The sequence below is a fragment of the Pantoea sp. SS70 genome (genome assembly GCF_029866845.1).
Taxonomy (GTDB): Bacteria; Pseudomonadota; Gammaproteobacteria; order Enterobacterales; family Enterobacteriaceae; genus Pantoea; species Pantoea leporis.
Genome location: NZ_CP117199.1, coordinates 2705199 through 2935884 on the forward strand (window position 1 = coordinate 2705199; position 230686 = coordinate 2935884).

General features: G+C 54.9%; 203 protein-coding genes, 3 tRNA genes, 2 pseudogenes and 1 riboswitch (1 of these 209 running past the window's edge). Of the genes and pseudogenes, 88 read left to right on the forward strand and 120 right to left on the reverse strand.

What is annotated here, in order from left to right; genetic code table 11:
- The 10 genes from PO881_RS12530 to yegS form a co-directional block, all read left to right on the forward strand.
- Positions 1-653, forward strand: the 3' portion of a protein-coding gene (locus tag PO881_RS12530) for an MdtA/MuxA family multidrug efflux RND transporter periplasmic adaptor subunit (protein ID WP_110866640.1). It extends 568 nt beyond the left edge of the window; 653 of the gene's 1221 nt are visible here — the last part of the coding sequence; its start codon lies off the left edge, out of view; it ends in the stop codon at positions 651-653.
- On the forward strand, positions 653-3775 hold the full coding sequence (locus PO881_RS12535) for an MdtB/MuxB family multidrug efflux RND transporter permease subunit (protein WP_280171869.1): 3123 nt from the start codon (positions 653-655) through the stop codon (positions 3773-3775). The genes PO881_RS12530 and PO881_RS12535 overlap by 1 nt, the downstream gene beginning before the upstream one ends.
- Positions 3772-6843, forward strand: coding sequence for a multidrug efflux RND transporter permease subunit MdtC (gene mdtC / locus PO881_RS12540; protein ID WP_280171870.1), 3072 nt, complete (start codon positions 3772-3774; stop codon positions 6841-6843). Before PO881_RS12535 ends, mdtC begins: the two co-directional genes overlap by 4 nt.
- A 71-nt stretch (positions 6844-6914) precedes the next feature.
- Entirely contained in the window at positions 6915-7148 is a 234-nt protein-coding gene (vapB, locus tag PO881_RS12545; RefSeq protein WP_101763423.1) for a type II toxin-antitoxin system VapB family antitoxin, read from the forward strand.
- Positions 7148-7546 carry a type II toxin-antitoxin system VapC family toxin gene (locus PO881_RS12550; RefSeq protein ID WP_061717750.1) on the forward strand — a complete coding sequence of 133 codons (399 nt, stop codon included), beginning with the start codon at positions 7148-7150 and terminating at the stop codon, positions 7544-7546. The genes vapB and PO881_RS12550 overlap by 1 nt, the downstream gene beginning before the upstream one ends.
- A gap of 16 nt (positions 7547-7562) precedes the next feature.
- Positions 7563-8969, forward strand: coding sequence for a multidrug transporter subunit MdtD (gene mdtD / locus PO881_RS12555; protein ID WP_280171871.1), 1407 nt, complete (start codon positions 7563-7565; stop codon positions 8967-8969).
- Positions 8966-10351 (forward strand): two-component system sensor histidine kinase BaeS, encoded by a 1386-nt coding sequence (gene baeS / locus PO881_RS12560; RefSeq protein WP_101763347.1) that lies wholly within the window; start codon positions 8966-8968, stop codon positions 10349-10351. The genes mdtD and baeS overlap by 4 nt, the downstream gene beginning before the upstream one ends.
- A 9-nt stretch (positions 10352-10360) precedes the next feature.
- Entirely contained in the window at positions 10361-11068 is a 708-nt protein-coding gene (gene baeR / locus PO881_RS12565) for a two-component system response regulator BaeR (RefSeq protein WP_101763346.1), read from the forward strand.
- A 145-nt stretch (positions 11069-11213) separates the two neighbouring features.
- A complete protein-coding gene (yegQ, locus tag PO881_RS12570; protein ID WP_280171872.1) occupies positions 11214-12581 on the forward strand; it encodes a tRNA 5-hydroxyuridine modification protein YegQ in 1368 nt (455 codons plus the stop codon).
- 249 nt (positions 12582-12830) lie between these two features.
- Positions 12831-13730, forward strand: a complete 900-nt coding sequence (gene yegS / locus PO881_RS12575) for a lipid kinase YegS (RefSeq protein WP_110866633.1) — start codon at positions 12831-12833, stop codon at positions 13728-13730.
- 77 nt (positions 13731-13807) lie between these two features.
- Here the strand turns inward: yegS and PO881_RS12580 are convergent, their stop codons facing one another.
- Complete coding sequence (locus tag PO881_RS12580) at positions 13808-14929, reverse strand: Gfo/Idh/MocA family oxidoreductase (RefSeq protein WP_192411521.1); 1122 nt, start codon at positions 14927-14929, stop codon at positions 13808-13810.
- A 306-nt stretch (positions 14930-15235) separates the two neighbouring features.
- On the opposite strand from PO881_RS12580, the gene PO881_RS12585 reads away from it, so the two are divergent.
- The 5 genes from PO881_RS12585 (at position 15236) to PO881_RS12605 (ending at position 20188) form a co-directional block, all read left to right on the forward strand.
- A tRNA-Asn gene (locus PO881_RS12585) sits at positions 15236-15311 on the forward strand.
- Positions 15312-15519: 208 nt separating this feature from the next.
- Positions 15520-16530 (forward strand): Zn-dependent oxidoreductase, encoded by a 1011-nt coding sequence (locus PO881_RS12590; RefSeq protein WP_280172899.1) that lies wholly within the window; start codon positions 15520-15522, stop codon positions 16528-16530.
- An 84-nt stretch (positions 16531-16614) separates the two neighbouring features.
- Positions 16615-17898: an MFS transporter gene (locus tag PO881_RS12595; protein ID WP_101763341.1), complete on the forward strand. Its 1284-nt coding sequence runs from the start codon at positions 16615-16617 to the stop codon at positions 17896-17898.
- Positions 17899-17942: 44 nt separating this feature from the next.
- On the forward strand, positions 17943-19403 hold the full coding sequence (locus PO881_RS12600) for a mannitol dehydrogenase family protein (RefSeq protein WP_280171873.1): 1461 nt from the start codon (positions 17943-17945) through the stop codon (positions 19401-19403).
- A gap of 98 nt (positions 19404-19501) precedes the next feature.
- Positions 19502-20188, forward strand: coding sequence for a GntR family transcriptional regulator (locus PO881_RS12605; protein ID WP_101763339.1), 687 nt, complete (start codon positions 19502-19504; stop codon positions 20186-20188).
- A gap of 156 nt (positions 20189-20344) precedes the next feature.
- On the opposite strand, the gene fbaB is transcribed toward PO881_RS12605, so the two are convergent.
- The 3 genes from fbaB to thiM form a co-directional block, all read right to left on the reverse strand.
- A complete protein-coding gene (gene fbaB / locus PO881_RS12610; RefSeq protein ID WP_192233358.1) occupies positions 20345-21397 on the reverse strand; it encodes a class I fructose-bisphosphate aldolase in 1053 nt (350 codons plus the stop codon).
- A gap of 147 nt (positions 21398-21544) precedes the next feature.
- A complete protein-coding gene (gene thiD, locus PO881_RS12615; RefSeq protein ID WP_280171874.1) occupies positions 21545-22345 on the reverse strand; it encodes a bifunctional hydroxymethylpyrimidine kinase/phosphomethylpyrimidine kinase in 801 nt (266 codons plus the stop codon).
- Positions 22342-23127: a hydroxyethylthiazole kinase gene (gene thiM, locus PO881_RS12620; RefSeq protein ID WP_280171875.1), complete on the reverse strand. Its 786-nt coding sequence runs from the start codon at positions 23125-23127 to the stop codon at positions 22342-22344. Before thiM ends, thiD begins: the two co-directional genes overlap by 4 nt.
- A gap of 33 nt (positions 23128-23160) precedes the next feature.
- A riboswitch (TPP riboswitch) is annotated at positions 23161-23256 on the reverse strand.
- 266 nt (positions 23257-23522) lie between these two features.
- On the opposite strand from thiM, the gene PO881_RS12625 reads away from it, so the two are divergent.
- The 6 genes from PO881_RS12625 to PO881_RS12650 all read left to right on the forward strand — a co-directional run bounded on the left by PO881_RS12625 (position 23523) and on the right by PO881_RS12650 (position 32155).
- Entirely contained in the window at positions 23523-24920 is a 1398-nt protein-coding gene (locus PO881_RS12625; protein WP_192233354.1) for an OprD family outer membrane porin, read from the forward strand.
- Between the two features lie 51 nt (positions 24921-24971).
- Positions 24972-27635 carry a beta-N-acetylhexosaminidase gene (locus PO881_RS12630; protein ID WP_280171876.1) on the forward strand — a complete coding sequence of 888 codons (2664 nt, stop codon included), beginning with the start codon at positions 24972-24974 and terminating at the stop codon, positions 27633-27635.
- Between the two features lie 53 nt (positions 27636-27688).
- The gene (locus tag PO881_RS12635; protein WP_280171877.1) at positions 27689-28813 is read left to right on the forward strand and encodes a sugar efflux transporter; all 1125 of its coding nucleotides are present in this window, start codon (positions 27689-27691) and stop codon (positions 28811-28813) included.
- Positions 28814-28869: 56 nt separating this feature from the next.
- A complete protein-coding gene (gene galE / locus PO881_RS12640; protein WP_280171878.1) occupies positions 28870-29901 on the forward strand; it encodes a UDP-glucose 4-epimerase GalE in 1032 nt (343 codons plus the stop codon).
- Entirely contained in the window at positions 29901-31766 is a 1866-nt protein-coding gene (locus PO881_RS12645) for a GNAT family N-acetyltransferase (protein WP_280171879.1), read from the forward strand. Before galE ends, PO881_RS12645 begins: the two co-directional genes overlap by 1 nt.
- A gap of 185 nt (positions 31767-31951) precedes the next feature.
- Positions 31952-32155, forward strand: coding sequence for a hypothetical protein (locus PO881_RS12650; protein WP_101763330.1), 204 nt, complete (start codon positions 31952-31954; stop codon positions 32153-32155).
- Positions 32156-32226: 71 nt separating this feature from the next.
- Here the strand turns inward: PO881_RS12650 and ahpF are convergent, their stop codons facing one another.
- Positions 32227-33795 (reverse strand): alkyl hydroperoxide reductase subunit F, encoded by a 1569-nt coding sequence (gene ahpF, locus PO881_RS12655; protein WP_192233344.1) that lies wholly within the window; start codon positions 33793-33795, stop codon positions 32227-32229.
- Between the two features lie 67 nt (positions 33796-33862).
- On the reverse strand, positions 33863-34426 hold the full coding sequence (ahpC, locus tag PO881_RS12660) for an alkyl hydroperoxide reductase subunit C (RefSeq protein WP_101763328.1): 564 nt from the start codon (positions 34424-34426) through the stop codon (positions 33863-33865).
- A 226-nt stretch (positions 34427-34652) separates the two neighbouring features.
- Between ahpC and PO881_RS12665 the strand changes: the two genes are divergently transcribed.
- Positions 34653-35105 carry a GNAT family N-acetyltransferase gene (locus PO881_RS12665; RefSeq protein WP_137386156.1) on the forward strand — a complete coding sequence of 151 codons (453 nt, stop codon included), beginning with the start codon at positions 34653-34655 and terminating at the stop codon, positions 35103-35105.
- Here the strand turns inward: PO881_RS12665 and apbC are convergent.
- On the reverse strand, positions 35102-36214 hold the full coding sequence (gene apbC / locus PO881_RS12670; protein ID WP_280171880.1) for an iron-sulfur cluster carrier protein ApbC: 1113 nt from the start codon (positions 36212-36214) through the stop codon (positions 35102-35104). The two genes, PO881_RS12665 and apbC, sit on opposite strands and share 4 nt — an antisense overlap.
- Positions 36215-36375: 161 nt before the next feature.
- On the opposite strand from apbC, the gene metG reads away from it, so the two are divergent.
- A complete protein-coding gene (metG, locus tag PO881_RS12675; RefSeq protein WP_210081971.1) occupies positions 36376-38409 on the forward strand; it encodes a methionine--tRNA ligase in 2034 nt (677 codons plus the stop codon).
- Positions 38410-38545: 136 nt separating this feature from the next.
- On the opposite strand, the gene PO881_RS12680 is transcribed toward metG, so the two are convergent.
- Positions 38546-38902 (reverse strand): DUF559 domain-containing protein, encoded by a 357-nt coding sequence (locus PO881_RS12680; protein WP_192411507.1) that lies wholly within the window; start codon positions 38900-38902, stop codon positions 38546-38548.
- Positions 38903-39053: 151 nt separating this feature from the next.
- On the opposite strand from PO881_RS12680, the gene PO881_RS12685 reads away from it, so the two are divergent.
- The 5 genes from PO881_RS12685 (at position 39054) to sanA (ending at position 43855) form a co-directional block, all read left to right on the forward strand.
- On the forward strand, positions 39054-39437 hold the full coding sequence (locus PO881_RS12685; RefSeq protein WP_192411506.1) for a CidA/LrgA family protein: 384 nt from the start codon (positions 39054-39056) through the stop codon (positions 39435-39437).
- The gene (locus tag PO881_RS12690; RefSeq protein WP_101763323.1) at positions 39430-40122 is read left to right on the forward strand and encodes a CidB/LrgB family autolysis modulator; all 693 of its coding nucleotides are present in this window, start codon (positions 39430-39432) and stop codon (positions 40120-40122) included. Before PO881_RS12685 ends, PO881_RS12690 begins: the two co-directional genes overlap by 8 nt.
- 124 nt (positions 40123-40246) lie before the next feature.
- The gene (cdd, locus tag PO881_RS12695) at positions 40247-41143 is read left to right on the forward strand and encodes a cytidine deaminase (RefSeq protein WP_222184719.1); all 897 of its coding nucleotides are present in this window, start codon (positions 40247-40249) and stop codon (positions 41141-41143) included.
- 160 nt (positions 41144-41303) lie between these two features.
- Positions 41304-43001: an NAD-dependent malic enzyme gene (locus tag PO881_RS12700; protein ID WP_101763321.1), complete on the forward strand. Its 1698-nt coding sequence runs from the start codon at positions 41304-41306 to the stop codon at positions 42999-43001.
- A gap of 134 nt (positions 43002-43135) precedes the next feature.
- On the forward strand, positions 43136-43855 hold the full coding sequence (sanA, locus tag PO881_RS12705) for an outer membrane permeability protein SanA (RefSeq protein ID WP_008104952.1): 720 nt from the start codon (positions 43136-43138) through the stop codon (positions 43853-43855).
- 127 nt (positions 43856-43982) lie between these two features.
- On the opposite strand, the gene mglC is transcribed toward sanA, so the two are convergent.
- The 7 genes from mglC to PO881_RS12740 all read right to left on the reverse strand — a co-directional run bounded on the left by mglC (position 43983) and on the right by PO881_RS12740 (position 52209).
- Positions 43983-44993, reverse strand: a complete 1011-nt coding sequence (mglC, locus tag PO881_RS12710) for a galactose/methyl galactoside ABC transporter permease MglC (protein WP_007889502.1) — start codon at positions 44991-44993, stop codon at positions 43983-43985.
- Positions 44994-45011: 18 nt separating this feature from the next.
- On the reverse strand, positions 45012-46532 hold the full coding sequence (mglA, locus tag PO881_RS12715) for a galactose/methyl galactoside ABC transporter ATP-binding protein MglA (protein WP_110866613.1): 1521 nt from the start codon (positions 46530-46532) through the stop codon (positions 45012-45014).
- A 70-nt stretch (positions 46533-46602) separates the two neighbouring features.
- Positions 46603-47598 (reverse strand): galactose/glucose ABC transporter substrate-binding protein MglB, encoded by a 996-nt coding sequence (gene mglB, locus PO881_RS12720; RefSeq protein WP_101763715.1) that lies wholly within the window; start codon positions 47596-47598, stop codon positions 46603-46605.
- Between the two features lie 303 nt (positions 47599-47901).
- Entirely contained in the window at positions 47902-48942 is a 1041-nt protein-coding gene (gene galS, locus PO881_RS12725; protein WP_280171881.1) for an HTH-type transcriptional regulator GalS, read from the reverse strand.
- Between the two features lie 142 nt (positions 48943-49084).
- Positions 49085-50245, reverse strand: coding sequence for a DUF418 domain-containing protein YeiB (gene yeiB, locus PO881_RS12730; protein WP_277973814.1), 1161 nt, complete (start codon positions 50243-50245; stop codon positions 49085-49087).
- A 53-nt stretch (positions 50246-50298) separates the two neighbouring features.
- The gene (gene folE / locus PO881_RS12735) at positions 50299-50964 is read right to left on the reverse strand and encodes a GTP cyclohydrolase I FolE (protein WP_049852430.1); all 666 of its coding nucleotides are present in this window, start codon (positions 50962-50964) and stop codon (positions 50299-50301) included.
- A gap of 117 nt (positions 50965-51081) precedes the next feature.
- Positions 51082-52209, reverse strand: a complete 1128-nt coding sequence (locus tag PO881_RS12740; protein WP_280171882.1) for a YbfB/YjiJ family MFS transporter — start codon at positions 52207-52209, stop codon at positions 51082-51084.
- Between the two features lie 99 nt (positions 52210-52308).
- On the opposite strand from PO881_RS12740, the gene PO881_RS12745 reads away from it, so the two are divergent.
- From PO881_RS12745 to fghA, 3 genes are all read left to right on the forward strand, one after another.
- Positions 52309-53220 (forward strand): LysR family transcriptional regulator, encoded by a 912-nt coding sequence (locus PO881_RS12745; protein WP_101763711.1) that lies wholly within the window; start codon positions 52309-52311, stop codon positions 53218-53220.
- A 67-nt stretch (positions 53221-53287) separates the two neighbouring features.
- Positions 53288-54412, forward strand: a complete 1125-nt coding sequence (locus tag PO881_RS12750) for an S-(hydroxymethyl)glutathione dehydrogenase/class III alcohol dehydrogenase (protein WP_064739274.1) — start codon at positions 53288-53290, stop codon at positions 54410-54412.
- 12 nt (positions 54413-54424) lie between these two features.
- The gene (gene fghA, locus PO881_RS12755; RefSeq protein WP_277977214.1) at positions 54425-55267 is read left to right on the forward strand and encodes an S-formylglutathione hydrolase; all 843 of its coding nucleotides are present in this window, start codon (positions 54425-54427) and stop codon (positions 55265-55267) included.
- A gap of 190 nt (positions 55268-55457) precedes the next feature.
- Here fghA and PO881_RS12760 read toward each other — a convergent pair whose 3' ends face one another.
- The 4 genes from PO881_RS12760 to yieE form a co-directional block, all read right to left on the reverse strand.
- Complete coding sequence (locus tag PO881_RS12760; RefSeq protein ID WP_110866609.1) at positions 55458-56243, reverse strand: ABC transporter ATP-binding protein; 786 nt, start codon at positions 56241-56243, stop codon at positions 55458-55460.
- Positions 56243-57322 carry an iron ABC transporter permease gene (locus PO881_RS12765; RefSeq protein WP_101763708.1) on the reverse strand — a complete coding sequence of 360 codons (1080 nt, stop codon included), beginning with the start codon at positions 57320-57322 and terminating at the stop codon, positions 56243-56245. Before PO881_RS12765 ends, PO881_RS12760 begins: the two co-directional genes overlap by 1 nt.
- A 169-nt stretch (positions 57323-57491) precedes the next feature.
- A complete protein-coding gene (locus PO881_RS12770) occupies positions 57492-58958 on the reverse strand; it encodes an amino acid permease (protein ID WP_101763707.1) in 1467 nt (488 codons plus the stop codon).
- A gap of 136 nt (positions 58959-59094) precedes the next feature.
- Positions 59095-59961, reverse strand: coding sequence for a DNA-binding transcriptional regulator YeiE (yieE, locus tag PO881_RS12775; RefSeq protein ID WP_101763706.1), 867 nt, complete (start codon positions 59959-59961; stop codon positions 59095-59097).
- A gap of 139 nt (positions 59962-60100) precedes the next feature.
- Here yieE and PO881_RS12780 point away from each other — a divergent pair, with 139 nt between their 5' ends.
- Positions 60101-61144, forward strand: coding sequence for a YeiH family putative sulfate export transporter (locus tag PO881_RS12780; RefSeq protein ID WP_280171883.1), 1044 nt, complete (start codon positions 60101-60103; stop codon positions 61142-61144).
- A 57-nt stretch (positions 61145-61201) separates the two neighbouring features.
- Complete coding sequence (gene nfo / locus PO881_RS12785; RefSeq protein ID WP_101763704.1) at positions 61202-62047, forward strand: deoxyribonuclease IV; 846 nt, start codon at positions 61202-61204, stop codon at positions 62045-62047.
- Between the two features lie 55 nt (positions 62048-62102).
- Here nfo and fruA read toward each other — a convergent pair whose 3' ends face one another.
- The 4 genes from fruA to PO881_RS12805 all read right to left on the reverse strand — a co-directional run bounded on the left by fruA (position 62103) and on the right by PO881_RS12805 (position 66415).
- Positions 62103-63800: a PTS fructose transporter subunit IIBC gene (gene fruA, locus PO881_RS12790; protein WP_277973817.1), complete on the reverse strand. Its 1698-nt coding sequence runs from the start codon at positions 63798-63800 to the stop codon at positions 62103-62105.
- A gap of 16 nt (positions 63801-63816) precedes the next feature.
- On the reverse strand, positions 63817-64755 hold the full coding sequence (gene fruK, locus PO881_RS12795) for a 1-phosphofructokinase (RefSeq protein WP_101763702.1): 939 nt from the start codon (positions 64753-64755) through the stop codon (positions 63817-63819).
- The gene (gene fruB / locus PO881_RS12800; protein WP_280171884.1) at positions 64752-65882 is read right to left on the reverse strand and encodes a fused PTS fructose transporter subunit IIA/HPr protein; all 1131 of its coding nucleotides are present in this window, start codon (positions 65880-65882) and stop codon (positions 64752-64754) included. The genes fruK and fruB overlap by 4 nt, the downstream gene beginning before the upstream one ends.
- Before the next feature lie 278 nt (positions 65883-66160).
- A complete protein-coding gene (locus PO881_RS12805; RefSeq protein WP_280172900.1) occupies positions 66161-66415 on the reverse strand; it encodes a YkgJ family cysteine cluster protein in 255 nt (84 codons plus the stop codon).
- A gap of 152 nt (positions 66416-66567) precedes the next feature.
- On the opposite strand from PO881_RS12805, the gene yeiP reads away from it, so the two are divergent.
- The 9 genes from yeiP to yejF all read left to right on the forward strand — a co-directional run bounded on the left by yeiP (position 66568) and on the right by yejF (position 77500).
- Entirely contained in the window at positions 66568-67143 is a 576-nt protein-coding gene (gene yeiP, locus PO881_RS12810; protein ID WP_008105009.1) for an elongation factor P-like protein YeiP, read from the forward strand.
- 106 nt (positions 67144-67249) lie between these two features.
- On the forward strand, positions 67250-68224 hold the full coding sequence (locus PO881_RS12815) for a GTP-binding protein (RefSeq protein WP_192411497.1): 975 nt from the start codon (positions 67250-67252) through the stop codon (positions 68222-68224).
- Between the two features lie 44 nt (positions 68225-68268).
- The gene (locus PO881_RS12820; RefSeq protein WP_176972348.1) at positions 68269-68976 is read left to right on the forward strand and encodes a phosphatase PAP2 family protein; all 708 of its coding nucleotides are present in this window, start codon (positions 68269-68271) and stop codon (positions 68974-68976) included.
- Between the two features lie 514 nt (positions 68977-69490).
- Complete coding sequence (gene mepS / locus PO881_RS12825) at positions 69491-70066, forward strand: bifunctional murein DD-endopeptidase/murein LD-carboxypeptidase (RefSeq protein WP_008105015.1); 576 nt, start codon at positions 69491-69493, stop codon at positions 70064-70066.
- Positions 70067-70346: 280 nt separating this feature from the next.
- Positions 70347-71912, forward strand: a complete 1566-nt coding sequence (locus tag PO881_RS12830; protein ID WP_277973819.1) for a cyclic di-GMP phosphodiesterase — start codon at positions 70347-70349, stop codon at positions 71910-71912.
- 65 nt (positions 71913-71977) lie between these two features.
- Positions 71978-73786, forward strand: a complete 1809-nt coding sequence (locus PO881_RS12835; RefSeq protein WP_280171885.1) for an extracellular solute-binding protein — start codon at positions 71978-71980, stop codon at positions 73784-73786.
- A gap of 10 nt (positions 73787-73796) precedes the next feature.
- The gene (locus PO881_RS12840; protein WP_137386169.1) at positions 73797-74888 is read left to right on the forward strand and encodes a microcin C ABC transporter permease YejB; all 1092 of its coding nucleotides are present in this window, start codon (positions 73797-73799) and stop codon (positions 74886-74888) included.
- On the forward strand, positions 74888-75910 hold the full coding sequence (locus tag PO881_RS12845) for a microcin C ABC transporter permease (protein WP_101763694.1): 1023 nt from the start codon (positions 74888-74890) through the stop codon (positions 75908-75910). Before PO881_RS12840 ends, PO881_RS12845 begins: the two co-directional genes overlap by 1 nt.
- Positions 75911-77500, forward strand: coding sequence for a microcin C ABC transporter ATP-binding protein YejF (gene yejF / locus PO881_RS12850; RefSeq protein ID WP_280171886.1), 1590 nt, complete (start codon positions 75911-75913; stop codon positions 77498-77500). It abuts the gene before it with no gap.
- Here the strand turns inward: yejF and PO881_RS12855 are convergent.
- The 3 genes from PO881_RS12855 to rsuA form a co-directional block, all read right to left on the reverse strand.
- Complete coding sequence (locus PO881_RS12855) at positions 77494-77820, reverse strand: hypothetical protein (RefSeq protein WP_101763692.1); 327 nt, start codon at positions 77818-77820, stop codon at positions 77494-77496. The genes yejF and PO881_RS12855 overlap by 7 nt on opposite strands.
- Before the next feature lie 337 nt (positions 77821-78157).
- Positions 78158-79351, reverse strand: coding sequence for a Bcr/CflA family multidrug efflux MFS transporter (locus PO881_RS12860; RefSeq protein ID WP_137386172.1), 1194 nt, complete (start codon positions 79349-79351; stop codon positions 78158-78160).
- 12 nt (positions 79352-79363) lie between these two features.
- Complete coding sequence (gene rsuA / locus PO881_RS12865; RefSeq protein ID WP_280171887.1) at positions 79364-80086, reverse strand: 16S rRNA pseudouridine(516) synthase RsuA; 723 nt, start codon at positions 80084-80086, stop codon at positions 79364-79366.
- Positions 80087-80252: 166 nt separating this feature from the next.
- Between rsuA and PO881_RS12870 the strand changes: the two genes are divergently transcribed.
- The 3 genes from PO881_RS12870 (at position 80253) to PO881_RS12880 (ending at position 86470) form a co-directional block, all read left to right on the forward strand.
- Positions 80253-82007, forward strand: coding sequence for a DEAD/DEAH box helicase family protein (locus tag PO881_RS12870; RefSeq protein ID WP_280171888.1), 1755 nt, complete (start codon positions 80253-80255; stop codon positions 82005-82007).
- A 131-nt stretch (positions 82008-82138) separates the two neighbouring features.
- A complete protein-coding gene (gene rplY, locus PO881_RS12875; RefSeq protein ID WP_101763688.1) occupies positions 82139-82423 on the forward strand; it encodes a 50S ribosomal protein L25 in 285 nt (94 codons plus the stop codon).
- Between the two features lie 216 nt (positions 82424-82639).
- Positions 82640-86470, forward strand: a complete 3831-nt coding sequence (locus PO881_RS12880; protein WP_280171889.1) for a S6 family peptidase — start codon at positions 82640-82642, stop codon at positions 86468-86470.
- Positions 86471-86505: 35 nt separating this feature from the next.
- Here PO881_RS12880 and yejK read toward each other — a convergent pair whose 3' ends face one another.
- Positions 86506-87510, reverse strand: a complete 1005-nt coding sequence (gene yejK, locus PO881_RS12885) for a nucleoid-associated protein YejK (protein ID WP_101763686.1) — start codon at positions 87508-87510, stop codon at positions 86506-86508.
- Between the two features lie 158 nt (positions 87511-87668).
- Here yejK and PO881_RS12890 point away from each other — a divergent pair, with 158 nt between their 5' ends.
- The 3 genes from PO881_RS12890 to PO881_RS12900 all read left to right on the forward strand — a co-directional run bounded on the left by PO881_RS12890 (position 87669) and on the right by PO881_RS12900 (position 89820).
- On the forward strand, positions 87669-87896 hold the full coding sequence (locus PO881_RS12890) for a YejL family protein (protein ID WP_036648480.1): 228 nt from the start codon (positions 87669-87671) through the stop codon (positions 87894-87896).
- A 22-nt stretch (positions 87897-87918) separates the two neighbouring features.
- Positions 87919-89673, forward strand: coding sequence for an LPS biosynthesis-modulating metalloenzyme YejM (yejM, locus tag PO881_RS12895; RefSeq protein WP_101763685.1), 1755 nt, complete (start codon positions 87919-87921; stop codon positions 89671-89673).
- Between the two features lie 70 nt (positions 89674-89743).
- Positions 89744-89820 (forward strand) — tRNA-Pro (locus PO881_RS12900).
- A 51-nt stretch (positions 89821-89871) separates the two neighbouring features.
- On the opposite strand, the gene arsC is transcribed toward PO881_RS12900, so the two are convergent.
- Genes arsC through PO881_RS12915 form a run of 3 tightly spaced genes read right to left on the reverse strand, consistent with a single transcriptional unit; the run spans position 89872 to position 91961 of the window.
- Positions 89872-90297 (reverse strand): glutaredoxin-dependent arsenate reductase, encoded by a 426-nt coding sequence (gene arsC / locus PO881_RS12905; RefSeq protein WP_280171890.1) that lies wholly within the window; start codon positions 90295-90297, stop codon positions 89872-89874.
- 12 nt (positions 90298-90309) lie between these two features.
- Complete coding sequence (locus PO881_RS12910) at positions 90310-91599, reverse strand: arsenic transporter (protein WP_192411489.1); 1290 nt, start codon at positions 91597-91599, stop codon at positions 90310-90312.
- Positions 91600-91640: 41 nt separating this feature from the next.
- Complete coding sequence (locus tag PO881_RS12915) at positions 91641-91961, reverse strand: metalloregulator ArsR/SmtB family transcription factor (protein ID WP_101763682.1); 321 nt, start codon at positions 91959-91961, stop codon at positions 91641-91643.
- A 291-nt stretch (positions 91962-92252) separates the two neighbouring features.
- Between PO881_RS12915 and PO881_RS12920 the strand changes: the two genes are divergently transcribed.
- Entirely contained in the window at positions 92253-92456 is a 204-nt protein-coding gene (locus PO881_RS12920) for a hypothetical protein (protein WP_008105079.1), read from the forward strand.
- 77 nt (positions 92457-92533) lie between these two features.
- Positions 92534-93259 carry a 4'-phosphopantetheinyl transferase superfamily protein gene (locus tag PO881_RS12925; protein WP_280171891.1) on the forward strand — a complete coding sequence of 242 codons (726 nt, stop codon included), beginning with the start codon at positions 92534-92536 and terminating at the stop codon, positions 93257-93259.
- 156 nt (positions 93260-93415) lie between these two features.
- Here PO881_RS12925 and PO881_RS12930 read toward each other — a convergent pair whose 3' ends face one another.
- The 3 genes from PO881_RS12930 to apbE all read right to left on the reverse strand — a co-directional run bounded on the left by PO881_RS12930 (position 93416) and on the right by apbE (position 97272).
- Positions 93416-95068 carry a multidrug ABC transporter permease/ATP-binding protein gene (locus PO881_RS12930; RefSeq protein WP_280171892.1) on the reverse strand — a complete coding sequence of 551 codons (1653 nt, stop codon included), beginning with the start codon at positions 95066-95068 and terminating at the stop codon, positions 93416-93418.
- A 514-nt stretch (positions 95069-95582) separates the two neighbouring features.
- Complete coding sequence (gene alkB / locus PO881_RS12935) at positions 95583-96224, reverse strand: DNA oxidative demethylase AlkB (protein ID WP_280171893.1); 642 nt, start codon at positions 96222-96224, stop codon at positions 95583-95585.
- A 10-nt stretch (positions 96225-96234) separates the two neighbouring features.
- Positions 96235-97272 (reverse strand): FAD:protein FMN transferase ApbE, encoded by a 1038-nt coding sequence (apbE, locus tag PO881_RS12940; protein WP_280171894.1) that lies wholly within the window; start codon positions 97270-97272, stop codon positions 96235-96237.
- A gap of 141 nt (positions 97273-97413) precedes the next feature.
- Here apbE and PO881_RS12945 point away from each other — a divergent pair, with 141 nt between their 5' ends.
- Entirely contained in the window at positions 97414-97527 is a 114-nt protein-coding gene (locus PO881_RS12945) for a response regulator (RefSeq protein WP_192233297.1), read from the forward strand.
- 147 nt (positions 97528-97674) lie between these two features.
- Positions 97675-97833 carry a hypothetical protein gene (locus PO881_RS12950; protein WP_280171895.1) on the forward strand — a complete coding sequence of 53 codons (159 nt, stop codon included), beginning with the start codon at positions 97675-97677 and terminating at the stop codon, positions 97831-97833.
- A 3-nt stretch (positions 97834-97836) separates the two neighbouring features.
- Here PO881_RS12950 and PO881_RS12955 read toward each other — a convergent pair whose 3' ends face one another.
- The gene (locus tag PO881_RS12955; protein ID WP_280171896.1) at positions 97837-98292 is read right to left on the reverse strand and encodes a nuclear transport factor 2 family protein; all 456 of its coding nucleotides are present in this window, start codon (positions 98290-98292) and stop codon (positions 97837-97839) included.
- A 93-nt stretch (positions 98293-98385) separates the two neighbouring features.
- On the opposite strand from PO881_RS12955, the gene PO881_RS12960 reads away from it, so the two are divergent.
- Complete coding sequence (locus PO881_RS12960; protein WP_192411481.1) at positions 98386-98949, forward strand: TetR/AcrR family transcriptional regulator; 564 nt, start codon at positions 98386-98388, stop codon at positions 98947-98949.
- A 24-nt stretch (positions 98950-98973) separates the two neighbouring features.
- Here PO881_RS12960 and ompC read toward each other — a convergent pair whose 3' ends face one another.
- The 4 genes from ompC to PO881_RS12980 all read right to left on the reverse strand — a co-directional run bounded on the left by ompC (position 98974) and on the right by PO881_RS12980 (position 105852).
- A complete protein-coding gene (gene ompC / locus PO881_RS12965; protein WP_101763675.1) occupies positions 98974-100098 on the reverse strand; it encodes a porin OmpC in 1125 nt (374 codons plus the stop codon).
- A gap of 598 nt (positions 100099-100696) precedes the next feature.
- The gene (locus tag PO881_RS12970) at positions 100697-101866 is read right to left on the reverse strand and encodes an HlyD family efflux transporter periplasmic adaptor subunit (RefSeq protein WP_192411480.1); all 1170 of its coding nucleotides are present in this window, start codon (positions 101864-101866) and stop codon (positions 100697-100699) included.
- Positions 101863-103995 (reverse strand): type I secretion system permease/ATPase, encoded by a 2133-nt coding sequence (locus PO881_RS12975; RefSeq protein WP_280171897.1) that lies wholly within the window; start codon positions 103993-103995, stop codon positions 101863-101865. The genes PO881_RS12970 and PO881_RS12975 overlap by 4 nt, the downstream gene beginning before the upstream one ends.
- Before the next feature lie 72 nt (positions 103996-104067).
- Positions 104068-105852: an Ig-like domain-containing protein gene (locus PO881_RS12980; protein WP_280171898.1), complete on the reverse strand. Its 1785-nt coding sequence runs from the start codon at positions 105850-105852 to the stop codon at positions 104068-104070.
- Positions 105853-106414: 562 nt separating this feature from the next.
- Between PO881_RS12980 and PO881_RS12985 the strand changes: the two genes are divergently transcribed.
- The 3 genes from PO881_RS12985 to rcsB are packed head-to-tail and all read left to right on the forward strand — an operon-like array spanning position 106415 to position 110917.
- Positions 106415-107569: an MFS transporter gene (locus PO881_RS12985; protein ID WP_280171899.1), complete on the forward strand. Its 1155-nt coding sequence runs from the start codon at positions 106415-106417 to the stop codon at positions 107567-107569.
- 23 nt (positions 107570-107592) lie between these two features.
- Positions 107593-110265 carry a phosphotransferase RcsD gene (gene rcsD / locus PO881_RS12990; RefSeq protein WP_280172901.1) on the forward strand — a complete coding sequence of 891 codons (2673 nt, stop codon included), beginning with the start codon at positions 107593-107595 and terminating at the stop codon, positions 110263-110265.
- A 1-nt stretch (position 110266) separates the two neighbouring features.
- Positions 110267-110917: a response regulator transcription factor RcsB gene (gene rcsB / locus PO881_RS12995; RefSeq protein WP_007889370.1), complete on the forward strand. Its 651-nt coding sequence runs from the start codon at positions 110267-110269 to the stop codon at positions 110915-110917.
- A 48-nt stretch (positions 110918-110965) separates the two neighbouring features.
- Here the strand turns inward: rcsB and rcsC are convergent, their stop codons facing one another.
- Positions 110966-113821, reverse strand: a complete 2856-nt coding sequence (rcsC, locus tag PO881_RS13000; protein WP_101763669.1) for a two-component system sensor histidine kinase RcsC — start codon at positions 113819-113821, stop codon at positions 110966-110968.
- A gap of 164 nt (positions 113822-113985) precedes the next feature.
- Entirely contained in the window at positions 113986-116625 is a 2640-nt protein-coding gene (gyrA, locus tag PO881_RS13005; RefSeq protein WP_280171900.1) for a DNA topoisomerase (ATP-hydrolyzing) subunit A, read from the reverse strand.
- Positions 116626-116801: 176 nt separating this feature from the next.
- Between gyrA and ubiG the strand changes: the two genes are divergently transcribed.
- The 4 genes from ubiG (at position 116802) to yfaE (ending at position 122031) form a co-directional block, all read left to right on the forward strand.
- Entirely contained in the window at positions 116802-117527 is a 726-nt protein-coding gene (gene ubiG / locus PO881_RS13010; protein ID WP_192411477.1) for a bifunctional 2-polyprenyl-6-hydroxyphenol methylase/3-demethylubiquinol 3-O-methyltransferase UbiG, read from the forward strand.
- A 771-nt stretch (positions 117528-118298) separates the two neighbouring features.
- On the forward strand, positions 118299-120584 hold the full coding sequence (gene nrdA / locus PO881_RS13015) for a class 1a ribonucleoside-diphosphate reductase subunit alpha (protein ID WP_280171901.1): 2286 nt from the start codon (positions 118299-118301) through the stop codon (positions 120582-120584).
- Positions 120585-120637: 53 nt separating this feature from the next.
- Positions 120638-121768, forward strand: a complete 1131-nt coding sequence (nrdB, locus tag PO881_RS13020; RefSeq protein ID WP_192411476.1) for a class Ia ribonucleoside-diphosphate reductase subunit beta — start codon at positions 120638-120640, stop codon at positions 121766-121768.
- A gap of 2 nt (positions 121769-121770) precedes the next feature.
- Positions 121771-122031, forward strand: a complete 261-nt coding sequence (gene yfaE, locus PO881_RS13025) for a class I ribonucleotide reductase maintenance protein YfaE (RefSeq protein WP_061717835.1) — start codon at positions 121771-121773, stop codon at positions 122029-122031.
- 37 nt (positions 122032-122068) lie between these two features.
- Here yfaE and PO881_RS13030 read toward each other — a convergent pair whose 3' ends face one another.
- Positions 122069-123265 (reverse strand): nicotinamide mononucleotide deamidase-related protein YfaY, encoded by a 1197-nt coding sequence (locus PO881_RS13030; RefSeq protein ID WP_280171902.1) that lies wholly within the window; start codon positions 123263-123265, stop codon positions 122069-122071.
- Between the two features lie 144 nt (positions 123266-123409).
- Complete coding sequence (gene elaB / locus PO881_RS13035) at positions 123410-123718, reverse strand: stress response protein ElaB (RefSeq protein WP_008105125.1); 309 nt, start codon at positions 123716-123718, stop codon at positions 123410-123412.
- Between the two features lie 291 nt (positions 123719-124009).
- On the opposite strand from elaB, the gene PO881_RS13040 reads away from it, so the two are divergent.
- Positions 124010-125668: a glucan biosynthesis protein gene (locus tag PO881_RS13040; protein WP_101763662.1), complete on the forward strand. Its 1659-nt coding sequence runs from the start codon at positions 124010-124012 to the stop codon at positions 125666-125668.
- 30 nt (positions 125669-125698) lie between these two features.
- Here the strand turns inward: PO881_RS13040 and PO881_RS13045 are convergent, their stop codons facing one another.
- From PO881_RS13045 to lrhA, 15 genes are all read right to left on the reverse strand, one after another.
- Complete coding sequence (locus PO881_RS13045) at positions 125699-126151, reverse strand: GNAT family N-acetyltransferase (RefSeq protein WP_137386192.1); 453 nt, start codon at positions 126149-126151, stop codon at positions 125699-125701.
- 189 nt (positions 126152-126340) lie between these two features.
- A complete protein-coding gene (gene nuoN, locus PO881_RS13050; protein ID WP_008105131.1) occupies positions 126341-127798 on the reverse strand; it encodes an NADH-quinone oxidoreductase subunit NuoN in 1458 nt (485 codons plus the stop codon).
- 6 nt (positions 127799-127804) lie between these two features.
- On the reverse strand, positions 127805-129325 hold the full coding sequence (gene nuoM / locus PO881_RS13055) for an NADH-quinone oxidoreductase subunit M (RefSeq protein WP_110866573.1): 1521 nt from the start codon (positions 129323-129325) through the stop codon (positions 127805-127807).
- 84 nt (positions 129326-129409) lie between these two features.
- Positions 129410-131245: an NADH-quinone oxidoreductase subunit L gene (gene nuoL, locus PO881_RS13060; RefSeq protein ID WP_137386193.1), complete on the reverse strand. Its 1836-nt coding sequence runs from the start codon at positions 131243-131245 to the stop codon at positions 129410-129412.
- Positions 131242-131544 carry an NADH-quinone oxidoreductase subunit NuoK gene (gene nuoK, locus PO881_RS13065; protein ID WP_007889334.1) on the reverse strand — a complete coding sequence of 101 codons (303 nt, stop codon included), beginning with the start codon at positions 131542-131544 and terminating at the stop codon, positions 131242-131244. Before nuoK ends, nuoL begins: the two co-directional genes overlap by 4 nt.
- The gene (gene nuoJ, locus PO881_RS13070) at positions 131541-132092 is read right to left on the reverse strand and encodes an NADH-quinone oxidoreductase subunit J (protein WP_008105138.1); all 552 of its coding nucleotides are present in this window, start codon (positions 132090-132092) and stop codon (positions 131541-131543) included. Before nuoJ ends, nuoK begins: the two co-directional genes overlap by 4 nt.
- A 10-nt stretch (positions 132093-132102) precedes the next feature.
- Positions 132103-132645 (reverse strand): NADH-quinone oxidoreductase subunit NuoI, encoded by a 543-nt coding sequence (gene nuoI / locus PO881_RS13075; RefSeq protein ID WP_007889332.1) that lies wholly within the window; start codon positions 132643-132645, stop codon positions 132103-132105.
- An 11-nt stretch (positions 132646-132656) separates the two neighbouring features.
- Positions 132657-133634: an NADH-quinone oxidoreductase subunit NuoH gene (gene nuoH, locus PO881_RS13080; protein ID WP_008105140.1), complete on the reverse strand. Its 978-nt coding sequence runs from the start codon at positions 133632-133634 to the stop codon at positions 132657-132659.
- Positions 133631-136354, reverse strand: a complete 2724-nt coding sequence (nuoG, locus tag PO881_RS13085) for an NADH-quinone oxidoreductase subunit NuoG (protein WP_280171903.1) — start codon at positions 136352-136354, stop codon at positions 133631-133633. Before nuoG ends, nuoH begins: the two co-directional genes overlap by 4 nt.
- A 103-nt stretch (positions 136355-136457) precedes the next feature.
- Positions 136458-137798, reverse strand: coding sequence for an NADH-quinone oxidoreductase subunit NuoF (nuoF, locus tag PO881_RS13090; protein WP_280172902.1), 1341 nt, complete (start codon positions 137796-137798; stop codon positions 136458-136460).
- A 2-nt stretch (positions 137799-137800) separates the two neighbouring features.
- Complete coding sequence (gene nuoE / locus PO881_RS13095; RefSeq protein ID WP_101763655.1) at positions 137801-138316, reverse strand: NADH-quinone oxidoreductase subunit NuoE; 516 nt, start codon at positions 138314-138316, stop codon at positions 137801-137803.
- Positions 138317-138318: 2 nt separating this feature from the next.
- A complete protein-coding gene (gene nuoC, locus PO881_RS13100) occupies positions 138319-140118 on the reverse strand; it encodes an NADH-quinone oxidoreductase subunit C/D (RefSeq protein WP_101763654.1) in 1800 nt (599 codons plus the stop codon).
- Positions 140119-140234: 116 nt separating this feature from the next.
- Positions 140235-140915, reverse strand: a complete 681-nt coding sequence (locus PO881_RS13105) for an NADH-quinone oxidoreductase subunit B (protein WP_008105151.1) — start codon at positions 140913-140915, stop codon at positions 140235-140237.
- Positions 140916-140930: 15 nt separating this feature from the next.
- Positions 140931-141374, reverse strand: a complete 444-nt coding sequence (locus tag PO881_RS13110) for an NADH-quinone oxidoreductase subunit A (RefSeq protein ID WP_007889316.1) — start codon at positions 141372-141374, stop codon at positions 140931-140933.
- Between the two features lie 660 nt (positions 141375-142034).
- The gene (gene lrhA, locus PO881_RS13115) at positions 142035-142958 is read right to left on the reverse strand and encodes a transcriptional regulator LrhA (RefSeq protein WP_021509211.1); all 924 of its coding nucleotides are present in this window, start codon (positions 142956-142958) and stop codon (positions 142035-142037) included.
- A 968-nt stretch (positions 142959-143926) separates the two neighbouring features.
- On the opposite strand from lrhA, the gene PO881_RS13120 reads away from it, so the two are divergent.
- Positions 143927-145144 (forward strand): pyridoxal phosphate-dependent aminotransferase, encoded by a 1218-nt coding sequence (locus PO881_RS13120; RefSeq protein WP_008105154.1) that lies wholly within the window; start codon positions 143927-143929, stop codon positions 145142-145144.
- A 70-nt stretch (positions 145145-145214) separates the two neighbouring features.
- A complete protein-coding gene (gene yfbR / locus PO881_RS13125) occupies positions 145215-145814 on the forward strand; it encodes a 5'-deoxynucleotidase (protein ID WP_110866568.1) in 600 nt (199 codons plus the stop codon).
- A gap of 27 nt (positions 145815-145841) precedes the next feature.
- On the opposite strand, the gene PO881_RS13130 is transcribed toward yfbR, so the two are convergent.
- From PO881_RS13130 to yfbV, 3 genes are all read right to left on the reverse strand, one after another.
- Complete coding sequence (locus PO881_RS13130; protein ID WP_192233271.1) at positions 145842-146501, reverse strand: sugar phosphatase; 660 nt, start codon at positions 146499-146501, stop codon at positions 145842-145844.
- 14 nt (positions 146502-146515) lie between these two features.
- Complete coding sequence (locus PO881_RS13135; RefSeq protein ID WP_101763651.1) at positions 146516-147010, reverse strand: YfbU family protein; 495 nt, start codon at positions 147008-147010, stop codon at positions 146516-146518.
- Between the two features lie 150 nt (positions 147011-147160).
- Positions 147161-147613, reverse strand: coding sequence for a terminus macrodomain insulation protein YfbV (gene yfbV / locus PO881_RS13140; protein ID WP_101763650.1), 453 nt, complete (start codon positions 147611-147613; stop codon positions 147161-147163).
- A gap of 339 nt (positions 147614-147952) precedes the next feature.
- Between yfbV and ackA the strand changes: the two genes are divergently transcribed.
- From ackA to PO881_RS13155, 3 genes are all read left to right on the forward strand, one after another.
- Positions 147953-149155, forward strand: coding sequence for an acetate kinase (ackA, locus tag PO881_RS13145; RefSeq protein WP_101763649.1), 1203 nt, complete (start codon positions 147953-147955; stop codon positions 149153-149155).
- Positions 149156-149228: 73 nt separating this feature from the next.
- Positions 149229-151373 (forward strand): phosphate acetyltransferase, encoded by a 2145-nt coding sequence (gene pta / locus PO881_RS13150; protein WP_176971183.1) that lies wholly within the window; start codon positions 149229-149231, stop codon positions 151371-151373.
- Positions 151374-151502: 129 nt separating this feature from the next.
- Positions 151503-152762 (forward strand): 4-aminobutyrate--2-oxoglutarate transaminase, encoded by a 1260-nt coding sequence (locus PO881_RS13155; protein WP_280171904.1) that lies wholly within the window; start codon positions 151503-151505, stop codon positions 152760-152762.
- Positions 152763-152808: 46 nt separating this feature from the next.
- Here the strand turns inward: PO881_RS13155 and yfcD are convergent, their stop codons facing one another.
- Both yfcD and yfcF read right to left on the reverse strand, forming a co-directional pair.
- Positions 152809-153354 carry an NUDIX hydrolase YfcD gene (gene yfcD / locus PO881_RS13160; RefSeq protein ID WP_007889295.1) on the reverse strand — a complete coding sequence of 182 codons (546 nt, stop codon included), beginning with the start codon at positions 153352-153354 and terminating at the stop codon, positions 152809-152811.
- Between the two features lie 111 nt (positions 153355-153465).
- Positions 153466-154107 (reverse strand): glutathione transferase, encoded by a 642-nt coding sequence (yfcF, locus tag PO881_RS13165; protein WP_008105173.1) that lies wholly within the window; start codon positions 154105-154107, stop codon positions 153466-153468.
- 204 nt (positions 154108-154311) lie between these two features.
- On the opposite strand from yfcF, the gene PO881_RS13170 reads away from it, so the two are divergent.
- Positions 154312-155205: a TIGR01777 family oxidoreductase gene (locus PO881_RS13170; RefSeq protein WP_101763646.1), complete on the forward strand. Its 894-nt coding sequence runs from the start codon at positions 154312-154314 to the stop codon at positions 155203-155205.
- A 32-nt stretch (positions 155206-155237) separates the two neighbouring features.
- Here the strand turns inward: PO881_RS13170 and PO881_RS13175 are convergent, their stop codons facing one another.
- The 3 genes from PO881_RS13175 to dalD are packed head-to-tail and all read right to left on the reverse strand — an operon-like array spanning position 155238 to position 159415.
- Positions 155238-156518 (reverse strand): MFS transporter, encoded by a 1281-nt coding sequence (locus tag PO881_RS13175; protein WP_192411468.1) that lies wholly within the window; start codon positions 156516-156518, stop codon positions 155238-155240.
- Between the two features lie 22 nt (positions 156519-156540).
- Positions 156541-158010, reverse strand: a complete 1470-nt coding sequence (xylB, locus tag PO881_RS13180) for a xylulokinase (protein ID WP_280171905.1) — start codon at positions 158008-158010, stop codon at positions 156541-156543.
- Positions 158011-158020: 10 nt separating this feature from the next.
- Positions 158021-159415: a D-arabinitol 4-dehydrogenase gene (dalD, locus tag PO881_RS13185; protein ID WP_217548736.1), complete on the reverse strand. Its 1395-nt coding sequence runs from the start codon at positions 159413-159415 to the stop codon at positions 158021-158023.
- Between the two features lie 195 nt (positions 159416-159610).
- Between dalD and PO881_RS13190 the strand changes: the two genes are divergently transcribed.
- Positions 159611-160558: a sugar-binding transcriptional regulator gene (locus PO881_RS13190; protein ID WP_192233261.1), complete on the forward strand. Its 948-nt coding sequence runs from the start codon at positions 159611-159613 to the stop codon at positions 160556-160558.
- Positions 160559-160704: 146 nt separating this feature from the next.
- Here PO881_RS13190 and hisP read toward each other — a convergent pair whose 3' ends face one another.
- The 15 genes from hisP to PO881_RS13265 form a co-directional block, all read right to left on the reverse strand.
- The gene (hisP, locus tag PO881_RS13195) at positions 160705-161478 is read right to left on the reverse strand and encodes a histidine ABC transporter ATP-binding protein HisP (protein WP_101763641.1); all 774 of its coding nucleotides are present in this window, start codon (positions 161476-161478) and stop codon (positions 160705-160707) included.
- Between the two features lie 8 nt (positions 161479-161486).
- A complete protein-coding gene (locus tag PO881_RS13200; RefSeq protein ID WP_008105190.1) occupies positions 161487-162203 on the reverse strand; it encodes an ABC transporter permease in 717 nt (238 codons plus the stop codon).
- Positions 162200-162886: a histidine ABC transporter permease HisQ gene (locus PO881_RS13205; RefSeq protein ID WP_008105192.1), complete on the reverse strand. Its 687-nt coding sequence runs from the start codon at positions 162884-162886 to the stop codon at positions 162200-162202. The genes PO881_RS13200 and PO881_RS13205 overlap by 4 nt, the downstream gene beginning before the upstream one ends.
- Before the next feature lie 194 nt (positions 162887-163080).
- Entirely contained in the window at positions 163081-163863 is a 783-nt protein-coding gene (argT, locus tag PO881_RS13210; RefSeq protein ID WP_101763640.1) for a lysine/arginine/ornithine ABC transporter substrate-binding protein ArgT, read from the reverse strand.
- 278 nt (positions 163864-164141) lie between these two features.
- On the reverse strand, positions 164142-164711 hold the full coding sequence (locus tag PO881_RS13215) for a UbiX family flavin prenyltransferase (RefSeq protein ID WP_277973845.1): 570 nt from the start codon (positions 164709-164711) through the stop codon (positions 164142-164144).
- 116 nt (positions 164712-164827) lie between these two features.
- Positions 164828-166345, reverse strand: a complete 1518-nt coding sequence (gene purF, locus PO881_RS13220; RefSeq protein WP_101763639.1) for an amidophosphoribosyltransferase — start codon at positions 166343-166345, stop codon at positions 164828-164830.
- A gap of 36 nt (positions 166346-166381) precedes the next feature.
- Positions 166382-166867 carry a colicin V production protein gene (cvpA, locus tag PO881_RS13225; RefSeq protein WP_064739347.1) on the reverse strand — a complete coding sequence of 162 codons (486 nt, stop codon included), beginning with the start codon at positions 166865-166867 and terminating at the stop codon, positions 166382-166384.
- A gap of 250 nt (positions 166868-167117) precedes the next feature.
- Positions 167118-167867: a cell division protein DedD gene (gene dedD, locus PO881_RS13230; protein ID WP_192411465.1), complete on the reverse strand. Its 750-nt coding sequence runs from the start codon at positions 167865-167867 to the stop codon at positions 167118-167120.
- On the reverse strand, positions 167857-169122 hold the full coding sequence (folC, locus tag PO881_RS13235; protein ID WP_192411464.1) for a bifunctional tetrahydrofolate synthase/dihydrofolate synthase: 1266 nt from the start codon (positions 169120-169122) through the stop codon (positions 167857-167859). Before folC ends, dedD begins: the two co-directional genes overlap by 11 nt.
- A gap of 126 nt (positions 169123-169248) precedes the next feature.
- A complete protein-coding gene (accD, locus tag PO881_RS13240) occupies positions 169249-170157 on the reverse strand; it encodes an acetyl-CoA carboxylase, carboxyltransferase subunit beta (RefSeq protein WP_008105205.1) in 909 nt (302 codons plus the stop codon).
- Between the two features lie 132 nt (positions 170158-170289).
- The gene (locus PO881_RS13245; RefSeq protein WP_061717855.1) at positions 170290-170943 is read right to left on the reverse strand and encodes a DedA family protein; all 654 of its coding nucleotides are present in this window, start codon (positions 170941-170943) and stop codon (positions 170290-170292) included.
- Positions 170944-170979: 36 nt separating this feature from the next.
- Positions 170980-171786, reverse strand: coding sequence for a tRNA pseudouridine(38-40) synthase TruA (truA, locus tag PO881_RS13250; protein WP_280171906.1), 807 nt, complete (start codon positions 171784-171786; stop codon positions 170980-170982).
- Positions 171786-172796 (reverse strand): aspartate-semialdehyde dehydrogenase, encoded by a 1011-nt coding sequence (locus tag PO881_RS13255; protein WP_277973847.1) that lies wholly within the window; start codon positions 172794-172796, stop codon positions 171786-171788. Before PO881_RS13255 ends, truA begins: the two co-directional genes overlap by 1 nt.
- 101 nt (positions 172797-172897) lie before the next feature.
- Positions 172898-174022 (reverse strand): 4-phosphoerythronate dehydrogenase PdxB, encoded by a 1125-nt coding sequence (pdxB, locus tag PO881_RS13260; protein ID WP_277973848.1) that lies wholly within the window; start codon positions 174020-174022, stop codon positions 172898-172900.
- 56 nt (positions 174023-174078) lie between these two features.
- On the reverse strand, positions 174079-174858 hold the full coding sequence (locus PO881_RS13265) for a helix-turn-helix transcriptional regulator (protein WP_192411461.1): 780 nt from the start codon (positions 174856-174858) through the stop codon (positions 174079-174081).
- 94 nt (positions 174859-174952) lie between these two features.
- Here PO881_RS13265 and PO881_RS13270 point away from each other — a divergent pair, with 94 nt between their 5' ends.
- Together PO881_RS13270 and flk are read left to right on the forward strand one after the other, a co-directional pair.
- The gene (locus PO881_RS13270; protein ID WP_137386208.1) at positions 174953-175858 is read left to right on the forward strand and encodes an EamA family transporter; all 906 of its coding nucleotides are present in this window, start codon (positions 174953-174955) and stop codon (positions 175856-175858) included.
- A gap of 112 nt (positions 175859-175970) precedes the next feature.
- Positions 175971-177002, forward strand: coding sequence for a flagella biosynthesis regulator Flk (gene flk / locus PO881_RS13275; RefSeq protein ID WP_280171907.1), 1032 nt, complete (start codon positions 175971-175973; stop codon positions 177000-177002).
- Here flk and PO881_RS13280 read toward each other — a convergent pair.
- Entirely contained in the window at positions 176999-177442 is a 444-nt protein-coding gene (locus PO881_RS13280; protein WP_210081323.1) for a rhodanese-like domain-containing protein, read from the reverse strand. The two genes, flk and PO881_RS13280, sit on opposite strands and share 4 nt — an antisense overlap.
- 86 nt (positions 177443-177528) lie before the next feature.
- Here PO881_RS13280 and PO881_RS13285 point away from each other — a divergent pair, with 86 nt between their 5' ends.
- The gene (locus PO881_RS13285) at positions 177529-178965 is read left to right on the forward strand and encodes a PLP-dependent aminotransferase family protein (RefSeq protein ID WP_280171908.1); all 1437 of its coding nucleotides are present in this window, start codon (positions 177529-177531) and stop codon (positions 178963-178965) included.
- Here the strand turns inward: PO881_RS13285 and PO881_RS13290 are convergent.
- Entirely contained in the window at positions 178928-180109 is a 1182-nt protein-coding gene (locus tag PO881_RS13290) for an MFS transporter (protein WP_110866553.1), read from the reverse strand. The genes PO881_RS13285 and PO881_RS13290 overlap by 38 nt on opposite strands.
- Positions 180110-180340: 231 nt before the next feature.
- Positions 180341-181561, reverse strand: a complete 1221-nt coding sequence (fabB, locus tag PO881_RS13295; protein ID WP_101763628.1) for a beta-ketoacyl-ACP synthase I — start codon at positions 181559-181561, stop codon at positions 180341-180343.
- 153 nt (positions 181562-181714) lie between these two features.
- On the opposite strand from fabB, the gene mnmC reads away from it, so the two are divergent.
- On the forward strand, positions 181715-183727 hold the full coding sequence (mnmC, locus tag PO881_RS13300; RefSeq protein WP_280171909.1) for a bifunctional tRNA (5-methylaminomethyl-2-thiouridine)(34)-methyltransferase MnmD/FAD-dependent 5-carboxymethylaminomethyl-2-thiouridine(34) oxidoreductase MnmC: 2013 nt from the start codon (positions 181715-181717) through the stop codon (positions 183725-183727).
- Between the two features lie 29 nt (positions 183728-183756).
- Here the strand turns inward: mnmC and PO881_RS13305 are convergent, their stop codons facing one another.
- The 6 genes from PO881_RS13305 to prmB all read right to left on the reverse strand — a co-directional run bounded on the left by PO881_RS13305 (position 183757) and on the right by prmB (position 188385).
- Complete coding sequence (locus tag PO881_RS13305; protein ID WP_008101252.1) at positions 183757-184038, reverse strand: YfcL family protein; 282 nt, start codon at positions 184036-184038, stop codon at positions 183757-183759.
- 30 nt (positions 184039-184068) lie between these two features.
- Positions 184069-184614: an elongation factor P hydroxylase gene (locus PO881_RS13310; protein WP_101763626.1), complete on the reverse strand. Its 546-nt coding sequence runs from the start codon at positions 184612-184614 to the stop codon at positions 184069-184071.
- A gap of 67 nt (positions 184615-184681) precedes the next feature.
- Positions 184682-185479 (reverse strand): sulfite exporter TauE/SafE family protein, encoded by a 798-nt coding sequence (locus PO881_RS13315; protein ID WP_192411455.1) that lies wholly within the window; start codon positions 185477-185479, stop codon positions 184682-184684.
- Between the two features lie 8 nt (positions 185480-185487).
- Positions 185488-186312 carry a penicillin-insensitive murein endopeptidase gene (mepA, locus tag PO881_RS13320; protein WP_137386899.1) on the reverse strand — a complete coding sequence of 275 codons (825 nt, stop codon included), beginning with the start codon at positions 186310-186312 and terminating at the stop codon, positions 185488-185490.
- A gap of 8 nt (positions 186313-186320) precedes the next feature.
- Positions 186321-187406, reverse strand: a complete 1086-nt coding sequence (gene aroC, locus PO881_RS13325) for a chorismate synthase (RefSeq protein ID WP_101763624.1) — start codon at positions 187404-187406, stop codon at positions 186321-186323.
- Between the two features lie 46 nt (positions 187407-187452).
- Positions 187453-188385, reverse strand: coding sequence for a 50S ribosomal protein L3 N(5)-glutamine methyltransferase (gene prmB, locus PO881_RS13330; RefSeq protein WP_110866547.1), 933 nt, complete (start codon positions 188383-188385; stop codon positions 187453-187455).
- A gap of 160 nt (positions 188386-188545) precedes the next feature.
- Here prmB and smrB point away from each other — a divergent pair, with 160 nt between their 5' ends.
- Positions 188546-189094 carry an endonuclease SmrB gene (gene smrB, locus PO881_RS13335; RefSeq protein ID WP_101763622.1) on the forward strand — a complete coding sequence of 183 codons (549 nt, stop codon included), beginning with the start codon at positions 188546-188548 and terminating at the stop codon, positions 189092-189094.
- A gap of 55 nt (positions 189095-189149) precedes the next feature.
- Here the strand turns inward: smrB and sixA are convergent, their stop codons facing one another.
- The 4 genes from sixA to PO881_RS13355 all read right to left on the reverse strand — a co-directional run bounded on the left by sixA (position 189150) and on the right by PO881_RS13355 (position 193730).
- Positions 189150-189632, reverse strand: coding sequence for a phosphohistidine phosphatase SixA (sixA, locus tag PO881_RS13340; protein ID WP_101763719.1), 483 nt, complete (start codon positions 189630-189632; stop codon positions 189150-189152).
- 195 nt (positions 189633-189827) lie between these two features.
- Positions 189828-191957 (reverse strand): fatty acid oxidation complex subunit alpha FadJ, encoded by a 2130-nt coding sequence (fadJ, locus tag PO881_RS13345; RefSeq protein WP_277973851.1) that lies wholly within the window; start codon positions 191955-191957, stop codon positions 189828-189830.
- Positions 191957-193267 carry an acetyl-CoA C-acyltransferase FadI gene (fadI, locus tag PO881_RS13350; RefSeq protein WP_137386218.1) on the reverse strand — a complete coding sequence of 437 codons (1311 nt, stop codon included), beginning with the start codon at positions 193265-193267 and terminating at the stop codon, positions 191957-191959. The genes fadJ and fadI overlap by 1 nt, the downstream gene beginning before the upstream one ends.
- 166 nt (positions 193268-193433) lie before the next feature.
- Positions 193434-193730: a YfcZ/YiiS family protein gene (locus PO881_RS13355; RefSeq protein WP_101763619.1), complete on the reverse strand. Its 297-nt coding sequence runs from the start codon at positions 193728-193730 to the stop codon at positions 193434-193436.
- Positions 193731-194089: 359 nt separating this feature from the next.
- On the opposite strand from PO881_RS13355, the gene fadL reads away from it, so the two are divergent.
- On the forward strand, positions 194090-195373 hold the full coding sequence (fadL, locus tag PO881_RS13360; protein WP_101763618.1) for a long-chain fatty acid transporter FadL: 1284 nt from the start codon (positions 194090-194092) through the stop codon (positions 195371-195373).
- Positions 195374-195420: 47 nt separating this feature from the next.
- On the opposite strand, the gene mlaA is transcribed toward fadL, so the two are convergent.
- From mlaA to ccmA, 10 genes are read right to left on the reverse strand one after another with little or no spacing between them, the layout of a single operon-like run.
- Entirely contained in the window at positions 195421-196188 is a 768-nt protein-coding gene (mlaA, locus tag PO881_RS13365) for a phospholipid-binding lipoprotein MlaA (RefSeq protein WP_280171910.1), read from the reverse strand.
- A gap of 35 nt (positions 196189-196223) precedes the next feature.
- Positions 196224-197435, reverse strand: coding sequence for a c-type cytochrome biogenesis protein CcmI (ccmI, locus tag PO881_RS13370; RefSeq protein WP_280171911.1), 1212 nt, complete (start codon positions 197433-197435; stop codon positions 196224-196226).
- Complete coding sequence (locus tag PO881_RS13375) at positions 197435-197890, reverse strand: cytochrome c-type biogenesis protein (RefSeq protein WP_101763615.1); 456 nt, start codon at positions 197888-197890, stop codon at positions 197435-197437. Before PO881_RS13375 ends, ccmI begins: the two co-directional genes overlap by 1 nt.
- Complete coding sequence (locus PO881_RS13380) at positions 197887-198444, reverse strand: DsbE family thiol:disulfide interchange protein (protein ID WP_101763614.1); 558 nt, start codon at positions 198442-198444, stop codon at positions 197887-197889. Before PO881_RS13380 ends, PO881_RS13375 begins: the two co-directional genes overlap by 4 nt.
- The gene (locus tag PO881_RS13385) at positions 198441-200399 is read right to left on the reverse strand and encodes a heme lyase CcmF/NrfE family subunit (RefSeq protein ID WP_101763613.1); all 1959 of its coding nucleotides are present in this window, start codon (positions 200397-200399) and stop codon (positions 198441-198443) included. Before PO881_RS13385 ends, PO881_RS13380 begins: the two co-directional genes overlap by 4 nt.
- On the reverse strand, positions 200396-200881 hold the full coding sequence (gene ccmE / locus PO881_RS13390; RefSeq protein ID WP_008101293.1) for a cytochrome c maturation protein CcmE: 486 nt from the start codon (positions 200879-200881) through the stop codon (positions 200396-200398). Before ccmE ends, PO881_RS13385 begins: the two co-directional genes overlap by 4 nt.
- Entirely contained in the window at positions 200878-201111 is a 234-nt protein-coding gene (gene ccmD / locus PO881_RS13395; protein WP_110866542.1) for a heme exporter protein CcmD, read from the reverse strand. The genes ccmE and ccmD overlap by 4 nt, the downstream gene beginning before the upstream one ends.
- Complete coding sequence (locus PO881_RS13400; RefSeq protein ID WP_277973854.1) at positions 201108-201848, reverse strand: heme ABC transporter permease; 741 nt, start codon at positions 201846-201848, stop codon at positions 201108-201110. The genes ccmD and PO881_RS13400 overlap by 4 nt, the downstream gene beginning before the upstream one ends.
- Before the next feature lie 57 nt (positions 201849-201905).
- The gene (gene ccmB, locus PO881_RS13405; protein ID WP_192411449.1) at positions 201906-202565 is read right to left on the reverse strand and encodes a heme exporter protein CcmB; all 660 of its coding nucleotides are present in this window, start codon (positions 202563-202565) and stop codon (positions 201906-201908) included.
- Positions 202565-203179, reverse strand: a complete 615-nt coding sequence (gene ccmA, locus PO881_RS13410; RefSeq protein WP_280171912.1) for a cytochrome c biogenesis heme-transporting ATPase CcmA — start codon at positions 203177-203179, stop codon at positions 202565-202567. Before ccmA ends, ccmB begins: the two co-directional genes overlap by 1 nt.
- Positions 203180-203422: 243 nt before the next feature.
- On the opposite strand from ccmA, the gene PO881_RS13415 reads away from it, so the two are divergent.
- The 3 genes from PO881_RS13415 (at position 203423) to PO881_RS13425 (ending at position 205819) form a co-directional block, all read left to right on the forward strand.
- Positions 203423-204337, forward strand: a complete 915-nt coding sequence (locus PO881_RS13415) for a formate/nitrite transporter family protein (RefSeq protein ID WP_280171913.1) — start codon at positions 203423-203425, stop codon at positions 204335-204337.
- Between the two features lie 87 nt (positions 204338-204424).
- Positions 204425-204499 (forward strand) — tRNA-Arg (locus PO881_RS13420).
- Between the two features lie 162 nt (positions 204500-204661).
- Positions 204662-205819 carry a tyrosine-type recombinase/integrase gene (locus PO881_RS13425; protein ID WP_280171914.1) on the forward strand — a complete coding sequence of 386 codons (1158 nt, stop codon included), beginning with the start codon at positions 204662-204664 and terminating at the stop codon, positions 205817-205819.
- 7 nt (positions 205820-205826) lie between these two features.
- Here PO881_RS13425 and PO881_RS13430 read toward each other — a convergent pair whose 3' ends face one another.
- The 3 genes and pseudogenes from PO881_RS13430 to PO881_RS13440 form a co-directional block, all read right to left on the reverse strand.
- Entirely contained in the window at positions 205827-206126 is a 300-nt protein-coding gene (locus tag PO881_RS13430; RefSeq protein ID WP_280171915.1) for a hypothetical protein, read from the reverse strand.
- A pseudogene (gene umuC / locus PO881_RS13435) lies at positions 206123-207377 on the reverse strand (translesion error-prone DNA polymerase V subunit UmuC). Before umuC ends, PO881_RS13430 begins: the two are co-directional and overlap by 4 nt.
- Positions 207377-207616 (reverse strand): DNA polymerase V, encoded by a 240-nt coding sequence (locus PO881_RS13440; protein ID WP_280171916.1) that lies wholly within the window; start codon positions 207614-207616, stop codon positions 207377-207379. The pseudogene umuC and the gene PO881_RS13440 overlap by 1 nt, the downstream one beginning before the upstream one ends.
- A 538-nt stretch (positions 207617-208154) precedes the next feature.
- On the opposite strand from PO881_RS13440, the gene pgsA reads away from it, so the two are divergent.
- On the forward strand, positions 208155-208706 hold the full coding sequence (gene pgsA, locus PO881_RS13445) for a CDP-diacylglycerol--glycerol-3-phosphate 3-phosphatidyltransferase (protein WP_280171918.1): 552 nt from the start codon (positions 208155-208157) through the stop codon (positions 208704-208706).
- A 65-nt stretch (positions 208707-208771) separates the two neighbouring features.
- Positions 208772-211060: a phosphatidylglycerol--membrane-oligosaccharide glycerophosphotransferase gene (opgB, locus tag PO881_RS13450; protein ID WP_280171919.1), complete on the forward strand. Its 2289-nt coding sequence runs from the start codon at positions 208772-208774 to the stop codon at positions 211058-211060.
- 126 nt (positions 211061-211186) lie between these two features.
- Here the strand turns inward: opgB and PO881_RS13455 are convergent, their stop codons facing one another.
- From PO881_RS13455 to PO881_RS13470, 4 genes are all read right to left on the reverse strand, one after another.
- On the reverse strand, positions 211187-211603 hold the full coding sequence (locus PO881_RS13455; protein WP_348273502.1) for a tail fiber assembly protein: 417 nt from the start codon (positions 211601-211603) through the stop codon (positions 211187-211189).
- A 367-nt stretch (positions 211604-211970) separates the two neighbouring features.
- Entirely contained in the window at positions 211971-212456 is a 486-nt protein-coding gene (locus PO881_RS13460; RefSeq protein WP_280171920.1) for a hypothetical protein, read from the reverse strand.
- Between the two features lie 169 nt (positions 212457-212625).
- Positions 212626-212793, reverse strand: a complete 168-nt coding sequence (locus PO881_RS13465; protein WP_280171921.1) for a hypothetical protein — start codon at positions 212791-212793, stop codon at positions 212626-212628.
- Between the two features lie 39 nt (positions 212794-212832).
- A complete protein-coding gene (locus PO881_RS13470; protein ID WP_280171922.1) occupies positions 212833-213222 on the reverse strand; it encodes a DUF2612 domain-containing protein in 390 nt (129 codons plus the stop codon).
- A 208-nt stretch (positions 213223-213430) separates the two neighbouring features.
- Between PO881_RS13470 and PO881_RS13475 the strand changes: the two are divergent.
- Together PO881_RS13475 and PO881_RS13480 are read left to right on the forward strand one after the other, a co-directional pair.
- Positions 213431-213829: pseudogene (locus tag PO881_RS13475) on the forward strand (ERF family protein); the annotation flags it as partial.
- The gene (locus tag PO881_RS13480) at positions 213829-214224 is read left to right on the forward strand and encodes a single-stranded DNA-binding protein (RefSeq protein ID WP_280171923.1); all 396 of its coding nucleotides are present in this window, start codon (positions 213829-213831) and stop codon (positions 214222-214224) included. The pseudogene PO881_RS13475 and the gene PO881_RS13480, both read left to right, overlap by 1 nt.
- 171 nt (positions 214225-214395) lie before the next feature.
- Here PO881_RS13480 and PO881_RS13485 read toward each other — a convergent pair whose 3' ends face one another.
- Positions 214396-215058, reverse strand: a complete 663-nt coding sequence (locus PO881_RS13485) for a hypothetical protein (RefSeq protein ID WP_280171924.1) — start codon at positions 215056-215058, stop codon at positions 214396-214398.
- Positions 215059-215164: 106 nt separating this feature from the next.
- Positions 215165-216034 carry an AraC family transcriptional regulator gene (locus PO881_RS13490; RefSeq protein WP_280171925.1) on the reverse strand — a complete coding sequence of 290 codons (870 nt, stop codon included), beginning with the start codon at positions 216032-216034 and terminating at the stop codon, positions 215165-215167.
- 180 nt (positions 216035-216214) lie between these two features.
- On the opposite strand from PO881_RS13490, the gene PO881_RS13495 reads away from it, so the two are divergent.
- Positions 216215-217114 (forward strand): EamA family transporter, encoded by a 900-nt coding sequence (locus tag PO881_RS13495; RefSeq protein WP_280171926.1) that lies wholly within the window; start codon positions 216215-216217, stop codon positions 217112-217114.
- Positions 217115-217152: 38 nt separating this feature from the next.
- On the opposite strand, the gene PO881_RS13500 is transcribed toward PO881_RS13495, so the two are convergent.
- Positions 217153-217392, reverse strand: coding sequence for a hypothetical protein (locus PO881_RS13500; protein WP_008101313.1), 240 nt, complete (start codon positions 217390-217392; stop codon positions 217153-217155).
- A 269-nt stretch (positions 217393-217661) separates the two neighbouring features.
- Between PO881_RS13500 and PO881_RS13505 the strand changes: the two genes are divergently transcribed.
- Complete coding sequence (locus PO881_RS13505) at positions 217662-218879, forward strand: MFS transporter (protein ID WP_280171927.1); 1218 nt, start codon at positions 217662-217664, stop codon at positions 218877-218879.
- Between the two features lie 515 nt (positions 218880-219394).
- Here the strand turns inward: PO881_RS13505 and PO881_RS13510 are convergent.
- The 4 genes from PO881_RS13510 to PO881_RS13525 all read right to left on the reverse strand — a co-directional run bounded on the left by PO881_RS13510 (position 219395) and on the right by PO881_RS13525 (position 221986).
- Complete coding sequence (locus PO881_RS13510) at positions 219395-219676, reverse strand: membrane lipoprotein lipid attachment site-containing protein (protein ID WP_008101319.1); 282 nt, start codon at positions 219674-219676, stop codon at positions 219395-219397.
- 251 nt (positions 219677-219927) lie between these two features.
- Entirely contained in the window at positions 219928-220731 is an 804-nt protein-coding gene (locus tag PO881_RS13515) for a hypothetical protein (RefSeq protein WP_280171928.1), read from the reverse strand.
- 9 nt (positions 220732-220740) lie between these two features.
- Positions 220741-221193, reverse strand: a complete 453-nt coding sequence (locus PO881_RS13520; protein WP_101763602.1) for a universal stress protein — start codon at positions 221191-221193, stop codon at positions 220741-220743.
- A 7-nt stretch (positions 221194-221200) separates the two neighbouring features.
- Positions 221201-221986: an IclR family transcriptional regulator gene (locus tag PO881_RS13525; protein ID WP_280171929.1), complete on the reverse strand. Its 786-nt coding sequence runs from the start codon at positions 221984-221986 to the stop codon at positions 221201-221203.
- A 150-nt stretch (positions 221987-222136) separates the two neighbouring features.
- On the opposite strand from PO881_RS13525, the gene PO881_RS13530 reads away from it, so the two are divergent.
- The 3 genes from PO881_RS13530 (at position 222137) to ypdK (ending at position 225046) form a co-directional block, all read left to right on the forward strand.
- Positions 222137-223738: an MFS transporter gene (locus PO881_RS13530; protein ID WP_280171930.1), complete on the forward strand. Its 1602-nt coding sequence runs from the start codon at positions 222137-222139 to the stop codon at positions 223736-223738.
- A 5-nt stretch (positions 223739-223743) separates the two neighbouring features.
- Entirely contained in the window at positions 223744-224772 is a 1029-nt protein-coding gene (locus PO881_RS13535; RefSeq protein WP_101763599.1) for an HlyD family secretion protein, read from the forward strand.
- Positions 224773-224974: 202 nt separating this feature from the next.
- Positions 224975-225046, forward strand: coding sequence for a membrane protein YpdK (gene ypdK / locus PO881_RS13540; protein WP_099686956.1), 72 nt, complete (start codon positions 224975-224977; stop codon positions 225044-225046).
- 41 nt (positions 225047-225087) lie between these two features.
- On the opposite strand, the gene alaC is transcribed toward ypdK, so the two are convergent.
- A complete protein-coding gene (alaC, locus tag PO881_RS13545; protein ID WP_008101332.1) occupies positions 225088-226326 on the reverse strand; it encodes an alanine transaminase in 1239 nt (412 codons plus the stop codon).
- A gap of 118 nt (positions 226327-226444) precedes the next feature.
- Positions 226445-226969, reverse strand: a complete 525-nt coding sequence (locus PO881_RS13550; protein WP_280171931.1) for a GNAT family N-acetyltransferase — start codon at positions 226967-226969, stop codon at positions 226445-226447.
- Positions 226970-227239: 270 nt separating this feature from the next.
- Here PO881_RS13550 and PO881_RS13555 point away from each other — a divergent pair, with 270 nt between their 5' ends.
- Together PO881_RS13555 and PO881_RS13560 are read left to right on the forward strand one after the other, a co-directional pair.
- Positions 227240-228931: a sensor histidine kinase gene (locus PO881_RS13555; RefSeq protein WP_110866529.1), complete on the forward strand. Its 1692-nt coding sequence runs from the start codon at positions 227240-227242 to the stop codon at positions 228929-228931.
- On the forward strand, positions 228928-229653 hold the full coding sequence (locus tag PO881_RS13560) for a LytTR family DNA-binding domain-containing protein (RefSeq protein ID WP_280171932.1): 726 nt from the start codon (positions 228928-228930) through the stop codon (positions 229651-229653). Before PO881_RS13555 ends, PO881_RS13560 begins: the two co-directional genes overlap by 4 nt.
- Positions 229654-229684: 31 nt before the next feature.
- Here PO881_RS13560 and glk read toward each other — a convergent pair whose 3' ends face one another.
- Positions 229685-230650, reverse strand: coding sequence for a glucokinase (gene glk, locus PO881_RS13565; protein ID WP_101763595.1), 966 nt, complete (start codon positions 230648-230650; stop codon positions 229685-229687).
- Positions 230651-230686: the final 36 nt, after the last annotated feature.

Sequence of the window (230686 nt, forward strand, 5' to 3'; positions counted from 1 at the left end):
GCCGCATCACTGCGCCGATTGGTGGACGCGTCGGCTTGAAGCAGGTGGATGTCGGCAACTACATCACCTCCGGCGATACCACCGGATTGGTGGTGATCACCGAAACGCACCCCATTGACGTGGTGTTCAGCGTCGCCGAGAACAACATCAGCCAAATCCTCAAAGCGCAGAAAAGCGGACAGCCGCTGATTGTCGAAGCCTGGGATCGCAGCAACAAAACGCTGCTGACCAGCGGCACGCTGTTGAGCCTCGATAACCAGATTGATGCCACCACCGGCACCATCAAACTCAAAGCACGCTTCAGCAACGAAGATGACACGCTGTTCCCGAATCAGTTTGTCAATGCGCGTCTGAAAGTGGACACCTTGCAGGATGCGGTGGTGATCCCCACCGCCGCGTTGCAGATGAGCAACGACGGTCACTTTGTCTGGGTGGTCAACAGCGACAACAAAGTGAGCAAAAAACGCGTCACCGCCGGTTTGCAGGATAGCCAGAAAGTGGTGATCAGTGCGGGCCTCGAAGCAGGCGAACGCGTGGTGACCGACGGGCTCGATCGCCTGACGGAAGGTGCCACCGTTGAAGTGGTGGCACCGCAAAGCGCCGCGACCCACAGCACGCGCGCTGCGCAGCCCGCACGCGGAGAGCGTCAATAATGCAGGTGATGCCTCCTGACAGCAGCGGTGGACCTTCGCGCCTGTTTATTCTGCGCCCGGTCGCCACCACGCTACTGATGATCGCCATTCTGTTAGCCGGCGTGCTCGGCTACCGTTTTCTGCCGGTCTCCGCGTTACCTGAAGTCGATTATCCGACCATTCAGGTGGTTACGCTCTATCCCGGCGCTTCTCCCGATGTGGTGACCTCTTCCATTACCGCGCCGCTGGAACGCCAGTTTGGCCAGATGTCTGGCCTGAAGCAGATGGCGTCGCAGAGTTCGGGCGGCGCGTCGGTAGTGACATTGCAGTTTCAGCTGACGCTGCCACTGGATGTTGCCGAGCAGGAAGTGCAGGCAGCGATCAACTCCGCCACCAATCTGCTGCCGAGCGATCTGCCAAATCCACCGGTCTACAGCAAAGTAAATCAGGCCGACCCGCCGATCATGACGCTCGCCGTCACCACCACCAGTATGCCGCTCACGCAGGTGCAGGATATGGTGGAAACGCGCGTGGCGCAGAAGATTTCTCAGGTTTCGGGCGTGGGTTTAGTCACGCTGTCGGGCGGGCAACGTCCTGCGGTGCGCGTGAAGATGAACACCCAGGCGCTGGCCGCGCTCGGCCTGACCAGCGAATCGGTGCGCACCGCCATTACTAACGCTAACGTCAATTCGGCGAAAGGCAGCCTCGACGGCCCAACGCGCTCAATTACGCTGTCCGCTAACGATCAGATGACCTCGGCGGAAGATTATCGCAAGCTGATCATCAGCTATAACAACGGCGCGCCGGTGCGACTGGGCGATGTGGCGACCATCGAACAAGGTGCCGAAAACAGCTGGCTGGGCGCCTGGGCGAACCGTCAGCAGGCGATTGTGCTGAACGTGCAGCGCCAGCCCGGCGCTAACATCATCGCCACCGCCGATAATATTCGCGCCATGCTGCCCGGATTAACCGCCACGCTGCCGAAATCGGTGGAGGTGAAACTGCTTACCGACCGCACCACCAACATCCGCGCTTCGGTCAGCGATACCCAGCACGAACTGATGCTGGCGATGGGTTTGGTGGTGATGATCATCTACCTGTTCCTGCGTAACGTTCCGGCGACCCTCATTCCCGCCGTCGCCGTGCCGCTGTCGCTGGTCGGCACCTTTGCCGCGATGTATTTCCTGGGCTTCTCGATCAACAACCTGACGCTGATGGCGCTGACCATTGCCACCGGTTTTGTGGTTGATGACGCCATCGTGGTGATCGAGAACATCTCGCGCTATATCGAAAAAGGCGAAAAGCCGCTGACGGCGGCGCTGAAAGGCGCGGGCGAGATTGGCTTCACCATTATCTCCCTCACCTTCTCACTGATTGCGGTGCTCATTCCGCTGCTGTTTATGGGCGATGTGATTGGCCGCCTGTTCCGCGAATTCGCCGTGACGCTGGCGGTGGCGATTTTGATCTCCGCCGTGGTGTCGCTGACGCTGACGCCGATGATGTGCGCCCGCATGTTAAGCGCTGAATCGCTGCGCAAGCAGAACCGCTTCTCGCGGGCCAGCGAAGCGATGTTTGACCGCATTATTGCCCGTTACGGACGCGGCTTAACGCGCGTGCTGCTGCATCCGTGGATCACCTTGTCGGTAGCGCTCGGCACCTTGCTGATCACCGTGTTGCTGTGGATCATGATCCCCAAAGGCTTCTTCCCGCAGCAGGATAACAGCATTATTCAGGGCACCTTGCAGGCGCCGCAGTCGGTCTCTTACGCCAACATGGCAGAGCGCACGCGCGATGTCGCCTCGATCATCATGAAAGATCCGGCGGTGCAGAGCATGACCTCGTTTGTCGGCGTCGATGGCACCAACGCCGCGCTCAACAGCGCGCGCCTGCAAATCAACCTGAAGCCGCTGGATGAGCGTGACGATCGCATTCCGGCCGTGCAGCAGCGTCTGCAACAGGCGTTAGCCAAAGTGCCCGGCATTTCCCTATGGCTGCAGCCGGTGCAGGATTTGACCATTGATACCCAGGCGAGTCGCACGCCGTACCAGTTCACGCTGCAATCGGGTTCGCTGGAGTCGCTGAGTTTGTGGGTGCCGAAACTGCTGGCGCAACTTAACACGCTGCCGCAACTGCGCGACGTCAGCAGCGACTGGCAGGATCAAGGTCTGGAAGCTTTTGTAAGAGTCGATCGTGACAGCGCCAGCCGCCTCGGCATCAGCATGGCCGACGTGGATAACGCGCTGTATAACGCCTTTGGCCAGCGCCTGATCTCCACCATTTACACCCAGGCTAATCAGTATCGCGTGGTGCTGGAGCAGAACAGCGACGCCACGCCAGGACTGGCGAGCCTCGACGGCATTCGCCTGACCAGCAGCGACGGCGGCAGCGTGCCGCTTAGCGCCATCGCGCAGATTGAGCAGCGCCACGCCGCGCTCAGCATCAACCATCTCGACCAGTTCCCGTCGGCGACCTTCTCGTTTGATGTCGCGGAAGGGTATTCGTTGGGCGATGCGGTGAAAGCGGTGAGCGCAGCGGAAGATCAGGTAGGCATGCCCGCCGAAATGATGACGCAGTTCCAGGGCAGCACGCTGGCCTTTGAAGCGGCGCTGTCCAGCACCGTGTGGCTGATCGTGGCGGCGGTGGTGGCGATGTATATCGTGCTCGGCGTGCTGTATGAGAGCTTTATCCATCCCATCACTATTCTCTCGACGCTGCCCACCGCCGGTGTCGGCGCGCTGCTGGCGCTGATGCTGAGCGGTAATGAGCTGGATATCATCGCCATTATCGGCATTATTTTGCTGATCGGTATCGTGAAGAAAAACGCCATCATGATGATCGACTTCGCGCTGGCAGCGGAACGTGAGCAAGGCATGCCGCCGCGCGAGGCGATTTATCAGGCGTGCTTGCTGCGTTTCCGCCCGATTCTGATGACCACATTGGCGGCGCTGCTCGGTGCACTGCCGCTGATGCTGAGCACCGGCGTTGGCGCGGAGTTGCGTCGTCCGCTGGGCATCGCCATGGTGGGCGGTTTGGTGGTGAGCCAGGTGCTGACGCTGTTCACCACGCCGGTGATCTATCTGCTGTTTGATCGCCTGTCGCACGCTACGCGCCGTCGCTTTAAGCGCCCGGAGGCGCAGTCGTGAAGTTTTTCGCGCTGTTTATCCATCGTCCGGTCGCCACCACCTTGCTGACGCTGGCGATTGCGCTGGCCGGTATTCTCGGCTTCCGTCTGCTGCCGGTGGCGCCGCTGCCACAGCTGGATTTCCCGGTGATTTTGATTTCGGCTTCGCTGCCCGGTGCGTCGCCGGAAACCATGGCGGCATCGGTGGCAACGCCGCTGGAGCGCTCGCTGGGGCGCATCGCGGGCGTCAGCGAAATGACCTCCACCAGCTCGCTAGGCAGCACGCGCATCATTCTGGTGTTCGATTTTGATCGCGACATCAACGGTGCGGCGCGCGATGTGCAGGCGGCGATCAACGCCGCGCAAAGCCTGCTGCCAACCGGCATGCCGAGCCGTCCCAGCTATCGCAAAGCCAACCCTTCCGATGCGCCGATCATGATCCTGACGCTGACCTCGGACATTTATAATCCCGGTCAGCTGTATGATTACGCCTCAACGCAACTGGCGCAGAAACTGTCGCAGATTGAGGGCGTGGGCGATGTGACGGTCGGCGGCAGTTCGCTGCCGGCGGTGCGCGTTGAACTCAATCCGCAGGCGCTGTTCAACCAGGGCGTATCACTGGATGCGGTGCGCACCGCCATCAGCAACGCCAACCAGCGCCGTCCGCAGGGCGCGATTGACGATGTGCAGCAGCGCTGGCAGTTACGTACCAACGGAGAATTGCAAACCGCCAGCGAATATCAGCCGCTGGTGGTGCATTACAACAACGGTGCGGCGGTGCGCCTCAGCGATGTCGCTAACGTGCAGGATTCGGTGCAGGATGTGCGCAACGCCGGGATGACCAACGGTAAAGCGGCGGTGCTGCTGGTGGTGCGTAAATCGCCGGAAGCCAACATCATCGATACCGTCGACCGCATTCGTGGCGAATTGCCGGAACTGCATGACGTGATCCCCGCCGCCATCGATCTGCAAATTGCGCAGGACCGTTCGCCAACGATTCGCGCCTCGCTGCATGAAGTGGAGCAGTCGCTGATCATCGCCGTCGCGCTGGTGATTCTGGTGGTGTTTGCCTTCCTGCGTGACTGGCGCGCCACGCTGATCCCCGCCGCTGCGGTGCCAGTTTCATTGATTGGCACCTTCGCCGCCATGTATCTGTGTGGCTTCAGCCTGAATAACCTGTCGCTGATGGCGTTGACCATCGCCACCGGTTTTGTTGTCGATGACGCCATTGTGGTGCTGGAGAACATTGCGCGCCACGTCGAAGCGGGCATGAAACCGCTGCAGGCGGCGCTGACCGGCGTGCGCGAGGTCGGTTTTACCGTGCTGTCGATGAGCCTGTCGCTGATTGCCGTGTTTCTGCCGCTGCTGATGATTGGCGGCATTATTGGTCGCTTCTTCTCGGAGTTCGCCATTACGCTGTCGGTGGCGATTCTGATCTCGCTGTTTATCTCGGTCACGCTGACGCCGATGATGTGCGCCTATCTGCTGAAGCCGCAGGTCAAGCGCAGCCAGCCGCGTCTCCGCGGTTTTGGCAAGCTGCTGATGAAGGTGCAAAACGGCTACGCGCGCTCATTGGGTTGGGTGCTGAATCACGCCATTTGGGTGCTGATGTTGCTGCTCGGCACCGTGGCGCTCACCGTTTGGCTGTTCATCTCGATCCCGAAAACCTTTATGCCGGAACAGGATACCGGCCGCTTACAAGGATTTATCTCGGCGGATCAGAGCATTTCGTTCCAGGCGATGCGCGGCAAGCTGCAGGATTTCATGAACATCATCAAAGCCGATCCGGCAGTGGATAACGTCACCGGCTTTACTGGCGGTTCACGTACCAACAGTGGCTCGATGTTCGTCTCGCTCAAGCCGCTCTCCGAGCGCAGCGAAAGCGCGCAGGAAGTGATTGCCCGGCTGCGTATCAAGCTGGCGAAAGAGCCCGGTGCCAATCTCTATCTCAACGCGGTGCAGGACATTCGCATTGGCGGACGTGAGTCCAACGCCAGCTATCAGTACAGTTTGCTGTCGGATAACCTGAATGATTTGCGCGAATGGGAGCCGAAAATCCGTCAGGCGTTCGCCGCCCTGCCCGAGCTGGCGGACGTCAACTCGGATCAGCAGGACAACGGCAGCGAAATGAATCTGACTTACAACCGTGAAAGCATGGCGCGGCTCGGCATTGATGTCTCTGCCGCTAATGCCCTGCTGAATAACGCCTTTGGTCAGCGCCAGATCTCCACCATTTATCAACCGCTCAACCAGTACAAAGTGGTGATGGAAGTTGATCCGCGCTACACCCAGGACATCAGTTCACTCGATCAGATGTTTGTGATTAACAGCGACGGCAAAGCGATTCCGCTGAGCTGGTTTGCCAAGTGGCAACCGGCCAACGCGCCGCTGTCGGTGAACCACGAAGGCTTGTCGGCGGCGTCCACCGTTTCCTTCAACCTGCCGGAAGGCGTATCGCTGTCGCAGGCGTCTGAAGCTATTGACCGCACCATCACCGCGCTTGGCGTGCCCTCCAGCGTGCGCGGCAGCTTTGCCGGCACCGCGCAGGTGTTCCAGCAGTCGCAATCCAATCAGCTCTACCTGATGCTGGCGGCGATTGCGGCGGTGTATATCGTGCTGGGCATTCTGTATGAGAGCTACGTGCATCCGCTGACCATTCTCTCCACGCTGCCGTCGGCGGGCGTCGGCGCGCTGCTGGCGCTGGAGCTGTTCAACACGCCGTTCAGCCTGATTGCGCTGATCGGCATTCTGCTGCTGATCGGTATCGTGAAGAAGAACGCCATCATGATGGTCGACTTTGCGCTGGATGCCGAGCGCAACGGCAATCTGTCGCCGCGCGACGCGATTTTCCAGGCGTGCCAGCTGCGTTTCCGCCCGATTCTGATGACCACGCTCGCCGCACTGTTTGGCGCACTGCCGCTGGTGCTGACCAGCGGTGACGGCGCGGAGCTGCGTCAGCCGCTCGGCATCACCATCGCCGGGGGTTTAGTGATGAGCCAGCTGCTGACGCTCTACACCACGCCGGTGGTCTATTTGATGATGGATAAGCTGCGGCGGCGTAAGAAAAAGGTTCAGTTAACCGCTGAATGACCTGCTACATACGCTTGCTATGTAGCATGAAGAGCGTAAACTTTAACCCGTTCATTACTGTGGAGGTTTATATGTCACAAGGTACCGTGTTCACCAGCAACAGGACACAAAACGTTCGCATTCCAGCAGACGTTCGTTTTCCTGATGATGTAAAAAACGTCACCGTCAGAGCGATTGGCAAGGAGCGCATCCTCACGCCCATAGAGAACGCCTGGGACAGTTTTTTCCTCGACGGTCCGACGGTGAGCGATGATTTTATGGATGAGCGTGCTTCGCAGGAACAATCTGAGCGGGAAGCGTTTTAATGCATCGCTACATGCTGGATACCAATATTGTTATCTACGTCATCAAGCGGCGGCCGATTGAAGTGCTCGAACGTTTCAACGCCAATGTCGGCCGGATGGTTATCTCGACGATCACCCTGGCGGAGCTGTTTCACGGCTCAGAAAAGAGCGCCTTTCCTGAGCGGAACCTACGTACCGTTGAAGATTTTGTCTCACGCCTTGATGTGCTGAATTACGATGCCAAAGCCGCTTTCCACTATGGCGCTATCCGCGCAGAGCTTGAGAAAAATGGCACGCCGATCGGCCTGAACGATCTTCACATCGCCGCTCATGCACGCAGTGCCGCCCTGACGTTGGTATCGAATAATTTGCGTGAATTTTCACGCGTGAATGGGCTGATCTGCGAAAACTGGATCTGACATAACGGGTACCTGCATGTCACCTCAAAACGCCACCGTGCGCTGGCAGCTGTGGATCGTCGCGTTTGGCTTCTTTATGCAGGCGCTGGATACCACCATCGTCAATACCGCGATCCCGTCGATGGCGCGCGATCTCAACGTCAGCCCGCTGAATATGCACTCGGTGATCGTCTCTTATGTGCTGACCGTGGCGATTACGTTGCCGATCAGCGGCTGGCTGGCGGACCGTTTTGGCGTGCGCAATATCTTCTTCTGCGCGATTGTGCTGTTCAGCATCGGCTCGCTGCTGTGCGCCTTCTCCGCCACGCTCGATGAGCTGATTATGGCGCGCGTGGTGCAAGGAATTGGTGGCGCGATGATGGTGCCGGTTGGCCGCTTAACGGTGATGAAAATTGTGCCGCGCGAGCAATATATGTCGGCGATGACCTTCGTCACCACGCCGGGACAAATTGGTCCGCTGCTTGGCCCGGCGCTGGGCGGGATTCTGGTGCAGTACGCCAGCTGGCACTGGATTTTCCTGATCAACATTCCGGTTGGCATCATTGGTGCGATTGCCACGCTGACGCTGATGCCGAATTACACCATGCAGACGCGGCGCTTCGATTTCCTCGGTTTTGTGCTGCTGGCCGTCGGCATGGCGACCTTAACGATGGCGCTGGATGGTCAGCGCAGCGCCGGCGGATCGCCGCTGTTGCTCGGCTTACTGATTCTGGTTGGGGTGTTTTCGCTGTTGTTCTACCTGATGCACGGCCGCAACAACGATAACGCACTGTTCAGCCTGAAACTGTTTGATAACCGCATCTATTCAATTGGCCTGATCGGCAGTTTTACCGGCCGCATCGGTAGCGGCATGCTGCCGTTTATGACGCCCATTTTCCTGCAGGTCGGCCTCGGCTACAGCCCATTCCACGCCGGATTGATGATGATTCCAATGGTGCTCGGCAATATGGGGACTAAGCGCGTGGTGGTGCGCATCGTCAACCTGTTCGGCTATCGCAATGCGCTGGTCGGCGCGACCCTGGCGCTGGCGCTGGTGGTGCTGCTGTTCCCGCTGGTGGCGCTGCTGGGATGGATTTGGCTGCTGCCGGTGGTGTTACTGCTGCAGGGCATGGTCAACGCCATCCGCTTCTCTTCGATGAATACCCTGACGCTAAAGGAACTGCCGGACGATCTGGCTTCCAGCGGCAACTCGTTGTTATCGATGATCATGCAGCTGTCGATGAGTATTGGCGTCACCGTGGCCGGTTTGCTGTTGGGCTCATTTGGCCACGGCGTGGTAGCCGACAGCGCGGCGGCGCATCAAACCTTCATTTACACCTATCTGTGCATGGCGCTGGTGATTGCGCTGCCGGCGCTGGTGTTCTGGCGCGTACCGAAGGATGTCAGTAAAAACGTTGACCTTAGAGGCAGGAGCAAAGGATGAAGCGGCCGGTAAAATGGGGCATTGGCGCCAAGCTGTTTGCGGCGATTTTTTCCACTTGCATGCTGGTGATCATCACCATGCATTGGGGCGTGCGGCTCAGCTTTGAGCACGGCTTTGTGGATTACATCAAAAAAGGCAACGAGCAGCGCTTAACCCTGCTGAGCGATGCGCTGGCCGATCAGTATGAACAGCACGGTAGCTGGGATTTTCTGCGCAGCAATGACAAGCTGATTTTTTCTATTTTGCGCTCGCTGGAGCAGAATCCGGGCAGCGTGAATCAGTTACCGCCGCACGGCTGGCGCACGCAGTTCTGGATTATCGATCAGCAATACAAAGTGCTGTCAGGGCCGCGCCAGCCGGTGCCGCCGGAAGGTACCCGGCGCAATATCACCACCAGCAACGGCAAAATTGTTGGCTGGGTGATTGCCTCACCGGCAGAACGTCTGACGCGCAGCACCGACATCAACTTTGATCAGCAGCAGCGACGCACCAGCTGGATGATTGTGGCGCTGACCGGGTTACTCGCCGCGCTGGTCACCTGGCTGCTGGCGCGCGGTTTACTGGCACCGGTAAAACGGCTGGTGGATGGCACGCACCATTTGGCGGCGGGCAATTTCGCTACCCGCGTGGAAGTCGGCAGCAGCGATGAACTCGGCCAACTGGGCCGCGACTTCAACCAGCTTGCCAGCTCGCTGGAAAAGAACGAAAGCAACCGCCGCGCCTTTATGGCCGACATCTCCCATGAACTGCGCACGCCGCTGGCGATTCTGCGCGGTGAGCTGGAAGCGATGCAGGATGGCGTGCGCAAGCTGACGCCGGAAGCCATCAGTTCATTGCAAAGTGAAGTGGTGGTGCTGACGAAACTGGTGGAGGATCTGCATCAGCTGTCATTATCTGACGCAGGCGCCCTCGCCTATCGCAAGCAGCCGGTTGATCTGGTCACTCTGCTGGAAGTGGTGGCCGGCAGCTTCGGCGAACGCTATCGCAGCCGCGGCTTAGCTCTTAATCTGGCGTTACCCGCGCAGGCGGAGAGCTTTGGCGATCCCGATCGCCTGATGCAGCTGTTCACCAATTTGCTGGAAAACAGCCTGCGTTACACCGACAGCGGTGGCGCGGTGCAGCTCTCGATGCAGCTGGCGGGCGAAAACTGGCAACTGCGGTTTGCGGATAGCGCGCCGGGCGTTGATCCGGCCCATCAGGCACAATTATTTGAACGATTTTTCCGCGCGGAAAGTTCACGCAATCGCGCCAGCGGCGGCTCTGGGCTTGGCCTGGCGATCTGTAAAAACATCGTGGAAGCGCATGACGGCAGCATCAGTGCGGATCACTCTGATTTAGGTGGACTGCAAATCACGCTAAACTTGCCGTATGTTCCTCACTAGACGCCACTTATGAGCCCGGAAAATAGCGATCCTCTGATCCTTGTTGTAGAAGATGAACCCAAACTGGCGCAGCTGATGATTGATTATCTGCAGGCGTCCAACTATCGCACGCACCACATTGCCGACGGTAACGCGGTGTTGAGCTATGTTCAGCACACGCCGCCGGACCTGATGCTGCTGGATTTGATGCTGCCCGGCCGCGACGGCTTAACGCTGTGCCGCGAAATTCGCCGTTTCTCGGAACTGCCGATCATCATGGTGACCGCGCGCACCGAGGAGATTGATCGCCTGCTGGGGCTGGAAATCGGCGCGGATGACTACATCTGCAAGCCGTTCAGCCCGCGTGAAGTGGTGGCGCGCGTCAAAACCATTTTGCGCCGCGTCAAACGTTCGCCGGAAGAGGCGCAGCAGGAATCGCCTTTGCATATTGATGAAAGCCGCTTTCAGGCCAGCTGGCGTGAACAACAGCTGGAGCTGACGCCCGCCGAATTTCGTCTGCTGAAAACGCTGGCGCTGGAGCCGGGAAAAGTGTTCTCGCGCGAGCAGTTGCTCAATCATCTCTACGACGATTACCGCGTAGTCACCGATCGCACTATCGACAGTCACATCAAAAACCTGCGCCGCAAGCTGGAAAGCCTCGATGCGGAACAGCCGTTTATCCGCGCGGTGTACGGCATGGGGTATCGCTGGGAAGCGGACGTCTGCCGCTTGCTGTAGCCTGCAACGGCTTACATTGATCCAGGTCAATTTACATCGGGTGCGGGCCTGCCTACAATTCCCCACCTTTTGCAGGGCCGTATAATGCGGCCGCTGCACCTGCCATCCACGATGGCATGCTGACCTGACATCAGTGAGAAAATCCATGTTAAAACCTGAACTGCTTTCTCCAGCGGGATCGCTGAAGAATATGCGCTATGCCTTTGCCTACGGCGCTGATGCCGTCTACGCTGGCCAACCGCGCTACAGCCTGCGCGTGCGCAACAACGAATTCACCCACGAGATTCTGGCGCAGGGCATCAATGAAGCCCATGCGCTCGGTAAGAAATTCTACGTGGTGGTCAACATCGCCCCGCACAACGCCAAACTGAAAACCTTCATCCGCGATCTGACGCCGGTCATTGCCATGCAGCCGGACGCGCTGATCATGTCCGATCCCGGCTTGATTATGCTGGTGCGTGAAGCCTTTCCGCAGATGCCGATTCATCTGTCGGTGCAGGCCAACGCGGTCAACTGGGCCACGGTGAAATTCTGGCAGCAGATGGGGCTGACGCGCGTGATTCTTTCACGCGAGCTATCGCTGGATGAGATCGCCGAAATCCGTCAGCAGGTGCCGGAAATGGAGATTGAGATCTTCGTGCACGGCGCGCTGTGCATGGCTTACTCCGGCCGCTGCCTGCTATCGGGCTACCTCAACAAACGCGATCCGAATCAAGGGACCTGCACCAACGCCTGCCGCTGGGAATATAAAGTGGAAGAAGGCAAGCAGGATGAGATGGGCAATATCGTCGGTTTCCATGAGCCGGTTAAGGTGCAGGAGCCGACTTTGGGCGTCGGCGCCACCACTGACCGGGTGTTCCTGCTGGAAGAGAAGATGAAGCCGGGTGAGGTGATGAGCGCCTTCGAAGATGAACACGGCACCTACATCATGAACTCAAAAGATTTGCGCGCGGTGGCGCACGTTGAACGTCTTAGCCAAATGGGTGTGCACTCGCTGAAAATCGAAGGCCGCACCAAATCCTTCTACTACTGCGCGCGCACCGCGCAGGTTTATCGCCGTGCCATTGATGATGCCGCTGCGGGTAAACCCTTCGACCCAGCGCTGCTGGAGACGCTGGAAGGTCTGGCGCATCGCGGTTACACCGAAGGCTTTCTGCGTCGTCATACCCATGACAGCTATCAGAACTACCAGCAAGGATTCTCCATCTCCGAGCGCCAGCAGTTTGTCGGCGAATTCACCGGCGAACGTCGCGGTGACTGGGCGCAGATTGCGGTAAAGAATAAGTTTATGCTCGGGGATTCTGTCGAGATCATGACGCCCGAAGGCAACCTCAATTGCACGCTGGAAACCATGCAGAACGATAAAGGATCGGCGGTGGGCGTGGCGCCAGGCGATGGACACCGCGTGTGGATCCCGGTCCCGGAATCGGTCAACCTCGCCTTTGCCCTGCTGTTGCGTAACTTCACCGATGGCAACAGCACCTACAATCCACATGGGAAAAATCGCACTTAAAGAAAAGAAAATGGCGAAGTTAGAGTAGGATCACAGACCCTTTCTTCGCCTCGCTTTAGAATCTCGCCTGCTGCTAACGAGTAAGAATAAAAGCAGGTAGTACCAGGAACCACCTCATTCACCCGCCCGGCTCCCCCGTGCGGGTTTTCTTTTTTGATCGCCCACCGATTTTTTCGTCGCCCGCCGATAAAGTTCTCTCCCCAGCTATGCTATAACCAGTGCTCTGTCTCTAGCATCAAGGAACTGATAATGCAAAACAAACCGCTGACGCTGCTGATCCTCAACGGGAAAGGCGCAGGTAATGAAGATTTGCGCGCTGCGGTGAATACGCTGCGTGATGAAGGCTTTAATCTGGCGGTGCGCGTCACCTGGGAAAAAGGTGATGGCGATCGTTATGTACAAGAAGCGGTCGCTTTGCAGGCAGAAACCGTAGTGGCTGGCGGCGGTGATGGCACCATCAATGAGATCGCCACCGCGCTGGCGGGATTGCCCGAGCAGCAGCGTCCGGCGCTGGGCATTTTACCGCTCGGCACCGCCAATGATTTCGCCACCAGCGTCGGTATTCCTGAAGGGATGGAACCGGCTTTACGTCTCGCGCTGGTGGGAAAAGCCACGGCTATCGATTTGGCGCGCGTGAACGGCGATCGCTACTTTATCAATATGGCGACCGGCGGATTTGGCACGCGCATCACCACCGAAACGCCTGAAAAGCTGAAATCGGCACTCGGCGGCGTGTCGTACTTTATTCATGGTTTGATGCGCGTCGATGCGCTGAAACCGGATCGCTGCGAAATTAGCGGCCCCGGCTTTAACTGGCAAGGCGATGCGCTGGTGATTGGCATTGGCAATGGACGTCAGGCTGGCGGCGGACAAAAGCTCTGCCCGGATGCACTGATCAATGATGGACAGCTCAATCTCAGCATCGTCACCGCGCAAGAGCTGCTGCCAACGTTGCTGCATTCGCTGACGCGTGATGATGAAAATCCGAATATCGTCACGGCGCAGCTGCAGTCGCTCACCATCCGTTCACCCCATGAGATGACGTTTAATCTGGATGGCGAACCGCTGACGGGAAGTGAGTTTGAGATTGAAGTGATGGCGGGCGCACTGAGCTGCCGTTTGCCGCCGCAATGCCCGTTACTTGCTTAATGCACATTACCGTAGCGGCGCGCTTTCAACGGCGCGCAATACATTGCGCCGCTACGATGTTATTCAGTTAACTGTAATTACACTTTCATCCAGCGGCGTTCCAGTGCGGAAACCGCAACAGCTTCCAGCACCTTCTGCACCTGCAATCCTTCGGCGAAATCTGGCCACATGCGATCGCCAGCGGCAATGCCATTGATTAAATCGCGAATCTCGACGGTTTTCTGATCGTTGAAACCGATGCCGTGCCCGGCAGAGACGCAGAAATTGGCGTAATCCGGATGCGCCGGACCGGTCAAAATGGTTTTGAAACCCTGGCGGCCTGCCGGTTCATCGTGAATATACAGCTCCAGCTCGGCCATACGTTCCTGGGTATAACGCAGCGTGCCTTTGGTACCGGTGACCACATACGTCAGGCCCATTTTGCTGCCGCAGGCGATTCGCGAGGTTTCAAACACGCCGTGCGCACCGTTTTTAAAGCGCAGCAAGGCGCTGGCCTGATCTTCGTTTTCCACCGGCAGCAGGCGTGAAGCATCCTTCGGATCCGGACGCTCTTTAATCACCGTCATCATATCGCCGCTGACTTCTTCAATATCACCGACCAAATAGTGCGCCATATTCACAATATGCGCAGCGAGGTCGCCAAGCGCGCCTAATCCGGCCAACGCTTTCTGGCAGTGCCAATCGAGCGGCGTTTCCGGCCGTGCCAGATAATCTTCATTGTGCGTGCCGTAGAAGTGCACCACATCGCCGATTTCACCACGCGCGATAATCTCGCGCGCCAGTTGGCTGGTGGGGTTTTTCATGTAGTTAAAGCCGACCAGCGTTTTAACGCCGGCCTGCTGCGCCGCTTGTACCATCTCTTCCGCATCGGCCACTGATAGCGATAGCGGTTTCTCAGAGTAAACGTGCTTGCCGTTGCGAATCGCTTCCAGTGCCATTTCTTTATGCAGGAAGTTTGGCGCGCAGATATCAACCACATCGATGTTCGGATCGCGCACCAGCTCGTGCCAGTCGCCAGTAGAACGGGCAAAGCCAAAAGTTGCCGCCTGTTTTGCTGCCAGCTCTGAGTTTACTTCCGCCAGCATTTCACGCACGATCTCACCTTTCAGGGCAAAAACTGTAGGTGCCTGAGCGTAAGCAATCGCGTGACAACGACCGATGTAACCACTGCCAATCATTCCAATTCTGACTTTGTTCATGACTATTCCCGCATTCGCTTAAGAGTTGATCTGGAATATATGTTTCGCTTTTGGCCCCGACAACGGCGAAATGAAATATCTGTGATCATGCATGCGAGGTATCTGACAAAATCGACAAATCAGAATGTAATTTTGCATAGAGATGGTGATCATCGTCACAAAAGAGCTTGTATCAGTCGTGATTTTGCCGCGCTGAGTCCGCTCATAGCGCGCAATTGACGCTTTATTCAGCAGTCAGAACGAATTGTGAAAAAGAGTTTTGACAAGGCGAGGGCCGCTCGATAATATGCGCCCCGTTCAAACGATTCCTCTGTAGTTCAGTCGGTAGAACGGCGGACTGTTAATCCGTATGTCACTGGTTCGAGTCCAGTCAGAGGAGCCAAATTTAAAAAACCCGCTCAGGGAAACCTGAGCGGGTTTTTGTCATTTCAGCATCGCCATTTAGGGTGGCCGTGATTCCCTGGTCGCCATGAATGGCGCCCCTACGTAACTGTTCCTCTGTGATTCTCTTCACAACTCTTTAACGCCGACTTGTATGGTAGTATTAGTGCGCGTATTTTTTCATCATTGCATTCCCGTTGGAGTAGATGATGAAAAGTGTAGTGATTGAGCAACCGGGTGAACTGGTAGTGGCAGAGCGTCCGCTGCCGCAACCCACTGCAGGTGAAGTACGCGTGAAGGTGCAATTTGCCAGCATCTGCGGTTCCGATGTGCATATCTGGCATGGCCACAATCCTTTCGCTAAATATCCGCGCGTGATTGGTCACGAATTCTTCGGCCTGATTGATGCGGTCGGCGATGACGTTGCCGCCAGCCGCATTGGCGAACGTGTGGCGGTCGATCCGGTGGTCAGCTGCGGTCACTGCTATCCCTGCTCGATTGGTCGCCCGAACGTCTGCACAGCGTTGCAGGTGATTGGCGTGCACCGCGACGGTGGCTTTAGCGAATATGCCGTGGCGCCAGCAAAAAACGCCTTCCACCTGCCGGATAGCGTTCCCGACAAACTCGCCAGCATGGTCGAACCTTTCACCATCGCGGCCAATATCACCGCCTTCCTCAAACCACAGCCAAACGATGTGGCGCTGATTTACGGTGCGGGGCCAATGGGCCTTACCGCCATTCAGGTGCTGAAAGGCGTGTATGGCGTTGAACAGGTATTGGTGGTTGATCGTCTGCCAGAACGGCTGGCGCTGGCGCAGGAAAACGGTGCCGATCAGGTGTTCAACAACAGCGAAATTCCGCTCGCCGCGCAGCTGGAAGGATTGCAACCAACGCTGATTATCGACGCCGCCTGTCACCCTTCGATCCTGGCAGAAGCCGCCGCCCTCGCCTCACCGGCGGCGCGTATCGGCCTGCTGGGTTTTTCTGGCGAGCCGTGCAGCATCACGCAGCAAAGTCTCACCAGCAAAGAGCTGTCGCTGTTCACCTCGCGTCTCAACAGCAATCGCTTCCCGCAGGTGATTGAGTGGATTGAGCAAGGCCAGATCCAGCCGGAGAAACTGGTGACGCACTATTTCCCGCTGGCAGACGTTGAGCAAGCCATGACGCTGTTCGAAAAAGATCCCCGCACCTGCTGCAAAGTGATCCTACAAATGGGTTAAGTTAACCCGCACACCAGGTGTCCCCATGCCGGTCCCTTACCCGCCGGCATTATTACTATAAAAAATGACGATGACGGAGTTTCTATGTTTAAGAACCTGCGCTGGACCCTCGTACTGCTGTTGTTCCTGGTGTTTATGATCAACTACCTTGATCGTATCGCCCTCTCTCTGACGGTACCGCTGGTGGAAAAAGACCTGATGATCAACGCCGAGCAGTTCGGCATGATTTTCGGCAGCTTCTTCTTCGGTTATGCCCTGTTTAACTTCATCGGTGGCCTGGCGACGGATAAATTTGGCCCGACCATCGTGCTCGGCACCGCCGTTGGCATGTGGTCGCTGTTCTGCGGCCTGACCGCGATGGCGACTGGCTTCTGGTCGATGATGATTCTGCGCGTGCTGTTTGGCATGGCGGAAGGCCCCATCTCTGCCTCAGCGAACAAAGCCATTAACGGCTGGTTCCCGAAAAAACAGGCCGCCACCGCAATGGGCTTACTCAGCTCGGGTTCACCGCTGGGTGGCGCGGTTGCCGGTCCGATTGTTGGCTATCTGGCGCTGTCGTTCGGCTGGCGTCCGGCATTTGTAGTGATCGCCGCGATTGGCTTCGTCTGGCTGGCGCTGTGGTTCTTCTTCGCGTCAGATAATCCGGCGAAAAGTAAGCGTGTATCAGCAGAAGAGCGTGCTTTAGTAGAAAAACTGAAAGCCGAAGAACCGGCCGACGTGATCGACTCAAGCGGCGCCGCGCACGGGTTAGGCTTTTATCTGCGCCAGCCGATCATTCTGGTCACCGCCTTTGCCTTCTTCTGCTACAACTACATTCTGTTCTTCTTCCTGAGCTGGTTCCCGGCGTATCTGGTGCAGGCGCACGGCCTCGATATCAAAGCGATGAGCATCACCACCATGATCCCGTGGATTGTTGGCTTCGTGGGCCTGGCGCTGGGTGGCTGGATCTCCGATAAGATTTTCAACATCACCGGCAAGCTGCTGCTTTCCCGAAAAATTGTGCTGGTGGTTTCACTTACCGCCGCGGCGATTTGCGTGGCGCTGGCAGGTACGATAAAAGAGGTCAACTCGGCGGTGATCATGATGTCGATCTCGATCTTCTTCCTCTACATCACCGGCGCAATTTACTGGGCGATTGTGCAGGACGTGGTGCACAAAAGCCGTGTCGGCAGCATCAGTGGCTTTATCCATCTGATTGGTAGCTTGTCCGGCGTGATCGGCCCGGTGGTGACCGGCTTCATCGTGCAGCACTCCGGTAAGTTTGACAGCGCCTTTATCCTCGCGGGTGCGGTAGCCGGCGTCGGTGCGCTGCTGGTGCTGCTGGTGATTCGTGAACCTAAAGCCACCAATAAACCGGTTTCAGTATAATTCTCATGGGGCGCTGAGCGCCCCATTTGCTAAAAGGAATGACTATGTTAGAGCTTGAACGCCTCCCCGCTGATGTCCAACGTCCCGCTTACGATCGCAGCCAACTCAAAACCCGCATGGTGCACATCGGCTTTGGCGCCTTCCACCGCGCGCATCAGGCGCTGGCGACTGATAAGCTGGCCGCTCAGGGCAGCGACTGGGGCTATTGCGAAGTGAATCTCAACAGCGGCACGCTGATTCAGGCGCTGCATCAGCAGGATCTGCTCTACACGCTAACCGAAATGGCGGATGAGAGTTTACACACGCGGGTGATTGGCGTGGTGACGCAAGCGCTGCATGGCAAAGGCGACGGCATTGAGGCGGTGATCGAGGCGATGAGCCAGCCGGACGTGGCGATTGTCTCGATGACCGTAACTGAGAAAGGTTATTGCTACATGCCGTCGAGCGGCAAGCTCAATCCCGATCATCCCGATATTGTGCACGACCTCGCTCATCCTGGTGAGCCACGTTCGCTGCCCGGCTTGATTCTGGCGGCCATTATCCGCCGCCGCGAACGCAATTTGCCGCCGTTTAGCGTGATGTCCTGCGACAATATGCCGGAAAACGGCCATGTCACGCGCAACGTGATCACCCAGTTGGCCGCGCGCCACAACCCTGCGCTGGCTGAATATATCCAGGCGCACATCACCTTCCCTTCGACCATGGTTGATCGCATCGTCCCGGCCATGACCGATGCCGCGTTCGACACGCTGGCGGAACGTTTAGGCAGCCGCGATCCGGTGGCGGTTGAAGCCGAACCGTTTTTCCAGTGGGTCATCGAAGACAACTTCGTTAACGGACGTCCGGCGTGGGAAAACGCGGGCGCTGAGCTGGTCAGCGATGTGCTGCCGTTCGAAGAGATGAAGCTGCGGATGCTCAACGGCAGCCACTCGTTCCTCGCGTATCTCGGTTTTCTCGCCGGTTATGAACACATCAGCGATTGCATGGCGGATGCCAGCTATCGTGCGGCGGCGCGCGCGTTGATGTTGCAGGATCAGGCGCCGACGCTGCGCACGCAAGGCGTCGATCTCGAAGCCTACGCTGATTCCCTGATTGCGCGTTACGAGAATCGCGCCATCAAACATCGTACCTATCAAATCGCCACCGATGGCACGCAAAAACTGCCGCAGCGCCTGCTGGATAGCGCGCGCTGGCATCTGCGCAATGGCACCTCGTGCGATTTCGTGTTGCTGGGCGTGGCGGGCTGGATGCGCTACGTCAGCGGCGTGGATGAGCAAGGTCAGGCCATGGAGATTCGCGATCCGCTGAAAGATCAGCTGGCGGACATTGTGGCAAACAGTGAGGACGGTGCGCCACGCGTTAAGGCGTTGCTCAGCCTCAACGCCGTGTTCGGTGACGATCTGCAGCAGCAGCCCGCCTTTGTCTCACGCGTGACTGAACTCTATCAGCAACTGGTTAAACAGGGCGCGCGCGCCACCGTTCAAAGCCTCGTCACACAAGGCTAAGCGCCTGCACAAATGTGTAGCGCAGACGCAGCGTGCTGATTAGACTGAACCTTTCTTAACGGGCTGGCAGATGCCAGCCGTAATACGGATATTGCTGCATGTCGACTGCCTATACCATAACCACCAGCGAACCGGTAAATCAGCAGATCTATCGTTATCTGCGCAAAGATATTGTGACCTGCGTTATTCATCCGGGCTCGCTGCTGTCGGAGAAGGAAGTGTCGGCGCGTTTTAACGTGTCACGTCAGCCGGTACGTGAAGCCTTTATCAAGCTGGCGGAAGCCGGACTGGTGCAGGTGCTACCGCAGCGCGGCACCTTCGTGCGCAAAATCTCCGCTCAGCGCGTGGCCGACGGTCGTTTTATCCGGGAAGCGGTAGAGATCGCCGTGGTTCGCCGCGCCGCGCAGGAGATGGGTGCGACCGGATTGATGGCACTGGAGCATAACCTGCAGCTGCAGCGTCTCGCCGCTGAACGTCATGACAGCCAGGCTTTCCTGGGGCTGGACGATGAGTTTCACCGCTTAATTGCTGAAGGGATTAATTGCCTGCTGGCGTGGGAAACGGTGGAGAACATTAAAGCTACCATGGACCGCGTGCGCTTTCTGACCCTGAGCGAAGTGTCACCGCCGGAGCGTTTGATTCAGCAGCATGAAGATATCTATAACGCGTTGAAAGCGCATGATGTTGACGCAGCTGAAAGCGCAATGCGCCGTCATCTGCAGGAGATGATTTTGACCATTACGCCGATTGCCGAGCGTAATAGTGAGTGGTTTGAGGCGCCTTGATTTAGTGCTCGCGGTCCCCCTCCTGGGTCCTCCCCCATTAATGGGGGAGGAAGATGCTGCAAAATGTAAGTGTTGAAGCCGCATATGGCAGCATCTCCTTCCCCCGCTCGCGGGGGAAGGCCGGGATGGGGGACAGCGAGCACAGACCCCACTCAATCAAGCAATCGTCACATCCTTCGACAAATACACATCCTGCACCGCATTAATCAGCTGCACGCCCTCTTTCAACGTCTTCTTAAACGCCTTGCGCCCCAGAATCAGCCCCATGCCGCCGGCACGCTTATTGATCACCGCCGTACGCACCGACTCCGCGATATCCGTTTCACCCGCAGAAGCGCCGCCGGAATTGATCAAACCCGCGCGTCCCATATAGCAGTTCGCCAGCTGGTAACGCACCAAATCTATCGGGTTTTCCGTAGTCAGCTTGCTGTAGACGCGCTCATCGGTGTGACCAAACTTCACCGCGTTATAGCCGCCGTTATTCTCCGCCATCTTCTGCTTGACGATATCCGCACCGATGGTCGCCGCCAGATGGTTGGCCTGGCCGGTTAAATCGGCGCTGGCGTGGTAATCGACGCCCTCTTTCTTGAACGCATCATTACGCAGATAGGCCCAGAGCACCGTCACCATGCCCAGCTCGTGCGCACGTTCAAAAGCCGCCGAGATCTCTTCAATCTGGCGACGTGATTGTTCGGAACCGAAGTAGATGGTGGCGCCAACCGCCACCGCGCCCAGATTAAAGGCCTGTTCCACGCTGGCGTACAACGTCTGATCGTATTGCGTCGGATAGCTCAGCGTTTCGTTGTGGTTTAGCTTCACCATAAACGGAATGCGGTGCGCGTAGCGGCGAGAAACCGAAGCCAGCACGCCGTAGGTAGAGGCGACGCAGTTACAGCCGGCTTCAATCGCCAGCTCAACAATGTTTTTTGGATCAAAATAAGCTGGATTGGCCGCAAAGGATGCGCCCGCCGAGTGCTCAACGCCCTGATCGACCGGCAAAATCGACAAATAGCCGGTGCCGGCTAAACGTCCGGTGTTGTACAGCGTTTGCATGTTGCGCAGTACGGCAGGAGAACGATTGTTGTCGATCATTACGCGATCAACATAATCCGCGCCGGGTAAATAGAGGCTATCCGCTGGAATGGTCATGCAGCGATGTTGAAGAAGGCTATCCGCCTCTTTGCCCAATAACTGTACGATGTCCGTCATGTTCGCTCCTGATAAATGGCTGGATTGGAACCGGCCGTTGCCGATTCGCCCCCAACAGCCTGGACCGGAAAGCGCCAGGCTGGCAAATTGCTGACTCCATTTTTCAGACGGATGCGCAGTGAAAAAGCGGCAATCTGGCGTTACGCCCTACCACCATTGATGGAAATGGTGCACCGGCCCAATGCCTTTGCCGACCTCCAGCGAATCGGCGTGCAGCAGCGCCTGTTGCAGCCACGCCTTGGCTTCAGCGACCGTTGCCGCCCAGCAATCATGGCGCGGACGCAACGCCGCCAGCGCGGCTGAAAGCGAGCATCCGGTGCCGTGCGTGTGGCGCGTATTGACGCGCGGCGCGGTAAAGCGCTGACGTCCGTCGCGGGTAATCAGCCAGTCCGGGCTTTCGGCATCGCTAAGGTGTCCGCCCTTCATCAGCACCGCTTCGCAGCCAAGATCGAGCAGCGCATCGCCCTGCTGCAACATGGTTTTCTCATCCTGCGCCATCGCGCGTCCCAGCAGCGCGGCGGCTTCCGGCAGGTTTGGTGTGATCAGCGATACCTGCGGCAGCAGCAATTCGCGCACGCTCGCCACCGCATCCGGCGACAGCAGCGCATCGCCGCTTTTGGCAATCATCACCGTATCCAGCACCACAAACGGCAGGCTGGCCCGTTTCAGCCGCTCGGCGACCACCTCGACAATAGCGGTTTCGGACAGCATGCCTATCTTCGCAGCATCAATGCGCACATCATTCAGCACCGAATCGAGCTGTGCGCCAACAAAATCAGGTTCGATGCGATACACCGACTGCACGCCGCAGGTGTTCTGCGCCACCAGCGCGGTGATGACGCTGGTGCCATACGCGCCCAGCGCGGAGAAAGCTTTGAGGTCGGCCTGAATACCTGCGCCGCCGCTCGGATCGGTGCCAGCAATGGTCAATGCATTGATGCGTTTCATGCCTCGACCTCCAGCGTCCACAGCGTATCGAGGAAAGCAGCGGCAAAGCTGCCTGGCCCGGCGACCTGGCGCGCTGTCTGCTCACCCGCCAGCGACATCACGCGGCAGGCCGCAGCGACATGCTGCAGGCGATCGCCCGGCAAGCTGGTGCAGGCGGCAACCACCGCCGTCAACGCGCAGCCGGTGCCAACCACGCGCGTCATCAGCGGGCTGCCGCCGGGGATGGCGAATGTCTGCACGCCGTCAGTGACATAATCCACTTCACCGGTCACCGCCACAACGGTGTGGTAATCACGCGCCAGCTGCTGGGCAGCGCTTAACGCGATATCGGCCTGATGCAGACTGTCGACACCGCGTCCGCCGCTAGCCTGTTGCGCCAGTGCGAGAATTTCTGAAGCGTTACCGCGAATCGCCGCCGGTTGCAGGCTCAGTAACTGTTGACAGAATGCGGTGCGCAGCGTTAGTGCGCCGACCGCCACCGGATCCAGCGTCCACGGCGTGCCTGCGGTTTGCGCCGCTTGCACCGCCGCCCACATCGCATCACGACGTTCGCGCGTCAGCGTACCTACGTTTATCAACAACGCATCGGCAAAACCGGCAAACTGCGCCGCTTCTTCAGGATCGATCACCATCGCGGGCGAAGCTTGCAGTGCCAGCAGCACGTTGGCAGTAAAGGTTTGCACCACGTCATTGGTCATGCAGTGCACCAGCGGCGCTTGCTGACGCAGCAATTGCAGAGAGTGCGCGAGTTGCGCGGGGGAAAGAAGGTCAGGCTGTTTCATAAGGCTCCCAACCGGCGATCAAGAAGGCGAATGCGGTCAGGCATCTGACTTCCCTACGCTGGCATTATCCAGATCAGGTCGGCGGGTGTATCTCAGCCCTGTATTAAAGGGGCACCCCGAGTCAAAACTACGTTGGCGAGCATAGGGAACAAGTTGGGGTAAAGCAAGTAAACGCCGCTTTCCTGGAATCTGGCTCACAAAGCAACAAATTACACATTCATGTAACTTATTGATAAAACGCCTTAAAACGACGCTTTTTTGCGTGCTGCGTCATACTTTGTAATAAATTCCATTGATAATTCGCGTCGCGAAAAATAGCATCGCCGGCAACTTGTTTCATGACGAAACAATACGGATTTGTTAATTATTCATGGAAGCATCACGGAGGATTTGCTATGCGTCGGATTCCACGCGCGCCGCTCTCTGCGGCCATTGTCTCTGCCCTGTTTGCCGGCACTTTTGTGCCGGTTCCCTCCGCACACGCCGTGGGTTTTGTCGAAGACGCCACTCTCTCTGGCAATCTGTTTTACTGGCAACGCCAGCGCGATCGCAAAGAGATGGATCCGCAAAAAGGCTCGTACGGTCAGTATGATGCCAATCTGCATCACGCCTCTGCGAATGCCAATCTCGACTTCTCATCCGGTTACGCCGGTGAGGTGATCGGCCTCGATCTGGCAGCGTTTGGCGCGCTGGAGTTAAGCAACGGCGGCCCGGCGGCACCGAATGAAATTGGTTTCAGCAATGCCCGTACGCGCTGGGATGAGGACTGGAGCGGAGATAAGAGCGGCTTAAGTCTCTATAAAGCCGCCATCAAGGCAAAATGGCAGGATAACTGGCTGCGCGCAGGCTATCTGCAGCCCACCGGGCAGACGCTGCTGGCACCGCACTGGAGCTTCCTGCCCGGCACCTATCGCGGCGTTGAGGCCGGCACCACCTTTGATTTTAGCGACGCCGGCGCCCTTTCCGTCTCCTGGATGTGGACTGACGAATACAAAGCGCCGTGGTATCGCGACATGTACAACTTCCGTAAAGCCGATGGCGTGACGGAGATTCCGTGGCTGCAATCCTTTGGTGCCAAATACGATTTTAAAAATGCGCTGGTGCTGGAAGGCGCCTACGGCCAGGCGGCGAATTACATGGATCAGTATTTCGCCAAAGCCTCTTATCAGCTGCCGCTGGCCGATGCACCGCTGCGCACCAGTTATCAATTTTATGGCGCGAAGGATCGTGACAACAGCGGCGTTGGCCAAGTGAACGATGTTTACGATGGCCTCGCGTGGCTGCAGGCGCTGACGTTCGGCTACACGCTCGGCGCGTTCGATTTCCGCCTGGAAGGCACATGGGTAAAAGCCGAGGGTAATCAGGGCTTCTTCCTGCAACGTATGACGCCGTCTTACGCCAGCTCGAATGGCCGCATGGATGTGTGGTGGGATTCACGCTCGGACTGGAACGCCAACGGTGAGAAAGCGCTCTTCGCCGGTGTGATGGTCGATTTGGGACACTGGCAATTACCTGGCTGGCAAGTCGGTACATCGTACGCCTACGGTTGGGACGCGAAGCCTTCCACCAATCCCCTGTACGACCAAAATCAGCGCCTGAAAGAGTCCGCATGGAGCCTCGACCTGGTTTACACCATCCAGCAAGGCCGCGCCAAAGACACCCAATTCAAACTGCACTACACCCGCTACGACAATCACAGCGATCTTCCCAGCTATAGCGGCGGCTACGGCAACATCTTCCAGGACGAGAAAGACATCAAATTTATGGTCGTCGCGCCATTCACCCTGTTTTGACCCCGATCTGGCAGGAGCCAGAGACTTACCTCCGTGGAGAAGGATAACAACATGAAAAAGTTAAAAATCAGTTTACTGGCGCTGAGCGTGATGAGCCTTGCCGCCTGCAGTTCATCCCCGCGCAGTAATCAGCAGGTCGTCGATCAAATCAGTCAGTTCGGCGTGCAGTATCAGGTCACTGACAACCAGGCGGCCGATCACGGCGTGAACTGCGCGAAACTCGGTGCCGATTGGGCATCCTGCAACACCGCTACCATCACGCTGACCAACAACGGTCCGGCGCTCACCAGTAAAAACTGGGCAATCTACATGAGCAACGTGCACGAAACGCTGCGGGTGGATAACGATCAGTTCAAAATGACTCATATCGTCGGCGATTTAACCCGTCTGGAACCGACGGAGAAATTCAAAGGTATCGCGGCGGGTGAGTCGATTGAGATCCCTATCGTCAATGAATACTGGCAGCTGTTTATCACCGACGTGATGCCGCGCTGGTATGTCACCGCCGCCAATGCCACGCCAAAAATTATCACCAGCACCGATACCGAAAACCTCAGCGACTTTGTTAAGCCGTTTGGCGGCCAATGGAAGCGCATTGCCGACGATAAAAACGTGCTAATGCTGCCGCAAAGTCGCTTCTCAAAGAATGCCGATGTGGCGCAACTGCCTGCCAGCGCGCTGCGCGGACAAATCACCCCAACGCCGCGTTCGGTGAAAGTTCATGCGGCGGATGTCGATCTGAGCCGTGGCGTTGCCTTGCATCTTGAGGTATTGGCGGACAACCAGGCTGATGCGGTTAAACAGCGTTTCGATTTGATGGGGCTCAAACCGCAGTCAGCGGGTTATGCGGTTCATACCCGTATCGCCGTTAATCATTTCCAGGGTGCAAATGCGGTTTCCGGTGCTTATGAACTGCGTATTACGCCGCGCGGCACCGATATCATTGGTTACGATCAGGCTGGCGTTTACTACGGCTTAATGTCGTTACTGTCGCTGGTGCCGGCTGAAGGTAAACCGATTATCGCCACGCTCGAAGCGAAAGATGCACCGCGCTTTGCCTATCGCGGTGCCTTCCTCGATGTGGCGCGTAATTTCCACAGCAAGCAAGCGGTGCTGCGCATGCTCGATCAAATGGCGGCGTGGAAGATGAATAAATTCCACTTCCACCTGACCGATGACGAAGCCTGGCGTATCGAAATTCCCGGTCTGTCAGAGTTGACCGACGTGGGCAGTAAGCGTTGTCACGATCTGACTGAGCAGCAATGCCTGCTGCCGCAATTGGGCTCCGGCCCGTTCACGAATAACAACGGAACCGGACATTTCAGCCGCGCCGATTATATCGAGATCGTCAAATATGCGCAGGCGCGCAACATCGAAGTGATCCCGGAAATCGATATGCCCGCCCATGCACGCGCGGCAGTGATCTCGATGGAAGCGCGTTATCAGCAACTGATGAAAGCGGGTAAACCGCAGCAGGCCAGTGAATATCGACTGGTGGATCCCACGGATACCTCGAATACCCGTTCCGTGCAGCTGTACGACCGCACCAGCTATCTCAATCCTTGCCTCGACTCCTCGAAGCGCTTTGTCGATAAAGTAATGGGTGAAGTGCAGGCGATGCACCGCGAAGCCGGCCAACCGTTGACCACCTGGCACTTTGGCGGTGATGAAGCGAAAAACATTCGCCTCGGTAGCGGCTACAGCGATGTTAAGAACCCGAAAGCGGGAACGGGCATTTTAGACCAAAGCAAAGAGGACAAACCCTGGGCAAAATCTCAGGTCTGCCAGGCGGTGGTGAAATCCGGCAAGGTGGAAGATCTGGAGCACTTGCCAAGTCACTTCGCGCTGGAAGTGAGCAAGATGGTGAAAGCGCATGGCATTCCGGTGATGCAGGCCTGGCAGGATGGGCTGAAAGATGCCGCTGACGCGCACGCCTTCGCCACCTCGCGCGTACGCGTTAACTTCTGGGACACGCTCTATTGGGGCGGCTTTGACACCGCCAACGACTGGACGCTGAAAGATTACGAAGTAGTAATTTCCAATCCGGATTACGTCTACATGGACTTCCCGTATGAGGTGAATCCTAACGAGCGCGGCTATTACTGGGGCACACGCTTCAGCGATGAGCGCAAGATGTTTGGCTTCGCGCCGGACAACCTGCCGCAGAACGCTGAAACCTCGGTGGATCGCGACGGGAAGACCTTTGATGCCACCTCGAATAAGCCGTGGTCAGGCGCATACGGCATTTCAGTACAGCTGTGGAGTGAAACCACGCGTACCGATCAGCAGATGGATTACATGGTATTCCCGCGCCTGCTGTCGGTGGCCGAACGCGGTTGGCATCGCGCGGAGTGGGAGCTGAATTATCAGCAAGGCCGCACCTTTAAAGGCGGTGAAACCCACTTCGTTAACCAGCAGCAGCGCAATCAGGACTGGCAGCGTTTCGCCAATCTGTTAGGCCAGCGTGAGTTGGGCAAGATGGATAAAGCCAGTATTCACTACCGTTTACCGGTGCCGGGGGCGCGCGTCGAGAATGGCATACTGACCATGAACATTGCGCTGCCGGGTCTGCCGCTGGAGTACAGCCTGGATAAGGGTAAGCGCTGGCAGCGTTATCAACCACATGCTAAACCGGCAATTACTGCTAGCGATAAAGTCTGGGTGCGTAGCGTGAGTCCGGATGGCAAACGCTTCAGCCGCGCTGAAGCACTTTAAAAACTTTCTGCCCCTCGCTGGAGTGCCTGGGGCGAACACTGACAAGGATGTCGATGAAACACTCAACCTTCTCTTTTTATGTTGTTGCGCTGGGTGCCGGTTTAAGCGGCGCCCTGTTCATTCCGACGCTCAGCTTATTTCTAGCCAGTGAACTTAACGTGGCAGCCTGGAAAATCGGCGCCTTCTACAGCGTTAATGCGCTCAGCAGTATTGCGATGAGCTTACTGATTGCCCGTTATTCAGATCGTGTCACGCAGCGTCGCCCGCTACTGCTCTTGTGCTTATTCGCACAGGCGCTCAATGCGCTGCTGTTTATCTTCTGCCGCGATTATCTGCTGTTAATTTCGCTCGGTTCGCTGCTCAATGCTTGCGGCAGTGCGGCGATACCGCAACTGTTCGCGCTGGCACGGCAAACCCGCAGTGACAATGCTTTCAGCGCCATTTTACGCGCGCAATTTTCGCTGGCGTGGGTATTCGGCCCACCGCTGGCATTCTGGATTGTTCAGTTGGCCGGCTTCACCTGGCTGTATGCCGTCATGTTCGTGCTGTTACTGAGCGTGACGCTGCTGGCTGTCACCTTGCCGCCTGGCGAGCGGATAGCCAGCGCTGCTCCTGCAAAGCAACCGGACCGGCAGCCGCTGGGGCACAACCTTTGCTTCCTGATGTTTGCCACCTTACTGGTATGGAGCTGCAGCGCACTCTATCTGATTGCGTTTCCTTTGCATCTGGCAGAGCAGCCAAGCTTGTCTGCCGACTGGAGTGGCGTGCTTTTTGGCCTCGCCGCGGCGCTGGAAATACCGATCATGCTGCTCAGCGCCAGCATGCTCAAACGCTGGGGTAAGAAAACGCAAATGCAGGCAGCCATGCTGTGCGGCATGATGTTTTATGTGGGAATTTACTTCAGTCAAAGTTTTATCCCACTGATGTTACTGCAAATTTTCAATGCCATTTTCATCGCTATCATCGCTACCGTTGGCATGTTCTGGTTTCAGGATTTACTGCAACATCGTCAGGGAATGGCGGCCACGCTGTATACCAATTCGATGTCCATCGGCGTGCTGCTGGCTGGCGTTTTACAGGGAATTATCACCACCGTCTCACCGCTGGCCATCTGGCCGGCAGCCTGTGTGCTGTTGGTGATGTCATTACTACTGATAACAAAGGTCGACAATGTTTAAACACCCTCATTCGTCGCGCACCGCTGCGCGCAACAAAACACATGGAGTGTACGTAAATGAATGTCTTAATTACTGGCGGTGCGGGCTATATTGGCTCACACATTGCCCTTAGCCTGCTGCAGAAAAACCATCGTGTGATCGTGCTGGATAATTTGTGTAATAGCTCACCGCTGGCCTTAACGCGTGTCGAAGCGTTAAGCGGAAAGAAAATGACGTTTCATCAGGGCGATATTCGCCGCCGCGCCGATCTAAATCTGGTATTTAGCCATCAGCCGATTGATGCGGTTATTCATATGGCTGGGCTGAAATCGGTAAATGAATCGCTGCAGAAACCGGTGAAGTATTATCAAAACAATATTGCCGGAACGCTAATGCTGCTGGAAACCATGAAGCAGCATCAGGTGAAAAAACTTATTTTCAGCTCATCCGCCACGGTTTATGGCATTCCGGTAAAGATTCCGCTGTGTGAGAACTGTGATACCGGCAATACCACCAACCCTTATGGCGCCTCCAAATATATGGTGGAGAAGATCATGGGTGAAGTGGTTGATGCACAACCTGAGTTAGCCATTACCGCACTGCGCTATTTCAATCCCGCCGGCGCGCATCCCTCCGGCCAGATTGGTGAACATCCTGAAGGGATTCCCAACAATTTGCTGCCCTATCTGTTTCAGGTTGCCAATGGACTAAGAAGCCATCTGCCGGTATTTGGTGATGACTATGCAACGCCCGACGGCACCGGCGTGCGCGACTACATCCACGTGATGGATTTAGCCGAAGGTCATATTCAGGCGCTAAATCATCTCAAACCGGGCTATCGCCATTACAACCTGGGTACCGGACAAGGCTACTCGGTGCTGGAAATCGTGCAGATGTTTGAACAAGTGAGCGGTCGATGCGTGCCGCTCGATATGCGCCCGCGTCGTCCCGGCGATGTCGCCATCTGCTTATCCGATCCCGGTCAGGCGAAAAAAGAACTGGGCTGGCAAGCAACTCGCGGCCTCGAAGACATGCTGCGCGACGCATGGCGCTGGCATACGCAGAATCCGCAAGGCTATGTTGCTCAACCAGCCGGGAGCGAAATCTGATGATGACGCGCGAAACGTTTTTACCTCACTACGAACGCCAACTCGCCGCGCTTAAAAAGCGCTTTACCTATCCCGCGACAGCAGACTGGCAACAAGCATTACGGCAGTTTAAACAGTGGCAAGTGGAACATCAGCCGCACGAGGTGTGCGTTGCGGAACTCTCTTCGATGTTCGCGGTGCCCACCAGCCGACTGACAGGTAATGAATGCACGCTCCATCGCGTCTGGCTCGGCGGACCATCACCACTCAACGTCAACCGCACAATCGCCCAATGGCAACACGCGATAGAAGCCAGTCGCAGTGATTTCCGGCAAACGCTATGGGTGTGGAATGCACAGCAGCTGGCGGCAGAGGATCGCTTCGTCGCTCAGCAGGGAAATAGCCCCTTTCATGCTGGCACGCTGTTTCTGCCTGATGCGCTGGTGCAGGTCAACAGCCTGAGCGCACTGATGCAGTCATTTGATGGCGCCCTGATCGATGTGCTGCAGCAACTGCATGATAAGCGCTATTACGCTACGCTCTCTGACTTCTTCCGCCTGGCGATTCTCAATCGGTGCGGCGGCGTTTATATGGATGCCGATACACTTCCCGCTCAGCCTGCGACGCTGTTTCTCTGTCATCCTGAACTGCCTGATTTTACGGCAGAACAGCAGCAAATAAATTGGCTGAATCTCTTCACCGATGAAACCGGCATGATCATCAGTCATCAAAACAATCCGGTGTTGCAGAATTTACAACGGCAGCTCAGTGCGGTGTATCGCGGCTGGCCTCAGCCAATTCCAGCAAAAACGCCGGAAAGCGAACGCGCCATCTTCGAACCTTTTTACCAGTTATGGTGCGAGCAATTGCAGGTCACGCAGCTCAGCCATCAGGATTTCAGCCGGTTTGCCGTATGGGGTTTTGATGTTCAGCAGCATCGCGTGAGCGGGATTAAAGGCATGCGCCTGACTGAGGATATTCTCAGCGGTGAACGTCGCCCGCTGAGTGGTGAAGAGCAGCAGCATTATCAGCATACGATTACTCAGCTAGCACAACGCGACTGGCAATTAAGCGATCCTCTGCAGTTAGGTGAACTGGTACCTTTGCTTTCTGAATGCGATATCCTGCAAATTGCTTATGCGCCGCAGCTGCGTGCTGAAATTCCCTATTATCACTATTACGGCGTGCTCTCTCAGGATCCGCAACTGGATAAAGTGAATGCATTATTCAGCGATTTTTTAATTGCGCTTACCGCAAAGAATATTAAAGCAGGTGATTTCTGGCAGCCGATTGATGGTCAGAAAGTGTCGCCACTGATCTTCAAACCGGGAAGTATTACAGACAAGCAAGAACAGCTCGCGATGGCGAAATTAATTTTCACCACCAGCTATCTGGAATACTGCTCGGTCGATAATATTTATGCCACTGATATAACCACCCTACAGCAGCGGCAAAATATCCAGCCTTTCCTGCAACAGATTGCCGTGATTTATAATCCGCAGGGAAAAATGGTGGGTTTCGTTAACGCTGCGCCGATTCAGGATTACGATCACATCAAGGTGCAATATGGCTATCGTCAGGAGGTTTTTCCACTGGATGTGGCTTACGACAGTTTCGTGAATCAGCATCGCCAGCCGGACGATTTCTTCATTTGCAGCGTGGCGCTGCAGCCCGAGGAACAGGGAAAAGGCTATTTCAATCAAATTTTGTCAAAGCTTAAGGATCAAGCCAAACAGCAAAAAATGCGCCGCATCACCTTATGCGTCTGGCAATCGAACCCGGCAGCTATGATCTATCGCAAGAAAGGTTTTAAGGTGGTGAGCAGAATGAAACAGGAGGTTGCACGGTTTAGTGATGAAATCGTGTTTATGGCGCTAATGCTGTAATCCTTCCGCGATCAAATAATCCGGTGCGAATCTATTTTTATTCGCACCGGAAGCAACAGAAGCGCGGTGAAATAAGCAAAGTTTTAATCACCTTGATACTTATCAAATTTATTAGGCCAGAAAACGGGCCTAATTGCGCTCCGGATTTGAAGATAAACACCGCCCCCTCCATTCCGGTAGCGATAATGAAATTAAAATTCTTCAGCTTTATTCCGCATGCACACAAATGGCATAACATCCGTATTTCCCGCAAAGGCGCTATTTCTCCCACCGGGCGAGCCTACTTCTCAACTCATGTTGAAGCACAATGTAAAGGCTGTGGCGAACGGCTGCATAAAATCTATTACCGCGATATTAGCGATGCGCAAGCCATACGCTGGTTAGGCTAATCATTGTTTTTTTTAATAAAAAAAAGCCCCGCAACATGCGTTGCAGGGCTATTGCGTGGCTATCGCAAAACTTATTCAGCCGGTTTGGTGCGAATCAGATAATCAAAGGCGCTGAGTGAGGCTTTCGCGCCTTCACCGCTGGCGATGATGATCTGCTTGTACGGCACCGTGGTGCAGTCGCCTGCGGCAAACACGCCTTTCAGGCTGGTTTCGCACTTGGCATCAATGATGATTTCGCCCATCTTGTTGCGCTCAACCGCACCTTCCAGGAAGGTGGTGTTCGGCAGCAAACCAATCTGCACGAAGATGCCGCTCAGCGCGATTTCGTGGCTGCTCTGGTTGTTACGGTCAATGTAGGTCAGGCTGGTGACTTTGCTGCCGTCGCCTTTCACCTCGGTGGTCTGTGCGTTCAGAATCACATCGACGTTTTTCAGGCTGCGCAGTTTGTCCTGCAGCACTTTGTCGGCGCGCATTTCGCTGGCAAATTCCAGCAGCGTCACGTGCTCAACAATACCGGCCAAATCGATTGCCGCTTCAACGCCTGAGTTACCGCCGCCGATCACCGCGGTGCGTTTGCCTTTAAACAGCGGGCCGTCGCAGTGCGGACAATAAGTTACGCCCTTGGTGCGATACTGCTCTTCGCCCGGTACGCCCATGTTGCGCCAGCGTGCGCCGGTAGCAATGATGATGCTGCGGGATTTCAGTACTGCGCCAGATGCGGTTTCAATTGCGTGCAGACCGCCCTCTTTCGCCGCAGGAATCAGCTTGATGGCGCTCTGTGTATCAATCACATCAACATCGTAATCATCAACGTGGGCACGCAGAGAACCGGCCAGCTTCGCGCCTTCGGTTTTCGGTACGGAGATGTAGTTTTCAATGTCTACGGTATCCAGCACCTGACCACCGAAACGCTCGCCCATCAGGCCAGTACGGATGCCTTTACGTGCCGAGTAGATGGCCGCTGCTGCGCCCGCCGGGCCGCTGCCGACGATCAGCACTTCGTAGGCTTCACGTTTGTTCAGCTCTTCCGCCGCGCGCTTGTCGGCGTTGGTGTCCACTTTACCGACGATTTCCGCCAGGCTCAGACGGCCCTGACCGAACTCTTTACCGTTGAGGAATACCGCCGGCACGCCCATCACGTTGCGCTCGGTGATTTCGTTCTGGAACATACCGCCGTCAATCGCGGTATGGCTGATACGCGGGTTCAGCACCGCCATCAGGTTCAGCGCCTGTACCACGTCAGGACAGTTGTGGCACGACAGGGAATAATAAGTTTCGAAGTGGAAGTCGCCTTCCAAAGCCACAACCTGATCCAGCAGGCTCTGCGCTTCTTTCGAAGGGTGTCCACCGGTTTGCAGCAGGGCTAAAACCAGTGAAGTAAATTCGTGACCCATTGGCGAACCGGCAAAGCGCGGACCGCTCTGGCTGCCTGGGTTAGTGATCAGGAAAGAGGGTTTACGCACCGGACGATCGTTCTCTTCGCGGAAGCTGACTTTGTCTGACAAGCCCGCGATATCGGCCAACAGAGAGCGAATCTCTGCCGATTTGGCGCCATCATCCAATGTGGCAATCAACTCAACCGGTTTCGTTAGTTTCTCAAGGTAAGCCTTGAGTTGGGATTTTAAATTGGTGTCGAGCATAGTGAGTTCCTGTCATGAAAATCGGGTGCCGTAGCACCCGATAGAGAAAGATCGAATGGCAGCTAACTTAGATTTTGCCAACCAGGTCCAGTGATGGAGCCAGAGTTGCTTCGCCTTCTTTCCATTTTGCCGGGCAAACTTCACCTGGGTGAGAAGCAACGTACTGAGCGGCTTTCACTTTGCGGATCAGGTCAGATGCGTCACGGCCAATGCCTTCTGCAGTGATTTCGATCGCCTGGATGATGCCTTGCGGGTCAACGATGAAGGTACCGCGGTCTGCCAGACCTTCGTCTTCGCGCATGATTTCGAAGTTACGGGTCAGCGCGCCAGTTGGGTCACCGATCATCGCGTATTTGATTTTCGCGATGGTGTCAGAAGAACCGTGCCAGGCTTTGTGGGTAAAGTGCGTGTCAGTAGAAACAGAGTAGATATCTACACCCAGTTTCTGGAACTCTTCGTGATGGTCTGCAACGTCACCCAGTTCGGTTGGGCATACGAAGGTGAAGTCAGCCGGGTAGAAGAAGAAAACACTCCATTTACCTTCAACGTCTTTCTCGGTGACTTCGATGAATTCGCCGTTTTTGAACGCTGCGTTTTTAAATGGTTTGATCTTGGTATTAATGATGGACATGGTGACCTCCGTTAAAAGATGTGATGCAGGCTACAGAATTTTCGGGCCAACTTCTAATATGCAGACGTTATCAATCAGATAACCAAAAGCTATCAAAGCGCCGACACCAGATTTCATGCGGCTCGCGGAGGCATTCTACACAAAAAGGGCGCGGTTCTGTCAGGCTTTATCTTTTTGCGGTGAAACTGCTACTTTTATTCAAATACCTAACTGACGGAGCAAATAGGTGCACATACGTTTTTTTGACGAAGCCGATCGACCTTTTCTGCGCACACTGTATCTTGCCGCGCGACGCCATAACTGGACGTGGCTGGATGGCGATGATTGGCAGTTAGAAGATTTCGATGCGGTGATTTTGGGCGAAACCGTGCTGGTCGCTGAACTGAATGGGCATCGCGTAGGGTTTGCGGCGGTGCTGGATAATGACAACTTCCTGCATAGCCTGTATGTCGACCCCGATGCGCAGGGACAAGGCGTGGGCAGCGCGCTGTTAGAAAAAGTGCAATCGCGATTTAGCTCGACGGGCGCCTTGAAATGCCTGCAACAGAATCAGGCGGCGATGGATTTCTATCTCAAACACGGCTGGCGGCGCGAAGCGGTTGGCGAGAGCGAGCAGGGAAAATATGTGCTGATGCATTTTCCGCTGGCGACGCGCACCAGCGGAAATGGACGCCGTTAAACGGCGCGGAACGCGATATCGCCAGGGATAATTTCTCTCTGCCAATAGAGCTGCGCCGCAACGCGACCCGCCAGCTGGCGGTAGAGCGCGGTGAAATCACTTTCCGGACGGCGCACCACGGTCGGTTCGCCATCATCCAGATCTTCACGCAGCGTAATGTGCAGCGGCAACTGGGCCAGCAAACGGGTGCTGTAATCTTCCACTAGCTTCTGCGCACCGCCGGTGCCGAAAATCGGCTCATGATGTCCGCATTGGCTACAAATGTGCATGCTCATATTCTCGATCACACCCAGCACCGGCACGCTTACTTTCTCGAACATCACCATCCCTTTACGCGCGTCAATCAAGGCGATGTCCTGCGGCGTGGTGACCACCAGCGCGCCGGTCACCGGCACGTTTTGCGCCAGCGTCAGCTGAATATCGCCGGTACCTGGCGGCATATCGAGGATCAGATAATCGAGATCCGGCCACAGGGTTTCGTTGAGCAACTGCATCAGGGCTTTGCTGGCCATTGGACCGCGCCACACCATGGCGTTGTCGTCGGTGACCAGATAACCAATCGAATTGGTTGCCAGGCCGTGCGCCATTATCGGTGCCATGTGCGTGCCATCCGGCGAGGTGGGACGCTGATTTTCGGTGCCGAGCATGTTGGGGATCGACGGACCGTAAATATCCGCATCGAGAATCCCCACGCGCGCCCCTTCGGCGATCAGCGCCAGCGCCATGTTCACAGCGGTGCTGGATTTGCCCACGCCACCTTTGCCGGAACTGACGGCGATGATGTTCTTCACACCGGTTGCGCCCGGATGGTTTTTCACCCGCTTCAGCGTGGCGATGTCGTGGCGCAGTCGCCAGTCAATGGCGCTGGCGTCCGTCAGGCGCAACAGTTCGGCGCTGGTTTGCGCTTTCAGCTCTTCAAAAGCGCTGGCCCACGCGAACGGCATCACCAGCTCGATATGCAGCTTGTCATCCAGCAGCGCGACATGGCGCAGGGCTTTCAGCGTGGTCAGGTTATGTTGCAGCGTCGGATGTTCAAAGTCACTCAACACGCCGATAACCAATGCTCGCAGCGCCTCAGGTGAATGATGTTGCTGGGATTGTGAAGTCATCCCCTCTCCTTGTTTATTCATCACGCCAGATTGCGGCGGTGTCTGTTCAATAATATCAGATAGGCGCTAAAAGTGACGTGGATGTCCAGCTGTGTTTACGCCAGAGGGTGCTTCGGTTAACATCTAACACCGATTTTTCTTCAACGGAACGCTACGCAAACATGACTCAAGTCGCTAAAAAAATTCTGGTAACGTGCGCACTGCCGTACGCAAACGGTTCAATCCATCTCGGTCACATGCTTGAACACATTCAGGCTGACATTTGGGTCCGTTACCAGCGAATGCGTGGCAACCAGGTTCACTTTATCTGTGCAGACGACGCTCACGGCACGCCTATCATGCTGAAAGCTCAGCAGCTTGGCATCGCGCCGGAGCAGATGATCGCGGAGATGAAGCAGGAGCACGAAACGGATTTTGCTGGCTTCAATATCAGCTACGACAACTATCACTCGACGCACGGTGACGAAAACCGTCAGCTGTCCGAGCTGATTTATGGTCGCCTGAAAGAGAACGGCTTCATTAAAAACCGCACTATTTCGCAGCTGTACGATCCTGAGAAAGGCATGTTCCTGCCGGACCGTTTCGTCAAAGGCACCTGCCCGAAATGTAAGTCACCGGATCAATATGGCGATAACTGCGAAGTGTGCAGCGCGACCTACAGCCCAACCGAGCTGATCGACCCGAAATCAGTGGTCTCAGGCGCGACGCCGGTGCTGCGCGATTCCGAGCACTTCTTCTTTGATCTGCCCTCTTTCAGCGCGATGCTGCAAGCGTGGACGCGTTCAGGCGCACTGCAAGAGCAGGTGGCTAACAAGATGCAAGAGTGGTTCGAGTCTGGCTTGCAGCAGTGGGATATCTCCCGCGATGCGCCTTACTTCGGCTTCGAAATCCCTGGCGCGCCGGGCAAATACTTCTACGTCTGGCTGGATGCGCCAATCGGTTACATGGGTTCATTCAAAAACCTGTGCGACAAACGCGGCGATATCGATTTCGACGAGTTCTGGAAGAAAGATTCCACTACTGAGCTGTATCACTTCATCGGTAAAGACATCGTCTATTTCCACAGCCTGTTCTGGCCAGCGATGCTTGAAGGCAGCAACTTCCGCAAGCCAACCAATCTGTTCGTACACGGTTATGTGACGGTGAACGGCGCGAAGATGTCTAAATCGCGCGGCACCTTTATTAAAGCCAGCACCTGGTTGCAGCATCTGGATGCCGATAGCCTGCGTTATTACTACGCAGCCAAGCTCTCTTCACGCATCGACGACATCGACCTGAATCTGGAAGATTTCGTGCAGCGCGTGAATGCAGACGTGGTGAACAAAGTGGTGAACCTGGCGTCACGTAATGCCGGCTTCCTGACTAAACGCTTTGGCGGCAAGCTGGCGAGTGAACTGGCCGATCCCGCGCTGTATCAAACCTTTGTGGAGGCCTCAGAGAAGATTGGCGAAGCCTGGGCCAGCCGCGAATATAACCGCGCTATCCGTGAAATCATGGCGCTGGCCGATCTGGCCAACCGCTATGTCGATGAGCAGGCACCTTGGGTGGTAGCAAAGCAAGAAGGCCGCGATGCCGACCTGCAGGCGATTTGCTCCATGGGCATTAACCTGTTCCGCGTCTTGATGACCTGGCTGAAGCCAGTGCTGCCATCTTTGAGCGAGCGTGCCGAAGCCTTCCTGCAGAGCGAGCTGAGCTGGGATGCAATTACCCAACCGCTGCTGGATCATGAAGTGGCGCCGTTCAAAGCGCTGTATGGCCGTATCGAAATGACCAAAGTTGATGCACTGATTGAGGCCTCGAAAGAAGATGCGGCGGCGGCGAATAAGCCTGCAGCAACTGGTCCGCTGGCTGATGCGCCAATTGGCGACACCATCACCATTGATGATTTTGCCAAGGTCGACATGCGCGTGGCGCTGATCGAGAAAGCGGAGCTGGTTGAGGGTTCTGACAAGCTGCTGCGTCTGGAGCTGGATTTGGGTGGTGAGAAGCGTCAGATTTTCTCTGGCATTCGCGCTGCGTATCCGGATCCGTCGGTGCTGGTCGGCAAGATGACCATCATCGTCGCCAACCTCGCGCCGCGTAAAATGCGCTTCGGTATTTCCGAAGGTATGGTGCTGTCAGCGGGTCCGGGCGGCAAAGACCTGTTTGTGCTGTCCGTTGATAGCGGCGCAGTACCGGGCATGCCGGTTAAGTAACGAATTTCGTTGCCCTCACCCTAACCCTCTCCCGCGCGCGGGAGAGGGAACCGTTCAAAGCAGCCATTTAATTTTTCACTCCACTTTATGCTAGCCTGCTCCACCTAACCATTCCCTCGCCCGCTGCGGGAGAGGGCTAGGGTGAGGGCCCAGGCAACATCAACTGCCGATATATCTCCTCCATCACCGCATCAAACTCTTCGAAAACCTGATGATTCCAGAATCTAATCACTCTCCAGCCACCTCGCTCTAAAAAAGCCGTTCGTTGTTGATCATAAATCTTCGCTTCATCTTCGTTATGCTGCCCGCCGTCTAGCTCAACTATCACCCTCCTTTCAATACAGGCGAAATCCACGATATAACCGCCAATCGGATGCTGACGCCGAAACTTCACTCCGCATAAATTCCGATTACGTAAAAAACGCCACAAAAGATGCTCCGCTTCAGGCATTGCCTGGCGCAGTTGTCGCCGCCGCGTAATCGCTTTCATCATCGCCTCCCTTTCGCGATATCGGCTTACCCACGCCATGTTTGCAGGAGGAAAATAACGCGATGAAAAAGCTGGAATCTGCATTCCAATGTGATCGCTAGCACGCTAATCGCTTAATGCGTATGATAAAGCGCTACGAAAACAGGAGCCTGACATGCCTGCCGTTCTCTCTGCTTGTTGGCGCTATGTGCGCGCCTTCGTCATCATCTATGCGGCGCTTTACGCTGGAATGGGGATTTCTGCCCTGCTCCCAATAACCATTCCCGGCAGTATCATCGGCATGCTGCTGCTATTCCTGCTGCTGGGTCTGCAAATCATGCCGGTTGAGTGGGTGAAACCCGGATGCCATTTACTGATTCGCTATATGGCACTGCTGTTTGTGCCGATTAGCGTTGGTGTAATGGGCTATACCGATATTCTCACCGCGCAGTTTGGGCCGATTGTGGTGTCATGCATTGTCAGTACTTTTATGGTGCTGCTGATTGTCGGGCTCAGCGCAGAGCGCCTGCAGCGCCCGCAGGAGAAGCCGAATGAGTGATGCATGGTGGTCGCTGCCGCTGACGGTGATCGCCTATTTCCTGGCGCGTAAACTGGCGGCGAAAATCAATATCTCCATCGTTAATCCATTGTTAGTGGCGATGGCGATTGTCATTCCGATTCTGCTGCTGACTCACCTGCCATACACGCGCTATTTTGCCGGCAGCAGCCTGCTCAATCAGTTGCTGCAACCGGCAGTCGTAGCGCTGGCGTTGCCGCTGTATGAGCAGATGCATCAGATTCGCGCGCGCTGGAAAACCATCATCAGCGTCTGCTTCATCGGCAGCATCACGGCAATGGTATCGGGCACCGCGATTGCGCTGTGGATGGGCGCAACGCCGGAAATCGCCGCCACCATCATGCCGAAATCTGTCACCACGCCGATTGCGATGGCGGTCTCCGCATCGCTGCACGGTATTCCTGCCATCAGCGCCATCTGCGTGCTTATCGCCGGTGTGCTGGGTGCGGTGTTTGGCCATATGCTGCTCAATCTGTTTAAGGTGAAAAACAAATCCTCGCGCGGGTTAGCAATTGGTAACGCATCGCACGCGTTAGGTACCGCGCGCGCAGCCGAGATCGATTACCAGGAAGGCGCGTTCAGCTCCCTTGCGCTGGTGATTTGCGGCATCATCACCTCGTTACTGGCGCCGCTGCTTTTTCCGCTATTAATGCATTGGTGGGGCTAAAACTTGCGAGAGATCTCGCAAAGTTGAAACAACCCAATCAGCTTGCATTGTCAGAGCGACTTGGATCACATATAAAACGTCAGGCGGCGCATCGCCGCTAACGCGTAACTGAGGCCATCACATCATGCATTCACGATTCCTTACTGCTTTTTCCGCCCTGCCCGCTGCGCTGCAAGCTGCGATTCAGCCGCTGCTGGATGCGCCGGATTTCCATGGCGTATTGCGTCCGCAGGATGTCGCGCAACTGAAACAGCTTACCGGTCTGGATGATGATGCGCTGGCGCTGGAACTGCTGCCGCTGGCGGCGAGCTGCGCCGTGGCAACCGTGTCTCATTTTAATGTCGGCGCGATTTCGCGCGGCGTCAGCGGCCATTGGTACTTCGGCGCCAACATGGAGTTCCTGCATACCCCGCTGCAGCAGACGGTACACGCCGAGCAGAGCGCCATTACGCACGCCTGGCTGCGCGGTGAAGAGAAGCTGGCGGCGATTACCGTTAACTACACGCCGTGCGGACATTGCCGTCAGTTTATGAACGAGCTGAACAGCGGCACGGCGATTCGCATCAGCCTGCCGGGACGCGCGGTTAGCACGCTGGGCGACTATCTGCCGGATGCGTTTGGCCCTGCCGATCTGAATATCACCGAACGTCTTCTAACGCCGGTCGATCATGGTTTTGCGGTTGCGGGCGATGCATTGCAACAGGCCGCCATTACCGCCGCCAATCACAGTCACGCGCCTTACAGCCAGAGTTACAGCGGCGTGGCGCTGCGCAGCCAGAGCGGCAAGGTCTTTACCGGTCGCTATGCGGAAAACGCCGCCTTCAACCCCAGCTTGCCGCCGCTGCAGGCTGCACTGATTTTGATGAACATGAGCAACGAAGCGCTGGAGACAATTCAGCAAGCGGTTTTGGCGGAATGTCAGGACAGCACGCTGAGTCAGCTTGACGCGACCCGCGCGACGCTTAAGGCGTTAGGATGTGAGGATTTCTCACTTACTTTAGTTTCGAAAACATCAGTTTAGTGATCCTTTTACCGCTTTTGTGACCTCCTGTTAACAAAAGCTGTACATCTGCAGGAATTTTCATAGGATCGGGCGCCAGAACCTCTTCACTTCAAGATGGACTGGCGTTACCTTTTCCCGGCGATACGTCAGAAAACACTGCAACCGGAGCAAGCACTGCATGGAACTCGACTACGAAAGTAAACGCCCGCTGTATATTCCTTATGCGGGTCCGATCCTGCTGGAATTTCCGCTATTGAATAAAGGCAGCGCCTTCACCCTCGAAGAACGTAACGAATTTAACCTCAACGGCCTGCTACCCGAAGCGGTAGAAACCATCGAAGAGCAGGCAGAACGTGCCTGGCGCCAGTTCCTGGATTTTAAAAACAACAACGACAAGCACGTCTATCTGCGCAACATCCAGGACACCAACGAAACCCTGTTCTACCGCCTGCTCGACAATCATCTGGAAGAGATGATGCCGATCATCTACACCCCAACGGTCGGCGCCGCCTGTGAACACTTCTCTGAAATCTACCGTCGCGCGCGTGGCGTATTCATCTCTTATAACAATCGCGACCGCATTGAAGACATGCTGCAGAACGCCACCAAGCAGAATGTCAAAGTGATCGTGGTGACCGATGGCGAACGTATTCTCGGCCTCGGCGATTTGGGTATCGGCGGCATGGGCATCCCAATCGGTAAGCTGTCGCTGTATACCGCGTGTGGCGGCATCAGCCCGGCTTATACCTTGCCGGTGGTGCTGGATGTCGGTACCAACAACCAGCAGCTGCTGAACGATCCGCTCTATATGGGCTGGCGTCATCCGCGTATTACCGGCGAAGAGTACGAAGAGTTCGTCAATGAATTCATTCAGGCGGTGAATCGTCGCTGGCCGAACGTGCTGTTGCAGTTCGAAGACTTCGCGCAGAAAAACGCCATGCCGCTGCTGGAGCGCTATCGCGATGAGATCTGCTGCTTCAACGACGATATTCAGGGCACCGCCGCAGTGACCGTCGGCACCCTCATCGCCGCCAGCCGCGCTGCGGGCAGCCGCCTGTGCGAGCAGAAAGTGGTGTTCCTCGGTGCCGGTTCTGCCGGTTGCGGTATTGCCGAGCAGATCATCGCGCAGATGAAGTCGGAAGGATTGAGCGATGATGAAGCGCGTGGCCGCGTGATGATGGTCGATCGCTTCGGTTTGCTCACCGACAAGCTGCCGAACCTGCTCAATTTCCAGAGCAAGCTGGTGCAGAAGAGTGACAGCCTGAAAGATTGGGACACCAGTAGCGACTCCATTTCTCTGCTCGACGTGGTACGCAACGCCAAGCCGGATATTCTGATCGGCGTGTCTGGCCAACCTGGCCTGTTCACCGAAGAGATCATTCGCGAGATGCACAAGCACACTAAGCGTCCGATTGTTATGCCGCTGTCGAACCCGACTTCACGCGTTGAAGCGACGCCAGCCGACATCATCGCCTGGACTGACGGCGCCGCGCTGGTTGCCACCGGCAGCCCGTTCTCGCCGGTCACCTGGAAAGGGAAAACCTATCCCATCGCCCAGTGCAATAACTCCTATATCTTCCCTGGCATCGGTTTGGGGGTTATCGCTGCGGGCGCCAGTCGCGTGACGGATTCAATGTTGATGACCGCCAGCCGCGCATTGGCCGACTGCTCGCCGCTGGTTAACGATGGCGAAGGTCCGGTTCTACCGGAGATCAAAGACATTCAGGGCGTTTCCAAGCTGATTGCCATCGAGGTGGGTAAAGCCGCGCAGCTGGCGGGCGTGGCGGTGGTGACCTCGGAAGATGTGTTGTCGAAAGCCGTCAGCAACAACTTCTGGCTGCCGCAGTATCGTAATTATCGGCGTACTTCGATCTGATAAATCCGTTGCCGGATCATTTAGATCCGGCAACGTTTAAAAAAACGTCAGCCAACGGGCGTTTACTTGCTTCCCCCGCCCGCCTCAAGTAGCCTTTATCCATTCTGAATTCTGCCAACCGAGTGCCCGCGCGCATGATTAAACGCGTTTTCTTTGGTCTGTTTTTCATCATCTTACTGATGGTGGCGACCGCGCTCGGCCTGGATCGCTGGATCAGCTGGAAAACCGCGCCCTTTATATATGAAGATGTCACCTCGTTGCCACATCGTCAGGTCGGCGTGGTCTTGGGCACGGCGAAGTACTACCGCACGGGCGTTATCAATCAGTATTACCTCTATCGCATTCAGGGCGCGTTGAACGCCTATAACAGCGGCAAGGTCAATTACCTGCTGCTGAGCGGTGATAATGCGCAGCAAAGCTATAACGAACCGATGACCATGCGCCGCGATTTGATCAAAGCGGGCGTCGCGCCGTCGGACATCGTGCTGGATTACGCTGGCTTCCGTACGCTGGATTCGATTGTGCGCACGCGCAAAGTGTTCGATACCAACGATTTCATCATCATTACTCAGCGCTTCCACTGCGAGCGAGCGCTGTATATCGCGCAGCATTTGGGCATTCAGGCGCAGTGCTATGCGGTGCCGTCGCCGAAAAACATGTTGTCGGTGCGTTTCCGCGAAGTGGGTGCGCGTTTGGGTGCGCTGGCGGATTTGTATTTGATGAAGCGCGAGCCGCGCTTCCTCGGCCCGTTAGTGCCGATTCCTGCGGTGCATGAAGTGCCGGAGGATGCGCAGAGTTATCCGGCGGTGACGCCGGAGCAGCTTTTGGAGTTGGAAGAGAAACTGCAGAAGTGATGTTTGCTCCCTCACCCCGGCCCTCTCCCGCGAGCGGGAGAGGGAACCGTGTAGTGCAGGTTTAAGCCAGAATTCGGTCTGCTCCCTCTCCCGCCTGCGGGAGAGGGTTGGAGTGAGGGGAAATCCACTACTTCTTACGTGCGTACTTCAATGAATCCAGCGCCACGGCGAAGATGATAATGCCGCCCTTGATGATGTACTGCCAGTAAGGGTTAACGCCGATGTAGGTCAAACCGTAGTTGATCACGGTGAAGATGATGACACCGGTCACCACGCCCGCCACCGAACCCACGCCCCCGGCAAACGACACGCCGCCGACCACACAAGCCGCAATCGCATCCAGCTCATACATAAAGCCGAGGTTATTGGTGGCGCTGCCGATACGGCCTGCTTCCAGCATCCCGCCGAACGCGTAGAACACGCCAGACAAGGCATACACCAGAATCAGGTTGAACGGCACGTTCACACCAGACACTTTCGCCGCTTCCGGGTTACCACCGATAGCGAAGATATTGCGACCAAAGCGAGTTTTATTCCACAGCACCCAAACAAAGACGATGGCAATCACAGCGTAGAAGGTGATAAACGACAGTTTGAAATCACCAAAACGCAGGAAGCCTTGGGCAAATTTGGAGAAGCCAGGATCGAAACCGGCAATTGGCGATGCACCCACAAAGTCGTAATAGAGCGAGTTGATACCGTAAACGATAATCATGGTGCCCAACGTGGTTATAAATGGCGTTACCTTGAGGTAAGCGATGATCACCCCGTTCACCAGACCAATCACACCGCCGATGATGCACACGGTCAGAATAACCACTGGAATTGGCACGGTATCCAGATGCGGGAACACCTTGTTCGCGTTATCCATTGCCTGCAGCAGCGTAGCTGCCACCACCGCCGCTAAGCCAACCTGACGACCCGCTGAAAGGTCGGTACCCTGCGTGACAATCAAACCGGCCACGCCCAGTGCGATAATAATACGCACCGAAGATTGGGTCAGAATGTTACTCAGGTTCATTAAACTTAAGAAGGTTGGATCCTGGAAAATAATAATTGCCAGCAGTACAAACAGGACAACGTAAATGCCGCCCTCTTTTAACCAGGTTAGCGCATTCTTTTTAGTAGTCGCTTTCATGTTAAAGCCCTTGCTTCATTAAAGGTGTAATGACGCTAAACGCAGGATTTCATTCTGCGAGGTCGTTTTGGTATCAACAATGCCTGCTACCTGGCCATTACTCATCACTAAAATACGATCGGTAATACCCAACAGCTCTGGCATTTCAGAAGAGATAATAATGATGCCCTTCTCTTTCTTCGCCAACTCGGCAATAAGTTGGTAGATTTCGAATTTCGCGCCCACATCAATCCCGCGCGTCGGTTCATCAAGCATCAATATTTCCGGCTGCGTTAATAACCAGCGACCAATAATCACTTTTTGTTGGTTACCACCGGAGAGCGAACCAATTTGCGTATGATGACCCGGCGTTTTCACGCGCATCGAATCAATGACCCATTGGGTATCGCTTTTCATGCGTTTATTATCGAGCAGCCCCATGCTGGATTTATACTTTTTAATATTGGAGATAAGCGAGTTAAAGCCTATATCCAGATACGCATAAATACCGGTGGAGCGACGCTCTTCCGTCACCAGCGCAAAGCCGTGGTTAATGGCTTCGTTGGCGCTGTGGTTATTAATACTCTTGCCGTGCAGCTTAATCGTACCGCCTGACTTCTCGCGAATGCCAAACAGGGTTTCGACGATGTCGGTACGCTTAGCGCCCACCAAACCGGCAATACCAAGAATTTCACCTTTACGCAGATCGAACGAGATATCACGAATCGACGGCTGACGCAGTGAGGTTAAATGGCGCACCTCAAGAATGGTTTCCCCCGGCACGTTGGTTTTGTCCGGGAAGCGCTGGTTCAATGAACGGCCAACCATCATCGAGATGATTTTGTCCATGTCCAGACCTTCCAGCGGCTGGGTGGCGATCCACTGTCCGTCACGCAAAATGGTGATCTCATCACACAGCTGGAATATCTCTTCCATCTTGTGCGAGATATACACAATGCCGCAGCCACGATCTTTCAGCTTACGAATAATCGTGAACAAGTGGTTCACTTCTTTTTCGGTCAGCGATGATGTCGGCTCATCCATAATGACGATTTTGGCATCATAGGAGAAGGCTTTGGCGATTTCGATCATCTGCATCTGCGACACCGATAAGGTGGCAACTTTATCGCGCGGATCGATATCAATATCTAATTCATCAAAGATCGCTTTGGTATCGCGATACATTTTATCCTGATCGACAAACACGCCTTTACGTGGATAACGGCCAAGCCACATGTTATCCATGACGTTGCGTTGCAGAACCAGGTTTAATTCCTGATGCACCATGGAAACGCCATTTTCCAGCGCTTCTTTGGAGCTCTTATAATCAATTTCCTCACCCTGAAACAGGATGCTCCCCGTATCCTTTTTATAAATCCCAAACAGACATTTTAATAATGTAGATTTCCCGGCGCCGTTTTCGCCCATTAATGCATGAACAGAGTGCGGCCGCACTTTTAAATTCACATTATCTAAGGCTTTAACTCCTGGAAATGATTTCGAGACATTCGTCATCTCCAGCAGATATTCACGCTGTGTGGTCGGATTCTCACTGGCCATAATTTACCTGGCTAAATAAAGCGTTGGTCAGATGCAATAAGGCGCGGCGAAATACCGCGCCCAGGATGAATTACTTCACAAACTGCGACAGATTTTCTTTATCTACTGGTACGTAAGGAACACGTACGATTTTGTTGTCCATTTTGAAGTTAGTGCCTGCAGTTGGCTCTTTGCCATTGGCCAGATTGTTAGCAATGTCCAGCGTCGCTTTCGCCTGGTTTTCCGCATCGTTCAACACGGTACCGGCCAGCGCGCCTGATTTCACCAGCGCCAGCGCTTCTGGCAGTGCATCGACACCAAACACCGGAATGCTGGTTTTGTTGTGCGCTTTCAGCGCTTCAACCGCACCCATCGCCATCGCATCGTTATTAGCGATGATCACTTCAATCTTGTTGGCGTTCGGGCCAGAGAGCCAGGCGTCAACTTTGTCTTTTGCCTGTGCGGTATCCCACATCGCGGTATCCATCGCCAGCTGCTGCGTTTTCAGGCCGTCTTTGTTCAGGGTATCGATCACGTATTTAGTACGCGCTTCGGCATCCGGATGGCCCGGCTCGCCTTTCAGCAGTACGAACTGGATGGTACCGTCTTTGTTTAGATCCCAGGCTGGCGTGGCTTTCCAGTGCTTCTCAATCAGCTGACCCTGGATGATGCCTGACTCTTTAGAGTCGGTACCGACGTAATACGCTTTCGGGTAGCTGGCCAGCACTTTGGCGTTAGGTTCTTTGTTGAAGAACACCACCGGCACATCGTTGCCACGCGCTTTATCAATCACCACTGCCGCAGCAGCCGGATCCACCAGGTTGATGGCCAGCGCTTTCACGCCTTTCGCCATCAGCACGTCAATCTGGTCGTTCTGTTTAGACTGGTCGTTCTGGGAGTCATTCATCAACAGCTGAATGCCGCCCAATGATTTTGCTTCTTTCTCAATGTCCTTACGCACCATCGACATGAAGTTGTCGTCGTATTTGTAGATGGTCACGCCAATGCGGGTATCGGCGGCGTGCGCAGTTGCACCAAACATCATGCTGGCAACCAGTGCTGTGAGCGTGAAAACCTTCTTATTCATGGTATCTCCGGTTTTTTATGTAGGGCATTTCATTGCGCTATTTGCCTGCGGGCAAACAGCGCCGTCGGTTGTAAACCTGATAATGGGCGGACGCGTAACGCAAAGCCGGGCCACCATCGCAATCCTGACTTCCCTGTAGGTAAACGCTTCCTGAAGAGTGTTGTGAACTATTTCAATCGGCTACTGAAACCAGCTGGGAAGTGGATTTCCCAGCGTTACATGATGTTTCAGTCCGGTAAGACGCTGCCATCATAGTGAGCGGCATGTTAATTAACTGTGAATGCAATCACAGATTGGAAACGGTTACACTGCGCTATCGCCTGAATTAGTGACCGACTCCACAATTTGCCGCTGGGCGACAGAATGGCGACGCACCAGCGTTGGCATAAAGCAGTGTACAGCCAGCTGATCCAGCTCGCCTGCGGCACCTTTGAGCGCTAATTCCGTGGCGAGTTTCGCCATAGAAACAATAGGATAACGGACCGTGGTTAACTGCGGATCGGTGTAGCGGGAGATGGGAATATCATCAAAGCCAATGACAGAGAAATGCTGCGGAACCTGGATGCCGTTGTCCTTTAAAGCGGTCAATGCACCCGCCGCCATGCCGTCATTGTAGGAAAACACCGCGGTTAAATGTAAGTTACGCCCCAGCAACTCCACCATCGCTGCTTCGCCGCCTTGCATATCAGGTTCAGCATGCGCAATCCATGACTCCTGCGGGCGAATTCCCTGTTCTGACAAGGCCTGCAGCCAGCCTTCACGTCGTTGCGTTACATCCTCAATCGGGTGGCTGGAGCTAAGAAAGCCGATGCGTTGATGTCCCTGTTGTAACAACATGCGCGTGGCTACCTGAGCGCCGGTAACGTTATCCAGGCAGACGCAGCGGTGTTCATAACCGGGAATTGTACGGTTAATCAATACCATACCGGGAACCTGATCCATAAACTGCGTCAGTTCGGCGTCTGAAAGCGTTTTCGCGTGCACCACCAATGCGTTACATCGTTGACGTATCAGCACCTCAATTGCGTTACGTTCTTTCTCTTCCTGATGCCAGGAGTTGCTGATTAACACGTGTTTATGCACGCGCTGCGCCACGGTATCCACCGCTTTCACTAGCGCGCCAAAGAAGGGATCGGAAACATCCATCACCACCACGCCAATGGTGTCACTGATTTGCGTGGCCAGCGCCTGCGCGTTGGCGTTCGGGCGATAGCCTAACGCATCAACGGCGGCCAGCACGGCTTCCCGGGTATCGGCGGTGACTGCACTGCTGTTGTTGAGCACACGCGACACGGTGGCTACTGACACACCGGCCTGACGGGCGACATCACGAATCGTTATCATGCAGCTGTTCCACAGAGTCTGAAAATGCGCGACAAGCGCGTAACGGCGCTATTCTGTCAGGGCATGTGAAACGACTACGTGAATCACGTCACAGCAATGAAAACGGTTACATACAATTCTGCAACCTTTGTGATGAACATCATTATCTGAGCGAGGAGGAAGGATCAGCTTTTCCCGCGGCAAGACGTGTCAGTTTGCGCCAGATCCACTCCATTGGGCCTTGCGGGAAGACGCGCAGCCACAGCACGGAAAACAGGATATTAACCAGCCAGATAGCCGGTACAAAGGCCAGCAGCTGCAGGCGATCGAATCTGAGGAAAAGATCAAAGCGGTAGAACAGCGTGGTGCAAATCAGCGTCTGTAACAGGTAATTGCTCAAGGCCATGCGGCCAACGCATTGAATGGCGTAGCTGACGCGCGTTGACGCAATTTGCGGCCAGAATCCCAGGCAAAGCGCGGCATAACCGAGGCTGATAAACGGACTGGCGAGATCGCGCGGTACCTGCAGGAAAAAGCCGGTCCAGCGGAATTCCCAGCCAATCATCCACTGCGCGGCGATGCCGGGAATGGCGATCAGCCAGCCGATAGTCAGCAGCAGCGCCGCCGAACGGCGATAGTGCTGCACGCTAAATTGCCCGCTGAGCCAGCCGCTGCGCATCAATGCCGCACCCATCAGCATCAAACCCGCCAGTTGCCAGCCATATTGTGATGCCAGTGCCATCAGGCCTGATGACAGATGATCCAGCCGGTTCTGCACCGCTTCCCAACCGCCGAGCAGTTTCCAGTAGCTCTCATACTGCAGGTCCGCCGCACCCGGCAGCCAGGATCGCGTGGGATTGGGGCTGGAGACCGCGCCGAAAATCAGCAGCACGCCACAGCCGACCAGATAGAGTAATGCGCCGGTTTGTAGCAACGCGCGGTCGGAAGGCACATCACGCAGCATGCGCCAGATAATTAGCCCAATCAGGCCATAATCCAGCAGGATGTCGCCTTCCCAGAAAAAGATGCCGTGAATGAAACCGAGCAGCACCAGCAGCGTCAGACGCGCCGACATCCAGCGGCTGCCGCGCGGCGCCTGCATATAAAGGCCGGCACCAAACAGCAAGGCAAACAGCGTGAGGAATTTCAGCTGCGCCAGGCCATCCATGATCGCCCACGTCCAGGCATCAGACGTAGCAGCCTCGCCGCGCCACGCCGGATTGAGATAGGCGGCCGATGGCAACGCAAAGCCGACAATGTTCAGCAGCAAGATGCCGAGAATGGCGCAACCACGAATGAAATCCAGCGCGAGATAGCGTTGCATCGAGTGCCCTGACGGAGAGAGGAAATCGGGCAACAGGCTGTTGCCCAAACAGATTAGCTGTGACGAACCGCGCGCAAAAACTCCTGACGCGTGTTCTGGCTGGATTTGAACAAGCCACCAAGCGAGGTGGTGGTGGTGGCGCTGGTAGCATCTTTCACGCCACGCGCTTTCACGCAGTAATGCACTGCATCAATCGACACCGCAACGTTATTGGTGCCGAGCAGCGTTTGCAGCGCCACCAGCACTTGCTGCGTCAGGCGCTCTTGCACCTGCGGACGCTGGGCAAAGAACTGCACAATACGGTTGATTTTCGACAGGCCAATCACTTTCTCTTTCGGGATATAGGCCACGGTGGCTTTGCCATCGATAATCACAAAGTGGTGTTCGCAAGTGCTGGTCAGCGTGATATCACGCACCGTTACCATCTCATCCACTTTCATCTTGTTTTCAATAACGGTGATTTTCGGGAAGTTGGCGTAATCCAGACCTGAGAAAATCTCATCCACATACATCTTGGCGATGCGGTGCGGCGTTTCCATCAGGCTGTCATCTTCCAGATCCAGGTTCAGCAGCTGCATGATTTGCGTCATGTGACCGGCAATTTCGCGTTTGCGCGCGGCGTCATCCATTTCACGCACCGGGGCACGTAACGGTGTTTCCAGACCACGCGCCAACAGCGCTTCGTGAACCAGGGCGGCTTCCTGACTTAAGGTGCTCATTTACTCTTCTCCGACAGGTGATGCGCCCGCGGGTTTTCGCCCACGGGGGAAATTCTGAGCGCGTATTGTGAAATACTCCGCGCCCTTAATCCAGTAATCATTCTGATAAGCTTTTCATCACGTACGGCGACGTAAAACCAGCATTCCCGCAAGGATTAAGCTGGCGCCCGCTACCCATAGCGCGGGTTCCAGCTGATGCCATAGCATGCTGGAAATCCACGACAGCAGCGGACCGCCCAACTGCCCGACCGCATAACCGGTGGTGAGCAAACCGGCAAGATAGCGCGCATGCTGCGGTGCCAGCTCGCGCCCATATTGCAGCGTCAGCTGCACCACACACAGGAAGCCGCCGCCGATCAGCGCTGCGCCCAGCATCAGGCCATTCAAGCCTGGCAGTACAATCGCGGCGATAACGCCCAGCGCCTGCGCCCACAACACTATGGCCAGCCGCAGATGGCTGCTGCCCCAGTGACGCGTCAGAATACCTAACACGATGCCGATCACCGCCGCGCCACCAAACACCGGCCAGACAAACTGGGCAAACGCGCTGTCAGGAAAACGCGCCGCCGCCATTTGCGACAGAAAAGTGGCGGGCAGAATGTAGCCAAAGCCGGCGAGGCTGTAACTCAGCACCAGGCGCTTGAGATTGCCATTCAGCACCAGCGGCGATGCAGCGTGATCGGGGCGATGTAACTGGCCGGTGCGCGGCAGGAATCGCGCAATCGCGGCAATCAACAACAGCGCCAGCAAACCGTAAGCCGCCCACGCAAAGGCCGCGCTGACACCGCTGGCGTGCAGCGCCACCGCCAGCATGCCGCTGATAAAGATGCCGCTGCCGGGTCCGGCAAACACCGCCGCCAGCAAGCCGGGACGTCCGTGATGATGTAGCTGGTCGCTGGCCCATGCCGCCAGCAACACCATCGCCCAGCCGCTGGCCCAGCCAATCAGGAAACGAATCAGGCCATGTAACCACGGACCGCTGACGCAGGCCGAGAGCAGCGTTAAAATCACTGCGCCCCACACGCCCGCCTGTAAACGCCACTCGACGCGGTTGCGCGCGCGCATCGCATCAAACGAGCCAAACAGATAGCCGAGATAGTTGAGTGCCGCCACCAGACTGGCGCTGGTGAGCGTCAGTTGATGGTCCTGAATCATCAGCGGAACCTGCGGCGTGAAAGCAAATCGCCCAATCCCCATCGCAACCACTAAACTTAAGAACGCGCTAAGCGCGACACGAAACGCCATACCGACCTCAGAATGTTTTATCACTTGTCACTAGCATGCATGACGTTTAAACTCACGGAAAGTGAATAATACTAACCAAGTTGTTTACGAGAAGAGAATATGGATTTAGTACAGCTCCGCATGTTTTGCTCCGTGGCCGAATCCGGTTCGCTGGCGCGTGCCGCCGAGCAACTCCATCGCGTACCTTCCAATCTCACCACGCGTCTGCGCCAGCTGGAAGATGAAATTGGCGTTGATCTGTTTATTCGTGAGAAGCAACGCATTCGCCTGTCGCCGATGGGCCACAATTTTCTTAACTATGCGCAGCGCATCCTGGCATTGAGCGATGAAGCGCTGAACATGGCGCGCGCCGGTGAGCCGGGCGGCAATTTCGCGCTCGGTTCGATGGAGAGCACCGCCGCGACGCGCCTCCCTGCCCTCCTGGCGGCCTATCACCAGCGTTTTCCCGCCGTGGAACTGTCGCTGATCACCAATACTTCCGGTGAAATCATCGACAAAGTGCGGGAAGGCACGCTGGCCGCTGCGCTGGTGGATGGCCCTGTGGCGCACGACGATCTCAACGGCTGCATTGCCTTTAATGAGCAGATGGTGCTGATCACCAGCCCGGAACATGCGCCGATTGCCAGCGCGCGCGATGTGCAAGGCGACACGCTGTTTGCTTTCCGCAACAGCTGTTCCTACCGCACCAAGCTGGAAGCCTGGTATCGCGAAAGCCAGACCGCGCCGAGCAGCGTGATGGAGATACAGTCTTACCACGCGATGGTGGCGTGTGTGGCCGGCGGCGCGGGCGTGGCGATGATTCCCGCCTCGGTGCTGGCACAAATGCCGGCGCGCGCACGCGTGCAGGAACATGCGCTACCGCCTGCTTACCGCGATACCGCCACCTGGCTGATGTGGCGGCGCGATGCGTTTACACCCAATGTGGAAGCGCTGAAATACTTGATTATTGAACTGTTTGACGATCGCCCGGTTAACGACGAGTTGCGGCATCCGCTGCACGTTGCCGAGTGAGTTTCTGTTTTATCGACATCACGACCATCGGGGCCACTTACCCCGCATCTACAGGAAGAGGGATTGCATGAACATGATTAAAACCCGCGCCGCCGTTGCCTGGGCAGCTGGCGAACCGCTGAAAATCGAAGAAGTGGATCTGATGCCACCGCAAAAAGGTGAAGTGCTGGTGCGCATCGTGGCCACCGGCGTGTGCCACACCGATGCTTACACCTTGTCGGGACAAGATCCGGAAGGCGTATTCCCGGCGATCCTCGGCCACGAAGGCGGCGGCGTGGTGGAAGCGGTGGGCGAAGGCGTGACCAGCGTGGCCGTCGGCGACCACGTGATCCCGCTTTACACCCCAGAGTGCGGCAAGTGTAAGTTCTGTCTCTCGGGCAAAACCAACCTGTGTCAGGCGATTCGCGCCACCCAGGGCAAAGGTTTGATGCCAGACGGCACCACCCGCTTCTTCAAAGACGGCAAGCCGATTTTCCACTACATGGGCACCTCAACCTTCTCTGAATACACCGTGGTACCGGAAATCTCGCTGGCGGTGATCAGCAAAGAAGCGCCTCTGGAAGAAGTGTGCCTGCTGGGCTGCGGCGTCACCACCGGCATGGGCGCGGTGATGAACACGGCCAAAGTAAAAGAAGGCGACACCGTGGCGATCTTCGGCCTCGGCGGTATTGGTTTGTCGGCGATTATCGGCGCGAAGATGGCGAAAGCCGGTCGCATCATCGGTATCGATCTCAACACCAGTAAATTCGATCTGGCGCGCAAACTGGGTGCAACCGATCTGATCAACCCGAAAGATCACGATAAACCGATTCAGGATGTGATCGTTGAACTAACCGACGGCGGCGTCGATTTCTCCTTCGAGTGCATCGGTAACGTTAACGTGATGCGTTCGGCGCTGGAGTGCTGCCACAAAGGTTGGGGCGAATCAGTGATTATCGGCGTGGCTGGCGCGGGCCAGGAGATTTCTACCCGTCCATTCCAGCTGGTGACCGGTCGCGTATGGCGTGGTTCCGCTTTTGGTGGCGTTAAAGGCCGTTCACAGTTGCCGGGCATCGTGCAGGATTACCTCGACGGTAAATTCGCCCTGAACGATTTCATCACCCATAACCTGCCGCTGGAAGAGATTAACGACGCCTTTGATCTGATGCATGAAGGGAAATCCATCCGTACGGTGGTGCATTTTACTAAGTAATCAGGAGACGTTATGGCTTCCACTTTGGAGCTGTTAGAAGAGCATCGCATCTTTGGTGGCTGGCAGCAGCGCTGGCGTCATCAGTCGGCCGTGCTGAACTGTCCGATGACCTTCAGTATTTTTCTGCCGCCGCCGCAGAGTGACGCACCGCCGCCGGTAGTGTGGTTTCTCGCCGGATTGACCTGCAGCGATGAAAACTTCACCACCAAAGCCGGCGCCCAGCGCGTGGCTGCGGAGCTGGGTTTGGTGCTGATTATGCCCGACACCAGCCCGCGCGGTGACGATGTGGCGAACGACAGCGGTTACGATCTCGGCCAGGGCGCAGGTTTCTACCTCAACGCCACGCAGCAGCCGTGGGCGGCGAACTTCCGCATGTTCGATTACCTCAGCGCGGAGCTGCCGGAGTTGGTGGCGGATAACTTTAAGCTGAGCGATCGTCAGTCGGTGATGGGTCATTCAATGGGCGGTCACGGTGCGCTGGTGTTGGCATTGCGTCTTGGCGGACGTTTTGCGTCTGCTTCTGCCTTCGCGCCAATCGTCAATCCTACCGAAGTGCCGTGGGGGCAGAAGGCCTTTGCCGCATACCTGGGTGAAGATCGTCAGACGTGGCGTGAATGGGATAGTTGCCTGTTGATGCGTGACGTGGAACAGCGCTTGCCGATTCTGATTGATCAAGGGGATAGCGATCAGTTCCTCGCCGATCAGCTGCGTCCAGAGCGACTGGAAGCGGTGGCGCGTGAGCAAGGTTTCCCGCTGGAGCTACGCATTCAGCCGGGTTATGACCATAGCTACTTCTTTATCGCCAGCTTCGTGGAAGATCATCTGCGTTTCCACGCGAAGCATTTGTTGGTGTGATGGTGCTGGCTGTTCCAGATCCTGCTGGCTGCCCCCCATCCCGGCCTTCCCCCGTAAACGGGGGAAGGAGACGCTGCCACATGCAGCTTCCAAACTCACATATAGCAGCATCTTCCTCCCCCATTAATGGGGGAGGACCGAGGAGGGGGACTGCGTGCACCATATTGGGGGACAGCGTGCACCTACCTAACTACACCAACGTCTCCGCCAGCCCGTCGATCATCACCTGCGGCATGCCGCGAGAGCAGTGCTCGATACGGCCGCGCACGCCATACACCTGCGCCAACGTCTCCGGCGTAATCACCTGCGACGGCTCGCCGTCCGCCAGCAGATTGCCATCCTTCAGCATCAGCGCGTGATCCGCATGACGCAGCGCGATGTTGATATCGTGCACCACCACCACCGTCACAATATTGCGCAACCGGGTTTCACGACGCACCAGATCCATCACGTGGAACTGGTAGTTAAGATCCAGCGCGCTAAGCGGTTCATCCAGCAGCAGAAGTTCCGGACGGCGAATCAGCGATTGCGCCAGACCCACCAACTGCTTCTGCCCGCCCGAAAGCTGATCGAGATAACGCATGGCTAAATGCGCGATGCCGAGCTGCTCGAGTAGATGCATGATCTCCGCTTCGCTCGAGGCGCTGTGCAAGCCACCCGACGCACGCTGCGCCACGATAATCGACTCCAGCACGTGCAGATGCACGCCCGCCGGCAAACTTTGCGGCAGATAAACCACACGCTGCGCCCGGCGCGCAAACGGCTGGCTCATCAGCTCTTCACCGTTCAGCCACAGCTCGCCCTGCCCTTTGCCCAAACCAGCCAGCGCGCGCAACAGCGTCGATTTGCCGCAGCCGTTGGGGCCAAGCAACACGGTGATTTTGCCCTGCGGCAGCTCCGGCACGTTGAGATCGTCAATCACCTTGCGCTTCGGATAACCGGCGGAGAAATGCTTAAGACGTAATCCCTGCTCCATTACACCGTCCCCCGATGACGCAGAATAATGCTGAGGAAGAACGGCACGCCGACCAGCGACGTCACAATTCCCACCGGAATGATCACGCCGGGAATCAGGTTTTTCGACGCCACCGAAGCCAGCGACAGCACCAGCGCACCGACCAGCGCGCTGGCTGGCAGGTAATAGCGGTGATCTTCACCAAACATCATGCGCGCAATGTGCGGCGCGACCAGACCGATGAAACCAATTGGGCCGACAAACGCCACCGCCAGCGCAGAGAGAATACTGATGCGCAGCAGCGTTGCCAGGCGCAGACGGCGCACGTCGATACCAAAACTCACCGCGCGATCTTCGCCGAGGCGCAGCGCGGTCAGCTTCCAGCTGCTAAGCATCGAGAACGGAATCAGGATGGCAAAAGCAGCGGTTAATACGCCGAGCTTTTCCCACGAGGCGCGCGCGAGGCTGCCCATGGTCCAGAACACCAGGCCCTGCAAAGTATCTTCGCTGGCGATGAACTGCATCATTGAGACTAATGCGTTGAAGGTGAACACCAGCGCGATACCAAACAGCACCACGCCAGAGGTCGAAACTTTGGTCCAGCGCGTCACGCCATCCAGCATCAAGGCGGCAAATAGCGCAAACACAAACGCGTTGGCGGAGATAAACCACTGATCCGGCACGCCAGGAATGCCGATACCAAGAACGATGGCCAGCGCCGCACCAAAGGCCGCCGCCGACGAAACGCCGAGCGTAAACGGGCTGGCAAGCGGGTTATTCAGGATGGTTTGCATCTCTGCACCGGCAAGGCCGAGCGAGAAGCCCACCACCACCGCCATCAAGGCGTACGGTAAACGAATATCCCAGACAATCACGCGGGTGCCCGCATCGACCGCATCGGGATGCGTCAGCGTTTGCCATAAGGTGTCGAGGGAGAGCCCAGCCGGGCCGAGGGTGAAATCAAGAATCACTGACGCTAATATCGCCAGCGCCAGCACGCCAATTAACATCAATCGCTGGCGCAGTACCTGACGATAACGCGTCATGGTGTCGGTTTCGAGGCCGTTTTCCGCCAGCAGCGTGGCGTCGGTGGTACGCATTGTTCTACCCGTTTCTTGTCGAAATCATAACGGCAGCCACAATAGTGCAGGTGATAATAATTATCAATTCAATCTGAGTAACAAAATCCAAAACAATGCGCAATAAATTGCGCCGCTACTACACGTGCACCTTATTCGTAGCGGCGCGATTTATCGCGCAAGGGTATGACTACTCTTTAAACGTCGGGAACTCCATCTCGCTGTATTTCACGAAGCGCGAACCGCGTGTCAGCTTGTAGCCCAACCAAATAATCAGGAACAGCGGCAGACCAATATAGGTTGCGGCCACGCCATACCAATCAATGCGGTCAGCAAGGAACGCCTGATAGTTCTGACCCAGTGTGATGATCAAACACAGAATAAAGGCGAAAATCGGTCCCAGCGGGAAGAAGCCCGAACGGTACGGCAAATCGGCAAGATTGTGGCCCTGAGCGATATAACCGCGACGGAAACGGTAATGGCTGATGGCGATACCCAACCAGGCGATGAAACCGGTCATGCCTGAGGTGTTCAGTAGCCACAGGTAAACTTCCTGGTTACCAAATTTCGAGCTCAGGAAGCACAATCCCGCCACCACAGTGGTAGCAATCAGCGCGTTACGCGGCACGCCACCTTTCGAAAGCTTGCCGAAAATGCGTGGCGCTTTACCTTCGCGTGCCAGGTTGAACAGCATACGCGTTGAGGCGTACATGCCGGAGTTACCCGCCGACAGTACTGCCGTCAGAATCACCGCGTTCATTACCGCTGCCGCCGAGAGCAGACCGGCATTCTGGAACACCAGCGTGAACGGGCTGATGGCGATATCGGTGACATCGTTATGCAGCAGCTTCGGATCGGTGTACGGCAGAATCAGGCTAATGATTAGAATAGCGAAGATATAGAACAGCAGAATTCGCCAGAATACCTGACGCACCGCACGCGGAATGTTCTTCGCCGGATCCTCAGATTCACCGGCCGCGATACCGATCAGCTCGGTGCCCTGGAAGGAGAAGCCAACGATCATCGCCACGCCTATCATCGCGGCAAAACCACCGGCGAACGGCGCTTCGCCCACGGTCCAGTTATGCCAGCCGGCGTTTTCTGCGCCGCGCATGATGCCGGTGATCATCAACACGCCAACCACAATAAAGATGATGACGGTGGTCACTTTGATCAGCGAGAACCAATATTCCGCTTCGCCGAAGCCTTTGACTGAGATGTAGTTGAGCAGGAACATCAGGCCAAGGAACAGTGCGCTCCAGATCCAGCCGGGCGTGTCCGGGAACCAGTAGTTCATCACTAACTGTGAGGCGACGAGGTCAACGGCGATGGTCACCGCCCAGTTGTACCAATAGTTCCAGCCCAGCGCGAAGCCGAAGCCTTCTTCAACATATTTTGAACCGTAGGTGGAGAAGGAGCCAGAAACCGGCATAAAGGCCGCGAGTTCGCCGAGGCTGGTCATCAGGAAGTAAACCATCAGGCCGATGAGCGCATAGGAGAGCAGCGCGCCGCCAGGTCCGGCCTGAGAAATGGTGGCACCCGAGGCGACAAACAGGCCGGTACCGATGGAACCACCAATGGCGATCATGGTGAGATGACGCGCTTTTAATTCACGGCGCAATCCAGGTTGTTGTGTTGTTTTTGAGTCATTATGCATGTGTAAACGCTATGCTGGATAAAAATGAGGCGAGATTGTAGCAGCTAGCCCCAAGCTGTATAGCATTCACGTCGGGTTATTAGTTACCTTCATGATCGGCCGGGAATTATTAGCCGCAGCGTGATCAGCGCTGTGATTATTCACGGCAATACGACAGGAAACGGCTTAAAGCTTTGGACACATGCTTCTGTCGATGATGGATGCGATACAGCGTGCGCGTCAGGCGCGGCAATGGGATCGCGACTTCCACCAGCGTGCCGGCTTCCAGCAGATCCTCAATCACCCGCCGCGACAAACAGCTGATGCCCATGCCGTGACGCACCGCGTGTTTAATCGCCTCTGAATTGCCTAACTCCATGCCGAGCTGAAACTGTGGCAGATGCGACAGCAGCAGATAATCAACGATCTCGCGCGTGCCTGAACCGCGCTCGCGTAGAATCCACGGCGCGGCGGCGAGCGCTTCCAGCGTAATCGGCTGCTGCAGGATGGCGGCATCCGGCGCGGCAAACACCACCAGCTCATCTTCCAGCCACGGCTCGCTGATAATATCCAGCTCGTGGCACGGACCTTCGATCAAACCGATATCGACGCGGAAATCCGCCACCGCATTAATTGCATCCTGACTGTTGCCGACGCTCAGCTCCAGCGGCAACGCCGGGAAATCGCGGCGATAGGCGGCGATCATGCCCGGCAGCAGGTAATTACCGATGGTGCTGCTGGCGAACAGGCGAATCGCCCCGTTATCTTCCTTAAACAGCTGTTCGATTTCGCCCGCCTGCTCCATCAAACCCACGGCGCGCGGATAGAGTAAACGGCCATGCTCATTCACCACCAACCGCTTACCGACGCGGTCAAACAGCTGCACACCGAGTTGGTTTTCCAAATCTGCTAACGCGGCGCTCACCGCCGACTGCGACAGCGCCAGCACCTGCGAGGCCTGCGTCGTCGAGCCGCTCTTCAGCACTTCGGTAAACACTTCAATCTGGCGCAACGTAATGTGCATGCGGTTCTCTTTATATTACTTATTCTGGTTAATTATAAATATATTATCAATTTTACTTTTATACCAGCGCAGCGCAGGCTTGAGGCAGAGATTGAATGTTAGAAGGTCGCCAGGAATGGTACCCCTACAGGAGGAAAGTATGGCTGAGTTAAGCGTGAATAAAACCCCGTTTCATCTACATCACTGGCTGCCGGGTTTGCTGTTGACCGTGGCGATTGCCGGTACCGCGGCGTGGTTAAGCAATCAGTCGTGGTTGGCGGGGGCCGGATTCGGTGCGCTGACGTTAGCGATTATTTTGGGCATCGTGCTCGGTAACACCCTTTATCCGCAGATGGCCGGCGCCTGTGACAGCGGCGTAATGCTGGCGAAACAGCGCTTGCTGCGCCTCGGCATCATCCTGTATGGCTTTCGTATTACCGTGCAGCAGATTGCTGATGTCGGTCTTAGCGGCGTATTGATTGATGCGATGGTTCTCAGCTCCACTTTCCTGCTAACCTGTTTTATCGGCATTCGTCTGCTGAAGATGGATCGCGAAACCGTGTGGCTGATTGGGGCGGGCAGCAGCATTTGTGGCGCGGCGGCGGTGCTGGCGAGTGAACCTATCGTTAAGGCTGCGCCGTCAAAAGTGGCGGTGGCTGTTGCGACTGTGGTGCTGTTTGGTACCCTCGGTATCGTCCTCTATCCGCTGCTGTGGTCGCTGCTGCCAACAGTTAGCGCGGAACATTTCGGAATCTTCACGGGTTCGACGTTGCATGAAGTAGCGCAGGTCGTTGCGGCAGGACACGCGATGGGTGCCGAGGCCGAAAACACCGCCGTGATTGCCAAAATGCTGCGCGTGATGATGTTAGCGCCCTTCTTGCTGATGCTGGGAAGCTGGCTGAAACGTCAGCGTAGCCACAACGCACAGCAACAAGCGATTCGTTTTCCCTGGTTCGCGCTGCTGTTTATTGTGGTGGCGCTGTTTAACTCGCTGCATCTGCTGCCTGCCAATATTGTTAGCACGCTGAATCAGCTGGCCAATCTGCTGCTGGCGATGGCGATGGCTGCGCTGGGTTTGACTACGCGCTTCAGCGCCCTGAAACAGGCTGGCTGTAAACCCTTGCTGCTGGGATTGGTGATGTTTGGCTGGTTAATTCTCGGCGGCGGAGCACTCAATGTGCTGGTGCAACATTTCATGGCGTAACCGCATCCGCTATGATGGGCAGCTTTGCAGCAGCAATCGCCCAATCAGGAGAGCGGCATGAAATATATCGGCGCACACGTCAGTGCATCAGGCGGCGTGGACCAGGCAGTTATCCGTGCCCACGAACTCGAAGCCACAGCCTTTGCGCTGTTCACCAAAAATCAGCGCCAGTGGAAAGCCGCACCGCTGTCAGGAGAAGTGATCGATGCGTTTAAAACCGCCTGCGATCGTTACAACTTCACCTCCGCGCAGATTCTGCCGCACGATAGCTATCTGATTAACCTCGGCCATCCGGTGATGGAAGCGCTGGAGAAATCGCGCGAGGCTTTCCTCGATGAGATGCAGCGTGCCGAGCAGTTGGGTTTGACCTTGCTGAACTTCCACCCGGGCAGCCATCTGAAGCAGATTGAAGAAGAAGCCTGCCTGAAGCGTATCGCCGAATCGATCAACATCGCGCTGGATAAAACCAGCAGCGTGGTGGCGGTGATCGAAAACACCGCCGGTCAGGGCAGCAATCTCGGTTTCCGCTTCGAGCACCTCGCCACCATTATTGAGCACGTGGAAGATAAGTCGCGCGTTGGCGTGTGCATTGATACCTGCCACGCCTTTGCGGGCGGTTACGACCTGCGTACCGAAGAAGCCTGCGCCGAGACCTTCAGCGACTTTGAGCGCATCGTTGGTTTCCAGTATCTGCGCGGTATGCACCTGAATGATGCCAAGAGCACGCTGGGCAGTCGCGTCGACCGCCATCACAGTCTGGGCGAAGGCAATATTGGCAAAACCGCGTTTAGCTGGCTGATGAAAGATAAACGTTTTGACGGCATTCCCATGATTCTGGAAACCATTAATCCGGATATCTGGAAGGATGAGATTGCGTGGTTGAAGTCGGAGCAGCAGGGTTAATTATCTGATTAAACAAAAGGGAGCCGCAGCTCCCTTTTTTTATGTCTGACGAAGATTACGCGGCTTTAACCAGCTCTTCTTCCGGACGTTTCAGGATGGCGTAGCCAAGTCCCGCTACCGCAGTACCAATCACAATCGCCAGCAGATAACCCAATACTGGGGTAATCGCGCCTGGAATCAGCAGGACGAACAGACCACCGTGCGGTGCCATCAGTTTCGCGCCAATCGCCATGGAAATCGCACCGGTTACCGCGCCGCCAATGATACAGCACGGCAGCACACGCATTGGATCACGCGCCGCAAACGGAATCGCACCTTCAGAGATGAAGCACAGCCCAAGCACCAACGCCGCTTTACCACCTTCCTGCTGACCTTTGTTGAACTTACGACGCGCAACCAGCGTCGCCAGGCCCATCGCCAGCGGTGGCACCATACCGGCTGCCATAATGGCCGCCATCGGTGCGTAGGTTTGTGAACTCAGCAAACCAACACCAAACGCATAGGCCACTTTGTTCACCGGACCGCCCATGTCGGTACACATCATGCCACCGAGAATCGCGCCCAGCAGCACTGCGTTCGCGGTACCCATATTGGCCAGCCAGGTTGTCAGGCCAGTCATGATGCCCGCCACCGGCTTACCTACCACGTAAATCATCAGTAAACCGGTAATTAAACTCGCCACCAGCGGAATAATCAGAATCGGCTTCAGCGCTTCCATACTCTGCGGCAGTTTCACTTTGCTGCTCAGCATTTTCGCAGCGTAACCGGCAATGAAACCGGCGATGATACCGCCCAGGAAACCGGCGTTAATGCTGGTGGCGATCATACCGCCAATCAAACCAGGCGTCAGACCCGGACGATCCGCAATCGAGAAGGCAATGAAACCGGCTAACACCGGCACCATCAGCGCGAAGGCGCTGCCGCCACCGATCTGCATCAGTGCAGCCGCTAAGGTGCCCGGCTCTTTAAATGCGGTGATACCAAAGGCAAATGACAGCGCGATGCTTAAACCACCGGCAACCACCATCGGCAGCATGTACGAAACGCCAGTCAGCAGGTGACGATAGGCACCGGCTTTCTCTTTGCTGTCGCCCTGTGCGCTGGCAGCCTGATTGCTGCTCGGCTGATAGGTTTTCGCTTCGGCCTGCGCTTTATCCAGCTCCTGCGCAGTTTTCTTCAGCGCCAGACTGGTTGAGGTGCGGTACATCGGCTTACCGGCAAATTTCGCCAGATCCACATCGATATCAGCCGCGACGATCACCAGATCGGCCGCCGCCACTTCTTCTGGGGTAATCGCGTTGCCTGCGCCCACAGAACCACGGGTTTCGACTTTCACCCACCAGCCACGCTTGGTCGCTTCGGCCTGAATAGCTTCAGCAGCCATAAAGGTATGCGCCACGCCGGTTGGGCAGGCGGTCACCGCCACAATGCGTTTCTGTGCAGCGCTCTGCGCAGCTACTGGCGCGGCAGCGGTTGCAGCCGCAGGCTGCCAGGTTTTGGCACTCGCTTTGGCTTGATTGATTGCCGCCAGCGGATCGCGCAGCGCTTGCTGCACATCAACCAGCGCCAGCGATTTACCGGCCAGCTCTGCGTCGTGCGGCATATTGTGGCCAGCAACCAGCACCAATTCTGCTTCGGCGGCATTATCGGTCAGCGTCAGGCCAGCTTGTGCCGCCGTCGCGCGTAAACGTTCCAGCGCCAGATGTCCTGACGCCAGTCCCAGTGAAGAATCTTTTATCAGCAGCGTTTTCATTATCGCTCTCCTGCTGTTAGTTAACGGGTTGTAAGTCGACGCGCGCCATCATCGCGGCCAACTGGGTACGATCTTTCACGCCAACGTTGCTTTGGCTGACGGCCATCGCCGCCACTGCCGTCGCCAGACGCAGCGTGTGCTCGCTGGATTCACGCATCAGCAAGCCGTAAATCAGGCCGCCGACCATCGAATCGCCGGCACCGACGGTGCTGACCACTTCGCAGGCAGGCGGTTTGGCGATCCATTCGCCGGAGGCATTCACCCACAGCGCACCTTCCGCACCGAGAGAAATCACTACGTGCGCAATACCTTGCTCACGCAGTTCATGTGCAGCACCGATCACGTCCTGCAGCGCAGGCAGTTTGCGACCAGCCCAAATCTCCAGCTCGCGGCGGTTCGGTTTCACCAGCCACGGCGCGGCTTTCAGACCGGCGACCAGCGCTTCGCGGCTGCTGTCGAAGATGATGCACGGGCACAGCGTGCGCAGATCGCTCATCCATTTAGTGAACGCTTCTGGTGCCACGCCGGCTGGCAAGCTGCCGCTGACGCACACCATATCGAACTGTCCGAGCCAGGTCAGAGAATCGGCGGTGAAGCGCTCCCAATCCTGCGCGGTGACCTCAAAGCCAGAGAAATTCAGGTCGGTCACATCGCCGTCTTTTTCGGTCAGCTTAACGTTAATACGCGTACGGCCCTGCACCACCTGAAAACGGTTGGCGATGCCGAGTTCGCTGAACAGCTGCTGAAAGCCGTCCTGATTCTCTTTGCCGAGGAAACCGCCGACGGTGACATCGATACCGAGATCCTTCAGCACTTTGGCAACGTTGATGCCTTTACCCGCCGCGTGCAGGCCGGTGGTTTTCACCAGGTTAACTTCGCCGCGCTCAATTTCTGGCGTGTATCCGACCAGATCGTAAGCCGGGTTTAAGGTAATTGTTGCGACACGACGGCTCATGCAACCCCCTCGCCTAAACCAGAATTGATCGCTTCTTCAATTGCGTTCAGCGCCTGCTGTGCATCTTCGCCGCTGGCGGTGAAGCGCAGGCGATGGCCTTTTTTCACACCGAGCGCAACGACTTTCATCAGGCTGCGGCCGTTAGCAGGCTTACCGCTGCCATCGAGATTAGTTACGGTGATGTCGCTGTTGAACTGTTTGATGACGGTCACCAGCGCCGTGCCCGGACGCGCGTGCAGACCGTGTTCGTTGCGGATGGTGAATTCAGCGGTCAGCAGCTCGGCAGCTTCATCGACTTCGCTGGTCAGCAGCGCCAGAATACCGGCGGCATCGGCCTTCAGCAGACGTTCAGCTTTGTTGCTGAGCAGCAGGTTGCTGAGATAGCCCAGCACTTCCAGCGGACGCTGATCGTTAGCCGCCACGGTCAGCAACAGCGCGACGTTTTCGCCCTGATGCTGGAATGGCGCTGCCGCGCGGCTTACGGCCACTGCGCTGCCGAGATTGCCGTTGGCGCTGTCGCTCAGCCAGATGCCCTGACCGAGGCTCAGTGGGGCGCGGGAAATCACGTCAGCAATAAATGACGCGTCCACCGCGCCTGCAGCCTGCAGACGTCCGGCGTTCAGTGCCTGTAACGTGATTAAATCGCTGGCCGCCACATCAACGGCAATCAGCGAGGTATCGAATTTGAATTCTGCGGCCTGGTTTTCGCCCATCAGCAGCGCACGCAGATCTTCCGCCGAGGCGGTTTTCAGCTGTTCAGCAATGCTGTCATCACTTAATACGTGAGTGAGCTGGCGCAGCAACGCGAGGTGTTCATCCGATTTAGCGGCAATACCGATCGCCACATACGCCGTTTGCCCTTCGCCCCAATCCACGCCCTGCGGGAACTGATAAACCTGGACACCGGTTTTCAGCACCAGGTCGCGGGTGTCGGTGGTGCCGTGCGGAATGGCGATGCCGTTACCCAGGAAAGTGGTGGTTTGCTGTTCGCGCGCCAGCATGCCGTTAACGTAGCCTTCGGCCACATTGCCTGCAGCGGTTAACGCAGCGGCAACCTGACGAATGGCCTCTTCTTTATTCTGTGCGCTAGCACCGGTATGAATGGCCTGAACTTTGAGCTGGAACATATCTCTCCTCGCTTGCTGTATTGAATCGTTTCAGCTAGATGGTGAAAAAAGCTGCTGTGCATCGCGGACTTAGCCGGAGTGACAACGCTGAAACGTTTCAGGGAATATGGTACAGCCACGTACAGCAGGCAAGAAAATGCGCGATCTGAGTAGCAGATTTTTGACGTTCCGCACACTTCATGTTGGATTTAAGATTTTTACCGGCAGGCAGGCTGATGCTTTTGCTGTACAGACCAACGGCACTAAGCCCAATTCTTCAGCTATGCGTCAGCAGTGCTTCAGGGCGCCGTATCGGCTTCCAGTTTAAGCAGAAATGTCATGGCGCTATCACGGCTTCTGCCGCACATTTCGGCGCTGGGCTGTAAGCCGGCACAGACCGCCGGACGCAGCGGTGAACCAAAGATTTTGCAACGCTGTTGCTCATCAAGCTGCACGCAACGCGTGTTGGCCGGCTTGCCGTGCGGCATGCCAGGAATCGGGGACGAGATTGAGGGGGCTGTGCAACAGGCACCGCACTGGTCACGACAAAACATCATGCGCTCCTGCAGACAATTCGCCGCGACAATAACAGTCCCAGACCGCGAATGCCATGCACCGGCAACAATTTTACATTGGCTGACTTGCCAGTTTTTCGCCGCGCGAGTAACGTGACGCGCATTAACCTCCTGTCAGCGAGAAAACCACCATGCCAAAGGCAAATGAAATCAAAAAAGGGATGGCTGTCACCTGGAACGGCAAACTGTTGCTGGTGAAAGACATTGATGTACAGAGCCCAAGTGCTCGCGGTGCCGCGACGCTCTATAAAATGCGTTTTACCGATGTCCGCACCGGCCTGAAAGTGGAAGAGCGCTTCAAAGGCGACGATATTATTGACGCCATTTCGCTTAGCCGCCGCGCCGTCACCTTCTCTTATATAGATGGTGATGAGTATGTGTTTATGGATGACGAAGACTACACGCCGTACAACTTCAAAAAAGAGCAAATTGAAGAAGAGCTACTGTTTATTCCTGAAGGTGGCATTCCCGGCATTCAGGTGCTGACGATGGATGGCCAGGTCTTGGCGCTTGAACTGCCACAAACCGTCGATATGGAAATTGTTGATACCTCGCCGGGCATTAAAGGCGCCTCCGCCAGCGCTCGCTCCAAACCCGCAGGCATGAGCACCGGCTTATCCATTCAGGTGCCGGAATACCTGAGCAATGGCGATCGCATCCGCATTCATATTGCGGAACGTCGTTATATGGGACGCGCTGATTCATAACGTGCTTCCGTCCGGCGCCCGGTGATTGTTATAGTATAACAAGGCCGTGCGCGCCGGATGCCTCTCATCCGCGTGCGATTTATTCTCTTTTTTTGGGAGCCCTTTTGTGACGCGCGTAAACCTCATCACCGGATTTCTCGGCAGCGGAAAAACCACCACTCTGCTGCATCTGTTAGCCAATAAACCCGCGGATGAAAACTGGGCGATTCTGGTCAACGAATTTGGCGAAATTGGCATCGACGGCGCACTGCTCGCCGATCGCGGTGCCACGCTGAAAGAGATTCCCGGCGGCTGCATGTGCTGCGTTAACGGCTTGCCGCTGCAGGTTGGGCTGAACATGCTGCTGAAACAGGCTAAACCCGATCGTCTGATTATCGAACCCACCGGCCTTGGCCATCCCAAACAGCTGCTGAATATGCTGCGTGCTGCCGTCTATCAACCCTGGATTCAGGTGGATGCCACCTTAACGCTGCTCGATCCGCGCCAGCTTGCCGACGCACGCGTAGTGGAGAATGAGAATTTCCGCGATCAGCTGGTGGCGGCCGATATCATCGTGGCGAACAAAAGCGACCGCTGGAACGATGATGATCGTCAGCGTTTACACACCTGGCAACAGCAATTTTTGGGCGAGCGTCAGCTGGTGGAAGCGGCGTGGGGACGCATCGATCCCGCGCTGTTGACTCAACCCGCCTTGGCGGATCGTGCGGTTCCCGATGCAGCACATCACCACCAGAATTCACGTCCACAAGGCTTGGCCGCGCTGAAACTGGATGGCCAGGCGCGCTGGCGTCGTGCGCTAAATGAAGGCCAGGGCTATGCTTCCTGTGGCTGGATTTTCGATGGTGAAACCGTGTTTGATACGATCAAAGCGCTAGAGTGGGCAAGGCATGCGCCGGTTGATCGCGTTAAAGGTGTGTTGCGTACTGCCGATGGTTTAGTGAATATCAATCGCCAGGGCGACGATTTGTTTATAGAAACCCGCCCTACTACACCGCCTGATAGCCGCATCGAATTGATTCATCATCAGCCTGCTGACTGGAACCTTTTGCAGACCGCTTTGTTGAAGATTCGTTTAAATTAGATGCGTTAGGTTGCCCCGTTGTTTTCACTTTGAGTCTATTTTCTATGCGCGCTTCTCGATTAATCACCATCCTGCTGCTGAATGCGCTGGGCGTGATGCTTTTCCTTTCATGGTACCTGCCGCCGGATCACGGCTTCTGGTTTGGTATCGATAAAGCCATCTTTTATGGCTTCAATGACCAGATGGTTGATCATCACGGTTTCGCACTGTTAGTGGCCATCACTAACTTCCGCGGTTTCGATGTGGTTTCGCTGTTGGCTATGGGTTTGCTCTATTTAAGCTACTGGCGTCGCGAGACGCCGCAAGGTCGCCGCCGTTTGCTGGCCATTGGCATCACGATGCTGCTGAGCGCGGTAGTACTGAACCAACTCGGTCATCTGCTGCCGGTACAGCACTCCAGCCCAACGCTGTTCTTTGAGAATGTGCATCGCGTAAGCGAACTGACCGGCATCCCGGCCAAAGATGCCTCGAAAGATAGCTTCCCTGGCGACCACGGCATGATGCTGATGATCTTCACCTGCTTTATGTGGCGCTATTTCGGCTTCCGCGCGTTTCTGGTGGGTTTAATGATTACCGTGGTGTTTGCTCTGCCACGTGTGATGGCGGGTGCGCACTGGTTTACTGATATCGCTGTGGGTTCGTTGTCAGTGGTGCTGGTTGGCATGAGCTGGTGCCTGTTAACGCCCTTCAGCGACAAGCTGGTGAATTGGCTGAACCGTTCGTTGCCGGGCAAATATAAGCCGCGCACGTAATTGTTAAGCGCGAGTGATCATAGAACAAAAAGTCAGTCGCTCGCGCTTATTTAAAACTTGAATAAACTATTAGCAAACTAACATTATTCAGGTAAAAGAAAAGATTATGATGAAAAACGCGGAACAATAGCCTTAATCCTAAGTTGTCCAGCCCGAACCCTCTTAAAATCGGCCTTAGCGCCAGAATTACCCCCTTATTGCACCGCTGTTTGGCTATTAAATCGCTGCCAATTGTTGATAAACTCGCCATTGTGTTACAGATTGATTTCACATCGAAAAAACCTTTGAATATTTATATAAAAGCACTCGCCACGCGGTCTGTAATCGGTTAACCTCGAATCCGATTAGTAAGCAACAGCATAAAATGCGGTGCTGAAAGCGACAAAAATGTGTGCATTAACACATTTTAGTAATTAAGGATTTGTCTTAGACGGTCGTACTTATTAATCTCAATCCGTTTTGTCATCTGGCTGACGACATTCTGTCGTAAGGAAATCGAAGGAAAACACGTACAATGGTCAAGTCTCAACCAATTCTGAGATACCTCAGGCGGATCATTCCCGCGGTAGCACTCGCAACACTTTTATCAGCATGCAGCAGTACCCATAACGGTCAGAACGCGAATAACGAGAATCATGAAGTTAACAACCAGAATGGTTTTTTACTTCAAGCGTCTCAGGACGAATTTGAACAGATGGTGCAGAACGTGGACGTTAAGTCCCGCATCATGGAACAGTACAGTGACTGGAAAGGTGTACGTTATCGCTTAGGCGGCGACACCAAACGCGGCATTGATTGTTCTGCTTTTGTTCAGCGCACCTTTCGCGAGCAGTTCGGTTTAGATTTGCCACGCTCAACGTCAGAACAGCAAGACACCGGCAAAGAGATTTCACGCAATAAATTGCGCGCAGGTGACTTAGTGCTGTTCCGCGCCGGTTCTACCGGTCGCCACGTGGGCATCTATCTTGGCAACGATAACTTTGTTCACGCGTCCACCAGCAGTGGCGTAATGATTTCCAACCTGAATGACAGTTATTGGAAAAATCGTTACCGCGAAGCGCGTCGGGTTCTTGCTAAAAACCCAAGCTAACGTATTTCTTTGATGATCCTCTCAGCCAGAGAATCGGAAACGCTGCCCCGGCAGCGTTTTTTTTCGCCCGTAGTTTTTAACTCAAATCCAACCGATAAAAAGTAATTGAGAATCAAAAATATAACGAGACATTCTTCGCGCTCTCGTTATATTCTCGTTGACTTCCTGATACCCAGATATTGCGCTGCAGACACCGTTATCACCGTGGCTGCGGTCTGAAGTGGGTAGTGACCAAACGATAAACATAATAAAAAATGGCAAGACAAGGGGAATGCACTCCATGCCACTGTCAGGGACATTAAAACACCACAGCAGTTATTCACGCCGTATCGCCTGGCATAGTGCGATTATCGGCGCGGCATTCTTTCTGCTTTTTGTCACCGTGCTATTAACACTCACCTGGCAAAAACGTGTACAACAACACGAACAGCTTCTGGCACACAGCCGCGACGATTTACAACAGGTGATAGCAAGCCTGGTCGATACACTTTATCCCTTACAGCAATACACCCAGTTAGCCTGCAACAACGTCAGTCGTGAGCTCACTTCTCGCGCCGCCTTTGCCGGTAATATCCGCGCCATCCTGCTGGTGCGTGATGGCAACGCTTACTGCTCTTCTGCCACCGGCGCTTTTCTGATGCCAGCAAACGATATTTCTCCTGAGTCTGAACTGGAACGCGATCGCGATATGCGCTTGCTGGAAGGCACGCCATTGCTACCGAAGAAACCGGCGCTGGTGCTATGGGTGAAAAATCCAGGTTCAGCCGAGACCGGCCTTTTCGCCACCATGAACATCAGCCTGACGCCTTATCAGCTGCTGGCCTCTTATCATCCCGAAATCACCGGCATGGCGCTGGTGGTCGGCAACAAAGCGCTGTTGAGCGGCAGCAACAATGTGGTACGCGCGAGTGATTTACCGGCATCGCTGCATGAAATAGCCTTTAATAACAGCGATCTACGCTTCATGCTGTTTGGCACCACCTTAGCGCCACGCGATTACTCACTGACGTTGCTGACCGGCATCCTCTTCTCACTGCTGGTTTCCGGCCTAAGCGGGTTATTGCTGACGCGACATCAGCGGCCGGGCAAAGAGATCATGCAGGGCATTAAACGTGGCCAGTTTCATGTTGAATACCAGCCGCTGGTCACTGCGCACGATGGACAACCCTACGGCGTGGAAGCGCTGCTGCGCTGGACGCATCCCACTGAAGGCATGATTCCGCCGGATGCCTTTATCAGCTACGCCGAAGCGCAAAACCTGATTATTCCGCTAACTCAACATCTGTTCACGCTGGTGGCGCGCGATGCCCAGTTTCTCTGTAAACAGCTGCCGCGCGGCACGCGCCTGAGCCTCAATCTCTCGCCGCTGCATCTCGCCTCAGAGAGCTTCCGGCGCGATGTCCAGGCATGGATTAACATCATGCCCACCGATCACTTCAACTATGTGTTTGAGATTACCGAACGCACCATGGTCGGTGAAAAAAGCGCGGGAGAAATCTTCGCCTGGCTACATGAGAACAATTTTAAAATAGCGATTGATGATTTCGGCACCGGGCATAGCGCGCTGATCTATCTGGAAAAATATCCGTTCGATTACCTGAAAATCGATCGCGGTTTTGTGCAAAGCATTGGTACAGAAACTGTCACCTCACCGGTGCTTGATGCAGTGCTGCTGCTGGCGAAAAAACTCAATCTCAAAACCGTCGCTGAAGGGGTCGAAACGGGCGATCAGGCGGCGTGGCTGGTGAATCGCGGCGTGACGCATTTGCAGGGCTATCTGTTTAGTCGTCCGTTACGCCCCGAAAACCTCGTCAGCTATTATCAACGCCAGCGCGCACTGAGTTAACATCACGCGAACCCCATGAAACTGCTACCATAAAGTGCGGAACACCACAGGAGATCGCCCCACTTATGCTGCTGCGTCTTGTCACAGCGTTATTCATTTGTAGCGCCATTGCGCCGCTGCATGCCGCCACCATCAATGAAAGCTATGCCTTCGCTAAACTGGGCGAGCCGAAATATGCGGTGAATTTCACTCACTACGATTACGCCAATCCCGCCGCGCCCAAAGGCGGCAAAATCACGCTGGCGGTGGTGGGCACCTACGACAACTTCAATCGTTTCGCCTCGCGCGGCAATCCCGGCATCGGTACCGATACGCTGTATGACGGCTTGTTTACCACCTCCGATGATGAACCTGGCAGCTACTATCCGCTGATCGCGGAATCAGCGCGCTATCCCGACGACTATCGCTGGATGGAAGTGTCGATCAATCCTCATGCACAGTTTCAGGACGGAACACCGATTACCGCGCAGGATGTGGCTTTCACCTTCCAGAAATTCATGACGGAAGGTGTGCCGCAGTTCCGCGTGGCGTTTCGTGACGTGCAAGTGAAAGCGCTAAACCGTTTCACCGTGCGTATCGACATGCCGAAACCGGACAAAGATCGGATTCTCAGCTGGCTAACGCTGCCGGTCATCCCGGAAAAATTCTGGCAAAACAAAAAGTTTAACGAGCCGATTGGTTATCCGCCGCTGGCCAGCGGGCCTTATCGCGTCACCTCCTATAAATCGGGTCAGTTTATCCAGTACAGCCGGGTGAAAGATTACTGGGCCGCCAATCTGCCGGTGAATCGCGGGCGTTTTAACTTCGATACTTTGCGTTATGACTATTATCTTGATGACAACGTGGCGTTTGAGGCCTTTAAAGCCGGCGCTTACGATTTGCGCGAAGAGAGTTCAGCGAAGAAATGGGCGACACAATATCGCGGTCGCAACTTTGACAGTCACGCCATCGTCAAATCGACCATTCCCAACACCGTTTCCACCGACACGCAATGGCTGGCATTTAACAACGAAAAACCGCTGTTCGCCGATCGTCGCGTGCGTGAAGCCATCACGCTGGCGTTCGATTTCGAGTGGATGAACAAAGCCTTGTTCTATGGCGCTTATAAACGCACGCGCAGCTATTTCCAGAACACTGAATATGCAGCGCTTGGCTATCCCAAAGCCGAGCAGTTGATCCTGCTGGCGCCCTACAAAGCGCAGCTGCCGCCCGAAGTGTTCAACAATGAGTATGCCCCGCCACGTTCTGACGGCAGCGGTTTCGATCGCGGCAACCTGTTGCAAGCCATGAACTTGCTGAAAGCGGCGGGTTGGGAAATCAGAAATCAGCAATTGGTGAATGTGAAATCCGGCCAGCCGTTCCGTTTCGAATTACTGATGCGCAGCGGTACGCAAAACGACTGGGCGTTGCCGTTCCAGCACAGCTTGCAACGGCTTGGCATCCAGGTCTCGCTGCGCCAGATTGACAGCTCGCAATATCTCCGCCGTATGCGCGAAGGCGACTACGACATGATCCCATCGCTCTATTACGCCATGCCATGGCCCTCGACCAGCTTGCAAACGATTTGGCAATCTCAATTTATTGACTCTTCCTGGAACAGGCCGCGCGTGAAAGATCCCATAGTCGACCATTTTGTGCAGCAGATCGTTGAGCATCAGGGCGATGAGAAAGCGCTGCTGCCGCTCGGCCAGGCGCTGGATCGCATCCTGCTGTGGAATGCCTACATGATTCCGATGTGGTACAGCGCGGAAGATCGCATGGCGTATTGGGACAAGTTTTCCCATCCCGAGATTAAACCCGCGTTTGCTACCGGTCTGGAAAACTGGTGGTACGATGTGAACAAAGCCGGGCGATTGCCGGCCAATCGACGCTGAGGAGCACGGTTTGGCAGCCTATTTTCTTCGCAGGTTACTGCTGATCATCCCGACACTTTGGGCGATCATCACCCTGAACTTCTTTATTGTGCAGATTGCGCCGGGCGGCCCGGTGGATCAGGCGTTAGCCAATGTGCAGTTTGGTCACAGCACCGGCATTCCTGGCTCAGGCGGCGGCGACAGCGGCGCGCGCGGTGCGCTAATGCGTGACAATCCCGGCGACAGCCAATATCGCGGCGCACGCGGACTCGATCCGGAAGTGATCGCGGAAATTAAGCATCGCTATGGCTTCGATAAACCGCTGCTGCAGCGTTACGGTGAAATGCTGTGGAACTATATTCGTTTTGACTTCGGCGACAGCCTGTTCCGCAGCGCATCGGTGCTGCAGCTGATCAAAGAGAGTTTGCCGGTTTCCATCAGCCTGGGATTGTGGAGCACCTTGATCATTTACCTGGTATCAATTCCGCTGGGCATCAAAAAAGCGGTGCGTAACGGCAGCGCTTTCGATATCTGGAGCAGCACTTTTATCATCATTGGCTATTCGATCCCGGCATTTCTGTTCGGCATCATGCTGATAGTGCTGTTCGCCGGCGGCAGCTATTTCGACTGGTTCCCGCTGCGCGGCCTGACGTCACCGCAGTTTGATGCGCTGCCGTGGTACAGCAAAATCAGCGATTATCTGTGGCACATCACGCTGCCGGTGCTGGCTACGGTGATTGGCGGTTTCGCCACGCTGACCATGCTGACTAAAAACTCGTTCCTTGATGAGATCCGCAAACAATATGTGGTCACCGCGCGCGCCAAAGGGCTGGATGAGAAGCGCGTGCTGTACGGCCACGTGTTCCGCAACGCCATGCTGCTGGTGATCGCCGGTTTCCCCGCCACCTTTATCAGCATGTTTTTCACCAGCTCGGTGTTGATAGAGGTGATGTTCTCACTCAATGGTTTGGGCCTGCTCGGCTATGACGCCACCATTCAGCGCGACTATCCGGTGATGTTTGGCACGCTCTATATCTTCACCTTGATTGGCCTGCTGATGAACATTCTTAGCGATCTGACCTACACGCTGGTCGATCCGCGCATTGATTTTGAGGGACGCTGATGCGCTTATCTCCGGTTAACCAGCAGCGCTGGCAGCGTTTTCGCCATAACCGTCGCGGTTACTGGTCGCTGTGGATTTTCCTGATCATTTTTGTCCTGTCGTTGGGCGCTGAGTTGCTGGCCAACGACAAACCGCTGCTGGTGCATTATCAGCAGCGCTGGTACGTGCCGCTGCTGTTCAACTACAGCGAAAGTGATTACGGCGGCGATTTTTCCACACCCGCTGATTATCAGGATCCCTGGCTGAAGCAGCGCATCGATCAACAAGGTTGGGCGATCTGGGCACCGATTCGCTTCAGCGACAGCACCATCAACTTCGCCACCGATGTGCCCTTCCCTTCGCCACCTTCGGCGCAAAACTGGCTCGGTACCGATGCTAACGGTGGTGATGTGCTGGCACGCTTGCTGTATGGCACGCGCATCTCATTGCTGTTCGGCATCATGCTGACGCTGTTCTCCAGCGTGATTGGCATCGTAGTCGGCGCGGTGCAAGGCTACTTCGGTGGCCGCATTGATCTGGTGGGTCAGCGTCTGATTGAAGTGTGGTCCGGCATGCCATCGCTGTTCCTGCTGATTCTGCTCTCCAGCGTGATTCAGCCCGGCTTCTGGTGGCTGCTGCTGGTGACAGTGGTGTTTGGCTGGATGAGCCTGGTAAGCGTGGTGCGCGCCGAATTCCTGCGCGCACGTAACTACGATTATATCCGTGCGGCGCGCGCGCTCGGCGTCAGCGATAGCCGCATTATGCTGCGCCACATGCTGCCCAACGCCATGGTCGCCACGCTGACGTTTTTGCCGTTTATCCTGTGCGGCTCAATCACCACGCTAACTTCGCTGGACTTCCTGGGTTTTGGTTTGCCAGTGGGATCGCCCTCGCTTGGCGAGCTGCTGTTACAGGGCAAAAACAATTTACAGGCGCCGTGGCTGGGACTGGCGGGCTTCTTTGCCCTCGCCCTGCTGCTGTCGTTACTGATCTTTATCGGCGAAGCGGTACGCGATGCCTTTGACCCGAGCCGAGGACGCTAAATGAGCCTGTTAACGGTGAATCATCTGGCGGTGGCCTTTCAGGATCGCCGCGTGGTAGAAGACATTTCGCTGCAGATTGACGCCGGCGAAACGCTGGCGCTGGTGGGCGAATCCGGTTCCGGTAAAAGCGTGACTGCGCTGTCGATCATGCGCTTATTGCCGCAGCCGCCGGTCAACTATCCGCAAGGCGAAATTCTGTTTAACGGCCAGGATATTTTGCAAGCCAGCGAACGCACCCTGCGCGGGCTGCGTGGTAACCAGATGGCGATGATTTTTCAGGAGCCGATGGTGTCGCTCAATCCACTGCATAACGTGGAGAAGCAGCTGTATGAAGTGCTGTCGGTGCATCGCGGCATGCGGCGCGAAGCCGCGCGTGGCGAAATGCTGAGCTGCCTGGATCGCGTCGGCATTCGCCATGCGGCATCGCGCTTGCAAGATTTTCCGCACCAGCTTTCTGGTGGTGAGCGACAGCGCGTGATGATCGCCATGGCGCTGCTAACCCAGCCGAAGCTGCTGATCGCCGATGAACCGACCACCGCACTGGATGTGACGGTTCAGGCGCAGATTCTGCAACTGCTGCGCGAACTGCAGCGTGAACTCAACATGGGCATGTTGTTCATCACCCATAACCTGAATATTGTGCGTCAGCTGGCGCATAGCGTCACGGTGATGCGCAATGGCCGCGCTGTGGAACACAATCGCTGCGATATGCTGTTCAGCCAGCCGCAGCAGCCCTATACGCGCGAACTGATCGCCGCCGAGCCGGATGGCGAACCGGTGCCGCTGCTGGATGCGCAATCGCTGTTGCAGGTGAAGAATTTACAGGTTGGTTTCCCGATCCGGCGGGGATTGCTGCGTCGCACCGTGGCAGAGAAGATGGCGCTGAAGGATCTTAGCTTTACCCTGCGGCGTGGCGAAAGCCTCGGACTGGTGGGCGAATCGGGTTCGGGCAAGAGTACAACGGGCCTGGCGCTGCTGCGTTTAATTAGCGCGCGCGGTGAAATCTGGTTCGAGGATCAGCCGCTGCATCAGCTGTCGCCAAAGCAGTTATTGCCGCTGCGCCAGCGCATTCAGGTGGTGTTTCAGGATCCCAATTCGTCGCTCAATCCGCGCATGACGGTGCAACAGGTGATTGCGGAAGGTTTAGCGGTGCATCGCCCGGAACTGAGCAGTGCGGAGCAGGAAGCCAAAGTGATTGCGGTGATGCAGGAAGTGGGGCTCGATGCCGACAGCCGCTCGCGCTATCCGGCGGAGTTTTCAGGCGGTCAGCGCCAGCGCATCGCGATCGCCCGCGCGTTGATCCTGGAGCCGCAGCTGATTGTGCTGGATGAACCCACCTCGTCGCTGGACCGCTCGGTGCAGAAGCAAATTCTCACCTTACTGCGCCGTTTGCAGCAGCAGCATCAGCTCGCCTATCTGTTTATCAGCCATGATTTGCAGGTGGTGCGCGCGCTCTGTCATCAGCTGATTGTGCTGCGTCAGGGTGAAGTGATGGAGCAAGGTGATTGCGAAACGCTGTTTAACGCACCAGCAGCCGATTACACGCGGCAGCTACTGGCGTCTGCGCAGGGAAAAGATCTAAGTCAGTGACCATCAAAGGTTTCGGCGATAGCGACACCCTGATTTTTCAGGCAGCAGTTGGTCGCGCTTTCGTCATCACGTTGAATCAGCAGGCAAGGCTGCCCTTCACACTCGGCGATTTTGCACTCGACCTGAATTTGCGCCAGCGTCTCCTTCAGCTGGTGCAGAATTTCCAGCGCCGGATGACCATCATGACTCAGCAGGCGCAGCACCACTAAATCTTCGGCATGCACGCCATTCGCTGCTTCCTGACGCACAATTTCACCCGCATGTTCCAGCGACCAGCGATAATGTTGTGGCAAGCGATGCACAACGGAAAGTTGCAGCATAGTTATACGGCCCCCAGAGACGTTAACTTTATTCACGACGACGGCACAACGTGGTGAATCCCAACCTGATTAGCTCTGAATACCAATTCAGTCTGCCTTCTCGTTTTAAACACAAAGCGTGTAGCCAATTTATAATTTGCGAGGCTTCTCACATTTATGCCTATGTTTACCGTGTTCGGCTGCGGTTAACAATCATTTTAGACGCATTATCGTTACTTTTTTATCTCTAAATTTTCACATAATGGAAACATTAAGCATAACGAATGAATGGGGATTAGCGAGTGAGGGAGAAGAATTAAGAGAGGCCAGGTCGCCATTTATGACGACCCTGGGGATGTCACGCCGGCTGTTGAGGCCGCGAAGCATAGGTGAACAGCACAATCGAAATTGTGGCGCACAGCGCAATGGTGGCAACCATCGGCCAGGCGCTGTTAATGCTGACTAATGAGAGCAGCGCGCCGACTAAAGCACCGACGCCAAAACGCAGCGTTCCCGCCAGCGAAGAAGCGGTGCCCGCCATATGCGGAAACTCATCCAGAATCACCGCCATCGCGTTCGACGACACCGTCGAGACGCAGCCAATAAACATCGCCACGCCAAACACCAGCGACAAGAAGCCCAAATCCAGCGCGCTGGAAATCAACAGCCAAACGCCCATCGCGAACTGAATCAACAATCCCATGCGGAACATTTTCACCGGACCAAAACGGCGCACGGCGCGGCTGTTGATCAACGTCATCACGAACAGGAACACCACGTTCAGGCCAAAGTAATAGCCAAAGTTCTGCGGGGAAACGTGGTTCACTTCGATGTAGACAAACGGACCGGCGTTGAGGAAGGTGAATAATCCGGCAAAGGAGAAACCGCTTGCCAGCATGTAACTGAAGGCGCGCTTGTGGCGCACCAGCGCCACAAAGTTGCCCAGCGTGGTCCGCAGATGAAAGCGCTGGCGCTGTTCGGGCTTAAGCGTTTCACGAATTTGCGTCACCACCAGAACCGTGGTGATCAGCGCAGCGCCCGCCAGCGTCCAGAAAATGGCGTGCCAGTTCCACAGCAACAGCAGCCAGCCACCGATAATCGGTGCCAGCAGCGGCGCGATGGTGGTCACCAGCATCACGAATGACATCATGCGCGAGAAGTCCTCTTTCGAGTAGGTGTCGCGCATCAAGGCGTTGATCACCACGCTGGCAGCGGCGGCCGATAAGCCGTGCAGGAAGCGCATAAAGATCAGCTGATCGATGGTTTGTGACAGCGCGCAAGCCGCGGCGGCGCAGGCAAAAATTAGCGTTCCCAGCACAATCACCGGTTTACGTCCGTAGCTGTCTGCCAGTGGACCATAAACTAACTGGCCAATGGCGAAACCGAGGATGTAAAGGTTGAGCGTCATCTGCACACTGCCCGCTGAAACCGCAAACTCATGGGCGATTTGCGGCATGGCCGGCAGATACATATCGATAGAGAGCGGCATCAGCATTGCCAGCAATCCGAGGATGACCACTAAACCGACCGGTGAATTCTTTTCCTTGCGCACCGCGTTCTCCCGCTATTTACGTTGTTTGAGTTCTTCTGGCAGGCCGATGCTGTCGACCTCTTGCTGGGTCAGTTCACGATATTCACCTTCGCCGAGATCTTCATCCAGCTCGATGTCACCAATACGTTCGCGATGCAGCGCTGAGACATGGTTACCCATCGCCGCAAACATGCGTTTGACCTGATGGTAACGCCCTTCGCTGATAGTCAAACGGGCGGCTTTCTCATCGAGAATCTCTAGCACGGCTGGCTTGGTGAGCTCTTTTTCATTTTGCAGCTGTACACCCGCAGCGAACTTCTCAACCAGGACAGGATCGATTGGCTCCTCCACTTCCACCAGATAGGTTTTTTCCAGGTGATGCTTCGGTGAGGTAATGCGGTGTGACCATTGGCCATCGTCGGTCAGCAGCACCAAACCAGTGGTGTCGATATCCAGACGGCCCGCCGCATGCAGCTTGAACGCCGCGGGTTCTTCGATAAAGAACAGCACGGTGGGATGATCGGGATCGTCGGTTGAGCAGACGTAACCCTGCGGCTTATTCAGCATGAAATAGCGCGGTCCTTGCTGCACCACCAGCGGATTGCCGTCGTATTCGACTTCATCGTCTGGCTGTACTTTGTATGCCGCATCGCGCACAACTTCGCCGTTAATGGTGACTTTTTTGGCGCGGATTTCGCGTCCGGCGATAGCACGGCTAACTTCCAGTTGCTGAGATATGAATTTTTCGAGTCGCATGAATTCGTTTTGCCTGTTACTGCGGGGGAAACTGAAACGGTGTTTTTGTCCGTTAAGAAAGTGTGGGCAGTATAGCTTGATCCTTAGAGTGCTAACAGTAGTGAACCTGCGTTTAACTGGCTTTCATGGCATAATGCGCGTCCGTTCCAGAAAAAAGTTTGCCCCGATGTCATTCTCCCTGCGCCCATACCAACAAGAGGCGGTTGACGCCACCCTCAACCACTTTCGTCGCCATACCACGCCTGCGGTGATTGTGCTGCCGACCGGGGCGGGTAAGAGTCTGGTGATTGCTGAACTGGCGCGGCTAGCGCGTGGACGGGTATTGGTGCTGGCCCACGTCAAAGAGCTGGTGGAGCAGAATCACAGCAAATATCAGGCTTATGGACTTGAAGCAGACATCTTCGCCGCGGGTTTGCAGCGCAAACAGAGCGAAAGCAAAGTGGTGTTTGGCAGCGTGCAGTCGGTAGCACGCAATCTTGATCGCTTCGATAGCGCCTTTTCACTGGTGATCGTTGATGAGTGTCACCGCATCAGCGATAACGAAGAGAGCCAGTATCAGCTGCTGTTCGCCCACCTGCGGCAGCACAATCCGCAGTTGCGCCTGTTGGGTTTGACCGCCACGCCCTTCCGACTCGGCAAAGGCTGGATATATCAGTTCCACTATCACGGCATGGTGCGCGGCGATGAGAAAGCGCTGTTCCGCGACTGCATTTATGAGCTGCCGCTGCGCTATATGATCAAACACGGCTTTCTGGTGCCGCCGGAGCGCTTAGATATGCCGGTGGTGCAGTACGATTTCAGCCGCCTGATCCCGCAAAATAATGGCCTGTTTAGCGAAGCCGATCTCAACCGCGAGCTGAAACAACAGCATCGCGTAACGCCGCATATTATTCGCCAGATTATTGAGTTTGCTGAAGATCGCCGTGGCGTGATGGTGTTTGCCTCAACCGTGGAACATGCCCGTGAAATCCTCACGCTGCTGCCTGAAAACAGCGCGCTGGTCTCGGCGGAAACGGCAGTGAAGGATCGTGACCGCTTAATTGGTGCATTTAAAGCGCAGCAGCTGAAGTTCCTGGTCAACGTTGCCGTTCTGACCACTGGCTTTGACGCGCCCCACGTGGATTTGATCGCCATTTTGCGCCCTACCGAATCCGTTAGCCTCTACCAGCAGATCGTCGGTCGCGGTTTACGCTTGTCACCCGGCAAAACCGATTGTCTGGTGCTGGATTACGCCGGTAATCCACACGATCTTTTCACCCCCGAAGTCGGCGCGCCGAAAGGGGCCAGCGACAATCAGCCGGTGCAGGTGTTTTGTCCCGCCTGCGGTTTCGCCAATACCTTCTGGGGCAAAACCACCGAAGATGGACACATCATCGAGCATTTTGGCCGCCGCTGTCAGGGCGTGCTGGAAGATGATGAAGGCGAGCGCGAACAGTGTGATTATCGCTTTCGCTTCAAAAGCTGCCCGGATTGCGGCGCCGAGAATGACATCGCCGCGCGGCGCTGCCATCAATGCGACAAAATTCTGGTCGACCCGGATGACATGCTGAAAGCGGCCCTGAAACTGAAAGATGCGCGCGTGTTGCGCTGCGCCGGCATGACGCTGGAGCAAGGGCGCGATGATAAAGGCGAATGGCTGAAAGCCACCTATTTCGATGAAGATGGCACCAGCGTCAGCGAGCGTTTTCGCCTGCAAACGCCAGCACAACGTAAAGCCTTTGAGCAGCTGTTTATGCGCCCGCATCAGCGCGCGCCGGGCGTGGAACTTGGCTGGCAAACCGCAGCGGATGTCATCGCCTTACAGCCTTTATTGCGTCATCCGGACTTTGTGGTGGCACGCGCAAAAGGCCATTTCTGGCAGATTCGCGAAAAAATGTTTGATTATCAGGGCCGTTATCGCCGTGCCAATGAGCTGCGTTAAGCGGCGGAATCATTTGCCCCTGCAGCATCATTGGGGCTATAATGCCGCCCGCTTTTGCATCCGTAAAAGCAGTTTGAATAACCGTCCTGTTGCTGGGTCGCCTGTAGCAGGAACTATTGAAGAGACATCAAATGTTCACTATTAACGCTGAAGTACGTAAAGACCAGGGTAAGGGTGCGAGCCGCCGCCTGCGTGTAGCAAACAAATTCCCGGCCATCATCTATGGCGGAAATGAAGCACCAATTGCTATCGAACTCGACCACGATGCAGTGATGAACGTACAGGTTAAACCTGAGTTCTACAGCGAAGTGCTGACCATCGCGGTTGATGGCAAAGAAGTTAAAGTTAAAGCTCAGGCGGTACAGCGTCATCCGTTCAAGCCAAAACTTTTCCACATCGACTTCGTTCGCGCTTAATCGCTGAATGAGTTGAAGGTAGAAGGGCCGGTTGCGAAACCGGCCCTTTTATTTTAGGCATAAAAAATAACCCGATATCTTCCCTTCCTAAAAACCCCTGTCTTTCATTTCTCTCTGCTTTCGTTTATTTGAGACTGTTCTTTACCGTGAAGCTTTCACAAACCATGGAGAATGCCGTTTTAACATTTCTCCAGAATTTGTCTGCAAGGACTTCAAGTGAAAAAAATAACTGCCTTGGGCTATGGCATCATACTCATCTCATTTTCTGGCTATGCGGGCGTAATGCGTCATGACATTAACGTGCAAGAATACCGTGATTTTGCCGAAAATATGGGTAAATATCGTGTCGGCTTAAGCAATATTCCCATTTTTAAAAAAGATGGCGAGCTGAGTGGTTATCTTGATTTTGCCATGCCCGACCTTAGCAGTGTATCTCGTCGCGGGTTTGCCACATTAATTAATCCATCCTATGTAACCACCACACGGCACGTAACCGCTTTGGGTAGCGTTTATTTTGGCGGTCCTTCTGCTTATTCCACCCGTTATCTTTTTATTAACCGCAATCAATCCGCCGTTCAGGATAATATTCTGCCACGGTTAAACAAAGTTGTAACCGAAGTAGCGCCAATAGATTATGTGGAACGTAATGAGCTTCAGAAAGGACATGGCTCTCGGTATATTGCTTATGTGCGCGCGGGTGCTGGTGAAATGACACAGATCTCGAATGACCTCACTGAGAAAGAGTTCCTGGCCAGTGCCTATAAATGGTTAGCGGGTGGAACAATTAATATTGACACCATTACCTTCAACAAAGAAAAAAATGACGATTTCTATTGGATTCAATATGAACCTGGCCATCAATATTCATCCGCTTTATCAATATCAACCGGCGGCGGTGACAGTGGCAGCCCTATTTATGTCTACGACAATGTTGATAAAAAATGGAAACTTGCTGGTGTACATTATGGTGGTTATGGTAGCGCAACGCCTTATGGTCGCAAAGTTATCTCAACGCGTTTTAATGAAGAATATTTTAATGGGATTATTGCCAACAATATCTCTCCCGATGTCACTGATTTTGCGAATAATGGCCCGATTTACTGGAATGCAGATAAGCTGGTTCAGGGCAGTAAAAACTGGGGTTGGCAAGGTTTAGACAACACATATCGTCACTTGGCGCCAGGCAAAGCCAGCCTTATTGAACTTGATGCAACCAAAGATATTCGCTTTAACGGCGCGGGCGGAGACATTATTCTTAATGAGGCCGTTAATCTGGGAGCAGGCAAACTACAGTTTTCTAATAACTACACCCTGAAATCTGCAGAGAATCTGGGCGCAACCTGGGTGGGCGGCGGCGTTGAAATCGATGAAGGAAAAAAAGTCATCTGGCAAGTGAATGGACTAAAAGATGATGATTTACACAAAATTGGCGGTGGCGTCTTACATATTAATGCTACGGGTGTCAATGAAGGCGGACTGAATATCGGCCATGGGACCGTTATTCTGGATCAACAAAAAGATGCGCAAGGAAATCGCCAGGCATTTTCTCGACTGTATTTAGCGAGCGGTCGGCCTACCGTTATTTTAGCGAGCGAAGACCAGGTTAATCCTGATAACATTTATTTTGGTTATCGTGGGGGGACATTGGATCTTAATGGTAATAATCTCATAATGCGAAAGATTAATCACACGGATAGCGGTGCGGCAGTGATCAATCAGAGTGAGTTAACCTCGGCCAGTCTAACGCTTACAGGGTACTCACGTAGCGATATCAACATTAACACCTGGAGCAGTGTCGACATTGGTAATATTGGTGATATTTATGAATATTATAATTCGAGAACGCAACGTAAAGAGTATTTTCAATTAAAAAAAGAGAAGTATTGGTACTTCCCCACAAATCAGCAGGACAATGAAGACTGGAAGTATCTGGGATATGATTTGGTTCAAGCCGTCGATTATCGACTATCACAGTTAAATGATTTAGTTTTCCGCGGAGACATTGGCACGCGCTCGTCGGATAAAAATAATGGTGCATTAGATGTGAATTTATCTCCGGAGAGTGGAAATACACATTTCGCACTGACCGGTAATATCCATTTAAATGGAAATATCAGCGTCAATAAGGGGATTCTTCTGCTGTCCGGGCAACCCGTTCCTCATGCCGGCGGCCTGATCATTGACAACGATTGGTACACTTCCTCTTTCACCGCCAATAACATTGTAGTCAATGACAATGCACGTTTACAGGTCGGTGAATACGCGCAGGTTAAAGCCGATATCCAGGCGGGCGACAACAGCCAGGTTATCCTTGGCTACCATCCCGACGCTGCTGATGAGCAGCAAATTTTACGCTGCACCTCGCCGGTGCAAAGCACTAAGGGCAGCTGCAAAGTTGCACAGCGAAACGCGGAAGAGTTGCGTTTCCTTCCCGCCAGCTCGGTTGAGGGCAATATCACGCTGGGCGATAACGCATTGCTTCATCTTGGCAAAGTCGATTACCACGGCCACATCAACGACAGTCACTCAGCGAGAGTCACCCTGAGCAGTGAAACATTCTGGAACATGAATGGTAACAGCCGCTTGCATCGGATGGATGCAGGTAAAGGCGGTATCATCTCGCTTCTTGCTGCAGATGAAATGGCCTGGACGCCGAAGCTGCTCTCTGTGGAACATCTGACGGCAAATCATCTGCAGCTTGGTTTCGGCATCGCGCCGCAGTCCGCCATTAGCGACAGTTTATACATTGGGTCCAGCGTGCAGGGCGGCAGCAACACCCTCGATCTTGGTTTTATGCTGGGTGAAACCTTCCCCAACCGCATCGCGAAAGAGATCGTGCTGGTGAACGCGCCCGCCGGAACCGCGCACGACTATTTCACGCTACCTCCGGTCAAACGCGGGTTCTCGCTCTATACCGCTGATTATCAGGTTGTGGAAGAGAATGGTCGCGTGAAATGGATCATTGCCAAAACGCCGGATCCGGTGTTACCACCCGATCCGATAATTGACCCCGATCCGGAAACTCATCCCGAACCCGACATTACGCCTGAACCGGAAGTTAAGCCTGAACCGGAAGTTAAGCCTGAGCCTGAAGTGAAACCTGAGCCCGAGATCACGCCAAATCCGGGTACTGCAGAAGACTGGTTTGAGATCATTGATAATCAGCCGCTGGTGCAGAGTACGCGCGCCCTGCTCGCTTCGCGCCACTACCTGTTCAGTGAAATCAGCAATATGCTGACCGATCGCGCTCAGCTACTGCGCGGTAACCATGAAAATAGCGGCGCATGGGCCAGTCTCAGCCAAAATCGCGGCAGAATGGATAGCGTAACGTTAAAAGACAGCAGGCTAGAGATCGGCGCCGATGCGCAAGCGGATGCCTGGCTTTATGGCGTGACCGCCAGTTACAGCCAGGGAAATGCCGGGGACGAAGCCAGCATTAGCCATAAACTGAGCACTCTGGGCCTGTATGCAAGCGGAATGAGCGATGAAGGATGGTTTATGGATCTTGCTGCCAGCTACCTGAATCTGCGTCAGGACATTCACCTTGACCCGGTATTGGGAGTAAAAAGCACCTCAAAAACCAGCCATATGCTGGCAGGCAGTGCAAAATGGGGTAAATCCTACCCTCTGCTGGATGCGTCTTTCACGCTATCGCCTTACCTGAAAGTCAGCGCAGGCTATTTACCGGGTTACACGCTGGAAAGCAGAGAGGCCAGCATTGCCCTGAGTTCAGCCATGCCGTGGGGACTCGCGCCGGGTATTGAAGTCAGCAAGCAGGGGCTCGGTACGCTGCTGCCACGCGTGCGATTCAGCGCCACCGTTGAAAAACAATTTTCACCGGGCCGTTCTGGCTCTTCACTAACCCTTGAGGATCGCCACAGCCGACGCGTTTATGGCGCGCTGGATGACGATCGTTATCGGGTTCATCTGGGTTTAGAAGGGAAAATCAGCGACAACTGGTCAGCGAATATTGGCGCGAAGCATAGCTTTGGTGGCAAGTTCCGCACCGATTCCCTCATCAGCAGTGGCATAAACTATTCGTTCTGATAGAAAAGCCGGGCACTTTGGTGACCCGGCTTTTTTCATTTACTGCTGGTGCGGCGTTGCAGCTGATCGCGCAAATTCGGTGGCGTGCCTTTAATGGTCAGCGTGTCGGTGGTGGGATCCCAGAAGATACGCTCGCCGAGCAGCATGGCATCAAAGTTCAGAGTTAATCCGCCGCCGCTACCCGCAAACTTGGTCAACTGGCGCAAGGTGCTACGATCCGCTGGGAAGGTCTCTTCCAGCTCGTAACCTTGCTCCTGGGTAAAGGCCTGAAACGTTTTTTCTCCCAGCGGCGGTAATTCACTGGAGAGATCGTGTAGCGCAATCTCTTCGCCGGCCTGCAGCTGATCGTTACAGTAGCTGTAAACCTGCTGACGATAGTTCTGACGCTCGTTTTTATCGAGATCCGATTCGGCGCAGTAATCATCAACCGCTTGCAGCAGCCCACGGTTTTGCGCTTTGGTGTCCAGACCGACGCTAGCGCCAAGGAAATCCATGAAGAAATCCGCTACTTTACGCCCCACGCGACCGCGCAGGAAGGTCAGATAACGGGTGGATTCCGGGTTAGTTTCCCACTCGGTGAGATCGATACGCGCCACAATATCCGCATGATTGATATCGAGATAATGGGTGCTGCTGATATCCAGCTGCTCGTTAACGCGCATGCTCGACTGGCTGTTGAGAACCGCAATCAGCAAATATTCCACGGCCAGATAGCGATAGTGTAAAAACAGCACCACGCCGCCTTCCGCAAACGGATATTTGCTCAGTTCATCACGCAGACGTCCGGTTGCCGCACGGCTAAACGCCAGAAAGTCATCTTCCCCTTTGCGGCAGTTACGCAACGCATCGGCCAGTTCGCTATCTTCGTTAAACAGGCCGTAAGCTTTGCTTTTGGCGCTATAAACCCGGTGCAACTCTTCTGCCATCTCTTCAACCGCGCGGGTTGCAGGCAGCAAGGTGTCGCGCAGTACCAGTTCAAGCTGGTTTTCATCACGTTTAACTAACTGATGCAGGGCAATCTGGTCGATATCCAGACTCATGGTAGACTCTCCTTTTAGCTCAGGCGCGTATTCAAACACCGCCCGCAGCCGCTTTCAACTGCCAGCACAAACTGATCGCTCTGCTTGCGATAAAATTGCGGAAAAAAATGCGTTGTTACGGTAATATACCGCCTTTTCACCCTTGATTAGACGACGATATGCCACAATCATCCCGTTACAGTGACGAACGCGTGGAAAAGCTCCTCGCAGAGATGGCGCAGATTCTTGAAAAAGACAAAGCGCCAACCGACCTTTCCCTGATGGTATTGGGTAACATGGTAACTAATTTGATCAATACCAGCGTTTCACCGGCTCAACGCCGCACACTGGCTCGATCTTTCGCGGATGCGTTGCAGTCATCCGTACGCGATGATAACGCTCATTAATATGCAGATTTGACCTCATAATATGGTAACCAACCGGCAGCGCTACCGTGAAAAAGTCTCCCAGATGATCAGCTGGGGGCATTGGTTTGCCCTGTTTAATATTATCTTCGCGTTAATTTTAGGCAGCCGCTACCTGTTGGTCGCCGACTGGCCCGCGTCACTCGCGGGACGTATCTATGCCTATACCAGCTGGATCGGTCATTTCAGTTTCATCGTCTTCGCCGGTTATCTGCTGATCATCTTCCCGCTCACTTTCGTGGTGATGTCACAGCGATTGCTTAGGGTGTTGTCGGCGATTGTCGCCACCGCCGGGCTGACGTTGATTATGGTCGACAGCGCGGTGTTCAGCCGCTTCCACTTGCACCTCAATCCGGTGGTGTGGGAGCTGGTGATAAACCCTGATCAAAGCGAGATGGCGCGCGACTGGCAGCTGATGTTTATCAGCGTGCCGCTGATTTTCCTCGTCGAAATGCTGTTCGCGACCTGGAGCTGGCAAAAGCTGCGCAGCCTTAATCGGCGCTCGTTCGGTAAGCCGCTGGCTGCGCTGTTTATCAGCGCCTTCTTCGCCAGTCATCTGCTCTATATCTGGGCCGATGCCAATTTCTATCGCCCAATTACCATGCAGCGCGCCAACCTGCCGCTCTCCTATCCAATGACCGCGCGTCGCTTCCTTGAGCGTCACGGTTTGCTGGATGCGCAAGAGTATCAGCGCCGTCTGGTGCAACAGGGTGATCCGGAAGCGTTGTCAGTGCAGTATCCACTGAGTGACATTACCTTCCGCGATGGCGGTACGCGCCACAATCTGCTGGTGCTAACCGTTGATGGTCTGAACAACGCCACGGTGGAAAAAGCGCTGCCGTCGCTTCATCAATTCGCCAGTGAGAACGTGCGCTTCACCCAGCACTTCAGCGCGGGGCTACAGCCGGAAAAAGGCTTATTTGGCCTGTTCTACGGCATCTCTTCCAGCTATATGGATGGCGTGTTAGCGTCGCGTACGCCTTCCGTGCTGCTGAATGCGCTGAACGCGCAAGGCTATCAGTTTGGCTTGTTCTCATCGGACGGCTTCAGCCAACCGCTGTATCGTCAGGCTTTATTAGCCGATTACTCGCTGCCGCAGGCCGATACCCAACCGAATAGCACCACGGTGACGCAGTGGCAGAACTGGCTCAATGGCCACAAATCAAACAATGCGCCGTGGTTCTCGTGGATTGCCCTTAACGGTGTGACGGTCAATGGCGACAACCTAAAAGCGCGCCAGCGAAGCTATACGCGTCAGGCAAGCGGTGTCGATGAGCAGATTAAGGCGGTGCTGCAAACCTTGCAGGATCGCGATTTGCTGAAAAATACCGTGGTGGTGATCACGGCGCAGCGTGCGGTCAATCTGGATAGCAACGATGACAATCCAGGTAACCGTGCGACGTTACAGGTGCCGCTGGTGGTGCATTGGCCGAATACGCCAGCGCAAACCATCGATCGTCTGACCGATCAGCAGGATGTGATGACCACGCTGATGCAGCGCCTGCTGCACGTGCGCACCAATCCCGCTAACTTCTCGCAGGGTGAAGATCTGTTTGCCGCGCAACGCAGCCACGATTGGGTGGCGAGCAGCGAAGATGGCAAGCTGGTAGTGACCACGCCAACCGTGACGCTGGTGCTGAATAACAATGGCAGCTACAGCGCTTACGATGCACAGGGTAACAAACTGAAAGATCATAAACCGCAGCTGGCGTTGTTACTGCAGGTGCTGACGGAAGAGAAGCGTTTCGTCGCAAACTGATTAATTATGAGGCAGTTAAATGCGGCTCATATTGCAATCGTGCGTAGAAACAGTAATATTCTTCCACGTTCGGCACGTAGCGCAGCCTGGTAGCGCACGGTCATGGGGTGTCCGGGGTCGGAGGTTCAAATCCTCTCGTGCCGACCAAAATCCAAAAAAGCAGCCTTATGGCTGCTTTTTTATTGTTTCTAATTCGGTCTAAACGATTCGATTACCCTGCTTATCTATCACCTTCTCACCATCCTCCTTTCTGAATTCGCCCTGCTGCGCATCGGGAAGAATATCGAGCACGGCTTCTGAAGGCCGGCACAAACGCGTTCCCAGCGGGGAGACAACAATCGGACGGTTAATCAGGATGGGATAATTCAACATCGCCTCGATGAGTTGCTCGTCACTAAAACGCTCTTCAGCCAAACCCAATTTTTCGTAGGGTTCGACATTTTTGCGTAATAAAGCGCGCGCATCGATCCCCAGCGCGCTAATCAACGCCTTAAGTTGCTCACGATTTGGCGGCGTCTCAAGATAAAGAATAACGGTAGGTTCAACGCCGCTATTGCGTATTAACGCCAGCGTGTTGCGCGAAGTGCCGCAAGCGGGATTGTGATAAATGGTGATGTCAGTCATGGTGCTCTCTTCTTAATGGGACAACGTCAGGCGCAGGGCCAGCGCGCTAAGGGTGACGAACAGCACGGGCAAGGTCATCACGACACCCACGCGGAAGTAATAACCCCAGCTAATGTTGATGTTCTTCTGGTCGAGTACGTGCAGCCATAGCAACGTGGCGAGACTGCCAATCGGCGTAATTTTTGGCCCCAGGTCGCAACCAATAACATTGGCATAAATCATCGCTTCCTTTATCACGCCCTGCGCGCTGCTGGCATCAATCGACAGCGCACCAATCAGCACCGTTGGCATATTATTCATTACTGAAGAAAGCAGCGCCGTCACCAAACCGGTACCCAAGGTGGCGGCCCATAAGCCGTGGCTGGCAATGAGGTTGAGTAAGTCAGTGAGATGTTGCGTCAGCCCAGCATTTTTAAGGCCATAAACTACCAGGTACATGCCGAGCGAAAAAATCACGATCTGCCAGGGCGCATTGCGTAACACTTTACCGATGTTAATCGCCTGACCTCTTTTGGCAACGATAAACAGAATTAAGGCGCCCAGTGCGGCGATAGCACTGACTGGAATGCCCAGCGGCTCCAGCAGGAAAAATCCCACCAATAGCAACAACAGCACCAGCCAACCGGCTTTAAAGGTAGCGGGATCTTTTATGGCTTCATCTGGTAGTTTGAGGCGTGAAACCTCATAGCTGGCGGGAATGTCTTTGCGAAAGAAAAGGTGCAGCACTATCAGCGTGGTGATAATAGCGGCAATATCAACCGGAACCATCACCGCCGCGTAAGCGTTGAATCCCAATTTGAAGAAATCTGCGGAAACGATGTTAACCAGATTGGATACGATCAGCGGCAAACTCGCGGTATCGGCGATAAATCCTGCTGCCATGACGAAAGCCAGCGTTGCACCTTTACTAAAGCCCAGTGCCAGCAGCATTGCGATGACGATCGGCGTCAATATCAGAGCCGCACCATCATTGGCGAAAAGCGCGGCAACGCATGCACCGAGCAACACGATATAGGTGAAAAGCAGCCGCCCTCGCCCACTTCCCCAGCGCGCTACGTGCAAAGCGCACCACTCAAAAAAACCGGATTCGTCCAGCAACAGGCTGATGATAATGACGGCGATAAAAGCCGCTGTCGCATTCCAGACGATATGCCACACCGCGGGAATATCGTTTAACGGGATAACGCCGGTCACCAGCGCCAGTAAAGCCCCTATCGTTGCTGTCCAGCCAATGCTCAGGCCGCGCGGCTGCCAGATGACAAACACGATGGTCAAAACAAATATTGCGCCTGCCAGAAACATCACGCCTCCAATGCATTCGAATAATCGAATGTGTTTAATGATTATTCACAACCCGTAGCAGCGGCGTTCTTCAGCGACTCACGCACTTCCTCACGCTGGCTATTCCAGGCCGTATCGATAATCGATGCAGCCCATGCCGGCATATGCGGAGAAAGACGATAGTGAATCCACTTGCCTTCACGTCGATCCAGAATCAGCTCAGCATCGCGCAGCAAGGCAATGTGGCGTGAAATCTTTGGCTGTGATTGTTGGGTAACGGTGCAGAGATCGCAGACACACAGCTCTCCGGCCTCTCGTAATAATAAAACGATCGTCGTACGCGTTTCGTCGGCAAGCAGCTTGAAAAGTTGAACAGGAAGCATTGGGCCAGGTTCCAGTAAAAATCTATTACATATGGTAATTCATATGTGTTGAAAGTAAAGGCAGAATATAAAGTCTGGCGATTTCATATGTTTTCCATGCAATAAAGCATTATCAGATTATCGCCAAAGAATTGCTGATTATTGGTTTTTAATCAGTAAGTTACCGAAAGAAACCCAAACCGAGCCAGATCACATTTCTGGATAAATATGACAGCGCTTCATCAATTTGAAACAAAACTGTCACAGACTTCTCTTACTCTTATGGCTCTTGTTTTTTCGATGGAAACCATTATGGTCATCAAAGCAAAAAACCTGCAGGATGCGGAAGAACTCCTGCACTCGGGTATCAATAAAGTTGAACTGGCTTACGATATCGGCAGCGACGATTTCTTCCGTCTCGCCTCGCGCTGGTGCGATCGCGGTGCGCGCATCACCAAAGGCCATCAGCACTTCGTGGTGCAGATTAAAGGCATGGCTATTCCGCCAAATAACTAAAAGTAGGCGAGCCCCTTTGGCTTGCTCTCCATCCGGCTGGCTGGTAAAACTACGTTTTCCGTCAGCCGTGATTTTTTATGTTCGCCTTTGAAACGCCGCTTGCCCTGCCCTCTTCCCCGTTTATCCGCGCTGCTGGCATGTCGCTGGATACATTGCCGATCGCCTGGTGCGAATTCGATCAACATCACTGGCATGCTGAATTGCACCAGGCGTGGCAACTGCCGCTGCCCGTGTCGCTACAGAGCGCGGTGACGAAACGCAAAGCCGAGCATCTGGCGAGTCGCTGGCTGGTGCAGCAAAACTTTGCGCACTTCGGTTTACCGCACTTTGTGTTGTGTAATGCGCCCGATCGTTCACCGTTGTGGCCCGCCGGCATTCAGGCGTCGCTGTCGCATACGCACAGCGTTGCGGTGATGGCTGCGACGCGCGAGCCACTGTGCGTGGGTGTGGATGTTGAGCAGATTATGGCGGAGGAAACCGCCGATGAAACCGCTGGGATGTTGATGAGCCCGGCGGAAAAACAGCGCCTGCTGGCGCGGCCTATGCCCTTTGCCCAAGCCGCTACACTGCTGTTTTCATTGAAAGAGAGTGTGTACAAAGCGCTGTGGCCGCAATTGCATCAGCCAATGGATTTTCTTCAGGCGGAAGTGCTGGAACTGGACGTGCAGCAAGGCCGCGCAACGCTGCGGTTGTGTCAGGATTTTGATGCGTATTTCACCACCAAAGCGCTGCTGCAGGCGCGTTTTTGGCTGGCTGGAGATCGCGTGATTACGCTGCTGACGCATCCGCTCCCGACAAAATAAAAAACCGGCTCAGAAATAAACCTGAGCCGGTGACAACACAAGACGACAGAAAAGTGTTCCAGGGACGCAGAAACGAGGATTTCTGCTGGGAGTGACTATACTCACTCCGCAACTTCTTGCCCAATAAGGGTTTTTGCTAAGCTTTCCCGGCTGGCGTTAATGGCCGGTATCGGTACGTTGCACCGCATCCAGCGTTGCCATCTCGCGTTCGTTACCGGTTAACTCACTTAGTTGACCTTCGCGCATCTCCAGCAAGCGATCGGCGTGAATAAAGTAGTGATCGTCATGACTAATAGCGAACACCGTTTTACCCGATTCCTGTAACCACGGCAGCAGCTCACGATAGAAGATGCGACGGAAATGCGGATCCTGATCCGCCGCCCATTCGTCGAGTAACAGAATATCGCGCTCTTCGGCGGCTGCCAGCAGCAGCGCCAGACGTTTGCTCTGCCCTTTCGACAGTTGCAGATTAAGCACTCTGTTGCCTTCCAGCTTGAGCTTGTCCTGCATCTTCAGACGCTCCAGCCACTGCTGCACCAGCGCAGGATTGGCTGGCTGCCCTTGATCGCCGATGAGGCGATCAAACAGATGCACGTCAGTAAACACCGCCGAGAAATGTTTGCGATAAGCATCGAGGTTTTGCCAATCCACCACCTTGCCATCCAGCAGCAAACTGCCCGATTGCGGCTGATAGAGGCCGGTGAGCAGCATCGCCAGCGTCGATTTTCCGCTGCCGTTGCCGCCAATCAGGAACACCAGCTCGCCGCGGCGTAGCGTCAAATTGATCGGCCCAACCTGGAATCCGTGCTCGCCGTAGTGGAAGCAGACGTCGCGCAGCTCCAGCGTTTGCCAGTCGCTGACTTTTGGCAGCGCCTTGAACGTTTCTTCATAGGGCGCCAGTTCAAACCTGTTGAGCTTGCGAAACGCCACCTGCGCGCTGAGCAGCGTCGGCAAGGCGCCGACCGCCGCCAACAGCGGTGTGCGCAGGAACAGCAGCGTCAGCGAATAAGTTGCCGCCACCGCCGTATTTGCCCAGCCCAGCCCGTTCGCCATAAAGAACACGATGCCAATCGCGCCGAGCATCATGATATTCGACCAGTTCACCGCGCTGAGGTGGAAGGTATCGGCGCGCACGATGTGGTGGCGATAGCTTTTGGCATTCTCCTGATAAACGCTGTCGTAAATAAGCTGCGCACGTTCGCGGTTAAGCTGCAGCTCTTTACGCCCTTCGATAATGGTCTGGAAATCGCGATACAGGTCATCTTCGATTTCACGCAGCTTAGCCATGTGCTGATAAACGCGTGATACCAGCAGCCAGCCGCCAATCAGCGTCACTACCAGCCACAGGCAGGTGATCAACAGCATTTTTGGCGAGAGCCAGGCGAGATAAAGCGCCGAACCGAGCGTAATAATGATGCCCTGAATCAGCTCGGGTAAACGCACGAAGGCGATGGTGATGGCGCGCACATCGCTGGTGAGACCGGCCAGCAGTTGGGCATTGCCAATCTGTTCGATGCGCTCCACGCGCGTATCAAGAATCCGTTTGATGAATTCGCCGCGCAGCCGCCAGACAAAGTGATGGCCGAGCATAGTCAGCGCCAGCTGGGAGCCGAGCGTCACCGCCATTAGCAGGAACAGCTGGCCAAGGAAACTCGGCAGCACCGAAATCGAAGTATTCACCGCGACAATCAGCTCATTATTGATATAGGCAATCAAACCAATACCAAGCACGGCGCTTAACAATGTAAGAAGAATGACGCCAATAAAAGGCCAGCGGTACTGGCGAAAAACGACTTGCAGCAATGCCATCAAAGGGTTCCAGCGGTCAATAAAGCAGCCTGCAGTTTAATGTCGCCTTGGCTGATAGCAAGAATAATTCTCATGCCATAGTTGCCTGAGCACAGTGTTGCTTGCCGCTAGTTTGTAGCAGCGCGATTTATTGCGAAATGCTTGTCAGATAAGAAGGTATTTTGTTTTGAAAAGGCATTATCTGTGCGGGCTCTGACACGTCTGCGCCTCTGGCAAATGAGCCCTTTTCAGTAATAAGCACTGAAGTTGATGAGCAGGCCGGGGCCGCTTTTGGGCCGGCAATCCGCAGCGTTGAACGAAGCGAGGAAGCCAGGAGAGCCCGCAGGATGCGGGCGAAAGGCGGAGCCGGGACATGGAAGTCCCGTCTCCGCCGGTCCGTCAGGCAGACGAACGAAGTGAAGGAACCGCGCTAGCGGCGCGAGGACCGCCGGCCCAAAAGTGGCACCGGCCAGCGCCCTCATCACTGGCTTAACTAACATGTATTACGCAATAAATTGCGCCGCCACAAAAATGCCTAAAATGCGCGGCGGAAAGTCAGGTTGAAACGGAAAGCGCCTGCCTGCGGATGAATGCCAGGTTTGAGCGGCAGAATGCCGTGATAACGCAGGCGCGATGGCCCGCCCCACACCACGATATCGCCATGTTCCAGCAGCACGCGCTGGGTAGCATCGCCGCGTTCGAAACCGCCGAACTGGAATACCGCAGGCAATCCCAGCGAAACCGACACAATCGGCTGGCGCAGATCCTTCTCATCTTTATCCTGATGCAGCGTCAGTTTTGCGCCGGGTTCATAGCGGTTAATCAGGCAGGCATCCGGGTTGAAACCGCCAAAGCCCGCTTCGCGCGCGGTTTGCTGCGCCAACTCGCGGAACAGCGCGGGCATCGGCGGCCAATGGTGTCCGCTGTTGCTGTCTTGCTCGGTATATTGATAGCCGCGCGAATCGGTGGACCAGCCAAAATCACCACAGTTGGTCATCGCCACCGACATGCGATGGCCGCCGGGCGTGATGCGATGGGCAAAGGGATTTTTCGCGGCGATGTCGTGAATCGCCCCCAGCAGCGCATCGGCCTGTTCGCGAGCGCGACGTCGCAGAATCACCGCGCCATCCGCCAGCGGTTCCTGCCACGGCGCTTCGTCACTAAATAAATCCAGCATGTGCGCCTCCTTATTGAGATGCCTGATCGATGAGGAAGGTTTTAAACTGCGGCGACATCCAGTGAGTAAAACCGTCGCCCTGCTTGCTGATCAAATAGACCGCCAGATGCTCTTTCACCGCTAACGCTTTAGCGCGTTCGCTGCCGAGCACCATCAAACCGGTATCCCAGCCATCCGCTTCCAGCGCGGTGGTGGCTATCACCGTTGCCGACACCAGCTTGTGCTTAATCGGTCTTCCGGTAGTCGGATCGATGACGTGCGAAATGCGTTTGCCATCCAGTTCATAATAGTTGCGATAGCTGCCGGAGGTGCTAATGCCGTGCCCTTGCAGATCGACGCGCGCTTCCACCGCGTTTTCGCGATCGGTGGGTTTTTGGATCGCCACGCGCCACGGCTGCTGATTGGCATTGACGCCACGGCTCAATACTGCGCCGCCCACTGAAACCAGATAATCAGTGATGCCTTGCTGCTCCATCAGACGCGCCAGATGATCGGTGGCATAGCCTTCGCCCATGGTGGAGAGATCGACATACAAGCCGGGCAGATCTTTCTGCAGCCATTGACCGTCCACGCCCTGAATCACGCGCAGATGCTGCAAGCCGGTCAGCGCTTTAGCGGCAGCGATTTCTGCCTCGCTGGGGGTATGCGCCGGTTGCTTCGTCGGGCCAAAACCCCACAGATTGACCAGCGGGCCCACGGTGATATCCATCGCACCCGACGTTTTATGCCCGATTCGCAGCGCTTCAGTGACGATGTCCGCCATGTCAGCGCTTACCGGCTGCGGTGCGTTGCCTTGATACTGATTAAAGTGCGACAGCACCGAATCGCTTTTCCACGTCGAGAGTTCGCCGTCATCGCGATCCAGCTGTTGCTGGATCAGCTGTTGCAACGCCGCTTTACGCTGCGGATCAACGCCGGCGACGCTGACGCGCCACACGGTGCCCATGGTTTTGCCTTCAAGCACCATCGCGGGTTGGCTGCTGTTTTTTTCGCAACCGCTGAGTCCTAATGCCAGCAGGCTAATTAGCAGAATGTTCTGAAAACGCATCAATTCCTCATCTGTAACCCATTACTACAGCCAATTACAAAGCATAACTCGCTTGTAAAGCAGTCTAAAGCTGCTTGATGTTCGATAAACGCTGACACAGGATAACTGGTTCCTGCAACGTTATGCCTACAGGAGCATCAGATGATTTATATGATTATTGCCGTAACCGCCGGGCTGTTTATTTATGGCAGTTTCAAATGTTGGCAGACGTACCGCCATCGCCTGATTCAGCACTATCCTGCACGCCGACGTTAAATTATTGCACCAGAAAATCACCCTTCTGCACCGCTTCAGCGCTGGCGCAGTGTAGCAAAGTCGCTGCAAGCCGCGTGGCGTTGAGAGCGGTGCGCTGGCATGAATGCTGCATTGTTGAAGATGAGTTGAACTTCAGCGAGGTGCAGAATGGAAAATAGCAAAACACAAAACAGTAAATGGCAGCACTGGCTGAGCTTCTCGGCCTTTACGCTGGCGGGTGTCGCGATGGAAGGCAGCCTGAGCACCATCACCAACCCGCCGCCGCAACCGGCGCCCAAAGCCAAAAAATGGCGCGGTATGCAGTAACCGCTACAGTCCCAACTCACTCAGGCCCGGATGATCGTCCGGGCGCGTGCCGGCTGGCCAGTAGAACAGACGCTGATCTGCGCTGATCGGCAGATCGTTGATGCAGGCGAATCGCTGAATCATCAAACCATCGGCACCAAAGTACCAGTTCTCATTGCCATAGCTGCGAAACCAGTTACCGCTGTCATCATGCCATTCATAGGCAAAGCGCACCGCCAGCTTATCTTCATGCCACGCCCATAACTCTTTGATCAGTCGATAATCCAACTCTTTTATCCACTTACGTTGCAGGAAAGTCACGACTTCTGCGCGTCCATTGACGAATTCACTGCGATTGCGCCAGCGCGTATCTTCGCTGTACACCCGCGAAACACGCTGCGCATCGCAGCTGTTCCAGGCATCTTCCGCCATGCGGACTTTCTGTAATGCGGTTTGTTGATTGAACGGTGGCACCAGCATGTTATTTCCCCCTATTATGTAGACAGGTCTGTCTACTTGATTCATCCTGCCGTATGTAGACAATTCTGTCTACATACAAACGCAGGAATTTTTATGCTTGAGCCTCTGATCTTTGATGCCACCGCCTCCGCGCGCGATCGTATCTTGCTATGCGCGCAGCAGCTGTTTTACCAACAAGGCATTCGCGCCACCGGCGTGGATAAGGTGATTGCGCAAGCGGGCGTGACCAAAGTGACTTTCTATCGTCACTTTCCGGCGAAGAATGCGCTGGTGCTGGCGTTTTTACAGCAGCGCCATCAGCGCTGGATGCTGGCGTTTCGCCATGCGCTGAATCCACATGCGGCATTGATCGATGCGCTGCCCGCGGCGTTACTGAGCTGGTTCAGGGATGACGATTATCGCGGCTGTGCGTTTATCAATACCGCTGCGGAGCTGGGCGACACGTTAGCAGAAGCCAGCGAACTGATTCGTCAACATAAGCGTGAGATGGCGCAGGCGATCAGCGACAAGTTGATGCCCGATCAGCAGGTCAAAACGGCGCAGATTGTGTTGCTGGTTGAGGGCGCGATTGTGCAGGTACAGATTGGCGAGGAGGCGGAACGGGTGGTCGACGTGCTGCGTGCCGCGCTGGATGCGCTGCTGAAAACGGGAGCGTGACCGGCAAGTCACGCTCCATCACCCTTAGAACTGGTAAACCAAGCCCAGTGCTACGACGTCATCGGTATTGATACCGGCTGCGTCGGTGAAGTTGTTGTCGTCCAGCAGGTTGATCTGGTAATCAACGTAGGTCGACATGTTTTTGTTGAAGTAGTAAGTTGCGCCTACATCAATGTATTTCTTCAGGTTCTGGCTGCCGTAACCTTCGATGTCAGAGCCGCGAGAAGAGACAAACGCCAGAGATGGACGCAGGCCGAAGTCGAACTGGTACTGTGCCACCAATTCCCAGTTATCCGCTTTGTTGGCGTAACCGTAAACGGTGCCGCTATCGCTGGCGCCGAAACGCGTCGCGTTGTATGAACGGCTGTACATTGCGGCCAGGTAAACATTGTTAGCGTCATACTTCAGCGCACCGCTGTAAGCTTCGGCTTTATCACCGCGACCCAGGATGTTGGCGGTACGTGGATTGTTACCGTTCTGGTTATTGGTACGGTCAGACTGGAACATCGCTGCACCAATACCGAAACCTGAACCCAGATCGTAAGTGGTGCTCAGGCCGTAGCCGTCACCGTTCTCGCCCAACACATCACGACCAGAGCCAGTAGATTCGGTTGGGTTATCGTTTTTGCCTTGATACTGAACCGCGAAGTTCCAGCCATCGACTAAACCGAAGAAGTTGGTATTACGATAGGTTGCGAGGCCGTTGCTGCGCTGGAACAGGAAGTTGTCCGCGCCGTAGGTATCGCCACCGAACTCTGGCAGAACGTCAGTCCATGCGCCGAGATCGTACATCACGCCGTAGTTACGGCCGTAATCGAATGAACCCGCATCACCAAATTTCAGACCGGCAAAACCAACACGCGTATAGCTGTTCGCGGTGCCTTCGCTTTCTGCGGTGTTCAGTGCAGCCTGGTATTCCCACTGGCCGTAACCGGTCAGCTGATCGGTCACCTGAGTTTCACCTTTGAAGCCAAAACGCAGGTAAGACTGGTCACCGTCTGAGCCAGAGTTATCAGAGAAATAATGCAGACCGTCCACTTTGCCGTAGAGGTCTAATTTGTTGCCATCTTTATTGTAAATTTCAGCTGCGCTTGCTGATCCTGCCACCAGCAATGCAGGAATCATCAGGGAGAGAACGCGACGTTTCATTTTTATTACCCTCTTTAATGTGCCTTTATTTTTGCCACTGCGAACTGAATGATTAAAAATTCAGCCGGCAAGCCATTGTTATTTTATGTTGGGCAATAATCTATCACGAAAATGCTACTAAATTTCCAAAACTGTTTCAGTATATTAAATAGTTATTTCAGGATGTAAATTCAGGGGAACTAATAACCAGCACAGATAGGTAAAAAATATAGCACTTTTTGACAACACATATTTTAATTGTTTAAAAACATCAAATTACATGAGTTACATTTCCGCACTGAATGACAAAACTCAAACCCATCCAGAGCATACAATTATCTCCGCTATCATCATTTATTTCATTATTACCTTCATTCACCCCGAATGTTTTGATTTACCCTAATTTCCCGCCGGACCAGATGGTCCGGCATTTTTTTGCCCGCAATTCAGACATCGCATTATATTGCGTAAAGTTAATTACACGGGTTAAATTAACCACAATAACTGCCGCGCATTATTTGTCTCTTTTCGCACATTTTGTTCAATTCATAGCCTTAAATCGGCAATGTTAATTTCGGCACGTAACAAAGATCGCTGCAATAATAGCCGGTGCATATTGTTAACGCTCACGCAGTGATTCCCTGGCTTTATTCAGCGGCTTAAGCAAATAATCCATCACGGTTTTCTGACCGGTTTTAATCTCAACATTCGCCACCATGCCGGGCATGATGGCGAATCTGCGTCCGCTTTTATTGGTCAGCTCGGCTTTTTGCGTGCGCACATAGACGCGATAGTAAAACTCGTCGTGCCGCACCTCGTCCTGCAGCGTATCAGGCGAAACGGTTTCGACTTCCCCGTGCAGATCGCCATAAATCGACGCGTCGTAGGCGGTGATCTTCACCACCGCGGGTAAACCCGGCCGGATATAGCCGATATCGCGTGGATTGATGCGCGTCTCAATCAGCAATTGATCCTCCAGCGGCACAATCTCCATCAGCTTGCCACCCGGCTCCAGCACGCCGCCCACGGTGGTGACGCGCACATCCTTCACAATGCCGCGCACCGGCGAAATCAGCGTAGTGCGCGTCAGCAGATCCTGCTTCCCTGCCGCCACCTGCAGCTGCGCATCCAGCTCACCATTGTTCTTCACCTGCTCTTCATGGGCGCGCACGTAATAATCGTTGCGCGCTTCGTCGATTTTGCCGCGCAGATCGCTAACCTGGCGACGCAGGCGAATCACATCCACCTTGCCCGCCGCGCCGCGCAGCATCAGCGGCTCCGTCACGTTGAGTTCTGCCTGCACCAGCGCAAGAGATTGCTGTAAATTGCCGATGGTCTCGACAAAATTCTGCCGCCGCGCCTGATAGAGCTGCGTTTCGCGCGCCACCAGTTCGGGATGTTGCAGGATATCGGCGCTGAACTTCAGCGGCGTGTCGCTGAGCTCGGCCTGTAAACGTTCAGAGGAGGCACGCAGCGTGCGCACCCGCGCAATCGCCTCACCAAAGTTGGTTTGAAAGCGCGTGGGATCGAGTGTTGCCAGCACCTCGCCGCGCTGCACGATATTGCCCTCGTGCACATTGAGCTGTTTGACGATGCCGCCATCAAGGCTATCAATGATCTGCGCGCGGCTGGAAGGCGTGACTTTGCCGATGCCGACCGTGACTTCGTCCAGCACCGCAAAGTACGCCCACAGCAGAAATAGCAGCAGCGCCACCACGCACAGCCAGATGATCGCCGAGGTGCGACGCTCACGCCGCGTCAGATCTTTATCCAACAGCACCACGCTCATGCCGCATCTCCTTTTTTACTGGCGGCGTGACGCAGAATCTCGTCGCGCGCGCCATCGGCCACGATGCGGCCGTTATCCATCACGATAATGCGATCAACCATGCGCAGCAGCGCGGGACGATGCGTGACCAGAACCAGCGTGCGCCCGGTGACCCATTGCGCCAGCTGACGAATCACCTGCGCTTCCAGCTGTTCATCCATCGCCGCGGTCGGTTCGTCCAGCAAAACCACCTGCGGCTGGCGCAGAATCAACCGGCTGAGCAGCACCATTTGCCGCTGGCCGCCGGACAAGCCGCGTCCGCCTTCATGAATAATGCGATCAAGGCTGGCGGCGTCCTGCTGCACCAAAGCTAACGCGCCGCTAATGCGCAGCGCCTGCAGCATCTCCTGCTCGCTGGCGTGCGGATTCCCGAGCAGCAGGTTCTGGCGCAGCGTGCCGAAAAACAGCCGCGCATCCTGCGACAGCCAGCCAAGCTGACGCCGCAGATCGACCGGATCGATGCAGGTGAGATCGACGCCGTCCACCAGCACTTTGCCCTGGCTGGCGCGCGCCTGACCGGCCAGCATCTTCAGCAGCGTCGATTTGCCCGCGCCGACTTTACCGAGAATCGCCACGCGTTCGCCGGGCGTGATCTGCAACTGCGGAATGTTGAGCACGCTATTACCGCTCTCCTCTTCGTAGCGGTAATGCACATTTTGCAGCAGATAGTGGCCGCTGAGCACCGGACAGTGCGCCAGCGTGCCGTGATCGGGTTGGTCGAGCGGCTTCTTTAACAGTTCATCCAGCCCTTTCATCGCCGATTTGGCATGCTGCCAGCGCGAAAACACCATGGTGAGCTGCATCAGCGGCGCGATGGTGCGTGATGAGAGCAAGCTGCACGCCACCAGCGTGCCGGTGGTGATCTGATTGTCGAGCACCAGATAGACGCCGAACACCAACATGCCGGCATAGGTGAGCTGCTGCACGCTAGCCGACCAACCGGTGAGGCGCGCACCCCACAAACGTTGCTGATTACTGATGGCCGCGCTAACTTCGTGCGTTTGCTCCCACTGGCGTTGAAAATAGGGTTCCGCTTGCAGCGCTTTGATGTCCTCGACGCCTTCTAAGGTTTCCACCAGCACCGCCTGACGCAGCGCGCTTTCCCGCAACCCTTCCTGCGCCAGACGCGCCATCGGGATTTGCACCAGTAAGCCAGGAATGACGATCAGCGGGATTGCCAGTAACGGAATCAGCACCAGCCAACCGCCAATCGACGCCATGATCAGCAGAAACAGCAGCACAAACGGCAAGTCGGCGGCGGCATTCACCGTGGTGGAGGTCAGCAGCTCGCGGACCTGATCAATTTCACGCAGTTGGGCAATAAAGGAGCCGGTGGAACGTGGGCGCGCTTCGTTGCGGATGTTCATCGCCCGCGCGAACAGCATGGCGGATATTTTCAGGTCGATGCGTTTGCCCATCAGATCAGAAACCTGGGTGCGCATCAGGCGAATCAGATACTCAATGGCGGCCGCCAGCACCACGCCGGCGAACAGCACCCACAACGTTGGCTGCGACTGCGCCGGAATTACCCGATCGTACACCTGCATGGAAAACAGAATGCCCGCCAGCGCCAGCACGTTGCCGACCAGCGAGGCCAGGCTGATTTCCGCGATGCGCCGCTTCATGCCACGAAAGTGATGCCAGAACCAGTGCGGCTGATAAGGCTGCACAAACTCATCGATGCGCGCATCACGCGCCCGCGCCGCCACACCAACGACGCCAACCTGTATGTCGGCCTGCATGAGCAAATCCTGCAGCTGACCTGCGCGCACCACATCGCCACTTTCACTCAGCCAGTAACGTACGCCACCGTTGCTATCCACCTCTTCTATCAACGCCACGCTGCCGTTTTCCAGCAGCAGCAATACCGGCACAATTTCCTGCCGCCAGCGCAGTTTGCTGTGCGGCACCAGCATCAAATGCAGGCCTAACAGCCGGGCTAAACGTTCTAACTGTTGCGTCGGGGCCAGATGTTGAAACCAGCGCATCTGCTGGCGAAGCGTGCTGCCGTCCGCCGGTTTACCGAAGCGTGCCGCCACGCGCAGCATCGCCGCGATGCCGTTGTCGCTGTTGAAGGATTGTGCTGTCATCCCTGTTGTCCCGTGAGCAATGAGAGTGGGCTGGCAACCGCTAGCCGATGTTGCTAGCGGTTGATGGGCGGATTACGCCAGGCTCTGAACCTGATGTTGCTGCAGATGATCGCCGAGGGTGTAACTGCTATCGCTGGCGTTGTAGTGGCTTTCCGTGGCGCGCGCATCGCTGGGTTGAGCGGCGGCGCTGTCGCCTGCGTCGACCAGTTGCGTATTCAGTGGCTCGCTGCTGACGCTGGCGGCCGCCTCATGGCTATCGATGGTCACCGGCTGCGTCGCCATCGCCACATTGCCTGCTTTGTCCTGCGCGCTGACCTTCATTTGGTAGCTGCCATCATCCAGCGGTGCCAGCTGACCCGCCAAAATGGTCAGCGCCCAGTTGCCGTCGGCTTTAACCGTGGCGGTGTAACTCTGATCGCCCAGCGTCAACGTCACAAGGCTGCCCTGATCGAGATGGCTACTGCTGCCCTGAATCAGATGCCAGCTATTCAGCTCCGCCGCATCCAGCACCCCGTCGCCAAACGGTTGATTCAGCGTAATGGTCGGCACCTGATGCGTGGCAACGTTGAACAGGTTCTCAATAATCTGCGTGTCGTGGTTGCCGTACTCATCCCAGCGCGTGGCCAGCGCCGACACTTCGCCATCCGGCAGCGCCTGCAGATCTTCGGCGCTGATGGTGACCATGCCGTTGACCGGCGTGTAGTTTTTGCCGTTGAGCGTCAGCTCCTTCACGCCTTCGAGATAGAAACTGAGATCGTGCTGCGCTTCTTGCTGATTCAGCGTGGTATCGCCGCCAATATTGATTTCGTAATAGATGTCTGGCAGTTGGGTAACCACGTTCAGTTCCAGCATTGCGTCGGTGCTGTTGCCAGCGCCATCCTGCGCATACACCCGGATTTCGCCCAATGAAATAAAGCTCGCCACTTCACTGGCCGGAATCGTTACCTGCCAGTGACCGTCGCTGCCAATCTGCGCGTGATAGACCGCATCTCCACTGCACAGCAACAGCTGCTGGCCCGGTACCACCACCGAGAGATCGCCGCTAAAGGTGAGATCGTTTTGGCTCTCTTCTTTATTGATGACGTTGTCTACTGTGACCTTATCGAAGCTGATGTGCGGCAGGCTGCTAACGTGGGTAATTAAGGTGACATCCTGCAGATAAGCGGTGGTTTTGCCGTTAGGATCGGTAGCGCTGACTTTCAGGCTGTAGACGCCATCCTGTAACGCCTGAAGATCCTGTGAAGGAATAGCGGCGGTCCATTCGCCTTTATCGTTAACGCCGCCAGAGTATTTTTTCCCGGCTAAAATCACCGTGATATGGCTGTTCGCCGGCATGTGCGTAACACTGCCGTGCACCTCCACGCCGTAAATGCCTTCTGCCACGCTGACCGCGTTATCACCGCTGATCGGATCCACCGTCAGCGTAGGCTTGATGGTTTTATCCACGTAAACCCCAAAGCCCACCTGCGTATCGGTGCTATTACCGGCTTTGTCGGTGAGGGTTAGCGTCAGCGAATAAGCACCGTCGGACAATCCGTTGAGCACCGACGGCGGCATCGAAGCATTCCAGTAACCCCATTTATTTACCGTGCTGTGCCAGACTTCGCCGTTAAAGGTCAGCGTTACGGTGGCGCCTGACTCAGATTCGGCGCGACCTCGCAGGTGAATATTCCTGCCGGATTCCCATGCGGCAATCACGCCATCTTGTGCAATAGGTTCATAAGGACGTAACGGCGCGGGCGGCGTGGTATCCACGCTGCGCGTTTGCAAAGATGATGTGTCGTCTGCCAGCGGATAAAGAGTGACCGCAGAGTGCAGAATCGCCGCTAATTGTTGTTCGGATTGACGTGAAGACATAGGTAACCTCGTTACAGGGAAGGTATTGCAACGGTCATTAAGCTTATTAATGTTTTAAGCGTACCGGTGCGCCATACAGGCCATTAATCAATGGCCCGCTTCGCCTGATGAAAACGGGTTACCCGCAGGTAACAAGGACTAAAATAAGGCACAGCAAAATTCTCCCAAAGGGGGAGAAATAATCTCGATCTCGCTATATTCCGCATCGGGAGCTGATGGGATGACTAACATATCGGTTTTACGTGGTCGCTGCCTATTGGCGAAAATCCGGAAATGCATGCTTTGCGACAGCGCCAAAAAATTGACGTCCAGGCCGCATGTGGCGCGGAATCTTTCATCAGTATACTGCATCATTCGGCAGAAAAAATTTTACTTAAGTCACTCCAGTAATGATTGGCACATGCCAGGAAAGTTCTGGAAAAGCGCAGCGATGCGTAAAAAATCGGTAATATGCCTGTTTCTGGCGTTTAATCGCTGCCATCTGATAGGGTCTGATGCGCGGTGTGACATGCGCTTTGATGCTAAACTTCGTCGCTTCACCCGCTAATGAAAACTACTCTTTATGACAGCACTGGACGCCGCGCCGCAAAATAAATTGCATCACCGTGTCAATCTTGGGACACGTATCGTTTTCCTCATCGCTGGATTGGGCATGTCCGCATGGGCACCGCTGGTGCCGTTCGCCAGCCAGCGTCTGGCATTGAGCGGCGCATCATTGGGCGGTTTGCTGCTGTGTCTGGGAATTGGCTCGCTGGCGGCGATGCCGATTACCGGCGGTTTGATTGCGCGCTTCGGTGGTCGTCGGGTGATGTTGTGCTCCACGCTGGTGGTGCTGGCGATGTTACCGCTGCTGGCGACGCTTAATGTGATGTGGCTGATGGCCGCCACTTTAATGGTATTTGGTGCCGGACTCGGCATGCTGGATGTCGCAATGAACGTGCAGGCGGTCGAAGTGGAAAAAGCCGCACGCAAGCCGATGATGTCCGGTTTCCACGGTTTCTTTAGTCTCGGCGGAATTATTGGCGCCGGCTCCGTCAGCCTGTTACTCGGCAGCGGCCTGACGCCGTTGCAAGCGGTTGGCGCGGTGATGGTGCTGATTGTGCTGCTGCTGGTGTGGAGCCTGCCGACGCTGATGACCGAACGCCTGCATCAGCCCGATCAGCCGTGGCTGGTTATTCCGCGCGGTTGGGTGGCATTCCTCGGTTTACTCTGCTTTATCCTGTTTCTTGCCGAAGGTGCGGTGCTGGATTGGGGCGCGCTGTTGCTGCTGCAAAGCCCGGAGATGAGCCCGGCGCACGCCGGTTTAGGTTATGCGGTGTTCTCGGTGGCAATGACCATTGGTCGTCTGACCGGCGATAAAGTGATTCAGCGCTTCGGCCGTTATCCGGTGATGTTGACCGGTGCGTTAGCCGCTGCCGCAGGCATGACGTTGGCGGTGTTGCTGCCGTGGCCGCAAATTGCGCTGCTGGCTTTCCTGCTGGTGGGTTTTGGCCTCGCCAATACGGTGCCGATGTTGTTCAATGCTGCCGGGAATCAACACGATATGCCGTCGAATCTGGCGATTTCGGCCATGACAACGTTAGGCTATGCAGGTATTCTTTCAGGTCCGGCTTTAATCGGATTAATTTCCCAGTGGATCAGCCTGAGTGGTGCATTTTTGCTTATCGCTCTGCTGCTGCTGGCCGTCGCTGCCAGTGCCCGACGGGTTGCGCGCTAATTCCATGATCCTGAGACACTATGCTGCCTTATAAATTTCCTCTGACATCCGGCAATGTAACGCGCTTTTTCGTGGTGTTTAACCTGGTGCTTTTTTTGGCGCTCGGTGCGATGGTGCACAACAGCGTGAATGCCTGGATGACAGAGAAGCGCTATGCGATGACCGATTTGGCGCGTGCGATGCAGAAACGCATCGATGCGTCGCGCTTCGCTACGTGGCAGATCTATGAGAACCTGGCCACCAGCGCCGCCGGTTCGTCGCCGAACAGTAATCTTCAGGAAACCCGCCTGCGCCCGGATGTCTATTATCTGGAAAAAACCCGCCGCAAAACCGAAGCACTGATTTTCGGTTCGCACGATAGCAGCACGCTGGATATGACCATGCGCATGTCCAACTATCTCGATACGCTATGGGGCGCGGAAAATCCGACCTGGTCGATGTACTTCCTCAATGGTCAGGATAACAGCCTGATTATGATCTCCACGCTGCCGCTGAAAGACATGGCGACGCGTTACAAAGAGAGTGCGATCAATTCGCTGGTTGATAGCCGCCGCGCCGAGATGCTGCAGCAGGCCAATGCGCTGGATGAGCGCGAAAGCTTCTCGCCGCTGCGTCACTTCGCCTGGCAGAACGATCACTACTTTACCCTGCGCACCACTTTCAATCAGCCGGGCCATTTAGCCACCGTGGTGGCATTTGATTTGCCGGTTAACGATCTGATTCCGCGTAATATGCCGCTGGAGAACTTCCAACTGCGTCAGGACGCGACGCAAACGTCGACCACCACCACCACCACCACCACCAGCGACGACACCAGCAGCGAAAGCACGCACGTGGCGCTGGTAAACCCGAATCTGGAGATCGCCGCCTCGCTGCCTAGCACTTCGCTGCAGCTAGTGTATCGCGTGCCGCTCACCAGCCTGGCGCTGGATACGCTGCATAATCTGATGTGGCCGCTGCTGATCAACCTTGTGCTGTTTTTACTGTCGATTGCGGGCATTACGCTGCTGCGTCAGCAATCGCTGCGCCCGAACGAGAATCAGAGCGCCGAGCTGGATTCGCTGCGCATGCTTAACGAAGAGATCGTCGCCAGTTTGCCGGTCGGCTTGCTGGTGTACGACTTCGCCACTAACCGCACGCTGCTCAGCAATAAAATCGCTGAACATCTGTTGCCGCACCTGAATCTGCAGAAAATCATCAATATGTCCGATCAACATCAGGGCGTATTGCAGGCGACCATCAATAACGAAGTGTATGAAATTCGTCACGCGCGCAGCGTGCTGTCGCCGCATACTCAGCTATTTATGATGCGCGATCAGGACCGCGAATTACTGGTAAATAAGAAGTTGCAGAAGGCGCAACAGGTGCTGGATCGTAATCACCAGATGCGTCAGCAGTTAATGCATAACCTCGGTCACGCCCTCAATGGTCCACTGCAAAGCATGGTTAAGCAACTAGTACAACTTAGTCAGCGTGACGATGACGAAAGCGTGCTCGATCTGCTCGACGAGAGCCAGGGTTTGGCGCGCCTGGTGGATGACATCGTGCTGCTTAATCGCCTGGAAGCGCATGACTGGTCGCCTGATGCCAGCGTGTTCAACCTGCAGGATATGCTGGACGAAATCGCGCTGGAAAGCCTGCCGCTGCTGCGTCGTAAAGGTTTAGCGCTGGTGGTGAATAACCATTTAGCCAATGACGAGATGCGTTTTGGCGATCGTCGTGCGCTGCGTAAAGTGCTGACCACGCTGATGCACTATTCGCTGACCACCACGCGCTGGGGCAAGATTTCGCTGGAGATCAAAACCAGTGAAGACAAGCCCAATCAGGTCTTGCTGCAGCTGGTGGATACCGGCTCCGGCTTGAGCGTCGATGAACTGGCGAATGTCGATTTCCCCTATCTCGGCGACACCACGCAAGATCGTTTTGGCCAGGCGTCCGGCATGGCATTTTTCCTCTGTAAGCAGCTGTGCAAACAGATGGGCGGCCAGCTGGAGATCATCGCTAAACCCGATATCGGCACACGCTACAATATTCAGCTGCCGCTGGCGTTAGAGCAGCAAGGCGAGCAGGAAGAGAAACTGCTGGAAGGCGTGACCGCGTTGGTGGATATCGCCGTAGAAGACGTACACAAGATCGTTTGTCGCCACCTCGAAAACTGGGGAGCGAAATGCCTGACCTCGGATGAGCGTTTAACTGGTCAGGATCATGATGTGCTGGTGACCGACGATCCGGCGCGCCTGAACGGCTGGGCGCTGCTTCTGGCCGGTGACGAAATGGGTCATCACGCGTTGAACGATCAGCAATTCCGGGTCAACTTCAATCTCAGTAATGCACTGCTTGATGCGCTGCTGGCCCTGATTGAAAAGCAACTTTCTCATGATTTGTTAGAGGAGAGTCGCGAAGATGAAGAAGCCACGCCGCTAATGAGCGGAGGCTATTTCCAGCTGTTTACCGAGACAGTACCGCCAGATGTGAAGAGACTGTATACTGAAGCGGCGGAAAAGGATTATCCCTCGCTTGCTCAGACAGCACATCGCCTGAAAGGCGTGTTTGCCATGCTCAATCTGGGTTCAGGTAAACAGCTTTGTGAAGCGTTAGAACAACACATTAAAGTATGTGACGATTTAACCATTAAAAATACCACCAGTGAAATTGACGCTTACGTCAGCCAACTGCTGCAGCAAGGTAACCAATAAGATGAATAACTTGAACGTAATTATTGCCGATGACCATCCGATCGTTCTGTTCGGTATCCGTAAGTCACTGGAACAGATTGAATGGGTTAACGTTGTAGGTGAGTTTGAAGACTCAACAGCACTGGTAAACAGCTTGCCCAAACTGGATGCTAATGTCCTGATTACCGACCTTTCCATGCCAGGCGAGAAGTACGGTGACGGTATCACCCTGATTAAATACATCAAACGTCACTATCCGGACCTCTCGATTATCGTTCTGACCATGAACAATAACCCAGCGATCCTGAGCGCGGTGTTGGATCTGGATATCGAAGGGATCGTACTGAAGCAAGGCGCACCAACCGATCTGCCAAAAGCACTCGCGGCTCTGCAGAAAGGCAAAAAATATACGCCGGAAAGCGTGGCAAAACTGCTGGAGCGCATCAGCGCCGGTGGTTACGGTGACAAACGTCTGTCGCCGAAAGAGAGTGAAGTACTGCGTCTGTTCGCAGAAGGTTTCCTGGTGACTGAGATCGCTAAGAAACTTAACCGCAGTATCAAAACCATCAGTAGCCAGAAGAAATCAGCCATGATGAAACTGGGCGTGGAAAACGATATCGCGCTGCTGAACTATCTCTCTTCTGTCAGCGCCACTCAGGTCGACAAAGAGTAATACAGATGGGCGGCGTCTTCTGGCACCGCCCATTTTTTAGTATCCGCTTTACGCCTCTACCCTGCCCTTTCTGACGCGTTCCGCATACACCGCCAGCGTGCTTTTCAACACATCCAGCGTAACCGGCTTCGACAAACAGTTATCCATGCCCGCATCCATACAGCGCTGCTTCTCTTCCGCTAACGCATTTGCCGTGACGCCAATCACCGGGAAAGTATGTCCCAGCTGACGCAGACGTTGCGTCAGGCGATAACCATCCATGTTCGGCATGTTCACGTCGCTCAGCACGATATCGATATGGTTGCGACTCAGCACGTTCAGCGCATCAACGCCATCCTGCGCGGTTTTGGTTTGATAGCCGACGGTGCCGAGCTGTTCCGATAGCAGCATGCGGTTGATCGGATGGTCATCAACAATCAGCACGATAATATCTTCGAAGGTCGCGGCGGCTTTTGGCGCGGTTAACGGCAGCGGCGTGGCGGTTTGGCTATTAATGTTGATGCGGTAGATGCGGCCCAGCAGCTGCGGCAGATCGTGGAGCATCGCGCTGCTCTGAATCCATTGCCCCGGCGCGGTTTCGTGCGGCATATCGATGTGCTCACCACAGATACGAATATGTGCGCGTCCAGTTTGCGCGGCAGGTTCATCGTGATCGCTGATGATCACATCATCAGCCGCCGCCTGGCCGTGGTAATACGCTGCCTGAATGCCCTGCTGTTGCAGCAGACGCAGCAGGAAGCTGGCGAGATACTCATTACGCATATCCAGCCAGATGGCTTTTTCCTGCAAGCCGTCGAGCAGCGGTGGCGCCGCCAGCTGACCGGAATAGATCGGAATACGCACGATAAACTGGCTGCCCATACCCGGTTCGGAATCGACTTCGATGTCGCCGTCCATCATGTTGATCAGCTTTTCGCAGATCGCCAACCCTAAGCCGGTGCCCTGGAAGTTACGCTGCACGCCAGAACCCACCTGGAAGAACGGATCGAACAGGCGCGTTACCTCTTTGGCCGGAATACCGACGCCGGTATCGCGTACGCGGAATGCCAGATAACCCTCTTTGACATAAGCATGCAGGATGATGCAGCCGGTATGCGTGAATTTAATGGCGTTGTTCAGCAGGTTGGATATCACCTGCTGCAGACGCATGGCGTCGCCATCCATAATCAGGGGCACATCGTTTTCAATAAACACATACAGCGCCAGGCGCTTACGCACTACCAGCGAGAGATAGTTGCTGGCAATGTGATTGACCACTTCACGCGGCGAGAACGGATGCGGTTCAATTTTCAGTTGTTCGGATTCGATCTTCGAGAAGTCGAGAATGTCGCTGATGATCTTCAGCAGCAGGCTCGACGAGTTGTTCATCGCCGTCACCAGTGAATCGACGCCTTTCGGCAGCACTTTGGTTTGCAGCAGATCGAGGTTACCGATAATGCCGTACAGCGGCGTGCGCAGTTCATGGCTGACGGTGGCGAGGAACATCGATTTCGACTGGCTGGCTTGCTCGGCCGAGTGCGCCATCTCCTGCAGCGACTGCTCCATACGCACGCGCGCCGAAACATCCACCAGCACGCAAATCGCCACGTTTTCATTACGATAACGCGAATGTACAAAGCTGATTTGCAGGTTGGTGTTGCTGCCGGTGAGCACATCGACAAAGTTGACCTGCTGACCGCCAATAATTTCATTCAGACGCTGGCGATCTTCCTGCGTCAGCAGCGTCAGATAGTTGTGCGCCAGTTCGTTACTCAGAATGTTGGTGCCGTCGCTGGTGCGCAGGATACAGATGCCGACCGGCGCCGAGGCGACAATCTTGCGGTTGAACTGCTCGTGCTCCTCCAGCCGATGCGCATTCTCCTCGGCCGGCAGGAACATGCGGCGCTCAAAAATCCACGCCAGCGTGAACAAAATCACCGCGGTTAAGATATTGAGTAGCAGCGCGTTGATCAGCATCAGCTTGAGCTGATCGGTTAACACGTCGGTGGAAAGCGACCACACCACATTGAGATTCGACGGCGGCAGCGGCTTTTTCAGCACCAGCTGGCGATAGCTGTCGAGATAGCCGAACCAGGTGCTGTTATCCGGCAGATCGTCGAGCGAGTAGCCCGGCCCGCCGCGACGCGAACTGATCAGCGGACGGTAGTTTTCATCGGTGATGGTGGCCACCAGCGGCAAACCGCCCGGCTGAATAAACTCATCAAGGCGAATATTCTGCTCCACGCCCAGCAGCGCCTGCAGCTTGTTCGCCACATATACCGGCATCACCATATAGAAGTTGCCGACGCCCGGCTGCGCGCTGCTGGTGATCCAATACATCGGCTGACGGCGCTCTTCTTCATTGCCGTTGCGATAATGCAGCACGCGTTCGCGCAGCGCTTTCAGGCTACGTTCACGATCGACCGAATTGTTGCTGCCGATGGTGAAATCAGCCAGACACTGATTCTCTCCGCCGATGAAGAACACGCGGTTCAATTCATACGCCGAGGCAAAATTGCTTTTCCAGTAATTGATGTAGTAGCTGAGCGAGTCCAGCGAGTTACGCCAGGTATTGCTCATTGACGTGCAGTCGCCATCGGAAAACAGCGGCGTGAACTGCGGCAGCGCACCTTTGCCCGGCGGCAAACCGTTGAGCACATCCAGACCATTAGCGCTACTGCTCAGGCGATTTTCGGTGATGTATTTCAGCTCGCGCATCACGTCCGCCGAATGGCGCACGTACCACTCAGCCTGACCATAATTGGCGGCAAACTCCTGACGCACCGCGTTCTCTTTCTCATGCAGCACGTTGATGATGTAGAAAGTGGTCAGCAGCGCACCCAGCGCCCAGAGCAGCAACGCCAGCGCACGAAACAGATAGCGCGAAATTCGAAGCGTAGTGCGAAAGGAGACAAGATATTTCAAAAGAGGCTCACTGGCGGTAAGAGGTTATCAGGATGTTGAAAAGCTTCCATACACTAGCTTTATCGGCCCTAAAAAGCCAGCTAGCCCGCGCCTTTAGGGGAAAACTCAGATAAAAAAACGGCAGGCCAGTTTCCTGACCTGCCGCTTATTAAAGCCGTTACGAATTACTCTTCGTCGTCAGCTTCTGGTGCATCGTCGTCGCTGTCCACTTCCGGCGCGATATCCTCCTCGCCTTCCGCTACGCTACCGTCGATGGCGTCGAGTTCTTCCTCTTCCACCGGCTCCGCGACGCGTTGCAGACCCACCACGTTTTCATCTTCCGCTGTACGGATCAGAATCACGCCCTGAGTATTACGGCCTACCACGCTGACTTCCGATACGCGAGTACGCACCAGCGTACCGGCATCGGTGATCATCATGATCTGATCGCCATCCACCACCTGTACCGCGCCGATAACCGGTCCGTTACGTTCGGTGACTTTAATCGAGATCACGCCCTGCGTCGCACGCGACTTGGTTGGATACTCGCTGTTGGCAGTACGTTTACCGTAACCGTTCTGCGTCACGGTGAGGATCGCGCCCTCTTCGCGTGGCACAATCAGCGACACCACTTTGTCGCTTTCAGCCAGCTTGATACCGCGAACGCCCGAAGCCGAACGGCCCATCGCACGTACCGCCGTTTCAGCAAAGCGCACCACTTTACCGGCGGCAGAGAACAGCATCGCTTCGTCGCTACCGTTGGTCAGCGCCACGCCAATCAGCTCGTCATCCTCACGCAGGTTGATGGCGATGATGCCCGCGCTACGCGGACGGCTGAACTCCTGCAGCGCGGTTTTCTTCACGGTACCGCTCGCAGTAGCCATGAAGATGTTGAAGCCTTCGGTGTATTCACGCACCGGCAGAATGGCGGTGATACGTTCGTTGGCTTCCAGCGGCAACAGGTTGACGATTGGACGACCGCGCGCACCACGGCTGGCTTCCGGCAGCTGATAGACCTTCATCCAGTAGAGACGGCCGCGGCTGGAGAAGCACAGAATGGTGTCGTGGGTGTTGGCCACCAGCAGACGATCGATAAAGTCTTCTTCTTTAATACGTGCGGCGGATTTGCCTTTACCACCGCGGCGCTGGGCTTCATAGTCGGTCAGCGGTTGGTATTTGACATAACCCTGATGCGACAGCGTCACCACAACGTCTTCCTGATTGATCAGGTCTTCGATGTTGATGTCTGCACTGTTCGCGGTAATTTCAGTACGACGTACGTCGCCGAACTGATCGCGCATCAGCTCCAGCTCTTCACGGATTACTTCCATCAGGCGCTCAGCGCTTTGCAGGATGTGCAGCAGCTCAGCAATCTGATCCAGCAGCTCTTTGTATTCGTCGAGCAGCTTTTCGTGCTCGAGGCCGGTCAGTTTCTGCAGACGCAGATCCAGAATCGCCTGCGCTTGCTGTTCAGTCAGATAATATTGACCATCGCGAATACCGAACTCGGCTTCCAGCCATTCCGGACGTGCAGCGTCATTACCGGCACGTTCCAGCATCGCGGCAACGTTACCCAGATCCCACGACTGCGCCAACAGGCCCAGTTTCGCTTCGGCTGGCGTTGGTGCACGACGAATCAGTTCGATGATCGGATCGATGTTAGCCAGCGCAATCGCCAGGCCTTCAAGGATGTGAGCACGATCGCGCGCTTTACGCAGTTCGAAAATGGTACGACGCGTAACCACTTCACGACGGTGACGCACGAAGGCTTCGATGATGCCTTTCAGCGTCATGATCTTCGGCTGGCCCTGATGTAGCGCCACCATGTTGATGCCGAACGAGACCTGCAGTTGTGTTAGCGAGTAGAGGTTGTTGAGAACCACTTCACCCACCGCATCGCGTTTGATCTCAATGACAACACGCATGCCGTCTTTGTCAGATTCGTCACGTAGTGCGCTGATGCCTTCCACGCGCTTCTCTTTCACCAGCTCGGCGATCTTCTCGATCAGACGCGCTTTGTTCACCTGATACGGCAGTTCGTGCACGATGATGGTTTCACGGCCGGTCTTGGCATCGGTTTCCACTTCGCCACGTGCGCGAATGTAAATCTTACCGCGCCCGGTGCGATAGGCTTCTTCAATACCACGACGACCATTGATGAAGGCCGCCGTCGGGAAGTCTGGCCCGGTAATGTGCTCCATCAGGCCTTCAACGGTGATGTCTTCATCTTCGATAAACGCCAGACAGCCGTTGATCACTTCCGTCAGGTTGTGCGGTGGAATGTTGGTTGCCATACCAACGGCGATACCGGAAGAACCGTTTACCAGCAGGTTAGGAATTTTAGTTGGCAGGACTTCAGGGATCTGCTCGGTGCCGTCATAGTTCGGCACGAAATCGACGGTTTCCTTTTCCAGGTCAGCCAGCAGCTCCGAAGAGATCTTTGCCATGCGGACTTCGGTATAACGCATCGCTGCGGCGGAATCGCCGTCGACCGAACCAAAGTTACCCTGACCGTCAACCAGCATGTAGCGCAGGGAGAATGGCTGGGCCATACGCACGATACTTTCGTATACCGCGGAATCGCCGTGCGGGTGATATTTACCGATGACGTCACCGACCACACGGGCGGATTTTTTATAGGGTTTATTCCAGTCGTTGCCCAGTTCGCTCATGGCAAAAAGCACACGGCGGTGTACCGGCTTCAGACCATCACGCACATCGGGTAAGGCTCGGCCAACAATGACCGACATGGCGTAATCGAGGTAGGAGTTTTTCAACTCTTCTTCGATATTGACCGGTGTAATTTCTCTCGCAAGGTCGCTCATGGAGCCGCTATCCCTCTACATAATCCCGGATTTAAAGGTGCGAAAGTATATCACATTGCTTCCCTTCGGTGAACGTTAACCAGGCCTTAATCCCGCTTTTCCTTGAGCGTGAGAGATGCGTTCGCGTGAGTTAAGCGTTTATACTGAGGGAATATTTTGTCTGGAGTGATGATTCAATGAGTGAACAACCGCAGGAAAGCCGCCAGAACGTTGACCACGCCGAGATCGCCAAGTTTGAGGCCGTGGCATCCCGCTGGTGGGATTTAGAGGGTGAATTTAAGCCGTTGCACCGTATTAACCCCCTGCGACTTGGCTGGATAGCGCAGCACAGTAATGGCCTGTTCGGCAAGAAAGTGCTCGATGTCGGCTGCGGCGGCGGCATTCTGGCGGAGAGCATGGCGCGTGAAGGCGCTGAGGTTACCGGCCTGGATATGGGCGCTGAGCCGCTGGAAGTGGCGCGTCTGCATGCGCTGGAGAGCGGCGTTAGCGTTAACTACGTGCAGAAAACCGTGGAAGATCACGCCGCAAGTCACGCCGGGCAGTATGATGTGGTGACCTGCATGGAGATGCTGGAGCATGTGCCGGATCCGCGCTCGGTAGTCTTAGCCTGCGCGCAGCTGGTGAAGCCCGGCGGCGAAGTGTTTTTCTCCACCATCAACCGCAATCCAAAAGCCTGGCTGCTGGCGGTATTTGGTGCCGAGTATGTGCTGCGCATGGTGCCGCGCGGGACGCACGACGTGAAGAAATTCATCCGTCCCGCCGAGTTGCTGAACTGGGTGGATGAAACGCCGCTGCGTGAAAGAAATATGATTGGCCTGCACTACAATCCGCTGACCAACCAGTTCCGTCTGGGTCGCGGTGTCGATGTGAACTACATGATTCATACGCATCGTCAGGAGTGATGTCATCCTTTGCCAGAGGCGCTGGCGCGTCTGCTGCGGCAAAAGGGCCATTCGCAGCGCTGAGGCTTTTACGTTGGGTCAGGAGCCTCACGCAGGGATGCGTGAGGCAGTTCGGGGCCGGCCAGGATGGCCGATCCGCGAACGGTCCTTTGGCACGACGTGGAAGCCGAAGGCACCGCGCTAGCGGCGCGAGGACGGCCCGTGACGCAGCAGATGTGTCAGAGCCCGCAGCAGACTTCAAGCAAAATGCTTTCTTAACTAACAAGCATTACCTCTTTCATGGCGACCTCTTATCCCCTAATTTTGGCCCTATCCAGATCAATTTCCTTTTAGACGGGTACCAGCCTTTTTTATAGGCTAAGCAAGTCACAAAAAATTCATAAGCACTTTTAGATAAGTTCGCTGCTGGCGGCCTTGTCGGGGCTTTTTTTGTCTAAGAAAATTCCTGAAGCGCGGTGGTTGAGCAAGAAACACGCGTCCGATCATAAAGTGAAAAAAAAGTGTTGAGCGGTTGACACTAAGTGCAGGCCTTGCGGCATGCGGATCCAGGATTTTAGCCAGCCGGTAATGACGATTTTTTAGTGAAAATCAACTCTTGTTAAGAAGAGATTGCTGACTAGAATACTCACCATATTGTTGTTCAAACTTCCCGCACCCCCTATATATAGTGTTTATCCACAGGCTTACTCACAACGAGCGGCTTGTGCATAAACCTTGTGCATACATGGGGGATAAATACGTCATTCATGCATGGACAGGTAAAAACGCGACATGAACCAAAGTCTGCTCGTTACTAAACGCGATGGCCGCCAGGAGCGCATTGATCTCGACAAAATTCATCGTGTACTGGATTGGGCAGCCGAAGGGCTGAACAATGTTTCAGTTTCACAGGTTGAACTGCGCTCACACATTCAGTTCTACGATGGCATCAGAACTTCTGACATTCATGAGACCATCATCAAGGCTGCCGCAGACCTGATCTCGCGTGACGCGCCGGATTACCAATACCTGGCTGCGCGTCTGGCTATCTTCCACCTGCGTAAAAAAGCCTACGGCCAGTTTGAGCCGCCGAAGCTGTACGATCAGGTGGTGAAAATGGTTGAGATGGGCAAATACGACCGCCATCTGCTGGAAGATTACAGCAACGAAGAGTTCGAGCAGATGGACGCGTTTATCGACCATTGGCGCGACATGAATTTCTCCTACGCAGCGGTTAAGCAGCTGGAAGGGAAATATCTGGTGCAGAACCGCGTCAGCGGCGAAATCTACGAAAGCGCCCAGTTCCTCTACATTCTGGTGGCGGCGTGCCTGTTCTCTGGCTATCCGCGCGAAACCCGTATGGATTACGTGAAGCGTTTCTACGATGCGATCTCAACCTTCAAAATCTCGCTGCCAACGCCAATCATGTCCGGCGTGCGTACCCCAACGCGTCAGTTCAGCTCTTGCGTACTGATTGAGTGCGGCGACAGCCTCGACTCTATCAATGCCACCTCCAGCGCCATTGTGAAATACGTCTCTCAGCGCGCCGGTATCGGCATCAACGCCGGCCGCATTCGTGCGCTGGGTAGCCCGATTCGCGGTGGCGAAGCGTTCCACACCGGTTGTATTCCGTTCTACAAACATTTCCAGACTGCCGTGAAGTCTTGCTCACAAGGCGGCGTACGTGGCGGCGCAGCGACGCTGTTCTACCCAATGTGGCATCTGGAAGTTGAAAGCCTGCTGGTGCTGAAAAACAACCGCGGTGTTGAAGGCAACCGCGTGCGTCACATGGATTACGGCGTACAGATCAACAAACTGATGTACACCCGCCTGCTGAAAGGTGAAGACATCACGCTGTTCAGCCCGTCTGACGTGCCTGGCCTGTACGATGCGTTCTTCGCCGATCAGGACGAGTTCGAGCGTCTGTACACCAAATACGAGAAAGACGACAGCATCCGCAAACAGCGCGTGAAAGCCGTTGAGCTGTTCTCACTGATGATGCAGGAGCGTGCGTCAACTGGCCGTATCTACATTCAGAACGTCGATCACTGCAACACGCACAGCCCGTTCGATCCAAGTATCGCGCCAGTTCGTCAGTCGAATCTGTGCCTCGAGATCGCACTGCCGACCAAACCGCTGAACGACGTCAATGACGAAAGCGGCGAAATCGCCCTGTGTACGCTGTCTGCCTTTAACCTGGGCGCGATTAACAGCCTTGACGATCTGGAAGAGCTGGCCACCCTTGCGGTGCGTGCGCTTGATGCACTGCTGGATTATCAGGATTACCCCATTCCGGCAGCACAACGCGGCGCCATGGGCCGCCGTACGCTGGGTATTGGCGTGATCAACTACGCGTATTACCTGGCGAAAAACGGCGTGCGTTACTCTGATGGCAGCGCCAATAATCTGACGCACAAAACTTTCGAAGCCATTCAGTACTACTTGCTGAAAGCCTCGAACGAATTGGCGAAAGAGCAAGGTGCGTGCCCGTGGTTTAAAGAGACCACTTACTCGCAGGGCATTCTGCCGATCGATACCTATAAAAAGGATCTCGACGCGGTGTGCAACGAGCCGCTGCATCTGGATTGGGAAGGCCTGCGTAAGTCAATCACCACGCACGGTCTGCGCAACTCAACGCTCTCTGCGCTGATGCCGTCTGAAACCTCTTCGCAGATTTCGAACGCCACCAACGGCATTGAGCCGCCGCGCGGACACATCAGCATCAAAGCATCGAAAGACGGCATTCTGCGTCAGGTGGTGCCAGAGTATGAGCGTCTGAAAGACCAGTACGAACTGCTGTGGGAAATGCCGTCCAACGACGGTTATCTGCAGCTGGTTGGCGTGATGCAGAAGTTCATCGATCAGGCGATTTCGTCGAACACCAACTACGATCCGAGCCGCTTTGCGAATGGCAAAGTGCCGATGAAACAGCTGCTGAAAGACCTGCTGACCGCGTACAAGTTCGGCGTGAAAACCCTGTACTATCAAAACACCCGCGACGGTGCAGAAGATGCACAGGACGATCTGGCACCTTCCATTCAGGATGATGGCTGCGAAAGCGGCGCATGTAAGATCTAATCTCATCTTGTCAGGGCCGACATTGGTCGGCCCTCTTCACATTTGGACTCAAAATGGCTTACACCACATTCTCGCAGAACAAAAATGACCAGCTAAAAGAGCCGATGTTCTTTGGCCAGTCCGTCAACGTTGCCCGTTTCGATCAGCAGAAATATGACATCTTTGAAAAGCTGATTGAGAAGCAGCTCTCCTTCTTCTGGCGTCCGGAAGAAGTGGACGTCTCGCGCGATCGCATCGATTACCAGGCGCTGCCGGAGCATGAAAAGCACATCTTCATCAGCAACCTGAAGTATCAAACGCTGCTGGACTCGATTCAGGGTCGTAGCCCGAACGTGGCGCTGCTGCCGCTGATTTCCATCCCTGAGCTGGAAACCTGGATTGAAACCTGGGCGTTCTCCGAGACCATTCACTCGCGCTCCTACACGCACATCATCCGTAACATCGTTAACGATCCGGCGGTGGTGTTTGACGATATCGTCACCAACGAGCAGATTCTGGCGCGCGCCGAAGATATCTCGAAGTACTACGACGACCTGATCGAGATGACGAGTTACTGGCATCTGCTGGGTGAAGGTACGCATCAGGTCAACGGTAAAACCGTTACCGTTAACCTGCGCGATCTTAAAAAGCAGCTCTATATCTGCCTGATGAGCGTCAACGCGCTGGAAGCGATTCGCTTCTATGTCAGCTTCGCCTGTTCATTTGCTTTCGCCGAGCGCGAGCTGATGGAAGGCAACGCCAAAATCATCAAGCTGATTGCACGCGATGAAGCGCTGCATCTGACCGGCACCCAGCATATGCTGAACCTGCTGCGCACCGGTGAAGACGATCCAGAGATGAAAGCCATCGCCGCGGAGTGTCGTGATGAATGCTTCGATCTGTTCAAGAAGGCAGCCGAGCAGGAAAAAGAGTGGGCAGACTACCTGTTCAGCGGCGGCTCGATGATTGGCCTGAACAAAGACATTCTGTGCCAGTACATCGAGTACATCACCAACATCCGTATGCAGGCGGTGGGTCTTGATCTGCCGTTCCAGACGCGTTCCAACCCCATTCCATGGATCAACTCGTGGCTGGTGTCGGACAATGTGCAGGTTGCACCGCAGGAAGTTGAAGTGAGCTCGTATTTGGTCGGTCAGATTGATTCTGAAGTGGGCGAAGACGATTTCGACGGCTTCCAGCTGTAAGCATGAGCCGCTCTGTTGTTATTCTGCGTAGCTCCGGCTCCCGGCTGGAGTGCGCAGAAGATCACCCTAATCTGCTGGCGACGCTGGAAGCCAATAATCTGTGCGTTGAGTTTCAGTGTCGCGAAGGCTACTGCGGCTCTTGTCGCATGCGTTTGCTAAAAGGCGAAGTGGATTATGCCGAAACCCCGTTGGCGTTTGTGCAGCAAGGCGAGATTTTGCCGTGCTGCTGTCGCGCCAAAGGGGAGATTGAGATCGAGCTGTGATTGACCAGGCCGCCATTGATGGCGACCTGGTGACCAATCAGCGTTTCACCGTTTCCAGCACATCAATCCAACCGTGACCGGTGCTGACTTCACTGCCGTGCAGCCAGCGACGCAACATGTTCATCGCCATCATTGCCACCACTTTCTGCCGCGTTTCCACGTTATGACGTCCATGAGTGAACTTTACGCGTTGGCCCCAGCTGGCTTCCGGCGTATGCAGCGCAATCGATACTTCGCCTTCCACTAAATTTCCCACCGATAAAGCCAGCGCCGCGCCCTGCTGTTTCGCCCAGTCACGCGTGCGCGCAACCTGCGCTTCCAGATCTTCATCCTGCGGCGGCAGAATCTCTGCTTTGCTGAGCGCCACGTCCGCAGCTGCCAGCTGCCAGTTAAGTAAGCCGGCGGTGAACTGCTCGCTCAGCGCCAAATGGAAGCCACGCTGCTGCAACTCGCGCGCCAGCAGCGCCGGTAAACCTTCGGTGCCCTCAAAGATGGTGCATTCAGCCAGCAACAGTTTTACCTGCTGCCACACTTGCTCCATCGCCACGCGCTGGCTGGCGGGTCCGGTGAGTTTGATTTCAATAATCGGCATCGATGAGCGATAGCCCATCACCACGCCTTCCGGCAGCGGGAGCGGCTCCAGCTCGGCGGCAATGTCACTTTCCCCACGTCCAAAGGTGGTGAGGCGCAAACACAATGGTGGCTCAGGCAGTTCAAAGCGTGCTTTGAGGCGCGGAATAATCTCCTGCTCAACCATCACTTTAAATTCCGACGGCACGCCAGGGGTGAAGAAAATCCAGCAGCGATTGAGCTGCAGCGCGAAGCCGCATGCGGTGCCGACCGGATTATCGAGCATCTCAGCAATGGCGGGGATTTCTGCCTGCTTGCGGTTGCTCGGCGCCATCACACGTCCGCGGCTGGCGAACCAGTCTTCCATTTTTTCCAGCCAGGCTTGCTGGATAACTAACTCGCTGCCACTGGCAATAGCTGCGGCCTGCGCGCTGAGATCGTCACTGGTCGGTCCTAAACCGCCATTCACGATCAGCACGTCAGCAATCTGGCTGCGGCTCTGCAGCGCCTCCACCAGCGAGGTCATTGCATCACCGACGGTGCTACGGCTGGTCATCGGCAAACCGTGCTGGAACAGTACATCGGCCAGCCACGCGGCGTTGGTATCGACAATCTGCCCATGTAACACTTCATCGCCCGTTGAGAGCATTTCTACACGTATCACGTTGCGTTCTCCTTTTCCCTGTCGCTTTACTGTAGGAAGCGCGCAGGCGAAACACAATCGCGGATGATGCGAAACAGGGATTTAGCGGGAAAAGCGGCGAGGAAATCAGGAAGCGGGCGCGAAGCGTGTCGCGCCCGTTGGAACTTAACGTCGAGCCAGTAGTAAACCGACAAACAGGCCAGCGGCGGCACCGATGCCAATCCCCTGCCACGGTTTTTCATGCACATAATCATCGGCGCGATAGGCCGCATTTTTGGCACGATAGTAATAACTGTCTGACGCCTGGCTAACGCGCGATTTCACGTCTTCCAGCGCTTGCTCAGCTTTGAGTTTCAGCTCGATATATTTCTGATCGGCCGGATCGCCTGATGCGCGTAACACTTCTTCCAGCGTTTCCGTTAGCAGCGCCAGGTCGTCGTCAAGGTGCGTTTCAAATTGATCTGAAGATGACACTATGTAGTTCCTCCATGTTCCTTGCTCGTTGTGGTTTAACTATAGTCATAAATTGCAGATTTGCTGGATGGCGACTGCAAGGTTTTCACCAAGTTTCATCCACCACAGTGCAAAGTTGTGTCATGTACGCTGCCGCTACGCGAATTCTGCTTCGCTTATTTGATTAATCTGATAAATTTTCCGCAGACTGAATTATTTATTTTCACGACTGTCGTAACCCCCTGTAGTCAGACGCTTCTCGTCTTACGAGAGTCAAAATACACCCGAGCAGCTAAGGATTAGATTTCCGGCATGAATCGTAGAAAATTTATGAAAGCGTCCATGGCCCTCTCCGCTGTTAGCGGCATGACGGGTCTCTCCACGCTGTTTGCACAATCCGCCTGGGCCGATGATGGTATCGCCGACGGTACCGCGGTTCGCTTCGATTTCGACTCACTGAAAAAGAAAGCCTCCGCGCTGGCAAAACAGCCCTGGGGCGGCGCCCCCGGCCCCTTGCCCGACACCCTGGCCAATCTCACTCCGCAGGCCTATAACGAAATTCAGTACGACGCCAATCACTCGCTGTGGAATAACATCCCCGATCGTCAGCTGGACGTGCAATTCTTCCACGTCGGTATGGGCTTCAAGCGCCGCATCCGCATGTTCTCGGTCGATGCCCAGAGCCGTGAAGCGCGTGAGATCCACTTCCGTCCGGAGCTGTTCAATTATCACAACGCCAACGTTGATACCAGGCAGCTGGTCGGTAAAACCGATCTCGGCTTTGCCGGTTTCCGTGCGTTTAAGAAGCCTGAACTGGCGCGCCGCGATATCGTCTCTTTCCTTGGCGCCAGCTATTTCCGTGCGGTTGATGAAACCTTCCAGTACGGCCTCTCCGCGCGCGGCGTGGCGGTCAACACCTTCAGCAACGGCAAAGAAGAGTTTCCGGACTTCACCGCGTTCTGGTTCGAAACACCAAAAGCGGATGACACTACTTTCGTGGTCTACGCCCTGCTGGATGGCGCGAGCGTCACCGGTGCCTACAAGTTCACCATTCACTGCGAGGAGAAACGCGTCGTGATGGAGGTGGAAAACCACCTGTTTGCGCGTAACGACATTCGCCAGCTTGGCATTGCGCCAATGACCAGCATGTTCAGTTGTGGCACCAACGAGCGCCGCATGTGTAACACTTACCATCCACAAATCCACGACTCCGATCGTCTGGCGATGTGGACCGGTGAAGGCGAATGGATTGCACGTCCGCTGAACAACCCGCAGCGTTTGCAGTTCAACGCCTATCAGGACGAAAACCCGCGTGGTTTTGGCCTGTTGCAGCTCGATCATGACTTCAAAAATTATCAGGATGTGATTGGCTGGTACGACAAACGTCCAAGCCTGTGGGTAGAACCGATTGGTAAATGGGGCAAAGGCGCCATTAACGTGATGGAGATTCCTACCACCGGGGAAACGCTGGATAACGTGGTGTGCTTCTGGCAGCCGTCAGAACCGGTGAAAGCCGGTAGCGAGTTCAGCTTCCAGTACAAACTCTACTGGAGCCAGTTGCCACCAGTGCGCAGTGGTTTGGCGCGTGTCGATGCCACGCGCACCGGTATCGGCGGCTTCCCGGAAGGTTGGGCGCCAGGCGAACACTTCCCGGATACCTGGTCACGTCGTTTTGCCATTGATTTTGTCGGTGGCGATCTGAAAGCCGCAGCGCCGAAAGGTATTGAGCCGGTGATTACCGTTTCAGAAGGCACATTCAAGCAGGTTGAGATTCTTTACGTCGAGCCACTCAACGGTTACCGCATTCTGTTTGACTGGTATCCAAACAGCGACTCTACCAAACCGGTTGATATGCGCCTGTTCCTGCGTACCAAAGATGAAACGCTGAGTGAAACCTGGCTTTATCAGTACTTCCCGCCGCCGCCAGATCAACGTAAATACGTTGATGACCGGCAGATGACGCCAGGCTGATTGATTAACGGCGAGGAGCAATCCTCGCCGTTATGCTTTCTGCATGCCGATGTGGGGAATCTCATCTTCCATATACACTTCGGTCACCGCTTCAAAGCCCAGACGACCGTAGAAACCTTCCAGATGTGCCTGCGCAGAGAGATAAATAGCGCGCTGCGGCCAGTACTTCTCACAGCTCTCCAGCGCCTTCTCCATCAAGCGATAGCCCAGCTTCAAACCGCGTGCTTCTTCAGAAACAATCACACGACCAATCATTACCGGCGCAGAGTCTAGCGCTGGCGTTAACACGCGCGCATAGGCCAGCAGCTTACCGTCGAGAAATCCGAGAATGTGGCGATTTTCGGCAGCTAGATCCTGGCCATCAATATCCTGATAAGGACAGTTTTGTTCCACGATGAAGACATGATTGCGCAGTGCCAGCAAAGTGTAGAGTTGTTGCGCTGTCAGTTCACTGTGGTGGCAATCAAGCCAAAGCATTTCCATGGTGCTTCCTTGTCTGAGCGAAAAAAGGGATCCGATGAGAATATCACACCGGCTACGCCAAACGCAGTGAGCAGCAGCGGCAGCTGAAAACCTCGTGGTGACTCTGTGCTCAACCTCTCACTACGCCGTGAACTGCAGGCAAAAAAAATCAGGCCCGCAGGCCTGATTCAGTGGTTTCGTGAATCTGAATTACATGAGCGGCTGAGCCATCTGCACCAGTGTAATCAGCGGCTGCGGATAAACACCAAGCAGCAGCACCAGAATCGCAGATATCAGCACCACAACGCCGCCGGCCGTAAATGCCCAATTGGCTTGCGTATCGCGGTTGTGCAGTTCCGGCGGACTGAGATACAGACTCACCGTCACACGCAGATAGTAATAAAGCCCAATCGCACTACCCGCTACCACCGCACCACTCAACCACCACAGATGTGCGTTCACACTCGAGGCGATAACGTAGAACTTACCGATGAAGCCGAGCGTCATTGGGATACCCGCCAGTGACAACATCATCACCGTCATTACTGCAGACAGAATCGGACGATGCCAGAACAGACCACGATAGGAATAGAGCGTATCGGCATCCGGACCGCGATAAGGGCTCGACATCAGACTCACTACGCCGAACGCGCCAAGGCTGCTGAACAGGTAACCGGCCAGATAAACGCCTGCGGTTTCCAGCGACAGCTGATGGGTTTTCACCGCAATCAGCGCCACCAACAGATAACCAAGGTGCGCGATAGAGGAGTAACCGAGCAGACGCTTGATGTTGCTCTGGGAAATCGCCATCAGGTTGCCGAACAGAATCGACGCAAACGCAATGATGCCCAGCACGGTACGCACCGCTTCGCTGTCAGTGACGGGCGCGTACATGAACAGGCGCATAATCACACCAAAGATGGCGATCTTGCTGGCGGTAGCGAGGAAGGTTGAAACCGGCGCTGGCGCACCCTGATAAACATCTGGCGTCCACAGGTGGAAAGGAACCAGCGACAGTTTAAAGCCCAGTCCGATAATCATCATGCCCAGACCGAGCAGCAACAGCGGCTCCTGAATCATGCTATCGCTCAGACTTTTGCCCAGCTGCACAAAGCTCAGGCTGCCGGAATCAGCATAAATCAGCGCGATACCGAACAGCAGGAACGATGAGGCCGCCGCCGACAGAATGGTGTATTTCAGCGACGCTTCCAGCGAACGTTTCTGGCGGAAAGCATAACCAATCAAACCAAACAGCGGCAGTGACAGCAGTTCGATACCGATGAACAGCGCTGCCAGATGGTTGGCGCTCGCCAGCACGATCCCGCCGAGTGCTGCAATCAGCACCAGCAGATAGAACTCATCTTTGTTGTCCGGGAAACCGGCCAGCCACGGATAAGCGAAGGTGCAGGTGGCTAAACTCGCCAGCACCACCAGCGCGGTGTAGAACATCGAATAGCCATCAACGCGCAGCAGCGGCGTGACGTCCATCGCTCCCGCCTGGCCTACAAACCACAGAGAAAACAGCGCAATGTTAAGTCCGATCACCGTCAGCGTGGCATTAACAAAGTGATTGCGTCGCCACGCAATGGACAGCATCACCACCACCACCGTCAATCCGACGATTAACAGCGGCAGTAACGCGATCAGATGTTGAGGAGTTATTGTCATGGCGAATTACGGCCTTGTAGTTGAAATTGAAGCGGTAAACCACTGCTGAATATTGCTCATCGCAGCATGGGATGTGTCGAGGATCGGCTGAGGATAAATCCCCAGCAGCACCAGCAACACCACCAATACGCCGATAGTCATGAACTCACGCGGTGACATGCCTGGCAGCGGATCTTTCGACTTTGCTTCGCCGAAGTAAGCGCGCTGCATCATGATCAGGGAGTAAACCGAAGCAAACACCAGACCAAAGGTTGCAATGACGATAATCACCGGTACCACCTGGAAGCTGCCGGTCAGAATCATAAATTCGCCAACAAAGTTACCGGTGCCCGGCATACCAAGGTTTGCAACCGCGAAGAACAGTGACAGACCCGGAATCCATTTGATACGTGACCACAAACCGCCCATCTGACGCAGGTCGCGGGTATGCAGACGCTCATACAGCTGACCACACAAGATGAACAGTGCCGCAGCAGAGAGACCGTGCGCAATCATCTGAATCACCGCGCCCTGGAAGGCCAGCTGGCTGCCAGTGTAGATGGCGATGAGCACGAAGCCCATGTGCGAAATAGAGGTGTAAGCGATCAGTCGCTTGATATCAGTTTGTGAGAATGCCATCCACGCACCGTAGAAGATGCCGATGATACCCAGCCACATGGCAACCGGTGCGAACTCTGCTGACGCATTCGGGAACAGCGGCAGGCTAAAGCGCAGCAAACCGTAAGCCGCAGTTTTCAGCAAGATACCTGCGAGGTCAACTGAACCGGCAGTTGGTGCCTGGCTATGCGCATCGGGTAACCAACCGTGTAATGGCACCACCGGCATTTTCACCGCAAAGGCAATAAAGAAGCCAAGCATCAGCAGATATTCAACGGTGTGCGACATCGGAGTTTTCAGCAGCTCTTCGTAGCTGAAAGTCCATACGCCGGTGGCGTTGTAATGGACAAAGACCAGCGCCAGAATCGCCACCAACATGATCAGACCCGATGCCTGGGTGTAGATGAAGAACTTGGTCGCCGCGCTGATACGCGTTTTACCGTCGGATGCTTTATGGCCCCACAGTGCGATGAGGAAATACATCGGCACCAGCATCATTTCCCAGAAGAAGAAGAACAGGAACATATCGATGGAGAGGAACACGCCAATCACACCACCGAGAATCCACATCAGGTTGAGGTGGAAAAAGCCCTGATATTTCTCAATTTCGTTCCAGGAACACAGCACCGCCATCAAACCGAGCAGTCCGGTTAGCACCACCATCAGCAGCGACAGACCATCAATTGCCAGATGGAAGTTGATGCCAAAGCGCGGAATCCACGGTACGGAGAAAGTCGATTGCCATTGCGGAATGCCCGCAGCCTGCGTCAGTGAATAGCCTCCCTGCAACCACAGCTGCAGACCAAGCGCTAGCGTCAGGCCCATGGTGATCATGGCAATCCAGCGCGGAACTTTTGCGCCAAGACGCTCCGCAAGCCAGCAGAGCAAGCCACCGACAAAAGGTATGATAATTAGCCAAGGTAATAACACGGCAAACTTCCCTTTTTATTGCCTTACTTCAGGCAATTTTTGACATTCTAATTGGGCGAGCGAACCCGCCCCGCTCATCAATCTTTAAATCACCAGCAGCAGCGCCAGCACCACAACGGCACCCACACTCATCGAGGCCACGTACCAGCGCAGATAACCGTTTTCGCTCACCACCAAACCTTTATTACCAACACGCGACAGCAGCGCAGGCAGGTTCATCAGTGAGTTAAGCGGATCGCGCTTCAGCAACCAGGCAATGCCGAGATAAGGTTTTACAAACACCTTGTCATACAGCCAGTCGAAGCCCCAGGCCGCGAACCACCAGGTGCCGAAGAAACGACCCGGCGCGCTGTTAGCAATACTGGTCACCAGTTGACGTTTACCCAGCCACAGAGCTGCTGCGATCAGGATACCGACAATGGCCACCACGCCTGAGGTGATTTCCAGCATCACTTTGCCGCCTTCACCAAACTCGTTCTGCGGCAGAACCCCCGCCAGAGGAGGCGTGATCAGCGCACCAATAAAGGTGGAGAGCACCATCAGAACAATCAGCGGCAGGTGATGCGTAATGCCTTTACCGGCGTGGGCATGAATTTTCTCTTCACCGTGGAACACGATAAAGATCATGCGGAAGGTGTAGATCGAAGTGAGGAATGCACCCACCAGACCCGCCACCATCAGATTGATGTGACCATTCGCCATCGCACCAAACAGGATTTCATCTTTACTGTAGAAACCTGCGGTGATCAGCGGCAGCGCAGCCAACGCGGCACCGCCCACCAGGAAGCAGACATACACCAGCGGGATGCTCTTACGCAGGCCGCCCATTTTGAAAATATTCTGCTCGTGATGGCAAGCCAGAATGACCGAGCCTGAAGAGAGGAACAGCAAGGCTTTGAAGAATGCATGCGTCATCAGGTGGAAAATCGCCGCGTCCCATGCCTGCACGCCAAGCGCGAGGAACATGTAGCCGATCTGACTCATGGTGGAGTAAGCCAGCACGCGTTTGATGTCGGTTTGCACCAGCGCAGCAAAACCTGCCAGCACCAGAGTAATCGCACCAATGATACCCACCAGATGCAGCACTTCCGGCGTCAACAGGAACAGGCCGTGAGTACGTGCAATCAGATAAACACCGGCGGTTACCATGGTCGCGGCGTGAATCAGAGCCGAAACCGGGGTTGGACCGGCCATCGCATCCGCCAGCCAGGTTTGTAATGGCAGCTGTGCCGATTTACCGACCGCGCCCCCCAACAGCATCAGGGTTGCCCACTGCAGCATGTGGTTGTCTGCAGCGAAGTGCGCGGGTGCCAGTTCCACCAGTTCGCGGAAGTTCAGCGTGCCCAGTTCGTTGTAGAGGATGAACAAGGCGAAAGCGAGGAACACATCACCGACACGGGTGATGATAAAGGCTTTCATCGCCGCTTTGCCGTTCTCTGGATTGCTGTAATAGAAGCCAATCAGCAGATAGGAGCACAGGCCCACGCCTTCCCAACCGAGATACATCAGCATCAGGTTATCGGCCAGCACCAACACCACCATGCTCGCGATGAACAGGTTGGTGTAAGCGAAGAAGCGCGAATAACCCTCTTCACCACGCATGTACCATGAAGCGAACATGTGGATGAAGAAACCAACGCCGGTGACGACGGACAGCATGGTCAGAGAAAGACCATCCAGCACCAGATTCACTTTAATGTCAAAGTTGCCGACGTGAATCCAGGTCCACAGCGCCTGAGTGAACGGCTGCTGACCCTGATTGAAGAAGTCGAAACCGGCATAAATAGTGGTTAATGCGGCAAGACCAACAGAACCCATACCGATTGCTGCCGACAGGTTCTCCGACCAGCGACCGCGTGAAAACGCCAATAGCAGGAAGCCAATCAGCGGAAATAATACGGTTAAATAGAGAAGATTCATCCGCGCATCTCGCTCACTGTGTCAATGTTCAGCGTCTGACGACGACGATAGAGCTGGAGCAACAGCGCCAGACCAATACTCGCTTCCGCCGCCGCAAGGCTGATCGCCAGGATGTACATCACCTGACCATCAGCTTGTCCCCAATAGCTGCCTGCTACCACCAGCGCTAACGCGGAGGCATTGATCATGATTTCCAGACCAATCAGCATAAACAGGATGTTACGACGCAGCACCACGGAGGTCAGGCCGAGAACAAACAGCACAGCGGCCAGCATCAGGCCGTGTTGTAACGGGATCATGCGTGATCCTCCTTATTTGCTTGCGCATCAGCTTGACGATTGCTCAACACTTCGCCGTGACGCTCTTCACGTCCAATATGGAAGGCCACGACCAGACCCGCGAGCAGTAGCATCGATGCCAATTCAACCGCCAGAACATAGGGACCAAACAAGCTGATACCGACTGCTTTCGCGTCGATGACGGTGCCATCAATGCCCTGATCGGTTGCCGTGCTAATCGCGTAAATCATCACTGCCAGCAGCAGTAAAGAGACGATGCCCGGACCAATCCACAGCGAAGGTTTGAGCCACTCGCGCTCTTGATCCTGCTGCGTTTTGCCGAGGTTCAGCATCATCACCACAAAGACGAACAGCACCATGATGGCACCCGCGTAGACGATGATTTCCAGTGCACCGGCAAAGTAGGCGCCCATTGAGAAGAACACGCCGGCAATCGACAGCAGCGAAACGATCAGGTACAGCAGCGCATGTACCGGATTGGTGTGGGTGATGACGCGCAGCGTCGTCAGCACCGCCACCAGTCCGCAAAGATAAAACGCAAATTCCATACCTGGCTCCTTAAGGTAACAACCCTTTGACGTCGATCGGCTTGGCTTCGTTTTCCGCTTCGCCCTTCTCTTTTCCGTCGATCGCCATACCAGCCATACGATAGAAGTTGTACTCCGGATATTTACCCGGACCGGAAATCAGCAAGTCTTCTTTCTCATACACCAGATCCTGACGCTTAAACTCACCCAGTTCGAAATCGGGTGTCAGCTGAATCGCGGTGGTTGGGCAAGCCTCTTCACACAGGCCGCAGAAGATGCAGCGTGAGAAGTTGATGCGGAAGAACTCAGGATACCAACGTCCATCCTGCGTCTCGGCTTTCTGCAGCGAGATACAGCCGACAGGACAAGCTACCGCGCACAAGTTACAGGCAACGCAACGCTCTGCGCCGTCCGGATCGCGCGTCAGCACAATACGGCCACGGTAACGCGGCGGCAGATAAACCGGTTCTTCCGGATACATTTGGGTTTCGCGCTTGGCGAAGGCATGCATGCCTATCATCCAGATACTGCGCACTGTCGTGCCGAAGCCAACGACAATATCTTTTAAAGTCATCTCAATGTCCCTTACTGCGCGGTGTACAGAATCACTGCGGCGGTCGCCAGCAGGTTCAATAGCGTCAACGGCAGACACACTTTCCAGCCGAACGACAGCACCTGGTCATAGCGTGGACGCGGCAGCGCAGCACGAATCAGGATAAACATCACCATAAAGAACGCTGTTTTCAGAGCGAACCAGATGAATGGCGGCAGGAACGGGCCGTGCCAGCCACCGAAGAACAGCGTCACGATCAGCGCTGAAACGGTGGTTATCGCCACGTATTCACCGACGAAGAACAGGCCGAACTTCATACCGGCGTATTCGATGTGGTAACCGTCCGCCAGTTCCTGCTCCGCTTCTGGTTGGTCAAACGGATGACGGTGACATACCGCTACGCCCGCGATGCAGAAGGTAAGGAAGCCGAAGAACTGAGGAATGATGTTCCACAGATGCGCCTGGCTTTCGACAATGGCATTCATATTGAACGAGCCGGCTTGCGCCACCACGCCCATCAGTGACAGACCAAGGAACACTTCGTAGCTCAGCGTCTGCGCCGATGCACGCATCGCACCCAACAGTGAGTATTTGTTATTACTCGACCAGCCAGCGAACAGCACCGCATACACCGCCAGGCCCGCCATCATCAGGAAGAACAGCAGACCGATGTTCAGATCGGTGACCATCCAGGTCGGCGAAACTGGCACAATGGCGAAAGCCAGCAGCAGCGATACGAAGGCGATAACCGGTGCCAGCGTAAAGATGAAGCGGTCGGTAAACGGCGGAACCCAGTCCTCTTTAAAGAACATTTTGATCATGTCAGCAGCCAGCTGCAGCGAGCCGCCCCAGCCAACACGGTTTGGTCCATAACGGTTCTGCCACAGGCCGAGCAGACGACGCTCGGCGAAACTCATGAAAGCACCGCAACCGACAACCACCAACAAGATGACCAGCGCTTTGCCGATGTTGATGAGGATTTCAATAACGTCCGGTGTCAGCCAACTCATTGCGCGGCCTCCTGCAGTTTGTCAATGTGCGCACCTGAGAGGAACGGCGGCACGCCCGGCATACCGAGCGGTAAACCAACCTGCCCTGCTTGCAGCGACGCAGAGAAACGTACCGGCAAGCGCAGTGTTTCGCCTGCACACACCAGCTCAACGGAAGCACCGCTATTAACGCCCAGTTTCTCAGCATCAGCCGGGTTGATCACCAGCGTGGCCGGGGACATGCGTTTCTGGAAGGTGGTTGAGCGCTGGGTCATCTCCTCGCTACCAAACAGCTGGTAGTAAGGTGCAACGCGCCACTGGCTGCCTTCAACGAAGCTTTCAGGAATCGCGGTAAACCACGGCAATGAACGATCGCTGGCTTCAAACAGACGCACGCCCGGATCGCCATGACGCAGTTTGCCGCCCACTTCAGCCTGGAACTTGTTCCATGCCTGCGGTGAGTTCCAGCCCGGCGCCCAGGCAAATGGAATCTGCGAACGCGGTGCGCTGGGTTGGTTGTTCCCTTCCATCGAGAAGGCAAACATGGTGTCTTTATCTTGCGGCTGACGCGGTTCATGCACGCTGATGTTGGCGCGCATCGCAGTACGGCCACTGTTGCGGTGCGGTGAACGTGCCAGTTTTTGACCGCGGATACGGAAGCTGGCGTCTGGCGCAGCATCCTTAATGCCTTTCAGCTGTGGCAGCGCCGCAACGGTGGCATCAATCACGTGATCCAGCTGAGTCCAGTCGATGTGACGGCTCTCAACCGCGCTGTGCAGCGAACGCAACCAGCGCCAGCTCTCTAGCATCACTACGCTGTCATCGTAATAAGCGGGATCGTAAACCTGGAAGAAGCGCTGCGCGCGGCCTTCGTGGTTGATTGAGGTGCCATCGCTCTCCGCAAAGCTGGCGGTTGAAAGTACCAAACCGGCTTTTTCCAGCGTTGCGGTACGCTGATGATCGACCACAATCACGTTAGCGGTAGTATCGAGCGCCGCATCCACGTTGGCTTTCGGTGCATGACGATAGAGATCGTTTTCCAGCACCACCAGCGCATCGGCTTCGCCTTTGCTCAGCTGTTCCAGCGCGTTGTCCAGCGATTGACCGCCCATCAGGCCGAGGCCAAAGCTGTTCGCCGCACCCGCGAGGAAGGTAATACCGACATCGGCACCGCGCGCTTTCAGGGCTTTTGCCACGTTAGCAGCAGCTTCAATCATGGCGATGCTACCGGAATGGGTACCGGAGATAATCAGCGGTTTTTTCGCACCTGCCAGCGCCTGAACCACCACATCAACTTTGCCATTCAGTTTGCTGTCGAAGCCGCTGACTGCTGGCGCGCTTTCATCCAGCGCATTGGCAATCGCGAAGCCGAGACGCGCCTGATCTTCCACCGGTGCGCGATAGCTCCATGCAGCGATATCATCCAGGCGGGTTTCGTCGACGTTGGTTACGAACAGCGGATGTTTGGCATGCTGACCGATGTTAAGGATTGCCGCGATCTGCCAGTCAGCCACTTTCTGTGCCGCAGCCATCTCACGCGCTTTACCTTTTACTGCCTGACGTACAGACAACGCCACGCGCGCGCCAACCTGAGTCAAATCTTCACCCAGCACCAGCACCGCATCGTAGCTCTCAATTTCGCGCAGTGATGGCGTGTAGATGCCGCCGTCCTGCAGGACTTTCAGCATCAGCTCAACGCGAGCCTGCTCACCGGCTGGCATACCGGTTGAGAAGTTTTCTGCGCCAACCAGCTCACGCAACGCGAAGTTGCTTTCAATGCTGGCGCGCGGAGAACCGATACCAATGACTTTTTTCGCCCGACGCAACACATCCGCCGCCGCATTTACCGCTTGTTCAGCATTCAGGCTAACCCAATCATTGCCGCGTTGCTGTACCGGATGACGTGGACGATCTTTACGGTTGACGTAGCCGTAACCGAAACGACCGCGATCGCACAGGAAATAGTGGTTTACGGTGCCGTTATAGCGGTTTTCGATACGACGCAATTCGCCATAGCGTTCGCCCGGGCTGGTGTTACAACCCACGCTGCACTGCTGACAGATGCTTGGTGCGAACTGCATATCCCATTTACGGTTATAGCGTTCGGAGTGCGTTTTATCAGTGAATACGCCGGTCGGACAGATTTCCACCAGGTTACCGGAGAATTCGCTTTCCAGCGTGCCATCTTCCGGACGACCAAAGTAGACGTTGTCGTGAGCGCCATAAACGCCAAGATCTTTGCCGTCGGCATAATCTTTGTAGTAACGCACGCAGCGATAGCAGGCGATACAGCGGTTCATTTCATGCGAAATGAACGGGCCGAGATCCTGGTTCTGGTGGGTACGTTTAGTGAAGCGATAACGACGGAAACTGTGTCCGGTCATTACCGTCATATCCTGCAGATGGCAGTTACCGCCCTCTTCGCACACCGGGCAGTCGTGCGGATGGTTGGTCATCAGCCATTCCACCACGCTTTCACGAAACTCTTTCGCTTCGCCATCGTCGATGGAGATAAAGGTGCCGTCCGACGCTGGTGTCATGCAGGACATGACAAGGCGACCGCGGGTATCTTCGGCATTCTGGAATTGCTTCACCGCGCACTGGCGGCAGGCCCCTACGCTTCCCAGCGCCGGATGCCAGCAAAAATAAGGAATATCAAGGCCCAGAGAGAGACACGCCTGTAGCAGGTTGTCCGCTCCGTTCACATCATATTCTTTACCGTCTACATGGATTGTAGCCATAGTGAACATGCTTCCGTAAGGCTCGCCCTAAGACGAGCGTTAAACATCTAATTCTTTCCCCACGCCATGTCGGCATGAGGTGAATTCCGTGTACGGCGGCTGATTACCAGCGCGCTTTCAGCAGGTTGGGCTGAATACCGCCGATAGCTCGGGTATTGCCAAACACCTGCGGCGCAATGCCAGCTTCAAACTCTTCACGGAAATATTTAATCGCGCTCTGCAATGGTTCGACGGCGCCCGGTGCGTGGGCACAGAAGGTTTTACCTGGGCCAAGCTGGCGGCAGAGTTGCTGCAGGGTCTCAATATCACCCGGCTGACCTTTCTTCTGCTCCAGCGCACGCAGGATCTTCACGCTCCATGGCAATCCATCACGGCACGGCGTACACCAGCCACAGGATTCGCGCGCAAAGAATTCTTCCAGGTTACGCACCAGTGAAACCATGTTGATTTCGTGATCGACTGCCATCGCCAGCGCAGTACCTAAACGGCTGCCAGCTTTACCAATACTGGCAAATTCCATCGGCAGATCGAGGTGCTGATCGGTGAGGAAGTCAGTTCCTGCACCGCCTGGCTGCCAGGCTTTGAATTTCAGGCCATCACGCATGCCACCGGCGTAATCCTCAAGGATTTCACGTGCGGTGGTGCCGAACGGCAATTCCCAGACGCCAGGATTTTTCACGCGGCCGGAAAAGCCCATCATTTTGGTGCCGGTGTCTTCACTGGTAGAGATGTTTTTGTACCAGTCAACGCCGTTAAGGAAGATGGCAGGCACGTTCGACAGCGTTTCCACGTTGTTCACGCAGGTCGGCTTGCCCCACACGCCGGCACTGGCCGGGAATGGCGGCTTAGAGCGCGGGTTCGCACGACGTCCTTCCAGCGAGTTAATCAGTGCTGTCTCTTCACCGCAGATATAACGACCTGCGCCGGTGTGGACGATCAGCTCGAAATCAAAACCAGTACCAAGAATATTTTTGCCGAGATAGCCCGCTTCGGTGGCTTCAGCAATCGCGCGACGCAGATTAACGGCCGCTTCGATGTACTCACCACGTAAGAAGATATAGCCACGATAGGCTTTCAGCGCGAACGCACTGATCAGCATGCCTTCTACCAGCTGGTGCGGCAGTTGCTCCATCAGCAAGCGGTCTTTGTAAGTGCCCGGCTCCATTTCATCGGCATTACACAGCAGGTAACGGATGTTCATGGATTCGTCTTTCGGCATCAGGCTCCACTTCAGGCCGGTGTTAAAGCCTGCACCACCGCGGCCTTTCAGGCCGGAGTCTTTTACCGCCGAGACGATTTCGTCTTGGCTGAAATCTTTCAACGCTTTTTCTGCGCCGACATAACCGTTTTTACTGCGATATTCATCGATCCAGATCGGCTGCTTGTCGTCACGGAGACGCCAGGTCAGTGGATGCGTTTCGGCAGTACGAATGATCTGTTTAATGGTCATTGATACTGCTCCAGCAAGTTGGCGATGCCTTCAGGCGTCAGATGAACGTGGGTATCTTCATCCACCATCATGGTTGGCCCTTTATCGCAGTTACCCAGGCAGCAAGTTGGCAGCAACGTAAAGCGTCCATCCGCCGTAGTCTGGCCCGGCTTGATGTTCAGATTTTGCTCCAGCGCATCCTGAATCCCCTGATAACCCGTGATGTGGCACACCACGCTGTCACAGTAGCGAATAACGTGACGGCCAACCGGCGTACGGTAGATTTGGCTATAGAAAGTCGCTACGCCTTCAACATCACTGGCTGGAATCCCCAGAACATCTGCGATGGCGTTAATCGCGCCGTCCGGCACCCAGCCACGCTGTTTCTGCACGATCTTCAACGCTTCGATCGAAGCGGCGCGTGCATCTTCGTAATGGTGTTTCTCGTGCTCGATAGCGTGGTGCTCGGCCTCGCTCAGCACGAAGACCTCAGTAGGGTCAATGGTGTGAATAGCAATTTTTTGATCGTGCATAATTAGCGGTCCACGTCTGACATAACAAAATCGATACTACCGAGGTAAACGATCAAGTCGGATACCAGGCTGCCGCGGATCACCGATGGGATCTGCTGCAGATGCGGGAAGCTCGGCGTACGCACGCGGGTGCGATAGCTCATGGTGCTGCCATCGCTGGTCAGGTAGTAACTGTTGATCCCTTTGGTCGCCTCAATCATCTGGAAGGATTCGTTGGCCGGCATGATTGGGCCCCACGAAACCTGCAGGAAGTGAGTGATCAGGGTTTCAATGTGCTGCAGCGTGCGCTCTTTCGGCGGCGGCGTTGTCAGCGGATGGTCCGCTTTGAACGGGCCTTCAGGCATGTTGTTCAGGCACTGTTCCAGAATGCGCAGTGACTGCCACATCTCTTCCATTTTCAGCTGCACGCGGGTGTACGCATCACTGATGCCAGCGCCAACCGGAATTTCGAAATCGAAGTTTTCGTAACCTGAATATGGACGCCATTTGCGCACGTCAAAATCTAAACCAGTGGCGCGCAGACCTGCGCCGGTGGTGCCCCACGCCAGTGCTTCATCCATGTTGTACGCCGCAACGCCTTGCGAACGGCCCATCAACACGGTATTGCGCAGTGCGGCTTTGTCGTACTCTTTCAGACGCTTCGGCATCCAGTCGAGGAAGTCGCGCAGCAGACGTTCCCAACCTTTCGGCAGGTCATGCGCGACGCCGCCGATGCGGAACCACGCCGGGTGCATACGGAAACCGGTAATCGCTTCCACCACATCATAAATTTTCTGACGATCGGTAAAGGCGAAGAACACCGGCGTCATCGCGCCGACGTCCTGAATAAAGGTGGAGATATAGAGCAGATGGCTGTTGATGCGGAACAGTTCAGACAGCATCACGCGGATCACATTGACGCGATCCGGCACGGTAATGCCCGCCAGTTTTTCCACCGCCAGCACGTACGGCATTTCGTTCACGCAGCCGCCGAGGTACTCGATACGGTCGGTGTACGGAATGTAGCTGTGCCAGGATTGGCGCTCGCCCATCTTCTCCGCGCCACGATGGTGGTAGCCGACATCGGGAACGCAATCGACGATTTCTTCACCATCTAACTGCAGAATGATGCGGAAAGCACCGTGCGCAGAGGGGTGGTTCGGACCGAGGTTGAGGAACATGAAGTCCTCATTAGTGGTGCTGCGCTTCATGCCCCAATCTTCAGGCTTGAAGGTCAGCGCCTCCATCTCCAGATCTTCTTTCTGCCTGGTCAGCTCGAAGGGATCGAACTCGGTAGCGCGCGCCGGATAATCTTTACGCAGTGGATGGCCTTCCCACGTCTGCGGCATCATGATGCGCGTCAGGTGCGGGTGACCATTGAAAGTGATGCCAAACATCTCCCAGGTTTCGCGCTCATACCAGTTGGCGTTAGCGAAAATTTTGGTGATGGTTGGCACATTCAGATCGTTTTCAGATAAAGCGACCTTGAGCATGATGTCGCGGTTGCGTTCAATGGAAAGCAGGTGATAGAAAACGGAAAAATCCGCGGCGGGCAAACCGGCGCGGTTAGTGCGTAAACGCTCATCAAAACCGTGTAAGTCATACAGCATGACATAGGGCTTTGGCAGCTTGCGCAGGAATTCAACGATTTCTAATAGCTGTTCACGCTTCACCCAGACAACCGGAATCCCGGTGCGGGTAGCCTGAACGGTAAAGGCATCCGGCCCAAAACGGTTACGCAGCTCGCCGACCACTGGGTCATCCAGGTGATCGCGGGTTTGCCATGAAGGCTGAGCGAGATCTTGCGTGGTTAAATCAGTCATACGTTACTCACCATTCCGGCCTGTAATCAGGCGCTCAAAAGAAGGCGTCAGGATGGCGGCGCACATTAAATTGTGATGTTTTGCTGTGGCCGTGGCTCCATCCGTGTACGGGAAGCTTAAACTTCGTCTGGCGATCTCAGGTTGGTGACGGCAATACGCTCGCCACGCTTTCTTTCACGCTCTGGCTGCATATTGGCGCGATAAACACCCTGATCACCAACCACCCAAGACAGTGGACGACGCTCTTTGCCAATCGACTCGCGCAGCAGCAGCAATGCCTGCATATACGCTTCTGGACGCGGCGGGCAGCCAGGAATGTACACGTCAACCGGCAGGAATTTATCCACCCCCTGCACCACCGAGTAGATGTCATACATGCCACCCGAGTTAGCGCATGCGCCCATGGAAATCACCCATTTCGGCTCCAGCATTTGGTCATATAGACGCTGAATAACCGGCGCCATTTTGGTAAATGGCGTACCGGCGATCACCATGAAGTCAGCCTGACGTGGCGAGGCGCGCATAACTTCGGCGCCAAATCGTGCCACGTCATGCACTGCGGTGAAGGATGTGGTCATTTCCACGTAGCAACAGGAAAGGCCGAAGTTATACGGCCAGAGTGAGTTTTTACGACCCCAGTTCACCATGTCATGCAGGGCGTGCTCGAGCTTGCCCATGTAGACGCTGCGGTGAACGTGTTGCTCCAGCGGATCGGTAACCGTTTCCTGTTTCTGCAGAGGATAACGATCGTTGTCGCCGCCCCCGTTCGGGTCTACGCGTGTCAGCGTGTAGTCCATCTTATTGCCTCGCTTTTACTGCTTATGAGGGTTGGTGTGGCTGTGACTGACCGGGACAGATTTGACCACTACGCGACGACGCGCAGGAGCCCAATCCAGCGCACCGATGCGCACCAGATAAACCAGGCCTGCCAAGAGCACCAAAATGAAAATTGCGGCTTCGACAAAGCCGACCCAACCGCTTTCGCGGATGGAAGTCGACCATGCGTATAAATAGAGGGCTTCGACGTCGAATATGACGAAGAACATCGCAACCAGATAGAATTTTGCAGAGAGGCGAATATGAGTGTCACCGACCGACTCAATACCCGATTCGAACGGGGTGTCCTTGTGTCGCGCACGCGCACGACCACCTAACAACCAGCCCCCGGTCAACATAAAGGCACACAGGCCGAATGCGATAACGATAAAAACAATAAATGCCCAGTGATGAGCGATCACTTCTGTAGTTGTCGACATACTCTTTGCTTACTCATCAAAAGTGGTGATGGCATCCTGCGCTGTTGCAGCAAACACACCACATCGATTCAAGGGAAGGATAAAAAACCTTATAAATTTTGCTGTCATTAGCAATAAAGCAGCAATTTTATAGGGGTTTTTACTCCTTTCTATAACCTTTTGTCAACTTTGACAAAAGTATCCAAACATTATTTTACAGCTGCATCATATTATTAACATTCAACCCTCTGAGCGCCAGCTAAATCGCTTCAGTTTGTGAGGTTAATTTTAGTGTAGCGGGTATTCACATGCGTGGATCGTGCATTTAACAATCATATTTTGACAGGTCTCGCCCGAGATTCCCCCCCCTTATCAGGGGTATTTTTTTGATCTAAAGCACATAACTGGGTTTTATGCTGCAAAAAACAGCGGAGTGGACGGGCAATTGCCCTGGGAAAGTTGGCACGAATTGATAAAATCATTCCATGTGGAGCAAAAATAGAACACATTTCATTTTTAAGATGTTGAGTGAAATCTTTTTCTGGAAATCGCTCTAAAAAGGACGTGTTAAAAGGCATAAAAAAAGCCTTAGCGGATAATTATCCAGCTAAGGCTTATTTTTATCGGTTTTAACAATTAACCGGTATTCCAATTGAGAGGAATTACCAGTAACTGCAACCCTTACTCTTCATCATCCAGTAACAAGGTACCGTCTGGATTAGCACTCAGATTATAAGGATCGTTGGTGGACTGCATGGCATTGAAGATCGCCAGCGCCAGTTCGTTATCGCTGTCTGGATTACGGCACAGCAGATACTGGGTGTCAGGCAATACTGGCAAACCTTCTGCCGCGCCCATCACGCGCAGTTCTGGACTCATCATCTCAACAGGACGCGCTGTCACACCCAAACCGGCTTTAACCGCTGCACGGACGGCAGCCAGCGTTGAGGCAACATACGAGATGCGCCACGGAATGCCAGCCTCGTTGAGGTGATCAATGGCCATATCGCGATACGGACTTGGCTCATCCAACAGAACCAAAGGAATGGCCTCTCCACGCTGGAAGATATAATCTGCCGCGCAGTACCACAACGTTGGTGAAGTACGCAGTACCTGATAAGTAAAGTTTCCTGGGCTGGACGTGGTCACAACCAGATCGACTTCACCTTGATTAAGCATTTCCATCATGAACGGGTTGCGCTTAACACGCACATCAATGGCCAGCTTCGGATAGACCGACGTTACGCGGTTAAGCAGGAACGGCAGAATGGTATCTGAGGTATCATCTGAAGCGCCGATGGTCAGAACGCCCTGAATGTTGCTGTACATTAAAGAGGTGCAAGCTTCGTCATTAAAACGAAGGATTTTCCTGGCGTAACCCAGCAGTTGAATGCCATGCTCCGTCAGCAATTTATTACGTCCATGTCTGGCAAACAGCTCTTTACCTACCAATTGTTCCAGACGTTGCATCTGCTGGCTCACTGCGGACTGCGTTCTGCACACGGCGGCAGCGGCGGCTGCGAAAGTGTTCAGATCGGCAACGGCAACAAATGTACGCAGCAGATCGAGGTCGAGATTCAGTATCGGACGATTTGCATTAGTCATGTTTTTTCTTCACTTATAAGATTTTTTAAAACTACTACCCTGGTGTATTACCCGACTTATCAAAGAGATAAGAGGCAATGGTGCTTAATGACAGCCCTGTGTGGAGCTGCCATGAAAAAAATTTGTCAGGCGGATGCCGACGATCGCACCACTCTGAGATCAGAGCAGCGTCGTCATTATAGACAGCAGAACTTCTGGGCCGAAAACGTAAGTCGTACAGGTGCTGGAAGCTGCGTAGTTGTCTATGTATCCCGCACAAAGTCCCTGCGGGTTAAAAAGAAATAACATCATGTTATGTAGATGCGAAGCGATAAAGTGCATCAAATAATAAATTATACTTAATCATTTTTACGCTATAAATGGAAATGTTTTTGTTCAAAACATCGCAATTTTTGACCAAAAGTCTTTTCGCACACATCCTGCCATAATGCTGCTCTTTTTTTAACCCCTCCAGGTTCTGAATCTCAAACACTTACGTTAAAGATACAGAGCAAATGCTATTTTACGCGTGTTTTACACTGAGTTGCAGCTGATGGTGGTGCTTAATTCTGCCAATAAAAAGTGTATGAGAATGAACTCTATTTTGTGACGCCAAACAGTGCTTAATCATTACCAGACAATTTTTCGCCATCCAACAAGATTCATTTAACTATTTCGTCTGGTCGCTAATGTTTTTTTAAGCCAGTTTTGACTGAAAAATTTCTGAATAGTCTCGGATGTCGATGGAAGAAGGCATTTACACGTCAGGCACACCTTACCAGCGTTTAATATTAACATTCTTCACATTTGTGGACTAATGAACCAGATTAATCGATTTCCAATGACTTTTACGCCACGTGAAAGGGGAAAAAATGGCAAACACGCCAAAACCAAGCGCTGCCCTTCTTTTGTTAAGGTGAGAAGAGTAAATTGGGCGAGTTTGATTTTTGGTGGCAGGTTAAAGGACTCTGCCCATAAAGGCGGTAACAATGAATTTTCAAATTGATAAATCCGGCAAGCTGGAAAATGTCTGTTATGACATCCGTGGCCCGGTACTGAAAGAAGCTAAACGTCTCGAAGAAGAAGGCAACAAAGTTCTCAAGCTGAACATCGGCAACCCTGCCCCGTTTGGTTTCGAAGCACCTGATGAAATTCTGGTCGATGTCATTCGCAATCTGCCGAGCTCGCAGGGTTATTGCGATTCAAAGGGGCTGTATTCGGCGCGTAAAGCGATCATGCAGCATTACCAGGCGCGTGACATGCGCGATGTCACTGTCGAAGACATCTATATTGGTAACGGCGTATCCGAACTGATTGTGCAAGCGATGCAGGCATTGCTCAACAGCGGTGATGAAATGCTGGTGCCTGCGCCGGATTATCCGCTGTGGACCGCTGCCGTTTCGCTGTCGAGCGGTAAAGCGGTGCATTATTTGTGTGATGAATCAGCAGGTTGGTTCCCTGACCTGGATGATATTCGCAGCAAGATCACCCCGCGCACGCGTGGCATTGTCATCATTAACCCGAATAACCCGACCGGCGCGGTTTACAGCAAAGAGTTGTTGCTTGAGATTGTTGAAATTGCGCGCCAGCACAATCTGATTATTTTCGCCGATGAAATCTACGACAAGATTCTCTACGACGAAGCACAACATCATTCGATTGCTGCGCTGGCACCCGATCTGCTGACGGTGACCTTCAACGGCTTGTCCAAAACCTATCGCGTGGCGGGTTTCCGTCAGGGCTGGATGGTTTTGAATGGTCCGAAGAAACACGCTAAAGGTTACATTGAAGGTCTGGAGATGCTGGCGTCGATGCGCCTGTGTGCCAACGTTCCTGCACAACACGCGATTCAGACCGCATTGGGTGGTTATCAAAGCATTAGTGAATTTATCGCGCCCGGCGGACGTTTGTATGAACAGCGCCAGCGTGCGTGGGAATTAATTAATGATATTCCTGGCGTCAGCTGTGTGAAGCCGCAAGGTGCGCTCTATATGTTCCCGCGTATTGACGCCAAGAAATTCAACATCTTCGACGATCAGAAGATGGTGCTGGATTTCCTGTTGCAGGAAAAAGTGCTGCTGGTTCAGGGCACCGCGTTCAACTGGCCGTGGCCGGATCACGTACGCATCGTTACGCTGCCGCGCGTGGACGATTTGGAAATGGCCGTCAGCAAGTTTGGTCGTTTCTTACAAGGGTATCGCCAGTAAATTGTGACGCGTATACTGTTCGCATTTCGGGGAAAAGATATCTTCCCCGCCGTGCGAACAGGAACCGTCCATGACTCGTAGCCATTTTTTCGCCCACCTCTCCCGTCTCAAACTGATTAACCGCTGGCCATTAATGCGCAATGTGCGCACTGAAAACGTTTCCGAGCATAGTCTGCAGGTGGCGATGGTTGCTCACGCGCTCGCCATCATCAAAAACAAAAAGTTTAACGGCAACCTCAACGCCGAGCGCATTGCCATGCTAGCGCTGTATCATGATGCCAGCGAAGTATTGACCGGGGATTTACCGACGCCGGTGAAGTACTACAACGCGCAAATTGCGCACGAATATAAAAAGATCGAGAAAATTGCCCAGCAGAAACTCATCGATATGCTGCCGCCCGAACTGCAGGACGCTTATCGGCCGCTGATAGATGAACACATGCATAGCGAAAGTGAACAATCCGTGGTTAAGCAAGCGGATGCACTTTGCGCCTATGTGAAGTGTCTGGAAGAGTTGTCGGCGGGTAATAACGAGTTTTTGCTGGCCAAAGCGCGCCTGGAGAAAACCCTGACGCAGCGGCGCTCGCCGGAAATGGATTATTTTGTTGAGGTGTTTATTCCCAGCTTTAGCCTGTCGCTGGATGAAATCTCACAGGATACGCCGCTGTAAAAAAACGGGCCGCAGCGGCCCGTTTTTTTATGCGGTGATAGAAAGGGTAAATTCACCGCTATCTTCTTTAGTGACATTTAACGGTTCAAGCGAAGCGACGCGGAAGGTGACTTCATCAATGCGCGGCGCATCGGCTGGCGCATTTATAGCGATCACCGCACTGCCCGCATCCAATCCTGAAATGATGCCCGCTGGCGCATCCTCAACCACCACGCATTGCGTCGCTGAAAGCCCCAAACGCTCGGCGCCCAGCAAATAAGGCTCGGGATTCGGCTTACCGTGCTTGATGTTCTCCGCGGTGATGAACACCTCTGGCATGGGTAGATTGGCGGCTTTATGGCGCGCATAGGCAACAGGGATCGACCCCGATGTGACAATCGCCCATGGGATCTGCAACTCGTTCAACGTTGACAGTAACGCTAATGCGCCCGGAATCGCCTGTACGCCATGCGTGTCTTCCGCTTCGAGGCGTTCAAGCCAGAGAAATTCCGCCTGAATCGCCTCTTCAGATTGTCCCGCCATGAAATGGCGCAGCGAGTTGATCGCAGGCTTCCCATGAATATAGCTCAGGACCTCTTCCGCAGACAAACCATGGCGCTCACCCCACAATGACCATGCGCGAATCACAGCAGGCAGTGAATCCACCAGCGTACCGTCTAAATCAAACAGAAAACCCCTGTACTTCACGCGTCGCTCCTTATTCAGGCATTGATAATCTGCGCGATCTCATTCGCGCTGAGATGATATTGACGCGGACAAGTGTGCCACACCGTAAGCATGCGTTGGTATTTTTCCCACATCGGCGTTTGGGCATTGAAGCCGTGTGTGCCGGAATCAAAATGGGTATAGCGCCCTTCTACGTTCACCATAAAACGCACGTAGCCGAGATAACGCGCTTCGGTGGCCGCATCAAAGCCGAGAAACGCCAGGCGACGCTCATCAATCGCGCTGCCATCTTTGAGGTTCGACCACGAAACATGCAGCGCATGATGCATTTCCATAATATCGATCAGTGAGCGACAGGTCGCTTCGGTTAGCTCGCCGAATTCCTTATCGAGTTCGCGTAACTGTAAGCCATAGCCGCGTTCAATAATGGTTTGATAACGACGATAGCGCTCGGCGTTATCGGGCTCCAGCATGGCCATCATTTTGTATTGATTGGAGAGGATCAATCGTTGTGCGTGGGTCATTTCCATGGTTTGCTCCCGGGCCAGGCGGCCGCTTAAGATTTAAACAATGAAGAAATGATTACACAAGGAGAGTGATGCGTGTATGTCCGCACCACTTTTCTTTGATTTGAACCGGGATTTGGCTCAAATTCTCTGGCAGGTAAAAGCGTCCGCGGATCAAAGATCGTCGAGGAAAGTGCGATCAAGCTGTTTAAACGCGCGCTTCAACACATCGGCGAGCGACTGATATGTCGGCTTACCGTCAACGGGTGCAATCGCCTGCCCCGCTTCTTGCAGTTTGGTACGCACTTCATGGAACCACTGCAGCAGCGTCGGCGGCAACGGCGTTACCGAACGTTTACCTAACCACCATAATCCTTGCATCGGCAGGCTGCAGGCAAACAGCGCGGTGGCAATTGCTGGACCAAGTTGTCCCCCCATCGCGATTTGCCATGTCAAGGTGAAAATCGCCAGCGGCGGCATAAAGCGAATGGCAAAACGCGTTGCATTCACCACGCGATTTTCAGGAAATACCGGCGCCAGGCGCTTGTCTGCAGGCCAGGTCTTCATGTATCGCTGTCCGCGCTGGAACAAGCCGAACCAGCCGGGTTTGTCTGTCTCATTCGCCATGATAGACCTCAACTAAATCTGCAATATTTAAAATAAACCGATAACTACACAACTTTACGTGACATCCTTCAAAAGTTTTTGTCTTTGCGGGTGACAGTGAGTATTCTGACGCCGTTTGAGTAACATTACCGGAAGCTTTAGCTCAATAAAAGAGCGGCCAGAGCCATGTTTCGCTAAGTGCTTATCAAAAATAAGCGTAAAATCACCAAAATTTTTTGCATGTCACTGAATTTTTGACTAGCACATGATGTTTATCATTAACCTACCAGCTTTCATGGGCTACGCTGTTAGTCTGATTGCGTTTTTTTTAGCCACTATTTAACAAAAATAGGTACTTCCATGTCGACGAAGTTAGTTCTGGTTCTGAACTGCGGCAGTTCTTCACTTAAGTTTGCCATCCTTAACCCTGTTACCGGCGACGAATATCTCTCCGGTTTGGCTGAATGTTTCCATTTACCGGAAGCACGTATTAAGTGGAAACTGGACGGCAGCAAACAAGAAGCTCAGCTTGGCGCGGGTGCGGCACACAGCGAAGCACTGAATTTCATGGTCAAAACTATTCTGGCACAAAAACCAGAGCTTTCGGCACAAATCGCTGCAATCGGCCATCGTATCGTTCACGGCGGCGAGCAGCTGACCAAATCAGTCATCATCGACGAATCTGTTATTCAGGGCATCAAAGACGCCTCTTCTTTTGCGCCGCTGCACAATCCTGCGCATCTGATCGGTATAGATGAAGCGCTGAAAAACTTCCCACATCTTTCTGATAAAAATGTCGCGGTTTTTGACACCGCATTCCATCAGACAATGCCGGAAGAGTCCTATCTCTATGCTCTGCCGTACAAATTGTATAAAGAGCACGGCGTTCGTCGCTACGGCGCACACGGCACCAGCCACTACTATGTGACGCAGGAAGCCGCGAAAATGCTGAACAAACCCGTTAGCGAACTGAACGTCATCACCTGCCACTTGGGTAATGGCGGTTCCGTTTCTGCTATTCGCAATGGTCAATGTGTTGATACATCAATGGGCCTGACGCCATTGGAAGGGTTGGTGATGGGCACGCGCAGTGGCGACATCGATCCTGCGATTATCTTCTTCCTGCATGATGCCCTGGGCATGAGCGTTGATGCCATCAACAAGCTGCTGACCAAAGAGTCTGGCCTGTTAGGTCTGACCGAAGTCACCAGCGACTGCCGCTATGTGGAAGACAACTACAGCACCAAAGAAGATGCTAAGCGTGCGATGGATGTGTTCTGCCACCGTCTGGCGAAATACATCGGCAGCTACACTGCGCTGATGGAAGGCCGTCTGGACGCCGTGGTCTTCACCGGTGGTATCGGTGAAAACGCGGCGATGGTGCGCGAGCTGGCGCTGCAGAAACTGGGTCTGCTCGGCTTCGAAGTCGATCACGAGCGCAACCTGGCAGCACGCTTCGGCAAATCGGGTTTCATCAACAAAGAAGGCACGCGCCCAGCCGTGGTGATCCCAACCAACGAAGAGTTGGTGATTGCTCAAGACGCCGCGCGTCTCACCGCTTAAAAACACTTCTCTCCGTCAGCTTAGGCTGACGGAGTTGTTTTAGACAGTCTGCAACACCTGAGAGGTTTCTATCGTGTCACGTACAATTATGCTCATTCCTACCGGCACCAGCGTCGGTCTGACCAGCGTCAGCCTCGGCGTGATCCGTGCCATGGAGCGCAAAGGCGTGCGCCTGAGCGTATTCAAGCCAATTGCCCAGCCACGTGCGGGTGGCGATGCGCCAGACCAAACCACCAGCATTATCCGTAAAAGCTCCGCGATTCCTGCCGCAGAACCGCTGCAGATGTCACGCGTTGAGTCGCTACTTGGATCTAACCAGCAAGACGTGTTGATGGAAGAGATCATTGCCAACTATCACGCAAACGCTAAAGACGCGGAAGTGGTGCTGGTTGAAGGTCTGGTCCCCACGCGTAAACATCAGTTCGCATCTGCTCTGAACTATGAGATCGCTAAAACCCTGAACGCCGAAATCGTCTTCGTCATGGCGCTGGGCAACGATTCTCCGGCGCAGCTCAAAGAGCGTATCGAACTGACGCAAAGCAGCTTTGGCGGCAGCAAAAACAAAAACATCACTGGCGTGATCATCAACAAACTGAATGCGCCGGTGGATGAGCAAGGTCGTACGCGCCCGGATCTGTCAGAAATTTTTGATGACTCCTCTAAAGCCAGCATCGCCAACATCGATCCAAAGCAGCTGTTTGCCAACAGTCCGCTGCCGGTGCTGGGTTGTGTACCGTGGAGCTTTGATCTGATCGCCACTCGCGCCATCGATATGTGCCGTCACCTGAACGCCGATATCATCAACGAAGGTGAAATCCAGACGCGCCGTGTGAAATCTGTCACCTTCTGTGCGCGTAGCATTCCACACATGCTGGAGCACTTCCGTCCGGGTTCACTGCTGGTAACCTCCGCCGATCGTCCTGATGTACTGGTTGCCGCCTGTTTGGCCGCGATGAACGGCGTAGAAATAGGTGCAGTGCTGTTGACCGGTGGCTATCAGATTGAAGCGCCCATCGCACGCCTGTGCGAACGCGCGTTTCAGACCGGCCTGCCGGTGTTTATGGTGAAAACCAACACCTGGCAGACGTCGCTTAGCCTGCAAAGCTTCAACCTCGAAGTCCCAACTGACGATACGCAGCGCATCGAGAAAGTGCAGGAGTACGTAGCTAGCTTCATTAATGAAGATTGGGTGGAATCGCTGACCGCCACGTCCGAGCGCAGCCGTCGCCTGTCTCCACCGGCATTCCGCTACCAGCTCACCGAGCTGGCGCGCAAAGCCGGCAAACGCATTGTGCTGCCAGAAGGCGACGAGCCGCGTACCGTCAAAGCGGCAGCAATTTGCGCCGAACGCGGCATCGCTACCTGTGTGCTGCTCGGCAATCCGGAAGAGATTCAGCGTGTTGCGGCGGCGCAGGGTGTTGAACTTGGCACAGGCATCGTGATCGTGGATCCAGAAGTGGTACGTGAAAACTACGTGCCACGTTTGGTTGAGCTGCGTAAGAGCAAAGGCATGACCGAAGTGGTGGCGCAGGAGCAGCTGGAAGACAACGTGGTGCTCGGCACCATGATGCTGGAGAGCGGCGAAGTTGACGGTCTGGTCTCCGGCGCGGTTCACACCACTGCGAATACCATTCGTCCACCGCTGCAGCTGATCAAAACCGCGCCAAACAGCTCGCTGGTGTCGTCGGTGTTCTTCATGCTGCTGCCGGAGCAGGTTCTGGTGTATGGCGACTGCGCCATCAACCCGGATCCCAATCCAGAACAGCTGGCAGAGATCGCGATTCAGTCTGCCGATTCAGCCAAAGCCTTTGGTATCGATCCACGCGTCGCGATGATCTCCTACTCAACCGGTAACTCCGGTGCCGGTAGCGACGTAGAGAAAGTACGTGAAGCCACGCGCATCGCGCAGGAAAAACGCCCGGATCTGGTGATCGATGGTCCGCTGCAGTACGACGCCGCGATTATGGAAGACGTCGCCAAATCCAAAGCGCCAAACTCTGCGGTTGCCGGCCGCGCTACCGTGTTCATCTTCCCGGATCTGAACACCGGTAACACCACTTACAAAGCGGTACAGCGTTCTGCCGATCTGATCTCCATCGGACCGATGCTGCAAGGCATGCGTAAGCCGGTGAACGACCTGTCGCGCGGCGCACTGGTGGATGATATCGTCTACACCATCGCATTGACGGCGATTCAATCGCAGCAGGCCGAAGGCTAATCCCCTTTCCCGCCCACCAAAAAAGCATGCACTTCGGTGCGTGCTTTTTTTTTGCCCCGTACTTCACTGGCATAAACCTCACGCTGCGTTAACACTGATTGAAGTCTGCCGCTAATTGCGAGGTGAATAATGAGCAACAGTGATGTGCACCGCCGTCGTTTACAAGCCACGCCGCGCGGCGTGGGTGTGATGTGTGATTTCAATGCGGTAAAAGCCGAGAATGCCACGGTTTGGGATCAACATGGCCGCGAATACACCGATTTTGCCGCAGGCATCGCAGTGCTTAACACCGGGCATCGTCACCCGAAAGTAATGGCTGCGGTGCAACAGCAGCTAGAATGCTTTACCCATACCGCATTTCAAATCATCCCTTATGAGAACTACATTCATCTCGCTGAGCGACTAAATGCGCTGGTGCCGATTAGCGGGCCGGTGAAAACCACCTTTTTCTCAACCGGTGCTGAAGCGGTCGAAAACGCGGTCAAAATCGCGCGTGCGGCCACCGGTCGGCCCGGCATCATCGCCTTCACCGGCGCGTTTCATGGCCGCACCAATATGACAATGTCGCTGACCGGGAAAGTGGTGCCGTATAAAACCGGCTTCGGCCCCTTCGCCAGCCCGGTGTTTCACGCGCGCTATCCCAACGCGCTGCACAAGGTCAGCGTGAGCGATGCGCTCGACAGCCTGGAAGCGATTTTCCGCAGCGATATCAGCCCGCAGCAGGTGGCAGCCATTATCTTTGAACCGGTTCAGGGCGAAGGCGGTTTCTACGGTGCGCCGCCAGAGTTTGTCGTTGCGCTACGGGAGTTGTGCGATCGCCACGGCATACTGCTGATCGCCGATGAGATCCAGAGCGGGTTTGCGCGCACTGGCAAGCTGTTCGCCAGCGACTATTACGCCGTGCAGCCTGATATCATCACCATGGCGAAAAGTCTGGCTGGCGGTTTCCCGCTCTCGGCGGTATCGGGACGCGCAGAAGTCATGGATGCGCCAGAACCCGGCGGCCTGGGCGGAACCTATGCTGGCAGTCCACCGGCGATTGCGGCGGCGCTGGCGGTGTTAGACATTATCGAAGAAGAGGCGCTGTGCAGCCGCGCCAACCAGCTTGGCAGCCGATTAAAACAGACGTTGCAGCGAGCAGATTGTAAAGCGCTGGCGGAAATTCGTGGTTATGGCTCAATGATGGCGGCGGAATTCAATGATGCGGCGGGCAAGCCGTCGGCGGAGATTGCCAAAGCTATTCAGCAGCAGGCGCTGGAAAAAGGTTTGATTCTGCTAACCTGTGGCGTGTACGGCAACGTGATCCGCTTCCTCTATCCGCTGACTATTCCCGATGCGCAGTTCGAGGATGCGTTGGCACTGTTGGCGGGGATTCTGCGGGAACATTAACAATGTTGTATATAAGGTCGCCAAAAATGGCGACCTTACGGCAAGATTACGCTTCGCTGCTCTGTTTACGACGTGCAGCATCACTGTTTCGGCTCAGCCACAGCGACAGCGCCTTAAGCGAATCATCGGTGAACTCGTCACAGCGCGCGGTGATCTCTTCCGGCGTCATCCAGAAGATCTCATCCACTTCCTCTTCCTGCATGGCAAACGGGCCATGGGAAACGCAGCTGAACAGCCCGCCCCATACGCGGCAATGCTGATCTTCAAAATAGAACTGGCCGTGTTCGGCGAATGGAACGGCCGCGATACCCAATTCCTCTTCCGCTTCACGACGCGCCGATTCCAGCAGGTCTTCCCCACTCTGCACCACGCCACCGGCAGTGGCGTCCAGCATACCCGGCATGAAGTCTTTGATTTCAGTACGACGCTGCACCAGAATTTTGCCCATACCATCGTGCACCACAATATAAGTAGCGCGATGACGCAGACACTGCGCACGCATCTGCGCACGGCTGGCCTGCGCAATGACTTCGTTCTCTTCGTTAACGATATCAACCCACTCGATACCGTCACCTGCCGTTTGATCCACCATCCGTAACCCTTTTCTGTTTTCGGCGTGCCCAGCACGCGCCTGTTTGCCATGCTTTATTAGAATGAGCGGTAAGGTAAAGCGTTCTTTTCGCCATCGCAAGGCGCATCGTGCTCAGCGTGTTTTACCCGATTCCGCTAACCAGAGTTGCACCGAAGCACGCTGCCACTGGAACTCCGCATAGTGTTGCAGCTTCACCGGCAGCGCATCGCCGTGCAGCGCCAGGCGATTAATCATCACGGCTAAATCGGTATCCGCAATCGACCATTCGCCAAACAGATTTTGCTGTCCATCAGGCAAAAGGCGCTGCACCGCAGCAATGAGTTTGTTGGCAGCTTGCTCACCTGCCGGCGTAAGCGGCGCAAAGCGTTCGCCGGCGAACAGCACTTCGGTTGGACGCTCAGAGCGCAGCGCCATTAAGTCGCTGCGCAGCCATGCCTGCACTTCGCGCGCATGCGCCCGTTTCTCACGATCGCGCGGATAGAGCCGCTCGAACTCTGGCGCCGGAAAACGCTCTTCCAGGTACTCAGCAATCGCTGAAGATTCCGTCAGCAGCACATCATCGATTTGCAGCGTCGGCACACGGCAGGTCAGCGACAGCGCGCGGTATTCCTCATCCCACTGCGCATTCTGCGATAAATCGACGCGCTTAAGGGTGAAGGGAATGCCCTTCTCGGTGAGCGCAACATAAACCGACATGGCGTAAGGGCTGAAAAAGCAAGAATCTGACCACAAAGTAATGGTTGGATAATTCATTGGCTGCCTCAGAAAAGCGTCAGGTGTGCATCATGTTTACCGATTTTTATTTATTAAGGCAATGGTGCGCTGGTCGGATCTTTAGCTGCTAAGACCAGCGCTGACTTTTCCTTTTTCTTCATAAGCGTAAGCCGAGTCACGCCGCGCGCACGCTTCTCTTCTATGCTCAATCTGAGCAGATAAAAAATGACAAGGAGGCTCAACATGCATTTACTGATCACCGGCGGCACCGGCCTGATTGGCCGCCATCTGATTCCGCGTCTGTTGCAGCTTGGCCATCAGGTGAGCGTCGTCACGCGCGATGTCGCCGCCGCACGCGAGAAACTCGACGCCAGCGTGGCGCTGTGGTCCGGCATCAATCAGCAAACCGATTTAAACGGTATTGATGGTGTGATTAATCTTGCGGGCGAACCGATCGCCGATAAACGCTGGACCGAACAGCAGAAGCAGCGGCTGTGCGAAAGCCGCTGGCAGATCACCGAGCAGCTGGTCTCGCTGATTCACGCCAGCAGCAATCCCCCGCAATTTTTGATTTCCGGCTCGGCTACCGGCTTTTATGGCGATACCGGCGACCTGGTGCTGACCGAAGAGGATCCAGGCCAGGATGAATTTACCCATACGCTGTGCGCGCGTTGGGAACAATTGGCGTTAACTGCACAGAGCGATCGCACGCGCGTCTGTTTGCTGCGCACCGGCGTGGTGCTGGCGAAAGAAGGCGGCGCGTTATCGAAGATGAAACTGCCGTTTAAGCTTGGCGTAGGCGGTCCGATTGGTAGCGGCAAACAGTATTTACCGTGGATTCACATCGACGATTTGGTTAACGCGCTGCTGTGGTTAATCGATCACTCTGAACTGCGCGGCCCGTTCAACATGGTTGCGCCCTATGCGGTGCGCAATGAGCAGTTCGCCGCCACGCTCGGCCATGTGATGCATCGCCCAGCCTTTATGCGCACGCCCGCCAGCGCCATCAAGCTGATGATGGGGGAATCAGCGGTGCTGGTGCTCGGCGGCCAACATGTGTTGCCGAAGCGCCTGGAAGAGTCAGGCTTTGGTTTTCGCTGGTACGATTTGGAGGAAGCGTTGCGGGATGTCGTGTAGGGGCGCCATTAATGGCGCCCGCCTATCACAGATTAACTTCTTTGCTGCGCCACGCGTGATTTCACTGCCGCCGGTTCATGCGTATGTCCCGGCTGCGGCACGCGGATGATAAAGGTCAGCACGCCAGCAAACACGTACAGCGCGGTATACGCCCACACCACGCCGACGATATCGAAAAACGGCAGCAACACCGACGCAATCGCGGGCGCGACAAAATTACTCAGTCCGGCCGACAGGTTATAAATCGACACGGCGGCGCCTTTGTGATGCGGCTCCAGTGTCGGAAACACTGCGGTCATCGGCACGAAGGCGGCGACAAAAATTCCTAACATCACCGCCGGAATCAGCGCCACCCAGAAGTTATGTCCGGCATACAGCGGCAGGTAGTAAAACGCCAGACTGGAGATGGCCATACCGAGACAGCCAAACCAGCGCACCTGACGGATCCAACCCAGTTTCTCGCCGGTAATGCCCCAGAAGATGTTGGTAAAAATGGTGACGAAGAAGAACACCGCCCAGATTTGCAGCCATTCGGAAATGGTGAAACCAAGACGATCAACGAACAGCAGCGGCATGATAATGGCGAAACCAAACAGCGACAGCGTGTTAATGATGCGAATCAGGCAGGCATAAAACACGTGCTGGTTGGTAAACAGAATAGTTACCGCCCGCGACATTTCGGTCATTTTATCGCGCATCGGCAAATTGACGCGCGAACGATCAACCGGCACATGGCGCAAGCTGAAATAGGCCAGCACGCCACCACAGGCAACCCAAATAATCGCCAGCCACAGCGTACCGGTTTCGCCGAGCATCGGGATGGTCAGACTCGGTAAATAGCTGCCGACCACACCGATACCGACGGAATACATTGCCCAGAACCAACCGGTGGCTGCCGCCAGTTTTTCACGCGGCAGCACCTGCACCAGCATCATCATGAATGAGTAAATGAATAGCGGATACGCCAGACCGCGAATGCCGTAAAATAGCACCATCAGCGTATAGTTGCGCATGCCAAGTCCCAGCGACATAAACAGCGTGTGCATGACAATCCACAGCACGAAGCCAATCATCATGGCACGCTGGGGCGTAATCAGTTCCGCTACCACGCCCGATGCCCACGCCGCTAGCGCTGCCGCCAGTCCGTAAAAAGTAAATACTACCGCCGACTGCGCTGGCGTGAAGCCCATATCGGTGATGTGACGCGACAGAAATGCCATTTCAAAGCCGTCACCCGCCATAAAAATAGCGATGGCGAGGAAGCCCCAGAACATCTTTTTCGGTAAGCCAAACCAGTAATCATTCGATTGCATCTCATTCATCCTCTGTCTGGAATTATTCAGGCAACAACACTCGCGCCTGCTGCTGTTGTGCATAGAGCGTGCGGAACAGCTGCAATCGCTGCTGCAGCACCTTGCCGCGCGCAGCATCTGGTTGATATCGCGCCTGCACCGGCGGTTTTAGGCAAACTTCGCTCTCCACACCACCCGCAGCCAGCCACGCCAGACGCGCTGCCCCCAAAGCGCCGGACGCGCTGGCGGGATGCGTGACGATCGGCAGTTGCAGCACATCGGCGATCAACTGCGCCCACAACGTGCTGCGCGCCCCACCGCCGGTCAGGCTGCACTGCTGAATCTGGCGCTGCGCATCACCAAGCACCGCGAACCCGTCGGCCAGACCAAACGCTACGCCTTCAATCACCGCATAGCCGAGCAGCGCACGCGGCGTTTCGTGGCGCAGATTGAAGAAAGAGCCGGAGGCGTCAGGATCGTTGTGTGGCGTGCGTTCACCGGAAAGATAGGGCAGGAAAACCGGGGCATGACGCCGCTGCTCTTCACTGAGCTGTGCCATCTCTTCCATCAGTTGGCTTTCGGTAACGGAAAGCAGATTACACAGCCAGCGCAGGCAGCTGGCGGCGCTGAGCATCACACTCATCTGGTGCCAGCGTCCGGGCAAGGCGTGACAGAAGGCGTGCACGCCCGATTGCGGATCGGCCAGCAAACGATCGTTGACGACAAAAATCACGCCGGAGGTACCCAGCGAGATAAAAGCATCACCCGGATTAACCGCGCCGACACCAACCGCCGATGCGGCATTGTCGCCACCGCCGCCCGCCACGCAGACCGCGGCCGACAAGCCCCATTCACTTGCCAGATCGGCTTTCAATGGGGCGCTCACCGCGCTGCCTTCCACCAGCGCCGGCATATTGGCGCGCGTGAGGCCGGTGATGGCTAACAGTTCGTCGGACCAGTCGCGCTGAGCCACATCGAGCCACAACGTGCCTGCCGCGTCTGAAGGTTCACTGATAAATTGTCCGGTTAAACGCCAGCGTAGGTAATCTTTCGGCAGCAGCACTTTATCGATGCGACGGAAAATCTCAGGCTCATGTTCCGCCACCCAACGCAGTTTAGGTGCGGTGAAGCCCGGCATAATCATATTGCCGCTGAGCTGCATCATTTCCGGATGTTGGGCACTGAGCGCGGCACATTGCGGCGCACTGCGTGTGTCATTCCATAGAATGCACGGGCGCAGCACCTTACCCTGCGCATCCAGCAGCACCGCGCCGTGCATCTGCCCGGACAAACCCATCGCGCGAATCTCGCTCCAGGCCAGCGCATCCTGCTGGCGCAATCCAGCAAGGACATCACCGCACGCTTGCCACCAGCGCTCGGGATCCTGTTCTGCCCAGTGCGCATGGGGGCGCTGCACGTTGAGCGTGGCGTGATTCGAGGCAATGATCTCACCCTGCGCATTGATGATCAGCGCTTTGAGCTCGGAGGTGCCAATATCAATCCCAAGATACATAACGCGCTCCTTACACCGCAGCCAGCATGCGTTCTGGCTGTTTCAGCCACAGTTGCAGATCCGCCACGCTGCGCGTCACCAGCGCATGAAACGCCTTGTCCTGTGCCAGTTCGCCAAATAGCGCGCTATCGCTGAGGAAAGCGTTCAGTGCATCGGAGCGGCTAAACTGCTGGCGCAGTGCATCGGCTTGCAGCACGCCATCCTGATAGGTGTAAGGCAAATCATCACTGGCCCAGCGCTGCAGGAACAGGAAGAACAGTGCAGGCAGCACGGCAGTGGCCGCCGGTTCTGCGCCACGCTGGTAGCATTCGCGCAGTGTTGGCGTCACCATGCCGGGGATTTTCGACAAACCGTCCGCGCCAACACGTTGATTGGTGTCTTTAATGTAGGGATTGCTAAAACGCGCCAGAACCACATCGCGATAATCGGCTAAATCCAGCGGGCTCGGCGACAGCGATGGCATCACATCCTGGGTCACGTAGTCATAGGCCAGTTGGTAAATCGCCGGCTGACGCGTGCTGTCATCAATGTAATTGAGGCCAATCAACGTGCCTGCCCAGGCAATCGCCGCATGCGTGGCGTTAAGGATGCGGATTTTCGCCTCTTCCCACGGCAATACCGATTCCACCAGCTCAACGCCAACCTTCTCCAGCGCCGGCCGACCGGCAATGAAGTCATCTTCAATCACCCATTGAATAAAGGATTCGGCCATCACCGATGCACCATCCTCTTTACCCGTAGCGGCTTTAACGCGCTCAGCCACATCCGGCGTTGGACGCGGCGTAATGCGATCCACCATGGTGTTGGGCGAGGTGGTATTTTCGCGCACCCAATTCGCTAAGGCGTTGTCACCTTTGGCGGTAAGAAACGCGAGGAAGCCGTGACGGAAACGTTCGCCGTTGTGGCGCAGGTTATCGCAGTTGAGCAGCGTAACGGGCGCGCCACCGTTGGCCACGCGCTGCGTGAGGATGCGTGCCAGCGCGCCATAAATCGTGCGGATGTCGCCTTTCACATCGGCCTGCACATCCGGCTGCGTCAGGTCCAGTTCGAATTCCGGTGTCAAATAGTAACCGGCTTCGGTGACGGTAAAACCTATCACGCGGGTTTCACTTTTCGCTCCCTGCTCCACCAGCGCGCTGATGTCGCTATCCCACGGCAGGATTTTGCGCAATGACGTGATGGTTTCATAGGCGCGTTCGCCATCGGGTGTAACGGTTTCCAGCACATATTCACCCTCTTGCGCAGCGAGTTGCTTTAGCAACGGCGCGGCATCATTGCGGATATTGCCGAGGGCAATGCTCCAGCTGTCATCGCCCTGCTCGCGTAGTTTATGCAGATACCACGCCTGATGCGCGCGGTGAAAAGAGCCTGCGCCGATATGCATCCACACTGATTGATTGGTCATAGTCGCCTCAAAATAAACATTTGCCACGATTAAGGGCATTTGCCCGATAAGGCGTAGCATAGTGCGAGCGAGCAGCCTTGTTCTGCGAGCTTAGTCACAATTAATACTTTTGCTCATTTTTCGGGCTTTTGCTCAATTAACACTTCATCGGCATCTCGCGTTAACATGGCGCACCGGTTTTGACGGAACAGCGCGATGAGCAGAGAAGAGAAAAAACAAGAACTGGCAGCACGTGCGGCCTGGATGTATTACGTGGCGGGCGTGACGCAGCAAGAGATTGCACGCGCGTTAGGATTGTCACGTCAGGTGGCGCAGCGATTGGTCTCCAGCGCGCGTGAAATGGGCATGGTGAGCGTAAAGATTGATCATCCGGTTACCCATTGCTTGCATCTGGCGCGCGACGTTCAGGAGAAATTTGGCCTGCAACTGTGCCGTGTGGTGCCATCCGCCAATCTGGATGATGACGCTATTCAGCAGATGCTGGCAGTGGAAGGCGCGGCGGTGATGGCGCAATACATCAGCGAGGAGCAGCCGCAGGTGTTTGGCATTGGTTCCGGTAAGACGCTGCGCTCGATGATTGATGCACTTCCCTGGGTTGAGCGACCGCAGCATCAGTGCGTTTCGATGATTGGCGCGATTGCACGGGACGACTCGGGTACGCGCTATGACGTGCCGCTGAAGATGGCGGAGAAGATGCAGGGCAAGTATTTCTTCATTCCTGCGCCGCTGTATGCGGATACGCCCGAAGATAAAGAGATGTGGATTCAGCATCAGGTTTATCAGCGCGTGACGTTACGCGCCTTGCAGGCGAATGTGGCCTTCGTTGGCATCGGCGAAGTGCAGCCCGGCTGCCCGCTGCATGCCGAAGGCTTTATCACCGATGCGCAAGTTGCTGCGCTCAACGCGCGCGGCGTGGTGGGCGAAATGCTCGGGCACTTTTTCAATCAGCAAGGTGAACGCGTGTGGGGTGAAACCGATGAACTGCTCACCAGCGTGTTGCTGGAGAGCCAGACGCAACGCCAGATCATTGGCTTTGCCGGCAGCGAGCGTAAATATCCGGCGATTCGCGCGGCGTTGCAGGGCGGCTGGGTGTCAGGTCTGGTGACCGATGAGGATACGGCGCTGAAGTTGTTGCGGGGGTAGAGGGTGCTCGCTGTCCCCCACCTCGGTCCTCCCCCATAAATGGGGGAGGAAGATGCTGCCATATGTTCGTTCTGGTGCTGCATATGGCAGCGTCTCCTTCCCCCGCAGGCGGGGGAAGGCCGGGATGGGGGACAGCGGGCACAAAACTACTTCAACGATCCCTTCAAAAACTGCTGCAAACGTGGGCTTTTTGGATTGCCGAACAGCTCATCCGGCGTGCCCTGCTCTTCAATTTTGCCCTGATGCAGGAAGATCACATGATTAGAGACGTGACGAGCAAACTCCATCTCGTGCGTTACCACCACCATGGTTTTGCCCTCTTCCGCCAGTTTCTGCATAATGCGCAGCACTTCGCCGACCAGTTCCGGATCGAGCGCAGAAGTGGGTTCGTCAAACAGCAAGACTTCGGGCTCCATCGCCAACGCCCGCGCAATCGACACGCGCTGCTGCTGACCACCGGAAAGGTGCACCGGATATTTGGCACGCGCACGCGCATCAATGCCGACTTTATCCAGATACTTGATCGCACGCTCACGCGCTTCCGCCTTGCTCAGCCCCAGCACCTGAATCGGCGCTTCGGTAACGTTGTCCAGCACCGTCATGTGGCTCCACAGGTTGAAGTGCTGAAACACCATGGTCAGGCGCGTGCGCAGCATACGCAGCTGCTCTTTGTTCGCGACTTTCAGTTGACCATCGGTGTCGCGCACCAGATTGATCTGCTGGTTGTTGACCGCAATGGTGCCTTCGCTCGGTTTCTCGAGGAAGTTAATGCAGCGTAAAAAGGTACTTTTCCCGGAACCGGACGAGCCAATAATGCTGATCACATCGCCGGCATTTGCCTGCAGCGATACGCCTTTCAGAACTTCATGTTCACCGTAACGTTTGTGCAGTTCGGTAACGCTTAATTTATTGTCAGCCATAGTGATACTCAATGCGATGAAGAAGGTTTTACGTGCGCCAGGAAGCGTTGTTCAGCTTTGCGGAACAAGCTAATCAGCCCGTAAGAGATAATCAGATACAGCACCGCAGCGATGCCAAACGCGGTAAACGGCTGATAGGTGGCCGAGTTGATATCGCGCGCGATTTTTAACAGATCCGGCACCGTCGCGGTAAACGCCAGCGCGGTGGAGTGCAGCATCAGGATCACTTCATTGCTGTACGCCGGCAGCGCGGTGCGCAGTGCCGACGGCAGAATGATGCAGCGATACAATTTAAACGGTGAGAAGCCATAGGCGCGCGCCGCTTCGATTTCACCGTGCGGCACCGAACGAATCGCACCGGCAAAGATTTCGGTGGTATAGGCGCAGGTGTTCAGCGTGAACGCCAGCAGCGTACAGTTCAATCCACTGCGGAAGAAGGCGTTCAGCAGCTCGGTGCCCTTCACAACTTCCAGCGTGTACATGCCGGAGTAGAACACCAGCAGCTGCACATACAGCGGCGTACCGCGAAACACATAGGTGAACAGCCAAACCGGCGTGGAGATAAAGCGGTTAGAGGAGACGCGCGCAATCGCCAGCAGCACCGCGAGCGAACCGCCAATCACCACCGAGATGATCAATAACCACAGCGTAATCGCGATGCCGGTAAAACGGTAACCATCGGTCCAGAGCAGCTGTTTCCAATACTCCTGAATAATCTCAATCATAGCTCTGCCCTTTTCACACCCACCGTGTAGCGACGTTCAAGCCACCACAGCACGCCATTCGACAGCGTGGTAAACACCAGATAAATCACACCTGCCACAATGGCGAAGTAGAACGGCTGCCAGGTACTTTTACCTGCCAGCTGCGTGGCTTTCACCACATCTTCCAGCCCCAGCAGCGAAACCAGCGCCGTGGCTTTGAGAATAACCTGCCAGTTGTTGCCGATGCCCGGCAGCGCGAAGCGCATCATGGCCGGGAACAGAATGCGACGGAAGGTTTGCGAGCCGGTGAAACCGAAGGCGGTTGCCGCTTCGATCTGCCCTTTTGGCACCGCGAGGAACGCACCACGGAAGGTTTCAGTGAAGTAAGCACCGTAGATAAAGCCGAGCGTGATGATACCGGCGACCATCGGGTCGATATCAAATTGCGCCAGTCCCAGCGCATCAGTGAGGGTATTCAAGGCGATCTGCAGACCGTAGAAGATCAGCAGCATCAACACCAAATCGGGCACACCGCGGATTAAGGTGGTGTAGCCTTCAAACAGCATCGCCAGCGGGCGACTGCGGGAAAGTTTGGCGCCAGCGCCAATCAAGCCGAGCACCACCGCCAGCAACACGGAACTGAGCGCCAGCTCCAGCGTTACAAGGGTGCCCTTGAGGATTACTTCGGAATAGCCATACAACATGGGTTCAATCCTGTCGTGAGGGTAAGTTACAAACGCTGCCCAACTGACGGACAGTCCTAACCAGGAAATTTGAATCGCAGGATGGATGGCGGCAAGCGTATGAAGCCGGGCAGTTTACATAGGTAAGCGCCCGGAGTGAATACTTATGTGCAACCTTCCTGCCTTTCACAGACCAGGATTAGGAAACAGGATAATTAATCGCCGTACACGTTGAAATCAAAGTACTTCTTAGCAATCTTGTCGTAAGTGCCGTCTTTACGCATCTCAACAAAAGCTTTATCGATCGCGGCCTTCAGATCGGCATCATCTTTACGCAAGCCCATACCGGTACCGACGCCAAAGATCTTGTCGTCTTTCACTGCCGGGCCGGCAAACGCATATTTAGCGCCAACAGGCTGCTTCAGGAAACCTTCGCTCGCCTGCACTTCGTCCTGGAACGCGGCATCAATACGACCGGCATTCAGATCCTGATACACCAGATCCTGGTTAGCGTAAGGCGTAACGGTGACACCTTTTGGCTGCCAGTACTCTTTTGCATAGGTTTCCTGGGTGGTGCCCTGCAGCAGACCGATGTTTTTCCCTTTCAGGGATTCAATGGTCGGTTGCAGCGTAGAACCTTTCGGTGCCACTAAACGCGCGTTTGCCGCATACAGTTTTTCAGAGAAGTTGATCTCTTCCTGACGCTTTTCGGTAATTGACAGAGAAGAGATGATGGCGTCGATCTTCTTCGCTTTCAGCGACGGGATCAGCGCATCGAAATCACTTTCCACATAAGTACATTTAGTCTTGATACGTTTACAAATTTCGTTCGCCAGATCGATATCAAAGCCCACCAGCTGACCTTGCGCGTTCTTGGATTCGAATGGCGGATAAGTCGGGTCAGTTCCAATGCGCAGCGACTGCGGCACAGCGGCGAAGACGCTCGCGCTACTTACCATTGTCAGCATCAGAGAAAGAGCCAGAACTCGCTTTTTCATAGTTAACCCTCAAGTGAAGTGCTTATTGTTATGTGGTGCGTGATGTGTTGGTTTGCGCTGTAAGCTGTGCACGTTTCATGCCAGTTGTGCGAATTGGCTAAACGCTGCGCAAGCGCGCTAAATACTGCGCCGGTTAGCGGCGCAAGCACTTAGTTTGTGAGGGAAATATAACAGTGGTGTGAGGAAGAAAAAGCGACATTGTTAACTTTTGGTGCACAAGATGCACGAAGAGTGATCGCACACGCGAATTTGCACACGAGCAGTGCATTAATGCACCATTATGCGCCACTCCAGCGAGTGAAAAGATCTTCTGGCAGCTCAATATCGAACTGATCGAGCACACGATTCACCGTTTGATCGACTAAATCGCCGATCGATTGCGGACGATGATAGAACGCTGGCACCGGCGGCATGATCAGCGCGCCCAGCTCTGCGGCGGTGGTCATCATGCGCAGATGTCCCAAATGCAGCGGCGTTTCACGTACGCACAGCACCAGCTTACGCTGCTCTTTTAGCACCACATCGGCGGCGCGGGTCAGCAGGCTATCGCTGTAGCTGTGCACGATCCCTGACAGCGTTTTCATCGAGCACGGCGCGATCGCCATGCCGAGAGTTTTGTAAGATCCGGATGAGATGCTGGCGGCGATGTCGCGCACGTCATGCACCACATCGGCCATCGCTTGCACCTGGCGCAGGCTGAAATCGGTCTCCAGCGCCAGCGTTTGCCGCGCGGCGGGGCTGATCACCAAATGGGTTTCCACCTCCGCCAGCGGTTGCAGCACTTGCAACATGCGTACGCCGTAGATCGCGCCGCTGGCGCCGGAAATACCAATGATCAGTCGTTTCATAATTCAGCCTTGCAGGTTCAGATTGCGGCAATGATAGCGGCTCACTGAACAAAAATACAAAAACAAACAGGGCGGGATTGCGCCCGCCCTGCTTTTACTCTGCCATAACCTCTGGCTTAGCCTTCGTTGTGCAGCTCCAGGCCTTCCACTTCTGTCTGACGCGCGATGGCTTTGGAATCGTCATTACGCAGCGACTGCAGATACTCAAGGTACTGTTGATCGACATCTTTGGTGACGTAGATGCCGTTGAATACCGAGCACTCAAAGTTGGCGATATCCGGGTTCTCTTCACGCACCGCTTCAATCAGGTCGTTCAGGTCCTGGAAAATCAGCGCATCCGCTTTAATCAGCTGGCAGATCTCATTCACTTCACGGCCATGCGCAATCAGTTCGGTAGCGCTCGGCATATCAATGCCATAGACGTTCGGGAAACGGATTTCCGGTGCCGCCGAGGCGAGATAGACTTTTTTCGCGCCCGCTTCACGTGCCATCTCAATGATCTGCTCGGATGTGGTGCCGCGTACGATGGAGTCATCCACCAGCAACACATTCTTATCACGGAACTCAGCACGGTTGGCGTTCAGCTTGCGGCGAACGGCGCTGCGGCGCTGCTGCTGGCCGGGCATGATAAAGGTACGGCCAACGTAGCGGTTCTTCACGAAGCCCTGACGATATGGCTTGTCGAGGATACGTGCGATTTCCAGCGCGATATCGGTTGAGGTTTCCGGAATCGGAATCACCACATCGATATCCAGATCTTCCCACTCGCGGGCAATTTTGTTACCCAACTTGGTGCCCATACGCACGCGTGCGCTGTACACCGAGATTTTGTCGAGGAACGAGTCCGGGCGCGCAAAGTAGACGTATTCAAACAGGCACGGATTGGTTTTCGGGTTCTCAGCGCATTGACGCGTAGAGAGCTGGCCCTGCTCGGTGATGTACACGGCTTCGCCAGGCGCTACGTCACGAATGAACTCGAAGCCCAGCGTATCCAGCGCGACGCTCTCTGACGCCACCATGTATTCGGTGCGGCCATCGGCGATAACGCGCTTGCCCAGCACCAGCGGACGAATACCGTTGGGATCGCGGAAGGCGACCATTCCGTGTCCGATAATCATTGAAACCACTGCGTAAGCGCCGCGCACCTGCTGATGCACAGCCGCCACCGCAGCAAAAATGTTGTCAGCTTCCAGCGGATAGTGCTGAAAACGGTCCAGCTCCTGCGCGAAGATATTCAGCAGGATTTCGGAATCTGAGGTGGTATTAACGTGACGGCGACCCGTTTCGAACAGCTGTTTACGCAGTTCGTGGGCGTTGGTCAGGTTGCCGTTATGCGCCAACGTGATGCCGTAAGGAGAGTTCACGTAGAAAGGTTGCGCTTCAGAGGCGCTGGAGCTGCCTGCCGTTGGGTAGCGCACATGACCAATCCCGATGTTGCCCTGCAGACGCTGCATATGGCGCGCTTCGAACACATCGCTGACCAGGCCGTTGGCTTTACGCAAACGGAAGCAGTTAATAGCATCGATGGTACAAATGCCGGCGGCATCCTGCCCGCGGTGCTGAAGCACCGTTAACGCGTCATAGATTGACTGGTTTACTGGCATGAAACCGGTGATACCAACAATACCGCACATATTGTCATTTCCTCATTAGCCGCACTCCCGATGGTGTCACCGGGGTAAAAAACTCGACGTGCTTTTCAGGTAATCGAAAAACCACCTGATGATGTAACTGAACTGGGGAATGAGTTGCGACTGTTGCCAGTCCGGGCTTTTAGAAAAGCCGGTGAATGTATCGAGAAAGAACAGCATAGCAGACACGATCAGCACACCGCGCAACGCCCCGAAACAGACACCCAACACCCTGTCGGTTCCCGACAAGCCGGTTTTTTCAACCAGCGAGCCGATCACATAGTTCACGATGGCACCCACAATCAGGGTGGCAACAAACAACACCGCGATAGCGATGCCGTTGCGAACCAGTTCGTCGTCAAAACCTGTAAACCAGACTGCAAGGTAGGCGTAATAATGACTGGCGACAAAAAACGCGCATCCCCAGGTAACGAGAGATAAGGCTTCCCGGACAAACCCGCGAATCAGGCTGACCAGAGCCGAAAAACCAACTACCGCAATAATGACGTAATCAATCCAGATCATGAACTCTTCCAGCCCAGTGCTATCGCACCCCTGCATCCAGTTCGGGGCGCATTCTAACAGAAAAAGAAAACGTTTGCGTAGGGTTTTCCGGTTCTGTTTCCGCAAAAAGGGCGATGAAAAAAACTTTCCTCGCCCTGTGTATTATCAGTGATTTAATCCACTGATATTCAATGATTTTCCTGTCGCGCTTCGCTACAAAAACTTTGTAAAGCCGCGCCTTTTTCTGCTATTGGCGCGGCTTATCAGCGCGTTATCGCGCGCTATACGGTTTCACCACGCCACCGAGGCCGGAGATGCTTTGCAACTCACTCAGCGAGCCTTGCAGCTTCGCTTTATTGGCATCCGGACCGACGTAAATGCGGGTGATTTGTCCCTGCACCGGCGTAGACGGCACGGTAAAGGCGCGATAACCGGAAAGACGCAGTTGCGCCACAATCTCGCTCACTTTCGCCGCATTCTTCAGCGCTCCGAGCTGCACCACAAATGCCTGACCAGCTGGCGCTGCGGGTTCGCTCTGCTTCGGCGTTTCCACCGGTTTCGCCTGCTCTACCGGTTTCGGCTGCTCGACGGGCTTCGGCTTCGGTTGCTCCACCGGTTTTGGCTTTGGCTGTTCAACCGGCTTCGGTTTCGGCTGCTCGACCGCTTTTGGCTTCGGCTGTTCCACCGGTTTCGGTTGCACTTGCTGATGCACCGGCGGCGGCGTAACCACGCTGGGCTCGCTATTCTGCGTGGGCTGCGCGCTGCCGTTAGTGGCGGTTTTACCACCGTTCTGATTCTGGGCCGCGCCCGCCCCTTCCGGCGGCTGCGCCGGCAAGGGTTGCGTCACCGGCGGCACCATTTCGCTATCCTGCTGATCGTCCGGTTTTGGCACCAGCGGAATGGCGGCGAACTCTTCTTTATAATGTTTCTTCTTACCGTCCAGTAGGCCGGGCAAGACGATGACACCAATCGCCACCAGAATGACCGTACCGACTAAGCGATTTTGGAACTTACTTGCCACTGCCGTTCTCCGCTGCCATCGATTCCATAACCTGCGCTACGGTGTGGAAAGAGCCACACACCAGAATCACATCTTCGGGACGCGCCTGCTGACGCGCCGCTTGCCAGGCTGCATCAACGTTGCTGTAAGCCACACCGCCGTCCAGATGAGCCAGCAGCTCATCGGCGGAGGCACCGCGCGGACCGTCGAGCGGCGCGCAGTACCAGCGATCAACCTGTGGTGCCAGCGCCGCCAGCGTGCCCGCGATATCTTTGTCGTGCAGCATGCCGACCACCGCATGCACTTCACCGCTGTGCGGCTCTTCAGCCAGACGCGAAGCCAGATAATAAGCGGCATGCGGATTGTGCGCCACATCGAGAATGACGCGCGGCGCTTCGCTGACGGTCTGGAAGCGCCCCGGCAAAATCGCCAGCGGCAGATGCTGACGAATAATCGCTTCGCTTACCGTTAAACCCGACGCACGCAGCGCGGTCAGCGCGGTGGCGGCATTGGGTAACGGCACCTGCGGCAGCGGTAAATCGCGCAGCTCGCCGTGCGCATCCTGCAACGTCCAGCTGGTACCCGTTTGCTGCCACTGCCAGTCGCGATTGCGCTGCAGCAACACCGCGCCCTTCTCCGCTGCAACGTCGGCGATGGTGCCCGGCATATCGGCTTCACCGACAATTGCTGGTTTACCTGCGCGGAACACGCCGGCTTTTTCCCGGCCGATACTTTCACGATCCGGACCCAGCCAATCGGTGTGGTCGAGCGCGATGCTGGTGATCACTGCCACGTCGGCATCGACAATATTGGTGGCATCAAGACGTCCGCCCAGGCCGACTTCAAGGATCACCACGTCGAGATTCGCCGCGCGGAACAGATTGAAGGCCGACAAGGTGCCGAACTCAAAATAGGTGAGCGAAATATCACCGCGCCCGGCTTCAATCGCGGCAAAACTGGCGCTGTGCTGCGCTTCATCCAGTTCAGCGCCCTGCACCCGTACACGTTCGGTGTAACGCACCAGATGTGGCGAGCTGTAAACGCCCACGCGATAGCCCGCGGCCATCAATAGCGTTTCCAGCGTGCGGCAGGTGGTGCCTTTGCCGTTGGTGCCGGCGACGGTGAAGACAAAAGGAGCGGGTTTGAGCAGGTCGAGGCGTGCGGCGACGCGTTGAATACGATCCAGACCCAGTTCAATGGCCTGCGAATGCAGATGCTCAAGATAATGAAGCCACGTGGCCAAAGGCGACGTGGCTTGAGGAAGAGATTTGTCCATGTGTCCCGTTCAAAATCAATACATCGAGTAACTTAAGGTCGCGGACCACGTTGGATGCAACCTTAAGTATTCTATGTAGACGGTGCATTGGAGGAAGGAAACATTACTGCCTCATTCCGTTGCCTGTCAGGCTTCGTTGCTCTCCGGCTCAGCCACATTTGGCTGATCACCATCCAGCTGCGGCGCTGGCAGGTTCATCATTTTCGCCAGCAGGCTTGCCAGCTTAAAGCGCATTTCCGGACGACGGATGATCATGTCGATCGCGCCTTTCTCGATCAGGAACTCACTGCGCTGAAAGCCCGGCGGCAGTTTTTCACGCACGGTCTGCTCGATAACGCGTGGACCGGCAAAGCCAATCAGCGCTTTCGGTTCCGCCACGTTGAGATCGCCCAGCATCGCGAAGCTGGCTGAAACGCCGCCCATGGTTGGGTCAGTCAGCACGGAGATATACGGCAAGCCGCGCTCCTGCATTTTCGCCAGTGCCGCACTGGTTTTCGCCATCTGCATCAGCGACTGCAGCGCTTCCTGCATACGTGCACCGCCTGACGCGGAGAAGCAGATCAGTGGGCAGTTGTCTTCCAACGCCTGCTCAACGCCACGCACAAAGCGCGCGCCAACCACTGAACCCATTGAGCCGCCCATAAAGGAGAACTCAAAGGCCACAGCGACAATTGGCATGCCGTGCAGCGTGCCTTTCATCGCCACCAGCGCATCTTTCTCACCGGTGTCTTTCTGTGCGGCGACCAAACGGTCTTTATACTTCTTCGAGTCGCGGAACTTCAGCAGATCTTTCGGTTCCAGCTCGCTGCCCAGCTCAACCAGCGAACCTTCATCCAGCATGCTATGCAGACGCTCACGGGCGTGCATGCGCATGTGATGGTCGCACTTCGGGCAGACCTCGAGGTTACGCTCCAGCTCGGCGCGGTACAGCACCTGCCCACAACTATCGCACTTGGTCCACACCCCTTCCGGGATGCTGGCTTTGCGCGTTGGCGTGGCAGTGCTTTTATTCAGTATGCGTTCAATCCAGCTCATTGATGACCTTTCTATTTAATGCTGACCTGGTCCAGTCTTCTCATTGCTGCTGAAATCACCTTCAGCAGGCCGTAAATGTCGCTCATTAAACCACAACCCGTTCACGCTGTGGATAAAAATCTGGTAACGAGCTTACTGCGACTTCTGCTGGCGGCGATGACGCCACACTTCAATTACGCCTGGCAGTATCGAAACCACGATGATGCCGACAATCAGCAGCTTCAGGTTCTCCTGCACAATCGGCAGGTCGCCAAACAGATAACCGGCGTAAGAGAACAGCAGCACCCACAGCAGTGCGCCCGTCACATTGTAGAGCGCGAAGTGGCGATAAGACATGTGTCCCATCCCCGCCACAAAGGGGGCAAAGGTTCGCACGATTGGTACAAAGCGCGCAAGTATAATGGTTTTGCCGCCGTGGCGATCGTAGAACGCGTGGGTTTTATCCAAATAACTGCGACGGAAAATTTTCGAGTTCGGATTGCTGAACAGCTTCTCGCCGAACAGACGCCCAATCGTGTAGTTCACCGCATCACCCAGGATGGCAGCGATCACCAACAGCGTTACCATCAGGTGCACGTTGAGATCGTTACCCGGCAAGGCCGCCAGCGCACCGGCAACAAACAGCAGGGAATCGCCTGGCAGGAACGGCGTGACCACCAAACCCGTTTCACAAAACAGAATCAGGAACAGAATGGCGTAAATCCAGATGCCGTACTGCGCCACCAGCTCGGCCAAATGCACATCAATATGCAGAATAAAATCGACTAAAAAGTGGATGAAATCCATATAACCACAACTCCCCTAACACCCAACAATTAACGGTTAATCCGCGAGGAACAACGGTCCCAACGCAGGCTGAGGTAATGCAAAGTGGGATGGATAATCCACCGCTACCAGATAAAGCCCCTCGGCTTTGGCGGTCGCCGCAGCCAGCTTACGATCTTTGGCCGCGAGCAGCGTCGCCATCCACTCTTCCGGCTGGTTGCCGGTGCCGATTTCCATCAGGCTGCCGACAATATTACGCACCATGTGATGCACAAATGCATTGGCTTTGATATCCACCACCACATACGGCCCATGACGCGTGACGTTGAGATGCATCACGTTGCGCCAAGGCGTGCGTGACTGACACTGCACCGCGCGGAACGAAGTGAAGTCATTCTCGCCAATCAGCGCCTGACCAGCGCGCTGCATCTTCTCTGCATCCAGCGGATGGTAATAATGGGTAATGCCATTGCCCAGAATCGCCGGACGCAGCCGATGATTGTAAATCACGTAGCGATAGCGGCGTGCCGTGGCGCTAAAACGCGCATGAAACTCGTCCGGCACCGCTTTCACCCAGCGCACCGCAATGTCATCGGGCAGATTGGCATTCACGCCCAACGTCCAGGCTGCGTCAGCACGCGGTGAGGTGGTTTCGAAATGCACCACTTGTCCGGTGCCATGCACACCAGCATCGGTACGGCCCGCGCAGAACACCACCACCGGATGATCGGCCACTTTCGACAACGCCTTTTCCAGCTTTTCCTGCACGCTGCACACTTCATTTTGCCGCTGCCAGCCGTAATAACGGCTGCCATCGTATTCAATACCCAACGCCAACTTAAGCGTTTTCCCTTCAGGCAACATTAATAGAAATACTCCTGCACCAGTTTCTCAGCCGTTTTCACCGCCATCAGTGCACCGCCGAAGCGGATGTTGTCTGCCACAGACCAGAACTGCAGCAGCTCTGGAATGCCGTAATCATTGCGCACGCAGCCAATGCTCAGCACGTCGCTGCCGGAAGCATCGCCCACCTGCGTGGGGTAATCGCTCTCTTCAGTCAGGTTGATATCACCGGAGCGGCCCAGTTCATCGCGCGCTTCTTCTGCAGAGAGCGGACGCAGATTCTCCACGTGTACGATCTGCGCATTGCCGTAGAACACCGGCGCCTGCACGCTGCTTACCGCGATCGGCAAACCTTCGTCCTGCAGCACTTTACGTACCTGCTCAACCACGCGACGTTCGCTCTCGACGCTGCCATTGCTGTCCGCCAGCAGCGGCAAAATGTTGAACGCAAGCTGGCGGCCAAAATAGTGCGTTTCCGCCGGCACGCCGTTCAGCAAACGCGCACTTTCACCGGCCAGGCCATCAACCGCCGCTTTACCATGGCTGGAGGCCGCAATCAGGTTGGTTACCTGCAAACGGCTCAGACCAGCCAGATCCACCAGCGGTTTGATTGCGCACAGCAGCTGGCTTACCAGGCTGTCGGCAACGGTAATGATGTTGCGATTGCGGTAATCCGCCAGCACCTGTGGATTCACATCCGGCACCACCAGCGGCACATCCGGTTCGAGCGCAAACAGATCGCTGCTATCGATCACTAGACAACCCTGGCTGGCGGCTTCTTCGGCATAGCGCGCCGAGGCTTCACGACCCGCAGTGAAGAACGCCAGCTGCACTTGCGTCCAGTCAAATTCGGCCACGTCCTGCACCAGCACGGTACGTCCCTCAAAACGTTTGTTCTCACCGGCACCGTTTTCACTCGCCAGCAAATACAACTCACCAACCGGGAACTGGCGTTCAGCCAGCAGTTCCAGTACAGCGTTCCCTACTGCGCCTGTTGCGCCCAAAAGCGCGATATTCCAGCCGTCAGACATGTTGGTTACTCCAGAGATTGACACAAAAACAGAAGGCGATGAAAACATCGCCCGAGATTTAGGAATTATCCCCCGCAATAGTGCAGGTGATTGAAATTTCTTTACAAACTGGCGCGGAAGCCAAGCTGATTGAGCATCGCCGCCGTCTCCGCATCATCGCAATGCACCTGCAGCGATGACCACTCACGACGCTCTTGATATTGCTTGCGCAGGCGATCAAACTCGCCTGGCTTTGCCGCCACTTTACGCAGTGGCGCATCGTCGCGGCGCACATCATACACCAGATGCACTAAGCGTTTTAGCGTTGGCTGATCGAGTTTGCCGCGCAGAGTGACAGAACCGAATTCAGGTGCCGGCAGCAGGCTTTCCAACGCCACCTGTTGCGGCTGGCCGATAAAGTCGCACCAGGCTTCAAACACTTGCGTGGTGCCGCGCGCTTTACCCTCCAGCGTGTAGCCAGCGATATGCGCGGTGGCGATATCGACTTTATCCAGTAAATCGAGCGACAGATCCGGCTCCGGCTCCCACACATCCAGCACCACGCTGAGATCGTGGCGCATCTTCAGCACTGCCAGCAGCGCCGCGTTATCTACCACCGCACCACGGCAGGCGTTGATCAGAATAGTGTTGGGTTTGAGCGCCATCAGCAGCGCCGCATCGGCCAGATGCCAGCTTTTATATGGGCCATCTTTAAACAGCGGCGTGTGGAAGGTCAGGATGTCGGCCTGCGCCACCAGATCATCCAGCGAATGGAAGGTTTCCTGATCGCCACGATCGGCGCGCGGCGGATCGCACAGCAGCGTTTTCACGCCCCAGGCTTGCAGACGCTTCTGCAGGCGGCCGCCAACATTCCCCACGCCAACAATGCCCACGGTGCGATCGCGCAATTCAAAACCATCGCGCTCCGCCAGCAGCAGCAGCGAGGAGAACACATACTCCACCACCGCAATGGCATTACAGCCAGGCGCCGCAGAGAAGCTGATGCCTGCCGCCGCCAGTGATGCTTCATCAATATGATCGGTGCCGGCGGTCGCGGTGCCGACAAACTTCACCGGCGTACCGGCCAGCAGCGCCGCATTCACTTTGGTGACGGAACGCACCATTAACCCGCTGGCATCCTGCAGCTCAGCTTCCGGCAGCGGACGGCCCGGCACCGCGAGCACATCGCCGGTGCGGCTGAAGAGTTCACGGGCATAAGGCATATTTTCATCGACGAGAATTTTCACTGCGGCGGTCCTGTCTGCAAAAATTTAAGGCGCGTATTTTGCCATAAAGCCGGGGATTAACCTAACCGACTGCGATAGCGATCGGGCGTGGTACCGGCCTGCTGCTGGAACATCACAATGAGCGCCGACGCCGAGCTGTAACCCAGCTCGTGAGCGATGCCCTGCACGCTGCAACCCTGCTCCAGCAGCGCGATAGCACGCAGAAAGCGTAAACGCTGCCGCCATTCGCTGAATGACATATTCAACTGCTGCTGACAGCGTCGCGCTAGCGTACGCTCGGTGGTGAACACGCGCTTCGCCCATTGTGCCAGCGTGGTGTTATCGCCGGGATGCGCTTCAAGCGCGCGCAGAATCGGCGCGAGGAATTTGTCATCTGACATCGGCAAATAGCTGTTATGCACCGGCGCCAGACGCAGGCGATCGATCAACACTTCACACATGCGCCAGTCGGCTTGCGTTTGCGGCTGCTCCAGTTCACGGCGGGCAAAATCATTCATGATGGCGTGCCCAATGGCATCGACATGCAATAAACAGGCTTTATCCGGCAGGCCCGCGCAGAGATCGGCGGCAAGATTAAAGGTGCGAAAACGCGCTTCGTTGTGGTTGTAGCTGCTGTGACGATGGCCGGCCGGAATCCAGATTGGGATATCTGCGGGCGTCAGCAGACGTTCGCCCTCCACTTCCATCTCCAGCACGTGGCTGGTGACGAAAATCACCTGGCCCCAATCATGCGCATGGGTGAGGTATTCGGTTTTGGCGTTGACCTCGTCATAGCGCATGAAGAAGCGCAGCAAAGGCGCATCAATCGGCGGCTGGTATTCGACTTGTAGATTCATTCTGTCCGGTCACTAACAAATATTGTCCGATTTTAACTATCTGCGTTAAACCGGTCAAACGTAAACTATTCGCGATTATTTGAGGAGCTGTATCATGAATTTACTGTTTCCGCTGATCGCAGTGCTGATCTGGTCGATCAACACTATCGTCAGCAAACTCTCGGCTGGAAGTATCGATCCTGCGGCGATCTCCTTCTATCGCTGGCTGCTGGCGCTGGTAGTACTAACACCGTTTTGCCTGCCGGGCGTGTGGCGCCATCGTCACACCATTAAAGCCAACGGCTGGCGATTGCTGTTCCTGGGTCTGCTTGGCATGGTGCTGTATCAAAGTCTCGCCTATTACGCGGCGCACAGCGTTTCTGCGGTGATGATGGGAATTCTCGGCGCGACCATTCCGCTGCTGACCATCCTGCTCAGTCTGGTTGTGCTGCGCCTCGCGCCGACGCGCGGCATTCTGATTGGCGGCGTGTTGTCGTTCGCCGGTTTGGTATGGCTGGTGAGCGAAGGCAACCCGGCACAGTTGCTAAATCAACGGCTCGGCAATGGCGAATTGATGATGCTGGCAGCATCGACCTCGTACGCCTTGTACGGCGTGCTGACCAAACGTTGGGCGATTCCGCTGCCGACCTGGCAAAGCCTGTATGTGCAGATTTTCTTTGGCGTGCTGCTATTGCTGCCTGGCTTCCTGCGCGCGCCGGATGTCACGCTCAACGAGCACAATCTGCCGCTGGTGCTGTATGCCGGGCTGTTTGCGTCGATCATCGCGCCGTTCCTGTGGATCCTTGGCGTGCAGCGTCTGGGCGCCAGCACCACCAGCATTTTTATGAACTTCGTACCGGCGTTTACGGCCATTATTGCCGTGATGTTCCTGCATGAGCAGCTGCATGGCTATCACTGGATTGGCGGCGGCATGACGTTAGTCGGCGTTATTCTGGCGCAACGGCTGAAAACCCCGCTGCGTAAGCCGCGCAGCGCGACCCTTCCCGATCCCGCCGCCTGACTTTATTATCCGGAAAGGCCGCAGCCCCCGTGGATTTCCTGGGGGCTTTTGCTATGATGTGGCCTCTTTTTTCCGGCGCACCCGGATCTGACCCGTTTTCAAGGATTCCGCCATGCAACCTCTCAGCGGTCCCGGTGTGCCCGCGGGCGATCGTTCCCCTTTATCTCAGGCCACTGGCCCGACGCGTCCTGGCGGTCCAGCCGGTGAGCAGCCGCTTTCTCCAGCCCAGCGCACCACGCTGGAACGTCTGATTGTTCGCATTATGTCTTTGAGTACGCTGAAAGCGCCGGAACTCTGGGCTGGCGTGCGGCATGAAGTCGGGGTGAAGAGTGAGGCGGAGCTGCAATCGCGCAACTTCCCGGCGGCGGAGCAGCATCTTAACGGTCGCTTAACCCAGGTGCAAAACAGTCTTGCTACGCGCCAGCTGCTGCAACAGCTGCTGGAAAAATTGCCGCAGGGCAATAATCGCCAGGCGGTGAGCGATTTTATTCGTCAGCAGTTTAACCAAACGGTATTGAGCGCGTTGTCGCAGGATCAGCTGCGTCAGGTGCTGACCATGCTGCAAAACGGTCAGATGGCGATCCCGCAGCCGCAGCAAACGCGCGTCTCCGATCGCAGCTTGCTGCCGGCAGAACAGCAGTCGCTGAATCAGCAGGTGACGCGCCTTGCGGCGAAAACCGGTGAATCGCCGGTGAAACTGCTGGCCGATACGCTGAAGCTGGTGAATCTGAAAAGTGGCGATCCGATTCCCTCACGCCACTTCCCGCTGCTGACGCAATATTTGCAGGTGCGCCAGACGCTGGCTCAGCACAGTGCGCCAACCTTACAGATGCTGGAAACCTCACTGCGCCAGCCGTTAACCCATGATGAGCAGCGGCTGCTGGAAGATTACAGCCAGCAACGTTTCCAGGCGCTGCCGACCACCGTGCTGACGCCAGCGCAGACGCAGGATCTGCTGAATCTGCTGTTTAGCCGCCGCGCCGAGAAACTGCACGAACAGCCGCTGGCCGATAGCGAAATTCGGCCGCAGCCCATCTGGTCGCCGTTTATCCAGATGCTGCCGCAACCGCTGGCGCAGCGCCCGGCGTTAACGCTGATTGTCGGCATCTTCCTGTTTATCTTCCTGCTGTGGCTGTTTATCTAGCAGCCACAGTTGGCAGCGGGCGTGGCGAGTGGCCACTCACCCGCTGCCGCGCCCCACGCCATCGGATGGCCATCGCGTTTCCAGAAATCCAGCCCGCCAATTAACTCTTTAACCTGAAAACCCAGCGACGCCAGCTTGAGCGCGGCTTTGGTTGAGCCGTTACAGCCGATGCCGTCGCAATAGGTGATGTAAACTTTGCTGCGATCGAGATGCGCCGTAGATTCCGCATTCATGGTGCGATGCGGAAACGAAAGTGCACCGCAAATGTGTCCAGCCTGATAAACCTCATCAGAGCGCGCATCAATCACCACGATCGCCGTGATGCCCTGCGCCAAATCCTCTGCTAAATCCCACGCATCGGTGTAGTACGCCAGTTTATGTTGCAGATACGCCACGCTCTCGCTGGCGCTAACGGGGGCAATTTTTAAGACCGCTGACATCGCATTCTCCTGTTGTGATTTCCCCGCAGTTTACGGCAAAGTGGTCTGCCTGTTGATACCACTTCCACCATAGTGATAAGACCACCGTGACCACATCATTTCTCGCGCTGTTTAGCCATCAAACTCAGGGCGGTTTACGTGAGCGACTGTGCAATACCTTGCGCCAGGCCATCGCCAATGGGCATCTACGGCATGAGCAGAAACTGCCGTCCAGCCGCCAGTTAGCCACCGACCTATCGCTGTCGCGCGTTACGGTGGAGGCGGCGTATGCGCAGCTTGAAAGTGAAGGTTATCTGCAGCGTCACGGCGGACGCGGGACGTTTGTTTCGATTCGCATGGCGTCGCCCACCAGCAAAACCTGCACCGAACGCTCACCACACTTTTCTCAGCGTGGCCTGCAGGTTTTGGCAACGGGCGGCTGTCAGGATCCGCCCTTTCCACACGCCTTTGCCGCCGGTTCACCCGAGTTACGCGCCTTCCCACATACGCAGTGGCGTCGCATCAGCAATCAGGTGCAGCGCTCGCTGGGCAGCAAAGTGATGGGTTACGGCGATCCGCTTGGATTGCCATCACTGCGGCAGGCGGTGGCGGATTATCTGGCGCTGTCACGCGGCGTGCACTGCACGGCGGAGCAAGTGGTGATCCTCACCAGCTCACAGCAGGCGCTGCAGTTGCTGGCGTTAATGTTCCTTGATACGGGTGACGAAGTGTGGCTGGAAGAGCCGGGTTATCCCGGCGCGCGCAACGCGTTTCTTGCCGCCGGTGCGCGCTGTCGCGCCATGCCGCTGGATGCAGAAGGCGCAGTGCCGCTCAGCGGCAGCGCGAAACTGGTCTATCTGACGCCGGCGCATCACTATCCCACCGGCACAGCAATGAGTCTGGCGCGGCGCTTGCAGTGGCTGGCGTGGGCACGGCAGCAGGATAGCTGGCTGATTGAGGACGATTACGACAGCGAATTTCACTACGAGGATCGCCCGGCTCCGGCGCTACAAGGATTAGCCGCGGATGGTCGGGTGATTTGCCTCGGCACTTTCTCCAAAACGCTGTTCCCGTCGCTGCGGCTGGCGTGGATGGTGGTGCCGCCACAACTGGTGGAACCATTGGGCCGCGCACGCAGCGTGATGGATGGTCACAGCGCGTTGCTGCCGCAGGCGATTTGCGCAGAGTTTCTGCAACAAGGCCATTTCGCCAGCCATTTGCGCCTGATGCGCCAACTCTATCGCAGCCGACGTGACTGCTTGCTGCAGCAGATCGAAACGCGCTTAACACCCTGGCTTGAGCCGCTGCCGGCGGCTGGCGGCTTACAGTTAGCGGTGCGGCTGATGCAAGGGGATGAAGCGCGCTTAACCGCCGAGGCGAAAAAGAGCGGATTATTGCTGCCGCGCCTGTCGCCACTTTATGCCGGTGACGTGCAGCAAGCGGGCTGGCTACTGGGCTTTGCGGCGCTGACATCCGGGGAGATTGTCAGCGCCTGCGATAAGCTGGTTACGCTGTTGTCGCAGCCCGCGCAAAGCTCCAGGTAACCAGAATGCCCAGCGCCGCACAACAGGCACCCGCAACATAGACCGAGCCGTAACCCAGCGCCGTCGCCAGTAAGCCGGTCAACGGGCCGCTGGCACCGTACGCGATATCCTGAAATGCAGAGAAACCGCCAAGCGCGGTGCCGCGAATCTGTGGCGATACGCGTTTAATCACTTCAACGCCCAGCGCCGGGAAGATCAGCGAGCAGCCGCAGCCGGTCAAAGCCGCGCCAATCAGCGCCATCCAGCCAGAAGTGGCGAACGCCAGTAGCAGCAGACCGGCGGTTTCCACCAGCAAAGAGATCATCGCTACTTTTACGCCGCCGTGACGATCCGGCAAGCCGCCAAAGAATACGCGCACCAGCACAAACGCACAGCCGAAGGCGGTCAGCGCAAAACCGGCGTTGCCCCAGTTTTCCGCAGCAAAATAGAGTGACGTAAAGGTGCCGATCACCGCAAAACCTGTGCCCTGCAGCGCCAGCGCCAGTCCCGGCTGAAAGATGGTTTTCACTACGCTAAGCAGCGATGGCCGCTCGCCGCCCACCACCGGCACTTTGCGGATCCAGCCATTTATCGCCAGCGACAGCAGCGGCAACAGCAGCGCAACCGCACCGAGAGCAGCAAAGCCGCCGTGCTGATTGATCAGCAAGCCGAGAGGTGCGCCAGCCGCCAGCGATCCATAAATCGCCATGCCGTTCCATGACATCACTAATCCGGAACGTTTGCTGCCCACCAATCCCATGCCCCAGGTCAGATTGCCGGTCAGCAGCAGGCTTTCGCCGAATCCTAACAGCAAGCGCCCCACTGCCAACAAACCAAACTTCATCCACGGAGAAACCGGTAACAACGCGGCCGCCAGATACGCCACGCCCACCAGCGCGATGGCCAGCATGCCGTGCTGAGTGGTGAGTTTCGCACCGTGTTGATCGGCTCGACGCCCGGCAAAGCTACGCGTCAACAGCGTGGCGAAGAACTGTATTCCCACCGCCACGCCTACCATCAGGTTGCTCATGCCGAGTTCATGATGGACATACAGCGGGATGACCGGTAGCGCGAGGCCAGCAGTCAGATAGGTGAGGAATACCGCAAAGGAGGTGCAGGCCAGCGGCATAACGGATTGCGTTTGCGCGTCAGCAGTCGTGGTCATGGTGGGTCGAACTCCTTGTAATAACCAGACACGCGCTTGCTGCCAAAACAGAAACGGGATATTTGGTTCACACTAAGCTAAAAGCGATAATTTTGTTTCGGATGGAGTGGGAGTGTAGGCAAGCTGAAGGTGGAATGTCAAAACAACAAGGGCCGGATAACCGGCCCTTGTGATATTGCTAGCATAATCAGGTCTCCATGAATGGCGATCCTACGGGATTATGCTGGCAACTTACGCATGATACTTACGCATGGTCAGAGTGGCGTTAGTCCCGCCGAAGCCAAAGCTGTTCGACATCACGGTGGTCAGCGCTTTATCAGTCGGTTTGGTCACGATGTTCAGACCTTTGCCCGCTTCATCCAGCTCTTCCACGTTGATGCTTGGCGCGATGAAACCGTGCTCCAGCATCAGCAAAGTGTAGATCGCTTCCTGCACGCCCGCCGCACCCAGTGAATGACCGGTCATGGCTTTAGTGGCAGACAGTGATGGGCAGTTATCGCCGAACACTTCGCGAATCGCACCCAGCTCTTTCACATCACCAACCGGCGTAGAAGTGCCGTGGGTGTTGAGGTAATCGATTGGGGTATCCAGACCTTGCATCGCCATCTTCATGCAGCGCACTGCGCCTTCGCCTGAAGGAGCTACCATGTCTGCGCCATCTGAGGTTGCGCCGTAGCCCACGATCTCAGCATAAATGTGTGCACCACGTGCCAGAGCGTGCTCCAGCTCTTCAACCACCACCATACCGCCGCCGCCGGCAATGACGAAACCGTCACGGTTGGCATCGTAAGTACGTGAGGCTTTTTCTGGCGTTTCGTTGTATTTGGTCGACAGTGCGCCCATCGCATCGAACTCACAGGCCATTTCCCAGCTCAGCTCTTCACCGCCGCCAGCAAATACAATGTCCTGTTTACCCAGCTGAATCTGCTCAACCGCGTTACCGATGCAGTGTGCAGAAGTAGCACAGGCTGAACTGATGGAGTAGTTCACGCCGTGAATTTTGAACGGGGTTGCCAGGCAAGCAGAAACGCCTGAACCCATCGCCTTGGTCACCACATAAGGACCGACCGCTTTCAGGCCGCGTGGGCTACGCATGGCGTCAGCACCAAATACCTGATAACGCGGAGAACCGCCGCCAGAACCGGCAATCAAACCCACACGTGGGTTTTGCTGATACTGTTCGTCAGTCAGGCCAGAGTCTTTGATCGCTTCGGCCATTGAAAGGTAGGCATAAATAGAGGCATCACTCATAAAACGCACGATTTTGCGATCGATGAGCCCGTTGGTATCCAGTTTGACGTTGCCCCATACGTGGCTGCGCATACCGGCATCTCTCATCTCTTCAGAGAAAGTAATACCGGAACGGCCTTCACGCAGAGAAGCCAGCACTTCTTGCTGGTTATTACCAATGCTGGAAACAATACCCAGGCCAGTAATCACTGCACGTTTCATTCAATAATCCTCGTTCCACATATTTGGATGTGGTGCACTCTAGCGTACAGTTGTAAGCCGAACAAGTCCGATCAGCCATTTCCCTTTGTAAATTTGCGTCATGTGACGTCTATCGCTAAACTCGCGCCACTGCCTGAAATATGAGCCTTTCCCGTGAAATTAACCCCGGTTGAACACGCCCAAATAAACTGGAATGAACAGGGTACACCTGTGTCCCGAGCGTTCGGCGACGTCTATTTCTCCAACGATAATGGACTGGAGGAAACGCGCTATGTGTTCCTCGATGGCAACCATATTCCGCACCGTTTTGCTGAACATTCACGCGATTTATTTATTGTCGCCGAGAGCGGTTTTGGGACTGGTCTGAACTTTCTCACCCTGTGGCAAGCCTTCGATCGCTTCCGCAATGAGCAACCCAACGCCACTTTGCAGCGTCTGCACTTCATCAGCTGCGAGAAATTCCCGCTGACGCACGCCGATCTGGTGGCTGCGCATGCCCATTGGCCGGAGCTAAAGCCGTGGGCCGAACAGCTGCAACAGCAGTGGCCGCAGGCGCTGCCGGGTTGTCAGCGCCTGCTGTTCAACGGCGGCGAAGTCACGCTGGACCTCTGGCTTGGTGATATTAACGCGCTAATTCACACCTTTGATGACAGCCTCAATCGTCAGGTGGATGCGTGGTTCCTTGATGGCTTCGCGCCGGCAAAAAATCCTGAGATGTGGACGCCAGCGCTGTTCGCCGCGATGGCGCGCCTCGCCCGGCCGGGCGGCACGCTGGCGACTTTTACCGCGTCGGGGTTTGTGCGACGCGGGTTGCAGGACGCCGGTTTCAGTATGCAGAAGCGCAAAGGCTTTGGTCACAAGCGTGAAATGCTGGTCGGCGTGCTGGAGCAAGCCGCTGCATTGCCGCACAGCCAGCCGTGGTATGCACGCCCACCGGCAGGCAGCAATAAAGTAGCGCTGATTGGCGGCGGCGTCGCCAGCGCAGTATTGGCGCTGGCGCTGCTGCGACGCGGTTGGCGCGTAACGCTCTACTGCGCCGATGACGCGCCCGCGCTGGGCGCATCCGGCAATCGTCAGGGCGCGCTCTATCCGCTGCTCAACCAGCACGATCCCGCGCTGGCCACCTTCTTCCCGGCCGCTTTTGGTTTTGCCCGACGTCTGTATGATCGGCTGCCAGTGGAGTTTGAGCATGACTGGAGCGGCGTGTTGCAGCTGGGCTGGGATGATAAAAGCGCGGAGAAAATTGCGCAGATGCTCAACATGGCACTGCCGCATGACATCGCGTACGGCGTTAATAAAGAAGAAGCGCAACAGCTGGCGGGCGTTGAACTTGATGTCGGCGGGATTTTTTATCCGCAAGGCGGCTGGCTGTCGCCTGCACAGCTGACCAGCAATCTGCTGGAGTACGCGCAATCGCGGGGATTACGCCTGCACTGGCTACATCGCATCACGCAATTAACGCGCGATGAAGATCGCTGGACGCTGCACTTTGATGAGCAGCCGCCGGTGCAGCATTCCCAAGTGGTGCTGGCGAATGGTCACGCGTTGCTGGAACTTGAGCACAGCAAAACGCTGCCGGTGTACGCGGTGGCGGGACAAGTGAGCCACGCGCCGACTAATCCGTCGTTGGGCGCGCTGCGCACCGTGCTGTGTTATGACGGCTATCTCACGCCGGTCAGCCCGAACTTCGCCACCCATTGCATCGGCGCCAGCTATCATCGCGGCGATACCGCCACAGATTTCCGCGCCGACGATCAGCAGGAGAATCGCCAACGGCTGATTAACTGTCTGCCGCAGAGCCAATGGCCGCATCAGGTTGATGTGTCCGATAACCAGGCGCGCAACGGCGTGCGCTGTGCCACGCGCGATCATCTGCCGATGAGCGGCAGCGCGCCAGATTATGAAGCGACACTCACGCAATACGCCGATCTGCCAGAACAGCGTGCGCGCGGTGCAAGCGTAGCCGATGCGCCGGTGCATAACGGTTTGTTTGTGTTGGGCGCATTAGGTTCGCGTGGTTTGTGCAGCGCACCGCTGGCGGCCGAAGTGCTGGCGGCGCAGATGAGCGGCGAACCGCAGCCGCTGGATGCAGCCACGCTGGCGGCGATGAATCCAAATCGCTATTGGGTGCGAAAACTGCTGAAGGGTAAAAAAGCGGGTCGATAATCTGCGGGGCGAGCGATCGCCCCGAGACGTTAAGCGGTTTGACGAGCCTGCAGGAACAGATTGTCCCACATGCCGGTGACCAGCGCCTGATCGCGTGGTGACAGTTCGCCAGCAGCAATGGCTTTTTGCAGGCTGTTGGTGACGTGAGTTTGCAGCGCTTCCGGCGTGTGTTCACCGCTCAGCTCAATCTCCGCCACTGCCAGGGTCAGATGACCACGCAGATAGCCGCCTGCAAACAGCTCGTCATCGCTGGCGTGATCGACCATGTCATCAATCAGGGCCAGAATGCGGGTTTCAAATTCTACGATCATCTCTTCCTCTCTTCTTATAACCTTCGCGGATTACAGATCTTCCGGCCAGGGGAATTGTGCCGCCGTCAGTGGCGGCGTGCCGTAATAATTCGTCAGTGCATCGATGAAGCGAGCTGGTCGTGCCGGAATGCCCTGCTGCAGATACGTCATCACCTGTGCATGCACTTTGCGCTGAAACGCTATGCGATCTGGCTCACAATCGCCTTCGAGATTGTCACAACTTACGTTGAAGGGAAAGCCCGCCGCCACGCAGAATAACCACTCCAGCGCCTGCGGTTTTACCTCAACCGATTCGAACTGGCTCTGCGTTTGCGCATCGCGTCCGTCCGGACAATACCAATAACCAAAATCCACCAGCTTGCGGCGCGCTTCACCGGCAATGCACCAGTGGGAAATTTCATGCAGTCCGCTGGCGTAGTAGCCATGCGCGAACACCACGCGATTCCACGGTGAGGTTTCATCCGCTGGAAGATAAATAGGTTCGTCGTCGCCTTTAATTAGACGGGTCTGAAAATCGTCAACGAAGCAGCCATCAAAGATGGTAATCAGCTGATCGTAATGGTGTGTTGTACTCATAATTTTTAATCTTAAAAAAAAACCGGCGCCATTGTCGCATTGGCAGCCGGTCTTGACGAGTGTTGGATTACAGCGTGGCCAGCCAGGCCATCAGTTCTGCGCCATGACTGTCCCATAACAATTTAGCGCTCATTACCGCAGAAACGATCACTACCATGGGGCGAATCAGTTTCTGACCACGGCTCAATACCAGCCTGGCGCCGAGGCGCGCGCCAATAAAGGCGCCGAGCAACATAATCGCGCCGGTGCCCCACACCACTTTTCCGCCGAACATAAAGAACAGCAAACTGCCAAAATTCGAGGTGAAATTTAGGATTTTGGCGTGGGCGGTGGCTTTCGCCAGATTGAAGCCGCACAGCGTAACAAAGGCCAGCGCATAGAACGAGCCGGCGCCGGGACCAAAAAAGCCATCGTAGAAGCCGACGCAGCCGCCGCCTACCAGCGCATAGGGCAAACCGTGCAGACGACGTTCGCGATCGGCTTCACCTAAACGCGGCATCAGCAGGAACCACAAACCGATGCAGATCAGCAGCAGCGGTAAGATTTGGCGCAGCACATCCGCTTGTAAGTGCTGAATCAGAATGGTGCCAGCAATCGCGCCGAGGAAGGTCATGGCGATATTCAGCCACTGCTCGCTCAGATTCACCGCACCACGTCGGATGAAATAGAGGCTGGCGGAGAACGATCCGCCGACCGATTGCAGCTTATTGGTGGCTAACGCCTGTGCTGGCGACAGCCCGGCAGCCAATAAGGAAGGCACGGTGAGTAAACCACCGCCACCGGCAATGGAGTCGATAAACGCCGCCAGCATTGCCACAAAAAACAGCACGCCGATAATCAGCGGGCTGACAACGAACCAATCCATTGAAATACCTACAGAAGATGCTTATCAAGTAAAGCCTGGCAAGACGGCGGCAATGGCGGCGGCGTTTTCTTCACCGGCGGCGTGCTGCCTGGTTTTTTCGGCAGGAACCAGCTGTCCAGCTCAGCGCCACAGCCATCGCCCGCCGGTTGAGGAGCCTGGTCTTCACACTCCAGACTGCCCGCCGGGCAACGCAGACGCACGTGCATGTGCGCGCGATGGGCAAACCACGGACGCACCTTGTTCAGCCACGCGCGATCGCTGCCAGCATCGGCACAAAGCTGCCTTTTGATTGCTGGATTGACGAAGATACGCGTCACTTCATCATCTTTCGCCGCCAGTTTAATCAGGCTATCGATTTGCGGCTGCCAGTGACGCGCAATCACCTGTTTGTCATCGGCAGAAACCAGATCGAGCGGCTGCGGCTTGAGCAACTGCTGCGCCGTCCAGCGGGTTTTCGGCAGCTGCAGCCAGATATCGACGTCTAAACCAGTTTGATGGCTGGCGTGGCCGCTGCTAAAACGTCCACCCGCCGCCATGCCCATATCGCCAATCAGCACTTGTCCCAGCTGAAGCTGATGAACCTGGGTGCTAAGACGCTGAATAAAGGCGATCAGATCGGGATGGCCGAAATAGCGGCGCTGATCCTGGCGCATCACTTGATAATTAGGTGAGTTAAGCGGCAACTGCTGCGCACCCACAATACAGCCGTTGGCGAAGCCGCCAATCGACTGCGGGCTGCCGGCAATCGGCTGATGAATTTGCTGCCACGGCGTGGCGGCAACGGCGGCCGCACTGCATAGCAGCGCGGCACAGATAATGAGCAGACGGCGCATCATCGGGTTTACCAGCGCGGAACGCTGCTGTTGACGTCACCGTTTTGCGCACGCTGGCGCAGCAGGTGATCCATCAACACAATCGCCATCATCGCTTCGGCAATCGGCACAGCGCGAATGCCGACGCAGGGATCGTGACGACCTTTGGTGATCATCTCGACTTCTTCACCCTCGCGGGTGATGGTGTTGCCTGGCACGGTGATGCTGGAGGTCGGTTTCATCGCCAGATTGGCGCTAATGGTTTGGCCGCTGCTGATGCCGCCCAGAATGCCGCCCGCGTGATTGCTCTGGAAACCGTTGGCACGGATCTCATCGCGATGTTGACTGCCGCGCTGATTGATCACCGCAAAACCGTCACCGATCTCCACGCCTTTCACCGCGTTGATGCTCATCAGCGCATGCGCTAAATCCGCATCCAGACGATCAAATACCGGCTCGCCCAGGCCCGGCGGCACGTTCTCTGCCAGCACGGTAACTTTGGCGCCGATAGAGTCACCCTCTTTTTTCAGGCCGCGCATCAGCTCATCCAGCGCTTCCAGTTTGGAGGCATCCGGGCAGAAGAACGGGTTCTCTTCCACGATGCTCCAGTCTTTCAGCTCGCAGGCCACATCGCCAATCTGCGCCAGATAGCCGCGCACCACGATGCCGTGCTTCATCTGCAGATACTTCTTGGCAATCGCCCCTGCTGCCACGCGCATCGCGGTTTCACGCGCAGAAGAGCGGCCGCCGCCACGGTAGTCGCGCAGGCCGTATTTCTGCTCGTAGGTATAATCGGCATGGCCAGGACGGAACAGATCTTTGATGGTGCCGTAATCCTGTGAACGCTGGTCGGTGTTCTCAATCAGCAAACCGATTGAGGTTCCCGTCGTCACGCCCTCAAACACGCCAGACAAAATTTTCACCTGATCCGGCTCGCGGCGCTGCGTGGTATAGCGCGAAGTGCCAGGACGACGACGATCGAGATCGTGCTGGATGTCGGCTTCCGTCAGCGGAATGCCGGGTGGCACACCGTCAACGATGCAGCCCAGCGCAATACCATGCGACTCGCCAAAAGTGGTTACGCGAAAAACTTGTCCGATGCTGTTTCCGGCCATGCTGGTTCCTTGTTGCGATGTTGCGGGCGAGCGCTCGCCCTCTTATTTAGTCTTTGTAAAATGAGAAGTGATGCTGTGCCGCCACGATTTGCTCGCGCGTCAGCATAAACACGCCGTCACCGCCGTTATCAAACTCCAGCCAGGTAAACGGAACGTCTGGATACTGATCGATCATGTGCACCATGCTGTTACCCACTTCGCAAATCAGCACGCCTTGCTCGGTGAGGTAATCCGGCGCACAGGCCAGAATGCGACGCACCAGTTTCAGGCCGTCGCTGCCCGCCGCCAGACCCAGTTCCGGCTCGTGGCGATATTCGTTCGGCAGATCGTCCATATCTTCCGCATCCACGTACGGCGGATTGGTGACGATCAGATCGTATTTCACCGGCGGCAAGTTGCGGAACAGATCGGCGCGGATTGGCGTGACGTGGTTCAGCAGGCCATGCTCTTCAATGTTCTGCTCGGCGACAGCCAGTGCATCGGTGGAGATATCGACTGCATCCACTTCCGCTTCCGGGAAGGCGTAAGCGCAGGCAATGGCGATGCAGCCGCTGCCGGTACACATATCGAGAATGTGATGAGGCGAATCGCTGATCAAACCGGCAAAGCGGTTCTCAATCAGTTCACCAATCGGTGAACGCGGCACTAATACGCGCTCATCAACGTAAAATTCGTGGCCGCAGAACCAGGCTTTGTTGGTGAGATACGCCACCGGAATGCGCTCGTTGACGCGGCGAATCACGCGCTCAACAATGCGATGACGCTCGCTGGCAGTCAGGCGCGCATTGCGCATATCTTCTGGAATATCCAGCGGCAGCCACAGCGTTGGCAGAACCAGTTGGACTGCTTCGTCCCAGGGATTATCCGTGCCGTGGCCGTACCAAATGCCTGCCGCCGAAAAACGGCTGACAGCCCAGCGCAGCATGTCCTGAATGGTGTGCAGTTCATTCACTGCCTCATCGACGAATATCTTGTCCACGTAGCCCTCCGCAGGCCATAAAATCAATCGGCCGATAGTGTGCCACGAAGCCGGGCAGAATTCAGCGCAGCGAGGCGAAAAAGCTGACATTTGTTAACAGTAACGGTTAAGGTATGCCACCGGCTGTTTAACCAGCCTTTTCTGACCCAATCACAGAGCCATGAGTAAGAAAACGCCGCTAAGCCAGGACGATCAGGAGATGTTCCGCCAGTTAATGAGTGGAACCCGCAAGCTGAAACAGGACACTATCGTGCATAAACCGGTAGTGAAAACGCGCGAAGTACCGCTTAAACGCCTGCTTTCAGAACAGGTCGATAACAGCCATTATTTTTCAGACGAGTTTCAGCCGTTGCTGTCGAGCGAAGGTCCGGTGCGCTATGTGCGGGCGGATGTCAGCCATTACGAGCAGAAGAAATTGCGTCGTGGCGATTACACGCCGGAAATTTTTCTCGATCTGCATGGCTTAACACAGATGCAGGCCAAGCAGGAGCTCGGCGCGTTGATTGCCGCCTGTCGCCGCGAACATCTGTTCTGCGCCAGCGTGATGACCGGGCACGGCAAACACATCCTCAAGCAGCAAACACCGCTGTGGCTGGCACAACATCCGCATGTGATGGCGTTTCATCAGGCACCGAAAATGTTTGGCGGCGATGCCGCACTGCTGGTGCTGATAGAGGTAGAAGAGTGGCAGCCGCCTGAATTACCGTGACGTGCCGCGCTACAAAAGGATAGGGCCGCGTTTGTAAGCGGCCCATAGAGCGGAATTACATCGCTTTAGCCAATTTTGACGGGCTGACCTGCCACTCCAGCTTGCCTTCGCAGGCCTCTGCATCAAAGTTCACACAGGCTATTGCCGAGGTCGCGAACATCGGCGGCGCTTCCTGCGGGCAGAGTTCAGACACCAGATAACCCACCAGCGGCAGATGCGAAATCACCAGCGCCGATTTAACCCCTTTTTGTGCCAGCGCCTGCAGATAGCAGGCCACCATGCCTGGATCGCCGCCCGGCGTCAGTTCCGGCAAGACATCCTGCCCTTCTGGCAATTTCAGGGTTTCGCGCACCGTGGCGAGCGTTTGCTCGGCACGCAGGTAAGGACTGACTAATACCCGATCAATTTCTGGCGTTTTGCCGTTGAGCCAGCTCGCCATCGCTCTCGATTCATCACAGCCACAGAGTGTGAGAGGTCGAACGGAATCACTCGCTGCTTCCAGAGCTGCATCGCCATGACGCATGATAAAAACTTGCATAAAGCACCGCTGTTGTTTGTCGATATCGGCCGGTACCACAGCACCAGACGCTTCATTCTGCGAATGAACGGTGTGTTTTACCCCAATGGCTTCAGTATAGTCAACCGGTTGTTTATTAAATAAGCATATCTCAGAATGGTGCCGCGCTTGCCGCTGCGCGGCCCGCTGACTAACCCGCTGAATCTGTGCGCCTATTCACGATTGTGCAGAAGTGTAAAAATTCGTTTGCTGTTCTGACATTGCGAGCAGCGCCTCACTCGGCGCAAAACGCTCGCCATGTTGCTGCATTAATGACCTTAATGCTTTGACGATATCGCCAATGCCGCGCTGATCCATATAGCGGAACGGACCGCCAAGGAACGGCGGAAAACCGATGCCAAATACCGCCGCAATATCGCCATCACGCGCGTTGCGGATCACCGCTTCATCCAGACAGCGTGCCGCTTCGTTCAGCATCATCAAGACGCAGCGCTCAGCGATCTGCGCTTCGCTCTGCCTTGCCTGCGGTTTGATATTCAGCAGTGAATAAAGGGAAGCATCGACTTTGCGTTTTCCCGGCCAGCGCGAACGTTGATAGAGGTAAAACCCTTTGTGATTTTTGCGCCCTTTTCTGCCGTCGGCCAGAATGGCGTTCGCGGCGTTGGGGGCACTGAAACGCAAACCGTAAGCCTGCTCAAGAATCGGGCTGATTTTGCTGCCGACATCAATGCCCACTTCATCCAGCAGCTGCAGCGGCCCAACCGGGAAACCAAACTTGACCAGAGCGCGATCGATATGCTCAATCGGCTCACCTTCCTGCAAGCAGTGCATCGCTTCATTTATATAGGGCGCGAGAATGCGGTTAACGTAAAAGCCGGGACGATCCGCCACCACCACCGCCGTTTTGCCCTGCTGACGCGCCAGCTGTACCGTATTTGCCAGCGTTTGCGCCGAGGTATTGGCGTGAGGAATCACCTCCACCAGCGGCATTTTGTCCACAGGACTGAAGAAATGCAGACCGATTACGTTTTCAGGCCGCTGGGCTTTGGCTGCGATATCAGCAATTGGCAGCGACGAAGTATTGGAGGCGAAAATGGTGTGCGGCTGGCAATGGCTTTCGATTTCGCTGACCATCTGCTGCTTGAGCGCCAGATCCTCAAATACTGCTTCAATCACCAGATCGCGCTGGCTGAATCCCTGATAATCGGTGCCGCCGCTGATGCGCGCCATCTGCTGCTGACGTTCGGCGGCTTTTAGCTGTCGCATCTTCACCTTGTTGCTCAGCAGATCCCAGCTGTATTGCAGCGCATGATTCACGCCGACCAGATTGATGTCCTTAATGCGCACCGGCAAACCGGCTTTCAGCGCCGTAACGCTGGCGATGCCGCCGCCCATCAAACCGCCGCCGAGCACGCCAATCTGCTTCAGCACTTGCGGCTCGACACTGGCCATCGACTCCTTCTTTAAGGCCGTTGAGGCGAAGAACAAACTGCGCAGCGCGGCCGATTCTGGCGTCATCACCAGTTGGCCAAAGGCGCGCGCTTCCGCTTCATGCCCGGCGCTGCTGCCCTGCTCCAGACCGATGCGCACCACGTCAAGAATGCGCTGGGCCGCTGGATAGTTGCCCTGGGTTTTGCTGTGAGTCTGCCGCTGCGCCAGCGATAACAGCACCTGACGCGCGATTGGTCCCTGCAGCAAACGATCGCGGCGCGAAAGCTCCCGGCGCGCGCCTTTTCCTTTATGTACGCGCGCAATCGCCGTTTCCAGCAGAATTGATTGCGGCACCGCGTCATCGACAATCCCCAGCTTGAGCGCCTGTTTAGCGCGCAGCTGTTTGCCGGTAAGGATCAGCGGCAGCGCCTGCTGTACGCCAATCAGGCGCGGCAAACGTTGTGTACCGCCAGAACCCGGCAGCAGACCGAGCTGTACTTCCGGCAAACCGAGGCGCGTTTTGTCATCCAGCGAACAGATGCGCGCATCGCAGGCCAGCGCCAGTTCCAGACCGCCGCCGAGGCAGGCACCGTGAATCGCCGCCACTACCGGAAACGGCAGCGCGGCAATCATCGCCATCACATCTTGTCCCTGCTTTGCCAGCGCCTCAGCTTCCTGCGCCGTTTTGCAGTTGGCGATCATGCTGATATCCGCACCAGCAACAAAGTTGTCTGGCTTGCCGGAGATCAACACTAATCCAGCCAACTGCTGATGGCTGCGCGCTTCGTCCAGCACCGCTTTGATCTGCGGCACAAACTCGGCCTTCAGCGTGTTCATCTTCTCGCCCGGCACATCGATGGTGATCACACCGACGTGGTCGAGGCGCATGTGTAAATGAAAGGCGGATTCACTCATTATTCGGCCTCCAAAACCATTGCCGTGCCCAGGCCGCCCGCCGCGCAGGCGGTGACCAATCCCAATCCGCCACCGCGCCGCCGCAGTTCCTGCAGCGTTTGCGTGATCATGCGTGCGCCAGTGGCGGCAAACGGATGACCATAAGCAATCGATCCGCCAAGCACGTTAAAGCGTTCTTCATTGACTTCACCTAACGCATGCGGACGATTCAGCACCTCGCGCGCAAAGCGTTCGTCACGGAACATTTTCAGGTTGGCTAAGGTTTGTGCGGCAAAGGCTTCGTGCATATCAATCAGCGTCAGATCGTTGAGCGTGATGCCGGCGCGCTCCAGCGCCAGCGGCGAGGCGTAGGCCGGTCCAAGCAGCATATCCTGCCAGACATCAATCGCCGTAAAAGCATAGCTGCGCAGATAGCCGAGCGGCTGAATGCCGAGTTCGCGCGCGCGCCCTTCACGCATCAGGATCACCGCTGCGGCACCATCGGTCAGCGGCGTGCTGTTGGCGGCGGTCACCGAACCGTGGCGACGATCAAACGCCGGGCGCAGTTTGGCGTAATCGGCGGCGCTGGCGTTGAAGCGAATATTGTTGTCCTGCTCGATGGGCGCTTTCCACGGCGGCACAAATGCGGGCATCACTTCCTGGCTTAACACGCCCGATTGCCAGGCGCGCGCCGCATGCTGGTGCGAACGCAGCGCTAACGCGTCCTGCTGTTCACGCGTGATGCCGTGACTTTTCGCCATCTGCTCGGCGGTATCACCCATGCGTAATCCGGTGGAATACTCCGCTACCGCCGGTGGCACCGGCAACAGATCGCGCGGGCGCAAACGACGCAGGATGCTGAGTTTTTGACTAAAGCTGCGCGCTTTGTTGAGATCCACCAGCGCACGCGCCAGAGTTTTACTGACGCCAATCGGCAGCACCGAGGATGAATCCGCGCCACCGGCAATGCCGGCATCGATGGTGCCCGCCATCAAACTTTCCGCTACGTTTGCCACCGCCTGAAAACTGGTGGCGCAGGCGCGGCTAACGCTATAGGCATCGGTGTGCACGCCTAATCCGCTGCTCAGAACAATTTCACGCGCAATATTGGGCGCTTCCGGCATCTGCACCACCTGGCCAAACACCAGTTGATCGATAATCTCGACCGGTAATTCGCTGCGCGCCATCAGTTCGCTGATCACCATGCGCCCCAGCTCCAGCGCGGGAATGCCGTGGAAATCGGTCGCCTGACGGGCAAAAGGGGTGCGTAATCCGTGGGTTATGGCGATACGTTCGCCCTGACGCGTCAGCAGCGGCTGCGCTTTGCTCATTGCAATCACCTGTATTTTTCGACCGGGGCATCATTGCCAAACAGGTCTGACCTGATCATCAGTGTTAACTAAGTGTTGCTAAGTAGCCAATAAGCAGAGGAAAAAAGTGCGAGGGAATACACGAAAATGAGTTAAGGCTGCCGAAGGGGTTTCGGCAGCGGCATGATTAGCGTAGGCCGAGCTGGAAAATCAGGGTTTCGGCCTGGCAGGCAAAGGTGAAGTCGATAGACAGGCGCACCGCGTCGCCTTCATTGGCAAAATCCGCGCGAATATCGCAAGGATCGGATTCCACCTGACGCGCGCGCTCAGTCAAATGCGCCAGCATCGCTTCCGCCGCATGACGATCGGCAAACACGCCAGACCAGCTTGCGGTGCAATCGGTGTTATCCATCACGGTTCCCACATCGACACAGCAGCAGGCCGCCGTTTCGTTGGCATTACACTTTTTAATGGCATCAGTCATGATTCTCTCCTGACGATAATTTCAACGTAATCGGATTATTTTCTGCCGCAAAGTGTACGCCTGCTGCGTTTTCACATCCACGATCAAGCCGCTAAGTGACGAATATCACACTAAAAATTGATCCACAGCAAAATTGAACGCTATGTTTAAGTCGAACCGCTAAGATTTTGTTAAGCAGATCTGATTTTATCGATCAAATCAGAAATATTTAAAAAACAATATTGCAACAAATACACAGGTCGGACCTATACTCGTCGCACTGGTCTGATATGTGGTTTTGCCATCAGTCCCTACAATTCGCCGCTCTTTGTTACGCGACGTAACAACGTTAAATAATAAATCTGGATGAGGTTGTGGTCATGAACCATAAAAACCTGTTTGCAAAGTCAGCTGTGGCAGCTGCAGTAACGCTCGTCTGTTCTCATGTTTACGCCGCGGGCTTTCAACTGAATGAATTCTCAGCAATTGGTTTAGGTCGTGCATATTCCGGCGAAGGTGCGATGGGTGATACCGCCGCCTCTGCCAGCCGTAACCCGGCAACCATGGCATTAATGGATCGCCCTTCTTTCTCTATCGGCGCGGTTTATATTGATCCCGAAGTGGATATTAGCGGTCAGAGCCCGACAGGTCGCAGCCTCGATGCCAAAAATATCGCCCCAAATCAGTGGATCCCTAATCTTCACTATGTGCACCCAATTAACGATCAGTGGTGGATTGGTGCATCTGCGACCTCAAACTATGGTTTAGCAACCGAATTTAATGACGGCTATACCGCAGGTGGTTATGGCGGCAAAACCGACCTGATGACCGGTAATTTTAATATCAGCACCGCTTATCGACTGAATGAGAATTTCAGCTTCGGTATCGGCTTTGATGCGGTCTACGCAAAAGCGAAAATTGAGCGTTATGCCGGTGAAGCAGGTGCTGTGGCAGGATTGCCAGCCGATACCCAGATTGCGCATTTAAAAGGTGATGAATGGGGTTACGGCTGGAACGCCGGCATCCTGTACGAAGTGGATAAAAATAACCGCTTTGGCTTTACCTACCGCTCAGAAGTAAAAGTCGACTTTGACGGTGACTACAAGAGCAACATCCCCACCGCCTTTAACGGTACCCCGCAGGCACTGGCTTTAGGCCTGCCTTACGGCACCAGCGGCACCACAATTCCGGGTTCTCTGACTTTGAATCTGCCAGAGATGTGGGAAGTGTCAGGCTGGCATAAAGTGGCGCCGCAATGGGCGGTTCACTATAGCCTGACTTATACCAGCTGGAGTCAATTCCAGGAGTTGAAAGCCACCGGCAGCAATGGCCAGACGCTGTTCTATAAGGATGAAAGTTTCCACGATGCCTACCGTATCGCGTTGGGTACCACTTACTTCTACGATGATAACTGGACCTTCCGTACCGGCATCGCCTTTGATGACAGCCCGGTTCCGGCCGATAAGCGTTCTATCTCTATTCCGGATCAGGATCGTCTGTGGCTGAGTGCCGGTGCGTCTTACGCCTTCAATGAAGATGCTTCTGTCGACCTGGGTATTTCTTACATGCACGGTCAGAAAGTCACCGTGAAAGAAGGCCCGTATACCTTTAACTCTGAAGGTAAAGCCTGGCTGTACGGCGCGAACTTTAACTACAAGTTCTGATACGTAGCTTGATAAAAAAAGGCGACTCATTGAGTCGCCTTTTTGTTTTATTCAGAATCAATATCTTTCAGATCGTCCTGAATCGCACTGGCGTTCGGATTATCTTCCGGCTTCAGCTTACCGCCGTTGGCAATAAAGTCATGTCGCTGGAAGTAGGCATTACGAATAAAGGCGTACGGATCTTGCTGCTGACGCAAAATGGCGTCCGAATCCAGCAACTGCGCACGGGTTTCAATCCCTTCCAGCGTCCATTTACCTACCGAGATCGGCCAGCTCAACCAGCTTAAGACCGGATAGAGCGTATCAACGAAATCACCGCCATCTTCACGGATGGTGAAGCTACCGTAGGCCGGCAATTCAACATACGGGCCGTAACCGACGCCATAACGTCCCAGCGTGCTACCAAAGCGATGCGGCACTTCACGCGCCAGTGCCGGATTGGCTTTGCCCGCCACGTCGATAAAGCCACCCAGCCCTAACACGGTGTTCAGGAAGAAGCGGGTAAAGTGGATGCCTGCCTGGCGCGGTTCACCCACCAGAATGGCGTTGACCATGCTGGCGGGCTCTTCAACGTTGGATAACACATTACTGATGCCGCTACGTGCCGGCATCGGCACATAATCGCGCCAGGCGACTGCCACCGGACGCAGAACATACGGATCCAGCACGTTGTAGTTGAAGTTAAACATCGTGCGGTTAAAGCCTTCCAGCGGATCGCTGCGCTGCGCAGGTTCCGTATTTTCAGCCGGTTTTGAGCTGGCACAACCCACCAGCAGTAAGCTGGCTAGCGCCAAACCGGTCAGGCGGTTATTCATTCTTCTCTCCCTGTGCGGATCAGTAAGGTATCGCTTCAGGGCTGCTGTTGATTAATTTCCACAGCCAGTTGCTGATGACCATCCCAGGGTGTGACCGCGCTTAAACCCAACCAGTCGCCAGACTGTGGATTGGCACTGCCATCGCGCGAAATGCGCACCCTGACTTGTACCTGATGCTGTGCCGAAAGCAGGCGATCGGGCATCATGGCATTGCTGTCATCGAGCGTGAGCGATAACGGAAAGTGGCTCAGCGGTAAACGCTTCACAGCCACAGGCACCGGTGAAACACCGTCAGACACAGAAATATACAACACTCCGCCTTGCGGTAACATTTTTTCTGCCGGCGGCGTCAAACTCACCGTCAATGCCAGGCTGCTATTTTGCTGTCCCGCGTCGGTTTTCGCTTGTTCAATGCTGCGCTCGATCATGGTGATGCGACGATCGCCTGCCGGTAACAGTTTCAGCATCACCTGCCATGCACCAATCGCCTCGTTGTACTGCTGCTGTTCAAAGGCGTTAAACGCCAGCAGACTCAGCGTGCGCACATCGCTGTGATCGCGTTTAAGCAGCGCTTTCAGCAACACGTTGGCCTGACGGTTATCCTGCGGATCGCTGGAGCGCGTCAGCACTTCGGCATAATCCTGCTGCAGTTCGATATTGTCTGGCGCCAGCTGTAGCGCATGTTCAAATGCCTGGCTGGCATCGGTAGCATTATTCAGCACCATCCCTAAGCGGCCCAACATTGCCCAATCGTTGAGGTTCGTTGCGTCGTGCTGCAGCGAGCTGCGCAGACCCAGCTGCAGACGCGCCAACTCTTCCATGGTCAGCGGCTGAGCTTTAGGATCCATCACGCGCGCACGTAACGCAGGATACTCCTGCTGTACGCTGACAAACGCGGTTTGCTGCGTAAGTCCGCCGGTTTTCAGATACATGCCAACCGACACCACCAGCAGCACAATCACGCCCGGCAGCAACACCCAGCGGCTGCTGCGATGAATGGTCGCGGCATCCTGCTGCGGCACATCAGTTAATAGTGTTTGTTGCAGTTCGCGCACCATTTCCGGGCGCTCAGCCACCACGCCCTCTTCTTCATCACGCTCCAGCTCGCGCAGGCGTTGCTGATAGAAATCGGTGTTGAGACGATCGCGATCGCCACTGCTGGCCTCGCGCTGACGCCAGCCGGCACGCAGAAACAGCGCGATAGCCGCCAGCAGTAAAATAATCAGGGTAATCCAGAATCCAGTCATTACGGCTTCCCGTCACGCTTGAGTAACGCCGCAAGGCGCTGTTGTTCACTGTCGTCGAGTTCGCTACGCGCTTTGCCGCGACGATTACGCAGAATAATGATCAGCGCGCCCAGCACCACAAACAGCGCTGGCCCCACCCACAAAATCAGCGTGGAAGGCGTTACCGGCGGCTCATACGTCACGAAATTACCGTAACGCGCCACCATGTAATCAATGATCTGCTGGCGGCTTTCGCCCTGCTTCATCAACTCGTAGACTTTGAGACGCATATCCGACGCGATCATCGCATTGGAATCGGCAATGCTGTTGTTCTGGCATTTCGGGCAACGCAGCGATGCGGTGAGATCGCGGTATTGTTCTTCCTGCTGCACCGAATCGAACTGATAAGTATCAATCGCCGCCCATAGGCTGGTGCTGAGCAGAATGCCCGCTAACAATAGAAGCAGCCGTTTCATACGCCCGCCTCCTTGTTGTATTTGTCCCACAGCGGTTTCACTTCTTCGAGCCAGACGCGATCGTTCATGTCGCCTGCGTGGCGATAACGAATGATCCCTTTGCCGTCGATCAGAAAGGTTTCCGGTGCGCCGTAAACGCCGAGATCGAGACCGAGCATCCCGTTGCCGTCATACAGGCTGAGCGCATAAGGATTGCCCAGCGTGTTCAGCCAGGTCACCGCTTTGGTGCGATCGTCTTTATAGTTGAGGCCAACCACGCGAATGCCTTTTTCCGCCAGCGTATTGAGGTATTGATGCTCCGCGCGGCAGGTTGGGCACCAGGTTGCCCAGACGTTGAGCAGAATCGGTTTGCCGTCGGTCAGCACCTGCTGATCGTAGATTTTGCCGGGTTGATCGAGCGCTTCCAGTTTGAATACGGGTACCGGTTTGCCGATCAACGCTGATTCGAGACGCGTTGGATCATCGCCGTTGGCATTTCGCGACAGCTGCCACAGCAGCGCCGCGGCCAGCAGCAGAAACAGAACTAACGGGATAAACAGGATTTTTTTGTTCATGCCAGCTCCTCGCGCTGCTCTTTTTTACGTGAGCGATAGCGCGGATCGAACAGGCAGAACAAGCCGCCCACCGCCATAAACACGCCGCCGAACCAGATCCAGCGCACAAACGGTTTGTAGTAAATCCGCACCGCCCACGAACCGTCATCCAGCTCTTCGCCCAGCGCCGCATACAGATCGCGGGTGAAACCGCCGCTGATCGCCGCTTCGGTCATCATGGTGCGCGCGGCTGCATAGAAGCGTTTTTCCGCCTGCATCACCGCTTCCAGCTTGCCGTTACGCGTCACTTCAATCACCGCCACGCCGCCGCTGTAGTTCGGCCCTTGCAGGTTGCGCACGCCGTGGAAGGTAAAGTGATAATTGTGGATATCAACGGTATCACCCGCCTTCATGCGCACATCACGCTCAACGCTGTACTGGGTGCTAAAGGCGATACCGACCACGGTCACCGCCACGCCTAAATGCCCCAGCACCATGCCCCAATGGCTGCGCGATAGATGGCGTAAACCTTTGAAGAAAGAGTGGCGATGGGTGGCGCGCTCGTGCAGTTCCATCAACGTCAACATAATCACCCAGATCGACATCAGCAGGCCGATAACCGTCATCGCCTCAATGCGATCCTGCAGCAGCCACGGCAGGGCGATCGACAGAATCAGCGTCACTAACAGGCCCACGCCAAGGCGTTTCCACAGTTTCTGTGGTTGGTCACGACGCCAGCGCACCAGCGGACCGATACCGAGCATCAGCGCGAACGGTGCCATCAGCCAGGTAAACATGGTGTTGAAGAACGGTTCACCCACCGAGATGCTGCCGAGACCGAGCTGTTTATGCACCAGCGGCAGCAGCGTACCGAGTAACACCACCAGCATCGCGGCGATCAGCAGCACGTTGTTACCCAGCAGGAAGGATTCGCGTGACCAGGCTTCGCTCTGTACGCGGCTGCGCACCTGACCACCTTTCAGCGCGTACAGCAGCAGCGAGCTGCCAATCACAATCACCAGGAAGGCGAGAATAAACATGCCGCGCGCCGGATCGGAGGCGAACGAGTGCACGGATACCAGCACGCCGGAGCGCACGAGGAAAGTGCCAAGCAGGCTTAACGAGAACGCGGTGATCGCCAGTAACACCGTCCACGACTTGAAGCTGCCGCGCTTTTCCGTCACCGCCAGCGAGTGCATCAGCGCTGTTCCGGCCAGCCACGGCATAAAAGAGGCGTTTTCGACCGGGTCCCAGAACCACCAGCCGCCCCAGCCGAGTTCGTAATAAGCCCACGCCGAACCGAGCACGATACCGATGGTCAGGAAGACCCACGCGGCGGTGGTCCACGGACGTGACCAGCGCGCCCATGCGGTATCCAGACGTCCGGCCATCAGCGAGGCAATGGCAAACGCAAAGGCCACCGAGAAGCCGACGTAACCCATGTACAGCAGCGGCGGATGGAAGATCAGCCCGATATCCTGCAGCATTGGGTTGAGATCGCGCCCGTCAATCGGGAAGTTTGGTAAGGTGCGGGTAAATGGATTCGAGGTGAGAATGATAAACAGCAGGAAGCCGAGGTTAATCATGCCCATCACCGCCAGCACGCGTGCTAGCGCATCCTGCGGCATTCCACGGCTGAAGATCGCCACCGCCAGCGTCCAGGTGCTGAGCAGCAGCACCCACAACAGCAGTGAACCTTCGTGCGCCCCCCAGGTTGCCGCGATGCGATAATAGACCGGCAGCAAGGTGTTGGAGTTGGTGGCGACATAGCCAACGGTAAAGTCATTCACCACAAAGGCGTGCACCAACACCACAAAAGAGGCGGCGACACAGATAAACATGCCCCAGGTCAACGGGCGCGCCATGGCCATCAAACGCGCATCCTGCCGCGCAGCGCCCCACAACGGATAGACGCTCAACAGGAGCGCTAAAGCCAGCGCCAGACACAGCAGAAAGCTACCAATTTCTGGCATCATGATTGCGCACCCGACTGCTGATAGGCTGCTGCAGGTCCTGTGTGATTCTTCTTCATGGCATCTTCAATTTCGGGAGGCGTATATTTTTCATCGTGTTTCGCCAGCACTTCTTTGGCGTTCACCAGATTGCCCTCTTCCAGCACGCCTTGCGCTACCACGCCTTGCCCTTCACGGAACAGGTCCGGCAGAATGCCTTCATAGGTCACACTGACCACGCCGTTGGCGTCATACAGTTTGAAAGAGACGGCGAGCGTTTTCGGATCGCGCTTTACGCTGCCCGGCATCACCATGCCGCCAATGCGCAAGCGCTGGCCCGGCTCAGGCTTCTGATGATCTTCACCTTTGCCGTTGATAATTTCACTCGGGGTATAAAAAAGGTCGATGTTGGAACGCAGCGCGTACATCACCAGCGCGGTCGCCAGGCCAAGCCCGATCAACACCGCGATCGCCACATAGAGGCGATTACGACGACGGATATTCACACGGATTCTCCCGCTGCTCCACTGGCAGCTTTTTTCGATTTAGCCGCGCGAATGCGGCGATCCCTGGACTGACGCTGGCGAATTTCCGCCAGCAAACGGCGGCGGAACAGCACGGTGTGCAGCACCAGACCGAATAACGGGATCAACGTGAGGATAACGGCGAGCCAGACGTAAAAGGCATAGCCGCCCATGGCGAAGAAATCGCTCCACGATGCAAAGGCTGGCGTCATAATTTGCTTCCTCCCTGCGCCACATCAATCGCCCACGGACGATGACGCTCGGTGAATAGAATCAAATTACGCAGGCGCATTAAGGTCAGCGCACCAAACACCAGCAGGTAACCGAGAATGGACCAGCGCAGCGGTGTGCGCATGCTTGGATCGATAGCCTGCTGCAGAATGCCTGATGAGCCCTGATGCAGCGTGTTCCACCATTGCACCGAGAAGTGAATGATCGGCAGATTAACCACGCCAACCAGAATCAAAATGCCGGCGGCGCGCCCGGCGGTGCGGCGGTCTTCAAAGGAGTGATAGAGCGCGATAACGCCCATATAGAGGAACAGCAGCACCAGCTCAGATGTCAGGCGTGCATCCCAGATCCACCAGGTTCCCCACATCGGTTTACCCCAGGCGGAGCCGGTAATCAGCGCGATAAAGGTGAACACCGCGCCAATCGGCGCCATCGCCGCTGAGACCAGATCGGCCATCTTCATCTGCCACACCAGGCCGATAAATGCCGCAATAGCCATTGATGCATACACGCCCATCGACCACATCGCTGCAGGCACATGAATGTACATAATCCGGAAGCTGTTGCCCTGCTGATAATCCGCCGGTGCAAAGCCGAATCCCCAGACCCAACCGAGTAACAGCGTGCCAACACCCAGCACCGCGAACCACGGAATAAAGCGACCGCATAGCTGGTAAAGCCGCTCAGGCTTTGCCCACTGGTGTAACCATTTCCACATTTTGCATAGCTCACAATAAAGAGAATTCAGGTTTCGACCGCTCTGGGGCGGCACGAATTAATGCAGACTAATACGCAAGGCCGCTGCCGTCGCGAACGGCGACAGCGTTGCGCTTACCGCCAGCATCGCGCCAAGAATCGCCAGATAACCCCCGATCGGCAATCCCATTGCGGCGGCATCAATCGCCGCGCTGGCGAATATCAAAACCGGTATCGACAACGGCAATACCAGCAAACTCAGTAATACGCCGCCGCGCCGCAACCCAACGGTTAATCCGGTCCCAATCGCGCCGAGAAAACTCAGCGTTGGCGTGCCAAGTAATAACGTCAATGCCATCGCGCGCCAGCCGGCAAAATCTAGCGACAGCAACAATGCTGCCAGCGGCGACAATAAAATCAGCGGTAGCCCGGTAATCAGCCAGTGCGCAATCACTTTGCCCAGCACCGTGATCGGCAGCGGCGTCGGCAACAGAAGTAGTTGCTCAAGCGAACCATCAAGAAAATCGTCACGAAACAGCCGTTCCAGCGCCAGCAATGAGGCCAGTAACGCGGCAACCCACGCCACGCCCGGCGCAATCCGCGCCAGCTGCTGTGGCTCCGGTCCGATACCTAACGGAAACAGCGTGATAACAATCAGGAAAAACCACAGCGGATTGATCACTTCCCCGCCGCTACGAAAGGCGATTTTTAATTCACGCTGAATGACCCGGCCTAACATCAAGCCCACTCCGAAGTAAGACGAATTTTACGCACGCGCGCGCTGTGATCGGGCAGATCCTGATGCGTGGTCAGAATCACCGCTCCGCCGTTATCGGCATGGCTGACGAATCGCGCCATTAATTTTTCCACACCGCCTTTATCGATGGCGGTTAAGGGTTCATCGAGGATCCATATCGACGCTGGGCTAAGCCATAAGCGTGCTAATGCCACGCGCCGCTGCTGTCCGGCGGAGAGTTGTGCCACCGGCACTTCTTCAAAGCCCAGCAGATCGACCTGCTCTAGCGCGGCATAAATCGCGTCTTCTTTGCTGCTACCGTGCCAGAAATGCAGGTTCTCTAGCGGTGAGAGTACCGATTTCACGCCGGGGTGATGGCCAAGATAGAGCAGATTTTGTTGCCATACTTCGCGCTGTTGACGAAGGGGCTGTGACTGCCACGTTACGTCGCCCTCTTCCGCCCGGCTTAATCCGGCCAGCAGGCGCAACAGCGAAGTTTTCCCGGCTCCGTTTGGCCCTTCAATTTGCACAATGTCACCCGGTTGCACGCGGAAGCTCAACCCATGAAACAAGGTTCGCTCATCACGAACGCATGAGAGATTAATGACTTCGAGCATAGAAGGGAGAATCGCGGCAATGAATGAGGCGGGGATAATACCACATTGAATCTGTGGGCCGAAGTCTGTGAGCTGGCTCCCACTTACCCCAAATGGGGTATTCGTGCGCCCCAGATCAACAAATTGCTCAAAAATCCAACTCAGTTAAAATTTCGTTACTCTTAATTTGAATCTTCGTAACAAATCGACCTTGCAAAAACCAGCTACGCTTATGACGCAATGGCATTATCACCTGAGGAAAACATGAAACAATCACCATCGATTTCAAACAGTGACAACGATGTAGAGAGTGATGAGAAGGAGCAAGGTAAGGAGATAGAAGTCGATGAAGATGCCCTGCCCTCGCAGGCTGCGGCGATTCATGAAGAGATACGCCAGGATGGGGAAAAAGAGCTCGAGCGTGACGGCATGGCGCTGCTCTGGTCCGCGGTTGCGGCGGGACTGTCAATGAGCGCTTCGCTGATGGCGAAAGGCATTTTTCAGGTCCATCTTAAAGGCGTGCCGGGCGCATTTTTACTGGAAAATTTGGGTTATACCTTTGGCTTTGTCATCGTGATTATGGCGCGCCAGCAACTGTTTACCGAGAATACCGTTACCGCCGTTTTGCCGGTGATGCACAAACCGACCGGCAGCAACTTTGCGCTGCTGTTACGGCTCTGGTGCGTGGTGCTGCTCGGCAATCTGATTGGCACTGCATTGGGGGCGCTGGCCTTTAATCATATGCCAATATTCGACGATGCGACGCGTCAGGCCTTTACCGCCATCAGTGAAAAAGTGATGGTGAACTCACCAAGCGAAATGTTCGCTAATGCGGTGATATCAGGCTGGATTATCGCCACCATGGTGTGGATGTTCCCGTATGCGGGTGGCGCAAAGATTGTAGTGATTGTGATGATGACCTGGCTGGTGGCGTTAGGTGATTTAGCGCATATCGTGGTCGGTTCGGTCGAGGTGCTATATCTGGTGTTTGCGGGCACGCTGCCGTGGTACGAATTCTTTTGGCCATTTGCCTTGCCTACGCTGCTTGGCAACATCACGGGCGGTACGCTGATATTTGCGTTGATCAGCCATGCGCAGATTCGTAACGACATGAGTGAAGCGGCGAAAGCCAAAGCGCGTGCGGAACAGAAGCGGAAAGATAAGCAAAAACAGGCGTAAGCCTGGTCTTAAATTGCTGATAGATTGAGCAAACAACCGCTGCATAGTTAAAATCAGGTTCGCGGTGCGCTATACTGCGCGCCCGGCGTCTCCTTAGTTAAATGGATATAACGAGCCCCTCCTAAGGGCTAGTTGCAGGTTCGATTCCTGCAGGGGACACCATATAGCAGTTCGCACCCATCCTTCCCCGTTCGCTAAAACCCCATTGCACCAAGCACTCACCCAAATTACCGTTCGCAATCGTTCGCCATAGTTCGTTGACAGCCAGACTATTGGCTGGGTAAATTCTGGGTGAATCAATTTTACCCACCCGGATTTTACCCAATGCTCACGATCAAGCAGATTGACGCTGCAAAACCCAAAGAGAAGCCTTACAGGGTTGCAGATGGAAACGGACTATTCCTCTATGTACCGGCATCAGGAAAGAAGGTCTGGCAGGTGCGCTACCAGTTCGACGGAAAAGAGAAGGTGCACACGATCGGGAAGTATCCGGAGATTGGCCCGGCGGATGCCAGGAGCATGGCATTTGAGCTGAAACGCGATTTGGCTATTGGCCTTAATCCGGCCGTGAAGAAAAAACAGAAGGGAAAAGAACCGGACTCGTTTGGTTCAATTTTCGAGGAGTGGTACAAGCATAAGAAACAGGTTTGGTCTGAGAAGTACGCCAGTGAACTGAGGCGCATGTTTGATGATGACATCCTTCCTTATATTGGCAAGCTGCAGATGGATGACATTGAGCCGATGGCTCTGCTGAAGGTGTTGCGCAGGTTTGAGGATCGGGGCGCGATGGAGCGAGCCAACAAAGCGCGGCGCCGCTGCGGTGAAGTGTTTCGCTATGCAGTCGTTACCGGGCGTTGCAAATACAATCCGGCGCCAGACCTTGCTGATGCAATGAAGGGCTACCGCAAACAGAACTATCCGTTCCTGCCAGCCGACCAGATACCAGCGTTTAACGCAGCGCTCGCCACTTATTCAGGCAGCGTGATTTCCCGCGTAGCTACCCAAATTCTTCAGTTCACCGCCCTGCGCACCAAAGAGATGCGTAGTATGCAATGGACAGACGTCGATTTCGAAAACGACCTGATTACGATCGCTGCGGATGTGATGAAAAATCGCAAGCAGCACGTGGTGCCGATGTCACGCCAGGTAAAGGCGTTGCTGAAGTTCCTGCACCCAATCACCTCCACCTCGGCATTCGTATTCCCCGGTCGCAATGACAAATCCAAATCAATCAGTGACGCGGCCGTGCTGCTGGTAATTCGCCAGATCGGCTATGAGGGGCTTGCCAGTGGGCATGGTTTCCGGCACCAGTTCAGCACGATTCTGAACGAGCACGGCTGGCCGCATGATGCGATAGAGCGCCAGCTGGCTCACGTCGATCGCAATAACATTCGCGGCATCTATAACCACGCGCAGTACCTGGAAAAACGCAGGGAGATGATGCAGTGGTGGGCGGATTATCTGGAAGGAAATGGGGCGTAATGCCCCCTCAAATCGTCGGCCTGTCATCCTCATGCATGGTCGTGATTTCATGCGTTACCACTCCCACCACCGCAATATCTTCCAGCAGGTCATCCATCAGGAATGCGCCATCGTCGGTAATCAGGCGCCGCGGGTGAATCATGATCATCGCCCATTCATACATGCCTGACATATCAATCAGCACAGTGTCGCCGTTTACCGGGTAACGCTGCCTATCGATTATGCACCTGCGGCCATTCAGCTCCACCATGCTGGAAGTCTCACGGGTAGACAGGATGTACTTCAGCGGCTGAAGGATAAACGTCACTTCGCCACTGGCAGGTCCGACAGTCTGGTTGTGTATGCAGGAGACAACATTTCGCGCTTCATCTCCCAGGATTTCTGAATACCCTGCCCTGCAAACCATAATTTCCCCTTCCCGCTCTGGTTGAGACCGTCAACGACGCGCATTAGCGATTCGCTGTTGGCCTGTGGCTTAAATTCATCAAAGAGATTGAGCTTGAGACACGCCCTGACTGTAAAAGTCGCCCAGCATGACGCCTGCTTTCATATACCGGCACCCGTCGCGCCATATGTGGTCGAGTCCCTGCATCGCAACCCGGATGATGTCGCGCGTGTCGTTGGACGGCGTGAGCAGTCGGCCCATTGCCTGATTGCCGTAGAACACCTCACCTTCAGCGTGCGGGCTGGTACGGACGAACACGGCAACTTGTCGGCAATACTGGCGTTCTCGCCTCAGCTTCTCAGCAGCGCGTTCTGCGTACGAGCAAACCGCCTGGCGCATATCCATGTATTCGGTGATACGTGAGCCGAAGGAACGGGAGCAAACTATTTGCTGCTTCGTCGGTGCGAATTCTTCCAGCTCGAGGCATGGCTCGCCGCGCAGCTCACGGATGGTTCTTTCCATTACGACAGTGAAGTTATCGCGCATCAGCTTGATCGGGCTGTTCGCTAAATCCAGAGCTGTGTTAACACCCATGATTTTTAGTCGTTTGGCGATTCGCCTTCCTATTCCCCATACATCCTCTACGTCAATCAGCGCCATAAGCTTGCGCTGGCGCTCAGCGTCCGACAGGTCAAGCACGCCGCCGGTCTTCGTCCACTTTTTTGCAGCATGGTTAGCCAGCGTCTTTGTCTGTGCAATGCCAACGCCAACAGTGAGGTGCGCCTCCTGCTTTATACGCGCTCTCACCTTTCGACCAAGCTCATCGAATGACTGCAGTCTGTCCAGTCCGGTGACATCCATGAATGCCTCATCAATTGAATAGACCTCAACCGACGGCGCCATATCTTCGAGAATGGTCATCACCCGGTTGCTCATGTCAGCGTAGAGCGCATAATTACTGCTAAACACGTGAATCTTGTGCCGGCGGATTTCGTCATTCAGCTTGAAGTAAGGCGCACCCATCGGGATTTTCAGCTCTTTCACTTCGGCGCTGCGGGCAATGACGCAACCGTCATTGTTGCTGAGCACCAGAACCGGCTTACCTCGCAAATCAGGCCTGAACACCGTCTCGCAGCTTGCGTAAAACGAGTTCACATCAACGAGCGCAAACATCACATTCCGCCGTTTGGATTGAATACCTGAAACACGCGCTCATCACCATCAGCTGTTGAAATGTCACGTAAGGTCGTCGTGTGCATCTCTATCCATCTATTGGCGGCGCGAAGCGTGTAATGCCAGTTCAGCCGTTCCAATTCGCTCACAAAGTCGAGCGTGCTGATAGTAAATCGGCCTGAGGCATATCGCTTCATAGCCTGCTTAAAAGCCAACATGATTTCGTAGTCGCGGGTCATGGTCATCTCCCTCCCTGATGGATACTGTATAAATACAGAAATATCGATCGGTGGGATCGATCAAGTCGATTGATGGAGGTTTTTGCGAAGGGATTGGCGAGGAAGGAAATTTATGTGGGAGTTGATGCCCGAGTCATCAGCCTAGCTCTAACATCCCTCCCATGACCCGCAAGCAGCTTAACTAGGGGTGTAATCGCTTTTCATTCTTCCCTACTTCATAAGCGTCAAACATTGTGACAAAAAGATTACAATCGAGGAAAATGTTGGTATGATTGTTATCAAATAATATAGTTAGTTCTGAATATAAGTTTCTCCCGCTACTAGTAGCGGTTTTTTTGCCCCTCATTTTCACCTCCTCTCCTTTGCAAGTAGTTTAGCAATGTAACCATTCTGGCAGTCCAGCACAGAGCCCTTGCAAGTCAAAGAGCGAATTTTAAAAAAAGCTAACTTAAAAATAATAATTCTGACAACCTAGTCTTGTCATAAAAAGTAATGTGTAGGAACATACAATATCGCTCATACCATACTTATTTAAGATATGAAAATTAACGCACCTATCCTATTGACTTTATTCAGGATCTTTTTAATACCATTCTTCATTATCGTTTTCTATATGAACACTGATTGGTCTCCAGTTGTGGCTGCTTTAATATTCCTTGTTGCATCGGTGACAGACTGGATTGATGGTTTCTTGGCTCGGAAGCTTAATCAGACTACCAAGTTCGGTGCATTTCTTGACCCCGTGGCTGATAAGATTTTGGTCACTATAGCGTTAGTTCTTATAGCTGAGCAATTTCACTCATGGTTAGTTACCATCCCCGTAGCACTTATGATCGCACGCGAGATTATCATTTCCGCCCTAAGAGAATGGATGGCTGAACAGGGGGCGAGAAACGTAGTAAGGGTTTCAAGAGCAGGTAAAGCAAAAACTGCGTTGCAAATGATTTGTATAACAACACTTTTATGCCGAAGCGGGATAATGATGACATCAATTGGAATGGTAGCATTATATGCTTCAACCACTTTGACAATTTACTCTATGTATGGCTACTTGAAATCTGCAAGAGGATCCCTTGCAAATCAAGAATAAAGTTAAATTGAAAAGATAATTATATTATCTGAAAACATTATAAATTATTAAGTTGAGAATTAAAAATGCTTAATCTGTTTATTTCACTGGTTTTATTGATTATTTCACTAATTTTCACAAGAAGGTTTTTATCACCTAAAGTCGCAGAAAGAATATTTATAACAGCCCTATATGCAACTGTATTATTTATTAGCTGCTTTTATGTTGGCGCTAATTATTTTACAGGAGCAGGAATAAATGAATCAGTTGTTTATACTCTTCTCAGTGACATGAAGGGCGCTGGAATCCAGAAATATATAATTCCATTCTCAATTATCTTAATTGCTTTCTTGTGCATGGTATTCATGGTGTGGCGGTCTTTGAATGTTAAGCCAAAAACTTTATCCACACCAAAGAAAATAAACACACTTAAAATTTTCATTTTAATTCTTTCCTCGATCGCAATTAACCCTGGGATATCCGGAATCTATAAAATAATAAACTCCAGAATTAGTGGATCTCAGGATTTTTCGGAACATTACATTACCCCTTCTTATTTTGGAAAAAAACCGTCCAAAAATGTAATTTATATCTACGGTGAAAGCCTTGAAAGAACGTATTTCAATGAATCCTGGTTTCCTCACCTGACGGGCGAACTTTCATCTATAAAAGACAAATCATACGATTTTAGCAACACAATTCAATTGCCAGGAACTGACTACACTATAGCTGGAATAGTAGCATCACAGTGTGGCATACCCTTATTTGCTCCATTCTCTGGCAATTCATCAGACTCTCTATCCTCTTTCTTCCCGGGGACAACATGCCTTGGGGATATACTAAAAAAATCAGGTTATGATCTTTACTTTTATCAAGGGGCAGACCTTGACTTTGGAGGAAAAAGATTATTTTTCCATAACCATGGGTTTGACCATGTATTTGGACGCCAAGAATTAGCCGGAGATGTAGCTGACCGTTCTTATGTAAACGATTGGGGATGGTATGATGATACAGTTCTAGATATTGCATTTAAAAAATATCAAGAACTCTCAAAAAGTAAAAAACCGTTTGGTCTTTTCTTGCTGACTGTTGACACTCACCATCCTGACGGGTTTGTTAATAAAACATGTAGTAAACAAGGATATTTGTTTAATGCACAATCCAATTCGTCTATGTCGGCTGTTTTCTGCTCACAAGAACAAATTGCTAATTTCGTTAAAAAAGTAAGATCTTCACCTGAGTTTAAAAACACTATTATTGTTGTTTCATCTGACCACCTAGCCATGAATAACACCGCATACGATGCGTTAATTTCTCACCCACGTAGAAACTTATTCATGCTTATCGATAGCGATGATAGTCTCAGAAAAGTTGATTTAAGCAAACAAAGAAGTAGCATCGATAATGGCGCGACGGTATTAGATGCAATAGGCGGTGAATCACGCATAGGATTGGGAAGAAGCTCGTTTAAAAGCGAAACTCTTTATGACAAATTCCCGGATATGGCTGAAAAGGTGAACTCATGGAAAAACGCTGTTATTGCCTTATGGGGATTTCCTAAATCAATAAAAAATTTCGAAGTAACTGTATCTTCTATGCAAATTGAACTTCCTGAAACGTCATATAAGTTGCCGGTTCTCTTCAAAATAAAAAAAGACTTAGTTGAACCATATTTCGACAAGGATGTAAGCATCTCATTGGCCACGCAGCTATCAGAATTTGAAAAGGGTACCCAGTTTTTATGGGTGGATGACTGCTTCAAGATTACCCATGTATTCTCTAACAAAATTGAGCCGGGGCTGTGCGTTGCTTATGGAAAAAACGATGGTGGAATAACCTTGAGTAAGGTCGAAGGCGACACTGAAAAATTCACCTATGATTTATCAAAGGCTACAAATTCTGACGTTAACTTCAAAGATCGCATTGCCCAACTTAAGACTCCCCTTCACGAGTTACGATATCCTGGAAACAAAATTGACTTTAGTTACCCAGGAATGCCGGAGTACGTAAAAGATATCTCAGGCTTGTCTCATCGGGAGGATTGGGGAAGATGGAGTGACGCTTTACAGGGAGCATCAGTAATTATTGAAACTAAAAATCCACTTCCTGAGGATGTTAGGATCGAGTTAGAGGCTGGTGCATACAAAGACGGCGATGGGGGGTTAGTTGATATCAAAATTGGAAATGAAACGAAACGGGTCGACTTCAAGACTATTGGAAACATCCAGAGTCTTTCATTTGCTAACAGACAGCGATCAGACAAAATTGTGATTACGCCTTTACATCCTTCATCTCCGCTTTCCAATGGAGAAAGTGGAGATGCCAGAGTATTGGGTATAGGATTAAGAAACTTAATTGTAAGTAATATAAAATAGGGTAATGTATGTTAGAAGCTTTACTTGTTGTTATATTATGTGGAATTGGCTTGGCTGCATCATTAGCAATGATGTTTGATTAAAATAAGGCCCGCAAGTCGGGCCTTATTATTTTATATATAAAAATTAATTTAATGGCTTTTCAGGCCATTCAATATCTGACACCGTGGATGTTTCTACTCTAATCAAAAGCATCCTATACTTTTTCCACGCCTTTAATTGTGCTTCTTCATTTTGGTTAGCCTCACCTGAATCAACTGCATCTTGAAGCGGAGCAATGGCATTGGTTGCTGACTGCATCAGGTTAAATTTAGCCTCATTGGCGGCATCAATTTGCTGTTGATGAGTTAATGCAGTAGGTTCTTGAAGTTCTGGTTTACCATTCGCATCAGATCCGATCACCTTACCGCTTGACTGGCCATTTAGCAGGCGTTTCCACTCATCATCACTGATTTCAATTGCGTTAGAAGGGATTCCGTCGCAGTGAATTTCTTTATCGTATAACCCACCTGATGCTTTTGAATAATATTTAGATATTTCAATAACCTATAGCAAAGTATCTAACGGTGATTGTGCCGGTGGAATCTGGTGATACAACTGTAAGTTTTGCCGTGGCGAGGTCTGTAAAGTATGTGGCGTTTGAATATAATATCACTAATGATGTTGTCACCCCGGAAGACTTGTCAGCTAGAGTTTCGAAAACTTGCAACTTGGCTGTAGGGAACGTAAGGGGAAGTATTCCGGTGCATACCGTTGAGTTTCCTGCGGCCGTCCCTGTGGCTGTCCCCCACTGAATGATTAAACCGTTAGGCAGTTTTTGGTATCCGTTTGAAAATAGTAATCCTGCGAAAAATGAGTTATCAGGAATCTGATTGTTTCCAACCCCAACGGTACGAAATGCTGCAGTGCCTTAATCACTAGTTACATTAGCGCCATCACGCAAAACGTACGCTAGCGTGCCTGCATGAACAGCCACGCCGGTGCCGCTAGCTGTTTTTACCGTGACACTGAACGCGCCAGAACAATTATTTATGATTGCCCAATTTTTGCGCCAAGCTGGAACAATAAGGTTTATGTTAGCGGTTAGCGCTCCGGATAGAGTTATTCTTTCACGACCTGCCTGCAAAGTTGTTAGCGTAATACTCGATCCTGATAATCCAGTGATTGCAGTTGCCCCATAAAATCTAGAAGGAACCCAGCCAGTCAAAGCTGACGTGGTGTTTTCAGGGTTGACGCTGTTACCATCCGTTGTGTTAAGCCAGAAACCATCAAGTCTCGAGTTGGGTATTCTTGCGCCTTTTGAATAGCCAGATACTGCAGTGTTGAAGGTAGGGTTGAATGGATAACCTGCGCCAGCCTGCGACCAGCGAACCGCAGCAGTAATATCATTAAGCACGCCATTAAAGTCAGTACCGAACGGAGGTACACCACCTGCTGCTCATGTGGTGCGCGTCAACGGTAGGAAACCATTGCTATAAGAGGCGCGGTCAGCCGCAATACCCACCTGAGAGTCGTTTGGAATGTCCTGCTTTGAACCCGCATCTGCGAACGGGGTTGGAAGTAATTTAGGCTGTGAGCTGGTTTGCATTTTGAATTCCTGAATCGGGGAAGAACATTCCGCTTTCGAATGGCTGCATATCAGCCTCGGCGAAGCCAAATGTGTTATTGAAATCGCGTGACATAATGCTGACGCTCACCCCGGCAGGCTTGGCGATCGCATTGGAGTTGAGCAAAATCGCCCATTCAACCGGCGACAGGTTGAAGCTGAATACTTAGCTCATCGACATCACGCCGGTGATCGCCACAAACGCATCCCCTTCACCTTCAAAGAGATAATTAAGGGCGTTATTCAGTGAAGGTATCGAGCAGTCAGTAATGTTTGCCATCGCCTTTACAAGGATGAGCTTCCTGTAACCATCATTTGCCAGCCTGACCGTTGTTGTCAGTTGCAGGCCTTCATAGAACGATGCCTCATCGAACGGTTTTGGTGAGTCATCGGCAGCGCTGATGAAAGCTTCGTCGAAACCGAAATTAGTGGTTTGCTGCGGCACATTAAGCAGCCTGGAAACGCCGACTATCTTGCGCCACACATCCACGCCGTAATCTTCCGCCGTTGAGATATCCCAGATGGTCGTGAGGAATTCTTCGGTGAATTCCGTCATATCCATTGTGGTATTAAATTATTCAATCAGGCTTCGGAGGTTAGGGCTGGCGGTGTATTGTGTGAGGATTGTGTCTCTCACATTCTTCATAAGAGGGTTACGCTTATATCATTGGCATCAAGGGAAGGTATCTGGTCAACGCCGTATTCAACGGATGGGCTGTAATTCGTGCCGTTGATGCTGATGGTCATTGACAGGACGTTTAACGGTGCGGGGTGATTTCGATTTCGTAAGCACTGAGGACGGCAGCATTCACACTGTGACGACATACGGTGAGGCCATGGATAGCGGAGATAAGGCGACTAATAAGGCCATGTCGATCGCTTACAAGTACGCAGCGTTTCAGGCGTTCTGTATTCCAACGGAAGAAACCGCAGTTGATCCTGATGCTGAAGTTCATCAAGTGGCGCCACAACAGAAAGCCAAGCCAGCACCGGATGCCGCGCTGGCTAGGCTCACTGAAGCTGCGATGAAGAAGGCAACCCTGGAAGAGTTGAAACAAGCGTTCGCTAAAGCATGGCAGATGCTTGATGGCCCCCCGGAGCAAGCAAAGGCGAAAGAAGTTTACGAAATCAGGGAATCCGAACTGGAAGGAGCAGCAGCATAATGCCAATCAATGCGATCACAATTTCCGGTAACGTCGGCAAGGATGCCGTGTTGCGCGTCACCCCGAACGGCAAGCACATTGCCACCTTCTCTCTTCCGGCTAAATCTGGATTTGGCGACAAAGAAAAAACCTCTTGGCTGCAGTGCAAAATGTTCGGTGCGATGGCCGAGAAATTAACGCAGGGCATCACCAAGGGCGCAAAGGTTACGGTAAGCGGTGAGTTTGTTCTTGAGGAATGGGATCGCGATGATGGCAGCAAGGCATCCATCCCTACCATTCTGGTTCGTGACATCGACCTGCCACCGAAACAATCGGGAAACGGAGCGCCACCGAATCAGCCGCAAGCTCGTGGGCAATCTACCGCACCTGCGTACGACGATTCGATCCCTTTCTGATTTAACCCACTAATAAGGCCTCCATCATGAACCATTCACCGGTAAAACCGGCGCATTTGTCACGCTTAGACGCAGCTGACGAAGAGATAAAGCGTCGTAAGCAGGAAGTGCTGGATGGCGTAATGGCGGCCTTACAGGCGCAGGCTGTCGGTGCTGACCAACCCTCGCCTTTTAACGCCCGAACGAAAGGAATCGTTCTACATCAAAGAGATTGAGCGGCGCGAGCATTACGAGATGTCGAAGCGCCCACCTCTGCCACAAATAATCGTGACGAAGAAAGTCGACGATTACGAATGGCGCGACTTTACCAACACCATTCGCGGACGCTTTGGCGTAGTAAGACAAGAGTAGCGGCACAGCGCCGCGGCAGATTAATCGACGCTGGCCTGTACCCGGTTGGCGAATGAGGGGTAAGAATGATGAGTGAAGATATTGAGATTTCTCAGGAACGCCTAAACTTCGAGAAGTGGTATCTGAAGCATTGGCAATCATCCGGGATGTGGGCAAGAGACACCACAACAGAAGACGTAATCGCTCAGCGTGATGGCGATGGATACCTGCGAGCTTATATGAATGGATGCTGGATTGGCTGGCAAGCACGCGCAGGTCAAGCAGAGAGAGTTGAGTGATGGGAGCCAAGAGAATTTGAGTAGCGTAATTCGATTTAATCACCGCGATATCCGTTTTCATTACTGCCATATCGGTTTTGATATCGTCAATATCCGCTTCCAGCTTTGACACGCGCTTTTCCATAATTACAGCCTCTTGTAACTTGTCATTGTAATCAATGTGATAGCTTAATTTTCCTGCAAAGCATCCTACTCCAAAATCCATGGAAAAAATGCCTCACTGAGTTTGAGAATGCCTAATTGAGAGATGTGTTCAGAAAAAAAAAGGGGTTCTTGCAGCCGATTACAACGTTTTAAAAGTGAGATCGTAATCAGACTTGATCTTGGCGCCATGCCGATGGCGTCACGCCATGCAGCTGACGGAAGCGGTTACTGAAGTGACTCGAGGAGTGAAAACCGCAGCGCAGTGCGATTTCTGTTAGCGGTAAACGGCTGAATTTCAGCAACTGCAGCGCCGCATCCATGCGGCGGCGCATCACATATTGATGCGGGGCCTCGCCAACGCTGCTGCGGAACATGCGGGCAAAATGGTATTCGCTCAGCGCCGCTTCGGCTGCCAGTTGCGCCAGCGTTAATGGCTGATCGAGCTGCGCATCAATATACGCCATGACTCGCCGCAACACGGCGGGCGCCAGTCCGCCACGCACCTGCGGCGCTTGCCATTGCACATCGCTGTAGCGTTGCAGCAGATGCGTCATCAGCAACGTTGATGCGCTGCTGAGCATCAATTGGTTCGCTGGCTGTTGCCAGTCGGTGCTCAGCAAGAAGTGGCGATAAAGTTGGGTGATGCGATCGTCCGCCGCGAAGATCTTTTCATGCAGATTGAGCTGCGACGGACTGCGATCCCAAATCTGCTCGCCCAAATGCCGCAGATGTTCGTCGGTGCAATAGAGATGCACAAACGACAAATCGGCGCGAATATCCCACACCGATTCTACCCCGCTGGGCATCAGGCAAAAGCGATCCGGGCCGCCGCCGTTGCGCCAGCCGTTTTGGGTTTTATGCCAGGTTTCATAGCCGTCGGCGGTATACAGGCTCAGCGTATGATGATCGCTAAGATTGGTGACGCGATCGCCGCTGTTAAACCAGGCCGCCAGCTTAATGCCGCTCGACAACTGCACACTGTCGCGCAGCTGCGCTTTGTGGCGCTGCAGCATGTTGAAGGTCTGGTAATCGGCCATGGTTCATATCACTCGAAGTTCATTAGCGCCCAGTGTACGGATCTCCGCAGACAGAAAACAGGCCACAGCCGGACACAGAAGTAAAAAGCGCAAGATTTTGCAATTGCCGCGCAAAAACGTGCAAGCCGCAGGTTGCTTTTCACGCCACACTGCGGGCCAGATTATGTCGGAGAGTGCGTTATGAATGTGATGTTATACCTTGCCGTGGTGATGATTTGGGGAACCACCTGGATTGCCATTTTCCTACAGCAGGAAGCGGCCGATACGCCCGTTTTGGTGGCGGTATTTTGGCGTTTCTTACTGGCATCGCTGGTGATGCTGGTGATCCTCAAACTGCTGCGTCGGCTGCGAACGCTGGATAAGCGCGATCATCTGCTTTGTCTGCTGCAGGGCTGCTGCGTATTTGGCTTCAACTTTGTCTGCTTCTATCATGCTGCCGCGTGGATCAGCAGCGGACTCGAGTCGGTGATATTCTCGATGGCTGTACTGTATAACGCGCTTAATAGCTGGATCTTCTTCCGTCAGCGCCCATCGTTTCGCCTGTTGCCAGCGGCGGTGCTTGGCCTGGGCGGTATTGTCGCACTGTTCTGGAATGATATTCAGGCGGCGCATCCGGCTCCACAGTTGCTGTGGGGCGTGGGCCTCAGCGCGCTTGGCACGCTGGGCTTCTCCTTCGGCAATATGATTTCGCTGCGCCATCAACGCCGTCAGCGTGATGTGTTAACCACCAATAGCTACGCGATGCTGTATGGCGCTTTGGTGATGGCCGCACTGGCATTAATTAACAGCGATTCGCTGGCGCCAGCGCTGAATATGCAGTGGTTAGGCGCGATGAGCTACCTGGCGATATTTGGTTCGGTTGTGGGATTTGGGGCCTACTTCACGCTGGTGGGCCGTATTGGTGCCAGTCAGGCCGCTTACAGTACTTTGCTGTTCCCGCTGGTGGCGCTAACGCTCTCCACGCTTTATGAAGGTTATCACTGGCACAGTAATGCGATTGTCGGATTGGTGATGATTCTGGCGGGGAACATGGTGATGTTTGTACGCTGGCCGACGATGGGCCGATTACGGACCGCATAAATAACGAGAGCGGGCATTGCGCCCGCTCTTTTGTTCCTCTAGCGCCAGCCCTGAACGCCGATATTGAGCTGGTGAGGTTTAGTTATGGCTTTTCTGGCAATCCAGTAAAGCAGGACGCGTTCATCATCTTTGTCGCGGTCGGCCATTGCCAGTAATTTCAGCGACAACGTGGATTTATTCACTGGTTGATGCTCATCGCTTAACTCGATCACCGCCTGACCGATAATGCAGCAAACCTCATCCTCATTTGACGCGGATTCATATGTTCGGTCTTTCATATTTCCTCCTTTTGAATGAATTCTAAGCCTGGCAAACATCCACAACTTTGCAGGCGATACGGCGCGATCGATACAAACACTTACAGATGGTTACCCGTAGCAACCGCTACGGCTTAAATGACATCACTTACTGTCATCACAATGCCATTCATACCCGCTTTACTGCATTTCGTTCCACCATCCGGTTCATTCACGCCTCTGCATCCCCCGCACGCGCGAGAGCAATTTATTATCTCCACAGATTCCGCTTTCTCGAGTGAGAGATAAAAATGACAACAGCAACCCCCGCGAATGACCAACGTACCCGCATGCTCACCCTTATCGGCACTATTATCACCCAGTTCGCTTTGGGCTCGGTTTATACCTGGAGCCTGTTTAACGGCCCGCTGGCAAATAAGCTGAATGCGCCGATCAGTGAAGTGGCTTTCTCGTTCGGTTTACTCAGTCTTGGCCTGGCGATTGCGTCATCGCTTGCCGGGAAATTGCAGGAGCGCTTTGGCGTGCGCAACGTCACCATCGGTGCGGGCATGCTGATGGCGGTAGGTTTCTGGCTGACCGCGCATGCCGATAATCTGATGATGCTCTACCTCAGCGCAGGGATTCTGGTGGGATTGGCCGATGGCGCCGGTTATCTGATGACGCTCTCTAACTGCGTGAAGTGGTTCCCGGAGCGCAAAGGGCTCATTTCCGCCTGCTCGATTGGTGCGTACGGTTTGGGTAGCCTCGGCTTTAAATTCATCTGCGGCGCACTGCTGAGCGCACAAGGTCTGGAGAATACCTTCATGATCTGGGGCGTGCTGGCGATGAGCATGATCATTGTCGGCGCGTTGCTGATGCGTGACGCACCGATGCAGAAGAACAGAGGTAATACGCAGCTGGAAGCCAAAGATTACACGTTGGCGCAATCGGTGCGTTTACCGCAGTACTGGATGCTGGCGCTGATGTTCCTCACTGCCTGCATGAGCGGCCTGTACGTGATTGGCGTGGCGAAAGATATCGGTGAAGGCATGGTGCATCTGAGCGCGCAAACCGCCGCCAATGCGGTCACGGTGATTGCAATTGCCAACCTCAGCGGCCGTCTGATTCTTGGCGTGCTCTCGGATAAAATGGCGCGCATCCGCGTGATTACGCTGGCGCAAATCGTCTCGCTGCTGGGCATGAGCATTTTGCTATTCACCCATATGAGTGAACCGACCTTCTTCCTCTCCTTAGCCTGCGTGGCCTTCAGCTTCGGCGGCACCATTACCGTGTTCCCATCGCTGGTCAGCGATTTCTTTGGCCTGAACAACCTGACCAAAAACTATGGTCTGATTTACCTGGGCTTCGGTATCGGCAGCGTGCTGGGTTCGCTGGTTGCTTCCGCCTTTGGCGGCTTCACCGTCACCTTCAGCCTGATTATGACCTTGCTGGTGATTTCGCTGATGTTGTCGCTGAGCATCCGTCTGCCAAATCGCCAAAACGTGGCAGAACCTTTACTGCATAATTAAGTTCGCTGGGATGCCGCATTAATACGCGGCATCCCATTTCTCCACAATTGATCCACAATAAAACGTTAATTGAGAACCACTATTATTAAGTCTTGCCTTTCGGAGTAATCTCGTTATTATTACCAGGCATTCAGCTTATTCCGATTGGTTTATTTTACCCCGCGACTTTTTTAGCATTTAATTGACACACTCCGTAATACATTCCGTAATAACTCTACATTTCCTGCATCTTCACTCCACTATTCCCCTGTAATCTGGCGTCATTGGAACAGAGGAGGACTCTCCATGAAGAAAGTGATTAAGCTTGCATCGGTTGTAGCCATTATGACGATGTTGAGTGGCTGTATTATCGATCATCATCGTGGAGGCGGCGGCCCAGGCTGGGGCCATCATGGTGGTGGCGGCGGCTGGCATCATGGGCACGGCGGTTATGGACACCGCAGATAGTTGGGCAAAGCACACACAGCAAATAATAAGAAAATAAAAAGGGCGGGAAATTATCCCGCCCTTTTTTTTTAGCTTTTTACCGCGTAATTACATTGATACCAGGCTTTCTTTAGTCCGGGCAAATGGCTATTTTGCGACGGCAGTGATTCCACCTTATCAAATCCACGCTGGCTGCAATAATTCGCAAGGTCGATCTCCATTGCGTCTTTATTCAGCGTGTGCGGATCGTAACGATACTGCACGGTATTTGAGCTGGTATCTTCATCAACACGCTCAAATCCTCCTGGTTTGCTGACGCTACAACCCGCCAACATAAAAAGCGCCAATGCGCTAATAAGCATTTTTTTCATTAGGGTTTCCTCTTGAGCGTTGCAGTCTAAAAGGCAACGCCGCGCTTATCTATAGGAATAAAGCGCGAAATGTCCGGGATTAGTGAAGCTTTCGCCAATCAAATCGATAAAACCAAACGATTTCACTTATCAAGGTAAGGGTGCGATTATCTGTTCAGACAAAACGAAGTCTGCACCACACCAGGTGAATTAATAATAAACATACTGATAATGACCTTCATGCCCGCGCTGAGCGGGCTTTTTTTTGCCTGCTAACCGGTAAGGCTGACCATCTTACGTAAAAGATTGGCCGCTTGTTTGTCAGGCAATGCGAGAATGCCGCTATAGAGATCAATCGACATCGCGCACATTGCGCCGCGATCAACCGCGGTATCCGCCGGCATATTCAGCTGTTGCAGCCGATCGCCCCACTTGCCATACAGTTTTTCCACCACGCTTTGTAAATCGCGCTGCGCCGCAGCCTGATCCAGCGGCTGTTCATTGCCGGTACTTTGCTGCAGCAGCGTTTCGAGTGCTTGCGCATCGCGCTGATTCAGTTCCGGTGACAACACCTGTTGCAAATTGACGCCGCCATTCACCTGCGGATAGAGGAAACGGAAGCAGCGCTGCGGTTCCTGCTGCTGCAACGCCCGCATCTCCTCGACCGAGACGCGGATGTAATCAATGATCGCCGCATCGCTGGCGCGCGTCAGACGCTGATTAACCAGATCCATCAACCAGCCGCGCATATCCCCCAGCGCCTGATTGGCGGGAACACCTTCCAGCCGTTTATGCAGCAGCTCGCGATTAAGCAACTGCCACAATGCGGGTTCCTGAATTTTTAGCAGGCGATAACCGGGCGCAAGGCTGAGTTGGGTTGCGACCTCTTCCATCAGCGCCTGCCGCTCCTGACGTGGATGAAGCCAGCTGAACCACAGTAAATTCGCCAGTATTAGCGGCAAGATAAATAACAGCACGCCTTGCCACTGTCGCAGCGAGGTGGTGCGCACCAGCAGAATAATAATGATCGCCAGCAGCGCGAACGCCGCTAGCGTAATCGGAAAAAGCGAGAGCATCGAGCGGGGTTAATCCTTACGCACATCAATTAAAACGGGGCAATTGGCGCGTTCAATCACCGCAGCGCTGACCGAACCTTTCAGCAGACGATTAAACGGCGACAGATGACGGCGTCCCATGATGATCATGCTGGCATGCAAAAGTGTGGATTGCGCCACAATGGTTTCCGCTGCTTCCCCCGCCAGAATCAAACCCTTTGCCGCCACGCCCGCGCGTAAAAGCGGCGCCAGCGCGTGACGCACCACCATTTCGGCGGTGTTCTGCTCATCTTTCGCCGCCACAAAATCATCCGGATCTTCACCGGCATCAATCTCAATCGGTTGATTGCAGGAGGAGTATGCGGGATCAACGCAGCACAGCACCGTGACCTGTGCCTGATGCGCCAGCGCTTGTTCAATGGTCAACGCAATCACTTTTTCCGCCACCGGAGAGTTATCGATGGCCATCAGCAAGGTTTTCATCAGTTGGTTATCCTTCCACAGCGGTCATTTTGCCAATTTCACGAATCAAGGCGTCTTTGCACTTGATGATTTGCTCACGATAATGCGCTTCCTGCTTATGAAAACGCGCGGTCGGCACCAGTAATGAGATGGAGAAGCGGCCAAACAGCGTATCAATGGCGACCGCCATGGTCGAAATGCCCTCCAGCGTCTCACCGCGATCGATCGCCAATCCGCTGGCGCGTACCTCGGCAATCAGCTCCAGCAATTGCGGCAGCGTTTTCACCGTCATCTCGGTTAACCCTTTATAGGCTTCGCCCACCATCACGCGCACATCTTCATCGCTCTCCAGCGCCAGCAACGCGCGGCCGCCCGATGTGCTGTAAAGCGGCAAATTCAGCCCAATGCGCGGCACCACGCGCAGTTCGCGCGAGGCCACCACATAATGCACGATAGCCAGCTGCGTGCCGCTGGCCCGCGCCAGCGATACCGTTTCGTTAATCTCTGCAGAGAGTTGTTCGAGGAATGGACGCACGATTTCCACCACGTCGCTGTGCACGCTGGAGATCAGCTTGAGCAGCGCCGGACCAAGACGTAACCCGCCGGCACCGCTGCTGCGCACCAGCTGTGCGCTGTCCAGCGCACCAATAATGCGCTGCACCGTCGAGCGCGGCAGATCAACCACCTGCGCAATTTCACCCAAACTCATGCCGCCGGGATGCTCACCCAGCGCGTTCAGAATTTTTGCCGCACGCGCGATGACCTGAATGCCACCCGCTTTTTCATCCTCACGGCTTGAGGGAAGTTCAACCATGATGCGTTCCTTTTTGGCCTGCCCTACTTTAACGCGAATGATCGCACTTTTACACCCTGTATCACATTGCAATACAGCATATCGATATGTAAGATGCCATCTGTATCACATCGCAATACACTGCATCAACACTATAACGAGAAGCCTGCTATGAACGCCCAGCCCATTGCGGCTCCGGCCCCCCATCCGTTTACTCTGCGCCTGGCGCTGGGATTGGTTGGCGTGCTGATTGCCGCGCTCACATCGGGATTAAACGATCGCGTCACTGATATCGCGTTAGCCGATATCCGCGCTGCCATCGGCATCAGTTACGATCAAGGCAGCTGGATCATCTCCGCGTATCAGGCCGCTGAAGTGGCGGCAATGATGATTGCGCCCTGGTTCGCCGTCACCTTTTCGCTGCGCCGCTTTGCGCTCACCGTCTCCGCTGGTTTTATGCTGAGCGGTCTGCTGCTGCCGCTGATGCCTAACGCCACGCTGTTTATCGCCTTGCGCGTGGTGCAGGGGTTATTTGGCGGCGCGCTGCCGCCAATGCTGATGACCGTTGCGCTGCGCTTTCTTCCGCCGCCGATCAAATTATACGGTTTAGCCGGATATGCGCTGACCGCCACTTTCGGTCCGAATATGGCCGCTTCGCTGGCGGCGTTCTGGACCGATGACGTCAGCTGGCTGTTTGTCTTCTGGCAAGTGGTGCCCGCCATGCTGATTGCCATGCTGCTGATTAGCTGGGGTTTGCCGCAGGATCCGCTGCGCCTTGAGCGTTTTAAACAGATCGATCTGTTTGGCATGCTAACCGGCTGTTCGGGTATGGCGCTGCTGATCCTGGCGCTGACGCAGGGCGAACGACTCGACTGGCTCGAATCGCCGTTATTCTGCGGCTTATTATTCAGCGCGCTGGCGTTGCTGACTGTGTTCTTTATTAATGAATGGTTTCATCCGCTGCCGCTGTTCAAATTGCAAATGCTGGGGCGGCGCAATCTCGCGCACGGCTTGCTGGTGCTGGCGGGCGTGCTGATTCTGTCGCTGTCAGGTTCGGCGTTGCCGTCGGCCTATCTGGCGCAGGTGCAAGGCTTCCGCACGCTGCAGTTCGCCCCGCTGGCGTTGACCATCGGATTGCCGCAGTTGCTGATCGCGCCTTTTGTTGCGGCGCTACTGAATATTCGCTGGGTGGATTGCCGCTGGATGTTGACAGCGGGCGTAGCGCTGTTGGTGACGTCCTGCCTGATGGGCATGCACATCACCACCGATTGGGCGCGGCAGAATTTCTGGCTGATTCAGATTTTGCAGGCGTTCGGCCAGCCCATGGTGATTTTGCCGGTGCTGATGAGTGCCACCAGCGTGGTTGCACCACCAGAAGGCCCCTTTGCCTCGGCGATGTTCAACACGGTGCGCGGTTTCTCCAGCATCGCCGCCAGCACGCTGGTGGAATGGTTTATCAGCCACCGTGAAAAATTCCACTCCAACGTGCTGGTCGATAGCGCCGCCAGCCGTTCATGGCTGATGACGGCGCCGAACAGCGCACAATCCAGCAGCAGCGTGCCGTTGCTGCCGGACGGCAGCGCCAGCAGCGCGGAAAACCTCAGCGGCTTCGCCACCTTGCTGAAACAGCAGGCGATGGTGCTGAGCCTGAGTGATTGCTACCAGATGCTGATTGCCTTCGCCGCCCTGCTTTTACTGTTAACCGCCTGTTTGCCAAAACGCGTGTGGCCACCACAAACACTGATTCAACCTGTTACGACGACGTCGAGATAATTGATATGCAAGCTTTTGCTTTGAAGAGAACGGTGCTGTTGAGCGCCTTATTACTGGTGTTATTAGCGATGGCTTTTTTTGTCTGGTCATCAATGACCGGCAACGATCACCGCACCACCGATGCCTATGTGAATGCCGATTATACGCTGGTTGCGCCGAAAGTTTCCGGCTACATCGCCAGCGTCAACGTGCAAGACAACCAGCGCGTAAAGGCCGGCGAACTGCTGGCGACACTCGACGATCGCGATTACCGCGTGGCGTTAGAGACCGCGCAGGCCAATTTGCAGGTCAGCGAGGCGAAGCGTTTGAGTAGCCAGGCGCAGCTGGAACAGCAGCAATCCACTATCGACCAGGCGAAGGCCACGTTAGCGGCGAGCCAGGCTTCCGCGCAGTACGCCGGACAAAGCGCTGCGCGTTACAACCAGCTGTATAAAAGTGGCACCATCGCCGCAGACGATCAGCAAAAAGCCAACTCAACGCAGCGCTCCGCCTCGGCTACCGTCCGCCAGAGCGAAGCGGCGCTAGCTTCCGCCGTCAAGCAAGTTGGCGTGCTACAAGCTGCGGTGCGTCAGGCCGCTGCCGATGTCGCTGCCGCGCAGGCCAGCGTCGATCAGGCGCAGCTCAATCTTTCCTACACGCGGATTGTGGCGCCGGTGGATGGCATGGTCGGTCAGCGTTCGGTGCGCCTCGGCGCCTACGTTAGCGCAGGCACGCGTTTGCTGGCGGTGGTGCCGCTGCAGCAAACCTATATCACCGCTAATTATCTGGAAACCCAGCTGGCGGATGTGCAGCAAGGGCAGAAAGTGAGCGTGAAGGTGGATGCCTTGCCAGGCAAGGTATTTAGCGGCCGCGTCGACAGCATTGCTCCGGCGACGGGCGCGACCTTTTCCGCCATTTCGCCGGACAACGCCACCGGCAATTACACCAAAGTGGTACAGCGTTTACCGGTGAAAATTGTGCTTGATGAGAACCAGCCGGATCTGGCCAAACTGCGCGTGGGAATGTCGGCGATACCGGAGATTGAGACCCGCTGAAAATGTGAGCAATATCTCAGAAGCGGCCTATTTATTTTTGGGACAAATCCGCGTAAATTAGCCCTCGATCCTGTTTCGGGCTTGCCTGGAGCGACCTGAGAAGAAAGCGTGTAGCGATGATGAACTCCACCTTTCTCTTATTCTGTTCGGGTTACGCGGGTTTGGGATCGCCCGCCGGGTAGCCGCTCAGAGGAGTTGTTTTGTGAGATACGCTTTGATGGGAATTTCTTTCTTCCTGTTGCTTTGGGTCGGTACTTTTGTACTGATGCTGTAGAGCCGCCAGGCGGGGCGACGCTGAGTCGCCCCACTTAATGGTTATTCCTCTTCTTCTTCCAGCGCTTTCACCGTTCCCGGCAAAATGCCATCGGCACGGAACATCGATTTAATCCCCCGCACCGCCTGACGAATACGATCGCTGTTTTCAATCAGCGCGAAACGCACGTGGGTATCCCCGTAATCACCGAAACCGATGCCCGGCGAGACGCACACTTTGGCCTCCTGCATCAGTAATTTGGCAAACTCCAGTGAGCCAAGATGCGCGTAGTGATCGGGAATTTTCGCCCAGACGTACATCGACGCCTTCGGCAGATCGACCATCCAGCCCGCTTCATGCAGGCCTTTCACCAGCACATCACGACGGCGTTTGTACTGTTCAGCAATATCGCGCACGCACTGTTGATCGCCTTCCAGCGCCGCAATCGCCGCGACCTGCAATGGCGTGAAGGTGCCGTAATCGTGATAACTTTTGATGCGCGCCAGCGCGGAGACCAGCTCTTTGTTACCGACCATAAAGCCGATGCGCCAGCCCGCCATGTTGTAGCTTTTCGACAGGGTAAAGAATTCTACCGCCACATCACGCGCGCCTGGCACCTGCATAATCGACGGCGCTTTCCAGCCATCGTAGGTGATATCAGCGTAGGCGAGATCGTGGATGACCAGCACGTTGTACTGCTTCGCCAGCGCGATGACGCGCTCAAAGAAGTCGAGCTCAACGCATTGCGCTGTAGGGTTCGACGGGAAGCCGAGAATCATCATTTTCGGTTTGGGATAGCTTTCGCGAATCGCCCGCTCCAGCTCGTTGAAGAAATCAACGCCCGCTACCAACGGAACAGAACGCACCTGCGCGCCGGCAATGACCGCGCCGTAAATGTGAATTGGATAGCTGGGATTCGGCACCAGCACGGTGTCGCCGTGATCGAGCGTGGCCAGCATCAAGTGCGCCAAACCCTCTTTGGAGCCGATGGTGACTATTGCTTCCGATTCTGGATCGATCTCTACCTGATAACGGTCTGCGTACCAGCGCGAAATCGCGCGACGCAAACGGGGAATACCTTTCGAGGTTGAGTAACCGTGCGTGTCTTCGCGCTGCGCCACCTGGCAGAGTTTTTCGACGATGTGCGGCGGCGTGGGGCCATCCGGATTGCCCATCGAAAAATCGATGATGTCTTCGCCGCGCCGACGCGCAGCCATCTTCAATTCAGCGGTAATGTTAAAAACATACGGGGGAAGGCGTTCAATACGCGAGAAACGACGGGGTGTGCTGTTATCAGCCATGATGTCCTCTGGTTTACGTAAGCGCCCGGACCGTCCGAGCGACGTGGGTCACTGTGGTGACCGCACCAAGAACATAACGCGCTGATAACAAGATTGTCGAGAGCAGACGGAAATTTTTTTAATGTTGCGGATTCAGGCGGCCAAACACCCAATCGCTTACCCATTGGCCGTTTAGCAGATAATTATCCCGCAGCGTACCCTCAAGGACGAAACCATTCTTCTCCAGAATGCGGCGTGACGGCCAATTCCCCTCAATCACCATCGCTTTCAACTTATGAAATTCTGCCTGCAGCAAAAACTGGCACAGCGCGTCGAGCGCTTCACTGCCATAACCCATTCCGGTAAACGCCGCGCGCAGCATGTAACCCACTTCGGCCTGACGATAGGGATGCCACTCGGCGCTGCAGCCAAACAGGCCAATCGGCTCGCCGGTTTCCCGGATGCGCGCCACCAGACACAGCATATGAAAACTGCTCGCCTGCCATGGCGCCAGACGCTCAGTAAAGCGTTGACGAATATCGTTTTCATCCGGGATTTCACTGACCCACGTCATGGTCGCGCGGTCCTGATGTACCGTTTTGAAAATCCGCCAGTCTTCAGGTTGAAGCCGACTGAGGGACAAACGTGGCGTGAGTAATTGCATGGCTGAGCTCCCCTTTTTTATCCGGCAACATAGCAAACCGGCGTATTGACAACCAGCGATCGGCGCACGCTTTCGCTAATCCTCTTTTTGTTACTCAAGTTTTCCTCTTTTGGCGGATGTCGCTATTTATGGCGACCAGGCATGCTCAAAATTGATCCCGGCTACGAGAAAGGTCTGCAGATTGCCGTGGCGCTGGCGGATCGTGACCACATTTTTTATCATAGCCTCCCGTTTCTTGCCTGAGAGATGCCCTTGCCTTCCCACTTCGACATGCTGCTGGCGGTTTTTGACCGCGCGGCGCTGATGCTGATCTGTCTGTTCTTCCTCACGCGCACGCGGGTGTTTCGTCAGCTGTTGCAAAAAGATGAGCATTCGGTGCGAGAAAAACTGGTGGTAACGGCAATATTCTCGCTGTTTGCGCTGTTCAGCACCTGGTCAGGCATTAACGTCGACGGCTCGCTGCTCAATGTGCGCGTGATTGCGGTGATGTCCGGCGGCATTCTGTTTGGTCCGTGGGTAGGCATCGCCACCGGCGTGATTGCCGGTTTGCATCGCTATCTAATTGATATGGATGGCGTCACGGCGGTGCCTTGCCTGATCACCAGCATTATTGCCGGTATCGCTTCGGGCGTGATCAACCGCCGGGTGAATAAAGAGCAGCGCTGGCGCGCCGGTATTCTTGGCGGCATGTTGTGCGAAAGCCTGACCATGCTGCTGATTGTGCTGTGGGCCAAGCCGATGACGCTGGGACTGGCGATTGTGTCCGAGATTGCGCTGCCGATGATTCTGGGCGCCTCAAGCATCGGTTTAATCGTGCTGCTGGTGCAGAGCGTCGAAGGTGAAAAAGAGGCGATTGCGGCGCGTCAGGCCAAGCTGGCGCTGGAGATCGCTAACAAAACATTGCCGCTGTTTCGCCAGGTTGATAGCCAGTCGCTGCATAAAGTGTGCGATATCATCCGCACCGACATTCACGCCGATGCAGTCGCCATCACCAATAACAAACAGATTCTCGCTTACGTCGGCTACGGCGAGCAGAACTATCACAACGGCGATGATGCCATCAGCCCGACCACCGCGCAGGCAATCGCCAGCGGTAAAATCATTATTAAAAACAACGACGAGGCGCATCGTACCAAAGATATTCACTCGATGCTGGTTATTCCCCTTTGGGAAAAAGGGGAAGTCACCGGCACGCTAAAAATCTATTATCGCCGTGCGCATCGCATCACCGGTTCGCTGAAAGAGATGGCGATTGGGCTGTCGCAAATCATCTCCACCCAGCTGGAAGTCTCGCGGGCTGAACAGCTGCGCGAGATGGCGAACAAGGCAGAATTGCGCGCGCTGCAAAGCAAAATTAACCCGCATTTCCTGTTTAACGCCCTGAATGCTATTTCCTCTTCGATTCGCCTTAATCCGGACACCGCGCGCCAGTTGGTGATCAATCTGTCACGTTATCTGCGTTACAACCTCGAACTCAACGATGACGAGCTTATCGATATCAAGAAAGAGTTGTGGCAGGTGAAGGATTATATCGCGATTGAGCAGGCGCGTTTCGGCGATAAGCTGTCGATGATTTATGACGTGGATGAAGATCTGCACTTCACGCTGCCCAGCCTACTGATTCAGCCGCTGGTAGAGAACGCGATTGTGCACGGCATTCAGCCTTGCCGCGGCAAAGGCGTAGTGACGCTGAGCGTAAAGGATTTAGGCGATCGAGTGCGCGTTGCGGTGCGCGATACCGGCGATGGCATCAGCGATGATGTGATGAGCCGCGTGGCGCGAAACGAGATGCCCGGCAACAAAATTGGTCTGCTGAATGTGCATCATCGCGTTAAGCTGCTCTCCGGCCAGGGTTTGGTCATCACCCGCCATCATCCCGGCACGGAAATCGCCTTTACGCTTAGCAAGAATGGCCAGCGGCTGCCTGCCCCGCTGCGCCCCACCACGGAAACCGCCACGTGAAAGCCATCATCGTTGAAGACGAGTTTCTCGCCCAGCAAGAGTTAAGCTGGATGATTCAGCAACATAGCCAAATCAGCGTTGAGGCCTGCTTTGATGATGGGCTGGAAGTGCTGAAATATCTGCAGAACCATCGTGTGGATGTGATTTTCCTCGATATCAACATTCCTTCGCTTGATGGCATGCTGCTGGCGCAAAACATCAACCAGTTTGCTCATAAGCCATTGATTGTGTTTATCACCGCGTGGAAAGAGCATGCGGTTGAAGCGTTTGAGCTGGATGCGTTTGACTACATTCTCAAGCCGTATCATGAGTCGCGCATCATGACCATGCTGCGGAAACTGGAAGCCAGCGCGCAACAACAGTTGCAACCACAAAACGCGGCGGCCAGCTCGCCACAAACCGTCAATCTGGTGAAAGATGAACGCATTATCGTCACCGATATCAACGAGATCTATTACGTTGAGGCGCACGAGAAGTTGACGTTTGTGTATACGCGGCGCGAAGCCTATGTGATGTCTATGGTGATCAGTGAGTTTTGCAGCCGTTTACCGGAACAGCAGTTCTTCCGCTGCCATCGCTCTTACTGCGTCAACCTGAGCAAGATTCGTGAAATCGAGCCGTGGTTTAACAATACCTATTTGGTGAAGTTGCGTGATTTGGATGCGCAGGTGCCGGTGAGTCGCAGCAAGGTGAAAGCCTTTCGGCAGTTGATGAGATTATAAGGCGAACGGCGGATGCCGCTCGCCTGCGTGTTTACAGCTCGCGGCCCAACACCTGACGCAGGTGCGCACCGGCGCCGAGTAAGCCCGGCTGATCGTGAGTAATCATATATACCGGAATATCGACCAGGTAATCGCGGAAGCGACCTTTATCTTCAAATGCCGCGCGGAAACCGGAGGCTTTAAAGAAATCGAGGAAGCGCGGCACAATACCGCCCGCGATATAAACGCCGCCGAAGGTGCCCAGATTCAGCGCCAGGTTGCCGCCAAAACGGCCCATGATCACGCAGAACAACGACAGCGCGCGACGGCAATCGATGCAGGTATCTTTTAATGCGCGTTCGGTGACATCTTTAGGCTTGAGGTTTTCTGGCTCACGCTCATCTGACTTCACGATGGCGCGATACAGATTAACCAAACCGGCACCGGACAGCACGCGTTCCGCCGAAACGTGGCCAATCTCCGCGCGCAGCACTTCGAGAATTTCACCCTCTTCTTCGCTATTTGGCGCGAAGTCAACGTGACCGCCCTCGCCCGGCAAGCTGATCCAGCGCTTATCCACGTGCACTAAATGGCTGACGCCGAGGCCGGTACCCGCACCATAAATCGCGATAGGCTTGCCTTCAACCGGCGCTCTACCGCCAAACTGAATCACTTCCTGTTCGCTCAGCATCGGAATCGCCATCGAAACGGCGGTGAAATCATTGATGATTTCCAGGCTTTCCAGCGCCAGATGCTCTTTCATCACTTTGGTCGAGAACGCCCAATCGTGGTTGGTCATCTCCACCCAATCGCCGGTAATCGGACAGGCAATAGCGATACAGGCGTGCTTAATGTCCTGTTTTTGCTCGTCCAGATAGTGGCGAATCACCGCTTCGAGATTGTCGTAGTCTGATGTTGAGAAGGTTTGGGCTTGCGAGATAGCGCCGTTTTCTACCTCACACAATGCGAGACGGGCATTGGTACCGCCCACATCGCCGACCAGGGCGTATGTTGTCATTCTTCTGCTGCTCCGCTTGGGTCATAAACAATTGCA

Excerpts from the sequence above, each read along its gene's own strand:
- metG (WP_210081971.1), top strand. The coding sequence starts at position 36,376 with ATGACTCAAGTCGCTAAAAAAATTCTGGTAACGTGCGCACTGCCGTAC.
- baeR (WP_101763346.1), top strand. The coding sequence starts at position 10,361 with ATGAGCCCGGAAAATAGCGATCCTCTGATCCTTGTTGTAGAAGATGAA.
- PO881_RS13400 (WP_277973854.1), bottom strand. The coding sequence starts at position 201,848 with ATGTGGAAATGGTTACACCAGTGGGCAAAGCCTGAGCGGCTTTACCAG.
- argT (WP_101763640.1), bottom strand. The coding sequence starts at position 163,863 with ATGAAAAAGCGAGTTCTGGCTCTTTCTCTGATGCTGACAATGGTAAGT.
- PO881_RS13520 (WP_101763602.1), bottom strand. The coding sequence starts at position 221,193 with ATGAAAACCTTGCTGATGGCCATCGATAACTCTCCGGTGGCGGAAAAA.
- PO881_RS12645 (WP_280171879.1), top strand. The coding sequence starts at position 29,901 with ATGATGACGCGCGAAACGTTTTTACCTCACTACGAACGCCAACTCGCC.
- mepA (WP_137386899.1), bottom strand. The coding sequence starts at position 186,312 with ATGCGCCGTCTGCTCATTATCTGTGCCGCGCTGCTATGCAGTGCGGCC.
- PO881_RS12590 (WP_280172899.1), top strand. The coding sequence starts at position 15,520 with ATGAAAAGTGTAGTGATTGAGCAACCGGGTGAACTGGTAGTGGCAGAG.
- PO881_RS12765 (WP_101763708.1), bottom strand. The coding sequence starts at position 57,322 with ATGCGTACCACCGACGCCACGCTGCTGGCGGAAAACGGCCTCGAAACC.
- truA (WP_280171906.1), bottom strand. The coding sequence starts at position 171,786 with ATGTTGCCTGAAGGGAAAACGCTTAAGTTGGCGTTGGGTATTGAATAC.
- purF (WP_101763639.1), bottom strand. The coding sequence starts at position 166,345 with ATGTGCGGTATTGTTGGTATCACCGGTTTCATGCCAGTAAACCAGTCA.
- PO881_RS12650 (WP_101763330.1), top strand. The coding sequence starts at position 31,952 with ATGAAATTAAAATTCTTCAGCTTTATTCCGCATGCACACAAATGGCAT.
- PO881_RS12740 (WP_280171882.1), bottom strand. The coding sequence starts at position 52,209 with ATGGCGTTTCGTGTCGCGCTTAGCGCGTTCTTAAGTTTAGTGGTTGCG.
- ccmA (WP_280171912.1), bottom strand. The coding sequence starts at position 203,179 with ATGCTCGAAGTCATTAATCTCTCATGCGTTCGTGATGAGCGAACCTTG.
- PO881_RS12820 (WP_176972348.1), top strand. The coding sequence starts at position 68,269 with ATGCGCGCTTCTCGATTAATCACCATCCTGCTGCTGAATGCGCTGGGC.
- alkB (WP_280171893.1), bottom strand. The coding sequence starts at position 96,224 with ATGCTGGATTTATTTAGTGACGAAGCGCCGTGGCAGGAACCGCTGGCG.
- PO881_RS13280 (WP_210081323.1), bottom strand. The coding sequence starts at position 177,442 with ATGTCAGCGGTCTTAAAAATTGCCCCCGTTAGCGCCAGCGAGAGCGTG.
- sanA (WP_008104952.1), top strand. The coding sequence starts at position 43,136 with ATGATTAAACGCGTTTTCTTTGGTCTGTTTTTCATCATCTTACTGATG.
- PO881_RS13515 (WP_280171928.1), bottom strand. The coding sequence starts at position 220,731 with ATGCTCTCGCTTTTTCCGATTACGCTAGCGGCGTTCGCGCTGCTGGCG.
- PO881_RS12685 (WP_192411506.1), top strand. The coding sequence starts at position 39,054 with ATGCCTGCCGTTCTCTCTGCTTGTTGGCGCTATGTGCGCGCCTTCGTC.
- PO881_RS13190 (WP_192233261.1), top strand. The coding sequence starts at position 159,611 with ATGAGCAGAGAAGAGAAAAAACAAGAACTGGCAGCACGTGCGGCCTGG.
- PO881_RS13440 (WP_280171916.1), bottom strand. The coding sequence starts at position 207,616 with ATGACCCGCGACTACGAAATCATGTTGGCTTTTAAGCAGGCTATGAAG.
- PO881_RS13490 (WP_280171925.1), bottom strand. The coding sequence starts at position 216,034 with ATGGCCGATTACCAGACCTTCAACATGCTGCAGCGCCACAAAGCGCAG.
- PO881_RS12600 (WP_280171873.1), top strand. The coding sequence starts at position 17,943 with ATGTTAGAGCTTGAACGCCTCCCCGCTGATGTCCAACGTCCCGCTTAC.
- folE (WP_049852430.1), bottom strand. The coding sequence starts at position 50,964 with ATGAGCACCTTAAGTCAGGAAGCCGCCCTGGTTCACGAAGCGCTGTTG.
- yegS (WP_110866633.1), top strand. The coding sequence starts at position 12,831 with ATGCAAAACAAACCGCTGACGCTGCTGATCCTCAACGGGAAAGGCGCA.
- PO881_RS13290 (WP_110866553.1), bottom strand. The coding sequence starts at position 180,109 with ATGACCACGACTGCTGACGCGCAAACGCAATCCGTTATGCCGCTGGCC.
- yeiP (WP_008105009.1), top strand. The coding sequence starts at position 66,568 with ATGCCAAAGGCAAATGAAATCAAAAAAGGGATGGCTGTCACCTGGAAC.
- PO881_RS12845 (WP_101763694.1), top strand. The coding sequence starts at position 74,888 with ATGCGCTTATCTCCGGTTAACCAGCAGCGCTGGCAGCGTTTTCGCCAT.
- yejM (WP_101763685.1), top strand. The coding sequence starts at position 87,919 with ATGGTAACCAACCGGCAGCGCTACCGTGAAAAAGTCTCCCAGATGATC.
- PO881_RS12760 (WP_110866609.1), bottom strand. The coding sequence starts at position 56,243 with ATGGAGCAGGGATTACGTCTTAAGCATTTCTCCGCCGGTTATCCGAAG.
- xylB (WP_280171905.1), bottom strand. The coding sequence starts at position 158,010 with ATGTATCTTGGGATTGATATTGGCACCTCCGAGCTCAAAGCGCTGATC.
- mglA (WP_110866613.1), bottom strand. The coding sequence starts at position 46,532 with ATGGCCAGTGAGAATCCGACCACACAGCGTGAATATCTGCTGGAGATG.
- cdd (WP_222184719.1), top strand. The coding sequence starts at position 40,247 with ATGCATTCACGATTCCTTACTGCTTTTTCCGCCCTGCCCGCTGCGCTG.
- yejF (WP_280171886.1), top strand. The coding sequence starts at position 75,911 with ATGAGCCTGTTAACGGTGAATCATCTGGCGGTGGCCTTTCAGGATCGC.
- ccmB (WP_192411449.1), bottom strand. The coding sequence starts at position 202,565 with ATGTTAGGCCGGGTCATTCAGCGTGAATTAAAAATCGCCTTTCGTAGC.
- nuoI (WP_007889332.1), bottom strand. The coding sequence starts at position 132,645 with ATGACTTTAAAAGATATTGTCGTTGGCTTCGGCACGACAGTGCGCAGT.
- galE (WP_280171878.1), top strand. The coding sequence starts at position 28,870 with ATGAATGTCTTAATTACTGGCGGTGCGGGCTATATTGGCTCACACATT.
- PO881_RS13305 (WP_008101252.1), bottom strand. The coding sequence starts at position 184,038 with ATGATCGTAGAATTTGAAACCCGCATTCTGGCCCTGATTGATGACATG.
- flk (WP_280171907.1), top strand. The coding sequence starts at position 175,971 with ATGCAACCTCTCAGCGGTCCCGGTGTGCCCGCGGGCGATCGTTCCCCT.
- nuoL (WP_137386193.1), bottom strand. The coding sequence starts at position 131,245 with ATGAATCTTCTCTATTTAACCGTATTATTTCCGCTGATTGGCTTCCTG.
- accD (WP_008105205.1), bottom strand. The coding sequence starts at position 170,157 with ATGAGCTGGATTGAACGCATACTGAATAAAAGCACTGCCACGCCAACG.
- PO881_RS13310 (WP_101763626.1), bottom strand. The coding sequence starts at position 184,614 with ATGAGTACAACACACCATTACGATCAGCTGATTACCATCTTTGATGGC.
- fruA (WP_277973817.1), bottom strand. The coding sequence starts at position 63,800 with ATGAAAACGCTGCTGATAAAAGATTCTTCACTGGGACTGGCGTCAGGA.
- PO881_RS12535 (WP_280171869.1), top strand. The coding sequence starts at position 653 with ATGCAGGTGATGCCTCCTGACAGCAGCGGTGGACCTTCGCGCCTGTTT.
- PO881_RS12890 (WP_036648480.1), top strand. The coding sequence starts at position 87,669 with ATGCCACAATCATCCCGTTACAGTGACGAACGCGTGGAAAAGCTCCTC.
- PO881_RS12580 (WP_192411521.1), bottom strand. The coding sequence starts at position 14,929 with ATGAACAAAGTCAGAATTGGAATGATTGGCAGTGGTTACATCGGTCGT.
- nuoK (WP_007889334.1), bottom strand. The coding sequence starts at position 131,544 with ATGATCCCGTTACAACACGGCCTGATGCTGGCCGCTGTGCTGTTTGTT.
- PO881_RS13500 (WP_008101313.1), bottom strand. The coding sequence starts at position 217,392 with ATGAAAGACCGAACATATGAATCCGCGTCAAATGAGGATGAGGTTTGC.
- PO881_RS12700 (WP_101763321.1), top strand. The coding sequence starts at position 41,304 with ATGGAACTCGACTACGAAAGTAAACGCCCGCTGTATATTCCTTATGCG.
- opgB (WP_280171919.1), top strand. The coding sequence starts at position 208,772 with ATGCTTAATCTGTTTATTTCACTGGTTTTATTGATTATTTCACTAATT.
- PO881_RS13385 (WP_101763613.1), bottom strand. The coding sequence starts at position 200,399 with ATGATGCCAGAAATTGGTAGCTTTCTGCTGTGTCTGGCGCTGGCTTTA.
- PO881_RS13510 (WP_008101319.1), bottom strand. The coding sequence starts at position 219,676 with ATGAAAAAAATGCTTATTAGCGCATTGGCGCTTTTTATGTTGGCGGGT.
- PO881_RS12780 (WP_280171883.1), top strand. The coding sequence starts at position 60,101 with ATGGCTGAGTTAAGCGTGAATAAAACCCCGTTTCATCTACATCACTGG.
- PO881_RS13245 (WP_061717855.1), bottom strand. The coding sequence starts at position 170,943 with ATGGATTTCATCCACTTTTTAGTCGATTTTATTCTGCATATTGATGTG.
- mdtD (WP_280171871.1), top strand. The coding sequence starts at position 7,563 with ATGTCACCTCAAAACGCCACCGTGCGCTGGCAGCTGTGGATCGTCGCG.
- yieE (WP_101763706.1), bottom strand. The coding sequence starts at position 59,961 with ATGCACATTACGTTGCGCCAGATTGAAGTGTTTACCGAAGTGCTGAAG.
- thiM (WP_280171875.1), bottom strand. The coding sequence starts at position 23,127 with ATGAAACAGCCTGACCTTCTTTCCCCCGCGCAACTCGCGCACTCTCTG.
- ompC (WP_101763675.1), bottom strand. The coding sequence starts at position 100,098 with ATGAAACGTCGCGTTCTCTCCCTGATGATTCCTGCATTGCTGGTGGCA.
- glk (WP_101763595.1), bottom strand. The coding sequence starts at position 230,650 with ATGACAACATACGCCCTGGTCGGCGATGTGGGCGGTACCAATGCCCGT.
- ahpC (WP_101763328.1), bottom strand. The coding sequence starts at position 34,426 with ATGTCCATCATTAATACCAAGATCAAACCATTTAAAAACGCAGCGTTC.
- PO881_RS12975 (WP_280171897.1), bottom strand. The coding sequence starts at position 103,995 with ATGACAGCACAATCCTTCAACAGCGACAACGGCATCGCGGCGATGCTG.
- PO881_RS12690 (WP_101763323.1), top strand. The coding sequence starts at position 39,430 with ATGAGTGATGCATGGTGGTCGCTGCCGCTGACGGTGATCGCCTATTTC.
- nrdA (WP_280171901.1), top strand. The coding sequence starts at position 118,299 with ATGAACCAAAGTCTGCTCGTTACTAAACGCGATGGCCGCCAGGAGCGC.
- yfcD (WP_007889295.1), bottom strand. The coding sequence starts at position 153,354 with ATGGTGGATCAAACGGCAGGTGACGGTATCGAGTGGGTTGATATCGTT.
- nrdB (WP_192411476.1), top strand. The coding sequence starts at position 120,638 with ATGGCTTACACCACATTCTCGCAGAACAAAAATGACCAGCTAAAAGAG.
- PO881_RS13315 (WP_192411455.1), bottom strand. The coding sequence starts at position 185,479 with ATGGATTGGTTCGTTGTCAGCCCGCTGATTATCGGCGTGCTGTTTTTT.
- PO881_RS13120 (WP_008105154.1), top strand. The coding sequence starts at position 143,927 with ATGAATTTTCAAATTGATAAATCCGGCAAGCTGGAAAATGTCTGTTAT.
- PO881_RS13155 (WP_280171904.1), top strand. The coding sequence starts at position 151,503 with ATGAGCAACAGTGATGTGCACCGCCGTCGTTTACAAGCCACGCCGCGC.
- PO881_RS12635 (WP_280171877.1), top strand. The coding sequence starts at position 27,689 with ATGAAACACTCAACCTTCTCTTTTTATGTTGTTGCGCTGGGTGCCGGT.
- yeiB (WP_277973814.1), bottom strand. The coding sequence starts at position 50,245 with ATGCAACGCTATCTCGCGCTGGATTTCATTCGTGGTTGCGCCATTCTC.
- fbaB (WP_192233358.1), bottom strand. The coding sequence starts at position 21,397 with ATGACGGACATCGTACAGTTATTGGGCAAAGAGGCGGATAGCCTTCTT.
- PO881_RS13525 (WP_280171929.1), bottom strand. The coding sequence starts at position 221,986 with ATGGTTGAACTTCCCTCAAGCCGTGAGGATGAAAAAGCGGGTGGCATT.
- PO881_RS12830 (WP_277973819.1), top strand. The coding sequence starts at position 70,347 with ATGCCACTGTCAGGGACATTAAAACACCACAGCAGTTATTCACGCCGT.
- ccmD (WP_110866542.1), bottom strand. The coding sequence starts at position 201,111 with ATGACGCCAGCCTTTGCATCGTGGAGCGATTTCTTCGCCATGGGCGGC.
- PO881_RS13045 (WP_137386192.1), bottom strand. The coding sequence starts at position 126,151 with ATGGAAATGCTTTGGCTTGATTGCCACCACAGTGAACTGACAGCGCAA.
- PO881_RS12915 (WP_101763682.1), bottom strand. The coding sequence starts at position 91,961 with ATGCTTCCTGTTCAACTTTTCAAGCTGCTTGCCGACGAAACGCGTACG.
- PO881_RS13175 (WP_192411468.1), bottom strand. The coding sequence starts at position 156,518 with ATGCAATCGAATGATTACTGGTTTGGCTTACCGAAAAAGATGTTCTGG.
- rcsB (WP_007889370.1), top strand. The coding sequence starts at position 110,267 with ATGAATAACTTGAACGTAATTATTGCCGATGACCATCCGATCGTTCTG.
- PO881_RS12595 (WP_101763341.1), top strand. The coding sequence starts at position 16,615 with ATGTTTAAGAACCTGCGCTGGACCCTCGTACTGCTGTTGTTCCTGGTG.
- PO881_RS13040 (WP_101763662.1), top strand. The coding sequence starts at position 124,010 with ATGAATCGTAGAAAATTTATGAAAGCGTCCATGGCCCTCTCCGCTGTT.
- apbE (WP_280171894.1), bottom strand. The coding sequence starts at position 97,272 with ATGCGTTTTCAGAACATTCTGCTAATTAGCCTGCTGGCATTAGGACTC.
- aroC (WP_101763624.1), bottom strand. The coding sequence starts at position 187,406 with ATGGCCGGAAACAGCATCGGACAAGTTTTTCGCGTAACCACTTTTGGC.
- PO881_RS13200 (WP_008105190.1), bottom strand. The coding sequence starts at position 162,203 with ATGATTGAGATTATTCAGGAGTATTGGAAACAGCTGCTCTGGACCGAT.
- PO881_RS13105 (WP_008105151.1), bottom strand. The coding sequence starts at position 140,915 with ATGGACTACACGCTGACACGCGTAGACCCGAACGGGGGCGGCGACAAC.
- PO881_RS12950 (WP_280171895.1), top strand. The coding sequence starts at position 97,675 with ATGGAAAATAGCAAAACACAAAACAGTAAATGGCAGCACTGGCTGAGC.
- mglB (WP_101763715.1), bottom strand. The coding sequence starts at position 47,598 with ATGAATAAGAAGGTTTTCACGCTCACAGCACTGGTTGCCAGCATGATG.
- PO881_RS12955 (WP_280171896.1), bottom strand. The coding sequence starts at position 98,292 with ATGCTGGTGCCACCGTTCAATCAACAAACCGCATTACAGAAAGTCCGC.
- lrhA (WP_021509211.1), bottom strand. The coding sequence starts at position 142,958 with ATGACTAATGCAAATCGTCCGATACTGAATCTCGACCTCGATCTGCTG.
- PO881_RS13425 (WP_280171914.1), top strand. The coding sequence starts at position 204,662 with ATGCTCACGATCAAGCAGATTGACGCTGCAAAACCCAAAGAGAAGCCT.
- PO881_RS12835 (WP_280171885.1), top strand. The coding sequence starts at position 71,978 with ATGCTGCTGCGTCTTGTCACAGCGTTATTCATTTGTAGCGCCATTGCG.
- nuoC (WP_101763654.1), bottom strand. The coding sequence starts at position 140,118 with ATGACTGATTTAACCACGCAAGATCTCGCTCAGCCTTCATGGCAAACC.
- ackA (WP_101763649.1), top strand. The coding sequence starts at position 147,953 with ATGTCGACGAAGTTAGTTCTGGTTCTGAACTGCGGCAGTTCTTCACTT.
- PO881_RS13505 (WP_280171927.1), top strand. The coding sequence starts at position 217,662 with ATGACAACAGCAACCCCCGCGAATGACCAACGTACCCGCATGCTCACC.
- pgsA (WP_280171918.1), top strand. The coding sequence starts at position 208,155 with ATGAAAATTAACGCACCTATCCTATTGACTTTATTCAGGATCTTTTTA.
- folC (WP_192411464.1), bottom strand. The coding sequence starts at position 169,122 with ATGGACAAATCTCTTCCTCAAGCCACGTCGCCTTTGGCCACGTGGCTT.
- PO881_RS13555 (WP_110866529.1), top strand. The coding sequence starts at position 227,240 with ATGCTGCTGGCGGTTTTTGACCGCGCGGCGCTGATGCTGATCTGTCTG.
- PO881_RS12910 (WP_192411489.1), bottom strand. The coding sequence starts at position 91,599 with ATGTTTCTGGCAGGCGCAATATTTGTTTTGACCATCGTGTTTGTCATC.
- mlaA (WP_280171910.1), bottom strand. The coding sequence starts at position 196,188 with ATGAATAACCGCCTGACCGGTTTGGCGCTAGCCAGCTTACTGCTGGTG.
- PO881_RS13255 (WP_277973847.1), bottom strand. The coding sequence starts at position 172,796 with ATGTCTGACGGCTGGAATATCGCGCTTTTGGGCGCAACAGGCGCAGTA.
- yfcF (WP_008105173.1), bottom strand. The coding sequence starts at position 154,107 with ATGAATTATCCAACCATTACTTTGTGGTCAGATTCTTGCTTTTTCAGC.
- yfbV (WP_101763650.1), bottom strand. The coding sequence starts at position 147,613 with ATGGCGAATGAGACAGACAAACCCGGCTGGTTCGGCTTGTTCCAGCGC.
- rplY (WP_101763688.1), top strand. The coding sequence starts at position 82,139 with ATGTTCACTATTAACGCTGAAGTACGTAAAGACCAGGGTAAGGGTGCG.
- PO881_RS13205 (WP_008105192.1), bottom strand. The coding sequence starts at position 162,886 with ATGTTGTATGGCTATTCCGAAGTAATCCTCAAGGGCACCCTTGTAACG.
- vapB (WP_101763423.1), top strand. The coding sequence starts at position 6,915 with ATGTCACAAGGTACCGTGTTCACCAGCAACAGGACACAAAACGTTCGC.
- fadL (WP_101763618.1), top strand. The coding sequence starts at position 194,090 with ATGAACCATAAAAACCTGTTTGCAAAGTCAGCTGTGGCAGCTGCAGTA.
- PO881_RS12980 (WP_280171898.1), bottom strand. The coding sequence starts at position 105,852 with ATGTCTTCACGTCAATCCGAACAACAATTAGCGGCGATTCTGCACTCT.
- PO881_RS13415 (WP_280171913.1), top strand. The coding sequence starts at position 203,423 with ATGAAACAATCACCATCGATTTCAAACAGTGACAACGATGTAGAGAGT.
- fruB (WP_280171884.1), bottom strand. The coding sequence starts at position 65,882 with ATGTTCCAGCTCAAAGTTCAGGCCATTCATACCGGTGCTAGCGCACAG.
- thiD (WP_280171874.1), bottom strand. The coding sequence starts at position 22,345 with ATGAAACGCATCAATGCATTGACCATTGCTGGCACCGATCCGAGCGGC.
- arsC (WP_280171890.1), bottom strand. The coding sequence starts at position 90,297 with ATGACTGACATCACCATTTATCACAATCCCGCTTGCGGCACTTCGCGC.
- fruK (WP_101763702.1), bottom strand. The coding sequence starts at position 64,755 with ATGAGCCGTCGTGTCGCAACAATTACCTTAAACCCGGCTTACGATCTG.
- fabB (WP_101763628.1), bottom strand. The coding sequence starts at position 181,561 with ATGAAACGTGCAGTGATTACTGGCCTGGGTATTGTTTCCAGCATTGGT.
- PO881_RS13495 (WP_280171926.1), top strand. The coding sequence starts at position 216,215 with ATGAATGTGATGTTATACCTTGCCGTGGTGATGATTTGGGGAACCACC.
- PO881_RS12970 (WP_192411480.1), bottom strand. The coding sequence starts at position 101,866 with ATGAGCGTGGTGCTGTTGGATAAAGATCTGACGCGGCGTGAGCGTCGC.
- PO881_RS12625 (WP_192233354.1), top strand. The coding sequence starts at position 23,523 with ATGCGTCGGATTCCACGCGCGCCGCTCTCTGCGGCCATTGTCTCTGCC.
- nuoN (WP_008105131.1), bottom strand. The coding sequence starts at position 127,798 with ATGACAATAACTCCTCAACATCTGATCGCGTTACTGCCGCTGTTAATC.
- PO881_RS13270 (WP_137386208.1), top strand. The coding sequence starts at position 174,953 with ATGAATTTACTGTTTCCGCTGATCGCAGTGCTGATCTGGTCGATCAAC.
- yegQ (WP_280171872.1), top strand. The coding sequence starts at position 11,214 with ATGTTAAAACCTGAACTGCTTTCTCCAGCGGGATCGCTGAAGAATATG.
- ccmI (WP_280171911.1), bottom strand. The coding sequence starts at position 197,435 with ATGACTGGATTCTGGATTACCCTGATTATTTTACTGCTGGCGGCTATC.
- PO881_RS13170 (WP_101763646.1), top strand. The coding sequence starts at position 154,312 with ATGCATTTACTGATCACCGGCGGCACCGGCCTGATTGGCCGCCATCTG.
- sixA (WP_101763719.1), bottom strand. The coding sequence starts at position 189,632 with ATGCAAGTTTTTATCATGCGTCATGGCGATGCAGCTCTGGAAGCAGCG.
- galS (WP_280171881.1), bottom strand. The coding sequence starts at position 48,942 with ATGATAACGATTCGTGATGTCGCCCGTCAGGCCGGTGTGTCAGTAGCC.
- PO881_RS13530 (WP_280171930.1), top strand. The coding sequence starts at position 222,137 with ATGAACGCCCAGCCCATTGCGGCTCCGGCCCCCCATCCGTTTACTCTG.
- PO881_RS13355 (WP_101763619.1), bottom strand. The coding sequence starts at position 193,730 with ATGACTGATGCCATTAAAAAGTGTAATGCCAACGAAACGGCGGCCTGC.
- PO881_RS12960 (WP_192411481.1), top strand. The coding sequence starts at position 98,386 with ATGCTTGAGCCTCTGATCTTTGATGCCACCGCCTCCGCGCGCGATCGT.
- PO881_RS13380 (WP_101763614.1), bottom strand. The coding sequence starts at position 198,444 with ATGAACAAAAAAATCCTGTTTATCCCGTTAGTTCTGTTTCTGCTGCTG.
- ahpF (WP_192233344.1), bottom strand. The coding sequence starts at position 33,795 with ATGCTCGACACCAATTTAAAATCCCAACTCAAGGCTTACCTTGAGAAA.
- PO881_RS12550 (WP_061717750.1), top strand. The coding sequence starts at position 7,148 with ATGCATCGCTACATGCTGGATACCAATATTGTTATCTACGTCATCAAG.
- PO881_RS13480 (WP_280171923.1), top strand. The coding sequence starts at position 213,829 with ATGCCAATCAATGCGATCACAATTTCCGGTAACGTCGGCAAGGATGCC.
- fadJ (WP_277973851.1), bottom strand. The coding sequence starts at position 191,957 with ATGAGTGAATCCGCCTTTCATTTACACATGCGCCTCGACCACGTCGGT.
- PO881_RS12855 (WP_101763692.1), bottom strand. The coding sequence starts at position 77,820 with ATGCTGCAACTTTCCGTTGTGCATCGCTTGCCACAACATTATCGCTGG.
- PO881_RS12680 (WP_192411507.1), bottom strand. The coding sequence starts at position 38,902 with ATGATGAAAGCGATTACGCGGCGGCGACAACTGCGCCAGGCAATGCCT.
- yejK (WP_101763686.1), bottom strand. The coding sequence starts at position 87,510 with ATGAGTCTGGATATCGACCAGATTGCCCTGCATCAGTTAGTTAAACGT.
- rsuA (WP_280171887.1), bottom strand. The coding sequence starts at position 80,086 with ATGCGACTCGAAAAATTCATATCTCAGCAACTGGAAGTTAGCCGTGCT.
- ubiG (WP_192411477.1), top strand. The coding sequence starts at position 116,802 with ATGAGTGAACAACCGCAGGAAAGCCGCCAGAACGTTGACCACGCCGAG.
- PO881_RS13135 (WP_101763651.1), bottom strand. The coding sequence starts at position 147,010 with ATGGAAATGACCCACGCACAACGATTGATCCTCTCCAATCAATACAAA.
- apbC (WP_280171880.1), bottom strand. The coding sequence starts at position 36,214 with ATGACTTCACAATCCCAGCAACATCATTCACCTGAGGCGCTGCGAGCA.
- PO881_RS12745 (WP_101763711.1), top strand. The coding sequence starts at position 52,309 with ATGGATTTAGTACAGCTCCGCATGTTTTGCTCCGTGGCCGAATCCGGT.
- baeS (WP_101763347.1), top strand. The coding sequence starts at position 8,966 with ATGAAGCGGCCGGTAAAATGGGGCATTGGCGCCAAGCTGTTTGCGGCG.
- PO881_RS13470 (WP_280171922.1), bottom strand. The coding sequence starts at position 213,222 with ATGACGGAATTCACCGAAGAATTCCTCACGACCATCTGGGATATCTCA.
- PO881_RS13215 (WP_277973845.1), bottom strand. The coding sequence starts at position 164,711 with ATGAAACGACTGATCATTGGTATTTCCGGCGCCAGCGGCGCGATCTAC.
- mepS (WP_008105015.1), top strand. The coding sequence starts at position 69,491 with ATGGTCAAGTCTCAACCAATTCTGAGATACCTCAGGCGGATCATTCCC.
- PO881_RS12770 (WP_101763707.1), bottom strand. The coding sequence starts at position 58,958 with ATGCATAATGACTCAAAAACAACACAACAACCTGGATTGCGCCGTGAA.
- nuoE (WP_101763655.1), bottom strand. The coding sequence starts at position 138,316 with ATGCACGATCAAAAAATTGCTATTCACACCATTGACCCTACTGAGGTC.
- alaC (WP_008101332.1), bottom strand. The coding sequence starts at position 226,326 with ATGGCTGATAACAGCACACCCCGTCGTTTCTCGCGTATTGAACGCCTT.
- PO881_RS12630 (WP_280171876.1), top strand. The coding sequence starts at position 24,972 with ATGAAAAAGTTAAAAATCAGTTTACTGGCGCTGAGCGTGATGAGCCTT.
- dalD (WP_217548736.1), bottom strand. The coding sequence starts at position 159,415 with ATGACCAATCAATCAGTGTGGATGCATATCGGCGCAGGCTCTTTTCAC.
- yfbR (WP_110866568.1), top strand. The coding sequence starts at position 145,215 with ATGACTCGTAGCCATTTTTTCGCCCACCTCTCCCGTCTCAAACTGATT.
- nuoG (WP_280171903.1), bottom strand. The coding sequence starts at position 136,354 with ATGGCTACAATCCATGTAGACGGTAAAGAATATGATGTGAACGGAGCG.
- smrB (WP_101763622.1), top strand. The coding sequence starts at position 188,546 with ATGAGTAAGAAAACGCCGCTAAGCCAGGACGATCAGGAGATGTTCCGC.
- nuoH (WP_008105140.1), bottom strand. The coding sequence starts at position 133,634 with ATGAGTTGGCTGACACCGGACGTTATTGAAATCCTCATCAACATCGGC.
- cvpA (WP_064739347.1), bottom strand. The coding sequence starts at position 166,867 with ATGATCTGGATTGATTACGTCATTATTGCGGTAGTTGGTTTTTCGGCT.
- PO881_RS13375 (WP_101763615.1), bottom strand. The coding sequence starts at position 197,890 with ATGAAACGGCTGCTTCTATTGTTAGCGGGCATTCTGCTCAGCACCAGC.
- PO881_RS12750 (WP_064739274.1), top strand. The coding sequence starts at position 53,288 with ATGAACATGATTAAAACCCGCGCCGCCGTTGCCTGGGCAGCTGGCGAA.
- PO881_RS13485 (WP_280171924.1), bottom strand. The coding sequence starts at position 215,058 with ATGGATTTTGGAGTAGGATGCTTTGCAGGAAAATTAAGCTATCACATT.
- PO881_RS12945 (WP_192233297.1), top strand. The coding sequence starts at position 97,414 with ATGATTTATATGATTATTGCCGTAACCGCCGGGCTGTTTATTTATGGC.
- fadI (WP_137386218.1), bottom strand. The coding sequence starts at position 193,267 with ATGAGCAAAGCGCAGCCGCTGCTGACGCGTCAGGGCGAACGTATCGCC.
- PO881_RS12930 (WP_280171892.1), bottom strand. The coding sequence starts at position 95,068 with ATGGCATTGCTGCAAGTCGTTTTTCGCCAGTACCGCTGGCCTTTTATT.
- PO881_RS12925 (WP_280171891.1), top strand. The coding sequence starts at position 92,534 with ATGTTCGCCTTTGAAACGCCGCTTGCCCTGCCCTCTTCCCCGTTTATC.
- PO881_RS13265 (WP_192411461.1), bottom strand. The coding sequence starts at position 174,858 with ATGAATCTACAAGTCGAATACCAGCCGCCGATTGATGCGCCTTTGCTG.
- nfo (WP_101763704.1), top strand. The coding sequence starts at position 61,202 with ATGAAATATATCGGCGCACACGTCAGTGCATCAGGCGGCGTGGACCAG.
- fghA (WP_277977214.1), top strand. The coding sequence starts at position 54,425 with ATGGCTTCCACTTTGGAGCTGTTAGAAGAGCATCGCATCTTTGGTGGC.
- gyrA (WP_280171900.1), bottom strand. The coding sequence starts at position 116,625 with ATGAGCGACCTTGCGAGAGAAATTACACCGGTCAATATCGAAGAAGAG.
- nuoJ (WP_008105138.1), bottom strand. The coding sequence starts at position 132,092 with ATGGAATTTGCGTTTTATCTTTGCGGACTGGTGGCGGTGCTGACGACG.
- PO881_RS12805 (WP_280172900.1), bottom strand. The coding sequence starts at position 66,415 with ATGTTTTGTCGTGACCAGTGCGGTGCCTGTTGCACAGCCCCCTCAATC.
- PO881_RS13550 (WP_280171931.1), bottom strand. The coding sequence starts at position 226,969 with ATGCAATTACTCACGCCACGTTTGTCCCTCAGTCGGCTTCAACCTGAA.
- hisP (WP_101763641.1), bottom strand. The coding sequence starts at position 161,478 with ATGGCTGACAATAAATTAAGCGTTACCGAACTGCACAAACGTTACGGT.
- PO881_RS12870 (WP_280171888.1), top strand. The coding sequence starts at position 80,253 with ATGTCATTCTCCCTGCGCCCATACCAACAAGAGGCGGTTGACGCCACC.
- PO881_RS12985 (WP_280171899.1), top strand. The coding sequence starts at position 106,415 with ATGACAGCACTGGACGCCGCGCCGCAAAATAAATTGCATCACCGTGTC.
- PO881_RS13535 (WP_101763599.1), top strand. The coding sequence starts at position 223,744 with ATGCAAGCTTTTGCTTTGAAGAGAACGGTGCTGTTGAGCGCCTTATTA.
- PO881_RS12605 (WP_101763339.1), top strand. The coding sequence starts at position 19,502 with ATGTCGACTGCCTATACCATAACCACCAGCGAACCGGTAAATCAGCAG.
- mglC (WP_007889502.1), bottom strand. The coding sequence starts at position 44,993 with ATGAAAGCGACTACTAAAAAGAATGCGCTAACCTGGTTAAAAGAGGGC.
- PO881_RS13110 (WP_007889316.1), bottom strand. The coding sequence starts at position 141,374 with ATGTCGACAACTACAGAAGTGATCGCTCATCACTGGGCATTTATTGTT.
- yfaE (WP_061717835.1), top strand. The coding sequence starts at position 121,771 with ATGAGCCGCTCTGTTGTTATTCTGCGTAGCTCCGGCTCCCGGCTGGAG.
- PO881_RS12920 (WP_008105079.1), top strand. The coding sequence starts at position 92,253 with ATGGTCATCAAAGCAAAAAACCTGCAGGATGCGGAAGAACTCCTGCAC.